The 186,833-nt window shown below is 68.8% G+C and carries 167 protein-coding genes, 6 tRNA genes and 1 other RNA gene (1 of these 174 running past the window's edge); 93 read left to right on the forward strand and 81 right to left on the reverse strand.

Annotated features, from left to right (window positions below):
- Positions 1–257 carry the 5' end (the start) of a DUF8020 domain-containing protein gene (locus tag AC3ERS_RS11620; protein ID WP_431966462.1) on the reverse strand. It extends 463 nt beyond the left edge of the window, so 257 of the gene's 720 nt are visible here — the first part of the coding sequence; it begins with the start codon at positions 255–257; its stop codon lies off the left edge, out of view.
- A gap of 303 nt (positions 258–560) precedes the next feature.
- On the opposite strand from AC3ERS_RS11620, the gene rfbB reads away from it, so the two are divergent.
- Positions 561–1,571 carry a dTDP-glucose 4,6-dehydratase gene (gene rfbB / locus AC3ERS_RS11625; RefSeq protein WP_431966464.1) on the forward strand — a complete coding sequence of 337 codons (1,011 nt, stop codon included), beginning with the start codon at positions 561–563 and terminating at the stop codon, positions 1,569–1,571.
- Positions 1,572–1,691: 120 nt separating this feature from the next.
- Here rfbB and AC3ERS_RS11630 read toward each other — a convergent pair whose 3' ends face one another.
- Together AC3ERS_RS11630 and AC3ERS_RS11635 are read right to left on the reverse strand one after the other, a co-directional pair.
- Positions 1,692–3,359, reverse strand: coding sequence for a DUF2142 domain-containing protein (locus tag AC3ERS_RS11630; protein ID WP_431966466.1), 1,668 nt, complete (start codon positions 3,357–3,359; stop codon positions 1,692–1,694).
- A complete protein-coding gene (locus AC3ERS_RS11635; protein WP_431966468.1) occupies positions 3,356–4,345 on the reverse strand; it encodes a glycosyltransferase in 990 nt (329 codons plus the stop codon). The genes AC3ERS_RS11630 and AC3ERS_RS11635 overlap by 4 nt, the downstream gene beginning before the upstream one ends.
- Positions 4,346–4,453: 108 nt before the next feature.
- Between AC3ERS_RS11635 and AC3ERS_RS11640 the strand changes: the two genes are divergently transcribed.
- On the forward strand, positions 4,454–5,020 hold the full coding sequence (locus AC3ERS_RS11640) for a GtrA family protein (RefSeq protein ID WP_431966470.1): 567 nt from the start codon (positions 4,454–4,456) through the stop codon (positions 5,018–5,020).
- A gap of 127 nt (positions 5,021–5,147) precedes the next feature.
- The gene (locus AC3ERS_RS11645) at positions 5,148–7,046 is read left to right on the forward strand and encodes a glycosyltransferase (protein ID WP_431966472.1); all 1,899 of its coding nucleotides are present in this window, start codon (positions 5,148–5,150) and stop codon (positions 7,044–7,046) included.
- Between the two features lie 43 nt (positions 7,047–7,089).
- Here AC3ERS_RS11645 and AC3ERS_RS11650 read toward each other — a convergent pair whose 3' ends face one another.
- From AC3ERS_RS11650 to AC3ERS_RS11680, 7 genes are all read right to left on the reverse strand, one after another.
- Positions 7,090–7,710 (reverse strand): hypothetical protein, encoded by a 621-nt coding sequence (locus AC3ERS_RS11650; protein ID WP_431966474.1) that lies wholly within the window; start codon positions 7,708–7,710, stop codon positions 7,090–7,092.
- Between the two features lie 172 nt (positions 7,711–7,882).
- Entirely contained in the window at positions 7,883–8,734 is an 852-nt protein-coding gene (locus tag AC3ERS_RS11655; RefSeq protein ID WP_431966476.1) for an SDR family oxidoreductase, read from the reverse strand.
- 157 nt (positions 8,735–8,891) lie between these two features.
- On the reverse strand, positions 8,892–9,938 hold the full coding sequence (gene rsgA / locus AC3ERS_RS11660) for a ribosome small subunit-dependent GTPase A (protein WP_431966478.1): 1,047 nt from the start codon (positions 9,936–9,938) through the stop codon (positions 8,892–8,894).
- 246 nt (positions 9,939–10,184) lie between these two features.
- Complete coding sequence (gene glfT1, locus AC3ERS_RS11665; RefSeq protein ID WP_431966480.1) at positions 10,185–11,180, reverse strand: galactofuranosyltransferase GlfT1; 996 nt, start codon at positions 11,178–11,180, stop codon at positions 10,185–10,187.
- Positions 11,177–12,028: a galactan export ABC transporter ATP-binding subunit Wzt/RfbE gene (gene wzt / locus AC3ERS_RS11670; RefSeq protein ID WP_431966482.1), complete on the reverse strand. Its 852-nt coding sequence runs from the start codon at positions 12,026–12,028 to the stop codon at positions 11,177–11,179. The genes glfT1 and wzt overlap by 4 nt, the downstream gene beginning before the upstream one ends.
- An 11-nt stretch (positions 12,029–12,039) precedes the next feature.
- Positions 12,040–12,876, reverse strand: a complete 837-nt coding sequence (gene wzm, locus AC3ERS_RS11675; RefSeq protein ID WP_431966785.1) for a galactan export ABC transporter permease subunit Wzm/RfbD — start codon at positions 12,874–12,876, stop codon at positions 12,040–12,042.
- A 252-nt stretch (positions 12,877–13,128) separates the two neighbouring features.
- Complete coding sequence (locus tag AC3ERS_RS11680) at positions 13,129–13,731, reverse strand: bacterial proteasome activator family protein (protein ID WP_431966484.1); 603 nt, start codon at positions 13,729–13,731, stop codon at positions 13,129–13,131.
- A gap of 429 nt (positions 13,732–14,160) precedes the next feature.
- Here AC3ERS_RS11680 and AC3ERS_RS11685 point away from each other — a divergent pair, with 429 nt between their 5' ends.
- The gene (locus tag AC3ERS_RS11685; RefSeq protein ID WP_431966486.1) at positions 14,161–15,363 is read left to right on the forward strand and encodes a cysteine desulfurase-like protein; all 1,203 of its coding nucleotides are present in this window, start codon (positions 14,161–14,163) and stop codon (positions 15,361–15,363) included.
- Between the two features lie 52 nt (positions 15,364–15,415).
- Here the strand turns inward: AC3ERS_RS11685 and AC3ERS_RS11690 are convergent, their stop codons facing one another.
- Entirely contained in the window at positions 15,416–16,426 is a 1,011-nt protein-coding gene (locus AC3ERS_RS11690; RefSeq protein WP_431966488.1) for an NAD(P)H-quinone oxidoreductase, read from the reverse strand.
- Positions 16,427–16,661: 235 nt separating this feature from the next.
- Between AC3ERS_RS11690 and AC3ERS_RS11695 the strand changes: the two genes are divergently transcribed.
- The 3 genes from AC3ERS_RS11695 to AC3ERS_RS11705 all read left to right on the forward strand — a co-directional run bounded on the left by AC3ERS_RS11695 (position 16,662) and on the right by AC3ERS_RS11705 (position 18,479).
- Entirely contained in the window at positions 16,662–17,837 is a 1,176-nt protein-coding gene (locus AC3ERS_RS11695) for an alpha-hydroxy-acid oxidizing protein (RefSeq protein ID WP_431966490.1), read from the forward strand.
- 122 nt (positions 17,838–17,959) lie between these two features.
- Positions 17,960–18,370, forward strand: a complete 411-nt coding sequence (locus AC3ERS_RS11700) for a MarR family winged helix-turn-helix transcriptional regulator (RefSeq protein WP_431966787.1) — start codon at positions 17,960–17,962, stop codon at positions 18,368–18,370.
- Between the two features lie 24 nt (positions 18,371–18,394).
- Positions 18,395–18,479, forward strand: a tRNA-Ser gene (locus AC3ERS_RS11705).
- A 150-nt stretch (positions 18,480–18,629) separates the two neighbouring features.
- Here AC3ERS_RS11705 and AC3ERS_RS11710 read toward each other — a convergent pair.
- Both AC3ERS_RS11710 and AC3ERS_RS11715 read right to left on the reverse strand, forming a co-directional pair.
- Positions 18,630–19,460 carry a phosphatase PAP2 family protein gene (locus AC3ERS_RS11710; protein WP_431966492.1) on the reverse strand — a complete coding sequence of 277 codons (831 nt, stop codon included), beginning with the start codon at positions 19,458–19,460 and terminating at the stop codon, positions 18,630–18,632.
- 176 nt (positions 19,461–19,636) lie between these two features.
- The gene (locus tag AC3ERS_RS11715; RefSeq protein ID WP_431966789.1) at positions 19,637–20,755 is read right to left on the reverse strand and encodes a nitric oxide synthase oxygenase; all 1,119 of its coding nucleotides are present in this window, start codon (positions 20,753–20,755) and stop codon (positions 19,637–19,639) included.
- A gap of 432 nt (positions 20,756–21,187) precedes the next feature.
- Between AC3ERS_RS11715 and AC3ERS_RS11720 the strand changes: the two genes are divergently transcribed.
- Positions 21,188–22,240, forward strand: a complete 1,053-nt coding sequence (locus AC3ERS_RS11720; protein WP_431966494.1) for an alpha/beta hydrolase — start codon at positions 21,188–21,190, stop codon at positions 22,238–22,240.
- Between the two features lie 63 nt (positions 22,241–22,303).
- On the opposite strand, the gene hisC is transcribed toward AC3ERS_RS11720, so the two are convergent.
- Positions 22,304–23,380: a histidinol-phosphate transaminase gene (hisC, locus tag AC3ERS_RS11725; RefSeq protein WP_431966496.1), complete on the reverse strand. Its 1,077-nt coding sequence runs from the start codon at positions 23,378–23,380 to the stop codon at positions 22,304–22,306.
- 193 nt (positions 23,381–23,573) lie between these two features.
- Between hisC and AC3ERS_RS11730 the strand changes: the two genes are divergently transcribed.
- The 5 genes from AC3ERS_RS11730 (at position 23,574) to AC3ERS_RS11750 (ending at position 29,168) form a co-directional block, all read left to right on the forward strand.
- A complete protein-coding gene (locus tag AC3ERS_RS11730; RefSeq protein WP_431966498.1) occupies positions 23,574–24,287 on the forward strand; it encodes a dienelactone hydrolase family protein in 714 nt (237 codons plus the stop codon).
- A 91-nt stretch (positions 24,288–24,378) separates the two neighbouring features.
- A tRNA-Ser gene (locus AC3ERS_RS11735) sits at positions 24,379–24,468 on the forward strand.
- A 35-nt stretch (positions 24,469–24,503) separates the two neighbouring features.
- Positions 24,504–24,576, forward strand: a tRNA-Arg gene (locus AC3ERS_RS11740).
- A 396-nt stretch (positions 24,577–24,972) separates the two neighbouring features.
- Positions 24,973–26,379: a lipase/acyltransferase domain-containing protein gene (locus AC3ERS_RS11745; protein ID WP_431966500.1), complete on the forward strand. Its 1,407-nt coding sequence runs from the start codon at positions 24,973–24,975 to the stop codon at positions 26,377–26,379.
- Between the two features lie 2 nt (positions 26,380–26,381).
- A complete protein-coding gene (locus tag AC3ERS_RS11750; RefSeq protein ID WP_431966502.1) occupies positions 26,382–29,168 on the forward strand; it encodes a CHAT domain-containing protein in 2,787 nt (928 codons plus the stop codon).
- 7 nt (positions 29,169–29,175) lie between these two features.
- On the opposite strand, the gene AC3ERS_RS11755 is transcribed toward AC3ERS_RS11750, so the two are convergent.
- Positions 29,176–29,904, reverse strand: coding sequence for a maleylpyruvate isomerase family mycothiol-dependent enzyme (locus AC3ERS_RS11755; protein ID WP_431966504.1), 729 nt, complete (start codon positions 29,902–29,904; stop codon positions 29,176–29,178).
- A gap of 69 nt (positions 29,905–29,973) precedes the next feature.
- Positions 29,974–30,393 carry a RidA family protein gene (locus tag AC3ERS_RS11760; protein WP_431966506.1) on the reverse strand — a complete coding sequence of 140 codons (420 nt, stop codon included), beginning with the start codon at positions 30,391–30,393 and terminating at the stop codon, positions 29,974–29,976.
- A gap of 88 nt (positions 30,394–30,481) precedes the next feature.
- On the opposite strand from AC3ERS_RS11760, the gene AC3ERS_RS11765 reads away from it, so the two are divergent.
- A complete protein-coding gene (locus tag AC3ERS_RS11765; RefSeq protein WP_431966508.1) occupies positions 30,482–32,059 on the forward strand; it encodes an esterase-like activity of phytase family protein in 1,578 nt (525 codons plus the stop codon).
- On the opposite strand, the gene AC3ERS_RS11770 is transcribed toward AC3ERS_RS11765, so the two are convergent.
- The 3 genes from AC3ERS_RS11770 to AC3ERS_RS11780 all read right to left on the reverse strand — a co-directional run bounded on the left by AC3ERS_RS11770 (position 32,046) and on the right by AC3ERS_RS11780 (position 34,608).
- On the reverse strand, positions 32,046–32,756 hold the full coding sequence (locus tag AC3ERS_RS11770; RefSeq protein WP_431966510.1) for a DUF998 domain-containing protein: 711 nt from the start codon (positions 32,754–32,756) through the stop codon (positions 32,046–32,048). The genes AC3ERS_RS11765 and AC3ERS_RS11770 overlap by 14 nt on opposite strands.
- A gap of 273 nt (positions 32,757–33,029) precedes the next feature.
- Positions 33,030–33,449: a very short patch repair endonuclease gene (locus tag AC3ERS_RS11775; RefSeq protein ID WP_431966512.1), complete on the reverse strand. Its 420-nt coding sequence runs from the start codon at positions 33,447–33,449 to the stop codon at positions 33,030–33,032.
- A gap of 4 nt (positions 33,450–33,453) precedes the next feature.
- Entirely contained in the window at positions 33,454–34,608 is a 1,155-nt protein-coding gene (locus AC3ERS_RS11780) for a DNA cytosine methyltransferase (RefSeq protein ID WP_431966514.1), read from the reverse strand.
- A gap of 304 nt (positions 34,609–34,912) precedes the next feature.
- On the opposite strand from AC3ERS_RS11780, the gene AC3ERS_RS11785 reads away from it, so the two are divergent.
- Together AC3ERS_RS11785 and fadD32 are read left to right on the forward strand one after the other, a co-directional pair.
- Positions 34,913–36,163 carry a KasA/KasB family beta-ketoacyl-ACP synthase gene (locus tag AC3ERS_RS11785; RefSeq protein WP_431966516.1) on the forward strand — a complete coding sequence of 417 codons (1,251 nt, stop codon included), beginning with the start codon at positions 34,913–34,915 and terminating at the stop codon, positions 36,161–36,163.
- Between the two features lie 3 nt (positions 36,164–36,166).
- Entirely contained in the window at positions 36,167–38,086 is a 1,920-nt protein-coding gene (gene fadD32 / locus AC3ERS_RS11790; protein WP_431966518.1) for a long-chain-fatty-acid--AMP ligase FadD32, read from the forward strand.
- Positions 38,087–38,136: 50 nt separating this feature from the next.
- On the opposite strand, the gene AC3ERS_RS11795 is transcribed toward fadD32, so the two are convergent.
- Positions 38,137–38,415: a putative quinol monooxygenase gene (locus AC3ERS_RS11795; RefSeq protein WP_431966520.1), complete on the reverse strand. Its 279-nt coding sequence runs from the start codon at positions 38,413–38,415 to the stop codon at positions 38,137–38,139.
- A gap of 156 nt (positions 38,416–38,571) precedes the next feature.
- Here AC3ERS_RS11795 and AC3ERS_RS11800 point away from each other — a divergent pair, with 156 nt between their 5' ends.
- The 3 genes from AC3ERS_RS11800 to AC3ERS_RS11810 all read left to right on the forward strand — a co-directional run bounded on the left by AC3ERS_RS11800 (position 38,572) and on the right by AC3ERS_RS11810 (position 43,032).
- Positions 38,572–40,425, forward strand: coding sequence for an ABC transporter ATP-binding protein (locus AC3ERS_RS11800; RefSeq protein WP_431966522.1), 1,854 nt, complete (start codon positions 38,572–38,574; stop codon positions 40,423–40,425).
- Positions 40,422–42,314, forward strand: coding sequence for an ABC transporter ATP-binding protein (locus AC3ERS_RS11805; protein ID WP_431966524.1), 1,893 nt, complete (start codon positions 40,422–40,424; stop codon positions 42,312–42,314). Before AC3ERS_RS11800 ends, AC3ERS_RS11805 begins: the two co-directional genes overlap by 4 nt.
- Positions 42,315–42,426: 112 nt before the next feature.
- The gene (locus AC3ERS_RS11810) at positions 42,427–43,032 is read left to right on the forward strand and encodes a putative glycolipid-binding domain-containing protein (RefSeq protein WP_431966526.1); all 606 of its coding nucleotides are present in this window, start codon (positions 42,427–42,429) and stop codon (positions 43,030–43,032) included.
- A gap of 17 nt (positions 43,033–43,049) precedes the next feature.
- Here the strand turns inward: AC3ERS_RS11810 and AC3ERS_RS11815 are convergent, their stop codons facing one another.
- Positions 43,050–43,997 (reverse strand): prephenate dehydrogenase, encoded by a 948-nt coding sequence (locus tag AC3ERS_RS11815; RefSeq protein WP_431966528.1) that lies wholly within the window; start codon positions 43,995–43,997, stop codon positions 43,050–43,052.
- Between the two features lie 58 nt (positions 43,998–44,055).
- On the opposite strand from AC3ERS_RS11815, the gene AC3ERS_RS11820 reads away from it, so the two are divergent.
- The 6 genes from AC3ERS_RS11820 to AC3ERS_RS11845 all read left to right on the forward strand — a co-directional run bounded on the left by AC3ERS_RS11820 (position 44,056) and on the right by AC3ERS_RS11845 (position 46,918).
- The gene (locus AC3ERS_RS11820; protein ID WP_431966530.1) at positions 44,056–44,595 is read left to right on the forward strand and encodes a tRNA adenosine deaminase-associated protein; all 540 of its coding nucleotides are present in this window, start codon (positions 44,056–44,058) and stop codon (positions 44,593–44,595) included.
- 13 nt (positions 44,596–44,608) lie between these two features.
- A complete protein-coding gene (locus AC3ERS_RS11825) occupies positions 44,609–45,085 on the forward strand; it encodes a nucleoside deaminase (RefSeq protein ID WP_431966532.1) in 477 nt (158 codons plus the stop codon).
- A 248-nt stretch (positions 45,086–45,333) separates the two neighbouring features.
- Positions 45,334–45,424: transfer RNA gene (locus tag AC3ERS_RS11830), tRNA-Ser, on the forward strand.
- A gap of 101 nt (positions 45,425–45,525) precedes the next feature.
- Positions 45,526–45,786, forward strand: coding sequence for a hypothetical protein (locus AC3ERS_RS11835; RefSeq protein WP_431966534.1), 261 nt, complete (start codon positions 45,526–45,528; stop codon positions 45,784–45,786).
- Complete coding sequence (locus AC3ERS_RS11840) at positions 45,783–46,160, forward strand: PIN domain-containing protein (RefSeq protein ID WP_431966536.1); 378 nt, start codon at positions 45,783–45,785, stop codon at positions 46,158–46,160. Before AC3ERS_RS11835 ends, AC3ERS_RS11840 begins: the two co-directional genes overlap by 4 nt.
- A 179-nt stretch (positions 46,161–46,339) precedes the next feature.
- Entirely contained in the window at positions 46,340–46,918 is a 579-nt protein-coding gene (locus tag AC3ERS_RS11845) for a hypothetical protein (protein ID WP_431966538.1), read from the forward strand.
- Positions 46,919–47,032: 114 nt separating this feature from the next.
- On the opposite strand, the gene AC3ERS_RS11850 is transcribed toward AC3ERS_RS11845, so the two are convergent.
- Entirely contained in the window at positions 47,033–47,473 is a 441-nt protein-coding gene (locus AC3ERS_RS11850; RefSeq protein WP_431966540.1) for a winged helix-turn-helix transcriptional regulator, read from the reverse strand.
- Positions 47,474–47,567: 94 nt separating this feature from the next.
- Between AC3ERS_RS11850 and AC3ERS_RS11855 the strand changes: the two genes are divergently transcribed.
- A complete protein-coding gene (locus AC3ERS_RS11855) occupies positions 47,568–48,215 on the forward strand; it encodes an NADPH-dependent F420 reductase (RefSeq protein WP_431966542.1) in 648 nt (215 codons plus the stop codon).
- A 193-nt stretch (positions 48,216–48,408) separates the two neighbouring features.
- The gene (locus AC3ERS_RS11860) at positions 48,409–48,609 is read left to right on the forward strand and encodes a hypothetical protein (protein WP_431966544.1); all 201 of its coding nucleotides are present in this window, start codon (positions 48,409–48,411) and stop codon (positions 48,607–48,609) included.
- 72 nt (positions 48,610–48,681) lie between these two features.
- On the opposite strand, the gene AC3ERS_RS11865 is transcribed toward AC3ERS_RS11860, so the two are convergent.
- The gene (locus AC3ERS_RS11865) at positions 48,682–49,674 is read right to left on the reverse strand and encodes an EamA family transporter (protein WP_431966546.1); all 993 of its coding nucleotides are present in this window, start codon (positions 49,672–49,674) and stop codon (positions 48,682–48,684) included.
- A gap of 224 nt (positions 49,675–49,898) precedes the next feature.
- Here AC3ERS_RS11865 and AC3ERS_RS11870 point away from each other — a divergent pair, with 224 nt between their 5' ends.
- Positions 49,899–50,099: a hypothetical protein gene (locus tag AC3ERS_RS11870; RefSeq protein ID WP_431966791.1), complete on the forward strand. Its 201-nt coding sequence runs from the start codon at positions 49,899–49,901 to the stop codon at positions 50,097–50,099.
- Positions 50,100–50,254: 155 nt separating this feature from the next.
- Here AC3ERS_RS11870 and AC3ERS_RS11875 read toward each other — a convergent pair whose 3' ends face one another.
- Together AC3ERS_RS11875 and AC3ERS_RS11880 are read right to left on the reverse strand one after the other, a co-directional pair.
- Positions 50,255–52,552 (reverse strand): MMPL family transporter, encoded by a 2,298-nt coding sequence (locus tag AC3ERS_RS11875; RefSeq protein ID WP_431966548.1) that lies wholly within the window; start codon positions 52,550–52,552, stop codon positions 50,255–50,257.
- A gap of 230 nt (positions 52,553–52,782) precedes the next feature.
- Positions 52,783–55,080, reverse strand: coding sequence for an MMPL family transporter (locus tag AC3ERS_RS11880; protein ID WP_431966550.1), 2,298 nt, complete (start codon positions 55,078–55,080; stop codon positions 52,783–52,785).
- 202 nt (positions 55,081–55,282) lie between these two features.
- Between AC3ERS_RS11880 and AC3ERS_RS11885 the strand changes: the two genes are divergently transcribed.
- From AC3ERS_RS11885 to AC3ERS_RS11900, 4 genes are all read left to right on the forward strand, one after another.
- A complete protein-coding gene (locus AC3ERS_RS11885) occupies positions 55,283–55,876 on the forward strand; it encodes a TetR/AcrR family transcriptional regulator (RefSeq protein WP_431966552.1) in 594 nt (197 codons plus the stop codon).
- A 36-nt stretch (positions 55,877–55,912) separates the two neighbouring features.
- Entirely contained in the window at positions 55,913–56,371 is a 459-nt protein-coding gene (locus AC3ERS_RS11890; RefSeq protein WP_431966553.1) for an RrF2 family transcriptional regulator, read from the forward strand.
- Between the two features lie 68 nt (positions 56,372–56,439).
- Positions 56,440–58,173 carry an ABC transporter ATP-binding protein gene (locus AC3ERS_RS11895; protein ID WP_431966555.1) on the forward strand — a complete coding sequence of 578 codons (1,734 nt, stop codon included), beginning with the start codon at positions 56,440–56,442 and terminating at the stop codon, positions 58,171–58,173.
- Positions 58,170–60,089, forward strand: a complete 1,920-nt coding sequence (locus AC3ERS_RS11900) for an ABC transporter ATP-binding protein (RefSeq protein WP_431966557.1) — start codon at positions 58,170–58,172, stop codon at positions 60,087–60,089. The genes AC3ERS_RS11895 and AC3ERS_RS11900 overlap by 4 nt, the downstream gene beginning before the upstream one ends.
- A gap of 1 nt (position 60,090) precedes the next feature.
- On the opposite strand, the gene AC3ERS_RS11905 is transcribed toward AC3ERS_RS11900, so the two are convergent.
- Complete coding sequence (locus AC3ERS_RS11905) at positions 60,091–60,723, reverse strand: TetR/AcrR family transcriptional regulator (RefSeq protein ID WP_431966559.1); 633 nt, start codon at positions 60,721–60,723, stop codon at positions 60,091–60,093.
- A gap of 60 nt (positions 60,724–60,783) precedes the next feature.
- Here AC3ERS_RS11905 and tgt point away from each other — a divergent pair, with 60 nt between their 5' ends.
- The gene (tgt, locus tag AC3ERS_RS11910) at positions 60,784–62,037 is read left to right on the forward strand and encodes a tRNA guanosine(34) transglycosylase Tgt (protein WP_431966561.1); all 1,254 of its coding nucleotides are present in this window, start codon (positions 60,784–60,786) and stop codon (positions 62,035–62,037) included.
- A 99-nt stretch (positions 62,038–62,136) separates the two neighbouring features.
- Here tgt and AC3ERS_RS11915 read toward each other — a convergent pair whose 3' ends face one another.
- A complete protein-coding gene (locus AC3ERS_RS11915; RefSeq protein ID WP_431966563.1) occupies positions 62,137–62,919 on the reverse strand; it encodes a queuosine precursor transporter in 783 nt (260 codons plus the stop codon).
- 129 nt (positions 62,920–63,048) lie between these two features.
- Between AC3ERS_RS11915 and AC3ERS_RS11920 the strand changes: the two genes are divergently transcribed.
- Positions 63,049–63,594 (forward strand): DUF4190 domain-containing protein, encoded by a 546-nt coding sequence (locus tag AC3ERS_RS11920; RefSeq protein ID WP_431966565.1) that lies wholly within the window; start codon positions 63,049–63,051, stop codon positions 63,592–63,594.
- Between the two features lie 78 nt (positions 63,595–63,672).
- Here the strand turns inward: AC3ERS_RS11920 and AC3ERS_RS11925 are convergent, their stop codons facing one another.
- Genes AC3ERS_RS11925 through AC3ERS_RS11935 form a run of 3 tightly spaced genes read right to left on the reverse strand, consistent with a single transcriptional unit; the run spans position 63,673 to position 65,973 of the window.
- Positions 63,673–64,407: an RDD family protein gene (locus AC3ERS_RS11925; protein WP_431966567.1), complete on the reverse strand. Its 735-nt coding sequence runs from the start codon at positions 64,405–64,407 to the stop codon at positions 63,673–63,675.
- A 46-nt stretch (positions 64,408–64,453) separates the two neighbouring features.
- A complete protein-coding gene (gene gluQRS / locus AC3ERS_RS11930; protein WP_431966569.1) occupies positions 64,454–65,401 on the reverse strand; it encodes a tRNA glutamyl-Q(34) synthetase GluQRS in 948 nt (315 codons plus the stop codon).
- A gap of 26 nt (positions 65,402–65,427) precedes the next feature.
- Positions 65,428–65,973, reverse strand: a complete 546-nt coding sequence (locus AC3ERS_RS11935; RefSeq protein WP_431966571.1) for a DUF309 domain-containing protein — start codon at positions 65,971–65,973, stop codon at positions 65,428–65,430.
- A 422-nt stretch (positions 65,974–66,395) separates the two neighbouring features.
- On the opposite strand from AC3ERS_RS11935, the gene AC3ERS_RS11940 reads away from it, so the two are divergent.
- Positions 66,396–66,605 carry a DUF397 domain-containing protein gene (locus tag AC3ERS_RS11940; protein WP_431966573.1) on the forward strand — a complete coding sequence of 70 codons (210 nt, stop codon included), beginning with the start codon at positions 66,396–66,398 and terminating at the stop codon, positions 66,603–66,605.
- Between the two features lie 79 nt (positions 66,606–66,684).
- On the opposite strand, the gene qcrB is transcribed toward AC3ERS_RS11940, so the two are convergent.
- Complete coding sequence (qcrB, locus tag AC3ERS_RS11945) at positions 66,685–68,331, reverse strand: cytochrome bc1 complex cytochrome b subunit (protein ID WP_431966575.1); 1,647 nt, start codon at positions 68,329–68,331, stop codon at positions 66,685–66,687.
- A 302-nt stretch (positions 68,332–68,633) separates the two neighbouring features.
- On the opposite strand from qcrB, the gene AC3ERS_RS11950 reads away from it, so the two are divergent.
- The gene (locus tag AC3ERS_RS11950; RefSeq protein ID WP_431966793.1) at positions 68,634–70,331 is read left to right on the forward strand and encodes a wax ester/triacylglycerol synthase domain-containing protein; all 1,698 of its coding nucleotides are present in this window, start codon (positions 68,634–68,636) and stop codon (positions 70,329–70,331) included.
- Between the two features lie 74 nt (positions 70,332–70,405).
- Here the strand turns inward: AC3ERS_RS11950 and AC3ERS_RS11955 are convergent, their stop codons facing one another.
- On the reverse strand, positions 70,406–70,858 hold the full coding sequence (locus tag AC3ERS_RS11955; protein WP_431966577.1) for a hypothetical protein: 453 nt from the start codon (positions 70,856–70,858) through the stop codon (positions 70,406–70,408).
- A 249-nt stretch (positions 70,859–71,107) separates the two neighbouring features.
- Between AC3ERS_RS11955 and AC3ERS_RS11960 the strand changes: the two genes are divergently transcribed.
- The 3 genes from AC3ERS_RS11960 (at position 71,108) to AC3ERS_RS11970 (ending at position 74,155) form a co-directional block, all read left to right on the forward strand.
- Complete coding sequence (locus AC3ERS_RS11960; protein WP_431966579.1) at positions 71,108–71,389, forward strand: helix-turn-helix domain-containing protein; 282 nt, start codon at positions 71,108–71,110, stop codon at positions 71,387–71,389.
- A 76-nt stretch (positions 71,390–71,465) separates the two neighbouring features.
- Entirely contained in the window at positions 71,466–73,691 is a 2,226-nt protein-coding gene (locus tag AC3ERS_RS11965; RefSeq protein ID WP_431966795.1) for a hypothetical protein, read from the forward strand.
- Complete coding sequence (locus AC3ERS_RS11970; RefSeq protein ID WP_431966581.1) at positions 73,688–74,155, forward strand: GtrA family protein; 468 nt, start codon at positions 73,688–73,690, stop codon at positions 74,153–74,155. The genes AC3ERS_RS11965 and AC3ERS_RS11970 overlap by 4 nt, the downstream gene beginning before the upstream one ends.
- Before the next feature lie 31 nt (positions 74,156–74,186).
- Here AC3ERS_RS11970 and AC3ERS_RS11975 read toward each other — a convergent pair whose 3' ends face one another.
- Positions 74,187–74,870, reverse strand: coding sequence for a hypothetical protein (locus AC3ERS_RS11975; protein ID WP_431966583.1), 684 nt, complete (start codon positions 74,868–74,870; stop codon positions 74,187–74,189).
- A gap of 80 nt (positions 74,871–74,950) precedes the next feature.
- Positions 74,951–75,628 carry a hypothetical protein gene (locus AC3ERS_RS11980; RefSeq protein WP_431966585.1) on the reverse strand — a complete coding sequence of 226 codons (678 nt, stop codon included), beginning with the start codon at positions 75,626–75,628 and terminating at the stop codon, positions 74,951–74,953.
- Positions 75,629–75,794: 166 nt separating this feature from the next.
- On the opposite strand from AC3ERS_RS11980, the gene AC3ERS_RS11985 reads away from it, so the two are divergent.
- A complete protein-coding gene (locus AC3ERS_RS11985; RefSeq protein WP_431966587.1) occupies positions 75,795–76,625 on the forward strand; it encodes an NmrA family NAD(P)-binding protein in 831 nt (276 codons plus the stop codon).
- A gap of 155 nt (positions 76,626–76,780) precedes the next feature.
- Here AC3ERS_RS11985 and AC3ERS_RS11990 read toward each other — a convergent pair whose 3' ends face one another.
- Positions 76,781–77,200, reverse strand: coding sequence for a hypothetical protein (locus tag AC3ERS_RS11990; RefSeq protein WP_431966589.1), 420 nt, complete (start codon positions 77,198–77,200; stop codon positions 76,781–76,783).
- A gap of 751 nt (positions 77,201–77,951) precedes the next feature.
- Here AC3ERS_RS11990 and AC3ERS_RS11995 point away from each other — a divergent pair.
- Positions 77,952–78,971: an alpha/beta hydrolase gene (locus tag AC3ERS_RS11995; RefSeq protein WP_431966591.1), complete on the forward strand. Its 1,020-nt coding sequence runs from the start codon at positions 77,952–77,954 to the stop codon at positions 78,969–78,971.
- A gap of 184 nt (positions 78,972–79,155) precedes the next feature.
- On the opposite strand, the gene AC3ERS_RS12000 is transcribed toward AC3ERS_RS11995, so the two are convergent.
- Both AC3ERS_RS12000 and AC3ERS_RS12005 read right to left on the reverse strand, forming a co-directional pair.
- Complete coding sequence (locus tag AC3ERS_RS12000) at positions 79,156–81,048, reverse strand: vWA domain-containing protein (RefSeq protein ID WP_431966593.1); 1,893 nt, start codon at positions 81,046–81,048, stop codon at positions 79,156–79,158.
- 283 nt (positions 81,049–81,331) lie between these two features.
- Positions 81,332–81,419 (reverse strand) — tRNA-Ser (locus tag AC3ERS_RS12005).
- A gap of 150 nt (positions 81,420–81,569) precedes the next feature.
- On the opposite strand from AC3ERS_RS12005, the gene ffs reads away from it, so the two are divergent.
- An RNA gene (ffs, locus tag AC3ERS_RS12010) (signal recognition particle sRNA small type) lies at positions 81,570–81,664 on the forward strand.
- 221 nt (positions 81,665–81,885) lie between these two features.
- Positions 81,886–83,175 (forward strand): aspartate aminotransferase type Ic, encoded by a 1,290-nt coding sequence (locus AC3ERS_RS12015; protein ID WP_431966595.1) that lies wholly within the window; start codon positions 81,886–81,888, stop codon positions 83,173–83,175.
- A 74-nt stretch (positions 83,176–83,249) separates the two neighbouring features.
- On the opposite strand, the gene AC3ERS_RS12020 is transcribed toward AC3ERS_RS12015, so the two are convergent.
- Positions 83,250–84,056, reverse strand: coding sequence for a methyltransferase domain-containing protein (locus tag AC3ERS_RS12020; protein WP_431966597.1), 807 nt, complete (start codon positions 84,054–84,056; stop codon positions 83,250–83,252).
- 137 nt (positions 84,057–84,193) lie between these two features.
- On the opposite strand from AC3ERS_RS12020, the gene AC3ERS_RS12025 reads away from it, so the two are divergent.
- The 3 genes from AC3ERS_RS12025 to AC3ERS_RS12035 all read left to right on the forward strand — a co-directional run bounded on the left by AC3ERS_RS12025 (position 84,194) and on the right by AC3ERS_RS12035 (position 87,242).
- Positions 84,194–84,778 carry an HhH-GPD-type base excision DNA repair protein gene (locus tag AC3ERS_RS12025; RefSeq protein WP_431966599.1) on the forward strand — a complete coding sequence of 195 codons (585 nt, stop codon included), beginning with the start codon at positions 84,194–84,196 and terminating at the stop codon, positions 84,776–84,778.
- 115 nt (positions 84,779–84,893) lie between these two features.
- On the forward strand, positions 84,894–85,610 hold the full coding sequence (locus AC3ERS_RS12030; RefSeq protein ID WP_431966601.1) for a DUF8020 domain-containing protein: 717 nt from the start codon (positions 84,894–84,896) through the stop codon (positions 85,608–85,610).
- 363 nt (positions 85,611–85,973) lie between these two features.
- The gene (locus AC3ERS_RS12035; protein WP_431966603.1) at positions 85,974–87,242 is read left to right on the forward strand and encodes an ROK family transcriptional regulator; all 1,269 of its coding nucleotides are present in this window, start codon (positions 85,974–85,976) and stop codon (positions 87,240–87,242) included.
- A gap of 61 nt (positions 87,243–87,303) precedes the next feature.
- Here AC3ERS_RS12035 and AC3ERS_RS12040 read toward each other — a convergent pair whose 3' ends face one another.
- Positions 87,304–88,929 carry a DUF2207 family protein gene (locus AC3ERS_RS12040; protein WP_431966605.1) on the reverse strand — a complete coding sequence of 542 codons (1,626 nt, stop codon included), beginning with the start codon at positions 88,927–88,929 and terminating at the stop codon, positions 87,304–87,306.
- Positions 88,930–89,228: 299 nt separating this feature from the next.
- Here AC3ERS_RS12040 and AC3ERS_RS12045 point away from each other — a divergent pair, with 299 nt between their 5' ends.
- Both AC3ERS_RS12045 and AC3ERS_RS12050 read left to right on the forward strand, forming a co-directional pair.
- Positions 89,229–90,152, forward strand: coding sequence for a neutral zinc metallopeptidase (locus AC3ERS_RS12045; RefSeq protein ID WP_431966607.1), 924 nt, complete (start codon positions 89,229–89,231; stop codon positions 90,150–90,152).
- Position 90,153: 1 nt separating this feature from the next.
- Positions 90,154–91,344, forward strand: a complete 1,191-nt coding sequence (locus tag AC3ERS_RS12050) for a neutral zinc metallopeptidase (protein WP_431966609.1) — start codon at positions 90,154–90,156, stop codon at positions 91,342–91,344.
- Between the two features lie 60 nt (positions 91,345–91,404).
- On the opposite strand, the gene AC3ERS_RS12055 is transcribed toward AC3ERS_RS12050, so the two are convergent.
- The 4 genes from AC3ERS_RS12055 to AC3ERS_RS12070 all read right to left on the reverse strand — a co-directional run bounded on the left by AC3ERS_RS12055 (position 91,405) and on the right by AC3ERS_RS12070 (position 96,606).
- Positions 91,405–92,706 (reverse strand): ammonium transporter, encoded by a 1,302-nt coding sequence (locus AC3ERS_RS12055; RefSeq protein ID WP_431966611.1) that lies wholly within the window; start codon positions 92,704–92,706, stop codon positions 91,405–91,407.
- Between the two features lie 50 nt (positions 92,707–92,756).
- Positions 92,757–93,398, reverse strand: a complete 642-nt coding sequence (locus AC3ERS_RS12060; RefSeq protein ID WP_431966613.1) for a TetR/AcrR family transcriptional regulator — start codon at positions 93,396–93,398, stop codon at positions 92,757–92,759.
- 44 nt (positions 93,399–93,442) lie between these two features.
- The gene (locus AC3ERS_RS12065; protein WP_431966615.1) at positions 93,443–95,692 is read right to left on the reverse strand and encodes an MMPL family transporter; all 2,250 of its coding nucleotides are present in this window, start codon (positions 95,690–95,692) and stop codon (positions 93,443–93,445) included.
- A gap of 89 nt (positions 95,693–95,781) precedes the next feature.
- Positions 95,782–96,606 carry a hypothetical protein gene (locus tag AC3ERS_RS12070; RefSeq protein ID WP_431966617.1) on the reverse strand — a complete coding sequence of 275 codons (825 nt, stop codon included), beginning with the start codon at positions 96,604–96,606 and terminating at the stop codon, positions 95,782–95,784.
- Between the two features lie 480 nt (positions 96,607–97,086).
- Between AC3ERS_RS12070 and AC3ERS_RS12075 the strand changes: the two genes are divergently transcribed.
- The 4 genes from AC3ERS_RS12075 (at position 97,087) to AC3ERS_RS12090 (ending at position 104,985) form a co-directional block, all read left to right on the forward strand.
- The gene (locus AC3ERS_RS12075; RefSeq protein ID WP_431966619.1) at positions 97,087–100,029 is read left to right on the forward strand and encodes a DNA polymerase III subunit gamma and tau; all 2,943 of its coding nucleotides are present in this window, start codon (positions 97,087–97,089) and stop codon (positions 100,027–100,029) included.
- Between the two features lie 335 nt (positions 100,030–100,364).
- Entirely contained in the window at positions 100,365–101,579 is a 1,215-nt protein-coding gene (locus AC3ERS_RS12080) for an acetyl-CoA C-acetyltransferase (RefSeq protein WP_431966621.1), read from the forward strand.
- Between the two features lie 39 nt (positions 101,580–101,618).
- Positions 101,619–103,769, forward strand: coding sequence for a 3-hydroxyacyl-CoA dehydrogenase NAD-binding domain-containing protein (locus tag AC3ERS_RS12085; protein ID WP_431966623.1), 2,151 nt, complete (start codon positions 101,619–101,621; stop codon positions 103,767–103,769).
- A 127-nt stretch (positions 103,770–103,896) separates the two neighbouring features.
- Complete coding sequence (locus AC3ERS_RS12090) at positions 103,897–104,985, forward strand: esterase-like activity of phytase family protein (protein ID WP_431966625.1); 1,089 nt, start codon at positions 103,897–103,899, stop codon at positions 104,983–104,985.
- Between the two features lie 17 nt (positions 104,986–105,002).
- On the opposite strand, the gene AC3ERS_RS12095 is transcribed toward AC3ERS_RS12090, so the two are convergent.
- Positions 105,003–105,443 (reverse strand): MarR family winged helix-turn-helix transcriptional regulator, encoded by a 441-nt coding sequence (locus AC3ERS_RS12095; RefSeq protein ID WP_431966627.1) that lies wholly within the window; start codon positions 105,441–105,443, stop codon positions 105,003–105,005.
- 235 nt (positions 105,444–105,678) lie between these two features.
- Here AC3ERS_RS12095 and AC3ERS_RS12100 point away from each other — a divergent pair, with 235 nt between their 5' ends.
- Both AC3ERS_RS12100 and AC3ERS_RS12105 read left to right on the forward strand, forming a co-directional pair.
- The gene (locus AC3ERS_RS12100; RefSeq protein ID WP_431966629.1) at positions 105,679–106,320 is read left to right on the forward strand and encodes an SgcJ/EcaC family oxidoreductase; all 642 of its coding nucleotides are present in this window, start codon (positions 105,679–105,681) and stop codon (positions 106,318–106,320) included.
- 175 nt (positions 106,321–106,495) lie between these two features.
- The gene (locus AC3ERS_RS12105; protein ID WP_431966631.1) at positions 106,496–110,122 is read left to right on the forward strand and encodes a protein kinase domain-containing protein; all 3,627 of its coding nucleotides are present in this window, start codon (positions 106,496–106,498) and stop codon (positions 110,120–110,122) included.
- Between the two features lie 92 nt (positions 110,123–110,214).
- On the opposite strand, the gene AC3ERS_RS12110 is transcribed toward AC3ERS_RS12105, so the two are convergent.
- Positions 110,215–111,531, reverse strand: a complete 1,317-nt coding sequence (locus tag AC3ERS_RS12110) for a class I SAM-dependent methyltransferase (RefSeq protein WP_431966633.1) — start codon at positions 111,529–111,531, stop codon at positions 110,215–110,217.
- Entirely contained in the window at positions 111,528–112,970 is a 1,443-nt protein-coding gene (locus AC3ERS_RS12115; protein WP_431966797.1) for an FAD-binding oxidoreductase, read from the reverse strand. The genes AC3ERS_RS12110 and AC3ERS_RS12115 overlap by 4 nt, the downstream gene beginning before the upstream one ends.
- 225 nt (positions 112,971–113,195) lie before the next feature.
- On the opposite strand from AC3ERS_RS12115, the gene AC3ERS_RS12120 reads away from it, so the two are divergent.
- Positions 113,196–113,630 carry an SRPBCC family protein gene (locus AC3ERS_RS12120; RefSeq protein WP_431966635.1) on the forward strand — a complete coding sequence of 145 codons (435 nt, stop codon included), beginning with the start codon at positions 113,196–113,198 and terminating at the stop codon, positions 113,628–113,630.
- 71 nt (positions 113,631–113,701) lie between these two features.
- Here AC3ERS_RS12120 and AC3ERS_RS12125 read toward each other — a convergent pair whose 3' ends face one another.
- From AC3ERS_RS12125 to AC3ERS_RS12135, 3 genes are read right to left on the reverse strand one after another with little or no spacing between them, the layout of a single operon-like run.
- Positions 113,702–114,052 carry a VOC family protein gene (locus tag AC3ERS_RS12125; protein WP_431966637.1) on the reverse strand — a complete coding sequence of 117 codons (351 nt, stop codon included), beginning with the start codon at positions 114,050–114,052 and terminating at the stop codon, positions 113,702–113,704.
- 17 nt (positions 114,053–114,069) lie between these two features.
- Positions 114,070–114,885, reverse strand: a complete 816-nt coding sequence (locus tag AC3ERS_RS12130) for a MerR family transcriptional regulator (RefSeq protein ID WP_431966639.1) — start codon at positions 114,883–114,885, stop codon at positions 114,070–114,072.
- 46 nt (positions 114,886–114,931) lie between these two features.
- On the reverse strand, positions 114,932–115,504 hold the full coding sequence (locus AC3ERS_RS12135; RefSeq protein ID WP_431966641.1) for a hypothetical protein: 573 nt from the start codon (positions 115,502–115,504) through the stop codon (positions 114,932–114,934).
- A 128-nt stretch (positions 115,505–115,632) separates the two neighbouring features.
- Between AC3ERS_RS12135 and AC3ERS_RS12140 the strand changes: the two genes are divergently transcribed.
- Genes AC3ERS_RS12140 through AC3ERS_RS12150 form a run of 3 tightly spaced genes read left to right on the forward strand, consistent with a single transcriptional unit; the run spans position 115,633 to position 117,253 of the window.
- Positions 115,633–115,965, forward strand: a complete 333-nt coding sequence (locus tag AC3ERS_RS12140; protein WP_431966643.1) for a YbaB/EbfC family nucleoid-associated protein — start codon at positions 115,633–115,635, stop codon at positions 115,963–115,965.
- A gap of 15 nt (positions 115,966–115,980) precedes the next feature.
- Complete coding sequence (gene recR, locus AC3ERS_RS12145; protein WP_431966645.1) at positions 115,981–116,589, forward strand: recombination mediator RecR; 609 nt, start codon at positions 115,981–115,983, stop codon at positions 116,587–116,589.
- 43 nt (positions 116,590–116,632) lie between these two features.
- The gene (locus AC3ERS_RS12150; protein ID WP_431966647.1) at positions 116,633–117,253 is read left to right on the forward strand and encodes a LysE family translocator; all 621 of its coding nucleotides are present in this window, start codon (positions 116,633–116,635) and stop codon (positions 117,251–117,253) included.
- 3 nt (positions 117,254–117,256) lie between these two features.
- Here the strand turns inward: AC3ERS_RS12150 and AC3ERS_RS12155 are convergent, their stop codons facing one another.
- Together AC3ERS_RS12155 and AC3ERS_RS12160 are read right to left on the reverse strand one after the other, a co-directional pair.
- The gene (locus AC3ERS_RS12155; protein ID WP_431966649.1) at positions 117,257–117,901 is read right to left on the reverse strand and encodes a hypothetical protein; all 645 of its coding nucleotides are present in this window, start codon (positions 117,899–117,901) and stop codon (positions 117,257–117,259) included.
- A 45-nt stretch (positions 117,902–117,946) separates the two neighbouring features.
- On the reverse strand, positions 117,947–118,150 hold the full coding sequence (locus AC3ERS_RS12160; protein WP_431966651.1) for a hypothetical protein: 204 nt from the start codon (positions 118,148–118,150) through the stop codon (positions 117,947–117,949).
- Positions 118,151–118,536: 386 nt separating this feature from the next.
- On the opposite strand from AC3ERS_RS12160, the gene AC3ERS_RS12165 reads away from it, so the two are divergent.
- The 4 genes from AC3ERS_RS12165 to AC3ERS_RS12180 all read left to right on the forward strand — a co-directional run bounded on the left by AC3ERS_RS12165 (position 118,537) and on the right by AC3ERS_RS12180 (position 122,934).
- Positions 118,537–121,284, forward strand: a complete 2,748-nt coding sequence (locus tag AC3ERS_RS12165) for a circularly permuted type 2 ATP-grasp protein (protein WP_431966653.1) — start codon at positions 118,537–118,539, stop codon at positions 121,282–121,284.
- Positions 121,281–122,195, forward strand: a complete 915-nt coding sequence (locus AC3ERS_RS12170) for a transglutaminase family protein (protein ID WP_431966655.1) — start codon at positions 121,281–121,283, stop codon at positions 122,193–122,195. The genes AC3ERS_RS12165 and AC3ERS_RS12170 overlap by 4 nt, the downstream gene beginning before the upstream one ends.
- 110 nt (positions 122,196–122,305) lie before the next feature.
- A complete protein-coding gene (locus AC3ERS_RS12175; RefSeq protein WP_431966658.1) occupies positions 122,306–122,563 on the forward strand; it encodes a type II toxin-antitoxin system Phd/YefM family antitoxin in 258 nt (85 codons plus the stop codon).
- Positions 122,560–122,934 (forward strand): type II toxin-antitoxin system VapC family toxin, encoded by a 375-nt coding sequence (locus tag AC3ERS_RS12180; protein WP_431966660.1) that lies wholly within the window; start codon positions 122,560–122,562, stop codon positions 122,932–122,934. The genes AC3ERS_RS12175 and AC3ERS_RS12180 overlap by 4 nt, the downstream gene beginning before the upstream one ends.
- 1 nt (position 122,935) lies before the next feature.
- Here AC3ERS_RS12180 and AC3ERS_RS12185 read toward each other — a convergent pair whose 3' ends face one another.
- The 5 genes from AC3ERS_RS12185 to AC3ERS_RS12205 all read right to left on the reverse strand — a co-directional run bounded on the left by AC3ERS_RS12185 (position 122,936) and on the right by AC3ERS_RS12205 (position 128,836).
- A complete protein-coding gene (locus AC3ERS_RS12185) occupies positions 122,936–123,646 on the reverse strand; it encodes a type 1 glutamine amidotransferase (RefSeq protein WP_431966662.1) in 711 nt (236 codons plus the stop codon).
- Positions 123,639–124,859 (reverse strand): Mur ligase family protein, encoded by a 1,221-nt coding sequence (locus tag AC3ERS_RS12190; protein WP_431966799.1) that lies wholly within the window; start codon positions 124,857–124,859, stop codon positions 123,639–123,641. The genes AC3ERS_RS12185 and AC3ERS_RS12190 overlap by 8 nt, the downstream gene beginning before the upstream one ends.
- Positions 124,860–125,151: 292 nt before the next feature.
- On the reverse strand, positions 125,152–125,784 hold the full coding sequence (locus AC3ERS_RS12195; RefSeq protein ID WP_431966664.1) for a pyridoxamine 5'-phosphate oxidase family protein: 633 nt from the start codon (positions 125,782–125,784) through the stop codon (positions 125,152–125,154).
- A 109-nt stretch (positions 125,785–125,893) separates the two neighbouring features.
- A complete protein-coding gene (locus tag AC3ERS_RS12200; RefSeq protein WP_431966666.1) occupies positions 125,894–127,612 on the reverse strand; it encodes a hydroxysqualene dehydroxylase in 1,719 nt (572 codons plus the stop codon).
- Positions 127,613–127,903: 291 nt separating this feature from the next.
- The gene (locus tag AC3ERS_RS12205) at positions 127,904–128,836 is read right to left on the reverse strand and encodes an EamA family transporter (protein WP_431966668.1); all 933 of its coding nucleotides are present in this window, start codon (positions 128,834–128,836) and stop codon (positions 127,904–127,906) included.
- A gap of 121 nt (positions 128,837–128,957) precedes the next feature.
- Between AC3ERS_RS12205 and AC3ERS_RS12210 the strand changes: the two genes are divergently transcribed.
- A complete protein-coding gene (locus tag AC3ERS_RS12210) occupies positions 128,958–129,854 on the forward strand; it encodes a LysR family transcriptional regulator (RefSeq protein ID WP_431966670.1) in 897 nt (298 codons plus the stop codon).
- Positions 129,855–130,069: 215 nt separating this feature from the next.
- Here the strand turns inward: AC3ERS_RS12210 and AC3ERS_RS12215 are convergent, their stop codons facing one another.
- Positions 130,070–131,845, reverse strand: a complete 1,776-nt coding sequence (locus AC3ERS_RS12215; RefSeq protein ID WP_431966672.1) for a MinD/ParA family ATP-binding protein — start codon at positions 131,843–131,845, stop codon at positions 130,070–130,072.
- A 443-nt stretch (positions 131,846–132,288) separates the two neighbouring features.
- Positions 132,289–134,088 carry a 2-isopropylmalate synthase gene (gene leuA, locus AC3ERS_RS12220; RefSeq protein WP_431966674.1) on the reverse strand — a complete coding sequence of 600 codons (1,800 nt, stop codon included), beginning with the start codon at positions 134,086–134,088 and terminating at the stop codon, positions 132,289–132,291.
- Positions 134,089–134,355: 267 nt separating this feature from the next.
- Between leuA and AC3ERS_RS12225 the strand changes: the two genes are divergently transcribed.
- The 5 genes from AC3ERS_RS12225 (at position 134,356) to AC3ERS_RS12245 (ending at position 139,777) form a co-directional block, all read left to right on the forward strand.
- A complete protein-coding gene (locus tag AC3ERS_RS12225) occupies positions 134,356–135,123 on the forward strand; it encodes a sulfite exporter TauE/SafE family protein (RefSeq protein WP_431966676.1) in 768 nt (255 codons plus the stop codon).
- Positions 135,124–135,167: 44 nt separating this feature from the next.
- Positions 135,168–135,347, forward strand: a complete 180-nt coding sequence (locus AC3ERS_RS12230; RefSeq protein WP_431966678.1) for a DUF1272 domain-containing protein — start codon at positions 135,168–135,170, stop codon at positions 135,345–135,347.
- A 96-nt stretch (positions 135,348–135,443) separates the two neighbouring features.
- Positions 135,444–137,114 carry an alpha/beta hydrolase gene (locus AC3ERS_RS12235; RefSeq protein WP_431966680.1) on the forward strand — a complete coding sequence of 557 codons (1,671 nt, stop codon included), beginning with the start codon at positions 135,444–135,446 and terminating at the stop codon, positions 137,112–137,114.
- A gap of 82 nt (positions 137,115–137,196) precedes the next feature.
- Positions 137,197–138,837 (forward strand): GMC oxidoreductase, encoded by a 1,641-nt coding sequence (locus AC3ERS_RS12240; RefSeq protein WP_431966682.1) that lies wholly within the window; start codon positions 137,197–137,199, stop codon positions 138,835–138,837.
- 97 nt (positions 138,838–138,934) lie between these two features.
- On the forward strand, positions 138,935–139,777 hold the full coding sequence (locus AC3ERS_RS12245; RefSeq protein ID WP_431966684.1) for an ion transporter: 843 nt from the start codon (positions 138,935–138,937) through the stop codon (positions 139,775–139,777).
- A 13-nt stretch (positions 139,778–139,790) separates the two neighbouring features.
- Here the strand turns inward: AC3ERS_RS12245 and AC3ERS_RS12250 are convergent, their stop codons facing one another.
- The 4 genes from AC3ERS_RS12250 to AC3ERS_RS12265 all read right to left on the reverse strand — a co-directional run bounded on the left by AC3ERS_RS12250 (position 139,791) and on the right by AC3ERS_RS12265 (position 142,675).
- Positions 139,791–141,005 carry a low temperature requirement protein A gene (locus AC3ERS_RS12250; RefSeq protein WP_431966686.1) on the reverse strand — a complete coding sequence of 405 codons (1,215 nt, stop codon included), beginning with the start codon at positions 141,003–141,005 and terminating at the stop codon, positions 139,791–139,793.
- 129 nt (positions 141,006–141,134) lie between these two features.
- Positions 141,135–141,590 (reverse strand): SRPBCC family protein, encoded by a 456-nt coding sequence (locus AC3ERS_RS12255; RefSeq protein WP_431966688.1) that lies wholly within the window; start codon positions 141,588–141,590, stop codon positions 141,135–141,137.
- A 264-nt stretch (positions 141,591–141,854) separates the two neighbouring features.
- Positions 141,855–142,040: a DUF1918 domain-containing protein gene (locus AC3ERS_RS12260; RefSeq protein WP_431966690.1), complete on the reverse strand. Its 186-nt coding sequence runs from the start codon at positions 142,038–142,040 to the stop codon at positions 141,855–141,857.
- A gap of 59 nt (positions 142,041–142,099) precedes the next feature.
- Positions 142,100–142,675, reverse strand: coding sequence for a TetR/AcrR family transcriptional regulator (locus AC3ERS_RS12265; protein WP_431966692.1), 576 nt, complete (start codon positions 142,673–142,675; stop codon positions 142,100–142,102).
- Positions 142,676–142,747: 72 nt separating this feature from the next.
- Between AC3ERS_RS12265 and AC3ERS_RS12270 the strand changes: the two genes are divergently transcribed.
- Together AC3ERS_RS12270 and AC3ERS_RS12275 are read left to right on the forward strand one after the other, a co-directional pair.
- Positions 142,748–143,323, forward strand: a complete 576-nt coding sequence (locus tag AC3ERS_RS12270; protein WP_431966694.1) for a dihydrofolate reductase family protein — start codon at positions 142,748–142,750, stop codon at positions 143,321–143,323.
- Positions 143,324–143,370: 47 nt separating this feature from the next.
- Complete coding sequence (locus tag AC3ERS_RS12275) at positions 143,371–143,946, forward strand: dihydrofolate reductase family protein (RefSeq protein WP_431966696.1); 576 nt, start codon at positions 143,371–143,373, stop codon at positions 143,944–143,946.
- A 3-nt stretch (positions 143,947–143,949) separates the two neighbouring features.
- Here AC3ERS_RS12275 and AC3ERS_RS12280 read toward each other — a convergent pair whose 3' ends face one another.
- Positions 143,950–144,363, reverse strand: coding sequence for a YjbQ family protein (locus AC3ERS_RS12280; protein ID WP_431966698.1), 414 nt, complete (start codon positions 144,361–144,363; stop codon positions 143,950–143,952).
- Positions 144,364–144,528: 165 nt separating this feature from the next.
- On the opposite strand from AC3ERS_RS12280, the gene AC3ERS_RS12285 reads away from it, so the two are divergent.
- The 3 genes from AC3ERS_RS12285 to AC3ERS_RS12295 all read left to right on the forward strand — a co-directional run bounded on the left by AC3ERS_RS12285 (position 144,529) and on the right by AC3ERS_RS12295 (position 147,562).
- Positions 144,529–145,794, forward strand: coding sequence for an aspartate kinase (locus AC3ERS_RS12285; RefSeq protein WP_431966700.1), 1,266 nt, complete (start codon positions 144,529–144,531; stop codon positions 145,792–145,794).
- Between the two features lie 3 nt (positions 145,795–145,797).
- On the forward strand, positions 145,798–146,832 hold the full coding sequence (locus AC3ERS_RS12290) for an aspartate-semialdehyde dehydrogenase (protein WP_431966702.1): 1,035 nt from the start codon (positions 145,798–145,800) through the stop codon (positions 146,830–146,832).
- A 118-nt stretch (positions 146,833–146,950) separates the two neighbouring features.
- The gene (locus AC3ERS_RS12295) at positions 146,951–147,562 is read left to right on the forward strand and encodes a hypothetical protein (RefSeq protein ID WP_431966704.1); all 612 of its coding nucleotides are present in this window, start codon (positions 146,951–146,953) and stop codon (positions 147,560–147,562) included.
- Between the two features lie 58 nt (positions 147,563–147,620).
- On the opposite strand, the gene AC3ERS_RS12300 is transcribed toward AC3ERS_RS12295, so the two are convergent.
- The gene (locus AC3ERS_RS12300; RefSeq protein WP_431966706.1) at positions 147,621–148,916 is read right to left on the reverse strand and encodes a serine hydrolase domain-containing protein; all 1,296 of its coding nucleotides are present in this window, start codon (positions 148,914–148,916) and stop codon (positions 147,621–147,623) included.
- 139 nt (positions 148,917–149,055) lie between these two features.
- Entirely contained in the window at positions 149,056–150,294 is a 1,239-nt protein-coding gene (locus tag AC3ERS_RS12305) for an APC family permease (RefSeq protein WP_431966708.1), read from the reverse strand.
- A gap of 361 nt (positions 150,295–150,655) precedes the next feature.
- Here AC3ERS_RS12305 and AC3ERS_RS12310 point away from each other — a divergent pair, with 361 nt between their 5' ends.
- Both AC3ERS_RS12310 and AC3ERS_RS12315 read left to right on the forward strand, forming a co-directional pair.
- Complete coding sequence (locus tag AC3ERS_RS12310) at positions 150,656–151,963, forward strand: ATP-binding protein (RefSeq protein ID WP_431966710.1); 1,308 nt, start codon at positions 150,656–150,658, stop codon at positions 151,961–151,963.
- 13 nt (positions 151,964–151,976) lie between these two features.
- A complete protein-coding gene (locus AC3ERS_RS12315; RefSeq protein ID WP_431966712.1) occupies positions 151,977–153,041 on the forward strand; it encodes a tetratricopeptide repeat protein in 1,065 nt (354 codons plus the stop codon).
- A gap of 60 nt (positions 153,042–153,101) precedes the next feature.
- Here AC3ERS_RS12315 and AC3ERS_RS12320 read toward each other — a convergent pair whose 3' ends face one another.
- Positions 153,102–153,719 (reverse strand): TetR/AcrR family transcriptional regulator, encoded by a 618-nt coding sequence (locus tag AC3ERS_RS12320; protein WP_431966714.1) that lies wholly within the window; start codon positions 153,717–153,719, stop codon positions 153,102–153,104.
- 187 nt (positions 153,720–153,906) lie between these two features.
- Here AC3ERS_RS12320 and AC3ERS_RS12325 point away from each other — a divergent pair, with 187 nt between their 5' ends.
- The 7 genes from AC3ERS_RS12325 (at position 153,907) to AC3ERS_RS12355 (ending at position 159,281) form a co-directional block, all read left to right on the forward strand.
- Complete coding sequence (locus AC3ERS_RS12325) at positions 153,907–155,124, forward strand: alkane 1-monooxygenase (RefSeq protein ID WP_431966716.1); 1,218 nt, start codon at positions 153,907–153,909, stop codon at positions 155,122–155,124.
- Entirely contained in the window at positions 155,124–155,312 is a 189-nt protein-coding gene (locus AC3ERS_RS12330; protein ID WP_431966718.1) for a rubredoxin, read from the forward strand. The genes AC3ERS_RS12325 and AC3ERS_RS12330 overlap by 1 nt, the downstream gene beginning before the upstream one ends.
- Entirely contained in the window at positions 155,309–155,494 is a 186-nt protein-coding gene (locus AC3ERS_RS12335) for a rubredoxin (RefSeq protein ID WP_431966720.1), read from the forward strand. Before AC3ERS_RS12330 ends, AC3ERS_RS12335 begins: the two co-directional genes overlap by 4 nt.
- A complete protein-coding gene (locus AC3ERS_RS12340; RefSeq protein WP_431966722.1) occupies positions 155,491–156,726 on the forward strand; it encodes an NAD(P)/FAD-dependent oxidoreductase in 1,236 nt (411 codons plus the stop codon). Before AC3ERS_RS12335 ends, AC3ERS_RS12340 begins: the two co-directional genes overlap by 4 nt.
- Positions 156,727–156,793: 67 nt before the next feature.
- On the forward strand, positions 156,794–157,315 hold the full coding sequence (locus AC3ERS_RS12345) for an MFS transporter (RefSeq protein ID WP_431966801.1): 522 nt from the start codon (positions 156,794–156,796) through the stop codon (positions 157,313–157,315).
- A 411-nt stretch (positions 157,316–157,726) separates the two neighbouring features.
- Positions 157,727–158,218, forward strand: coding sequence for a hypothetical protein (locus AC3ERS_RS12350; RefSeq protein WP_431966724.1), 492 nt, complete (start codon positions 157,727–157,729; stop codon positions 158,216–158,218).
- A gap of 358 nt (positions 158,219–158,576) precedes the next feature.
- Positions 158,577–159,281 (forward strand): arsenate reductase ArsC, encoded by a 705-nt coding sequence (locus tag AC3ERS_RS12355; protein ID WP_431966726.1) that lies wholly within the window; start codon positions 158,577–158,579, stop codon positions 159,279–159,281.
- Here AC3ERS_RS12355 and AC3ERS_RS12360 read toward each other — a convergent pair.
- From AC3ERS_RS12360 to AC3ERS_RS12375, 4 genes are all read right to left on the reverse strand, one after another.
- Positions 159,257–160,492, reverse strand: a complete 1,236-nt coding sequence (locus AC3ERS_RS12360) for an FAD-dependent monooxygenase (protein WP_431966728.1) — start codon at positions 160,490–160,492, stop codon at positions 159,257–159,259. The two genes, AC3ERS_RS12355 and AC3ERS_RS12360, sit on opposite strands and share 25 nt — an antisense overlap.
- 152 nt (positions 160,493–160,644) lie before the next feature.
- Complete coding sequence (gene atzF / locus AC3ERS_RS12365; protein ID WP_431966730.1) at positions 160,645–162,378, reverse strand: allophanate hydrolase; 1,734 nt, start codon at positions 162,376–162,378, stop codon at positions 160,645–160,647.
- On the reverse strand, positions 162,379–165,999 hold the full coding sequence (uca, locus tag AC3ERS_RS12370) for an urea carboxylase (RefSeq protein WP_431966732.1): 3,621 nt from the start codon (positions 165,997–165,999) through the stop codon (positions 162,379–162,381).
- Positions 166,000–166,010: 11 nt separating this feature from the next.
- On the reverse strand, positions 166,011–166,718 hold the full coding sequence (locus AC3ERS_RS12375; protein WP_431966734.1) for a GntR family transcriptional regulator: 708 nt from the start codon (positions 166,716–166,718) through the stop codon (positions 166,011–166,013).
- 339 nt (positions 166,719–167,057) lie between these two features.
- On the opposite strand from AC3ERS_RS12375, the gene AC3ERS_RS12380 reads away from it, so the two are divergent.
- On the forward strand, positions 167,058–167,336 hold the full coding sequence (locus AC3ERS_RS12380; RefSeq protein ID WP_431966736.1) for a hypothetical protein: 279 nt from the start codon (positions 167,058–167,060) through the stop codon (positions 167,334–167,336).
- Between the two features lie 507 nt (positions 167,337–167,843).
- Here the strand turns inward: AC3ERS_RS12380 and AC3ERS_RS12385 are convergent.
- On the reverse strand, positions 167,844–168,434 hold the full coding sequence (locus tag AC3ERS_RS12385) for a TetR/AcrR family transcriptional regulator (protein WP_431966738.1): 591 nt from the start codon (positions 168,432–168,434) through the stop codon (positions 167,844–167,846).
- Positions 168,435–168,495: 61 nt separating this feature from the next.
- On the opposite strand from AC3ERS_RS12385, the gene AC3ERS_RS12390 reads away from it, so the two are divergent.
- Positions 168,496–169,872, forward strand: a complete 1,377-nt coding sequence (locus tag AC3ERS_RS12390; RefSeq protein ID WP_431966740.1) for a flavin monoamine oxidase family protein — start codon at positions 168,496–168,498, stop codon at positions 169,870–169,872.
- Positions 169,873–169,957: 85 nt separating this feature from the next.
- On the opposite strand, the gene AC3ERS_RS12395 is transcribed toward AC3ERS_RS12390, so the two are convergent.
- The 3 genes from AC3ERS_RS12395 to AC3ERS_RS12405 all read right to left on the reverse strand — a co-directional run bounded on the left by AC3ERS_RS12395 (position 169,958) and on the right by AC3ERS_RS12405 (position 172,426).
- A tRNA-Pro gene (locus AC3ERS_RS12395) sits at positions 169,958–170,031 on the reverse strand.
- 60 nt (positions 170,032–170,091) lie between these two features.
- Positions 170,092–171,318, reverse strand: a complete 1,227-nt coding sequence (locus AC3ERS_RS12400) for a DUF8017 domain-containing protein (protein ID WP_431966742.1) — start codon at positions 171,316–171,318, stop codon at positions 170,092–170,094.
- 145 nt (positions 171,319–171,463) lie between these two features.
- Entirely contained in the window at positions 171,464–172,426 is a 963-nt protein-coding gene (locus AC3ERS_RS12405) for a metallophosphoesterase (protein ID WP_431966744.1), read from the reverse strand.
- Positions 172,427–172,626: 200 nt separating this feature from the next.
- Here AC3ERS_RS12405 and AC3ERS_RS12410 point away from each other — a divergent pair, with 200 nt between their 5' ends.
- On the forward strand, positions 172,627–173,091 hold the full coding sequence (locus AC3ERS_RS12410) for a GatB/YqeY domain-containing protein (RefSeq protein WP_068063102.1): 465 nt from the start codon (positions 172,627–172,629) through the stop codon (positions 173,089–173,091).
- A gap of 136 nt (positions 173,092–173,227) precedes the next feature.
- On the opposite strand, the gene AC3ERS_RS12415 is transcribed toward AC3ERS_RS12410, so the two are convergent.
- Complete coding sequence (locus AC3ERS_RS12415; RefSeq protein WP_431966803.1) at positions 173,228–175,582, reverse strand: penicillin-binding protein; 2,355 nt, start codon at positions 175,580–175,582, stop codon at positions 173,228–173,230.
- 377 nt (positions 175,583–175,959) lie between these two features.
- Here AC3ERS_RS12415 and AC3ERS_RS12420 point away from each other — a divergent pair, with 377 nt between their 5' ends.
- On the forward strand, positions 175,960–176,283 hold the full coding sequence (locus AC3ERS_RS12420) for a WhiB family transcriptional regulator (RefSeq protein WP_011206869.1): 324 nt from the start codon (positions 175,960–175,962) through the stop codon (positions 176,281–176,283).
- A 113-nt stretch (positions 176,284–176,396) separates the two neighbouring features.
- Here the strand turns inward: AC3ERS_RS12420 and bagB are convergent, their stop codons facing one another.
- Complete coding sequence (bagB, locus tag AC3ERS_RS12425) at positions 176,397–177,509, reverse strand: ATPase BagB (protein WP_431966747.1); 1,113 nt, start codon at positions 177,507–177,509, stop codon at positions 176,397–176,399.
- Positions 177,506–178,525 carry an ATPase BagA gene (bagA, locus tag AC3ERS_RS12430; RefSeq protein WP_431966805.1) on the reverse strand — a complete coding sequence of 340 codons (1,020 nt, stop codon included), beginning with the start codon at positions 178,523–178,525 and terminating at the stop codon, positions 177,506–177,508. The genes bagB and bagA overlap by 4 nt, the downstream gene beginning before the upstream one ends.
- A 198-nt stretch (positions 178,526–178,723) precedes the next feature.
- On the opposite strand from bagA, the gene sp36 reads away from it, so the two are divergent.
- Genes sp36 through AC3ERS_RS12445 form a run of 3 tightly spaced genes read left to right on the forward strand, consistent with a single transcriptional unit; the run spans position 178,724 to position 180,199 of the window.
- Positions 178,724–178,888, forward strand: a complete 165-nt coding sequence (gene sp36 / locus AC3ERS_RS12435) for a Sp36 family protein (protein ID WP_431966749.1) — start codon at positions 178,724–178,726, stop codon at positions 178,886–178,888.
- Positions 178,889–178,891: 3 nt separating this feature from the next.
- On the forward strand, positions 178,892–179,365 hold the full coding sequence (locus tag AC3ERS_RS12440; RefSeq protein WP_431966751.1) for a RidA family protein: 474 nt from the start codon (positions 178,892–178,894) through the stop codon (positions 179,363–179,365).
- Positions 179,366–179,407: 42 nt separating this feature from the next.
- Positions 179,408–180,199, forward strand: a complete 792-nt coding sequence (locus tag AC3ERS_RS12445) for an MBL fold metallo-hydrolase (RefSeq protein WP_431966753.1) — start codon at positions 179,408–179,410, stop codon at positions 180,197–180,199.
- 71 nt (positions 180,200–180,270) lie between these two features.
- Here AC3ERS_RS12445 and AC3ERS_RS12450 read toward each other — a convergent pair whose 3' ends face one another.
- Both AC3ERS_RS12450 and AC3ERS_RS12455 read right to left on the reverse strand, forming a co-directional pair.
- Positions 180,271–180,945, reverse strand: coding sequence for a Crp/Fnr family transcriptional regulator (locus AC3ERS_RS12450; protein ID WP_011206875.1), 675 nt, complete (start codon positions 180,943–180,945; stop codon positions 180,271–180,273).
- Positions 180,946–181,081: 136 nt separating this feature from the next.
- Entirely contained in the window at positions 181,082–181,324 is a 243-nt protein-coding gene (locus AC3ERS_RS12455) for a hypothetical protein (RefSeq protein ID WP_431966755.1), read from the reverse strand.
- Between the two features lie 244 nt (positions 181,325–181,568).
- Here AC3ERS_RS12455 and nth point away from each other — a divergent pair, with 244 nt between their 5' ends.
- The 4 genes from nth (at position 181,569) to AC3ERS_RS12475 (ending at position 184,971) form a co-directional block, all read left to right on the forward strand.
- On the forward strand, positions 181,569–182,249 hold the full coding sequence (nth, locus tag AC3ERS_RS12460; protein WP_431966757.1) for an endonuclease III: 681 nt from the start codon (positions 181,569–181,571) through the stop codon (positions 182,247–182,249).
- Between the two features lie 65 nt (positions 182,250–182,314).
- Positions 182,315–182,926 carry a TlpA family protein disulfide reductase gene (locus tag AC3ERS_RS12465; RefSeq protein WP_431966759.1) on the forward strand — a complete coding sequence of 204 codons (612 nt, stop codon included), beginning with the start codon at positions 182,315–182,317 and terminating at the stop codon, positions 182,924–182,926.
- A 135-nt stretch (positions 182,927–183,061) separates the two neighbouring features.
- Positions 183,062–183,781: an NUDIX hydrolase gene (locus AC3ERS_RS12470; RefSeq protein WP_431966761.1), complete on the forward strand. Its 720-nt coding sequence runs from the start codon at positions 183,062–183,064 to the stop codon at positions 183,779–183,781.
- Positions 183,778–184,971 (forward strand): MarP family serine protease, encoded by a 1,194-nt coding sequence (locus tag AC3ERS_RS12475; RefSeq protein WP_431966763.1) that lies wholly within the window; start codon positions 183,778–183,780, stop codon positions 184,969–184,971. Before AC3ERS_RS12470 ends, AC3ERS_RS12475 begins: the two co-directional genes overlap by 4 nt.
- 179 nt (positions 184,972–185,150) lie before the next feature.
- Here AC3ERS_RS12475 and AC3ERS_RS12480 read toward each other — a convergent pair whose 3' ends face one another.
- On the reverse strand, positions 185,151–186,086 hold the full coding sequence (locus AC3ERS_RS12480; protein ID WP_431966765.1) for an alpha/beta fold hydrolase: 936 nt from the start codon (positions 186,084–186,086) through the stop codon (positions 185,151–185,153).
- A 52-nt stretch (positions 186,087–186,138) separates the two neighbouring features.
- Complete coding sequence (locus AC3ERS_RS12485) at positions 186,139–186,642, reverse strand: phage holin family protein (RefSeq protein ID WP_431966767.1); 504 nt, start codon at positions 186,640–186,642, stop codon at positions 186,139–186,141.
- Positions 186,643–186,833 lie beyond the last annotated feature (191 nt).

Genomic DNA, 186,833 nt, shown 5'->3' on the forward strand with positions numbered 1-186,833 from the left:
AACTCGTCGACGCGGAACGTCAGCGGGGTTCCGGCGACAACTGTGCCATCGGCAGCCTTGACCTTCAGCGCGGCGTCTTCGACGACGAGCGAGCCCGAGTCGAGGGTGATGATCGACTGGGTGTCGGTGGACTTGGCGGTGAAGTTGATGGCGCCGGGCGCGGCCGGGGCCTCGGGGGCCGCGTTGACGGTGCCCGCGGTGACGCCGAGCGCGGCGATCAGCAGCGCCGACGTGGCGGCGAATTTCCTCATCAGCATTTTGTTTGGAACCTCGATGTGAAGCGTTCGGAGGGGACTAGACGATCGAAATCTAGACCAGCTAACGCGTGGTGAACCGGTTGTGACCGTTAATTCAAATTTTGTTCACCATCGCGACTCACAGCACTGTGCGTTTCCGGAAACGTACACGCGGAACAGGGTTTTCGGCGGCGAACCAAACCGGTCGTCACTTTCTACCGAAAAGTAGTGAGACGAAGGTCACAGGCGTGCTGTCAAGATCGCTCATACCTTTCATAGCCCACCGTCATAGAGCTCGCGACCCGATCCACGTAAAGTCGTGGGGTGCGATTGCTCGTAACCGGCGGTGCCGGCTTCATCGGTGCGAATTTCGTCCACCAGACCGTGGCCGAGCGACCCGACGCGACCGTAACCGTGTTGGACGCCCTGACCTACGCGGGTAACAAGGCGTCGCTCGAACCGGTCGCCGACCGAATCGATTTCGTGCACGGCGATATCGCCGATCTCGACCTGGTCGACGAACTGGTCAGCGGGGTCGACGCGGTGGTCCATTTCGCCGCCGAATCGCACAACGACAACTCGCTGACCGAGCCGTGGCCGTTCGTGCAGACCAATATCGTCGGCACCTACGCCCTTCTGCAGGCCGTGCGCCGCCACGACGTGCGCTACCACCACGTCTCCACCGACGAGGTGTACGGCGACCTCACCCCCGACGAGCCCGCCTTCACCGAGCGCACCCCGTACAACCCGTCCAGCCCGTACTCCGCGACGAAGGCGTCCAGCGATCTGCTGGTCCGGGCCTGGGCCCGCTCCTTCGGCGTACGCGCGACGCTGTCCAACTGCAGCAACAACTACGGGCCGTACCAGCACGTGGAGAAGTTCATCCCGCGCCAGATCACCAATCTGATCGACGGCGTGCGTCCCCGGCTCTACGGCGCGGGTCATCAGATCCGCGACTGGATCCACGTCGACGACCACAACCGGGCGGTCTGGGACATCCTCGACCGCGGCCGCGTCGGCCAGACCTACCTGATCGGCGCGAACGGCGAACTCGACAACAAGACCGTGGTGCGAATGTTGCTCGAGGCGTTCGATCGCGATCCCGACGATTTCGACCACGTCACCGACCGTCCCGGCCACGACCAGCGCTACGCGATCGACGCCACGCTGCTGCGCACCGAACTCGGCTGGGAGCCGCGCTACGCCGACTTCCGCGCGGGTCTGGCGGCCACCATCCAGTGGTACCGCGACAACGAATCCTGGTGGCGCCCGGACAAAGCCGCGACCGAACACGCCTACGCGGCGGCGGGCGAGCGGACCCTGGGCTCGGTGTGAACCGACCGGCCGCGCAGTACGCCGCCGCGTAGGCGGGAATTCAGCGCCGCGGTGCGGAAACAGTCGAGCGCTGCCGCGCAGAAATTCAGCGCAACGGTGCGGGGCGCGAGCGGGCGGGGATCAGCCCCAGACGATCGTGCTGTACTTCGCGACCGAGGCGATCAGCGCGACCGAGCTCGCGGCGACGATCGTGACGGCCGCGCCCCACGCCGGGGTCTTTCCCCGGGCGTCGGTGAGCCGCAACGGCATCCAGCGCAGCAGCGCCGCGAAGGCGATCAGCGCCAGCGGCACGAAGTAGCGGCCCTGCACGCCGTCGATGATGTAGTAGCCGACCGGCGTGAACGACATGTACAGCGTCACGTAGATCATCGCGACGCTGGCCGCCACGGTGAGCGCGACGATCAGCGTGCGCACGAACGTGGCGGTGCGCGGGTTCATCCGGTCCGCGATGCCGATGCTCAACGCGAAGGCGAGCAGGCAGGCCAGCACCGCGATGGCGGGTACGTCGATGTAGGCGAAGCCGAGTTCGCCGAAGAACTGGGTGAACCAGCGCTGATCGCGGTAGAAGATGCTGTCGCCGAAGACGTTCAGGAAGTGCAGCGGATCGCCGAGGATCTCGCCGAGTTGTTCACCGGGCTTGACGGTGTACCACTGGTGACGCGGGCGCATCAGGCTCATGCCGTCGCCGGTCGGCGCGGCGATCTTCATCCAGACCGCGAAGGCGAGCCCGCCCGCGCCGGCGAACGCCCACGGCACGAGTCGTCGCCAGGTGAAGCCGGAACCCGCCGCGGCGCCGAAGAACGCGAACCGGTCCACCGGAACCAGCACCACCAGCATGGCGAGCAGCACGTAGGTCGGCTTGCTGACCGGAAGCAGCACCGTCGCGCCGAGCAGGGCGACCGTCTCGGTGCGGGTCAGTCCGTTGCCGAGGAACAGCGCCTTGATCAGCAGCGCGGACACCATGATCGCCAAGGCGTTGGTGAGGGTGTCGGCGGTGACCGTGCCCGCCTGGAATACCGCGATCGGCAGCACGGCGACGGTGAACGCGAGCCACTGCACCCGGTGGGCGCGCAGCGCGTACAGGCCGAAACCGACCACGACCAGATAGCCGAGCAGACCCGCGAGCCTGGTCAGGGTCACCATCGCGCCCACGTCGAGGTCGAACAGCGCGGCGGCCCGGATGCCGACGGCGGCGGGCACATACGGCACGGGGGAGTAGGCGGCGGTGTTGGTGAACCAGACCGGCTCCATCGGCGAATCGACCTGGGCGCTCTTCAGCCGGTCGTACACGCCAGGATCGGACACCATCGCGCCCGGCTCTTCCGGGTTGTCCTGGTAGTCGCGGAACGAGTAGCCCATCAGTTCGTCGATGCTCGCGGGCACGTCGCCGCCGTAGGCCAGGCCGCGATCGTCCTGGATCCGCTGCGGCAGGAACCCGCCGTAGGCGACCTGATAGGCGCGGCCGAACTGGGTGATCTCGTCGTGGCCCCAGAACGGCGGGGTGAGCACAGCGAACAACGTGCCGAAGAGCGTGATGAGCACGGCGAAAGCGACAGTCGCCGCGCCGAAGCGAGTCACGATGGCGCGCCCGGCCTTTCGGACCGCGCCGGCCGACTTCGGAGCGGCGGCCGAATCCTGTTCGCGCGCAACGGCTTCGCCCTCGGGTGCGGGCGTCGCTTCAGTCCGGTCGGCCGGGCTCGCCGCGCCGTCCTCGGGGCCCGCCCCGTTGGGCGCCGCCGTGCCTGCTTCGGTCTTCTCGGTGGTGCCGCGATCGGCGGACGTGGTCACCGCGCGTTCCCACGGGTCTGCGCGTCACCGCCGTTTCGGAACGGGTCGTCGTCCGCGGCGACAGCCGAGTACCGCAGGTAGACCAGGCGCGCGGCCTCGTGCCGGGAACGGCGAATGCCGTCGAGGATCAGTCCCGCGGTCCAGGCCAGGCTGCCGAGCAGCAGCAGGGTGAAGCCGAGGAACAGGGTGGGGAAGCGGGGGACCTCGTGCGTCCTGGTGAATTCGATGACGATCGGGATCGTGAGCACGATGGAGATCAGCCAGCTCAGCGTGCCGAACAGCCCGTAGAACGCGACGGGTCGCTCGTGCCTGGCCAGGCCGACGATCAGCGCGAGGATCTTGAAACCGTCGTGATAGGTGCGCAGCTTGGATTCGCTGCCCGCCGGGCGATCGCGGAAGCCGACCGGCACGGCGGTCTGCGGCACCCGCAGGTGCAGCGAGTGCACGGTCAGTTCGGTCTCGATCTCGAACTCGCGGGAGACCGCGGGGAAGCTCTTGACGAAGCGGCGCGAGAACACCCGGAAACCGCTGAGCATGTCTTCGACGTTCTCGCCGAACACCTTGCCGACCACGCCGTTGAGCACCCGGTTGCCGGTCTCGTGGCCCGCGCGGTACGCGGTGCCGGTGGCGTCCTGCTTGCGCACGCCGAGCACGTGATCGTAGGGGCCGTCGAGCAGCGTCTTGATCATCCGCGGGGCGTCGCCCGCCTCGTAGGTGTCATCGCCGTCGATCATCAGGTAGACGTCGGCCTCGATGTCGGCGAAGGCCCGCCGCACCACGTTGCCCTTGCCCTTGGTGTGTTCCTGGCGGACGATCGCGCCTGCCTCGCGGGCGAGTTCGGAGGTCCGGTCGGTGCTCAGGTTGTCGTAAACGTAGACGACGATTCCCGGCACGGCGGCCTGGAGGTCGGCGACAACCTTGGCCACCGAGGCCTCTTCGTTGTGGCACGGGACCACGGCGGCAATACGAAGCTCGGTGGAGTCCACCCGGGGTCATTCCTCGATGTCGGCGTAATGGGGAACACCGGGAGGGTACATGGCTTGCGGCCTCCGGCGCGCACCCGAGGCATTCGGGTGCTGGGGTACCGTCGCCCGGTGTCTTCCCCCGAGCAGCCCGTGTCCGCTCCCGAGCGCTCCACTCGATCCGCGCAGGACGAACCCGCGCAGTCCGCGCCCGAGTCCGCCGTCACCGCCGCCGCGGGCGAGCCGCTGACCGCGAAGGTGGTCGGGGCGCTGCGCAAGGGCGCGGCCTTCCTGGTGGTCGGCGCGATCGGGTTCCTCGTCGACGCGGGCACCTACAACGCGCTGGTGTTCTGGGGCGGCGAAGGCGTGCTGTACCACGCGCCGCTGCCGGCCAAGATCATCGCGATCGCGGTCGCGACGGTGGTGACCTACTTCGGAAACAAGTGGTGGACCTTCGGTCATCAGCAGACCGGAAATCCGGCGCGGGAGTATCTGCTCTACGCGGTGTTCAACGTGGTCGCCATCGGCCTGCAACTGGGCTGCCTCGGCTTCTCCCGCTACGTGCTCGACCTGTCGAGCCCGCTGTCGGACAACATCTCGGGAACGCTCGTCGGCCAGATCGTCGCGGTGGTCTTCCGGTATTGGGCCTATGACAAGTTCGTCTTTACCGGCGAATCAGCAAACGATCAGCAACAATAGCGGGTGAGGTACCCCTGGTTGCTGGACGGGCGGCGTCCGACGTCGGTTGATATCCTCGCTCCCGCCGCGCACGGTATCCAGGGACGTGTCTGTCCCGTCGGCAATAAATGAGGATTTCGAGGACTTCATGGAGCAGTCGGCTACCCAGGCCGTTACCGAATCGAACGATCACGCCACGCCCGCTGCCGCGCCCGCTTCGCTGCGTGCCGATCACCGGGCCCCGGACAGGTTGGTCCTGCAGCGTGGCATCTTCACCGGTCCCTCGGCCAAGGTGAGCGACGAACTCTACGCGGTGGTCAAGGGGCGCTCGACGCGCGAACGACTCGCGTTGCACCTGGAGAAGGGCGCCACCGCCCACACCAACACCTACTTCGGCCGGTTCGCGGCCAGCTACTGGCAGCGCTGGACCATCGTCACCGAGGTCCGCGCCACGATGGTGCTCGACGTCACGAAGAAGGCCAGGATCAGGCTGGTCGCCTCGGACATCGCGGGCCACCGCAGGATCATCGACACCGCGACGGTCGACGCGAGCGGTCCGCTCACCATGACCGCGCCGCTGGACCAGTACGTCGACGGCGGCGCGATGTGGCTGGAGTTCGACGCCGACGGCGGTGAGCTCGGCATCTCCGAACTCACCTGGTCCTCCGTCGCTCCCGAGCGCATTCGCCCGGTGGCCATCGCGATCTGCACCTTCAACCGCGCCGCGGACTGCGCCGAGACGGTGGCCGCGCTGGCCTCCGACGCCACCGTGCTCGCCGCCATCGACGCGATCTACGTGGTGGACCAGGGCACCGACCTGGTGCAGGACCGGCCGAGGTACCAGGAGGTGCAGCCCGTCTTCGGTGACAAGCTGCGCTACATCCGTCAGCCGAACCTGGGCGGCGCGGGCGGCTTCACGCGCGGGCTCTACGAGGTCTCCGCGGTCAACGAGCACGCCGACGTCATCCTGATGGACGACGACATCCTCTGCGAACCGGAAACGGTGCTGCGGCTCAACGCCTTCGCCAACATGACGGTGGAACCGACGCTGGTCGGCGCGCAGATGCTGTTCCTGCTCAACCCCGACTACCTCAACGTCGGCGCCGAGGAAGTGCACCTGCACGACCTGCGGCACGGCCAGAAGGTGCCCAAGGCGCTGCGCAACACCAGCATGCTGAAGAAGAACCAGGAGCGCCGCGTCGACGCGGGCTACAACGCCTGGTGGACCTGCCTGATCCCGGCCGAGGTCGTCGCGCGGATCGGCCTGCCGATTCCGATCTTCTTCCAGTGGGACGACGTGGAGTACGGCGTGCGCGCGCGGGAGCACGGGTTCGTCACCGTCACGCTGCCCAACGCGGCGGTCTGGCACGCGGACTTCTACTGGAAGGACTACGACGACTGGGCGCGCTACTTCAGCACGCGCAACTCGCTCATCGTCGGAGCCATGCACGCCGAGCTGGACGGCAAGAAGATCACCAAGCAGCTGTTCCGCAATATCGCCGAGCACCTGGTCGCCATGCAGTACGGGCTGGTGCACACGACCTTGCAGGGCATCGAGGACTTCCTCGAGGGCCCGAAGGTGCTGCGCGACGGCGGTATCGCCGCGCTGGCCGCGGCCCGTACCAGCCGCGCCGACTACGGCGAGACGATCAAGCACCCGGCCGCGACGCCGCCGGTGCGCGCGGCCGACATCCAGTTGCGCCGGGCGCACGGCGAGCCGAGCCGGGAGGTGCTGGTGCTGGTCAAGCGCGCGATCAACCAGTGGTTCGGCCGCACCCAGCACGGCCTGATCGGGGTCACCCGCGAGGACGCGTACTGGTGGCACGTCTCGCTGTTCGATCACGTCGTGGTCACCGACGCCTCGCAGTCCGGCGTCCGGGTCAGGCAGCGCGACAAGGCCCGCGCCCGCGCGCTGCTGCGGCGCACGTTCCACGTCTTGCGCCGCCTGCGCAAGGAACTGCCCACCCTGCAAGAGCAGTACCGCGCCGCCATGCCCGAACTCACCAGCCGCGCGAACTGGGAGCGCCTCTACGGCATCAGCGACTGAGCTGGGCCGCGGCGTCGTCGTCCCGACGGCGCCGCCCCGGCGGTCACACCAATTCGGGTACGCGCAGGTGTGCGAGCGCCAGCTCGAATTCGCGGACTTCGGTCACTCGGATGCCCGCGTGCTTGGTGTTGGTCTCGCGCATCGCTGCGGCCTGCTCGCGGTTGCGGGCCATCGCCTCCGAGCTGTCGAAGGTGACGCTGGAGACGCCGCGCCCGGAGGCCCGGTCGACCATCAGGCTCGCGCTGCAGAAGCCCTCCAGGGTTTCCATCCCGGGCAGCGCGCGGGACTTGTAGGTGTCGATCGCGGTATCCACGCGATTCGGGTCGCCTTCCACCCAGATCGCGCGCACGCAGGCACCTTCTCGCGAGCGGTGGTCGCGGTGCAGAACGGCGATCTCCCACTCCTCGACTTCCGCGTTGCCGCCGAACATTTCGGCTACGCGCTCGCGGATCGGACGGACCCGGACCGCGCTGTCGTGCATCGCCTGCTCGGTTTCCCACGCCGTCGTCGCGATGCATTTCCCGGACTGCCGGTCGACGAGCAACGACAGCCCGATACAGCCTGGTATGCCCTCCAACGCGGGCATGGTTTCGTCGCGCACGTGCGCAATCCCGGCGTCTATCGAGGAGGATCGCGCGTGAATAGTGGTAGAACGTGCGAACACGGTCCACCTCCTCTGTGCTCGGGGCAGCGCCCCGGTGGCGCCACCGGTGCCTATCACACTTCTCCCCCCGCCTCTCCGAGGCAATAGGACCGCCCCGCCGCACAGACGTTTCGTGCGCCTCACCGGCGCGGCGGCCCTGTGACGCGCACGAAAGTTGTGTGCCGACCCAGGATCAGAGGAAAAGGTCGGTGGTGAGTTCGGCGTCGCCGGGGACCACGCGGTATTTGTCCAGTTCGGTGATGCCGTGCGCGGCGAGCACCTCGTCATCGATGAAGAAATTGCCGGTGGTCTTCTCGGCGGGCGAGGTGAGCACCAGGTAGGCGGAGTCGGCGTAGATGTCGGGGGTGCGCGAGGTGGCGACCATCTGCTCGCCGCCGAGCAGGTTGCGCACCGCGGCGGTGGCGATGGTGGTGCGCGGCCAGAGCGAGTTCACCCCGATGCCGTCGCCCTTCAGCTCTTCGGCGAGACCGAGCGTCGTCAGCGACATGCCGTACTTGGCGATGGTGTAGCCGAGCGAGCCGCCCGCCCACTTCGGGTCCAGGTTCAGCGGCGGAGAGAGGGTGAGGATGTGCGGATTGCGCCCGGCCTTCGCCGATTCGCGTAGGTGCGGCAGGCTCAGCTTGGCCAGCAGGAAGCTGCCCCGGCAGTTGATGTCCTGCATGAGGTCGTACTTCTTCATCGACAGCGCGTCGGTGTTCGACAGATCGATCGCCGAAGCGTTGTTCACGACGATGTCGATGCCGCCGAAGCGTTCCACGGTCCGGCGCACCGCCTCGGCTACCGAGTCGTCGATGCGCACGTCGCCGACGAACGGCAGCACCTGCCCGCCCGCCTCCTCGAGTTCCGCGGCCGCGGTGTGGATCGTGCCGGGGAGCTTGGGATGCGGCTGATCGGTCTTGGCGATCAACGTGATGTTGGCGCCGTCGGCCGCGGCGCGCTTGGCGATCTCCAGACCGATGCCGCGGCTGCCGCCCGACATGATCATCGTCTTGCCCGCCAGCGGCTTCGAACCCGGTTCCGTCATGGCCTGCTCCTGTCGTTCGTGCCGCGGACGAGGTGCGCCCGCGACGCCACGCCTTGCACGCTAAGCGTAACTCAGCCCCCTATGCAACCAGTTGCATAGGGGGCTGAGGGGTGGCCGTCGAATCACTCGTTCCCGGGCATGCGGCGAAGCACGACGCTCAGCGTCGCGACCCCCGCTCCCGATATATCTGGCGCTGCTGTTTTCTGATGCCGCGCCAGGCGCGATCGCGCTCGGCTTGCAACCGCTTGTCGACCCTGGCCGCCATCCAGGCGTTCTCCTTGGCGAGCTTGCGATAACTGTCGAAGCGGCGCTGGGAGAGCGCCCCCGTTTCGAGGGCATCGCGCACCGCGCAGCCGGGTTCGCTCTCGTGCGAGCAGTCGTCGAAACGGCATGCGGCGGCGAGCGATTCGATGTCGCTGAAGGTCTTCTCGAGCCCTTCGCTGGCGTCCCACAGGCCGATGCCGCGCAGCCCGGGGGTGTCGATCAGCGTCCCGCCGTTGGGCAACGGGCGCAACTCCCGGTGCACGGTGGTGTGCCTGCCCTTCTTGTCCACCGAGCGAACGGCGTTGGTGGCGAACACTTCCGCGCCGAGCAGCGCGTTGGCCAGCGTCGACTTGCCCGCGCCGGAGGGGCCGAGCAGCGCGACCGTCCCGTCCAGCACGGCGGTGAGCACGTCGATGCCGTACCCGCTGGCCGCGCTGACCGCGAGCACCGTGGCGCCCGGCGCGACGGCCTGCACCCCCTCGATCGGAACATCCTCCGCCGCATCGGCTTTGGTGAGCACGACGACCGGTTGCGCGTTGCTCTCCCAGGCCAGGGTGAGCAGCCGTTCGATCCGGCCGAGGTCCACGTCGCCGTCGGCGGGGGCGCAGATCAGCACGGTGTCGACATTGGTGGCCAGCACTTGGCCCTCGGACCGGCGTGAGGCCGTGGAACGCACGATCGCCGAGCGGCGCGGCAGCAACGCGCGCACATTGCGCTGCGCGTCGATGGTCACCCAGTCGCCGGTGCACAATCCGTTCGGCTCGGCATCCGCGCGCGGGCAGCGGGCCCGCGTCGAGCCGTCCGGCGTCGCGACCTCGCATTCGCTGCGATCCATCCGGATCACCCTGGCGGGCACGCAACCGTCATCGATGAGCGCGGCGTATTCGTTGGCTACGGCTTCCGTCCAGCCGTAAGGGACGAGCAGGTCGTAGTCGACCATGATGGGAAGAATCCATTCGTCGGGCGCCGAACCCGACCGAGGTTCAGCGAGGGGTAATAGAGGTGGAGTGCGGTGCGGCGGCACGCGGCAGCGCGGCGCGCACGGGCACGACAACCCGAACGTTCGTCGTCACGATCTCCACCTCCTCCCTTCTGATCTCACCCGGCTCGAACCGGGAACTCCCCGAACCTTGCCAGACCCCGATAGCCCCCGCAAGCGATTTATCGACCCCCGGCGATGGACCGCTTACTTGTCCGGCTTGCCGAACTGTTCGTTGCGTCCGAGCGAGCGCAGGTGGAACCATTCGCGCAGGCCTGCGGGGTCGCGGCGGGTGACGAGGAAGAACCAGGAGAAGCGAATCCACTCCTGCGGCAACAGTTTGCGCATACCGGGCTGGGCCATCAGATAGCCGCGGTTGCGGTAGGTGAAGTAGCGCTTCACCGGATCGTCGGGGTACTGGGTGTGCATCCGGCCGCCCAGGATCGGCTTGAATTCGGCGGCGCCGTTGGGATGCAGGTAGGCCGTCTGTAGGCAGGTGCCGAAGGGTAGGCCCGAGCGGACCAGCCTGCGGTGCACCTCGACCTCGTCGCCGCGCACGAACAGGCGTAGGTCGGGCACGCCGATCAGGTCGACCGCCTTCGCGGAGACGAGCGCGCCATTGAACAGCGACGCGATGCCGGGCAGGAAGTCCTCGTCGCCGAGCTCGGAACGCAGCCGCCGCCACACCACGCCGCGGCGCAGCGGGAAGGCCAGCCGGTCCGGGTCGTCGATATCACAGACCACCGGGGAGACCTCGGCGAGCCCGTGCCGGTTCGCGCAGTCGAGCAGGGTCGCCAGCACCTCGGCGCCCTCCGGTCGTCCGTCGTCGTCGGCCAGCCACACCCAGTCCGCGCCCTGGGTCAGCGCGTGCAGGATGCCGAGCGCGAAGCCGCCCGCGCCGCCGAGGTTGTGCGCCGAGCCCAGGTAGGTGGACTCGATCGGCTGCTGCTCGACCAGTTCGGCGACCTCGGGCTCGTTGCCGTTGTCCACCACGATGAGGTGATCGACCGGCCGGGACTGAGAGGTGACGACCTTCAGCGATTCGGCGAGCAGGTCACGACGCTTGTGGGTGACCACGACGGCGATGATGCGGGCGCCGGGACCGGTGTCGGTCGGCGTGTACACCCGCTCCGGTGCGGTCGAGTCGACCGGGGCCTGCGCCCCAGCGGTGATCGGGGCGTCTTGCCCGGTCGGCTCGTTCATGCGTTGTTTCGCTCCAGTTCTCGTGCGCTGTCCTCGGACTCTTCGGTCGCCGCCCGCTCCGCTGCCATTTCCTTCAGCACGGTCGCGACGTGGTTTCCGGCGTCCGGACCCTCGTACGCGCGCACCACCTCTTCGATGCCGCCGCGCAACCGGATCTGTCCGTGATCGATCCACAGCGCGGAATCGCAGAGCTGAGCGAGGAATTCGTTGGAATGGCTGGCGAATACCAGAATGCCAGAACGCGCGACGAGTTCCTGTAAACGCAGCCGGGCCTTCTTCATGAATTCCGCGTCGACCGCGCCGATACCCTCGTCCAGCAGCAGGATTTCCGGGTCGATGGAGGTGACGACACCCATCGCCAGCCGCACCCGCATACCGGTCGAATAGGTGCGCAACGGCATCTGCAAGTATTCGCCGAGCTCGGTGAACTCGGCGATCTCATCGATCTTGGCGAGCATCTGCTTGCGGGTCTGGCCGAGGAAGAGCCCGCGAATGATGATGTTCTCGTAGCCGGAGATCTCCGGGTCCATGCCGACGCCGAGGTCGAACACCGGCGCCACCCGCCCGCGAATGCGCGCACTGCCTCGGGACGGTTCGTAGATGCCCGAAAGCAGCCGCAGCAGCGTGGATTTCCCCGCGCCGTTGTGGCCGACCAGGCCGACCCGGTCGCCTTCCTTCAGCGACAGCGTGATGTCGCGCAGCGCTTCGACCACCACGACGTCGGATTGGTTGCGACCGATCGCGCCGCCCGCCTTGCCGAGGAACGCCTTTTTCAGAGACCGCGATTTGGCGTCGAAGATCGGGAACTCGACCCACGCCTGACGGGTTTCGATACTCACACGGCTCATCGCTGCGGCTCCTATACCCAGTACGGTACGCGCGAACGGTACTTCTTCATGGCCAAGGCCGCGACGATCCAGCCCACCACCGTGATCGCGCCGACGATCACCCAGTGCCGCAGTTCCTGCGGTTCACCGAGCAGGGGAGCGCGCACGATTTCCAGATAGTGGAAGGTCGGGATGATCTCCACCAGCCTGGCTCGTTCGCTCGCCGCGCCGATCTGGCTTTCCAAGGTCTTGGTCGTCCACATCACCGGCGTCAGCACGAACAGCATCAGCGTGGTGCTGCTGAGAATCGGCGCGATATCGCGGTACCGGGTGCTGAAGATGCCGAACACGATCGACACCCACATGGAATTGAGGAAGATCAAAACGATCGCCGGTATCGCCAGCAGGCTCGACCAGCGCAGGTTCTCCCATATCCCGAACGCCGCCAGCAGCACCAGGTAGATGACCATGTTGTGGGCGAAGAACAACAGTTGCCGCCACACCAGCCGGTACACGTGCACGCTCAGCGCGGACGGAAGCTGTTTGATCAGGCCCTCGTTGGCGATGAACACCTCCGAGCCCTCGAGAATGCTCGCCTGGATCACATTCCAGACGATCAACCCGACGGTCACGTAGGGCAGGTATTCGCGCAGCGGCTGACCGAGCAGCGTCGCGTAGAGGATTCCCATCGCCGCGGCCTGCACGCCGGTCGCGATGGTGATCCAGAACGGGCCGAGCACCGAGCGCCGGTAGCGCTGTTTGATGTCCTGCCAGCCGAGCGACAGCCATAGTTCGCGCTGGCCGAAGCCGTCGCGCATGTCCTTGATCGCGCGCCGGAAGGTCTGCGAGTCGGAGACCAGCGGCGTCATCGCCTCGGTCTCGCTCGGCTGCTCCGGCGCGGTGCTCTCGGCACTCACCGGATGCTCTTCGGCGGTCGAGGGACTGTCGGAACGCAAGCTGTCATCTGAACGCACTGGGCTCTCTTCAGGACGCGCCGTACTCTCATCGGAGTCGGGGCGAGCGGCAGCGGCGGGCACGGTGCTCGACCCTACCCCTGCATCCTCGCACCGGGTCCGCTGGCACACGCTGGACCGGGGAAACTCGTCACCCACCAAGCTGGGTTACAGGTACTGTCCGGAACCGCCCGTCACCTGGTCGCCGCGCCCGCCGCGCGGGTCCACCGTGTGGATACCGGGCGGCAGCGCGCCTTGGCGCATCTGCTCGAGCTGCGCGCGAGCGGCCATCTGCTGGGCGAACAGTGCGGTCTGGATGCCGTGGAACAGGCCCTCCAGCCAGCCGACCAGCTGGGCTTGCGCGATGCGCAGCTCGGCGTCGGAGGGAATGGCGTCGTCGGTGAACGGCAAGGTCAGCCGCTCGAGTTCGTCGCGAAGCTCCGGGGCGAGGCCCTGCTCGAGCTCACGTACCGAGGACTTGTGGATCTCCTTGAGCCGGCTGCGGCTCGCGTCGTCGAGCGGAGCCGCCCGCACCTCCTCGAGCAGCTGCTTGATCATGGTGCCGATGCGCATGACCTTGGCGGGCTGCTCGACCATGTCGGCGAGCGATTCGCCGGCGTCGTCGTGGTCGCTCTCGTCGTCGGCCTTCTCGTCGCCGTCGGTGACCACCTGTCCGGTCAGCGGGGTGCCCGCGTCGGCCGGGATGACCAGCGGCCGCCCGTCGGGTCCGACCACGACGATGGAATCGGGTGACTCATCCGAGTGCGTCATGTTCCCTATCATGTCGCGTTGTCGGCGGACGCGCTAAACGGGCACGTCCGGGTGGAAGGTGGCCGGGCCGGTGCCGCGGCTGGACGACGCCGACTATTCTGTTCGGGTCCGTGTGGTTCGGATTTGCTGAAAGTCGGTTGCCATGCTGATTCCCGGGTCGCTGCGTCGCCGCGCATCGGCGCCCAGTCCTGAACGGTCCGGTTCCGAGCGACTGTGCACGGAGCGGTCCCCTCTCTCTCGGCCCTGCCTCGCGCGGCCGCGCCCATACCGGCGGAGCCCGGGGCGAAATCCCAGGTCGAGGTCGGTGTCGAGCCCGCAGCGGCCGTCCGTCGTCCGGTCCGCGCGGCGTGCCGTTCCGCCTCCTTCGCGAGCAGGCCAGGAGGGGAAGGCGGTTACGCAGGCTTGCCCGCTGCCCTTAGAGTGGCCAGCATGACTTACGACGTCGCGAGGGTTCGGGGCCTGATACCGTCCCTGGGCGACGGCTGGATCCATCTCGATCCACAGGCGGGCATGCTTGTCCCGGATTCGGTATCTCGTGCCGTGTCAACGGGTTTCCGCACGTCGTCGTTCTCGCACATCGGCCGCAACGGCGCAGCGGTGCGCAGCGCGGCCATCCTGGACGCCGCCCGCGAGGCCGTCGCCGATCTGGTCGGCGGTGATCCGGCGGGCGTCGTGCTCGGCCCGGATCGGGCGGTGCTGCTGGCCTGGCTCGCGGAATCGCTGAGTTCCCGGCTCGGTCTCGGCACCGGGATCGTGCTGTCCCGCCTGGACGACGAGGCCAACGTCGCGCCGTGGCTGCGCATCGCCAACCGCTACGGCGCGCACGTGCGCTGGGCCGAGGTCGAGATCGAGACCTGCGAGATGCCGTCCTGGCAGTTCGAGGAGCTGATCGGGCCGACGGCCCGACTGGTGGCATTGACCGCGGCCTCACCCATCGTCGGCTCCGCGCCCAACGTGCGGGTCGCCGCCGACCGGGTGCACGAGGTGGGCGGTCTGCTTGTCGCCGACGCGTTCGGCGCGGCGCCCTACGCGCTCATCGATATCGACGAGCTCAATGCCGACGTGGTCGCGCTGAGCGCACCCGCGTGGGGCGGGCCGCAGATCGGCGCGCTGGTCTTCCGCGATCCCGCGTTCCTGGACCGGATCCCCTCGATGTCGTTGAACCCGTACGCGAAGGGCGCCGAACGGCTCGAGGTCGGCGGGCACCAGTACGCGTTGCTGGCCGGGCTCACCACCTCCATCGACTTCCTCGCGGGCTTGGACGAGCGGGCCACCGGCACCCGCCGCGAGCGGCTGGAAATCTCCATCACCTCGCTGCAGGACTACCACGACCAGCTCTTCGAGCACCTGATGGACGTGCTGGACAAGATCCCCGGCCTGACCGTGATCGGCCGTGCCTCGACGCGGATCCCGACCGTCAGTTTCACCATGGCGGGCATGCAGGCGGAGAAGATCGCCGCCAAGCTGGCCGACGCCCGCATCGGCACGCTCAGCGGCGTGCACGGCGGGAGCAGGCTGCTCGACGCGCTCGGCGTCAACGACGAGGGCGGCGCCGTGACCGTCGGACTCGCGCCCTACACAACCAGATTCGAGATCGACCAGCTCGGCCGCGCGCTCGCCGCGCTGGAATGAGCCGGGGTCTCGAGGCCGCGTCCGGCTCTCGAGACGTATCAGCCCGCGAAGGTCAGTTCCCGTCCTCGCGCACGCGCAGCACGACCTTGCCGAAGGTGTCCGCGGCATCCAGCATCCGGTGCGCCTCGGCGGCCTCGGCGATCGGCAGCTCGGCGTGGATCACCGGGACGATGGTGCCGTCGGCGATCAGCGGCCAGACGTGCCTGCGCACCTCGGCGATGATCTCGGCCTTGCTTCCCGTGCCGGTGGCCGGGCGGTTGCGCACGTTGGTCGCGTGCACCGAACCCCACTTCGACAGCAGCGCACCGAGGTCGAGCTCGGCCTTCACCCCGCCCTGCATGCCGATCACCACCAGGTGACCGTGCTCGGCCAATGCCTCGACATTGCGGGACAAGTAGGCGGCACCCATGTTGTCGAGGATGATGTCGGCGCCGGGGCCGTTCGCGCCGGACTGCTCGGCGCGGACCGCGGCGACGAAATCGTCCTCGCGATAGTTGATCAGCACGCTCGCGCCGAGTTCGGCACAGCGCGCCAGCTTCTCGGCCGAGCCCGCGGTGACCGCCACCCGCGCGCCTTTGTGCACCGCGAGCTGGATGGCGTGCGTGCCGATGCCGCTGCCGCCGCCGTGGATCAGCACCAGCTGGCCCGCGCGCAGACCGGCGGTCATCACCAGGTTCGACCACACCGTGGCCGCCACCTCCGGGAGCGCCGCCGCCGCAGCGAGATCCAGGCCTTCCGGCACCGGGAGCACCTGGCCCGCGGGGACGACCACCCGCTCGGCGTACCCGCCGCCGGACAGCAGCGCGCACACCCGGTCGCCGACCCGCCAGTCCCGCACGCCCTCGCCGACCTCGGCGATGACGCCCGAGCACTCCAGACCGATGATCTCGCTGGCGCCCGCGGGCGGTGCGTAGAAACCTCGGCGCTGGAGCAGGTCCGCGCGGTTCACGCCCGCGGCGACCACATCGATCGACACCTCGCCGTGGCCCGGCGCCGGATCGGCGGCCTCGCCCCACGTGAGCACCTCGGGTCCGCCGTATTCTTTCAGCTCGATCGCACGCATCAGCCCATAGTGCCCCGCCGCTCACCGCGGCATCCGTGCGACCCGCTCGCCGTGGGTTCGCCCGGTCGGCGAGCGCCGTGGACTTGCTCGGTCGGCGAGCGCCGTGGACTTGCCCGGTCGGCGAGCGCCGTGGACTTGCCCGGTCGGCGAGCGCCGTGGACTTGCCCGGTCGGTGAAAGCCGTGGATTCGCTCAGCGTCCTGCGGGAACGGACACAACGGACTAGCGTTCCCCGCGTGAGCAGCTTCATTGACTTCCAAAACGAGATCTACCTGGGCGGATTGGGCGGCATCGTGCCCGAGCTGCCCATGACGGCCGCCGGGTTGGAACAGCGTGCCAAGGAAGTCCTAGGGCCTGCCGAATACGCCTACGTCGCGGGCAGCGCGTCGGCCGAGCGCACCGCGGCGGCCAACCGCGCCGCCTTCGACAGATACCGGATCGTTCCGCGCATGCTGCGCGGCACCACCGGGCCCGGCGCGCGCGATCTCTCGGTGGAGGTGCTCGGCACCCGGCTGGCGGCGCCGGTGCTGACCGCGCCGATCGGGGTGCTCGAACTGATGCACGAGGGCGGCGAGGTGATCGTCGGCGAGGTCACCAAGGAACTCGGGATCGGGTCGGTGCTGTCCACCGCGGCGTCGTCCACCATCGAGGAGGTCGGCGCGGCCGCGGGTGAATGGTGGTATCAGCTCTACTGGCCCAACGATCCGGAGCTGGCGCGCTCGTTCGTGCAGCGGGCCGAGCGCGCGGGCGCCAAGGCGATCGTGGTCACGGTCGACACCCCCACCCTCGGCTGGCGGCCGCAGGATCTCCAGCTCGCGCACCTGCCGTTCCTGCACGGCAAGGGCATCGCCAACTACCTGTCCGACCCGGTGTTCCTGGCGAAGCTGCCGACGCCGCCCGAGGAGAGCGAGGACGCCATGCGGGTGGCGATCCTCACCTGGGTCGGGCTCTTCGGCAACCACAACCTACGCCCCGCCGACCTCGCTCACCTGCGCGAATGGACCGATCTGCCGATCGCGGTGAAGGGCGTGCTGCACCCGGACGACGCTCGCCTCATGGTGGACGCGGGCGCCGACGCGGTGGTGGTCAGCAACCACGGCGGCCGCCAGGTGGACGGGTCCATCGCGGCGCTCGACGCGCTGCCCGCGGTCGTCGCGTCCGTCGGTGACCGTGCCGACGTGCTGTTCGACTCCGGCGTGCGCAGCGGCTCCGACGTGCTGATCGCGCTGGCGCTCGGCGCCAAGGCCGTGCTGTACGGGCGGCCGTACGCCTACGGTCTCGGCATCGCGGGCCGCGACGGCGCGCGGCACGCGCTGCGGCTGCTGCTCGCCGATCTGGACTCGGTGCTCGGGCTCTCCGGATGCGCGAAGGTGGCCGATCTGAACCGCGGCATGATCGCCGCCGCTCGGTGAACGAATCGGGGTTTGCCCAGTTCAGGGCTGTTTAGAATAGGGCGGTGGATCCCGAACCAAGCGGTCGCACGCCCGAACCTCGCTGGCTGAGCCCGACGCAGCAGCGCGCGTGGCGCGCCTACATGGACGGTCATCAGCGGCTGATGACGGCGCTGAACCGGCAGTTGCAGCGCGACAGCGACCTCAGCCTCGCCGAGTACCGAATCCTGGTGCTGCTGTCCGAGGCGCCGGGCCGCTCGCTGCGCATGAGCGAACTCGCGGACGGTGTGCTCTCCTCCCGCAGCAGGCTCACCCATCAGATCCGGCGCATGGAGGCGCAGGACATGGTGCGCCGCAACACCTGCGAAGAGGACGGCCGCGGCGTCGTCGCCGAACTCACCGACGAGGGCATGCGCCGACTCGAAGCCGCCGCCCCCGGCCACGTCGAAGCCGTCCGCAACGACTTCATCGATCTGCTCGTCCCCGAACAGCTCGCCGTGATCGGCGAAGTGTTCGACCGCGTCGACAAGATAATCGGCGAGCGAGCCGACTGAACCGTCCGTTAGGATCGTGGGCCTGGAGACGTGGCAGAGCGGCCGAATGCACTCGCCTTGAAAGCGAGCGTCGCGAGAGCGACCGGGGGTTCAAATCCCTCCGTCTCCGCCCCACTCGTCGTTGGCTCATGCTCATGGAGGGCATGAGCCGGGCTCGTTTCGCAATGTTTGTGCGGGTGCAACCCCCACACCCCGCCCGGCGGGCTTTGCCCCCGGACCCCCAACCCATCCATGGTTGGGCCGACCATGGGACTCGGGTCTATGGTCGGGCTGACCATAGGGGCTGTGCGGCAGCTTCGTTCGTGTCCCACAGCGTGGCGGCGGCGGGGACGAGCAGCCGGTGCAGCACCGCTGCTCCGGCCAGCAGGAGGACGGCGACGATGGCGTCCAGCCAGTAGTGGTTGCCGGTTCCGATCACGATGACCGTGGTGAGCGTGGGGTGGGCGAGGGCGAGCCAGCGCCAGCTGGTGCGTGTCGCGGCCACCACGGCGACAGCGAGCAGCAGCGCCCAGCCGACGTGGAGCGACGGCATCGCCGCGAACTGGTTCGACAGACCGCCGGATTCCGAAGGGCCGTAGACGGACTGGCCGTGCAGCGCGGCCACGTCGACGAAACCGCGTTCCGGCAGCATGCGTGGCGGCGCGAGCGGCAACAGCACGTGCAGCAGCAACCCGGCGCCGGTCAGGCCGACCATGAGGTTGCGGGTCATGCGGTAGTGCCGTGGGCGGAAGACCCAGAGCCATACGATCACCGCGACGGCGACAGTGAAATGCGCCGTCGCGTAATAGAAATTCGCCGGGACGGCGAGAAAATCCCAGTGCAGGAACGGCCTCTGCACGGTGGTCTCCGCGAGGAATCCCAGCCGGTCTTCGACATCGAGCAGCGCGTGCGCGTTGCCCAGGGCGCGCTCGGTGTCGTCGGCGGTGATCAGCCGACCGGCGCGGTACCCGAGATACAGCACGGTGATCAGAGCCAGCTGTCGAACCGCCTCGCCGCCGCGGCCGTGCACCGCCGACCGCACACGGTCGAGCGCTCCGGTGGCCGGGAGGCCGAATTCCAGATGCGGACCGGGAAATCCGACAGCCACCATCGCCCGTGGCCTCCTTCGCCATTGAACAGATCCGCCGAAATGTTTAACCGGAGGTGCATTCTCCGTTTACCGTAACAGCATCGGCTCGTCGGCAAGCCCGTGTGTGACCCGAGAGACAGCAAGGGCCGACACGGGTCCGAAGGGAGGGACCCGCGGGGCAGGCGAAGCGAACGGACTCAGCGCCGGACGAAGTTGGGGCGGATATCGTCGTCCGGCGGGTCGAAGTAGCGGTGGAAGGTCGGGGTCAGGCCCGAGGAGATCGGCGGGTTGATCCAGCTCCAATCGGTGGGACAGGCGCGGCCTGCGGCCTTCTCCTTCTCGGCGTGCTCGCAGAACTGTTTCGCCACGGTGTGGTGGTCGACGATGTGCACGCCTGCCTTGCGATAGCTGTGCAGGACAGCGCGATTCAGTTCGATCGACGCCTGGTCGCGCCAGAGGGTGCGGGGATGCGAGGTGTCGAGGCCCATCATGTCGGCGATCAGCGGCAGCATGTTGTAGCGGTTCGTGTCGCTGAGATTGCGCGCGCCGATCTCGGTGCCCACGTACCAGCCGTTGAACGGCGCGAACGGATAGGTGACGCCGCCGATCTCCAGATTCATATTGGAAACCGCGGGCACCGCATGCCATTTCAGGCCGAGCTTGGCGAACCAGTCGAAATCGGGATGCTCGATCTCCACCTCCCTGGCCAGCTCGCGCGGCACCTCGAACCACCTTATCGGCTCGTCGGGCGTGCTGATCAGCACCGGAAGGAGATCGAACGGCGTGCCCGCGCCGCGCCAGCCGAGCTTCCTGGCGAACTCGGTGAGCGCGACATTGGCCGCGTCGCCGGTGACTGTCCCGTCGCCGTTGCGATACCCCGCGTAGCGCAGCAACTGCGGGCTGACGATGCGGTACTCGCGCCCGTCACCCTGGCGCGGCGGACCGACGGTGATCATGGACTGCACCGCGCCGCCATTGGTCGCCATGTGCAGATGCTGCCAGCACACCTCGGCCAGGTCGCGCGCCGAGCGGACGCGCCGCGCGTCGAGCAGTTTCAGTGAGCGCCAATGCTTTCGGCCGACGCAGCGGGCATGGTTGCGCCAGGCCAAGCGAGCGCCGATCAGGATCTCCTCGGCGGTCTGCACATAAGCGCCGGTCTGGCGCAGCTGGTCCAGCGCGTTGCGGCGGCGATGGGCGTTCAGGTGGGCGAGTTCCGGTTGTCGGAAGAAGTCGTCGCACTCGCGCAGGCGGCGGGCCAGCCCGGGGTCGAAAGGCTGGGTGTCGGTGGCGGTTTCGAACGGTGGAACGGGCAACACGTGGTTCACGGTCTTTTCTCCGGTCGGGCATCAGGTACTGCGGCAAACAGACATCGATCGAGCAGAGAAGTCGCGCGCGCGGCGCGGCCGGCACACCGATCTGTTCGGTGGTGCTCGGGTGTGTGTTAGCAGAACCGGGCGGATTAGCCCTCGCGTTGCCGAAAAACCGGTCGGACGGTGCGGACGCGGGCGTGCCGAATGCCGACCTCTGTCAGGGTCGTGGCTGTGTCCGGTCATGGCGGTCCCCATCGACGTGCCAAGAAGCGCCCGAGACGCAGCGTAAGGCGAGTGTGCTGGCGGTGTGCCCGAATTCGGAGTATTCGCACTTCGCCTCGCCGGGCGCCGCACCGCGAAAGTGGCGCTCGTCACAAATCATTCGAATCCCGTATCGCGGGTCGAGTGGGCCGCACGCCATCTGGCACCATGGCAGGCATGCTGTCTCGGCGTTGGATGCGGCGACGGCTCGCGGTCGTCGCCATGAGCGCCGCACTGCTCACGGGTGCGGCTGGGGTCGGAGCACCTCCCACGGTGGCCGCGCCCGACAAGCCGAGCACCGGGTCTTCCGACGGCCCCGGCGCCGCCGAGCCGACCACCGCGCCTGCCGACACGCCCTCGATCGAGCGCGTCGAACCGATCACCGATCGCAGAGTCCGCGTGTTCGTGAAATCGCCCGCGATGAGCCGCACCGTGCAGGTGCAGGTGCTGCTGCCGCGCGACCAGAACCACAGCAGGCCCACCGTCTACATGCTGGACGGGCGCAGCGCCGAAGCCGACAGCAACAACTGGATCGAACTCGGTCACGCCGACCGCTTCTACGAAGACAAAGACGTGAACGTGGTGTTCACCGTCGGAGGTCCGGCCAGCTTCTACACCGACTGGCAGCGCCCCGATCCCGTGCTCGGCACCAACCGCTGGGAAACCTTCCTGACCAAGGAACTTCCGCCGCTCATCGACGCGGAATTCCAGGGCAACGGCCGCAACGCGATCATGGGCGTCTCGATGGGTGCGGAGGCGGCGATGATGCTCGCCTTCCGCAGGCCGGAGCTCTACCGTGCGGTGGCCGCGCACAGCGGATGCTTCTCCACGGGAACCGATATGGGCCAGGCGCAGGCCCGTGCCGTGGTGGCCACCTATCAGGGGGAGCCGGACAACATGTTCGGCTCCGAGGGGCATCCGGACTGGCTCGCCCACGACGTGGTGCTGCACGCGGACGCGCTGCGCGGCAAGGCGATCTATCTGTCCGTCGGCAGCGGTATCCCCGGGAAGTACGACGTGCCCGGCAAGACGGACGTGGTCAGCACCATCGGATTCGGCGGACCGCTGGAGGCCGCGACGAACGCGTGCACCCGCAGGCTGGTCGACCGCTTCACCTCGCTCCGCATTCCGGTCACCGCGAATTTCCGTGCCACGGGCACGCATTCGTGGCCGTACTGGGGTGACGAACTCGCCGCCTCGTGGCCGACGGTGTACCCCGCGATCCGCTGACGCCGCGGGGCGTGGTCGTACCCGGCGACCTCGCTCGGACGCCGACCGGGGTCGCGCCCGATCTCAGGCGAAGCGCGCCAGCACGCCGGGATCGGTGGCGAAGTCGAGGAACCGGTCGTTCTCGTGCGGATCGCCGACCGTCACGCGGACGCCATCCGTCCCGTACGGCCGCACCAGCACACCGGCTTCCGCGCTCGCCTCGCCGAACTCCGCGCTGCGCGCGCCCAGCGGCAGCCAGACGAAATTGGTCTCGCTCGACGGCACCGCGTAACCGGCCGCGCGCAGCGCCGCGCGCATCCGATCGCGCTCCACGATCACCGCGTCGGTGCGCTCCAGCAGCTCGTGGCGCGCCTCCAGCGAGGCGATCGCCGCGGCCTGGGCCACCCGGTTCACGCTGAACGGGATGTGCACCTTCATCAGCGCCGCGATCACCTCCGGATCGCCGACCGCGTAGCCGACGCGCAGGCCCGCGAGCCCGTAGGCCTTCGAGAAAGTGCGCAGCACAATCACATTCGGCCGGGTGCGGGCCAGCTCGACGCCGTCCGGCCGATCCTGCGGAGTGAGCCGCAGGTACTCGTAGTACGCCTCGTCCAGCACGACGAGCACGTGCGAGGGGACGGCGTCCAGGAAACGGATCAGCGCCTCGCGGCCCAGCGCGGTGCCGGTCGGGTTGTTCGGGTTGCAGACGAAGATCAGCCGGGTGTTGTCGGTCACCGCGGCGGCCATCGCGTCCAGGTCGTGCGTCAGCTCCGGCGTCAGCGGGACCTGCACGGCCGTCGCGTTGCCCACCTGGGTGACGATCGGGTACGCCTCGAACGAGCGCCAGGCGAACAGCACCTCGTCGGCCGGTGCGGCGCAGGTGATCTGGACCAGCTCCTGGCACAGCGCGACGCTGCCGCAGCCGACCGCGACGTGCTCGGTGGTGACCCCGAGGAACTCGGCCAGCGCGGCGCGCAGCTCGTTCGCCTGGTTGTCCGGGTACCGGTGGGCGAGCTCGGCCGCCTCCGCGATCGCCTTCGCCGCGGCGGGCAGCGGGGGCAGGGTGGTCTCGTTGCTGGCCAGTTTGACCGCGCCCGGATGGCTGCGCCCGGGCGTGTAGGCCGGGATGGCGGAGAGGTCGGGCCGGATGCGCGCTGTCACCCCTCCACCCTAAATGGCCCGGGGCGAGCCGCGCCCCGGCGTACCTCCGCCTCGGCCGCGGCCACCCGCGGGCCGGCGACGGGCGTCGTCCGAAGGCGCCGGAATCGCGGCTTCCATTCCGGAAATGTTGCGGGTAATGGCCGCTCACGTGCAATTTCTCGCGAAGAACAGCGGCTCGCCCTAGGCTGGTTCCATGTCGGGCATTTATGACGATATCGCCCCGCTACGTGGTGGCGAAGACCTCGAGCAGCGCCCCATCGAAGGCCGCCGGGTGCCCATCACCGTGATCGAACCGGAGGGTAATTCGCGCGGCGGAATCGTGGTGTTGCACGAATCACGGGACTTCACCGGCGCACTGCTCGAGTTCATGCGCGCGCTCGCCACCGAGGGATGGACCGTCGTCGCGCCCAACCTGTTCCATCGGGCGAACGGCGATCCCGCGCACGAGGTCTTCGGCGAGGAGCTCTTCGACGACTTCGACGCCTGCTTCGACTGGCTGACCCGGCGCGGCGTCTTCCCCGACTGCATCGGCGTGCTCGGCTTCGACCACGCGGGCACCGCCGCCTTCCTCGTCGCCACCAACCGGCCCATCGGCGCCGCGGTCAGCATCGCCGCCTCCGGCATCACCGAACCGCTCACCGACGAGGCCGAGGCGCTCGTGCGCGTCGCCCCCGACCTCCAGGCCCCCTGGCTCGGCCTGTTCGGCTCCGACGATCCGGCCACCCCGCCCGGTGACGTCGACCGTCTGCGCGACGCCGCCGCCCAGGCCAGCGTCGCCAGCCTCGTGGTCACCTACCCCGGTCTGCACCACCGCGCGGACACCCCGGACGCCGAGGACGAGGACGGCAACTCCGCCATCGACTCCCAAACCCGGATCTTCGACTGGTTCGACAGCAACTTACGCTGATAACCAGGCGTTTTGTTATCCGGACGTTGGGTCATGTAACCTTCATGCTCGGCGGTTCGAAAGGACCGGTGCCCTCGAAGAGAAGGCTCCAGGAGGCGTGCCAGAGCGGCCGAATGGGACTCACTGCTAATGAGTTGTCCCTTCACGGGGACCGGAGGTTCAAATCCTCTCGCCTCCGCCACACCCGGTTCGCCGGGTGACAACTGAAAAGGTAATGCGCCCGTAGCTCAACGGATAGAGCATCTGACTACGGATCAGAAGGTTAGGGGTTCGAATCCCTTCGGGCGCACTTTGTCGAAAGGCCCCTCCCGCACTCGGGAGGGGCCTTTGTCATGCGAGTGCGAATGGTCGGGGAGGCCGACCGGCCGGTATGCGTAGTGACCATTGGGGAACGTGGGTAGCGGGGTACGCATGCGGTGCGGGCGGGGATGGGGGAATCTCGGGGCGGAGGCGGACCGATCGTGCCGGCCGGGTCCGGAAGTCGTTGCGTACACGCATTTCTCGCCGGCGCTCGGCAAGTCGGGCGGTTCGCCCGACGAATCGCCTGGTGACGGCCTCCGGTCTCGATCATCGCGGCCTCGCCGCGCGCAGGCCTGACCAGGTCTTTCGAGTACCCGAGTACTCGTGATTCCGGCCACAGAACGCGAGAGCGTGGAGATCACACACGAACGGACGGAGGCCGGACATGCGTGACGTGGTCGTGTTGATCCCGGGGATCGGCGGCTCCGTGCTGGCACGCGATGGCAAGGAGCTGTGGGCTCCCACGCCGGGCGCGGTCCTGCGCGGTGTGTTGTCTCTCGGCCGCAGCATCAAGCGGCTGCGGCTGGACGGCGACGATCCCGCCGTCGACGACGTGGACGGCGTCGTCGCGACGCGGGTGGTGCCGGATCTGCACATAGTGCCCGGTCTGGATTGGAAGATCGACGGCTACACCCGGTGCCGCAAACAACTGGTCGAGCGGTTCGGGGCGGTCGCGGGCGAGAACTATTTCGAGTTTCCCTACGACTGGCGGCGCGACAACCGGGTCGCCGCGGTGAAGCTCGCCAGGTCGGCGCACGACTGGTTGCGGAACTGGCGGGAGAAGTCCGGCAACGCCGACGCGAAACTGGTCCTGATCGGGCACTCGATGGGCGGTATCGTCTCGCGGCTCTACCTGGAGCAGTTCGACGGATGGAAGGACACCCGCACGTTGATCACCTTCGGGACGCCCTATTCCGGGTCGATCAACGCGCTCGAATTCCTCGCGAACGGTTTCCGCAAGAACTGGGGGCCGTTCGACGTCGACCTCTCCGACCTGCTGCGCTCGTTCACCTCGGCGTATCAGCTGTTGCCGTCGTACCGCTGTGTGGCAGGGCCCGACGGTACGTGGCTGAATCTCGACGACCCCAGCCTGGACTGGAGCAGGACCGGCGTGGACGCCGACCGTCTGCGGGCCGCCGTCGAGCTGCATCGCGGCCTGCGCAAGCAGGTCGACGACCGGATCGCCGAAACCGGACCCGGTTACGAGATCCGGCCGGTCATCGGCGACTTCCAGCCGACAAGGTGGGCCGCGCGATTCGCCGACGACCGGATCGAGGTGCTGTGGGCGCGCAAGGCCGCGGGCGAGGACGGCGGCGACGGCACGGTCCCGAAGGTGTCCGCCATCCCGCACGAGTTGATGGACGGCTGGCGTAACGCCTCGTTCGTGAGCCAGAAGCACGGCTCGCTGCAGAACGACGATCCGGTGCTCGACCACGTCGGCGGCGTGCTGCGTACCGCCGAGTTCGGTGGCGTCGATGTCTTTCCCGCAGTGCAGGACCCGGTCGCGCTCGAGGTGGAGGACGTCACCACCGCCGAACCGATGGTCGTCCGCGCGAAGACCGCCGCCCGCGAGGCGGCCTTGGTCGCGACGGTGGAGGATCTCGGCCGCGGCGTGTCCAGCGTGCATCCGCTGACCGAGGCGTCCGACGGTTGGCGGCAGGTGACCCTGGCGAACCTGCTCCCCGGTGACTACCGGGTGACCGTGGCCGCCGACACCGTCCACCCGGTGACCGATCTGGTGAGCGTAATAGATCTCGATGAGCTAGCCCGCAGCGCGGAAGGGCCGGGATAACGATGCCGCCGGAGCCCACGCAAGCCTTCCACCGATTCGACATCAGTGTGCTGGATGCCGGTGGGCGCGTGTGGGTCTCGGCATCCTCGCCCCAGGGAGCGGTGTACGCCGTGCCGCGGACGCCGCCCACCTGGGCTCTGTCCCACGGCTTCGAAACGCCGTCCGAGTGGCTCAACGCGGTCGTGCGCAACGCCTGTTCCGGCGCCGAACCGGCCGCCGTCGAGGTCGGACGTATCTTGACGCGACTGGTGTTCGACGTACCCGAGATCCGCAATCTGTTCGCGCGAACACGCGGCGCCGCCCGCCACATCGGGGCGCAGGTGCTCGTACGCGTCCAATCGGCGCCCCAGCACGTCAACGCCTGGCCGTGGGAGCTCTTGCTCGACCCGGAGAGTGGCATCGCCAGAGGGGTCGACCTCCTCGCCTGCGCTCGTGACACCCACATTCTGCGGCTCGGGCGCTTCCGCACCTATCCGGTTCAGCAGGCCCAAGACCCGATCAAGGCGCCCTTGAACGTCCTGATCGTCATGTCCAGCCCGATGCCGAAGGTCGGCGAGCAGAACCAGGAGGCGCTGTTCGACCTGTACGAGGCGAAGCGATCGCTGCTCGACGGGCTGCGCCCCCTCGTGCGGCAGGGCAAGCTCAACGTCGTCGTAGAGGACCGGCCGTCGACCGAACGAATCCGTCGGACCATTCGCTGCCAGTCCGATGGATTCCAGATATTCCATTATCTCGGGCATGCCGCGCCGAACGGCTTCAAGCTCGAAGACGCGGGCGGCCGTGGCCGTTTCGTCCACAACCGGGAACTCTGTGACATTCTCTCCGAACTACCCGACTTGCGGCTGGCGGTCTTCGCGGGGTGCGAGACCGCGCGGGCCCCCGCCGCTGTCGCAGGCGACGACTGGCGCGGTCAGATGTCCACCGCCGACCACTTCGTGCGCGCCGTGTGCCCGATGGTCATCGGCATGCAGACGGTGCTGCCGTTCGACACCGAGAAGATCTTCACCAGCTCGTTCTACGAAGCGATCACCGCAGGGCACTCCGTCGTGACGGCGCTGCGCATGGCCAGGCAGGAGATCGCGGCCGACGAGTCCGCCGGTGGAACCAAGCTGAACTGGGTGGTGCCGACGCTGCACGTCGGCGCCAACGAGCCAGGCGCGCTGATCGACAAGCGCAGCGCGGGCAAGCCGATCGACCTGCCGCCGCGCGTCTACCGCCCGTTCGGCATCGTGCAGGGCGACCGCAGGTTCATCTCGCGACTGATCGAGCTGCGGCAGGCCATCGACGTACTGGCGGGAACCGCGCAGGCTCGGCTGCTGCACGTCAAAGGAGTTGCGGGCAGCGGCAAGTCGGCGTTCATGGACCGCGTGCTCGATGATCTCGACGACGACGTCGTCCGGGTGTTCGTCGGCGCGCGCTGGTTGCTCGAAGAGGCGGAACGCAAACGTCAGGATCAGAATCCGGTCGGGATACTGCATGACGCCGTAGCCGCCGCGATGGCCGAAAGCGGCCTGCGGGTGCCGCGCGACCGCCTGGCGAAGGACCCGACCGATCTCTGGCGGAACCTGCTCGGCAAACTCGAGCACACGCGCTTCGTACTCGCTGTCGACGAGGCGGAGCTGCTCGCCGACGACACGAGAGGTGCCGCTACGCTGCGCGCGCTGGCGGAAATGCTGGATCGGCGCCTGCCCGCACGGGTCGCGATCACCTCGACCAACGGCGTCGCCGGGTTGACCGACCGCGCCGACATGCCGTCGCGGACCAGGGAAATACGGTTGGACCTGCTGGCCTGGCCCGAGGTGTGGCAGTGGATCCGCCGTAATCAGCCGGTCCTCATCCGGTTCGGACCGACCGCCCTTTCGCGCCTGTACGCCGATCTGCCGCACCTCGAACAGTGGGACCAGCTCGCCGACCGAGTGCGGGCCTGTCCGACACCCCCGACGGCGGAATCGCTCGCGAACCTCGCGCGCCAGGACATCGAGGAAGTCGCCGCACCGGTGAACGCTCAGGATCTGTTCACCGCCGCGACGGACCTGGGCAGGAGGGAGCGCCCGCTGCGGCTCGCCCTCGCAGGGCCGATGTCGGACGCCGGTGAGCTCGCGCGCACGATCACCCAGTTCGCCGGAGAACACGGCGTAGCCGGACGGGCGGTGCCCTTCGGAACCGGCGACAGCGCCGCCGTGTTCGCCGAAGTGATCTCCCTCGAGGGTGTGGCGGATCGAGATCGGCTCGTCCAGCAGGCGGGCGCCGACATCGTCGTGGCGGACGATGTCCCGGACGCCGCGATGCTCGACGGCTCGGACCATCTCGTCGTCTGTACCGCGGACTCGGGGCTCGGGGAAGTCCCGGGCGCGGCGCGTGGGCGCGTATTGATCGCGGGCACCATCGAGGACCGTGCCGGGCCTATCGATGTCGTCGCCGCCCGGACGCTGCCCGGCACGTCGGCGGCGTACGAAGCGGCCATCGCGGCGCTCATCGTCTGGGCCACCGATCGCACGCTCGACGCCGCCCACGTCCGAGCCCTGCTGCTGGAGACCGCCGAACAGAAGCAGCTCGCGGACGGGCGCGTGGTGCGACGGCTGAATGTGGCGGCCGCGCTGGACAGGCTGCGCAAACAAGACATCGTCGAAACGATCGGATCGGGCAGGCTCGACCTGCCACAGGTACTCGCCAAGACGGCCGCCAGATCGGATCAGGCCATCGCCTTGGTCGACAATCTGGTCGCGGGCGGCACGCTGGTCAAGACCATCACCGATGGCGTCGAATTCTTCGCCCAACCGGATCGCTGACGGCGGCTCAGCGCCACGCGGGAAGGTCGGGCAACGGACCGGACAGATCTCGGCCGGGGGAGCGGCCGATGAGCCAGGCGAGGAGAGAGGGAGCCGGGCCGAGGACGGTGTGCGCCGGGTCGCCGGGGGCGAGCGAGGCGGCGAAGTCGAGGTCGGCGGCTCGGACGTCGAAGGGCGGGGTGTCGGGGTCGAGAACTTTGGCGAGGTCGGCGGTGACGCGGGGGAGCGCGCGGGCGACGAAGGAGGCAGGCCAGTCGGCGGGGGTGTAGGAGGCGGCGAGGTCGACGTGGTGGATTTCGACTTCGAGCAGGCGCATCCAGGCGATCTCGGCCGCGGGGATGGCGCGGCCCGCGCGGGTGCGGACCGTAGCGCTCCAGTTCTCCCGCGACGCGGTGCTCGCGAGCGCGGACCAGCGGTTGGCGGCGGCCTCGATGTCGCGGAGTTGTTCGGCGACCGGTCGCGGCGAGCCCGCGTCGATGTCGAATTCGCGCACGAAGGAGCTGGCGTACTGCGGGGTCTCGATGCCGGTCCGCGCCCAGATCAGCAGGTTGACCAGGCTGTCGGCGTTGCGGGCGAGGTGGGCGAGCACGTGCCCGCGGGTCCAGCCTGGCAGCAGCGAGGGTTCGATGACGTCACCGTCGCGCAGACCGCTCACGGTCTCGAGCAACCGGGCGGTCGCGTCGGCGACCTGGTCGAGCAGATCGTGCGGTGTGGGATCCTGCGCGTCGCTGGTCACGGTGTCGACCCTAATGGGCGCAGCCGGACGCAGCCGTCGAAAACGCGCGCGCGCGGCCGGCGTGGACGCCTACCCAGCGACGAGCTGATCCAAGCGCTCATCGGCGACGACCGCGTCGGCCTCGATCTCCACCAGCAATGCGGGCGTGATGAGCGCTTTCACCTCGTACATCGACGCGGCGGGCCGGATCGACCCGAACACCTCGGCGTGCGCGGCGGCGACCTCGGGCCACCGGCCGATGTCGGTGACGAAGATCCGGGTGCGGACGACGTCGGCCATGCGCGCACCGGCTTCGTCGAGCGCGGCCGCGATGCGGCGCAGGGCTTCCCTGGTCTGCTCGCTGATGTCGTCCCCGCCGACGGCGGTACCGCCCGGCGCCGCGGCCGTGGTCCCGCTGACCGCGACGAAGTCGCCGACGCGCACGGCTCGCGAGTAGCCGACGACGTCTTCGAACTCGGATTCGGAGGAGATGTTCACACGCTTGGTCATGGCGACAGCATGGCCGCCGGTGTCCGCCGTGACCAACAATTGACCCCGGCGTCGACTCCGCGATGGGTCGGCGCGATAGGCATGCCGGGTGATTGCCAGACCCGGTCTCCTGCTCACCTGCTCCGCGATCGTCTGCGTGGCCACCACGGCCGCGGGGTGCGCCGCCGAGGGCGACGGCGCCGATTTCGGTACCGCACAAGACCGTTCGGTGGTGATCACGCTCGACCAGTTGCAGGCCGCGACCGGCGGACGCACCCCGATCGCGGTGACGGCGGAGCCGGAGCACGGCACGGTCGTCCGCCGCGCCGACGGCGCGTTCGAATACACCCCGGCCGCCGGGTACCGCGGAACGGACGGTTTCACCGTCACCACGAGCGACGCGGTCCGCCTGTACGCCACCGACATTCCGCCGCTCGGCGAGTTCGGCGGAATCACCGTGCAGGGCAGCGGTTTCGGTTCCGCGTGGACCCCGGTGCCCGGGCGCGCCGACGAGTTCTACGGCCTCACCGACCGCGGCCCGAACGTGGACGGTCCCGGCAAGAACGAAAAGCTGGCGCCGACACCCCGATTCGTTCCCAAGATCGGCCGGTTCGAGCTGGACGGCGCCCGCGCGGTGCTCCAGTCCACCATCGAGCTGCGCCGCGCCGACGGCACCCCGTTCAACGGCCAGGTCGACGTGGCCGCGAACACCGGCGAGACCATCAAGGACCTCGACGGCGCGGTGCTGCCCGCCACCGATCACGGCCTCGACCCGGAGGGCTTGGTCGCACTGCCCGACGGAACCTTCTGGGTCTCCGACGAATACGGCCCGTTCCTGGTGCACTTCGATGCCACCGGCAAGGAGATCGAGCGCCTCGCCCCCGGCGCGGGTCTGCCGAAGGAACTCGCGCTGCGCACCCCGAACCAGGGCATGGAGGGACTGACCGTCACTCCGGACGGCAACACCCTGGTCGGCGTCGTCCAAAGCGGTTTGAAGACACCCGCTCTGGACGGGTCGGCCAAGGACGTGCCGATGACCCGCATCGTCACCGTCGACCTGAAGACCAAGGCGCAGCGCGAATTCGTCTACCCGCTGGCGAATCCGAAGCAGACCAAGGTCGCGGTCTCCGAGATCACCGCGCTGAGCGCCACCACCTTCCTGGTGGACGAGCGCGACGGCAACCTGGCCCCGAAGTCGGACAAGAAGATCTGGACCATCGACACCTCCGGCGCGACCGACGTCGGCCCCGAGTCGAAGGTGCCCGGCGCGCAGTACGACCCGGAGCGCGGCGGCCTGCTCGTGGACGGCAAACCGCTGGAGACGCTGGTCGGCCCGGTCTCGACCGACGACGCGGTGGTGGCGCTTGGCAAGGCGGGCATCACGCCGGTCGCCAAGCAGCGCAACCTGGATCTGACCGCACTGGTGGCGGGTCTCGACGCGCAGGGCCGTTTCTTCGGCCACGACAAGGTCGAGGGCATCGCGAGCACCGACGGCGGCAAGACGATCTACATCGCCAACGACAGCGACTTCGGCCTGGCGGCGAGCGAGGGCGAGCAGCCGCCGTTCCGGCTGAAGCCCAAGACGCTGCCCGACGGGCGCCAGGACACCGGCGAGATCCTCGTCGTCGACACCGCGAAGCTGCCCGCCGCCACCGAAACCCACCGGGTGCACGTCAAGGTCGGCTGATCGGTTCGGTCCATTCCCTGCCCTCGACGACCACCGCCACGGCCAGCGTCAGCAGCCACAGCGACATGGACCCGACCTGGATGCGCTGGGCGATGCCGAGCGCGTACTCGCCGGGCAGGTTGTCGGCCACCAGCAGCCACACCGTCGCCGCCGACCCGAGCACCAGCACGACAACCCCGAACTCGCGCAGAATCCGCCAGCGGTGGTAGCGGAACGCCGCGAGGCTGAACGCGAAGACCGCGATCGCGATCGAGGTGACCGCGAGCGTGCTCGTCAGCGCGTGCGGCTGGTGCAGCTGCGGAAACAGCTCGCTCGGCCCGCCGCAGCCCGGCTCGCCCGGGGTGCAGTCGCGCAGCGGGAGTAGCGCGTCGGCGATGGTCGACGCGCCGAAGCAGGCCAGCGCCACCCAGCCGACGGTCGTGAGCCTGCGCCGGGGGAAGATCAGCAGCCCGCCGAGCGCGGCCGGGACGAGCAGCGCCCCGACGATCTTGTCGCCCGTCCCGAATACCTCGCGGTACGGCTTGCCTTCCGCGTCGAGCTCGCTGAGGAACTCGTTCACGGGATTGGAGTCGATGGGCAGCACGAACTCCAGCACCCAGGACGAATAGCAGAGCGCGGCGACCGCGATCGCCGCGGCGATCAACCAGGACGCGATCGGTGCGCGTCGTTCGGCGATCTTGTTCCCGTCGTCGGTCACTCTGCCCATTGTCCCGAACCGCTGGGTGTGGAGTCCGAGGAAGAACAAGCGTGTTGCCAGCGGTTCGTACGGCATTACCACCTGGTGCACAGGCTACTGTCAGCTTGTCCGGCAAGTCTGGAGTGGAAGCGAGTGAGGAGGTTTCCATGATCGGATATGCGACAGCCGTCGCCGGTTTGGCGATGATGGCCACCATGGTGGTGTCGGGTTATCTCGCCGCGCACGCACCGCGCACCCTGGTCCGGAGGCGCAACCGCTAGCGGCGCGCCCGAGTCAGCCGGGGTCCCGGCCCAGCGCTGCCTGCACCCGATCGGCCGCGGCGGCCGGGTCCTCGTGTTCCCAGATCCGCACCACCTGCCAGCCCGCGTCGTGCAGCGTCGCGTCGGTGGCGCGGTCGCGCGCCACATTGCCCGCGAGCTTGGCGGCCCACCATTCGGCGTTGTTCTTCGGCGAGGTGGCGTGCTCGGGGCAGCTGTGCCAGAAGCACCCGTCGACGTACACCGCGACCTTGCGCCGCGGAAAGATCACGTCGGCGCGGCGGCGCTGACCCCGCAGTGGCGCGCGGTCCACGAAATAGCGCAGGCCGCGCCGGTGTAGTTCGCGGCGCAGTGCCAATTCCGGCGCGGTTCCGCTGCGCCGCTGCTTGGCCAGCCTGGCACTGGTCGCGGCGTCGGTGCGTGGGCGCTCGATCATCGGCTCAGGCCGCCCAGCCGCCCATGCGGTCCAGGTGGTTCTCCATGTCGGTGAGGAACCCGTCGGGGAAGCGCAGCGTGCCCATCCCGGCCCGGCGCAGGAATCCGGCGGTGGCCCGCGCGGAGAGCAATCGCGAGTCGATGAGGAAGTCCTTCAGGTCCTCGTAGGGTTCGTGCACCGGCCAGCTGGACACCGGCACCCGATAGGCGGTCCCGGCGCGGCCCCACGCCGCCATCGGCCACGGCTGACCGGGCAGCAGGACCTGATCGTGCGGTATCGGATCCAGCGGCGCGGCCAGCCTGCCGCCTACCCAGGCCGCCATCCGCACGCTCACCGCGTTGCCGATCAGCTTCCAGCGGTGTCCCTGCCGGATGCCGCGCACCGTGGTGGCAGGCGCGGTCCAGTCGGGGGCGAAGCCTTGCAGCCGTTCTCCGTCGACCAAGCCCGGCGTCACGATCTCGCCGGACGGCAGCCGCACGGCGGGCGGGCTCGCGATGCCCAGCGCCGACCCGCCTTTCAGGGTCGGTACCGCGTTCACCGCCCACCCGAGCCCGCGCACGCCCTCGGTCCAGTAGAACCCGCAGGGGTCGCTGTCGGCGTCGCCGAGCTCGAGCGGGCCCGCGTCCTCGCCGAAGAGCACGCGGCGCGGGTCCTCGGTGCGCGAGGCCAGCATGAGCACGCGCTGGCGGCGCTGCGGCAGGCCGAACGCCCGCGCGTCGACGACGCGGTATGCCCAGGTGTAGCCGAGCTCGTCCAACGCCTCGGTGATGTGCCGCATGGCCGCGCCGCGGCCCAGTTGCAGCATGAAAGGGACGTTCTCGATCAGCAGCCAGCGCGGACCGCGCTTGCGGCGCACCAGACGGAACACCTCGTCGACGAGTCCCGAGCGCTGGCCGGTGATGCCCGCGGTGCGCCCCGCCTGCGAGAGGTCCTGGCAGGGGAATCCGGCCGCGACGAGTTCGGTGCCCGCCGGGATGCCGCGCAGTCTGGTGATGTCGGAATGCAGCGGAACGTCGGTGAAGTGGGCCGCGAGCACCGCCTGCGCCCCTACGTCGATCTCGCAGAGCAGCTCGGAATGCCAGCCGTGCTCGGCGAGGCCGAGCTCGAGTCCGCCGATCCCGGCGAACAGCCCGACCATCCGCCCGCCCGTCACAGTCATCCCTTCTCGTGATTCCACGACGGGCGCGAACACGTCCGCGCTCCGTGCCCCGCACAGCACGTTACTCGAGCCCTCAGGAGCGGACCACCGGGAGGACCACCGGCGACGTATCGGGCTCCCCCGGCGCACCGGCGCGGGCGCGGTACGGATTCGCGTGTCTTGCTGCGGATTAGCTCGGGCTCCTCGATAATGCGAATCGGCCGGATCACGACCACGGTTGCTTCTCCCGCTTGGCCTTTCGACGCCGCGGCGTCGACGCGCAGTTCCCGGAACACTCATGCGATCGCCAGGAAAGTGAGTCCTGATGCAGCTCCCGTCCACCAAGCGTGGCAACTTCCCCGATGTCGTGGTGACCAGCCTCGCGGCGACCACGTCGATCGCGGGGGATGTCGACTCCACCTGGAAGGGCCTACTGAACGGCGAGAGTGGCATCGGTGTGCTCGACGATCCGTTCATCGACCAGTTCGAGCTGCCGGTGCGCATCGGCGGGCACCTGAAGGTCACCCCTGATTCCTGCCTCAGCGCCGAAGAGGTCCGCAGGCTGGCCTACGTCGAGCAGATGGCCACCGTGCTCGGCCGGGAGGTCTGGCGCAATGCGGGCAGCCCCTCGGTCGACCAGGACCGGCTGGCCGTTTCCATCGGCACCGGCCTCGGCGGCGCGGAAGCCGTGATCGATCAGCGCGACAAGCTGCAGAACGGTGGCTACCGCAAGGTTTCCCCGCTGGCGGTGCAGTGGATCATGCCGAACGGTCCGGCCGCGTGCGTCGGCATGGAAGTCGGTGCGCGCGCGGGCGTCTGTACCCCGGTCTCGGCGTGTTCGTCCGGCTCGGAGGCGATCGCCAACGCCTGGAAGATGATCGTGATGGGCGACGCCGACATGGTCGTGACCGGCGGTGTCGAGGGTTCCATCCAGGCGGTGCCGATCGCCGCGTTCACGATGATGCGCGCGATGAGCACCCGCAACGGCGATCCGAAGGGCGCTTCGCGGCCGTTCGACGTGGACCGTGACGGATTCGTCTTCGGTGAGGCGGGCGCGATGATGGTGATCGAGACCGAGGAGCACGCCAAGGCCCGCGGCGCGACCATCCACGCCAGGGTGCTCGGCGCAGGCATCACCTCCGACGGATTCCACCTGGTCGCCCCCGATCCGGAGGGCACCGGCGCCGCGCGGGCGATCACGAGGGCCATCGAGACCGCCGGGCTGGCGAAAAGCGATGTCACGCACATCAATGCGCATGCCACCGCGACTCCGATCGGCGACACCGCCGAGGCGCGGGCGATCGGCAAGGCGGTGGGCTCGCACGCGTCGGTCTACGCCCCGAAATCGGCGCTCGGCCATTCGATCGGCGCCGTCGGCGCGCTGGAGTCGGTGCTCACCGTGCTGAGCGTGCGCGACGGCATCGTGCCGCCGACGCTGAACCTGGAGAACCAGGACCCCGACGTCGACCTCGACATCGTCAAGGGCGGGGCGCGGCAGGGCCGCATCGAGTACGCGGTCAACAACTCCTTCGGTTTCGGCGGGCACAACGTATCGATCGCCTTCGGGAGGTACTGAGCCATGATCCGCGAGACCGTGGACGACTATCTGGACGAACAGGGCAACATCACGATCCCGGGTGACAAGACACTGATCGACTTCGTCGACCAGCACACCACGGCGAGTCCGGACGGTCTCGCGTACCGCTACATCGACTATTCGCGCGAACACGAGGGCGAGTACCGAGACCTGACCTGGAGCCAGTTCAGCGTGCGGCTGCGTGCGGTGGCGGCCCGGTTGCAGCAGGTCGCGCAGCCGCGCGACCGAGTCGCGATCCTCGCCCCGCAGGGCCTGGACTACGTGATCTCGATCTTCGCCGCCGTCTACGCGGGCACCATCGCGGTGCCGCTGTTCGATCCCGGCGAGCAGGGGCACACCGACCGGCTGCACGCGGTGCTCGCCGACTGCGCTCCCGCGGTGATCCTCACGGTCTCGACCGCGGCATCGGGCGTGCGGAACCTCTTCCGTCATCTGCCCGCGACGCAGCGCCCGCGCATCGTCGCCGTGGACGCGATCCCGGACGGGGTCGGCGCGAGCTGGGTGCGCCCGGACATCGACATCGACAGCATCGCCTACCTGCAATACACCTCGGGCTCCACCAGGATTCCCGCGGGCGTGGAGATCACCCACCGCGCCGTCGGCACCAATCTGTTGCAGATGATCGACGCCATCGGCGTCACCGAGAATTCGCGCGGCGTCACCTGGCTGCCGCTGTTCCACGACATGGGCCTGCTGTGCGTGATCCTGCCGACCATCGGCGGCGGATTCATCACGATCATGTCGCCGAGCGCGTTCGTGCGCAGGCCCTACCGCTGGATCAAGGAGCTGGCCGCGGTCTCCGACGGAGCCGGAACCTTCGCCGCCGCACCGAATTTCGCCTTCGAGCACGCCGCGGAGCGCGGGCTGCCGAAGGCGGGCGAGAAATTGGACCTGTCGAACGTCATCGGGTTGATCAACGGCAGCGAGCCGGTCTCGGTGGCTTCGATGAAGAAGTTCAACGACGCGTTCACCCCCTACGGTCTGCCCACGACCGCGATCAAGCCCTGCTACGGCATGGCCGAGGCGACCCTGTTCGTCTCGGCGACCAAGGCCGAGGACGAGGCCAAGGTGGTCTACGTGGACAGGGGCGAGCTCAACGCGGGCCGGATGGTTCAGGTCGAGCCAGGCACCGACAACGCCATCGCGCAGGTGTCGTGCGGTTATGTGGCGCTGTCGCAGTGGGCCGCGATCGTCGATCCCGAGACCAGCGTGGAGCGGCAGGACGGCGAGGTCGGCGAGATCTGGCTGCACGGCGACAACATGGGCATCGGCTACTGGGGTCAGCCGGAGGAATCCGTGGCGACCTTCCACAACCGGTTGCGCAGGCTGCCGGAAGGCAGTCGCGCGGAAGGCGCCGCCGAGGACGCGAAATGGATGCGCACCGGCGATTTCGGCGCGTATTTCGAGGGCGAGCTGTACATCACCGGCCGGGTGAAGGACTTGGTGATCGTGGACGGGCGCAACCACTATCCACAGGATCTGGAGTTCTCGGCGCAGGAAGCCAGCACGGCGCTGCGCCCCGGCTTCGTCGCGGCGTTCTCGGTGCCCGCCAATCAGTTGCCCGCGGAGGCACTCGAACAGGGCGGCGCGGCAACGCGATTCGACGCCGAGGACACCTCCGAACAGTTGGTCGTCGTGGCCGAGCGCGGTACCGGCGCGGCCAAGGCGGATCCGGGCCCGATCGCCGAGGCGGTGCGCGCCGCCATCGCGCGCCGCCACGGCGTGACGGTTCGTGATCTGCTGCTGGTGCCCGCGGGCTCGATCCCGCGCACCTCCAGCGGCAAGATTGCCCGACGGGCCTGCCGCACCGCGTATCTGGAGGGCACGCTGCGCGGCGGGTGCCGGCAGCAGTCCTTCCCGGACGGGCTGGAGTGCGAACCGGAAGGCGCGGGCATGCACTGAGTAGTTCGACGGCGGGCGCTCGTTCTCGAACGGGCGCCCGCCGATGCTTTTTACAGGGGGGTTTCGACGGTGTAGTCGAACTCGCGCACGTCCGCGCCCACGATCCGGGTCTCCAATCCGCCCGAGGGGCCTTCCCCACGGAAGCGTTCCGCGTCGGCGCGGGACGACCACCGCTCGTACACATTGACGCGATCGGGTTCGAGCAGATCCGCGCCGAGACAGAAATCGAGGCAGCCCTCGGCCACTCGCGCCTGTTCGACGACCTCCCGGCACCGCGCCAGGTAGTCGTCCCGGTCGATGACCCGTAGGTATCCGGCGACGATCAGCATTACCGCAGCTTAGACCGGCTACCCGCTCGTGGTGTGGCGAAAAATCGGTTGGCCGGAACGCGACGTGGTGCGACCCTGGGATGTCGGACCCCGCTGCGAACATCGCCGGGCGCCGGATCACTCGACACCGCGATCCACACACCACGAGGGGGAGCATTGTCAGTCACGCTCGAGTTGCCGTCGGCCGAATCGGACGCGGACAGACCCGAGCGGCCCGCCGGCACGCCGCCGGGCCGCCTGCATTCCCTGCGGCGCTTCGGGCCGTACCTGCGCCCGCACCGGGCCGCCCTGCTCGGGGCGACCACCTTGGCGGTGCTGGCGACGCTGACCGCCGTCGTCATACCACTGCTGATCGCGCGCATCATCGACGGACCCATCGCGCACCGCGACTACGGGGGGATGGTGGTGCCCGTCCTGCTGGTACTGCTGCTGGGCCTGCTGGAGGCGTTCGGCATCTGGGGCAGGCGCTGGCTGGTCTCCAAACCGGCCACGTCGTTCGAGATCACGTTGCGCGCCAAGATCTTCCGCAAGTTGCAGACGCTGGCGATCGGGCGCCACGACGCCTGGGAGTCGGGCCAGCTGCTCTCGCGCGCCGTCGACGATCTGGCCGTCCTGCGGCGATTCGTCGCGTTCGCCGGACCGTTCCTGGTGATCCACATCGTGGTGATCCCGATCGGCCTGCTCGTGCTGTGCCTGCTGAACTGGCGGGTCGGCCTGATCTTCGGCCTGATCTCGATTCCGCTGGTGTTCATCGCGACCAGGTTCGAGCGGCGCTACGCGGTGGCTTCGCGGCGCTCGCAGGATCAGTCCGGCGACCTGGCCACCACCGCGGAGGAATCCGTGCAGGGCGTGCGCGTCCTGAAGGCGTTCGGCCGCGGTCTGTTCTTCGGTTCGCGATTCACCGCCCAGTCGCGCGAGTTGCAGCAGACCGAACTGCTCAAGGTGCGACTCGACGCCAGGCTCTGGTCGGCCATGATGGGCCTTCCGCAGCTGGCCATCGCTTTCGCGCTCGGCTACGGCGGGTACGCGGTGGCGCACGGCACGATGACGCTCGGCACCCTGGTCGCGTCCATCACGCTGGCGACCTTCCTCCAGTGGCCGATCATCTGGACCGGCTTCCTGCTCGCCGAGCTGAACGACGCGCGCACCGCCGCCGATCGCTACTGGGAGATCATCGACACCCCGGTCGACATCACCGACCCCGCCGATCCGGTGCGGCTGCCGGAGCGTATCGCGGGCGAATTGACCTTGGACGGTGTGCGTTTCGCGTTCCCGCGCGGCGAGGACGAAGGCAAGGACCCGATGCCGGACACGGAACGCGAAGTGTTGCGCGACGTCTCGCTGAAGGTGCGGCCAGGCGAGACGGTGGCGCTGGTCGGCGCGACGGGCAGCGGAAAGACCGCACTGCTCAACCTGATTCCGCGGCTCTACGACGTGACCGGCGGCGTGATCACCATCGACGGCATCGACATCGCCTCGATGCGGGTGTCGGACCTACGTTCGGTGGTGGCGGTCGCGTTCGAGGACCCGGTGTTGTTCTCGGCCAGCGTGCGCGAGAACGTCGCGCTCGGCGACCCGGAGGCCACCGACGAGGACGTGCGCCGCGCGCTGGACATCGCCCAGGCCACGGATTTCGTGGACAAGCTGCCGTGGGGCCTCGACACCAGGATCGGCGAGCAGGGCCTGAGCCTGTCCGGCGGCCAGCGGCAACGGCTGGCCCTGGCCCGCGCGGTGCTCGGCCGCGCGAGCGCCGGTGACCGCCCCCGGATCATGGTGCTCGACGATCCGCTGTCGGCGCTGGACGTGGAGACCGAGGAGCGGGTGCAGGAACGGCTGCGCACCGTGCTGGCCGGCGCGACCACGCTGCTCGTCGCGCACCGGCCGTCCACCGCGGCGCTGGCCGATCGGGTGGCGTTGCTGGCCGAGGGCTGCATCGTCGCCGAGGGCAGCCACGACCAACTGCTGCGCAGCAGTGCCCGCTACCGCGAATTGATGGGAGGCGAAGCGTGACCGAGACCGTGTCGAAAGACGCGGTGAGCGAGCCGGATTCGGTCGACGAGGTCGCCGACTGGCGTGGCATCGCCAGCGAGGACAAAGAGGTCACCGAGACCGGAAACCTGGTGCTGGCCGGGCGATCCCGGCGGCTGCTGCTCGACCTGGTTCGCCCGTACCGCAGGCTCGCGGTGCTGGCGCTGGTGCTGATCGTGGTCGACAACGCGGCCACCGTCTCGGCGCCGCTGTTCGTCGCCTACGGGCTCGATACCGGCATTTCCGAAGGCGCCAAGGGCAATTGGACGCCGCTGACGCTGACCGTCGCAGGCTACCTCGCCGTGGTCGGCATCAGCGTGTGCACCACCTTCAGCTTCCTGCGGGTCTCGGGCAGGCTCAGCCAGAGCGTGCTGTTCGACCTGCGCGTGCGGCTGTTCGGGCACATGCAGCGGCTGAGCGTGAGCTTCCACGAGAAGTACACCTCGGGCAAGGCGGTCGCCCGGCTCACCGGCGATATCGAAACGCTCCAGGAACTGCTGGAGAGCGCGCTGAACCAGGCGCTGAGCGCGATCCTCTCGGTGGTCACCATCGCGGTGCTGCTGGTCTACCTGGACCAGACCCTCGCGGCCATCGTGCTCGTCGGTTTCGTGCCGCTGGCGCTGGTGACCAGGTGGGCGCAGCGCAGGCAGCGGGCGGGCTACCGGCGCACCCGCGGCGCCATCGCCAAGGTCGTCGTGCAGTTCGTCGAGTCCATGGGCGGCATGCGCGCGGTGCAGGCGTTCCGCCGCGAGCAGCGCAACGAGGCCGTGCTCGCCGTCGAGGACGCCGAGTACCGGACCGCGACCACCGCCGCCATGCGCGGCATGGGCGATTACGCCGGACTCACCCGGCTGCTCGGCAACCTCACCACGGTGATCGTCATCGTGGTCGGCGCGTGGCAGGTGATCGAGGGCAACCTCGCCGTCGGCGTGCTGGCCGCGTACCTGCTGTACCTCAACGAGTTCTACGGCCCGCTCGACGAGCTCGCCCAGGTGTTCAACTCCTACCAGTCCGCCGCCGCGGCGCTGGAGAAGATCTCCGGCGTGCTGGAGGAGGAGCCCTCGGTGCCGGAACCGAAGGATCCGGTGCCGCTGGGCAAGGCCGCGGGCGCGGTGCGGATGGACGAGGTGTGGTTCGGTTACGACGCCGAGCCCGGACCGGAGGCGACCGACGCGGCGGGGCGCGGGCCGGTGCTGCCCGAGTTCTCGCTGGAGATCCCGGCCGGGCAGGTCATCGCCCTCGTCGGTGCGACCGGTGCGGGCAAGTCGACCCTGGCCAAGCTGCTGACCAGGTTCTACGACCCGTCCGGCGGCACGGTCACGCTGGACGGGATCGATCTGCGCCGGATCTCCGATGCCGACCTGCGGCGCACTGTCGTCATGGTGACCCAGGAGTCCTACCTGTTCTCCGGGTCGGTCGCCGACAACATCCGCCTCGGCAGGCCGGACGCCACCGATGCCGAGGTGCACGCGGCCGCCCGCGCGGTCGGGCTGCACGACTTCGTCGTGAAGCTGCCGGAGGGTTTCGACACCGACGTGCGCAAGCGCGGTGGCAGGCTCTCGGCGGGGCAGCGGCAGCTGGTCGCGTTCGCCAGGGTCTTCCTCGCCGATCCGGCGGTCATCGTGCTCGACGAGGCCACCTCGAGCCTGGACATCCCTGGTGAACGGTTGGTTCAGCGGGCGCTGGAGACAGTGTTACGGGACCGCACCGCCGTGATCATCGCGCACCGGCTGTCCACCGTGGCGATCGCCGACCGCGTGCTGGTGCTCGAACACGGCCGGATCGTCGAGGACGGCGCCCCCGCCGAGCTGATCGAGGGCACCGGCCGCTTCGCCGGACTGCACGCCGCGTGGCGCGAGTCACTGGTGTGATGCCCGCGGCGTTCGCGACGGGCCAGGAGGAGGTAGCGCAGCGTGACCACACGGGGACCCGCGAGCGACGCAAAAATACAGCGTGCCGGGTTTTTTCGCTTACGGTAGATACGTGACCAATCCAGCCCCCGCCCCCGACAGCAAACCGGCGGCACCTCGGTGGCCGGCAATTCTGACATGGCGCGCGCACAACGCCACGCGGATGGAATCGGTGCGCGTGACACTGAACGGCAATCGCATTCGCGCCGCCGGTCGCATGATCGGCGGGGCGTGCGAGGACCACCCCGCCTTCAGCGCGTCCTACGACCTGGTCACCGACGAGAACGGTGCGACCAAGCGGCTGTCGCTGCGCGCGACCACCGCGGCGGGGGAGCGGCACGCCTCGATCGCCAGGGACGAGGAGAACTACTGGCTGGTCGACGCGGGCGGCAGCCACGTCCGCTCCACCTTCGCGGGTGCGCTCGACGTGGATGTGGTGCTCAGCCCGTTCTTCAACACCCTGCCGATCCGGCGCTACGGGCTCCAGCACGCGGTGGACGACGTGCAGGTGCCTGTGGTGTACGTGCGCCTGCCCGATCTGCTCGTTCAAGAGGCCAGCCTGGTCTACAGCAGCGGCACCGACGGCATCAGCGTGCTGTCGCCGGTCTCCAGCGCGACGGTCACCGTCGACGAGGACGGCTTCCTGCTGGACTACCCGGGGCTGGCCGAACGCATCTGAGTTCGGGCCATCCGAGTTCAGACCCCGGTGATCACGCCGCCGCGCCGCCCGGCCTCGCGCAGCCGCTCCAGCCAGTCGTGGTCGCCGGGCCGCACGTCGGTGATCTCCCAGCGCCGCGCGGTCTCGTAGTCGTTCCTCGCGTCGTGGCCCGCCTGGGTCAGGTCGGCGAGCGAGCCCTCCGCGCGCAGGGTGTCGCGGGCCGCGCTCAGCACCGTCAGCGTTTCCTCCAGCACGGCGAGCAGCGCGTCGGCGTTCGGTTCGCAGATCGCGCGCACCAGCTCGGGAGCGGTCGCCGCGACCCGGGTGCCGTCGCGGAAGGATCCCGCGGCCAAGCCGAGCGCGAGCGGCCCGCCGCCCGCGCCCGCGACGGCCAGCGCCTCGGCGAGCACGTGCGGCAGGTGCGAGATCCGCGCGACGGCACGATCGTGTTCCTCGGCGACCACCGGAACCACCACCGATCCGCAGTCCAGCGCCAGCGACGCCACGCGACGCCACGGATCCGCGTGCGTTCCCGCATCGACGCCCACCGCCCAGACCGCGTCGCGGAACAACTCGGGATCCGTGGCCGCCCAACCGGATTCGGAAGTACCGGCCATCGGATGCCCGCCGACGAAGCGCCCGGCCAGTCCGTGCTTGCGCACCGCGGCGGCGACCGGGGCTTTCACGCTCACCACGTCGGTCAGCATGCATTCCGGCGCGAAGGTGGCCACCGAGGCGAGGATGTGATCGACGGCGGGCATCGGCACCGCGATCACGATCAACGCGTCGGCTTGCGCGGCCCGGCCGAGCACGCCGGGCAGGTCGTCGTCCACGTCGAAACCGTCGGCACGTGCGGCGGCCGCCCCGGGTTGCGATCTGTTGTAACCGAATGCCGTATAGCCCGCCGACACGGCGGCGCGTAGCAGGGAACCGCCGATCAGGCCCGTCCCGAGGACACACACCGGTGCTTTCTGGTCGCGAGTCACCGGAACAGATTCGCATACGACTTCAACATTTGAGCTCGAGCCGACTACCGTTGCGGCCATGGCAGCACAGCGCTCGGGCACGAACAGGGCGGCGTCGGAAGATTACGACGACGTGGAAGGGTTCGCAGTGGCGGTTGTCCGCGAAGAAGGCAAATGGCGGTGTAGTCCGTTGACCCAGGCTGCGCTCACCGATTTGTCCGTTGCGGAAAACGAGCTGAAGGCATTGCGCAGCTCGGGGGCGGTCTTCGGTCTGCTGGACATCGACGACGAGTTCTTCATCGTGTTGCGGCCCGCGCCGAGCGGCACCAGGTTGCTGGTCTCGGACGCCACGGCCGCGATCGATTACGACATCGCCGCCGATGTGCTCGAGGCACTGAACATCGAAATCCCCGATATCGATCCCGACGAAATCGACGACATCGAACCGTGGGAAGAGGGCGATCTCGCGGTACTGGCCGACTTGGGCCTGCCCGAGCCGGTGCTCAGCGTGATTCTCGCCGAGACCGACCTGTACCCGGACGAGCAGCTGGGCATGATCGCCCAGCGCCTCGGCTTCGCCACCGAACTCTCGGCGATACTGGACAAGCTGCCGCGGTGATCGCGGTGCGCGCATGACTGTGCTGCCCGAGAACCCGCTCGTCTCGGACGTCGCGATGATGCGCGCCGCGCTCGACGCGGCCGCGGCCGCCGATCCGCGCGATGTGCCCGTCGGTGCGGTGGTCTTCGACGCGTCCGGTCGCGAGCTGGCCCGCGCCGCCAACGCCAGGGAGGCGCTCGGCGACCCGACCGCGCACGCCGAGGTGCTCGCGCTGCGCCGCGCCGCCGCGGTGCACGGGGACGGCTGGCGGCTGGAGGGCGCGACCCTGGCGGTCACGCTCGAGCCGTGCACGATGTGCGCGGGCGCGCTCGTCCTCGCGCGGGTCGGGCGGCTGGTGTTCGGCGCGTGGGAGCCGAAGACGGGCGCCGTCGGCTCGCTGTGGGACGTGGTGCGCGACCGTCGGCTCAATCACCGCCCGCAGGTCCGCGCCGGCGTCCTGGAACCGGAGTGCGCCGCCCTCCTCGACAACTTCTTCCGCACCCAGCGCTGAGCCCGCCCCCGTTTACCGGGGCTTACCGGGCCCGTGGCAGCGGGACCGCCCTCATTTACCGGGGCCACGGCAGCGGGACCGCCCTCATCTATCGGGGCCGCGGCAGCGGGACCGCCCCCATTTACCGGGGCCGCGGCAGCGGGACCGCCCCCATCTATCGGGGCCGCGGCAGCGGGACCGCCCCCGCGGCAGCGGGACCGCCCCCAGCCGATTTAGCGATCCGGACCGGGTCAGGTAACCTAGTCGGCGGTGGCGTGTCCGAGCGGCCTAAGGAGCACGCCTCGAAAGCGTGTGAGGGGTAACCCCCCTCCGAGGGTTCAAATCCCTCCGCCACCGCCAAAGCCCCTCACCCGTTCACTCGGGTGAGGGGCTTTTCCTTTGCTCGGGCAGCGGCCTGATCACAGGTATGACTCGGTCATACCTGTGGGTAGAATGGCCTCATGGCCAAGATCACCATCAGCATTCCCGACGACATCGCCGAGAAGGCGAATCACGCGGTAGCCGCCGGACTGGCGGGTTCGGTGTCGGCCTACTTCACCCAGCTCGCGCAGCGCGAGCCGGATTGGGCCGCCGCCGCCGAGATCATTGCTGAACTTGCCGCCGAGGCCGGTGTCACCGACGCCGACCGGGCCGAGGCCGCCGCCGCATTCACCGCCGCCGAGAACGCCGCCGCTGCTGACGCTCTCGGCGGTGCCGCGTGATCGTCGTTCTCGACTCCGGTGCACTGATCGGGCTGGAGAAGCACAGCGCCGCAGCGGTGGCCGCCCTCGAGTACGCCCAGCGCAACAACTACGACATCGTTGTGCCCGCAACGGTTCTCGCGCAATGTTGGCGCAACAGCCCCCGGCAGCACGCAGTGTCTCGGCTGTTGAAGACTCGTGCCCTCCGCGTGGTGGACCTCACCGAGGCGCATGCCTACGCGGTCGGGAAATTGCTCGCCGACACCGGTACGGCCGACGTGGTGGACGCTCACGTGACAGTCCTGGCGCGAGCGCTGCGGGCAACCCTGGTGCTCACCTCCGACCCCGACGACTTGAAGGCTCTCGACCCGGCGGTACGGCTGCACATGGTGTAGGAGCGGCATCCGCGTCGCCCACCCCCCACCCGACCCACTCGGGTGGGGCTTTCTCATCGCGACGCGCAAGGTGCGACCGACCTCGCCTGCCATCGGAGGATCGTCTGTTACCGCTGGCAGGGGCCCGGGCTTTTGCGGATGGTGTAGCCGCCGAACTCGGATTGCCTCAGAATCGAACGGTGAATTCGGTTGTACAGCAGCTACTTACGCTGAGCGCAGTGGTTTTGGGTGCTGGATCGACATTTGCCGCGACTACCTTGACGGAGCGGGCGAAATGGCGACGAAGTCAGGATACGCGGTGGGATGACAAACGGTTGACAGCGTACAGCGAGTACGCAAACGCGCTGAAGCAGTACGTGCAGATCTCGTATCGGCTGGCGGCAGCACGAGGCTATCCCGCCGTGGCCCTACCCATCGACATCGAAGTCGGATTACTGGCGTTGGCCGAAGCGGAGGCGGAGAAGACCATCAAGTGGGAAGGGGTCTTGCTACTCGGCTCCCCTGAGGCTGTGGCGGCGGCGCGCGCGTGGAACCGGGCGGCTTGGGAACTCGGCTGGGCCGCTCGGGGGCATGTCATCGAGCCTGCGGAGTACGTCCGACGGTACTCGGAGATGGGGCGCCGAAGGAATGAGTTCTATGAATGCGCGCGTGCGGACCTCGGCGTCAGAAGTGGCGAACTTCCACCGGGGGATCGGCCATGGTTGCCGCCGGGAGTTGGTGAATCCGGGGATCCGGAAACTGACATCGGTGCGGTGTGACACGCACCACCAGCTTGTCTCCACAGAGCCGGCGGCGGATCGACTCGCTCGGCGGCATGGCCGCCGCAGTGACATCGAGCGACTGCCGACTGCCTTTCCTGTCGCACTCCTGGATCAACTCGGGAACCGGCACCGAAGGGTGTCCGCCGGAGTAGGCATTGGGGGCGCATCGCACGCCGGTGTGCGCTCGTTCTCCGCGTCGTCCTGGGCGGCGAGTAGGTCGTCGCCGTTCTGGAGGATCCATTCGCCCATGGCTTTCATCGGGCCGTCGACCAGGCTCGCTCCCAACCTGGTCAGGCCGTATTCGACGCGGGGTGGCGCCTCGGGGAATCGGTGGCGCTCGATCAGGCCGTGGCCGAGCAGGCGGTGCAGCGCCTCGGTGAGGGCTTTGTCGCTGACTCCGCCGATGTCGGCGCGCAGGTCGCTGCGGCGGCGGGGGCCGGTGTGCAGGGCGACCAGCACGACCGGGTCCCAGGTGTGGGCGAACAGGTCGGTCGCCGCTCGCACCCGGCAGTCCGCGACCAGCTCTCGGCGTCGGTCCTGGTAACCGCTCATGTCCCCGATGATCGCCCCTTGTCACGCACCGATCGGTGCGTATCGGTTTCCCTACCGTAGCCGTCGACCGAATGGATGCGACAAGGGAGACATGATGCGGATCGGGATTCTCGGCACGGGCACGCTGGCCGCCGCGCTGGGCGGCTGCTGGACGCGGGCGGGACACCACGTCACCGTCGCGGGGCGATCGCAGGACAAAGCCCGGACGCTGGCTGCTCGTCTGGGTGGCGGCGCCCGAGCGACCACGGTACGCGAGGCCGTCGCCGGGGCCGATGCGGTGCTGCTCGCGGTGGCCTGGGACGGCGTGGCCGACATCCTGCGCAGCGCCGAATCCGCCACGGGGACACTCGCGGGCACGACGCTGATCGACCCGACCAACGCCGTCGATCACGGGGTCGGTGTGCTGTCCACGCCGCCCGGCGGGTCGGGTGCGCAACGCGTGGCCGAACTCGCGCCGGGTGCCAACGTGGTCAAGGCGTTCCACCTCTTCCCCGCCGAGCAGTGGGGTGAGCTGCCCGGCCACCCCGTGACCGTCGCGATCTGCGGGGATCATCCAAATGCTTTGCGCGTCACCGAGACCCTGGTTCGCGATGCCGGTGCGGAAGCCGCCGTGCTCGGCGGGCTCGACCGTGCCAGGCAACTGGAAGAAGCGGCGGGCTTCGTTATCGCCCTCGCGTTCAAAGGCTTCGACCCGCGCGCCGCGGTGCCGCACGTACCGGCGGGCGCTCGAGCGGTCCCGTAGTCGGCGCCACGGACGACAAAAGGCCCCCGCCCGGCAGCGCGGGCGGGGGCGAGTGGGCGGATGTCGGCTGGTGTCCGATTCGCGCGGTAGAACCTCGAATTCCGGGTATACGCGGAACAGATGGAAGCGGGAAGGGATGTGACGCCTAATGCGCCGCCGAGCCGTCCGCGTGGGAACGATGCGCGAGAGTTACATGAGAATCGGAAGTCTGATCGTCTTGATCTGGTTGTTGATCGGAGTGGCCGCCTGCGTCCAGCGCGACTACTTCGACAGCGGCCCGGTCAATTGCGCCGGTGCAGGCACGATCGCGGTCACGGTGATCGCGGGTCCGCTCAACTACATGGGCGTGAATCCGAAGGTCTCGGATTGCAATGTGCCGCAGCCGAGTCCGTAGTCGGCGCGGGTAGCGCGCCGGGCGACGGAACCATGGCCCCGCCGGTCTTCTCGACCGCCGGGGCCGATTCGTTCAGCGGGCAGCCGCGGCCAGATCCCGCGGTCGCGGGGCAGGTGATGCGCTGTCGGCCACCGTGTGCCCAGCCTCGTGCGGCGCTGCTACGGGCCTTCGATCGGCCGCGAAATAGGCCGAGCCCGCGGCGGCCACGACCACGATCGCGACGCCGCCCCACTGCGCCGCGTGTAGACCCTGGCCCAGCAACATCCACCCGGCCAGCGCGGCGGCCGCCGGTTCCAAACTCATCCACACCCCGAACACCGACGCGTTGATCCGCCGCAGCGCGGTCAGCTCGATGGCGTGCGGCACCAGCGACGAGCACACCGCGATCACGGCGACCCCGGCCAGCAGCAGCGGGTTCAGCAATGCCGAACTGCCTTGCGCCACAAGGAAAGGCAGCACGATGACGCCGCTGAACGCCATGGCCAGCGCGAGCCCGTCGTGGCCCGCGGTGTGCCGCCCGACCACCGAGCTACAGGCGATGTACGCGCCCCACCCGGCGCCGCCGAGCAGGGCGAACAGCACGCCGGTCCACGACATCGGTCCGCCGGAATCCATGAGCAGCAGTACGCCCGCTCCCGCGAGGAGCACCCAGAACGCGTCGCGCGGCTTGCGTGATCCGAGTAGGGCGACGGTGAGCGGGCCGAGGAATTCGATGGTGACCGCGACGCCGAGCGGAATCCGTTCGATAGCCGCGTAGGAGCAGAGATTCATTGCGGCGATGGCTATTCCGAGCCCGGCGATACCGGGCAGCGCGTGGCGAGGCACCCGCAGCGCGGGCCGCCAGAGCAGCAGGGCGAGCACGCCGGCGACGGCGATGCGCAGGCAGGCGACCACGTCCGCGCCGCCCGCGAGCGGGAACAGCTGTTTGGCCACGGCCGCGCCGACCTGGATGGAGACCATCGCGCCGAGCACCAGCAGTGGCGCGGGCACCCGATCGATGGGCGTTCGAGTGGTGAGAGGGGGGAGTGTGCGCAGCGGTATCTGTTCGACCGAAGTGACGACCACGAGCCAAAAAGCTAGGTGTGCAAAGTAAAAGAATTTTGACTGCCCGGTTGCCGCACCCGCCTTCCTTCGTTGCGAAATGTCGCCCGAACTGTGGCCGAGCGCACTGGGAGTAACCGCGGGGCATGAGGGTATCTCCCCCCTTACGCCAGTCGGCGCGAGTGTGGAAGGAAGCGATGACTATGCGCGAGCGAGTGACTCACGGGCGGGCTGCGCGCGAATCCGGGATGCGGTGGTTCAGTCTGCTGCTCCTGGTGTGGTTGGCCATCGGCATGATCGCCGCAGGCCAGCGGCAGTACTTCACCAGCGGGCCGATCAACTGCGCCGGATTCGGCACGATCGCGCTGACCGCGGTCTCCGGCCCGCTGAATTACATGGGACTCAACCCCAAGGTGTCGAACTGTGCCGTGCCGCGGCCGAGTGAGTGACTCGGTAGCAACCCGGTAGCGCCGGGCGGTCAGCTACCGGTTGCCGGGCGTAGCTTCGCCTTCGATCCGGCCATCGCTGGGCCGTGGGCGGCTGCGTCCGGGACGAGAACGGACCCACACCGAACAGGTGCGGAGCCGATTCGACCGCGCGGGGGTCAGTCGCTGACCGCGACGGACTCCCGCGCGGCGCCCGTCCGGGCTCGCAGCTCGCGTAGCCGCGCGCCCTCCACGTCGATATCCGGCACGATCTTGTCCAGCCACTTCGGCATCCACCACGCCCACTCGCCCATCAGCACCAGCAGCGAGGGGATCAGCACCATCCTGACCAGGAAGGCGTCGAGCAGCACGCCCGCCGCCAGCGCGAAACCCATGGACTTGGCGGTCGGGTCGGATTCCAGCAGGAACGAACCGAACACGGAGATCATGATGATCGCCGCCGCGGTGACCACGCGCGCGCCGTGGTGGTAGCCGTTGACCATGGCCTCCTTGGGCGAGGCGCCGTGCACGTACTCCTCGCGCATGCGGGTCACCAGGAACACCTGGTAGTCCATCGCCAGGCCGAACACCAGACCGATCAGCATGATGGGCAGAAAGCTGACGATCGGATGCGGATCGTCGATCAGCCCGAGCTCGCCGTCCTGGAAGATCAGCACGGTCGCGCCGAACGTCGCGGCCATGGAGAGCAGGAACCCGAGCGCGCCGGTCAGCGGCACCAGAATCGAACGGAACACCAGGATCAGCAGGACGAAGGCCGCCCCGGCGACGATCGCCATGTAGGGCACGATCTTGCTGAGCAGCACGTGGTCGATGTCGGCGTAGATGGCGGTGGTGCCGGTGATGCCGTATTGGATGCCGTACTCGGCCTTCAAGCCTGCTTCGGCTTCGCGGGCGTCGCGCACCAGATCCTTGGTGGACTGGTTGTTCGGGCCCGACTTCGGCACGCCGTCGAGCAGCGCTCCGTTGCCGTCCCGGCTCAGCGTCGGCTCGGTCACGTAGTCCATGTCGGCGTAGGAGATCAGCTTGTCGCGCAGTGCGTTCAGCGCTTCCGCCCGGCGATCCACGGGCACGTCGGTGAGGTCGACAGCGACGTTGAGCACCCCGTTGCTGCCTTCGCCGAAGCCTGCGGTGCGCAGCTCGTAGGCCTTACGCACGGTGGAGGTCTTGGGCATGCTGTCCTCGCCGGGCAGGCCGAGGTTCAGTCCGGCCGCGGGCGCGGCGAGCAGGCCGAGCACCACGACGCTGAGCACCAGCGTGACGGCCGGAACGCGGCCGATCAGCCGGGCGACGCGCATGCCGTTGGTGATGATCGAGTCGTCCTCCGGGTCGTGCGTGGCGATGAACGGCAGCTCGGGCTTGAAGAGGAACCTCCCGAGCGCGCCGAGCAGCGCGGGCATCAGCGTCAGCGCGACCAGCACCGCGAAGGCCGCCGCGATCGCGCCGCCGAGACCCATGAACGTCAGGAACCTGACGCCGACGACGCTGAGCCCGACGAGCGCGATGATCACGGTCAGCCCCGCGAACACCACCGCGGACCCGGCAGTGCCCAACGCGGTGCCTGCGGCTTCCTCGGCCGAATCCTGTACGGCGAGTTCGTGTTTGTACCTGGACACGATGAACAGCGCGTAGTCGATGGAGAGCGCGATGCCGATCATCGAGGCGAGGAACGTGGTGAAGCTGGGGATGGACAGCACCGAGGTGCCGAGCAGGATCAGCGATGTCGCCGCCCCGAGGCCGACGATCGCGGTGACGATCGGCACGAAGGCCGCCACGAGGGCGCCGAAGGCCACGATCATCACGATCAGCGCGACGCCCATGCCGATCATCTCCGACTTGCCGCTCGGGACCTGTTGCTCCATCGCGATGGTTCCGCTGAGCTCGACGGTCAGCCCGGCGTTGCGCGCGGCGTCGGCGGCGTCGTAGGCGGCCGCCCGATCCTCGGCGGTGATGTCGGCGAACTCCTTGATGGTGAACGGCACGCTCACGACCGCGACGGTGTCGGGCTCGGTCTTGTTGAGCACGTTCAGCGGCGCTCCGCTACAGGTGGAGACGTTCGGCTCCGGCACGAGGCAGCCCATCTGCTTGGCCGCGGCGACCGGGTCGACCAGCGGCTTGGCGTGGTCGACGATGCCGAGGCGCTGCAAGCTGCCGATCAGCGCGACGACCGCCTCGTGATTCACCGGGTCGGTGAGCTTCTGCCCCTCGGGCGCGCCGATCACATACGTCCCGGTGACGGCGTCGAACTCGAACGCCGCGGACATGCCGGGGAAGTGTTCGTCGAGGATTTCCGTCGCCCGCTCGGACGGCAGATTCGGCAGGCTGAAGTCGTCGGTCATCGGTTCCTTCAACTGCGTGCCGAGCGCGGCGAGGAGCAGGAAGAGGACGAGCCATACCGGCAGCACGATCCACTTGCGGCGGAAAGCGAATTTTCCCCACCGGTACAGATACACGGACAACGGGTTCTCCTCGCGGTGATCGGGTCGAGCCGGTTCGGGCACAAGCGCGCGGGCTCACCCGCCGCGCATTCACGAACTACCGCCGCCGCGCCGATGCGCAGGCGGTCAACCGAGCAAAGAGTCGAACACCCCGAGTCTGCTGCGGACCGAGCGCGAGATCAAGAACCCCCGGAAACACGTCGGCCCCGCACCCAGACCAGGGTGCGGGGCCGACGGTCGGCGGAATCCGATCAGCTCACGGCGACCGGTTCCTTCTTCAGCTCGACGGACTTCCGCTGCAGTTCACGCAGCTTGGTGCCCTCGACATCGATATCGGGCACGATCCGGTCCAGCCACTTCGGCATCCACCAGGACCACTTGCCCATGATCACCAGCAGCGCCGGGATCAGGACCATGCGGACGATGAAGGCGTCGAACAGGACACCTGCCGCCAGCGCGAAACCGAAGGTCTTCGCGGTCACGTCCGTCTCCAGGATGAAGGAGGCGAACACCGAGATCATGATGATCGCAGCGGAGGTCACCACGCGCGCGCCGTGGTGGTAGCCGGCGACCACCGCTTCCTTGGGCGACTTGCCGTGCACGTATTCCTCGCGCATGCGGGTCACCAGGAACACCTGGTAGTCCATGGCGAGACCGAAGACGAGGCCGATGAGCATGATCGGCAGGAAGCTGACGATCGGCTGCGGATCGTCGATCAGGCCGAGCCTGCCCTCCTGGAAGATCAGCACGGTCGCGCCGAAGGTCGCGGCCATGGAGAGCAGGAAGCCGAGCGCCGCGGTCAGCGGAACCAGAATCGAGCGGAACACCAGGATCAGCAGGATGAACGCGGCGCCCGCCACGATGGCCAGGTACGGCGCGATCTTGCTGAGCAGCACGTGGTCGACGTCGGCGTAGATGGCGGTGGTGCCGGTGATGCCGTACTCGATCCCGTACTGCGCCTTCAGCTCCGCCTCGGCATCGCGGGCGTCGCGCACCAGGTCCTTGGTGTCCTGGTTGTTCGGGCCCGACTTCGGCACGCCGTCGAGCAGCGCGCCCGCCTTGTCCTCGCCGCTGAACTGCGGTTCGGTGACGTAGTCCATGTTGTCGTAGGACGCGAGCCGATCGCGCAGGGCGTTGACCGCCTCGTCGCGCTTCTCCGGTGCGACGTTGCTCAGGTCGACCGCGACGTTGAGCACGCCGTTGCTGCCTTCGCCGAAGCCTTCGGTGCGCAGTTCGTAGGCCTTACGCACGGTGGAGGTCTTGGGCATGCTGTCCTCGCCGGGCAGGCCGAGGTTCAGTCCGGCCGCGGGGGCGGCGAGCGCGCCGAGCGCCACGACGGACAGGATCAGCGCGACCCACGGCGCCTTGCCGATCAGGCGGCCGAAGCGCATGCCGTTGGTGACGATGGCGTCGTTCTCCGGGTCGTGCTTGGCGACCAGCGGCAGCTTGGGCTTGAACAGGAACCGGCCGAACGCGCCGAGCAGCGCGGGCATCAGCGTGGTCGCGGTGATGACCGCGAAGCCTGCCGCGATCGCGCCGCCCAGGCCCATGAAGGTCAGGAACTCGACGCCGACGATGCTGAGCCCGGCCAGGGCGATGATCACGGTCAGGCCGGCGAACACCACCGCGGAACCGGCGGTGCCGAGCGCGGTGCCCGCCGCCTCTTCCGGCGAATCCTGTACGGCGAGTTCGTGTTTGTACCTGGACACGATGAACAGCGCGTAGTCGATGGAGAGCGCGATACCGATCATCGAGGCGAGGAACGTGGTGAAGCTGGGGACCTCGATGACCGAGGTGCCGAGCATGATGACCGAGGTGGCCGCGCCGAGGCCGATTATCGCGGTGACGATCGGCACGAAGGCCGCCACGATGGCGCCGAAGGCCACGATCATCACGACCAGCGCGACGCCCATGCCGATCAGCTCGGCGGTACCGCTCGGCTGCTCCTGAGTCTGGGCGATGGAACCGCTCACCTCGACGACGAGACCGGAGTTCCTGGCGTCGGCCCCCACGTCGTAGGCCGCCTTGCGGTTCTCCTCGGTGACGTCGGAGAACTTCGCGATGCTGAACGGCACACTGATGACGGCGACGGAGTTCGGGTCGTCCTTGCTCAGCACGTTCAGCGGTGCGCCGCTGCACTGCGAGGGATCGGGATTGGCCAGGCAGCCCATCTTGTCGGCGGCGTCGATCGGGTTCGAGATCGGCTTCTCGTGGTCGACGATGCCGAGCTCGCCGAGCTTGGCGATGAACGCCTCGACCGCCGCACGGTTCGCGGGATCGGTCAGCTTCTGCCCCTCGGGGGCGCCGATGACGTAGGTTCCGGTGACGGCGTCGAACTTGAACGCCTCGGACGCACCGGGGAAGTGCTTGTCGAGAATGTCGTTGGCTCGGGCCGAGGGCAGCTCGGGCATGCTGAAGTCGTTGCTCATCGGCTTGCTGAGCTGCGAGCCCAGGCCACCCAGGAGCACGAACAGGACAAGCCAGACCGGAAGCACTATCCATTTCCGGCGGAAAGCGAACTTTCCGAATCTATAGAGGTAAACGGACACGAGGGGTACTCCTAGCGATGACTGGGGCGTGCTGGATCGTGGCGTGCAGACAACACTCTCGCGGGGCTCCCTGCTGTCCCCGCCTCCATATACGCTTCTGCCTACCGTGCGGTAGGTAGACTACCGAGCGGGTAAGTGGAGGTACAACCTCAATTTTGGTGGCAACCTTAGCCCTGCGCAGGATTGATGAGAGGATCATCCAATGGCCGGACCCGACGCACCCGAGAGCGTTATCGCAGGTAGTGGCACTAAAATCGCGATTCGCGACGCGGCTGTGAAGCTATTCGGCGCCAAAGGATTCGAGCAGACGAGCCTTCGTGAGGTCGCGGATGCGGTCGGAATCACAAAGGCGTCGCTGTACTATCACTACCCCTCGAAGCTCGATCTGCTCCTGGCGATCATCGACCCGATCATCGATCATCTGCGCTCGGTCGTCGAGGACATCGACGCGGTCCCGCACAACGCCGAGGGCGTGCGCGCGGTGCTGCGCGGTTACCTGCGCGGGCTCATCCGGCACCGCGACGCGGGCGCGCTGTGCGTGCGCGACGCGGTGGCGATCGTCAACGCGATGGCCGACCGATATCCGGACCTGAGGGATTCCAACCAGGTGCTGCGCGATTGGCTGGCGGGCCCGAATCCGAACGACGAGGCGCGGGTGCGAGCCTGCGCCGCGCTCGAAGTGCTCGGGGTGGCGCTGATCTCGAAGGAGCTGGTGCCGGGCGCCGACGACTCGCTGCTGGAATCCACGCTGCTCGACTCGGCCACCTGCGTGTTGACCGCCTGCGGCACCGCGTAGATTCGAGCGCGTCGTCGAACACGCCTGGGAGTAGCCGTGCACATCACCGCGAAGGTCGATTACGCGGTGCGGACCCTGCTGGAGATCGCCTCGGCCACACCGGAGGCCAAGATCAAGGCGGACGCCATCGCGACCGCGCAGCGGATTCCGCCGAAGGTGCTCGAGACCGTGCTGGGGGAGCTGCGCCGCGCCGAGCTGGTCGTCAGCAGGCGCGGCCCCGACGGCGGCTACTCGCTGGCCAGGCCCGCGTCCGAGATCTCCATTGCCGACGTGATTCGCGCGGTCGAGGGCCCGCTCGCCTCGGTGCGCGGGCATCGGCCGGAGGACGTGAAGTATCCGGGTACCGCCGAACCGCTGCAGCGGGTGTGGATCGCGCTGCGCGTGAACATCCGCTCGGTGCTGGAGAACGTGACGATCGCCGACATCGTCGCCGACGGTTTGCCCGAGTTCGTGGAGGCGCTCACCGGTGACCCCGGCGCCTGGGCACGGCGCTGAGCTGGGATTTCCGCCGGGAGAAAACTTCACGACAGCTGTCGGCGATTGCCGGTAGCCTGCCAAGCATCATGTTGATCAGACTGCTCAGGACCCATCTGTACCCCTACCGCGCACAACTGGCGGGGGTCGTTGCGCTCCAGCTGGTTTCGGTCATCGCGATGCTCTACCTGCCGAGCTTGAACGCCGATCTGATCGACGGCGGCGTCACCAAGGGCGATATCGGCTACATCTGGACCACCGGGCTGTGGATGCTCGCGGTCACCGGCGTGCAGATCGTCGCGTCCTCGGTCTCGGTCTATCTCGGCGCGCAGGCCGCCATGGGCGCGGGCCGCGATCTGCGCGGCGCTCTGGTGCACCGGGTCGGCACGTTCTCCGCCCGCGAGGTCGGCATGTTCGGCGCGCCCTCGCTGATCACCCGCAACACCAACGACATTCAGCAGGTGCAGCTGCTCATCGTGATGTCGGCGACCATCCTGGTGATGGCGCCGATCATGTGCGTCGGCGGCATCGTCATGGCGCTGCGCGAAGACCTGAGCCTGTCCTGGCTGCTGCTGATCGCGGTGCCCGCGCTGGCGCTGTCGATGGGGTTCATCGTGGCCAGGATGGTCCCGGGCTTCCGTGACATGCAGGAGCGCATCGACGGGGTCAACCGGGTGCTGCGCGAGCAGATCACCGGCATCCGAGTGGTGCGGGCGTTCGTCAGGGAGCGGCAGGAGACCTGGCGGTTCGGCCTGGCCAACACCGATCTCACCGAGGCCTCGTTGCGCGTCGGCAAGCTGATGGCGCTGATGTTCCCGCTGGTCATGCTGATCAGCAATGTCACAGCGGTGGGGGTGATCTGGTTCGGCGGGCACCTGATCGACTCCGGCGAGATGCAGATCGGCTCGCTCACCGCGATGTTGTCCTACATCATGCAGATCCTGATGGCGGTCATGATGGCATCGTTCCTCGCCATGATGGCCCCGCGCGCCGCGGTGTCGGCCGACCGGATCGGCGAGGTGCTCGCCACCGAGTCCTCGGTGCTGCCGCCGCGTCTGCCGCAGCCGTTCAAGGGCGATCCGGCGACGGTCGACTTCCAGTTCTGCGAGTTCGCGTTCCCTGGAGCGGAGAAGCCGGTGCTGCGCGCCATCCGATTCCAGGTGGAGCCGGGCACCATGACGGCCATCGTCGGCTCCACCGGCTCCGGCAAGACCACGCTGCTCAACCTGATCCCGCGGCTGATCGACGTCACCGACGGCGCGGTGTACCTGGGCGGCACCGACGTCCGCCACCTCGATCTGGAAGTACTGCGCGAACAGATCGGCCTGGTGCCGCAGAAGGCGTACCTGTTCTCCGGCACGGTCGCGAGCAACCTGCGCTACGGCAACCCGGACGCCACCGACGAAGAACTCTGGCGCTGCCTGGAGATCGCGCAGGCCGCCGACTTCGTGCGGGACATGCCGCAGGGTCTGGAGACGCCGGTCGCCCAGGGCGGCACCACGGTCTCCGGCGGCCAGCGCCAGCGCCTGGCCATCGCGCGTGCGCTGGGGCGCAAGCCGCGCGTCTACCTGTTCGACGATTCGTTCTCCGCGCTCGACGTCGCCACCGACGCCAGGCTGCGCGAGGCGCTGAAGCCGGAAACCAGGAACGCCTCGGTGATCATCGTCGCGCAGCGCATCGCCACCATCCGCGACGCCGACCAGATCGTGGTACTCGAGGACGGCGTGATGGCGGGCATCGGCACCCATGAACAATTACTGCGCGACTGTCCCGAGTATCAGGAGATCGTGGCGTCCCAGCTGAGTGCGGAGGAGGCGCGATGAGGCCAGGAGCTCCCACTCCCGGATCACCGGACGCCAAGGCGAAATCGTTCGGGCCGTCGCTGAAGCGGTTGCTGCGCAGGCTGGCTCCCGAACGGTTCTACGTCTGGTGCATCGTCGGCCTCGCGATCGTCTCGGTGGTGCTCAACACCCTCGGCCCTTACCTGCTCGGCAAAGCGACCAACCTGGTCTTCGACGGCGTCGTCGGCAGGAATCTGGAGGCGATGCGCGGTCTGTCCAAGGAGCAGGCCGTCGAGCGGCTGCGGGAGAGCGGCAACGACACCCTGGCCGACATGCTCAACGCCATGAACGTCGTCCCCGGCGTCGGCGTGGATTTCGGCGCGGTGGGCCGGGTGCTGCTGGTCGTGCTCGCGCTCTACGCCGGCGCCTCGGTGTTCGGCTGGCTCCAGGGCTACCTGCTCAACATCGTCATCAACCGGACGGTGAAGCGGCTGCGCAGCGAGGTCGAGGACAAGATCCACCGGCTGCCGTTGCGCTACTTCGACTCTCAGCCGCGCGGCGACGTGCTGAGCCGGGTCACCAACGACGTCGACAACGTCTCGCAGAGCCTGCAGCAGACCATGAGCCAGCTGATCGTCTCGGTGTTCTCGGTGATCGGCATCCTGATCATGATGTTCTGGATCTCGCCGCTGCTGGCGCTCATCGCGCTGCTCACCGTGCCCGGCGCGATCGTCGTCACCGCGCAGATCGCCAAACGATCCAAGCCGCACTTCGTCGACCAGTGGAAGTACACCGGTCTGGTCAACGCCCAGGTCGAGGAGGCCTACACCGGCCACGAGGTGGTCACCGCGTTCGGCCGCGGCCGCGAGGTGAGCCGGGAGTTCGACGAGCGTAACCAGGCGCTCTACGAATCCAGCTTCAAGGCGCAGTTCATCTCGGGTCTGATCATGCCCTCGATCATGTTCCTCGGGAACGTGAACTTCGTGCTGGTCGCGCTGGTCGGCGGCCTGCGGGTGGCGACGGGCCACATCTCGCTCGGCGAGGTGCAGGCGTTCATCCAGTACTCCAGGCAGTTCAGTCAGCCGCTGACCCAGATCGGCGCGATGGCGAACCTGCTGCAGTCCGGCGTGGCCTCGGCCGAGCGGATCTTCGAGATCCTCGACGCCGAGGAGCAGAGCCCGGACCCGGTCATGGAGAACGTGCGACCGGTGGATCGCGGGCGGGTCGAGTTCGAGGCCGTCTCGTTCCGGTACGAACCGGAGAAGCCGGTCATCGAGCGACTCTCGCTGGTCGCCGAGCCAGGACACGTGGTGGCGATCGTCGGCCCCACCGGCGCGGGCAAGACCACGCTGGTGAACCTGCTCATGCGTTTCTACGAGCTGGACGCGGGCACCATCACCATCGACGACGTCGACATCACCGAGATCACCCGCGACCACCTGCGCTCGCGAATCGGCATGGTGTTGCAGGACACCTGGCTGTTCCGCGGCACCATCCGCGAGAACATCGCCTACGGCAATCCGAACGCGAGCGAAGCGGAGATCCTCGCCGCGGCTCGCGCCGCCTACGTCGACCGCTTCGTGCACGCGCTGCCCGAGGGCTACGACACGATCCTCGACGAGGAGGGCTCGGGCGTCAGCGCCGGTGAGAAGCAGCTGATCACCATCGCCCGCGCGTTCCTGGCCAAGCCGTCGATCCTGGTGCTGGACGAGGCGACCAGCTCGGTGGACACCCGCACCGAATTGCTGGTGCAGCACGCCACCGCGGCGCTGCGCAAGGACCGGACGAGTTTCGTCATCGCGCACCGGCTTTCGACCATCCGCGACGCCGATCTGATCGTCGTGATGGAGGCGGGCCGGATCGTCGAGCACGGCACGCACGAGCAGCTGCTCGAGGAGCGCGGGGCGTACTACCGGTTGTACAGCGCCCAGTTCGCGGCCGCGGCCGCCGAGGCCTGATTCAGGCGCAGAGCTGGGGGAGCAGCGTCCGGTAGACCCACTCCTCCCAGCGCTGCGCCGACCAGCCCCTGGTGCGGACCAGCAGCAGGAACAGTTCGGTGCTGAGCAGGCCGTAGAGCAGGTCGGCCGCCTCGTCGGCCGAGACATCCTGGCGCGCACCGGGTTTGCTCATCAGCGCGGTGGCGGTGCGCAGTTGCACGGTGTAGCGCTGATCGGCCGGGTCGGCGGGCCACATCGCCGCGACCTCCGGGTCGGTCGCCGCGGCCGTCTCGATCACCTTGTGGATCGGTGCGATGCGTTCGAGCACCGGCCGGGTGCCGGTGATGTGCGCGCGCAGGTGCTCCGGCGCGGTCTCGGTGGCCAGCGCGGCGCGGAACCAGTCCCGTTCCATGGTCGCCACCGGTTCGTCGTCGCCGGCGATCGTGACGTCGACCAGTTCCTTCAGCAGGGTGCGCTTGTTGCCGAACCCGAAGTAGATGGTCTGCACGGCCACGCCCGCCCGCGCGGCGATCTCCTGCAGGTTGCTCGCGCCGTAGCCCTGTTCGACGAACAGCTCGCCCGCGGCGGTGAGGATCCGCCGCCGCGTCTCCTGGGCTTTGAGGGCCCGCTTGTTCGTCCCTTTGACGGCGCTCATGACTGGAGTTTAAGTCCAGTGAGTTGGTCGGACGCGGAACGCACAGGGCCGCCTGCGAGGATGAGAGGCGTGTCAGCTCCGGAATCGTTCTCGTTCACCGTCGGCGCCCGGCTGGAGGGACGGCACGGTCGCACGGGCGTCATCCAGACGCCGCACGGCGCGATCGCGACGCCCGCGTTCATCCCCGTCGGCACGAAGGCGACGGTCAAGGCGGTGCTCCCGGAGACGATGAGCGAGCTGGGCGCGCAGGCGCTGCTGGCCAACGCCTACCACCTCTACCTGCAACCGGGCGCCGACATCGTGGACGAGGCGGGCGGGCTCGGCGCGTTCATGAACTGGCCGGGGCCCACCTTCACCGACAGCGGCGGCTTCCAGGTGATGTCGCTCGGCGTCGGGTTCAAGAAAGTGCTGGCCATGGAGTCCGTCGACGTGCGCAGCGACGACGTGATCGCCGCGGGCAAGGAGCGCCTGGCCACCGTCGACGACGACGGCGTCACATTCCGCTCGCACCTGGACGGCTCCAAGCACCGGTTCACCCCGGAAGTCTCGATGGGCATCCAGCACCAGCTCGGCGCGGACATCATGTTCGCCTTCGACGAGCTCACCACGTTGCTGAACACCCGTGCCTACCAAGAGAAGTCGCTGCAACGCACGCACGAGTGGGCGCAGCGCTGCATCGACGAACACGAGCGGCTGACGGCGGCGCGCACGCACCGTCCGTACCAGGCGCTGTTCGCCGTCATCCAGGGCGCGCAGTACGAAGACCTGCGCCGCAAGGCATGCCGCGAGCTGGAAGCGGTCCGTGGCGCGGGCGGAACGGATTTCGACGGTTACGGCATCGGCGGCGCGCTGGAGAAGCACAACCTCGGCGCCATCGTCGGCTGGTGCTGCGATGAACTGCCGCAGGACAAGCCGAGGCACATGCTCGGCATCAGCGAGCCGGAGGACGTCTTCGTCGCGGTCGAGAACGGCGCGGACACCTTCGACTGCGTGAATCCGTCCCGCGTGGCCCGCAATGCCGCCATCTACGTGGCCGAGGGCCGTTTCAACATCAACACCAGCCGGTTCCGTCGCGACTTCACCCCGATCGACGAGACCTGTGACTGCTACACCTGCGCGCACTACACCCGCGCCTACCTCCACCATCTCTTCAAGGCCAAGGAGATGCTGGCCGCCACGCTGTGCACGATTCACAACGAGCGCTTCACCGTTCGCCTGGTCGACCGCATCCGCGCCAGCATCGACGACGGCTGGTTCGACGAGTTCAAGGCCGAGACCCTGGGCCGCTGGCAGGGTCGCATCCGTACGCCCTAGCCACACCTGACCTGCTCGCCACACACGCTGCCTACGTGTCACAGCTCGGCCGACGCTGTGACGCGTAGGCAGCGTGTGTGGCGAGGGACAGGCGACGTGCTAAGCGTGCAGCGGGTCGGTCGAGCGCGGTGCGTAGCTCGGTTCGTGCTTCTTGAGCAGCGCGATCACCCGGTAGGTGATCGGCATGACGAGCACCTCGACCAGCGTCTTCCACAGGAAGCCGACGATCACGTAATTCACGAACTGCTGCCAGGTTTCGATGCCGATGGCCCCCGCGGCGATGGAACAGAAGATCAGGGTGTCGGCGAATTCGCCGACCACGGTGGAGCCGATCAGCCTGGCCCACAGGTGCTTCTCCTTGGTGCGCTCCTTGATCAGCACCAGCGTCGCGGAATTCAGCAGCTGGCCGACGAAATATCCGGCGAGACCGGCGATCACGAGCCGCGGCACCGGGCCGACGATGGTGCGCAGCGCCTCCTGGTTCTCGTAGAAGCTCGCCGAGGGCAGGCGGAGCGCGACGGCGAAGCACAGCACGGTCAGCAGCAGGGCGCCGAAGCCGTAGTAGATGGCGTGCCGGGTGGCGCGGAAGCCGTACACCTCGCTCAGCACGTCGCCGAGGACGTAGGCCAGAGGAAAGAGGAAGAACGCGCCGTCGGTGACGATCGGTAGGACCTGGAACGGCCCCACCGTCACCGATTCGTCGCCGAAGAATTCGACGCCCTTGGTCGCGCAGATATTCGAGATGATCAGCGTCGCGGTGAACAGCGCGACGATCAGCGGGTAGTACCCCCGCGCGACCTGGGCGAATGCCGCGTGGTCCGGCGCGGGGTGTCCAGACTCTTCGTGTTCTTCGGTTTTGTGCACATCACTCACGGGCATCATCTTCCCAGCTCGGACCCGGCCGCGTGGGCCTGTCGACATCTCCGGGCGCATACGCGTACCCCCGCTTTCGCCGCGGTCGTGCGCGGCTTTGGGCGGACCGCGTCCGCCTGCGCCCATTACGCTGTACCCATGACGAATCCCGGCGATTCCGACGAGTGGTGGAAGCAGTACGGCGGCCAAGGCGTGTCGCCGGACTCGGGCGCCCAAGGCTCGGTGCCGCAGTATCCGAACTCCGAACCGACCGGGTACCCCTCCGCCCCGCAGTACCCGCAGCAGCCGCCGCCGTCGCAACCGCAGCAGCCGCAGTACCCGAACTACCAGCAGCCCGCGGCCGGGTCGCCGTACCAGTCGGGTCCGGCGCCTTATCCGCAGCAGCCGAATTACGGTTACCCACAGGGTTATCAGCCGTACGGCGCGCCGCAGGGCGGGGGTTCCAACGGTCTGGCCATCGCCGCGATGATCGTCTCCATCGCCGGTGTCGCGTCCTGCTGCTTCCTGCTGCCGAGCATCATCGGCTTGGTGCTGGGCGTTGTCGCGCTGAATCAGATGAAGCAGTCCGGTAACTACGAAGGCAAGGGCATGGCCCAGGCCGGCGTGTGGGTCGGTGTGGGCGGCATCGTGCTCGGCATCCTGTACTGGGTGCTGAACATCATCGGCATCGTCGCCGGGGTATGAGTCGAAACGACCTCACGCGAAACGAATCAGGGGCGCCCCCGCAATGCGGGAGCGCCCCTGAACGCTTGCCGGGGTGGATCAGCCCTTGACGACCTGGGTGCCGCCCGCGAACTTGTCGTGCCAGCCCTGCTTGTTCGGGTCCTGCTCGATGCTCACCGCGATGTAGATCCCCAGACCGAACGAAGCCAGATTGCCGAGGCAATAGACCACGTTCACCGCGAGGAAGAGGTTGCGCTTGAGCGAGGTCACCGGGTCGATGTTGGCCGCGCCGCCGGGGCCGACCACACGCATGCCGAGGATCTTCTTGCCGAGGGTGGTGCCCTGCGTGGTCTCCATGCCGACGAAGTAGGCGGTGACCAAGGCGAAGTAGACGGCGAGCGCGAGGATCGACGAGATCAGGCCGGCGGGCAGGATGAACGACAGCACCCAGTACACGATGCCCGCCGGAATACCCGCGATGACGCTGTCGATCAGGCGCGCACCGAAGCGCGGCAGCAGCTCACCGGGCTGAGCGCCGGTACCGTAACCGCCCGCACCGTAGCCCTGTTGCTGCTGCGCGTACTGCGGCTGACCGTACGGGTCCTGGTTGTACTGCGGCTGCTGGCCGTACTGCGGCTGCTGCTGTCCGTAGGGATCCTGCCCGTACTGCGGCTGCTGCCCGTACTGCGGCTGCTGCTGCCCGTAGGGGTCCTGGCCGTATTGCGGCTGCTGCCCGTACTGGGGCTGCTGGCCGTACTGCGGCTGGCCTTGCGGGTACGGCTGGCCGTACCCGCCCTGGGGATTCTGGTTGGGGTCGTACCCACCGCTCGTCATGCTCTGTCCTCGTGGTGATCGGTTGATCAGTGGTCGATCCCGTACGTTACGGACACCCGCTGGGTTGCAACAACCCGTCGGCGGCCATGATCCAAGGTTCCTTGGGTAGTCGGGCCGGATCGAAATGTTCGAGGAGCTGCGACGGCGTGCTCGCGGCGTAGCCGAGCGAATCGGCGAGCACGGCCACCACTTGCTCGGGCGTGTTGCCGAGGGCGAGCCGGTCGGCGAGGGTCACCGCGCCGTCGCGTTTGGCCAACCGCATGCCGTTCTCGTTGAGCACCAGCGGCACGTGGGCGTAGTGGGGGCTGGGCACTCCGAGCAGGCTCGCCAGGTAGGCCTGGCGTGGGGTGGAAGGCAGCAGGTCGTCGCCGCGCACCACTTGGTCGATGCCCTGTTCGGCGTCGTCGACCACCACCGTGAGGTTGTAGGCGGGCGTGCCGTCGCCGCGGCGCAGCACCACGTCGTCGACCGGTCCGCGGTAGCGGCCGTGCAGCTGGTCGATGATCTCGAAGTCGGCGGCCGCGGCGACCAGACGCAGCGCGGCGGGCCTGCCCTCGGCGCGGCGCCGTGCGCGGGCCTCGGCGCTCAGGGTGCGGCAGATGCCGGGATAGGCGCCCATCGGTCCGTGTGGTGCGGTCGCGGCCTGCTGGATTTCCCTTCGGGTGCAATAGCACTCGTAGGTCAGGCCGGCGGCGACGAGCCGCTCGATGGCGGCGTCGTAGTGCGGCAGCCGCTCGGACTGGCGGACCACCGGGCCGTCCCAGTCCAAGCCGATGGCGTTCAGGTCGGCGAGCTGGCGCTCCGCCGCGCCGGGACGCACCCGATCGAGGTCGTCGATCCGCAGCAGGAACCGCCGCCCGGTCGATCGCGCGAACAGCCAGGCCAGCAGGGCGGTGCGCAGGTTGCCCAGATGCAGGTCGCCCGACGGGCTCGGCGCATAGCGGCCCGCACCTCGGGTGAGAAGGTCGGGATGGGCGGGCGGCACGACTGCCATGGTAGGCGGCGGCGCTGTCGTCGCCGTCAGCCGCGCAGTCGCGGCTTGAGATCGTCCTCGGTGATCGCGGCGCCGGTGTTCAGCGCGGCGAGCAGTGTTTCGGCTCGCGCGATCAGACCCGCGCCGTCGATGTCGTAGGGCAATGCGCGGTTCCGGAGTTCCGTCGAGTTGTCCGTACCGTCGTCGCGACTATCGCCGTCCGAATTGCGGCTATCGCCTGGTTCGTAGGCCCGCAGGCGGCCCACCGCCCGAGTGAGCAGGGTGCGCGCTCCCTTCGGATTACCGCGCTGTATGTGTGTCAGACCGACCGCGTATTGCGCGAGCCCTTGCCACAGCATCCTTTCGGCGAACGGTCCGTTCTTCCACGCGGCCTCCAAAACCTCATGCGCGTTGAATGCTAGACCGTCGTCCAGGAGTTGCTGGGCGAGGGTAAGTGTTTGCTGGGGTGGGAGATTCAGATCGTCCGGAATTCTCGGCACCCCCGCGCTACCCATCGGTAGCGGGCGGCCGAGGGGGTCTCGTGGGCGGGGATTGCGGGCGCGACCTGCCTCGTCGCGTGGGCGTTCGACCATAAGCTCCATGATGCACGCCGTGTCCAGACCGGGCGCGGGAGGTCTGCGTCAGGCGGCTTTCATTGACGGATCACGGACCAATCACGTCGGCACATATGTCTGCCCTCCGCCACTATTCGCGGGAAAGCCGGAGGCTGGCAATGTCTCCGCAACTTATCGACTTCGCAAGCTTGGCAAATGGGTTGGTTGAACCGGCAAGAGACCGGCAAATCCTTCATGGAACCTGCTAGGGTTTAGCCCGCAGGAGCAACCCCGGGGATGCATTCCCCGGAACTATCAGTGCGATACCGCGCACCGAGTAAATTGCGCGCTACTACCAGGCGCATCACGGGCATTCGGCGTTCCCGTCGGATGCCGGAGCTAGTTAGAACGATCTCAGTTGGAAATATTCTCGTTCTCGACGCAGCAAAGGAGCTAGTGCCGTGGAAGTTGATTTGACGGGGGCTGTGTGGCGTAAGAGCTCATACAGTGGCGCCGATGGGAACTGCGTGGAAGTGGCATTTCTCGGCGGCGGCAATGTGGCGGTCCGTGATACCAAGGACAAGGGCAGCGGCCCGGTTCTGGCATTCACCCCTGGTGAGTGGGGCGCATTCCTGAGCGGAGTATCGGCGGGGGAGTTCGACAGGGCCTGAATTTCGGGTCCGACGAGCTATCACGGGCCCCGGGTCGAAACAGGCTCGGGGCCTTCGCGCATTCGAATTCGATCGCTGGCTATTCGGTTTCGTTGCGGCCGTGTCCGTTTCCTGAGTTGCGGTCCTGATAGCGCCGCAACACCGCCAGCTGCCGGTGCTCTTCCTCGTGCTCGATGGCGAGGTTGCGGTTGGACTCGGCCACCGGATCGGCGCGCAGGAAGGCGCCCGTGCCCGGCTTGCCCGCCGAACCCAACCTGTTCATCTTCTTGGGCACCGCCGCGCCCTGGTACTCGAGCGGGATCGGGTGGCCGTGGTCGTCGACCGGGCCGAGCGGCTGGTGCACCTCGATGTACTCACCGTGCGGCAGACGTCTGACCACGCCGGTCTCGAGGCCGTGGTCGAGTACCGCGCGGTCGCTGCGTTGCAGGCCGAGGCACAGGCGGTAGGCGAGGAAGTACGCGATCGGCGGCCCGAGCAGGAGGCCGATGCGGCCGATCCAGGTCGTCGCGTTCAACGAGATGTCGAACTTGTAGGCGATGATGTCGTTGACGCAGGAGAGCGTGAGAACCACGTAGAACGTGATGGCCATGGCGCCGATCGCGGTGCGCACCGGCACATCGCGCGGACGCTGGAGCAGATTGTGGTACGCCTCGTAGTCCTTGGTGAGGCGCTTCTCGATCCAGGGATAGGCGAGCAGCATGGCGAACACCAAGCTCATGATCACCGCGACCCAGAACACGGCCGGGACCGTGTAGCGGCCCAGGTACAGCTCCCACGGCGGCATCAGGCGCGCCATACCGTCGGTCCACATCATGTAGAAGTCCGGCTGCGAGCCCGCCGAGACCTGGGACGGGTTGTAGGGGCCGAGGTTCCAGATCGGGTTGATCTGGAACAGGCCGCCCATGATGCCGACGATGCCGAGGGTGAAGGCGAAGAACGCGCCCTGATCCGCGGCGAACACCGGGACGATGCGCGCGCCGACCACGTTGTCCTCGGTGCGGCCGGGGCCGGGGAACTGGGTGTGCTTCTGGTACCAGACCAGCGCGATGTGCGCGGCGATGAGGGCGAGCATGATGCCGGGGAAGAGCAGCACGTGGGTGACGTAGAGGCGCGGGATGATGATGTCGCCGGGGAAGTCGCCGCCGAACATCAGCCAGTGCATCCAGGTGCCGATCACCGGGATCGAGATGGTGATGCCTGAGAACGCGGCCCGCAGGCCGGTGCCGGAGAGCAGGTCGTCGGGCAGCGAGTAGCCGAAGAAGCCCTCGAACATCGCCAGGATCAGCAGCAGTGATCCGAGTATCCAGTTCGCCTCACGCGGCTTGCGGAACGCGCCGGTGAAGAAGATACGGAACAGGTGCACGATGATCGACGCCGCGAACAACAGCGCCGCCCAGTGGTGGACCTGACGGACGAACAGACCGCCGCGCACCTCGAAGGAGATGTTCAGCGCGGTCTCGTACGCCCGGGACATCGTGACGCCGCGCAATGGCTGGTAGGAGCCGTTGTAGACGACCTCGGCCATCGACGGGTCGAAGAACAGCGTCAGATACACACCCGACAGCAACAGGATGATGAAGCTGTAGAGCGCGATCTCACCGAGCAGGAACGACCAATGGGTCGGGAAGACCTTGTTGATCGACCGCTTCATGAACGCCGCGGCGCGATATCGCTGATCCGCCGCATCAGCTTGTTCGCTAATTGTTCGCGCGAGCTCAATCGCCATGGCCGACACTCCGCCCCTGCGTGTGTGGAATGGGTCTACTACAGACGGTAGCAATATCTCGGCGCGGAATCGATAGTTTTCGAAAGCCCTTGTGATTCAAGATCATCAATGCCCCCCGCCACTGGCTGCTAGGCCGGTGGATTCCTGCCCATATGCGTACCCCCGTCTTCGCTGCGGCCATACGCGGCCAACGACGAACTTCGCCCGGCGGCGCCTATAGGCGTACCGCATTCGCTCCGGCCATGCGCGGTTATCGACGGACTTCGTCCGGCAGCGCCCGATAGGGTCGGTGCGTGAGTTCGATGGCACCGCAGGACGCGACCATGTTCTGGCTGTCGGCCCGCACCCGCAACGATCTGTTCCTTGTCTACAGTTTCGCCGACGCGGGCGTGCCGACCGACGCCCTACGCGCCGCCGTGGCGGCACGCAGCGCCCGGATTCCCGACTTGCGGGTCCGGCTCCGCGAGGCGCCCGCCGACCTCGCCTACCCGTCCTGGGTGCCGGGCGAATTCAGTGCCGATCAGTTCGTCGAACACCGGCTGCCCGGCCCGGACTGGGCCGCGGTGGAGACGGCGCTTGGCGACCTGCTCGCCACCGGCGTCGATGCCAGGGTCCATCCGTGGCGGTTGCACGTCTTTCGCGGCGTCGCGGGGGCGCCCATGCGGGGGTCGGACGAGGAGCTCGCCATCGTGGTGGTGTTGCAGATGTCGCATGCGCTGGCCGACGGGAAGCGGGCGGCGGTTATCGCTCGGGAGTTGTTCGGTGCGGGCGCGGGTCGTTCATCTGCCGTCGATGGAGGAACAGCGGGACGGGGCGCGGACGTGGCGGTTGCCGGCGGGGCCGGTCAGGCGGACGAGGCGGCCGCACGCGGGGGTGGTCAGGCGGACGAGGCGGCCGCAGGCAAGGGCGGTCAGGCGGACGAGGCGGCCGCACGCAGGGCCGGTCAGGCGGACGAGGCGGCCGCACGCAAGGGCGGTCAGGCGGACGGGGTGGGTCACGAGGCCGATCGGCTGGAATCGGAACTCGGGGGCTGCCGAAGGGTGGACGAGCCGATCGGCCGAGCCGGAAGCGGCGTGCGATGGATCGGAATACCTGCGGCCTTCGGTGCGGGCGCCGAGCTGATCACGCGGCTGTGGGATTCGGCTTTTCTCGACGCGGTGCGTGGCGCCGTTCGGATACCGGCCGGGATGGTGAACACCGCGGTGCGCGGGTATGGCGCGTATCGCGCGCAGACGGAACTGGCTCGGCTGACGGAGGTCGGACAGGTGCCGCCGCCGGGTCCCGGGTTCGCGCCGAGCATGGTGAACAAAGGTGGGGCCGAGGGGGTTATCGACCATCGTGCGCGGATGATCGTATGCACCGCGGACGAGCTTCGCGTTCCTGGTCGGACGATCACCGTCGTTGTGCTCACCGCCGTCTCCGTGGCACTCGCCGAATATCTTGCGGCGCACGGTGAACCGGCGGATCAGCTCGGTGCTCAAGTGCCGATGGCGCTACCGGAGAGCGATAAGACGTTGTCGCACAACAACTATCGGAGCCTCGGCATAGATCTCTTCGTCGACGAACCGGATCTGCGAGTGCGGGCCGACCGGATCGCCGCCGCGCTCGCCGACCGCCGCCTGCGCGCCCAGCATCCGCTGTTGTCCGCCCAGGACCGCGTCACCGCCGTCACCCCCGCGCCGATCCTGCGCCGCGACGTCGACCGCTATCCCATCGACACGGTGCCCGATTCCATCGCGGGCCACACGGTCGTCTCCAGCGTGGACCGCGGCCCCGCCGATCTGTCCTTCGGTGGCGGACCTGTCCGCTGCACCGGGGGCTTCCCCGCCCTCGGCGCGGTCATGCACCTCACCCACGGCGTGCACGGGCTCGGCGACACCGTCACGGTGTCCGTCCACGCCGACGCCGCGGTCGTCCCCGACGTCGACGAGTACGCGAATCTGCTCCGCGCTGCGTTGCGTGAGGTGAGCGCGGCGCTCGGCGAGGGCGGCGACCACTGAACCGCGATGTCGTCGGCTCGAACAAACCCGCCTGCTTCGCGAATCCGAGACAGGTGGCCCCGCGCAGCCGCTGATCAGTCGTTCTCCTCGGCGAGCCGATCGAAGACCCGCGTGTAATAGCCGATGAAGAACCGCCGCCCAGCCAGCCGCATCATCGCCAATGTGGCCTGGGTCGACGGATGCACCGCGGTGTTGTCCCACACCCCGTGCACATCGCTGCCACCGTCCTCGGCCTGCCGGATCGTCAGCTCGTGGAAGCCGCCCGGCGCCAGGTACTCGCTGTCGACCACGCGCATTCGCACCGTCCCCGGCGTCGACCAGTCGTAGCGCCAGCGCGCCGAGATCCTCGGAAAGTCCTGCCCCTCCACCACGTCCGCGGTGTGCTCACCCACCTCGAGCACCCGATACCGCCGCGCCGACAGCGCGGGCCACCGCCGCGGCCGCTCCGCGGAGAAATCGGTGAACAACTCGACCACCTGCTCCGGAGTCGCGACGGTATGCAGGTCGAACTCGAACCGAGTACGCATCTCGCCTCGCTCACCACCGAAGACGTGCAGAGCTCGAGTCTAGGCCCGCCCCACTCACCCCACCCCATTTCCTCTCTGCGCAGGGCAGCGGGTTCTGCGTGGCGGTTTCTCGAATCCATCGAACGGGCTACGCCGACATACAAAAATTTGTATATTGCCTGTGTGAGGCCGAATCCCGGCAGCGGATCTGAATCTGGCGGCCAAGCGGCTCAGGCACGTCGTGGCGGAGTTCGAGAAGGGACAGCGCTGATGGCGGACGAGACGTTCGACAGCGTGTGGGATGCGATCGAGGACACCCCACAGGAGGCGGAGAACATGCGGCTGCGGTCGCGGCTGATGATCGAACTGACCGAACGGATCACCGCCAAGGGCTGGACGCAGATGGCGGCGGCCGAGCGGCTGGGCGTGACCCAACCCCGGGTCTCCGATCTCATGCGCGGCAAGGTGCACTTGTTCAGTCTGGACTCGCTCGTCAACATGGTGACCGCGGCGGGCATGCACGTCGAGATGACGGTGAAACCGGCCGCGTGATCGGCCCACTCGGGCGCCGCCACCCATCGTCTTCCGTTCGGTCGCGGGCGGTTGCCTGTAGGGTCTGGGACTCGTGGTGGACAGTGGAACTCTCGCTCCGCGCGAGGTGTACAAGTGGGGCATCATCACCGCGCTCGGCGTGGTCGCGGGGTATGTCGCGGTTCTACTGGCCAACGTTCGGCATTTCTACACCGACGACACCGAGTCCCAGTACGCCCCGCTGTGGGTGATGATGGGCAGGCGGCTGCGTGACGGTGACCTTCCGACCCTGGTGCCCGAGCACTGGATGGCAGGTAACTACACCATCGAAGAGGCGGGGCTGCTGAATCCGCCGCAGCTGCTGATCGACCTGATCGCGCCCTCGGTGGACAACCTCGCGCTGTACGCCACCGTGGTCAAGCTGATCTTCGCGATCGTGCTCGGGCTCGGCGTCTACCGGATCTGCCTCGCGTACGGATCGCGGGCGCCGTGGGCGGCGGTGGCGGGCGTCGCCATCCCGTTCAGCGGCTGGCTGCTGTTCTTCGACGAGGCCAGCTGGATGACCGCGTTCACCGGCACCGCCTGGCTGGCGCACGCGTGGGCGTCGGGTGTTCGCTACGCGCGCGGGCGCTCCGGGCCGATCCCGACCTTCGTCTTCCTGTACCTGGCCATCTCGGTGCAGTACATCTTCCCTGCCGTCGAGGCGGGGATCATGATCGCCGCGGTGGCCGTCGGCGAACTCGTCTACCAGCGCAAGTGGCAACCGTCGCTGCGGTTGCTCGTCGTCTCGGGCTGCGCGGCGCTGGCGGGGCTCGCGACGTACCTGCCGAGCATGCTCTCGGCCAAGGTCACCTGGCGCGGCACCGCGCAGATCAACAACGAGCAGCTGCTGACGGTGCCGTGGTCGGAGTCGTTGAACGCCAGTCTGCCCAGTACCTTGCCCGCGTTCACCACGTGGTGGGGCTACGTGCAGCCGATGCCGGTGGTGTACGTCGCCTGGTTCGTGATCCCGGCGCTGGCGTTCGTCGACTGGCGCAAGGCGCTGGATTCGGCGCGCGAACTGACCGCGCCCGCGCTGTTCACGGCGATCGTGCTGATGTGGACCGCGGGCCCCGGCGCCATCGGCCCGCTGCGCTGGCCCGCCCGCGTGCTGCCGATGGTGGCGCTCGGCCTGCTGGTGCTGTTCGGCGTGCTGCTCGGCCGTTTCGCGACCTTCGCCGACTGGCGGCGGCGCGGAGTGATCGCGGCGGGATTGATCGGCCTGCTGTTGCTGCGTTCGGTGTCGGCGGCCCCGCAGGAATCCGTGTGGCACGTGGTCTCGGCCCTCGCGGTGGCTGCGCTCGGCGCGGCGGCGGTGTGGCTGGCGCGAGGCCGCGGCATCGCTGCGGCGTGCGCGCTGGTGTTGGTATCGATCGCCCCGATCGCCTATCTCCAGGTGTGGGCGGCCCAGCCGACGCCGCTCGGCTGGAACCTGCCGGAGCAGCGCTCGGAGATGAAGGCCGCCTTCCCGGAGTTCCCCGGCACCACGCTGCAACTGGGCGACCGCGCACTCATCCCGCCCGGCGAACGCACCCTCGACGGCGCGTACGGATCGCTCGTCTTCGGCAACTACGCCAAGGACCTCGAGCTGACCTACGTCAGCGGATACACCCCGAACGGCCACCTCCAGTTCGGCGAGATGCTCTGCATGCGCTGGGACACCAGCGTCTGCCCCGACGCCTTCCGCAGGGCTTTCGCCGTCGAGCCGACCACCGGCAAGACCATCGTCGACCTGATGAAGGTGGACCGGGTCGTGCTGCACACCGCCCTGTACCCGGACGCGCGCAACCAGCCCGCCCCGCAGGGCTGGAAGTGGGTCGACTACCCCGGCCACGAGAAGTACGTCGCCGTGCTCGAGCGAGAGAACGGCTTGCTCTCCACCGTCGACGGCCGCGTCGCCGCCGCCGTCGGGGTGACCGCCGCGTCCATCACCGAATCGGACACCACCAGCCGGGTCCGGGTCAGCTCGGAGACGGGCGGTCGCGTGGTCTTCGCGCGGCTGAACTGGCCCGGCTATCGCGTCACCCTCGACGGCCGCGAGATACCGGTCGAAGCCGTCGCGAAAACCTTTGTCGCCGTCGATATCCCGGCCGGCACCAGGAACGCCGAACTGGAGCTCGCCTGGCAACCGCCCGGCTGGAAGATCGGCGGCGCGAGCGCCCTGGTCGGACTGCTCGGCGTCGGCGTCTTGCACTGGCTGTACCGCCGCGGCCGCAGGGACGACGAGCCCGCCGAGCTCGCGCCCGCGGACGCCGCCGCCGAGGCCGAGCTGGCCGTCCGATGAACACCGTCGACCAGGCCGAACTGGATCCCGGGCCGCTGCTGCGCATCGTGCGGCGGCAGGAGATCGCGTTCGCCATGGTCGGCATGGTGAACACCGGACTGGGCATCGCCCTGACGGTGATGTGGCTGGCGATCTTCGACGGCCGCGTCTCGGCCGCGCTCGCGCCCCCCGCGGCGTACAGCATCAGCATCGTCATCGCATTCGTACTGCACCGCACCCTGGTCTTCCGGGTGCGCGGGCGTGTCATGCGCGATTTCTTCGCCTTCGTCGCGGTGAACTCCGGCGGCCTGTTGATGAACATGGTGCTGCTCCAAGCGGCCGTCTCGCTGCTGCATCTGCCGAGCATTCCCGCGGCGATCGGGGTGATGGCGCTGGTCGCTGTCGCCAGTTTCTTCGGCCACCGGCACATCTCGTTCCGCCGCAAGCCCGTCGAGCCCGATCTGGTCGGAGCAGCCGGACAATAGCGGTTCTGCGCCAGTCCTTTTCGCGCTCGGGCTATGCCACGGACGGTGCGGGGACGCGCTCCGGTGCGGTAAGGGGCTCCAAGCCGAGTTCGGCTCGCGCGGCCTTGATGACCGAGAGCTCCTGTTCGACGGTGCTGGCAATGGCCTTGTGCCACAACGTCCTGATGTCGTCGAGGTCGTCCACGGTCGCGTCCCCGTCCAGGGTGAGGGTCAGCTTCTGGACGGTGATGTTCGCGGCCGCCGTGAGCGTACGCAGCAGATCTTCACAGCGGTTGGGGATGCGCGGGCTCGACAGGATGCGCAGCCGGGTGACCGATCCTGTGCACTGCCCAATGCTTTCGTGCAGATCGAGACCGAAGCGGTCGATCTCGCCGAGGTAGGTGAAATCCTGGCTGGACAGCTGCTGCCGGACGGTGGCCGAGGTCTCCAGCAGGGTGGTGACGGCCGCCAGCACCGATTCGCGCCGCCACTTCTCGTGCTCGCGCTGTTCGGCGGCTTCGGTATTGCGTTGCGCGGCTTCCAGTGCGGACCTGCTCCGCTCGTCGGCCGCCGCGTTGACCGCCTCCACGTTCCGCTGCGCGGCCTCCAGCGCGATGCTGCCGCGCTCGTCGGCCGCGTCGATCGCCCTGCGATTCGTGCGGTTGGTGATGAGGACGCCGACCAGTACGACGAAGGCGACGACCAGGGAACTGAAGAGGGGGAGCCACTGAGTCACCCCGGAATCATCGCAGCCGCGTCGCGTTCCCGCCGTCGGCCTCGCCGACATTGCGCGCGGATGTCGGAAAGCCCGCTGGTTCACCCGAGGTCGCCGCGGGCCTTCTCCAGGAACTCTCCCTTGAGCTCCTCGGCTCGATTGATGAACTGGACGAGCCCGTCGCTCAACTTGTGCGAATCCTGCCTCCACTGCTCGGCGTCGATGGTGGGAAGGTTCTCGAAGTTGGCGTATCGAGCGTTGAAGGGCTCCCAGGTATCTCGGAAGTAGGCATTCGCCAGGTCCAGGAATCGGCTTGCGACCGAGTACACCTCGCCGCTCCCTGCGAGCCAGACCGCGTTCAGCGCGTTGAGGAACTCCTTCCCCGGCGTGGCAATGTCGGCCATCTTGGCGCCGACCAGGTCTCTCGGAGCGTTGCCCGACATCGCCGCGCTGAGGATGCTCAACGACATCTCGTAGTTCGTCAGGGCGGTCAGGAACTCGGTGTAGACCTTGTGCCGGTCGGTGCGCAGTGCCTGCGAGAAGGTGAGCCCTTGATCGCGGTTCGCCTCGTTGATGCTCACGTACACGGCCGCGCCCGCCGAGACGAAACTCGAGACCAGCGCGGCGCACAGTGCGGCGATCAATGTGTACCGCCCGCTGCGTTCGGCCACTTCCAGCTGACCGACTCCGCGACGGCGACGCCTTCCGTGCGGCGCAGCCTGCGGTGGCTGCGCGGCAGTCGCGTCGATTGTCGGCCCGGCTGACGATTCGGGTGTCATCGCTCCCTCCAGTCCGAACACCGCCCGAGACCGATTCTGTCATAGTCATCGCACATAAGTCGGCATCGTCGCTGTTCCGGGGCCCGGAGGGTGGGCCACCAGAATTCGGGGCCTTGACCTCGAGTCGACTCGAGCTCTTAGCGTCGGCGCGGTGGAAGGAAACAGCGTGACAACACTGGTAACAGGCGCGACCGGCAACACCGGTCGCCACGTCGTGGCAGAACTGATGCGTCGAGGCGAGCGCGTGCGGGCACTCACCCGGAATCCCGCCGCCGCGAAACTCCCGCCCGGAGTGGAACTTGCGGCGGGCACGCACACCGCACCCGAGACCTTGGCCGAGGCGCTCGACGGCGTCACCCGCCTGCACATCACCGTGACGGCCGGACTGGCCGAGGTCGGTCCAGAACTGGTCCGCCGGGCCGTCGACACGGGCGTCCGGCGCATCACGGTCGTCTGGGGCGGCGGTGTCGGCCCGGTCGAACAGGCCGTGGCCGACTCCGGCGTGGAGTGGACGCGGCTCGAGCCGCAGGAATTCATGTCCAACACGCTGACCTGGATCGACTCGATCCGCGCCGAGGGCGTGGTGCGTGAACCCTACGACCACCCGAGCGCCGTGGTGCACGAGGCCGACATCGGCGCGGTGGCCGCCGCCGCCCTGATCGAAGACGGCCACGCGGGCCGCGCGTACAACCTCACCGGCCCGCAGCCGCTGACGCTGCACCAACGGCTCGCGATCCTGTCCGAAGCGGTCGGTCGCGACATCGCCTTCGACCGGATCTCCCATGCGCAGGCCGTGGAACGGCTCGTGGCGACCGGCGTCTCCCAGGCCGACGCCGAGTACGTCATCGGCTGGTACGCGGAACCGCCCGAGGAATCGGCAATCGTCGACGACACCGTTCCCCGTGTGCTCGGCCGCCCGGCGAGGACCTTCGCGGAGTGGGCCGCCGAACACGCGAACCGCTTCCGGAGTCCCGCTCCGGTGGGCAACGCGCGCTGAAGCCGGTGCGCTGACACCTTGCGACAAAACTCCGGGCCCGCACGTCGCCGTTCGATGGCTCCGCGCGGGCTCGGTACATCCGCCCACGCCGAATCACTCGAGCGGGCGCTCACATCGCTCGATGATTGCTACGGCATTTCGTGGGACAGGCTCGGTCAGCTGCTACCGAACAATCCGAACGGGAACATATTGTTCAATCCGCCACCCCAACCCTGGTCCCAGCCGCGCTCGCACCGGTCGTAGCCGCGATCGCTCCAGCCGTAGCCACCGCCGCCGTAGCCGCCGTAGCCACCACCGCCGTAGCCGCCGTAACCACCACCACCGCCGTAGCCGCCGTAGCCGCCGCCCCACCAGTTGTCGTAACCACGTTCGCAACGGTCGTAGTCGCGATCGCTATTGCACATGAAACCGCGTTCGCACGGCGGGAAATCGGTCTGCACGATGCCGGGCGACGATGCGGGCGCGGCCGTCGCGGGGGCCGCCGCCACCATCGGAACTGTCATCGCGGCCCCCACTACCGCTAACCCCAGGAGAAGGCGCGCCCTGCCCACCTCACGGATCTTGTTGGTGTTCATCTCTGCCTCTTCCGGCGAGCCCGGCATGCGGCCTGGACAACTCGCCGATCGGTCGGTCGGTTGGTTGACATTCCCCGACTTCCTCGATCCTAGGCGCGCCCTATCGGTTGCCACCAGTGTGCGGGCACCCGAATTTCCGGGAGTTCCACTCGTCGTGCGGGCAGTGCCACTCACCCGGATCGGGTACACCGGCCCGCCGGAGACGGGCCGTCCGGCTTCGTCTGTTCCCAGCTCGGCGGCTTCGGAACCTGGATGGTGGGCCAGCCCGGACGCCGTTCGGTGGAGAACACCGCCGCGGCCGATTCACCAGCGGAGCACGGTGTCGTCGCCGGTGAATCCGACGTCGGCGCGCCACACGCGCCCGCGCGCATCGCCGCGATACAAGCGAGCACCAGGCGACGCCAGGCACCTCGGAATACCGCCACGGGACAGAGTATTTCGGCAGCGACCGGGCATGAGCGCGCACTCGGGGCGCTTCGTGCGACTCTTGCGGCCCGAAAAAGCCGCCGAATGACGCTGTCGAGTAACGGTTTTGGCTCCGCGGAAGACTTAGTTCGGGGGAGATGGGCCCACGCGCCTGTCCGAATACAGTAAGAGAGTGATCGATGCCCTGTCGAATACCGTGTGAATCGGCCCGGTCGCGGGCCGGGATCACGGCGCGACCACGTGTCGCGGACGATCGGTCGCTGGGGGAAACTACTTCGACGACAATGTGGCCGACGATGGCCCGTGGAATGGAGCCGACTGTTCGATGAAGCTTTCCGCACTACGCAGCGTGGCCGCTCTGCGGACCGCGGCCCTCACGCTGACCGCCGCATTGTCGGTGGCAGTGGTCGGGGGCGCCGCTTCGGCGGAGCCGCAGAAGCCCTCGGCCGTGACGTCCGTCGTCAAGGAGGGGCGCACCTGGCACCTGAAGGTGTACTCCGCGGCGATGGACACCGAAATCAAGGTCGACGTGCAGCGTCCGGCCGACGAGTCGACGCCCGCGCCGAACCTCTACATGCTCAACGGCCTGGACGCCGGTGAAGGAACCGCCAGCTGGCGGGCCGCCACGCACGCGCTGGATTGGCTGGCCGACAAGCAGGTCAACGTCATTCAGCCGATCGGCGGTCGCGGCAGCTACTACACCGACTGGCAGCAGCGGGACCCGGTGCTCGGGCTGAACAAGTGGACGACCTTCTTCACCGAGGAGCTGCCTCCGCTGCTGGACCAGACGCTGAACTCGACGGGCCTCAACGCGTTGGCCGGTCTGTCGACGTCAGGCACGTCGGTGTTGCAGCTGGCCGAGGCCAAGCCCGGCCTGTGGAAGACGGTCGCCGCCTACAGCGGGTGCGCGCAGATCGCCGACCCGATGGGGCAGCAGTTCGTCAAGCTGGCCACCGAGACCTGGGCGGGCGGCAACACCGTGAACATGTACGGTCCGGCCGACAGCCCGCTGTGGGCCGCGAACGACCCGGTCCTCAACGCGGAGAAGCTGCGCGGCACGCTGCTCTACGTCTCCAGCGGCAGCGGCATTCCGGTGATGGAGGATGTCCAGTACTACCTGAGCACCGCACCCGGACCGATGGGCGCGGTCAACCTCAGCCTCGGTGTGATCATCGAAGCGGCCGTCAACGGCTGCACCGCCAACCTGAAGAACAAGCTGGACTCGCTGAACATCCCGGCGACCTACCAGTTCAACCCGGTCGGCACGCACTACTGGCCGTACTGGGAAGAGGCGCTGCACGACTCCTGGCCGCTACTCGCCCAGGGCATGGGGCTGAACGGCTGATGCCCGCGCGGGAGGGGTCCGTCGACGGACCCCTCCCGTGAGTTCGGATGAAGCCGACCGCTGAAAAGCTTCCGCGCGGGCGGGTCGGTACGAGATTTCGTACCGACCCGCCCGCGCGGTTGTGTTCAGGCTCCGGTGTCGGCTCGGAGTCCGGCCCGGTGTCGAGCGGAGTCCAGTTCCAGATTCAGCGCGAGGACCGGCTCCGGCGGCGTGCGAGTGCGAAGCCGATGATCGCGGCGAGGACAGCGCCGCCGACGACGCCGACCGCGGCGAGCGCAATCCACTTCGTCGCTGACGAATCCTCGCCGGCGCTGTCGGCGGAGTGCACGATCGGTTTGCCGCTCGGGCCCGCGTCCTCGCCGAAGATGCCTCCGGTCGTCCCGGCCGAGTAGGCGGGGCCTGGTTCGGGGTTCCCTGCGACGGTGAGGTCGAGTCGCATGGGGACCGGGGTGGCGGCGCCTTCGGTGAAGGTCGAGCCCAGTTTCACCGCGATGTAGTACCAGCCCGCGACCGACTGCTTACGGACCTCGGAATCGTTGGCGTCGCGATTGGCGTAGCGGATCGGCGCGGTGGCGATCGCCGGGCCACTGGTGGGCAGCACGCCTGCTCGTCCGGTGTAAGCCGTTGTGTCGGAGTCGATTTCCTCGGCGAGTGGCGAGTACAGGGTGGTCGCGATGTTCGAGATGACGTCCACGCCCCGTCCCCCGTTGTCCTCGAAGTGCACCCGGTAGGCCAGGCCCTGGCCCCAACCCAGCCGCACCCGGTAGAAGACGTACTCGCCCGGCCGCAGCGTATCGGCGTAGCGGCCGCTGCCGTCGAGTGTCACCGCCTCGGTGAACGATCCGGCGCCGGTCACCGGAGTGCCCGGACCCGACGATTCGACGAGCGTCGTCTTGGTCGTGACGCCCGCGGGGCCGGGATCGGTGACGCCCGGTTCGACGCCGATGATCAGCTCGAGCGGCAGCCGCGGCGGCACGCCGTCCGAAACCCGGTCCCAGGTCAGCGTGAAGTAGTACCGGCCGTCACCCTTGCACTTGTCGCTGCCGCCGCCGGTGCGTTGCTTGGTCGCGCCGTCCCAGGTCTGGGTGACGGTGAGGGCGACGCCGTCGCTGGACCTCGTCGCCTGGTCGGTTTCGAAGGACAGGCAGTCCTCGCCGTCGCGGCCGTAGACCCGCGACTGGAGAGTGTTGAAGTCGTCGGTCACCGATACGCCCGACACCCTCGGGAAGGAGACGATGCCGGTGAAGTACGCGGTGGCGCCGGCGGGGACGTCGACCGCGTAGTAGCGAGTCTCTTCCTGCCCGATGGTGTCCAGGTAGTGGCCCGCTCCGGCCACGGGCGCGCTCGCGTAGTTCCCCGCGCCTGTGATCGGTGTTCCGCTCGCGCGATAGTTGCGCAGCGCGGCGGTGCTCACGCGCGGCAGGATGTCTTTCAGGGCGGTTCCGTCGACGGCGTCGTTGTAGGTGCCCCCGGTCGATTCGGCCATGCACCGCAGTTGTGCGCGGGCCTTGTCGTCCACCGCGAATCCGATGGTGTGCACGACGAGATCGAGGCCCTGCTGCTTCAGCTCTCGCGCGACGTCGCACGGATCGGGCGGCGAACAGGTGTCGTCGCCATCGGAGACCAGCACGATCGAACGCGGTCCGGACTTCGGCAGCGCCTGTGCGGCCTCCCGCAGCGCGGCGCCCATCGGGGTCCACCCGCGCGGCTCGATGCCGTCGACCGCGCTGATCAGCGCCGATCTATCGATGGTGTCCGGCGGGCGAAGGACCCGGACATCGCGGCAACCGGCCGCCTTCTCCGCTTCGGTGTTCCCGGTGCCGGTGCCGTAGGTGGTCAGCCCCACCTTCGCGGCGGCGGGCGCGGACTCCACGAATGTGCGGACGGCGTGCTTGGCCGCGTCCATCATGGTGCCCGCTGGGTCGGGCCGTTGCATCGAACCGGAGGCGTCCAGGATCAGCATGGTGGGCGCGTACTGCGCGGCGTCATCCGCCTGCGCCGCCGTGGGCAGCGCTACGGGCACACAGGCGACCACACCCGCTGCGATAACTGCGGTGAGCTTGGAATATATCGACATAACGGCACGGACGCTACCGGCCGGAACATCGCTCGCCCAGTCAAAACCGCTGCATGCCCGGATTTTTCGGGGCGGTGCGGGGATGAATCCGCAGGAAAGTGAAGAGGCTGCGGGTGGTGCCGTGCACTATCCGAACGAGGCATTTTCCGGTCGGATGCGCAGTGCGCCTGGTGACGTCACCCGTGGCCTCGCCGACGAAGCATCGTGGGGTCGGGATGCCGACTGGCGAACGACGAACGGCCCAGGTCGAGAAACGGAGAACCGTCTTCGACCTGGGCCGTTGTGGCGGAGGATAGGGGATTTGAACCCCTGAGGGCGTTAACCCAACCCGCGTTCCAGGCGAGCGCCATAGGCCACTAGGCGAATCCTCCGTGGAGCAGCATACCGGTTGCCCCCGGTCGGACGCCAAATTGCCCCGGTGAATAGGTGGTTTGTCCTGGTCGGACGGGGTTCGGAGGTCGTAGCGCAGGGGCGGGAACGGGCCCATTCGGACGGAGCGGGGATGACCCGCTACACTGGCCGACGGATCCCGCGCGGCGCGCATCCTGTGAACTCCCCCAGGGCCGGAAGGCAGCAAGGGTCAACGGGCTCTGCCGGGTGCGCGGGGTCCCCTATATTTCCGGCCCTGCCGAAGTTCGGGCGCTCCCCGTTGGTCCCAAGCGAAGTCGCGGAATGGCGCGGCCGGAGAAGTCCGTCATCGGACCGCGAAGGGCCGGAGCGAAGGCAAAGGTACGCCTCCAATTCCGGGCAACACACGGGTAACGTGGTCAACGGTCCACCGACGGTCGTCGGTACGGACGTCACACGCCCCTTCGCTGCTTCGAAAGGCTGCTCAGGATGCCCCGGCAAACGCAGATCGGTTTGATGAGCCATGAGGAGCTCGTGTCCGAACACGAGACCCAGACCGCGAACTACGCGACGCTCCGGACCGAGAAGCTCACGCTGGACCTGACGAGGGGAAAACCTTCGCCGGAACAACTAGACCTGTCGGCGGAACTGCTCTCCCTGCCCGGCGACGGCGACTACCGGGACGGCACCGGCACCGACTGCCGTAACTACGGTGGGCTGCACGGTCTCCCGGAGCTGCGCGCCATCTTCGGTGAGCTGCTCGGCATCCCGGTCGAGAACCTGCTCGCGGGCAACAACGCGAGCCTCGAGCTGATGCACGACGTCATCACCTACGCGATGCTGTACGGCACCAACGATTCCGAGCGTCGCTGGGCCGCCGAGCCCACGCTGAAATTCCTCTGTCCCGCACCGGGTTACGACCGGCACTTCGCGATCACCGAGGCCCTCGGCTTCGAGATGATCCCGATCCCGATGCGCCACGACGGTCCCGACACGCATCGTATCGCCGAGCTGCTCGCCGCCGACCCGCAGATCAAGGGTCTGTGGGCGGTGCCGAACTACTCCAACCCGACCGGCGTCGTCTTCTCCGAAGAGGTTGTGCGGGAACTGGTTTCGATGCCCGCCGCGGCGCCGGACTTCCGGTTGTTCTGGGACAACGCCTATGCTGTGCACCCGCTGACCGACATCGCCGCGCCGGTGTTCGACGTGCTCGGCCTGGCCGCGGCCGCCGGAAACCCGAACCGGCCCATCGTCTTCGCCTCCACCTCGAAGATCACCTTCGCGGGCGCGGGCGTCAGCTTCCTCGGCGCGTCCACCGCGAACCTGGACTGGTACCTCTCGCACGCGTCCAAGAAGAGCATCGGCCCCGACAAGATCAACCAGCTGCGCCACCTGCGTTTCTTCGGGGACGCCGAGGGTGTGCGCGCACACATGCAGAAGCACCGCGAGATCCTGGAGCCGAAGTTCGCCCTGGTGCTGAAGATTCTCGAGGACCGGCTCGGCGCGTCCAAGGTCGCCTCGTGGACCGAGCCGAAGGGCGGTTATTTCATCAGCCTCGACGTGCTCGAGGGCACCGCGGCCCGGGTGATCGCGCTGGCCAAGGACGCGGGCATCGCGCTGACCGCGGCGGGTTCGGCCTTCCCGTACCGGAACGATCCGGAGGACAAGAACATTCGCATCGCCCCCAGCTTCCCGAAGCTGCCGGAGCTGGAGAAGGCGATGGACGGCCTGGCCACCTGCGTCCTGCTGGCGGCCACCGAGAAGCTGCTCGGCAAGTAACCGGCAGAGAGAACGACGGCCCTCCGCACACCGGTGCGGAGGGCCGTCGTCTTTTCAGTCCCGAAGGGCTCGGCTCAGTGCGGCTTGTGCGCCAGCACCGCGAACATCGTCACCGACAGATGAATGTCGCCGCTGTCGGCGCCGCGCTCGAGATCGGCGAGCAACCGGTCGCGCTGGGCCTCGGTGATCGAGCCGCGCGCCACCGCCATGGCCGAGATGCGGGTGACCAGCGAGCCGGGACCCACGCTGCGGTCCTGCACGAGCGCGTGCGAGCCGACCTCGTCGATCACCAGGCCTGCCTGGGTGAGCAGGCCGGGCAGCCTGCGCCCGGAGAGCGGGTTGGTGGTGGCCGAGACCAGCGTGTCCAGCACCTGGCGGACCACCTGCCGGTCGCCGGGGTGCACGATCGCGGTGTCCCAGTCGACGTCGACCACCACGACGCGGCCGCCGGGGCGCAGCACCCTGGCGATCTCGTTCGCCGCGCGGCCCGGCGCCGTCAGATGCTGGAAGACGCGCTCGCAGAGCGCCGCGTCGAAGGTACCGGCGCCGAACGGGATGCCGTAGGCGTCGCCGGAATGGAACTTCGCGCGCGAGCCCAGCTGCGACGCGCGGCGCTCCGCGGAGGCGAGCAGGTGCGGGTCGGGTTCCACGCCGACCGCCTCGCCGGTCGGGCCGACCGCGTCGGCGAAGGCGATGACCTCCGTACCGGTGCCCGATCCGACGTCGACGGCGTGTTCGCCAGGTTGCAGTGCGAGCGCCTCGTGCGCCCAGGTGCGCAGTCGCCGGATGCCGGGTAGGGCGGCTTGCAGGTCGCGCACATCGACCAATTGATCCTGGCCCGCCGTGTCGAAGCGATCCGGGCGCAATGAGTAAGTGTCCATGGGCGCGTGTCCGTCCCTAGGTATTGCCGTCGTCTGAGGCATGGCCAGAGCCTACGCGCGGCTGTGGCGTGCCGCACAGCTGGACGCGGGTGAGATGATCGACTGACGAACGCGCCGACAAGCCGAAAGGAACGACGGTGACCGTCACACTGTGTCTCGCGCAGGAACCGGAGGCCGACAAGCTCCTGTCGGAGGACCCGTTCGCTCTGTTGACGGGCATGCTCCTGGATCAGCAGTTCCCACTCGAACACGCTTTCCGCGGTCCGAAGAAGATCGCCGACCGGATGGACGGGTTCGACATCGGCAAGATCGCCGAAGCCGATCCCGAGGCGTTCGAGGAGCTCGCCGCGACGCCGCCCGCCATCCACCGCTACGGGCGGTCCATGGCGCGGCGCACCCAGGAATTGGCGCGTTACGTCGTCGAACACTACGACGGCGACACCGCGGCGATATGGACGAGCGGCGATCCGGACGGCAAGGAAGTGCTGCGCAGGCTGAAGGCATTACCGGGCTACGGCGACCAGAAGGCGCGTATTTTCCTGGCCCTGCTCGGCAAGCAACTCGGGGTGCGCCCGAAAGGCTGGGAAAAGGCGGCGGGCGCCTATTCGGAGAAGGACTCGCGACGCTCGGCCGCCGACATCACCGACGCTCAGTCCCTGCTAGAGGTGCGTGCGTTCAAGAAGAGGGTGAAGGCCGAGGCGAAGGCCGCCACGGCGAAATAGCATTCGCTCCCCGATTGCCCATTCGAATCTCGCTGCTTTTTTCTCTCGTACAAGACGGGCCGGTGCTCGATGCTTTTCCCTCGAACACGCTCCATCGGATGAGGGATAGCAGTACATGAAAATCAGGAAGCTCGCCGTGGTCGCGGCACTCGTGACCATGGCGACCGGCGTCACCGCGGGAACCGCGGTGGCCGGTCCGGAGACCCCCGCCGGGGACGTCATCAACTACACCGCCACCCAGACCGAGACTGCGGCGATCATCAGCACCGACGCGGGCTCGCTCGTCGCCGAGGACGGCGCCCTGAAGATCAAGGCCGCGGACGGCACCGTGGTCGCGGGCACGCCGCTGAAGTTCCGGCTCGACGAGTTCGAGTTCCCGATCGCGGCGCAGATCTCGGATCGCACCGCGACGCTGACGCCGCAGCTCGATCTCGACCACGCGGCCTACAAGCCGGTCGCGCTGCCGTTCGAGGACAAGGCGCCGTGGAAGACCGAGTACGACCGTGAGGTCGCCGCCTGGACCCGGTTGACCAGCACCATCAGCATGGGCGCCACGATCGGCACGCTGGTCGGCGGCCTCGGCGGCGCCGCGGTCGGCTGCGTGGTCGGCGGCATCCTCGGCGGCGCCGCGGTCGGCGGCACCATCGTCGGACTGTTCGGACCCTTCCTGCCCGCCGCGGCTGTCGGCTGCGTCGCCGGTGCGGCCGCGGTCGGCGCGCTCGGCACCATCGCGGGCCAGATCTTCGTGACGGCGCCGGTCGCCATCGGGGCGCTCATTCAGTACTTCACGACGGTCAACGCGCCGTTCAACGCGCCCGCTCCGGCGAAGTAGCCCGTTCTCGCTTCCTCGGTCGTCACTGCCGTGAAAAACGGCCCCGCCCGATGCCTTTCGCATGGGCGGGGCTTCGTCGTGTCCGGCTCCGACCAGGCGAAACGGTGTGTCCTCGAGCACCGGGATTTGCGGAAGCTTGGTGCGCCGGTGAATTCGGTGTTACCTTTTTCTTCATGTCCATCAGCAGCCTCTCCGCCTTGCGGGTCACCTACGTGACCGCCGCGCTCGGCCTGCGGCTGCCGCTGACGCGGGAGCTGTGTTGCTCCCGTCGTTGCAGCTGAGCCGCCCTTTCGGCGCGCGCTGCCTCGTCGCCGCTCGTGTAGGCACGTCCCGTTCGACGGGATTTCAGCAAGGACTCTTCATATGTCGATCCCTACCCTGGAACGATCCGCTTCGCGGGTCGCTACCGGTCGTGTCCGCGTCCAGCGTCCCGTCGTGGCGCCGGAACTCCGCATCTCCGACAATCCGGCGGCCGCCGTGCTACGCGCCGCGACCGGCGGGCCGGTCTCTCGCGACAATGCCGCGCGCACAACGGGTTTGAGCATCGCGACGGTCAACCGCCAGGTGTCGTCCCTGCTCACCGCCGGCCTCCTGCGGGAACGGCCGGACCTGACCACGTCAGGCGCGGTGGGCCGCCCCCGGGTGCCGTTCGAGGTCGACTACGACACCTACCTGACCCTCGGCATTCACATCGGCGCCGCCGCGACCAAGATCGTGGTAGCCGACCTGCGCGGCCGAATTCTCGGTGGGCTTGCCATCGCCACCCCGCAAACCGGCCAGGAGTTCGCGACCACGACCGTGGCGCGCAGCGCGAAAGCCTTTCTGCAGCGCTGGCATCGGCGAAAACCGCTGTGGGCAGGCGTCGCGATCGGTGGTCGCGTCGACCCGCTGACCGGCGTGGTCGATCACCCCAAATTGGAATGGAAGGGCGCCCAGATCGGCGCCGTGCTCGGCGAAGTGCTCGAGCTGCCGGTCTCGGTGGCGCCGCACGTCGAGGCGATGGCGGGCTCCGAACTGCTGCTGCCGACCCCGGAACCGCCCGAGGGGCAGCAGCGCGGCAGCAGCCTGTACTTCTATGTGCGTGAAACCGCGGGCATCGCGGTCACTCTCGACGGCCGCGTGCACACCCCGAGCAACGGCCCCGGTTCGATCGCGCATCTGCCCACCGGCTCCGACGTCGAATGCACCTGCGGCAGGCGGGGTTGCTTGGAGGTCACCGTGGGTGACCGTGCGCTGCACGCGCGGGCGGTCGGTCGCGGAATCATCCCGGCGCACAACGGGACCGCGGGTTCCACCATCGCGGATCTGTACCGGGCGGCCACGGCCGGTTCGGTCCCGGCGCGCGAACTGCTCGCGGAGCGGGCGGCCATGCTGGGCAGCACCGTCGCGCTGGTGCGCGACATGCTCAACCCGGATCGCGTCATCCTCGGCGGGCAGGCCTTCACCGGCTACCGGCCGGGCATCGCGCACGTCGCCGAGGCCTTCCGGCAGAGTTCCACCCTTCCGCCGACCGACATTCGCATCAGCGGATTCGGCGGCAAGGTCCAGGAATTCGCCGCCGTGGTGACCTCGCTCAGCGCGCTCTACGCGGACCCGCTCGCCGCCATGCGACGCACCGCGTTCGCCGACTGATACCGAAACGCCGAAAGGCCGGGTCCTCCTCGGAGAACCCGGCCTTTCGGTATGTGCCCGCTCAGCGGGCCGACGATCCGGTGAACAATCCTTCGAGCGCCGTGATGAAGAACGGGAAGTGGGCGGCGAAGCGGTGCAGGTTCTGGTCGCGTTCGAAGCTGCCGAACCAGTAGAGACCCGGCTGGGCGTCGGCGGCCGGATTCAGGTCGCGGAACGCGCGGATCCAGTTGTCGGCGCGGCCGCCGATGACGGTGAACGGCAACGCGCGGGAGAACACCGTCTCCTGATCGGTCGGCGGAATCTGTTCGCGCCGAGTGGCATCCAGGCCGCGTTGCAGGGCGCGCACCTGCGAGGTCAGCTTGCGGCCCGCCTGGGTGCGCACCGGAAGGTACTTGGGCAGCAGCACGGTCGCCACGCCCGCGAGCAGGATCGCGACGCCGACCAGCGCGGAGCCCGCGGTGACGGCCAGACCCACCGTGGCGGCAATGCCCGCGACGATCAGCGCGCCGCCGACCCAGACCGGCAGGCCGATACGGGACCGGTCGGCGAAGGCGCCACGCCGCACCGCGTCGTCGACCATCGCCCGGCGGATCGGCTCGGCCTGCACCCGTCCCGGCGCGCGCAATTCGGCGACGGTGACCGAGTCGGCGCCTTCCGGCAGCAGCGTCGTGTACACCGCCTTCTCGTAGTCGCGTAGCTGGTCGTCGACGCCGTTCACCCGATTGATGCGCCAGTCGCTGTCGCTGATCGGCGTCACCCAGATGTAGCGGCGCACCGCGAGATCCACCACGGTGGCGGCGATATCGATGGCGTCCGCGTGCTCGTCGAGCAGCACGCCCGCCTCACCGGGCAGAATGCCCTCGGGCGAGGTGAACTGCACCTGGTTGCCGTCGCGCAGCAGCGGGTCGACGGTGTCGGAACCGGTTCCCGCCGCGGCGTTCTCGCGACGCGCGCGCAGCACGAAGACGGCCAAGCCCGCCAGCGCGAGCAGCAGCACGCCGAAGGCGGCCAGCACCGGACCGGTCACCGAGAACGGACCGGGTGCGTTCGCGTCCTCGATGTCGGCGTTCGCGGGGACGGTACCCGGCGGCAGTTGCAAGGTCAGGTCGATGGCGTCGCCCTTGCGCAGGTCGGTCTGCTCCAGCCAGAGCACGCCGTCGGATTCGATCCGGACGTCGGCGCACGGCCTCGTGTTGCCTGGCGGCCCGAGTTTGCAGTCCACGATGGCCATTTCGTAGCTCGGGCTGATCAGCGAGGCGCTGATGGAGGCGATGTCGGTGTTCATCACACCTAGCCAGTGGAAAACCTGGGTGCCGGGCGCGTCGCTGACGGTGTTGTGGATCGAGTACTTGTAGCTGGACTCACCGGGTTTGGCGTCGATGGTGAACTGATCGTTGGCGACCGTCGCGGTGCCCGCGCCCTTGGCGTCGATATCGGTGACCTGGAAGCGCCGTTCCACGTCGTCGCGCAACTGAAGGCGCAGCGGCAGTGACATCTTGAACGATTCGCCGGATGGCACGGTCACCGTCTCGTCGACTTCGAGCACGCCTTCGCGGCTGAGTTTCAGATCGGCGACGATGGTCACGCCCTCGGGCGTCGGTTCGCTCTTGGCACCCGGCGCGGTGGCCACCAATCCCGCGGCGGCGAGCATCAGCACGCCGGCGGCGGCCCCCCGAAATGTCAGCATGAGTGCCTACTCTAGACAGGTTGCTATTCTTCGTCAGCGGCTGTCGACGATCATCTGATGCGAGGGGGTACGGGGGAGTGACCCAACCACCGTACGGATATGGACCGGTTCCACCTGGTGGACACCCCGTTCCGCCGCCTGGCTACGGACCCCGTCCCGGTTACGGGCCCCCGCCCGGATACCCGCCGCAGCCCGGCTACGGTCCGCCGCCGGGCTATGCGCAGCATCCGGGATACGCTCCGCCGCCCGGCTATTCGGCGCCGCCCGGCTACGGTCAGCCGCCCGGGTACCGCCCGCCGATGCCGCCCCCTATGCCCTACGGCCCGCCCGGCCGTCCGCCGTACCCGCCGCGCAAGAGCGGGGGCGGAGGAAAGATCGTCTCGCTGCTGCTCATCGTGGTGTTCCTGGTGGCGGGCGCGTTGGTGCGCACCGCGATTCGCAGCGACCGCAACGACCGCGCCTCGGGGCCGTCGCCGAGCTTCACCTACACCCCCGACGGGTCGCAGGGCGCCGCGGAGACGGGCAACAACCCGCTGCTCACCGATCCGAACGCGACGCTGATCCCGGCCGACTGCGATTACACCCCCTGGAGCACCCAGGTCGAGACCGCGCGCAAGTTCTTCGAGACCGCGGCGGGCTGCCTGGAGTCGGTGTGGAAACCGGTGCTGCAGAAGGCGAATTTGCCGTTCACACCGCCGACGCTGAACGTCAGCGCCTCCACCGCGGGCATCTCCACGCCGTGCACGGGCACCACCACCAACTTCGCCGCGTTCTACTGCCCGGCGAACAAGACCATCTACATGCCGATCAGCCAGTTGCAGACCGACCTGTTCAAGGACAATTGGGTGGTCTACCTCTCGGTGTTCGCGCACGAGTACGGCCACCACGTGCAGGCCATGTCGGGCATCCTGCGCAAGGCCAACAGCGAGCGGGTGGACGCCGGTGCGCGCAGCCAGCGCGGACTGGAGCTCTCGCGGCGAATCGAGTTGCAGGCGCAGTGCTTCAACGGCATGTACCTCGGGTCCTCCGAGGACGGCGGTTCGCTCTCCTCCACGCAGATCGGCGTGGCGCGGCGGGACGCGCACGGCCGAGGCGACGGACCGACCGACGCGCGCGACCACGGGTCATCGGAGAACAGCGGCGACTGGTTCGAAGAGGGCGTGGACAAGAACCGCACCAACCAGTGCAACACCTTCACCGCTCCGGCAGGCAGGGTGAGTTGAGATGACGACGCCGCCTTACGGTTACGGACACCAGCCACACTATCCGCCGCCGTACGGCCCGCCGCCCGGGTACGCGCCGCCGCCCGGATATCCGCCGCCGGGTTACCCGTACCCCGGACACGCGCCGGCTCCCTACGGGCCGCCGCCGGGCTATGGCGTTCCGCCTTACGGGCCGCCTGGTTACGGGCGCCCCTATCCGCCGCCTCGGCGCGGTGGCGGCGGAGTGGGCGCGGTGTTCGGGGTGCTGGGAATCTTCCTGATGGTCGGCGCGCTGGTCGCCGCGGCGGTCGCGGTGGCGAGCAGCGAGAGCGAGAACGACCGCAGGACAACGGCGTACACGCCGAGCTACACCTATACGCCGACGATTCCTTCGTCGTCCGCGGCGACGACCACGTCGGCGGCACGTCCGACCACCGCGGCGAGCAGTCCGGTCCGCACCACCTCAGCCACGCCGACCAGACCCGCCGGGCCGCAGCCGGTGGCGAAGCTCGGCGATCATCCCCTGTTCACGCACGTGGACACGGGATTGAACAACATCCAGTGCACGTTCTCGCGCTGGGCCCCGAATGTGGCCGCGGCCCAAGCGTTCTTCCAGTCGGCCTCCACGTGCCTCGGGCAGATGTGGAAAGCGCTGCTCGATTACGAGAACCTGCCGTTCTCGCCGCCGAACATCAGCGTCCCCGCCCGCGGCGTCGACGCGGTCTCGCCGTGCACCAGCGCGGGCGGCAACTACGCGGCGTTCTACTGCTCGATGAACAACACCATCTATATGCCGCTGGACAAGATCCAGACCAATTTGTACGGCGACAACTGGGTCATCTACCTGACGGTGTTCGCGCACGAGTACGGCCACCACGTGCAGGCGATCAGTGGTATTTCGAAGCGCACGCACGAGGAGCGCTACAACGCGGGGCCGCGCAGCGCGCGGGGCCTCGAGTTGTCGCGCCGCATGGAGCTGGGCGCGCAGTGCTTCGGCGGGATGTTCATCGGCTCGTCGGCCTATGTCGGTTCGGTCTCCGGGGCGCAGGGCGAGAACACGGTGCGGGACAACTACACCCGTGGCGACAACCCCGGTGACGCGCGCGACCACGGATCGAAGCAGAACTACGGTCTCTGGTACGAGTACGGCTATCGGAACAACCGGGTCCAGAAATGCAATTCCTGGGTTGCCTCGGCCGATGCGGTGTCCTGAGCTCTTCGGCCGATCAGGTCCGGCCCCGGCCCGGCACTGCAGGGCCGGCTAGCCGGTCGCTCAGTCCTCGTCCCGATCGTGCGGCGTGTGCCCGCCGCCGATGCCGAAATGCCCGCGCGGCGAATGCCCGTGCACCCCTTCGGCGTACGCGGTCTCCGCGTGCAGCGCGAAGTCGATGCCAGAGGTTTCGTCCTCCTTGCTGATCCGGAAGCCGAGGAACCTGTCGATGCCCTTGCCGAGGGCGAACGAGACGCCGAAGGCGTAAGCCGCGACCGCCACCGCGCCGAGCAGCTGCTTGCCGAGCTGGGTGAGCCCACCGCCGTACAGCAGACCTTCCACGCCGCCGGTCATCACCTGGCTGGCGAGCAGACCGATGAGCACCGTGCCGACCACGCCGCCGACGAAGTGCACGCCGACCACGTCGAGGGAGTCGTCGTAGTTGGCCTTGAACTTCCAGCCGACCGCGAACGAACACACCGTGCCCGCCGCGAGCCCGACGACGACCGCGCCGAGAGTGTCGACGTATCCGCAGGACGGAGTGATCGCCACCAGGCCCGCGACGACGCCGGACGCGGCACCGAAGGTGGTCGGGTGGCCGTCGCGCACGCGCTCCACCGCGAGCCAGCCGAGCATGCCGAGGCAGCCCGCGATCAGTGTGTTCAGGAACACCGCCGCGGCCAGACCGCTGGCGTTCAGCGACGAGCCCGCGTTGAAGCCGAACCAGCCGAACCACAGCAGACCCGCGCCGAGCAGCACGAACGGCAGGTTGTGCGGTCGCATCGCGTCCACCTTGAAGCCGATGCGCGGGCCGAGCACCAGCGCGAGCGCCAGCGCGGAGGCGCCGGAGGCGATCTCCACCACCAGGCCGCCCGCGTAGTCCAGCGCGCCGAACTTCGCCAGCCAGCCGTCCGGTCCCCACACCCAGTGCGCGATCGGCACGTACACGGCCAGCGTCCACAGCGGCACGAAGACCATCCAGCCGGAGAACTTGGCCCGGTCGGCGATGGCGCCGCTGACCAGCGCCGCGGTCAGAATGGCGAAGGTGAGCTGGAAGGTCGCGTAGAGCAGTTCCGGCACCGTGCCGCGCACCGTCGTCGGGTCGATGCCCACCAAGCCGACGTGCTCGAGCGTGCCGATCAGTCCGCCTCCCGCGTCGGGGCCGAAGGCCAGGCTGTAGCCGAACAACAGCCAGGTCACCGTGACGAGCGGGATGGCGATGAAGCTCATCATCAGCATGTTGAGCACGCCGGTCGAACGCACCATGCCGCCGTAGAAGATGGCCAGGCCGGGCGTCATCAGCAGCACAAGAGCGGTGCTGCCGAGCAGCCAGGCGGTGGCCGCGGGATCGATGGTCGGTGGCATGGCGGGTAACTCCTTCTGCGGGCATGCGTCGCGAAGAAGTTACCGAACGCTCACGAGGTCTTCCGCCACTGCGGGAGGTTTTCGTCGAGCCAGACGTCCAGCTCGTCGGGGCTCGGCGTGCCGCCGACCATGTTCAGCACGGTGTGCCCGAGGCAGGCCGCGCACATGATGCGATTCGCCATCTCCTCGTGATCGCCCCACGGCAGATGCGGTTTGGCGATCAGCAGGGAAGCGAGGCCGTGCACGACGGCCCACAGGTCGAGCACGACCGGCAGCGGATCGCCCGGCGCGATCGTGCCCTCCGCCATGCACTCGCGCACCGACGCCGCGAAATGCTGGAACGCGCCGCTGGTGAGCACCTCGTCCACCGCGCCGCCGCTCTCGGTGGGCCCGGCCGCCACCCGGTACTGCGCCGGGTGCTCCAGCGCGTAGCGCACGTAGGCCAGGCCCTGATCGCGCAGCCGGGTCATCGGCGACACCGTGGGGTCGGTGGCCGCGCGCATGGCGTCGGCCAGATCCTCGAACGCCTTGGCCACCGCTGCCTCGATCAGCTCGTCCTTGTCGGCGAAATGCCGGTAGATGGACGGTGCGCTCACCCCGACGAGCTTGCTCACCTCGCGGATCGACACCGCGTCGGCCCGGCCGGTGCGCGCGAGCAATTCCGCTGTGGCCGTGAGTATCTCGGTACGCAATTGCGCGCCGGAACCGCGCGGTGATCGAGGTCGACGGTGCAGGGTCATGGACGTCCCACGTGCTCGGGTTCCCGTGCGATGGCGTCCTGGTCGACGTCCTCCGCGAGGCCGATCCGATCATGCAGCCGGACAAGGGTTTTCGGTGCCCACCAGTTGGCCGTGCCGAGCAGGCGCATCAGCGCAGGCGCGAGCAGGGCCCGGATGATCGTCGCGTCGACGAGCACGGTCAAGGTGAGGCCGAGACCCATCAGCTGCATGAACGAGACCTTCGAGGTGATCAGCGCGCCCAACACGATAGCCATCAGCACCGCGGCGGCGGTGAAGATCCGGCCGGTGCGGGCGACGCCGATGGCCACCGCGCGGTTGTTGTCGTGGGTGCGCAACCACTCCTCGCGGATCCGCGAGAGCAGGAACACCTCGTAGTCCATGGACAAGCCGAAGGCCAGGCAGAACATCAGGATCGGCATGGTCGGCACCATGTAGCCGACCGCGGTGAAGCCGAGCAGGTTCGACAGGTGTCCCTCCTGGAACACCCACACCATCGCGCCGAAGGCGGCCGCGAGCGAGAGGGTGTTGAGCGCCAGTGCCTTGATCGGCAGCACGACGCTTCCGGTGAACAGGAACAGCACCACCAACGTGGCCAGCACGATCAGCGTGGCGGCCAACGGCAGTCGATCGCTCAGCGCGGCAAGCGAATCCGCGTTGACCGCGGCCGCGCCGCCGTACAGCGCGGGCCCGGGCGCGGGCACCGCCTCGATCGCGCGCAGCTGACGTTCGCCCTCGGGGGAGAAGGGGTCGACGTAACTGACGACGGTGAGGTAGGTCCCCGTGTCGTTGGCCATGCCGGGCGGCGCCGCCCCGACCCGCGCACCGTTCACGAAGGTGCCCGCGCTGGACAGCACGGCGGGCACGTTCGGCAGTTCGGAAAGCCGCGTGGCGTACGTGCCGACGCCTGCGGTGTCACCGGTGTAGCCGTCCAGCACGATCGTGGTGCTCGCGCCGGGATCGGCCTGCGGGAAGTGCGCCCGCAGCTCATCGCCGACCTGCCTGCTGGTCGAGGAGGTGGGCAGCACCCGGTCGTCGGGGTAGCCGAACCTCACCGACAGGAACGGCGCGCCGAGGACGAGCAGCAGCGCGATGATCACCACGGTCACCGGCACCGCGTGCCGCATCACCCGCGTGACCAGCCGGTACCAGCCGGACTCCGCCGGCGGCACCGGGCCTGCGGGCGGCGGGCGCCGGAACATCCGCCGCAGCGGAACGCGCAGGTCGAGCGAGTTGACGCGGTACCCGAGCAGCACCAGCGCGGCGGGCAGGATCACGATCGCCGCCGCGGCCGCTGCCGCGACCACCGCGACGCCCGCGTAGGCGAAGGACCTCAGGAAGTACAGGTTGAACACGCTGAGCGCGGCCAGCGACAGCGCGACGGTGAGCGCGGAGAACAGCACCGTGCGCCCCGCGGTCTGCACGGCGCGGATGGTGGCCGCCGTCGGGTCGAGGCCGTTGCCCAGTTCCTCGCGGTATCGGCTGACGATGAACAGGCTGTAGTCGATCGCGAGGGCCAGGCCGAGCGCGGTCGTCATGTTCAGCGCGTAGATGGACACGTCGGTGACGAGTGTGAACAACCGCAGGATGGCCAGCGTCGCCGCGATCGCGAAGAGGCCGACGGCCAGCGGCAGGGCCGCCGCGACCAAGCTGCCGAACACCAGGATGAGCACGATCATCGACAACGGCACCGCGATGCTCTCGGCGAGGGCCAGGTCGAGGGTGGTCTGCTCGTTGACGTCGTGATAGATCGCGGCCATGCCGCCTTGACGTACCGTCACGCCGTCGGCGGCGCCGGTGAGCTGTTCGGTGAGTTCGCCCGCGATTTTCTGCACCTCGGTGTCGTCGCCTTCGATGAAGGCGGCGATCAGCGCGCTCGACCCGCCGTCGTTGCTGCGTAACGCGGTCGAGAACGGCAGCGGAGTGGTCCAGTAGGACTGCACGGCGGTCACGTCGGGGCGTGCGCGCAGCGCGTCGACGAGTCGCATGCCCGCGGCGCGCGCGGCGGGGCTGTCGACGCCGCTCTCGGTGCTCACCAGCAGGACGTAGTTGGGCGAAGCGCCGCCGAAGTTGTCCGCGATAATCCGGTTGACCTGCGAGGATTCGGCGTCGTCCGAGACGAATCCGCCGGATTTCAGGTGCGTGGCCGCGGTGGCGCCGAAGAGTCCGCACCCGATCACCAAGGCCAGCGCGGTGATCAAGATGACGCGCGGGTACCGCGTGGCCGTTCGTGCGATCCGATAGAGCATCGCGGCTCCCCTCCGTGAGTTAACGCGGTTAGCGTAACGCTGTTAACTCATGGGTGTCGAGTGGCCGAAAGCAGTGGCCGGGACATCGCTCAGCCGCGGTTCTTCCGGGTCAGCGCGCGCCGGCCGCGGCGGCCGGGGATCGGCAGATCGTCCTCGACGACGACCCACTCGGCGGTGGTGAGCCACAGCTCCTGGGCCCGCGCGTCGGCGGTGTCGTGGAAGACACGGCGTCCACGGTCGTCGCGCAGGTCGCGCGCGAGGTTCGACCAGCGCGGCGGACGGCCGTGTTCGTCCAGGTGAGCGGAGAGATGCCCGGCGACGAGCGTCCCGATCGTGTTGACCGGCCGCAGCGAGACCCGATTCCCGTATTTGGCGGCGTGGAAACGCCTTGCCGCGCAGAGCGACTGCGGATTCGCGTTGGACGCGATCCAGCCCGCCCGCTGGGCGCGCTCGACCAGCCACAGGTGTTTGACCGCGTTGGGCGCGATGACGCCGATGCGTTCCTTGATCAGCGCCGTCACCGGTTCGGAGGAGAGGATGTCGCGGCGGGTGGGGCCGACGCCGTGGGTCATCCAGTGCTCGTGCGCGAGACGGGCGAGCACGCGGCCGAAGTCGTCGATGCTGCGCTGGGCGCGGCGGCCGAGCCGTTCGATGCGTTCTGCCTCGCGGCGCATCTCGTTCTGCGCGGTGAGGGTTCGGATCGCGGCCATGGTCGGCACCTGACCGCGTTCGAGCAACTCGAGAATGGCCGAGGCGGTGGCGGGATCTGCGGCGGCGGTCACCGGCAGCGAATCGCGTTTGATCGCGAATTCCTGGGGGCTGATGGCGCGGCTGAGCAGTCCGACGGCGGCTCGATCGCCGGCGAAGTCGGTATTGGAGAGCCAGGCGGCGGCGATGTCGTCACACGACGGCACGTGGAACGGTCCTCCGATATACGCGGTGGGAGTTCGGCGATGTCGCACTGGGGCCGGGAGGTGTTCAGGTTGTGCCCCGGTCGGGATGAGGGACCGGCCGGGGTCACCAACCTGATGAAGGTTTGGCTACCGAAGTTGCCAACAGCCACGGTAGCCAGCGGCGCGCTAGCTGTCACCCGGGTTGACTTATTCGTTACATCGACAAAAAGGGGCATAACCGGGGCGTGAGTATGCATTACCGCTGGCGAGAAAGGCGGACGAACTGCTTCGTCCGGTTTTTGATAACCGACAGATACACGATTGCTGTCATGTTGCCGGTTTGTGAGAGGAACGAAGCGGCGGAAGGAGTCTCCTGGAATCATGTGATCTGCATCACATTCGAAGGGAATCTCGCGGTACGCCGTGAGCGGCGCGACGGCTCGCCCGCGTGAGACCCCGGTCGCCGACCGCTTTGTCGGTGGTCGCCGGTAACCTCTGGCCGTGGCTCTGTACCGGAAGTACCGACCGGCAACGTTCGCTGAGGTGGTGGGTCAGGAGCACGTCACCGACCCGCTGAGCATCGCGCTCGACACCGGACGGATCAGTCATGCCTATCTGTTCTCCGGTCCGCGGGGCTGCGGTAAGACCTCGTCGGCGCGCATCCTTGCGCGTTCGCTGAACTGCGTGCAGGGCCCGACGTCGCGGCCGTGCGGAGTCTGCCCGTCCTGCGTGGCGCTCGGGCCGGGCGGACCGGGCAATCTCGACGTGATCGAACTCGACGCCGCGAGCCACGGCGGCGTCGACGACACCCGCGAGCTGCGCGACCGCGCCTTCTACGCGCCCGCCGAATCCCGGTATCGCGTCTTCATCGTCGACGAGGCCCACATGGTCACCACCGCGGGCTTCAACGCGCTGCTCAAGATCGTCGAGGAACCGCCCGCCCACCTGATCTTCATCTTCGCCACCACCGAGCCCGACAAGGTGCTGCCGACCATCCGCTCGCGCACCCACCACTACCCGTTCCGGCTGCTGCCGCCCGCGACGATGCGCGGGCTGCTCGGCAAGATCTGCGAACAGGAGAACGTTCCGGTCGAGGAAGCGGTGTATCCGTTGGTGATTCGCGCGGGCGGCGGTTCCCCGCGCGACAGCCTCAGCGTGCTCGACCAGCTGCTCGCAGGCGCGGGCCCGGACGGCGTCACCTACAACCGTGCCGTCGCGCTGCTCGGCGTCACCGACGTCGCGCTCATCGACGACGCGGTGGAGGCGCTGGCCGCCGACGACGGCGCGGCGCTGTTCGGCACCGTGGACAGCGTCATGGAGGCGGGGCACGATCCGCGCCGTTTCGCGGTCGACCTGCTGGAGCGTTTCCGCGATCTGATCCTGTTGCGCGCGGTGCCCGACGCCGCCGACCGCGGCCTGGTGTCCGGGCCGGGCGACGTGCTGGACCGCATGCGCGACCAAGCGCAGCGCCTCGGCCCCGCCACCCTGACCCGCTACGCCGAACTGCTGCACGAGGGTCTGGGCGAGATGCGCGGCGCCACCGCGCCCCGGCTGCTGCTCGAGGTCGTGTGCGCCCGCATGCTCTTGCCCTCGGTCTCCGGCACGGAGTCCGCCGCGCTTCAGCGCCTGGAACGCCTCGAACGCGGCTTCGCGGGCGGTGCGATCGCCCCGGCCCCGGCCTCCGCCCCCGCCGCCGAGGCGAGCCGGACCGCCGCACCCGCCCCGGCCCGCGCACCGGGTGAGCCTCCGCGTCGCCGGGGCGCGGAGGCGCTCGCCGCGTTGCGTGAGAACAAGTCTCGGGGCGGAGGTTCGGCCCAGGGTGGCATCGAAAGCGACGCGGGAGGAAGCACTTCCGTCGAGCGCACGGACCGCGCTCAATCGCCCGCCGGTGCGCAGGCGGAAGCATCCGACGGTGGTCCGCAGCCTTCCGCCGCCGCCCCGGCTGCGCCCATCGCGCGACAGGACGACCAGCGTGAGGACGCGATCGCGGCGGCCGCTGCAGGGCGCGGCGACGCCACCGAATCGAGCGGCGACTCGGCCGCTGCCGAGCGCGGTGCTGTCGCGCCGAGCGCTGACTCGGCCCAGCGCGGCGACGCGGCCGTAGCCGGAGCGCGAGACGAAGCCCCGCGAGGCGAAGCCCCGGGCGCGGCCGCTCCCGTGTCCGCGGTGGCCGAGGGCCACGTGGGCGGGACAGCAGCGCGGAACGCCGAGGATCGAGTCGAATCGACTGCCGAGCCCGTCCGCCGGGGCGAAGCCGAGCCGCAGGCCGCCGACGCGCCGGGTCATCGGACCGAGGGGCGGCCCAGCGCCTCGGAGGAATCGGCCGCTCCGCCGCGCGCCGATCGGCCCGCCGCGCCGTACGCCGAAGCCGCGTCGGATCGAGTGGGGGAGCGACCCGCGGGGTCCGTCGACGGGGAAAGCGGGGCTGGGGAGCCCCCGTCGACTGTCGCGGCCGGTACGGGTCGCCCGACCGAACGCGCCGCGTTTTCGGGGAGCGCCACCGCCGGTCCGGCCGAGGGCGACGCTCGCCGGGAACCGGCCGAACGCGCGGGATATCAAGCGGCACAGTCGGTTTCCGATACGAGCCCCCGTTCCGGGCAAGTGACCGAGGAATCGTCCGCCGATCGCCGCGGCGGCGCGACGGCGGCGGAACGGCCCGTCGAGTCCGCGGAATCGATGGCTGCGGCGTTGCCCGACGAGCCTGTGGGTGCGCAGGGCGCGGATCTGCTGCGAGCCGTCGAGGGCGCGTGGGCGGAGATCCGGGCCAAGGTCAGGGAGTTCGGACCGACCGTGCAGGCGTTGCTGTCGGGTGCCTCGGTGGCGCGGGTCGAGGGCACGGCCATCGTGTTCGCGCACCAGCACGCGCCGCTGGCGCAGCGGTTGTCCGAGGCACGCAATGTCGAGGCCGTGCGCGCGGCGGTGCGGGCCGTGCTCGGGAGCGACCACGAGATTCGCTGGGAGGCCGGTGGCGCGACCCCGCGTCCCGCGGCCCAGCCGTCGAAGGGCGCGCGGGGCACGGGACAGGGTGCGGCCGGGCGCGGCGTGGGAAGCCAAGGCGGCCGCGGCGAAACGGGCCCGCCTCGATTCTCGCGACCCAGCCAGGCCAGGGCGAACGCCGCGGGCGACGCTCCTGCTCGCGGGCAGCGGCCCGCTCCGCCCACGCGGTCCGGCGACGACGACATCCCGCCGCCTGATTATCCGGACCTACCCGACGACCCCGGCCCCGGCGACTACCCGCCGCCCGATCCAGGCGGTTACGAATCGCTCTCCAGCTCGGCCGGATCGGCCCCTGGCGGCGTGCCGGGGCCCTCGACGCCGGAAGAGGAGCAGGAGATGCTGGCCGAGGCCGCCAAGCCGGTGGCGCCCGAGGCCCGTCACGACCCCGACGAGGTCGCCCTGGAATTGCTCCGCAGTGAGCTCGGTGCCACACGGCTGGATGGTTGACAACCACCGCCTCGAGGACGTTAAGTTAACCGGAGTTCGCACACGACGGTAGTATGAACGGGTGGCCGTGAGCTCCGGTGTGGCGGCGTTCTATGGTATGCCCAGGCGTACGGGCGTGTCCGGAACGTACGTCCGCTGGTGCTCGCCGACTTTTGTACAGCGTTATGCGGTGCGAGCGACGGGCCTGGAGACGGAACCTCGCGTCACCGCGCTGGGCCTCGTGAGCACGGCAAACTGAATACGGACGGTCGGTCTCATGGCCGGTCGGCGAGGTGACCCGCGGCCGTGCCGCACAACGCGGTGCAGGCGCACCCCAAGGAAGGAAACACTCCGATATGACCACAGAGGCCTACATTTACGAGGCCATCCGCACCCCGCGCGGACGCGGCAAGAAGAACGGTTCGCTGCACTCGGTCAAGCCGATCGACCTGACTGTTGGTCTGATCCAGGAGCTGCGCGGCCGTTTCCCGAACCTCGACGAGGACCGGATCTCCGACCTGATCCTCGGTGTCGTCGCACCGGTGGGTGACCAGGGTGCCGACATCGCCCGCACCGCCGTGACCGTGGCCGGCCTGCCCGACACCGTCGGCGGCTTCCAGCTCAACCGCTTCTGCGCCTCCGGCCTCGAGGCCGTGAACCTGGCCGCGCAGAAGGTGCGCTCGGGCTTCGACGACCTGGTCATCGCCGGTGGCGTCGAGTCCATGTCCCGCGTTGCGATGGGCTCCGACGGCGGCGCCTGGGCGATGGACCCGACCACCAACTACGACACCTACTTCGTGCCGCAGGGTGTTTCCGCCGACCTGATCGCCACCATCGAGGGCTTCTCCCGCGATGACGTGGACGCCTACGCCGTGCGCTCGCAGGACCTGGCCGCCAAGGCCACCACCGGCGGCTACTTCGCCAAGTCGATCGTTCCGGTCAAGGACCAGAACGGCCTCGTCGTCCTCGACAACGACGAGCACATGCGTCCCGGCACCAAGGCCGAGGACCTGGCCAAGCTGAACCCGTCCTTCGCCGTGATCGGTGAAATGGGTGGCTTCGACGCCGTGGCGCTGCAGAAGTTCCACTTCGTGGAGAAGATCAACCACGTGCACCACGGCGGCAACAGCTCCGGCATCGTCGACGGCGCCGCGCTGGTGCTGATCGGTTCCGAAGAGGCGGGCAAGGCCTCCGGCCTGACCCCGCGTGCGCGCGTCGTCGCGACCGCCACCAGCGGCGCCGACTCCACCATCATGCTGACCGGTCCCACCCCGGCCGCCAAGAAGGCGCTGGCCAAGGCGGGCCTGACCCTCGACGACATCGACCTGGTCGAGATCAACGAGGCGTTCGCCTCCGTGGTGCTGAAGTTCCAGAAGGACCTGAACATCCCGGACGAGAAGCTGAACGTCAACGGCGGCGCCATCGCGATGGGCCACCCGCTGGGCGCCACCGGCGCGATGATCACCGGCACCATGGTCGACGAGCTGGAGCGCCGCAACGGCCGCTACGCGCTGATCACGCTGTGCATCGGTGGCGGCATGGGCGTGGCGACGATCATCGAGCGCGTCTAACCCCAACCGACAGCACAGAATTCAAGGAGACACAGAGCTGTGAGCGAAACCAACATGATCGGTTGGGAGCAGGATTCGGACGGCATCGTCGTACTGACGATGGACGACCCGAACCAGGGCGCCAACACGATGAACGAGCTGTACAAGACGTCGATGACCGCGACCGTCGACCGGCTCGAGGCCGAGAAGGACAGCATCACCGGCGTGGTGCTGACCTCGGCGAAGAAGACCTTCTTCGCGGGCGGCGACCTGAAGAACATGATGAAGGTCGGCCCGGAAGACGGCCAGGCCCTCATGGACGAGCTGGGCACCATCAAGGGTGCGCTGCGTCGCCTCGAGCAGCTCGGCAAGCCGGTCGTTTCCGCGATCAACGGCGCCGCGCTCGGCGGCGGCCTCGAGATCACCCTCGCGACCCACTACCGCATCGCGGCCGACGTGCCGGGTGTGCAGCTGGGCCTGCCCGAGGTCAGCCTGGGCCTGCTGCCCGCCGGTGGCGGTGTCACCCGCACCGTGCGCATGCTCGGCCTCCAGGGCGCGCTCATGCAGGTGCTGCTGCAGGGCCAGAAGTACCGCCCGGGCAAGGCCAAGGAAATCGGCCTGATCAACGAGGTCGTCGGCTCGATCGAGGAGCTGGTCCCGGCCGCCAAGGCGTGGATCAAGGCCAACCCCGAGGGTGGCGTGCAGCCCTGGGACAAGAAGGGCTACAAGATCCCCGGTGGCACCCCGTCCACCCCGGCCTTCGCGGCGAACCTGCCCGCGTTCCCGGCCAACCTGCGTAAGCAGCTCAAGGGCACCAACATGCCCGCGCCGCGCGCCATCATGGCCGCCGCGGTCGAGGGCGCGCAGGTCGACATCGACAACGCCTCGCTCATCGAGTCGCGCTACTTCGTCCACCTGCTGACCGGCCCGGTCGCGAAGAACATGATTCAGGCGTTCTTCTTCGACCTGCAGTCGATCAACAACGGCGGCTCGCGTCCGAAGGACGTGCCGAAGAAGGACATCAAGAAGATCGGCGTGCTCGGCGCGGGCATGATGGGCGCGGGCATCGCGTACGTCTCCGCCAAGGCGGGCTACGAGGTCGTGCTGAAGGACGTCACCATCGAGGCGGCCGAGCGCGGCAAGAACTACTCCGAGAAGATCGAGGCCAAGGCCCTCTCCCGTGGCAAGACCACCGAGGAGAAGTCCAAGGCGCTGCTCGACCGGATCACGCCGTCCGCCGACGCCAAGGACTTCGCCGGCGTCGACTTCGTGATCGAGGCCGTCTTCGAGAACACCGAGCTCAAGCACAAGGTGTTCCAGGAGATCGAGGACATCGTCGACGCGGACGCGCTGCTCGGATCGAACACCTCCACCCTGCCGATCACCGGTCTCGCGGCCGGCGTGAAGCGCCAGGAGGACTTCATCGGCATCCACTTCTTCTCGCCGGTCGACAAGATGCCGCTGGTGGAGATCATCAAGGGTGAGAAGACCTCGGACGAGGCGCTGGCCCGGGTGTTCGACTACACCCTCGCGATCAAGAAGACCCCGATCGTCGTCAACGACAGCCGCGGCTTCTTCACCTCGCGCGTGATCGGCACCTTCGTCAACGAGGCGATCGCCATGCTGGGCGAGGGCATCGATCCTTCGACCATCGAGCAGGCCGGCTCGCAGGCGGGCTACCCGGCCGCGCCGCTGCAGCTGTCGGACGAGCTGAACATGAAGCTCATGCTGAAGATCGCCAAGGAGACCCAGGAGGCCATCGCCCGCGGTGACGCCACCATGGGCAAGCAGAAGCACCCGGCCATCGACGTCATCGAGTACATGGTGAACGAGGGTCGTCCGGGTCGTCTGGAGAAGGCGGGCTTCTACGAGTACGACGAGAACGGCAAGCGGACCGGCCTGTGGGGCGGCCTGCGTGAGCACTTCAAGTCGGTCACCGGCTTCAACGTGCCGCTCCAGGATCTGATCGACCGGATGCTGTTCATCGAGGCGATCGAGACCCAGAAGTGCTTCGACGAGGGTGTGCTCGAGACCACCGCCGACGCCAACATCGGCTCGATCTTCGGCATCGGTTACCCGGCCTGGACCGGTGGTGTGCACCAGTTCATCGTCGGCTACCCGGGCGGCCAGGAGGGCTTCGTGGCTCGCGCCGACGAGCTGAAGGCCAAGTACGGCGACCGCTTCGAGGTTCCCGCCTCGCTGCGCAAGTAATCGCGCCGCGTAGGTCATCGCGCAACGGCGAAGCCCGCCACCGCTTTTCGCGGTGGCGGGCTTTCGCCGTTCCGGAGTTCCGACGGTGTTCACCGTGCGGTTCGCGGGTGCCGCTACGGTGTGGCTTGTGCGCAGAAGAACCGGACTCCCGCTCGCCCTCGCGGTCGGCGTCGCCGCGCTGACCGCGGCGCCCACAGCGCACGCCGAACCGGCCGTGCGGCTGCTGGGTCAGCAGATCCTGCCGCACGCGATGGACTTTCACGGCACCACGGTCGGCGGACTGTCCGGCATCGACTATCGGCCGAGCACGGGTGAGTACGTGCTGATCAGCGACGACCGCTCGGAGCGCGCACCGGCCCGCGGCTACACCGCCCGCTTCACGGTCGACGCGAACGGCGTCGGCCCGGTGACTTTCACCGGCACATACCTGCTGCGCACCCCCGCGGGCACCGTCTACGCGCCGAAATCGGTGGACCCCGAAGAGATTCGCGTCGATCCGTGGACGGGCGACTACTCCTGGACCCAGGAAGGCGAGCGCGCGGACGACGTGCTCGCCGACCCGTCCGTGCGCGTCGCGCGGCCGGACGGGACGTTCGTCGCCGAACTGCCGATCCCCGACAACGAGCGGATGCGGCCGGACGCGGGGCCGCGCCGCAACGCGGCACTGGAAGCGGCGACCTTCGCCACGGGCGGCGCGCTGTTCGTGACGGCCGTCGAGGGCCCGCTGCTCCAGGACGGTCCCGAGGCGACGGTGACCTCGGGCGCGATCTCGCGCATCACCGTCCAGGCGCGCTTCGGGCCCTTGCTCGCGCAGTACGCGTATCCGATGGAGCCGGTGTTCGCCGAGTCGCGGCCGGAGCCGGGGCGCGGCGGCAACGGCGTCGCCTCGATCCTGGCCGCCGATCCGCTCGATCCCACGAAATTCCTGGTGCTGGAGCGCGCGTACGTCGAGGGCGCGGGCGACAAGATCCGGATCTACGAGGCCGACACCGCGGGCGCGACCAACGTGCTCGACGCCCCGCTCGGCGACGCCCGCCCGGTAGCCAAACGGCTGCTCGTCGACCTGGCCGAGGCCGGGCTCACGGATATCGACAACATCGAGAGCATGACCTGGGGGCCACGGCTGCCCTCGGGTGAGCGGACGCTCGTGCTCGTCAGCGACGACAACTTCGCCGCCGGTCAGATCACCCAGCTGGTCGCGCTCGCGGTGCGCTGAGCTTTCGAAAACTGAGCTCAGTCGGCGCGAAGTTCTTCCGTCGCTTGGAAATACGCGTCGGCGGCGCGGCGGAAGTAGTCGAACAGTAGCTCGCGCTGCTCGGGCTCGTATCCGGCGATGATCTCGCCGACGCGGCGCCGGGCGGGGGCCAGCACGCGATTCAGGTCGGCGGGCGTTTCGATCAGTTCGACGGTGATCTTGCGCCGGTCGCCAGGGACAGGAACCCGCCGCACGTACCCGGCCTCTTCCAACCGATCGACCAGCCGGGTGGTCGGGCCGGTGGTGAGACCCGTGCGAGCGCCGAGTTCTCCCGGCGTCATGGGGCCGCTGAGTTCCAGGACATTCAGCGCGTAGAGGTCGGTGGCGCCCAGGTCGACCGCCCGCGCTCCGGCCTGTCCGTGCAACATGATCGCGCTGAGATAGCGGCTATAGATCGCACTCGCCTCCGAGCGCGCCATTGCCCCTGATTGCGCTGGGCCCGATTGCGCTGGGCCGGATTGCGCCGGGGCCGTTTGTGCTGTGTCCGTTTGTGCTGCGTCCGATCGCCCCGGAGCCGATTGCGGCGCGTCCGGTCGCGTTCCATCCGATCGCCCTGTTGACACGATTGCCTCCGTCTCCTAATCTCTTCTTCAACAAAGAGAAATCTTCGGCGAAGAAAGTTCTTCTAAGCAGAAACCTATCACGGAGGACGTCATGACCACCATCGATTCGCCCACAACCAGCACCGCGCACCCGCGTCGCCGCAAGGCCGTCCGCATCCTCGCCGCGTCGGCTCTCGTTCTCGGACTCGCCGCGGGCGGCGGATACCTCTGGCTGGACAAGACCTCCGAGGTCCGCAATCTGGGGACCTCGGACTGCGCGACCGTCGTCCCGTCCGGGGCGGCCGCGACGCCGGAGGCCGTCGCGGAGATCTGCGCCGTTCTCGACCGGCTCACCGACGCGTGGGCCGCGGGCGACGCGGACGCCTTCGGCAGCGTCTTCACCGAGGACGCCACGTACACCACCTACGTCGGCACCTACTACGAGGGCAAGACCGATCTCGTCGAAGCCCACCGCGCGCTGTTCGACGGTTTCCTGAAGGGCACCAAGCTCGCCGACTCCTACCTCGGCATCCGGTTCTACGGTCCCGACACGGCGGTGGTCACCAGCCGCGGCGACACCTACAAGGGCGACCGCAAGAGCGCCGACGAGCTGACCAAGACCCAGACCTACACCCTGGTCGAGCAGGACGGACGCTGGCTGATCGCGGCCTTCCACAACACCAAGCGCGGCAACGTCATGGAGCGGATCTCGTTCCTCTTCGCGCCCGACACGAGGCCGGCCGCCGAGCGCTGATCACGCGGCCGTCGCAGGTGGGGACGACACTGCGGCAATCTCCACCCAACCGGCCGTACACCGCGCTACGTTGGAGTATGCGCAGGCGATTCGGACACCGGACCCCCGGTGCCCGACGTCGGCATGTTCCACGATCGCCGGTGACGCCGATTCGATGTGAGTTCGAGGTGGTCACGTGAATCCACAGGCGGGCTCGGGCAAGGTGAGTCCCGAAGCGTCCCAGGCCGATTCGAATGCCCAGCCCGGGGTGGACGACCCGCAGCGTGCCGCGGAAACGCAACGCGTCGGGGAAACTCGGCGCGGCGCGGACACCCAGCGCAACGAGCCGATCGGCATCGCCGACGAGCTCGAGGTGATGGGTCTCTCCGGCGCGGTCGAGATCGGCAGGGGTGGATTCGGCGTGGTGTACCGCTGCCTGCAGACCGCGCTGGAACGGGTCGTCGCGGTGAAGGTGCTCTCCTCCGAGATCGACGTCGAGAGCCGCGAGCGCTTCCTCCGCGAGGAGCAGGCCATGGGCAGGCTCTCCGGCCACCCCAACATCGTCGACATCCTGCAGGTGGACGTCACCGCCAGCGGAATGCCGATCATCGTGATGCCGTACTGCACGCACGGCTCGCTGGAACAGCTCATCCGCGAACGGGGCCCGCTCACGTGGGCCGATTCGCTGCGCGCCGGGGTGAAGCTGGCGGGTGCGATCGAGAGCGCGCACCGGGCGCAGATCCTGCATCGCGACGTCAAGCCCGCCAACGTGCTGCTCAGCGGCTACGGCGAACCGCAGCTCACCGATTTCGGCATCGCGCGGATCCCCGGCGGCTTCCGCACCTCGAGCAGCATGATCACCGGCTCGCCCGCGTTCACCGCGCCGGAAGTGCTCAAGGGCGAGGAGCCGACCGTCCGCTCCGACATCTACGGTCTCGGCGCGACGCTGTTCGCGCTGCTCACCGGCCACGCGGCCTTCGAGAGGCAGGCGGGGGAGAAGGTGGTGGCGCAGTTCCTGCGGATCACCACCCAGCCGGTGCCGGATCTGCGCGAACAGGACATCCCGCCCGATGTGGCCGACGCGATCGAGCAGGCCATGGCGCCCGACCCGGCCGATCGACCGGAGTCGGCGTTCGAATTCGGCATGTTGCTGCGCTCGGTGCAGCGGGAGCACGAGCAGTTGCCCGACGAGATGGCGCTGCTGGACACCGCCGTGTCGCTCGAAGAACCCGATGGCGAGCACCCGGTCGAAGCGCAACCGTCCACGCGCACCGGGCGCGCGGTCACCCGGCGCAGCTGGCCGTTGACGCTGCGCCCCGCCGTGTCGCGGCATCCCGGCGGTTCGGCCACCATGCCGCCCACCGCGGCGACGAAGTTCCACCCGCCCACTCCGGTCCTCGAACCGGTGCCGCGACCACGCCTGATGGACATCCTGCGCGGCGGCGGCCGTCGCAGGCTCGCGATGATCCACGCCCCCGCCGGTTTCGGCAAGAGCATGGTGGCCGCGCAGTGGCGCGCGGAGCTGGCGGGCGGCGGCGTGCCGGTCGCGTGGATCGGCATCGACCAGGACGACGACAACGAGATCTGGTTCCTCGCCCACCTCATCCAGGCCATCCACCGGGTGCGGCCCGATATCGGCGCCGGTCTCGACCGAGCGCTCGAGGAACGCGCGGGCGATGCGGTCGGCTACGTCATGACGACCCTCATCAACGAGATTCACGCGGGCGAGGAGACCATCGTGGTGGTGGTCGACGACTGGCATCGCGTCAGCGATCCCGGCACGCACCGCGTGATGGAGTCGCTGCTCGACAACGGCTGCCACCACCTGCGCTTCGTGGTGACCAGCAGGGAACAGTCCGGGCTGCCGACCAGCCGGATGCGAGTACACGACGAACTGGTCGAGATCGGTTCGGCGGCGCTGCGGCTGACCATGGCCGAGACGAAGCAGATCCTGGTGGAGCGCAACGGTTTCGCGCTCACCGAGGCCCAGCTGGAGCAGATCCACGAGACGACCGACGGCTGGCCCGCCGCCATTCAGCTGATCAGCCTCTCGCTGCGCGGCAACGTCGACGCCGACCAGTTGATCGCGACGCTGTCGGAGGGCAGTCACGGCATCCGCGAATACCTCGCCGAGAACGTGCTCGACGCGCTCGAACCGCGAATGCTGGATTTCCTCACCGCGATCTCGGTGACCGAGCGCGTCTCGGCTCCGCTGGCCGCCGCGCTGTCCGACGACAGCGAGGCCGAGCTGCTGCTCGCCCAAGCCGAGCAGCGTGAGCTGTTCCTGCGCCGCATCGAGCACGATCCGGAGTGGTACCGGATGCAGCCGCTGTTCGCCGAGCATCTGCGGGCCCGGTTGGAGCGGACGCAACCCGGCAAACTGAAGTCGCAGCATCGCAAGGCCTCCCGCTGGTACGCCGAACATCAGTTGCTACGCAAGTCGGTGGACCACGCGCTGGCCGCGGCGGATCTGAAGATGGCGCTCGACCTGCTCGAGGGCGGCGGCATGGATCTGATCGACGCCTCCCGGCTGGCCACCCTGCTCGGCACGGTGTCGAAACTGCCCGTGCAGCAGGTCGCTTCGCGATCCAAGCTGCTGATGGCGGTGGCACGGGCGAACGTGAATCTGCAGCAGTCCACCGCGGCGCGCAGCGCGCTCGGCAGACTGTCGAACATGCTGGCCCGCGGCTCGTCGGGCGACGCCGACGTGGTCCAGCAGCGGTGGGAGGCCACGGTACTCGCCGCCGCCGACCAGATCGCGCGGGACCACACCGAGGGCGTGCTCGATCGGATCGAGGGATGCCTGGAGCATGCGGACGAGCTGCCCGCCTGGACCGTGTCCACCGCGGCGAACCTCATCTCGTTCGTGCGGCTGTGCGAGTTCGATTTCGACGGCGCTCGCTCGATCCAGGAGTGGGCGACCCGATACCACGCCGTCTCGAAGGATCCGCTCGGTTCGGTGTTCGGTCTGTGCGGGCAGGGCGCGGCGGCCTACGAGCAGCTCGATATCGCCACCGCGACCCAGTGTTTCCAGCAGGCGTGGGAGACGGCCAGGCTCCGCTCGGGTCCGCGTACCGACGCGGTGCGGGTGGCCTCGGCGCTGCTCGGCGAATTGAACTATCGCCGAGGCGATCTCGACACCGCCGACCGGCTGCTGGACGAGAGCCACCAGCTGGTCACCCGGGTCGGTCCGGTCGACTTCCTGATCTCGACATTCGTCACCGGCGCCAGGGTGAAGGCGGTGCGCGGCGATCTCGCCACCGCGGCGGCCCGGCTGGACGACGGCGCCCGCGTGGCCGCCGAGCAGCGCTTGGTCCGGCTGGCCGCGCACATCCGCGCCGAACGGTTGCGGCTCGGCCTGCCGGTCGAGGCCGTGGCGCACGGCGACGGGCAGGCGGAGGCGCTCGGCGTCGTGCATCACCGCTTGGTCGGCTCCGCCGCGCTCACGGCCGAAGCCGAGGAGCTCGCCGGTATCCGCGGCCTGCTCGCGCGCAAGGCCCTGCACTCGGACGACACCGCCGTGCGCCGCGCCCGCGCCTTGCACGGCCGGATGCTCGAACAGGACCGTCCCCGAGCGGAATTGGACACCGCCCTGCTGCTCGCCGAATGCCTCGCCGCCTCCGGCTGGGTCGGTGAGGCCGCGGGCCTGCTGCTTCCCGCCGCCGCCACCTGCGCGGAACTGGGTTGGACCCGCCCGCTGCTCGACGCCGGACCGGGCGTGGTCGCCATCCTGCGCGTGCTGCTCACCGAGATGCACGCCGCGCCCGATCAGCTCGAGGACGTGACGCTACCCGCCGTGTTCCTGGAAGAACTCCTGGACTGACAAGCGGGCAGCGCTACGAATCCGCGTGCATCGGCGGGTACACGTCGACCGGCTGAGCCGAGCGATGCCGGTCGCGAACCAGCGTCAGCGGGTCACGCCTCCCACCAGGGGCGCAGCGGGACCGTCCACGTTCTGTCGGCGGGCAGCTTGACCCCGAGCACCTGGTGCAGCTGAACCACGTTGCGCTGGAAGCCGAGCCGGCATCCCGCCATGTACAGACCCCATACCTTGGCGGTGCCCTCGCCGACTTCCTCGACGCAGGCGTCCCAGTTGGCGACCAGGTTCTTGCACCATTCGTGCAGGGTCAGCGCGTAGTGCTCGCGCAGGTTCTCCTCGTGCAGCACCTCGAGCCCGATGTTCTGGATCTCGGAGATGATGCGGCCGGAGCCGATCAGTTCGCCGTCCGGAAACACGTACCGGTCGATGAAATCGCCCGCCTTGGTGGTGCGGGTGTTGTCCGGCCGGGTGATGCAGTGGTTCAGGAACAGGCCGCCGTCGCGCAGCTTGCTCTTGATGAATTCGAAGTAGAACGGGTAGTTGTGCACGCCGATGTGCTCGGTGAGGCCGATGGAGGACACCGCGTCGAACTCGCCCTCGGGCACGTCGCGGTAGTCCGAGTGGCGCACCTCGGCCAGATCGGCGAGCCCTTCTTCGGCGATCTTGCGCTGCGCCCATTCGGCCTGTTCCGCGGAGAGCGTCGCGCCGATGACCTTCACGCCGCGCCGCGCCGCGTAGCGCACCATGCCGCCCCAGCCGCAGCCGATGTCGAGCAGCCGGTCGCCTTCCTTCAGCCGCAACTTGTCGAAGACCAAGCGGTACTTGTTCTCCTGGGCCTGCTCCAGCGTCCAGTTCTCGTCGCCGTAGACCGCGCAGGTGTAGGTCATCGAGGAGCCGAGGACGTGCTCGTAGAAGGCGTTCGAGACGTCGTAGTGGTGGTGGATGGCCTCCGCGTCGCGGGTCTTGGAGTGGCGCAGGCCCTCGAATGCGATCCGGCGCCAGCGCGGCAGCGTCTCCTGCGGCGGCGGCGCGACCGGCTTGAGCCGCTCCCACCCGAGCGAGCGTGCGATGGTGACCAGCGCGAGCGCCGAGGGACGCCGGAAATTCAAGTCCTGCATCGCCTTCAGGAGGTCGTACGGGTCGCCGGGGTGGACGCCGGAGGCGGTCATGTCGCCCGCGATGTAGGCGCGCGCCATGCCGAGATCACCGGGCGCGGTGGCCAGGTAGTTGATGCCGCGCGGCGTCTTGATGTCGAGGGTGTAGTCCGAATCCTCCGGCCCGGTCGCGCTGCCGTCGTAGGCGGTCAGGCGAATCGGGACCTCGCCGTCGACGAGGCTCTCGAAGATCTCGGCAATGCTCAGCTTGGTTCCCAGATCCGCGAACACGTCGGAACGGTCCTTGAAAGTCGTCATTTCCTCTGCACCGCCTTCGAATACAAATCCAGCAAGCGCTGGTCCGGGTCGTAGCGTTTCTTCACTTCGGTGTAAATCTCGCCGCCGTAGAGCGCCGCGAACTCGTCCTCGTCGTAGAAAGCGTCCGAGTACAGCGATTTGTGCCCGTCGAATTCGGTCACCGTGCGTTCGATGGCGCGGTTGGCCGCGCCCTCCTGCTGTCCGGGAACGGTGGGCACGGCCGACCAGAATCCCACGTTGACGTAGGTCCGGTTCGGCTCGATCGGGTAGAGCGGCCAGGCGCGTCCGCTCGTCGCGGCGGGCGCGCCCGTGTCCCGCAAGCGCAGCGGGCACAGCCAGATCGGCTCGATCGGGATCTCGCGCAGGAACCACTCGACGAAATCCGCGGTGCGCTCCACCGGGACCTCGATGTCCTGCACCACCCGTTCGCGCGGCGGGTTGCCCTTGCGGGCCTCCAGCTTGTCGCCGATGTCGTACTTGTGGTCGAGGGCGACCAGTTTCCAGTAGAAGCTGCTGCGCCGGTAGCGCTTCGGCCAGAACCGCCGGATCCTCGGGTTCTGCGTGCCGAATGCCCGCGAGCACCAGAACCAGTCGGTGTCCCAGCGCCACAGGTAGTCGTGGATGGTGAGGCGATCGCGCGTGGGTTCGGCGGATCCGTGCTGGATCGAGCGGTAGTAGATGTCCATCCCGGTGTAGTCGCTGACCGGGCCCGGCTCGTCGGTCTGCCTGCCGAGGGTCAGGTAGCTCTCGTCGGCGGTGAAGACGACGCCGTCCAGGTAGTCGACCCGCTCGCCGTCGTAGGACTTCTCGTCCACGATCCGCGCGATCGCGGCCTCCAGTTCCCGCAGGTCGCGGAATCGCACGTGGCGCAGCGCCACATAGGGCTCGACCCGCTCGAGCTCGATCTTCAGCCGGACGGTGTAGCCGAGCGTGCCGTAGGAATTGGGGAAGCCGCGGAACAGATCCGCGTGCTCGCCGTCCGGCCGCGCGGTGATCAACTCGCCCGCTCCGGTCAGCACGTCCATCTCCAGCACGGACTCGTGCGGGAGGCCGTTGCGGAACGAGGTGGACTCGATGCCGAGTCCGGTGACCGCGCCGCCGAGCGTGATGGTCTTGAGCTGCGGAACCACCAGCGGCGCCAGCCCGTACGGCAGGGTCGCGGCCACCAGGTCCTCGTAGGTGGTCATGCCTGCGACGTCGGCGGTTCGCGCGGCGCTGTCCACCGCGATCACCGAGGTGAGTCCCGAGACGTCCAGGCCGGGTGCGGTGTTCTTGGCCCTCGCCCGGAACAGGTTCGAGGTCTTCTTCGCCAGCCGCACGTTGGCGTTCGCGGGTATGGCGCGATAACTCGCCAGGAGGCGATCCACACCCGCTCGATGCGCGGCAAACCCTGATTCGCGTGCGGCCGGACTGTGACCGGCCTTCCCCAACAGACTCACTGCCACCCCTCGACGCTAGTACGCACCGTGACCTACAGCCACTGAGAATTGATCGAGCCGGGATAAATGTCACGGGAATGTTGCATCGGGAATACCCGGTGTTCGAGGTGGCAGTCACGTCATCGGACACGAATCGGAACAAGATCGGGCTGGCGAGCGAAGCGGCAAGGGCGCAGGGCAGGATAGGGGGCGGTCGAGACACCGCATCCGGACAAGGAGCTCATTGTGGGACAGGTCAGCGCCAGCAGTTCGATCACCGTCGCCGCGGATCCGAAGCGCGCGCTCGACGCCATCGCGGACTACGTGACGGTGCGTCCGCGCATCCTCTCTCCGCACTACCGCGACTACAAGGTCGTCGAGGGCGGCAAGGGCGCGGGCACCGTGGCCGAATGGACTTTGCAGGCCACCGAAAAGCGCTCGCGCAATGTGCACGCCGTCGTTTCGGTGTCGGATTCCATTGTCACCGAGCGCGACTCGAACTCCACCATGGTGAACACCTGGACCGTGACGCCGGAGGGCGACGGCGCGCAGGTCACACTGCGCACGACCTGGAAGGGCGCGGGCGGCATCTCGGGCATCTTCGAGGGCATCTTCGCGCCGCTGGGGCTGAAGAAGATCCAGGCCGAGGTACTGGAGAACCTGCGGCGCGAATTGGCTTGAGCTCGAATCCGAATCGAGCGAAGCAGCGGCCGGGTCCTGGAACAGGGCCCGGCCGCTGCGTTCGGCGATCGTCAAGCGGCGCCGATATCGAACAGGTTGCCCTCCGGGTCGGCCAGCGTGGCCCATTGCTGCCCGTACTCGTCGAAATCGGCGACGTGCTTCGCGCCGAGGGCGACCGCGCGCTCGACGTGATCGCGCCAATCCGGCGCTTGCAGGTCCAGGTGCACGACGTTCTTGCCCGGCGTCTTGTCCGGCACCTTGATGAACATCAGCAACGGCGAATGTCCCGATGCCCGTCCGACGGTCGCGAAGAACTCACTGGCCTCCTCGTCGACGCGCTGTTCGAGCAGCTCCGCCCAGAATCCGGCGAGCGCAGCGGCATTCTCGCAATCGAAGGTGACGTTGGCGATGGACAGCGTCATGGTCGTTCTCTCCTGTCTCAGCGTCCGCCGATGGGCCAGCAGACTTCGGTGAGGTATTCGGTGGGGTCGTCGGTGTCGTTCGGGGCCACCAGGTAGAGCTCGCGCACCGGTTCGGGCAGCGCGGTGTCGTGTTCGGCGACATGGCTGCCCAGCGCGCCGTAGGTGCGGTCGAAGTCCTCGAAGGCGCCGCTGTGCACGGCGACGGCGAAGCGGCGCGCGGGAAGTTCGAGCACCGACAGTCCCTCGGGCGGTTCGATGGCCTCGCGCGTCGTGATCGGCACGAACGCGACCACCTCGCCGGCGTCGTCTTCGAAGAAGTCCATCGCGTAGGTCGCGCCGCCGACCCCTGCGGGGGCCACGCCCGCGGCCGCCAAGGTCTCGTAGAGCAGCGTGAACGAGCGACTGCACCAGGAATCGATCCCGTCGCGCTCGACGAAGTCGGTGACGGCCAGCGCCGGAAACGCCGGAATCGAGCGGTAGCTCACCGAGATCGGCGCGGGCTCGGTCAGCAGCGAACGCAGCGAGGTCACCACCGCGCGCGTCCGCTGGAGTTCCGCCTCCATGCGCTCCAGATGCGCACGCAGCGCGCTGTCGCGGGCGGTGATGTCCGGCGCGGCGAGTACGGCCTTGATCTCGGGCAGCGGCATGTCCAAGCGGCGCAGCCGCCGGATCAGATGGGCCTGCGCCACCTGCTCGGTGGAGTAGCGCCGGTAACCGGAGCCCGGGTCGACCGACACCGGTTCGAGTAGCTCGATGTCGTGGTAGTGGCGCAGCGTCTTCACGCTCAGGTAGGTCAGCCTGGCGAACTCACCGATCGAGACGGTCGCGGTCATGCGCTCAGCGAACACCCTCCAGTGAGGGGAGAGTCAAGCGACCCGTTCAGGCAAGCGCGAAAGTCAGCAGCAGGGTGGTCTGGAGCGCGCCGCGCCACCACGAGTAGCCGAGCCACACGCCGGGGGTCACCTCGCGGATCTCGTCATAGAGCGGCGGGGTCGGCGACGGGTCGTAGTCCAGCGCCCACGCCGGGCCGCCGTCCAGGATCGCGGGTGCGCGATACACGTCGGCCCGCCAGCCTTCCGTGCCCGCGCCGGTCAGCCGGTTCAGCAGATAGCCGCCGTCGGGGCCGGTGTAGAAGGTCTTCCCGATCCACAGGCTCGGCGTGATGCCTTGAACGTAGGCGGGCCTGACCACCCAGCCGTCCTTGACGCCGATCGGCACCGCACCGGCCGGCGAGTCGTGGAAGATCGCGTCCTGCTGCTCGGCCGAGCAACGGAGGCGCAGCGAATCCAGGGTGGCCGCCTTGTCCTCGGGATACAGCACGCAGCCGCCGCCGTAGTCGGAGGCCGCGGGGGTCACCTCGGGATCTGCCGACGCGGCCGGAGCTGGGAACAAGGTCGGAAAGAGGGCCGAAACCGCGATGGCGCCCACGAGAAGTACGCGGTTTGTGCTCATTGCTGTCTCCAGAATTCACGAACCGGTATCCGACCCACCTCCAGGCTAGGCGGGTCGGGGCTGGCTGTCTCGGCATACGGGGGAGGACTAGTCTGAACCGTGACAATCTCCCCCAGAGAGGACGAGCCGTGCAGCCTGAGGGTCAGTTCGACATGCAGCAACTACTCGCCCAAGCGCAGCAGATGCAGCAGGCGGTGATGCAGGCTCAGGCCGAGATCGCGGCTTCCGAGGTGGAGGGACAGGCCGGCGGGGGTCTGGTCCAGGTGCGGATCAAGGCGACGGGCGAGGTGGTGTCGCTGACCATCGACCCGAAGGTGGTCGACCCCGATGACGTCGAGGGCCTGCAGGATCTGGTGATCGGCGCGGTCAACGACGCGATGAGCAACGCGCAGCGGCTGGCGGCCGAGCGCCTCGGACCGCTCTCCGGCGGCGGTTCGCTGCCCGGTTTGCCGGATTTCTGATCGAGGACGGGACGGTTGTACGAGGGTCCGGTACAGGATCTGATCGACGAGCTGGGCAAGCTGCCCGGCGTCGGTCCGAAGAGCGCGCAGCGCATCGCGTTTCACCTGCTCCAGGTGGAGCCGCCGGAGATCGACCGGTTGCAGGCCGCGCTCCAGAAGGTGCGCGACGGCGTGCAGTTCTGCGTGGTGTGCGGCACCGTCTCCGACGGCGAACTGTGCCGCATCTGCGCCGACCCTCGCCGCGACCGCACCATGATCTGCGTGGTCGAAGAGCCCAAGGATGTGCAGGCGATCGAGCGCACCCGTGAATTCCGTGGCCGCTACCACGTGCTCGGCGGAGCGCTCGACCCGCTCAGCGGTGTCGGGCCCGACCAGCTGCGCATTCGGGAGCTGTTGGGGCGCATCGGCAATCAACAGGACGGCGTGGACGTCAGCGAGGTGATCATCGCGACCGACCCGAACACCGAGGGCGAGGCGACGGCCACCTACCTGGTGCGGATGCTGCGCGATTTCCCCGGTCTCGCGGTGACCCGGCTCGCCTCCGGTCTGCCCATGGGCGGCGATCTGGAATTCGCCGACGAATTGACCCTGGGCCGAGCCCTTTCCGGCAGGCGCGCGTTGTAAGTTCCCGGGACTTCGTCCGGCTGCGCGGATTACAGTGCGGGGGATGAGCATCGAGTTCTTGCTGACGACGCTCGTCATCGTCGCCACCCCGGGCACCGGCGTCCTCTTCACTCTCGCGGCTGGACTGTCCCGCGGTGTGCGCGCCAGCGTCGTCGCGGCCTTCGGCTGCACCCTCGGCATCATCCCGCACATGATCGCGGCGGTGACCGGTCTCGCGGCGCTGTTGAACGCCAGTGCCGTCGCCTTCCAGACGCTGAAGTACCTCGGTGTCGCCTACCTGCTGTACATGGCGTGGAACACGGTGCGGGACAAGGGCGCGCTCGCCATCCCCGATACCGGGACCGGCCGCGCCGCGCCGCGCGCACGCCAGGTGATCACCTCGGCGGTGCTGCTCAACATCCTGAATCCGAAGCTGACGATCTTCTTCTTCGCGTTCCTGCCGCAGTTCGTGCCCGCGGGCGCGCCGAACGCGCTGGCCCGCATGCTCGAGCTGAGCGGCATCTTCATGCTGGCCACCTTCGTGGTGTTCGTGGCCTACGGCGCGTGCGCGGCGGCGGTGCGCAGGTATGTCATCGCGCGGCCGATGGTGGTGACGTGGATGCGGCGGGTGTTCGGTGCGTCGTTCGTCGCGCTCGCGGGGCGGCTGGCCGTGCAGAACCAGTAGCGGTCAGAACTCCACGCGGGTCCACTGGACGCGCGCGAATGCGTCCCGCTCGCCGGTGGTCCACGCCCAGATCAGGTCCGCGACCGTGGCGGGGTCCTCGACGGTGGCGCCGTAGTGCCGATCGGGTCCGCCGTCGCGGTATTCGACCGTGTATTCGCCGGGCTTGCCGCGATAGGTCTGGATGTAGTCGTGGTCGGACCGCTCGACGATCAGATACGGGTTGGGCGCCGCGAGCTCCGGAACCCACTGCCGCACAAGCGTTTCGGTGAGATAAGGGAACGTGCCCGCGCCGCCGTGGGTGACGGAGACCGGCACGTGCTCCGCCGGGTCGATCACCCAGGCGAGCTGCGGGTCGTAGATCGCGTAGCCCCGCGGCGTCGCGATGTCGAAGAGCAGCTCGCGCACGTAGCCGATCGCGTCGTACGGGCACGCCACGTGCAGCACGGCGCCGTTCGCCGCCCCGCCCACCGACTCCTCGCTGAGGAAGCTGTCCTCCTCCGGCAGCTCCAGATTCCGCTCGTTGATCTCCGCCGCCATCTCCGCGACCACCGCGGCCTCGGCCACCCCCTGCTGCCCGACCAGATACGCCTCCACCTCGGTCGGGTTCGCAGCAACACCGGACGGCAACAACACGTGGTCGTAGTTCACCCGGCCAGCGTACGGGGAGCTACCGTGCCTTCTTCGGGCACCGGGTCAGGCGCGGCGGCGGGTCGGGGTTTCGGTCGCGCAGGCGCAGCCGCCTGCGATGTCGCCGCAGCCGACGACGAAGGTATGGCGAGTATGGCAGTAGGAGAGGCAGCCGGCGTCGGTGCATTCGGGGCCGCGGCCCGCGTGGACGATCAGGGTGCCGTGGCAGTGGTCTACCGCGGATTCGCAGGATGGGCATGTCACGCGCATGGGACCTCCTGACGAGATCAATTGGTTATTCGGTCTTAGCACTCGCCTCGGGCCGATGGTGGGAGGCGGGACGGGCGTGTCGGCGGACTGCACGGCGCAAGATCGTGTGCTGAAGGCGTTGCGCGCCAAGCGCGAGAGTCCCAAAAGGCCGCGCAATCGCGTCGCAATCGTCGTGTCGAGGGGGGTGGACACGCCGCGACTCGGGTCGATCGCGCGGATTCACGTGCGAAGATGGCAGCACAGTCGACCGACTTCGACGTGCCAGGCAGGCAATTCACGTCGCGCCCGCACCGTCTGGGGACCGGTCGGCGACCGGTGCGGTGCGGATCGGACGCGCGTGCGTCACGGCCGGACGCGCGACGTCTGACAGCGGAGGTGAGGTCGGCATGGTCGCCGATGCGGTGCCCCCGGCGGCGACGGCCGCCGACGTGCGGGAACAGATCGCCGAGCAGTTCGCGCGGTATCGGGCCGAGGGTGGGCACAGCGGCGCTTACGACGAATGCGGCAGGCCCACCGGCGGTTACTACGACGAACTGGTCGACGCCGAAGGCACGGTGCGGCCGATGTGGTCGGAGCTCTCGGCCGACTTCGTGGAGATCGGCATCGCGGGGCTCGGCAGGCTGGACACCAGGGTGCGCAGGCTGATCGAGGACGACGGCATCACCTACACCGAGGTAGTGCGGGCGGGCGAGGCCGCGATTCCGACGCCGTGGCGGCTCGACCCGATTCCGCTGCTGGTCTCCGCCGACGACTGGACCCGCCTGGAGGCCGGTCTGGTGCAGCGCTCCCGGGTATTGGACGAAGTGCTCACCGATGTCTACGGTTCGCGCCGCACCATCACCTCGGGGCTGCTGCCACCGGAGGTCGTGTTCGGCAACACGGGCTATGTGCGCGCCGCGCACGGCATCACGATTCCCGGACGGCATCAGCTGTTCCTGCACGCCTGCGACATCAGCCGGTGGAGCGACGGCGAGTTCCGCGCCATCGCCGACTGGGCGCAGGCGCCGTCGGGGGCCGGTTACGCGCTGGCCGACCGGCGCGTGGTCTCGACCGCGATCCCGGAGGCGTTCGAGCATTCGAGCCCGCGCCCGCTCACGCCGTTCGCCAGGGCGATGCGGCTGCTGCTGATCGAGGCCGCGCCGGTGGCCGACGACGATCCGGTGGTGGTGGTGCTGAGCCCGGGCGTGCAGTCCGAAACCGCCTTCGATCAGGCGTATCTCGCGTCGACGCTGGGTTTCCCGCTGGTCGAGAGCGCCGACCTGGTGGTGCGCGACGGCGCGCTGTGGATGCGCTCGCTCGGCACGTTGCGGCGGGTGGACGTGGTGCTGCGGCGGGTGGACGCGGAATTCTCCGATCCGCTGGACCTGCGCCCGGATTCGCATCTCGGGGTGGTCGGGCTGGTCGAGGTGCTGCGCCGCGGCGCGGTGACCGTGGTGAACACGCTGGGCAGCGGATTGCTGGAAAACCCTGCGCTGGCGGCGTTTCTGCCGCGGATCTCCCGCGCGCTGCTCGGCGAGGACCTGCTGCTGGACAGCGCGCCCACGTATTGGGGCGGCGACCCGAGCGAGCGTTCGCATCTGCTCGCCAATCTGGAGAAGCTGATCATCCGGTCGACGGTGGACGGCGCCACGCTGTTCGGGCCGGATCTCACAGCCACCATGCGCGAGGAGTTGCGTCGGCGCATCGAGGCGGACGGCTGGCGCTGGGTCGGCCAGGAACCGGCCCAGTTCTCGGTGGCCCCGGCCGTGCAGGGTTACGGCGGTCTGGCGGCGTCGCCGGTGGGCATGCGGCTCTTCTCGATGGCTCGTCGCGGCGGGTACACCGCGATGGCGGGCGGCCTCGGTCAGCTGCGCCAGCGCACCCAGCCGGACCGGGTGGTGATCAAGATCGCGGCCAAGGACGTCTGGGTCCGCGCCGCGCCCGCCGCGACGACGGCCGTCAGCGCCGAACCCCCGCACGAGGCGCGCGAGCGGCGAACCGCGCCCGTCGTCGAGGCGATCAGCTCGCCCCGCGTGCTCAACGATCTGTTCTGGATGGGCCGCTACGGCGAGCGCGCCGAGGCGGCGGTGCGCCTGCTCATGGCCACCCACGACCGCTACCAGGACTTCCGCTACCGGCCATGGATGGAGGGCGCGGAGGCGGTGACCGTGCTGATGTCGGCGCTGGCCGTGACCACCGGCACGACTGCACCCGACGCTGTCGTCCACGACGTGCGTCCGCCGCATGCCGCCGACGCCGAGTCACCCGGTGCGGCAACGGGTTTCCCCGTCGAGGGGCCCCCGGCGGAAGGTGCCGAGCACGGCAACGGCTGGGTGGCCGCGGTGGCGGGTGCGTCCCGCGAGGGGCACGACTATCTCGAATCGTTGACCATCGACCGTGAACTGCCCGGATCGCTGGCGTTCGCGATCGATCGGTACGGCTCGTCGGCGCGCGCCGTGCGCGACCAGCTCTCGCACGACACCTGGATGATTCTGAGCTCGGTGGACCGGGCGCTCGCCGAATACCGGGGCAGCGGCGGCGATCAGGAGACGGCGCTCTCCGCGGTGCATTCGCAGACCCTCGCCGCGGTGCTCTCACTCTCCGGCATCTGGTCCGAGTCCGTGGTGCGCGACATCGGCTGGTATGTCACGGATATCGGCAAACGCGTCGAGCGCGGACTCGCCGTGACGGCGCTGCTGTCCGCGGCCTTGACCGAGACCTACCCCGCGGAGGCGCAGCGGGTGGTCACCGAGGCGGTGTTGCAGGCCGCCGAGTCCTCGGTGAGTTACCGTCGGCGGCACCGGGATTCGGTCCGGGTCTCGGCGGTCGCCGGACTGCTGCTGTTCGACAGGGGCAACCCGCGGTCGCTGGCCTATCAGCTGGAACGGCTCGAGGTGGATTTCGCCGCCCTGCCCGGCGCCTCGGGATCCTCACGGCCGCAGCGGTTGCTCGCCGACGCCCAGCGCATGCTGCGTCGCCTGGACCCGGACGAGCTGGAGTTCACCGACGAGAACGGGAGGCGCACCGAATTGGCCGACCTGCTCGAAGGCGTGCACCTGCGGCTGCGCAAGATCGCGGAATCCTTCGAGACGACGAAACTCTCGCTGCCGGTGGGTATTCAGCCGCTGTGGGGCACCACCCGGGTGGTCGGATGATCGGCGGCGACGGTGCGGCCCGGCGGTATCGGGTGGCGCATCGCACCACGTACTCCTACTCCGAGCAAGTCACCAGCTCCTATGGGCGGGCCTATCTCACGCCGCGCGAGTTCCCCGGGCAGCGGCTGCTCGCGCACGACGTGCACATCGATCCGGTGCCGTCGGACCGGTCCATCGGCACCGACGTGTACGGCAACACCACCTGCTACTTCCACGTCACGGCCGAACACCGGGAGCTGGTCGTCGGCGCCGAGTCCATTGTCGAGGTCGACCCGCCCGCCGAGCCTGTGGACGGCCCGGCGCTGCTGCCCTGGGAGTCCGCCCGCCCCGGCCACGGGAACGGTCCGCTGGCCGTGGAATTCACCCTGGACCTGCATCCGCCGGAGATCACCGACGAGGTCACCGCGTACGCCGCGCAATCGCTCACACCCGGCCGTCCGCTGCTCGCCGCGGTGACCGAGCTGACCACCCGCATCCACCGCGACTTCACCTACCGCTCCGGCTCGACGAACGTCTCCACCAGGGTCATCGACGTGTTCGCCGCGCGCACCGGCGTCTGCCAGGATTTCGCCAGGATCGGTGCGGCCTGCCTGCGGTCGCACGGACTGGCCGCGCGGTACGTGTCCGGCTATCTGGCCACCGACCCGCCGCCCGGAAAGGCGCGCATGGTCGGCGCGGATGCCACGCACGCCTGGGCGGCGGTGTGGATACCGGGGGATGGCCAGGCCGACCGCGCGGGTCGCTGGATCGGCTTCGACCCCACCAACGATCAGCTCGCCGACGAGCGCTACGTCGTCGCCGCGTGGGGTCGCGACTACGCGGATGTGCCGCCGTTGCGCGGCATCATCTACACCGAGGCCAAGGAAAGCACGATCACCGTGTCGGTGGACGTCGCTCCCGTCGAGGTGTGAACGCGCTGCGCGACTCCGCTTGCCAGTATTGCGGCCACCATGCACGCCGCCTATCTGTTTCGATGGCACGAAGCGCCATCGTGGACTAACCCCTTGGCTAAGGAGGAGTCATGTCGGGTAATGCCGCAGAGCAGTTCAACATCCATGAGGCAAAGACGCATCTTTCGCGCATCCTCGAACGTGTCGAGCACGGCGAGGAGATCGTGATCAGCCGGGCGGGCCACCCGATCGCCAAGGTGGTTCCCCTCATTCGCCGGGTGGACCGCACCGGGCGTGGTTCCTTGCGTGGCCAGCTGGTCTTGAGCGCTGACTGGGACTCCGAGGAGACCAGCGCGGCGATCGGCGACGACTTCGGGCTTGCGCCATGAGTCTGCTGCTGGACACGCACGTCGTACTGTGGTGGCTGAACGACGATCCGCAGCTTGCCAGTGACCTGAAGGACCGGCTCGATCACGACCCGGACGTCTACCTGAGTGCGGTGACGGTCTGGGAGGTCGCCATCAAGCAGGCCCTCGGCGAACTCGCCGGACCCGACGAACTCCCGGAACGCATCCGCGCCAGCGGATTCGTCGAACTGCCCATAGGCCACGACCACGCCATGGCCGCTGGGCGTCTGCCACTCATTCACCGCGACCCGTTCGACAGGATGTTGGTCGCTCAGGCTCGATGCGAGAACCTGACGCTCGTCACCGCGGATCCTTACTGCCAGAAGTACGACGTGCCGATTCTGGCGGTGTAGCTCAGGCGCGGAGGCGTTCGCGGCGGAGCTGGTCGACCTCGGGGAGGTTCAGCGGCTCGAGCGCGTCGACGCCGAGGGCTCGGGTGAGCAGGAGGTCGGCCAGTTCGGGGTTGCGGGCGAGGGCGGGGCCGTGCATGTAGGTGCCGATCACCGAGCCCTGGACCACGCCCTCGAGACCGTCGCCGACTCCGTTGCCGACGCCGCGGGTGACGCGCGCCAATCCGGTCGCCGCGGGGCCGAGTTTCGTTCCGCCGCGATGATTTTCGAAGCCGGTGAGCGGCGCTTTCAGACCCGTGAGCATGGGGCTGGTCGTCACCTCGCCGATGGCGCGCTTGGCTTGCGGTGAGGTGGTCACGTCGATGAGGCCGACGCCGTCGACGCGCTCGCCCGACGAGGTCTCGTACCAGTTGCCGAGCACCTGGATGGCGGCGCAGATGGCCAGTACCGGAGCGCCTTTCGCGGCCGCCTCCTGCAAGCCCGGGTAGCGCTGCAAATGACGGGTGGCCAGCCGCTGCGCCGAATCCTCCGCGCCGCCCAGGGTGTAGATGTCCAGCGAGTTCGGAACCGGTTCGGGCAGCTTGATTTCCACGATCTCGGCGTCGTAACCGCGCATGCGCAGCCGCTGGCGCAGCACGAGCGCGTTGCCGCCGTCGCCGTAGGTGCCCATCACATCGGGCAGCACCAGGCCGATCCGTACCGTCGAGTCACCCATGATTCTCCAAGTCGCGGTTGAGGTCGCGGAACGCGGTGTAGTTGGCGAGCACCTCGACTCGTCCTGGCGGACAGGAAGCGATGGCGCGCACCGGATCCGGCACGGTGGTGTGCTCGACGCCCGCATAGGTGAGCCGCACGGCGAGGTCGGTGGCGCGCTCGCCCGAGGCGACCACCTGCACGCCCTCGAAGTGCTCGAAACGCACGTCCCACAGCCAGGACAGGTCCTCGCCGTCGGGCACCTGCCCGTTCACCGCGATCACCAGCCCGGCCGCGGTCGGCTCGATCATCGACAGCGCTTCCTGCCAGCCCGCGGGGTTCTTGGCGAGCAGCAGTCGCGCGGCGTGCTCGCCGACCTGCACGGTGCGGTAGCGCCCGGCGATCTCGCGCACCGTCCCGGCGGCCGCGACGGCCTTGGCCGCTTCCGAGCCGAGCGCGACCGCGGCGGCCACCGCCTGCGCGGCGTTGCCCCGGTTGGCCCGGCCGGGCAGCGCCAGCTCGAGCACGTGGCGTTCGCCGTCGGGGCCGACGAGATCGTTCCCGTCGAGCCACCAATCCGGTTGCGGTCGTTCGAAATCCGTGCCCGTGCTGCGCCAGTGCGTGCCCTCCCACACGATCGGCTCACCGGAGCGCGGACAGCTCGTCGCGTCCATCGCCCAGCCGCTGCCCGCGGCGACCCACACCACGTTCGGGTGGTCGTAGGCGATCGAGGTGACCAGCACGTCGTCGCAGTTCGCGATCACCACGGTGTCGGGGTGGCGGGCGAGCCCGGCGCGCAGCTTGCGCTCGATCATGTTGATCTCGCCGACCCGGTCCAGCTGGTCGCGGCTGAGGTTCAGCAACACCACGGCGGCCGGGTTCAGCGAATCGCTGACGTGCGGCAGATGCAGTTCGTCCACCTCGATGGCGGCCAGCGGCACACCCTGGTGCGTGCTCAGCGCGGCGACGATCCCCGCGTCCATGTTGGCGCCGTCGGCCTGTGTGGCGACCTGGCCGAGGGTGCTCAGCGCGGCGGTGGTCATCCGCGTCGTCGTCGACTTGCCGTTGGTGCCGGTCACCAGCACCGTGCGCCTGCCGCGTCCGAGCTGATCCATGATCGTCGGATCGATCTTCAACGCGATCAGGCCGCCGATCATCGAACCCTTGCCGCGTCCCGCCTTCTGCGAGGCCCACGACGCTGCCGCCGCGGCCCGCAGGGCGATCCGCCCACGCATCGATATCTTCGCCACGCCGAGAGTCTATGTGCGAGGTGCGGGCGGTGCTTCGACAGCGTCGGCGGGGGTGCGCGCTGTCACGTCGGGCGGTGTTCGCGCGCGGTCGGTGGGGCGGTGCGTGCGCGTAGTGCACCGCCATTTTCGATGTCACACACTTTTCGAGCGCCCCACATAGTCGGTGCCTGTGTGAAGCGTCCACGGCGTATGTGCGAAAAGTCAGGGGGTGGGGCTGTTGGGGGTGGTGGTGTTGGTGGGGCGAGGTAGACCGCGTGGGGGAGCCCGCTGGCCCGGATCAGTCCCGGTACAACTTGGTCGCGTAATTCTCCGGCGAGTAGTACCGCTCCAACTCCTCGACCGTCTCCGTGACATCCGCCTGCACCTCTTTGACCAGGCACGCGGCGCTGGGCAACGTGTCGGCGGCCCACTCCTTCGGCTCCCACAGGTGGCTGCGGATGAACGCCTTGGCGCAGTGGAAGAAGATCTGGTCGACGGCGACCTCGACGGCGAGGATCGGGCGGTGGCCCTTGACCACCATGTCGTCGAAGTACGCGGCGTCGCGAACCAGCCGGGCGCGGCCGTTGATGCGCAGGGTTTCGCGGCGGCCCGGGATCAGGAACAGCAGGCCGACGTGCGGGTTGGACAGGATGTTGAGGTAGCCGTCGGCTCTGCGGTTGCCGGGGCGCTCCGGGATGGCGATGGTGTGGTCGTCGAGCACCTTCACGAAACCCGCCGGGTCGCCCTTGGGCGAGGCGTCGCAGTTGCCGTCGGCGTCGCCGGTGCTCATCACCAGGAAAGGGGAGTTGGCGATCCACTCGCGGTCGCGGGGGTGCAGCGCGACGCGCTCCTTGGTCGCCGCGCGCGGCATCACCGCGCCGAGCAGTGCGCGCAGGTCGGCGGGGTCGGTGATCTCCGTGGTCTCGCCCATCTTTCGATTGAAGCACCGCCGCCGGGGCGTGGGCGACGGAATATCGAACCACGGCAGGGAGATCCGTCACAGCCGCCGAAGCCCACCGGCAGGCTCGCGCGGGATGCCGTCAGAACTGCACGTCGAACAGGTTCGGCTGGCCGGCCGCGTACCGGTCGGCGTCCATGCGCCGCAACGGTTCCAGGTCCGTGGCCCGGTACAGCGTGTACATCCGGCACCGCGGCGCGTCCGAGCCCGCCACGTCGAGTAGCGCGTTCACCGCGGCGCGCGCCGATTCGTTGGCGCCCTCCATGGTGGCCAGGTCGACGTTGGTGCGCACGTAATCGCCTGCGAGGAACAGGTTTTCCAGGTCGCCGTGCGGTTCGGGGCGGTAGTCCCACGATCCGGCGGTGTTGATCAGCAGCGGGTCGGCGTTGGTGTTGCGGCGCTGGTCGGACTGCCAGACGATCGCGGGGTCGAGGAACCAGGAGTGCAGATCGGCGTCGCGCAGCTCTTCGCCGCGGTCGTTGAGATGGGCCTGCAACTGCGCCCACACCTCGCGCGCGATCTCCTCGTGCGTGCACTCTTTGGCGGGTTTGCCGTACAGGATGCCGGGGGTGTTCCAGTCGGAGATGTCGACCGAGAGGCAGTCCTGCACGGTGCCGTCGCCGAATTCGGCGAGCTTGCGCGTCCACAGCTGGTTCTGGCTGATCGAGGTGAGCGACCACGGCGCGTCGATGTAGGCGGTGTGGCCCTTGGATATCTCGGCCGGTCTGCGCAGGTAGAACTGCATGCCGGTCATCCAGTCCACGAACAGCCCGTCCATCGCGGCCAGCTCGGGGCGCACCGCGAGCACGTCCGGCGACCACAGCGCGCGGGCCTGCTCGGCGGCCAGCGCCACCACGAAGTAATCGGCCTCGACGGTGCGGCTGCCGCCGGCGTCGACGATGCGAGCGCCAGAGATGCGCCGATCGCGTACTTCCAGCCCGCGTACCTCCGCACCCACCGCGAACTCGACGCCGAGCTCGCGCAGCAACGCCGTCCACGGCTCGATCCACGCTGAATTGGTCGGTCCGTTCAGCACCCGGTCCAGCGCGCCGTCGTTGCCGATCTCGAACGGATTGCCGAGGAACTGCTCGCCCATGTTGCCGATGGTGCGCACACTGGCGAGGTTGTCCTTGGCGGCGACCATGATGCTGGTCAGCGTGCGCGAGATCAGCGCGCGGAATTCGTGGGAACGGTCGTGGGCGCCGACGAAATCGCGCCAGGCCATCCGCTCCCACTGGCCGAAACGGCGTGCGTCGCAACTGGTGTTGAACACCAGCAGCCGGTTGGCGAAGAAAAGTCCTTCGGCGGGGGTCATTTTCAGCGCGGTCGCGATGGCCGCGCCGACGGTCTCGCGGAAGTCCTCCGGACTGGGACTGACAGGTTTGGCGCGGAAGCCGAGCGGAACACGGAAGTCGTCACCGCCGCGGCGGGACATGCGCGCCTCGGGCATTCCGATCAGGTTGTTCCACACGCCATCGGCGTTGCCCGCGACTGGAATCCGGCGCATGGTGTCCGGAATGTGTTGGTAGAAGCCGGGAAAGAAGCGGAAGCCGTGTTCGCCGGGTAGATCGGGACGTCCGCCGGATCCGGTGGCTGGCACCGGGATGCTGCGCGCCTTGCCGCCGAGCGCGCGTCTCTCGTAGACGGTGACCTGGAATCCGCGTTCGGCCAGCTCATGTGCCGCGGTGAGGCCCGCGACCCCGCCGCCGAGCACCGCCACGCGCCTGCCGTTCGGAGCGCCCGAGGCGGGCGCGGGTCTCAGCCCACCGGCCGACAGCGCTCCCGCCGTCGAAACCCCCATTGCCACCGTGCCGCGAAGCATCGTTCTTCGCGAGACGGCCCATCGCTTTTCTGCCATGCGCGACTCTGCTGCCTAGCTTTCGGACCCTACCTTCACCGCCGGACTCACTGTAAAGCGCCTGCTCGGGACCATCCCACCCGCCCCTGCCGCCGCCGGTCGCGGCCGGTATCGAATCTCGCCGCGTGGAGTACAGCGCCCCGAGAGTACCGCCGCCCGCGCGCGGTGCGAGCTACTTCCCGAAACTCGCAATTCGCAGACTCGCACTCGGGCGAACCCCACTCGGGCGGCCCCTCAGCGCAACGCCGGTTCGGCGACCCGATCCGGCGCGACCGCCTTCCCGGCCTTCGGCGCGCCGCCGCCGGTGGTGGCGACGAACGCGCCCGCGATCACGATCGCACCGCCGATCAACTGCCAGGCGGTGGGCGTCTCGTCCAGTAATGCCCAGGCCGCGGCGATTCCGACGACCGGGACCAGCAGCGACAACGGCGCGACTGCACCCGCGGGGTAGCGGCTCATCAGGAATGTCCACAGCCCCGAACCCGCGACAGTGCCCAGCGCGACGATGTACGCCAAGCCGATCAGGGCGGGCCACCCGGTCGGCGACGCGATGTCGGCCAGCGCCCGCCACCCTGTCGCGGGTCCCTCGGTGAGCGCGGACAGGGCGAACAGCGGCAGCGGCGGCACCACCGTCATCCACAGCGTCAGGTGCAGTGGGTTGACGCCGCCCTCGGCCGCGGCCAACCGGGAGCCGATATTGCCGAAGGCCCAGCCCAGTCCGCCCGCCAGGGTCAGCAGCAGCGGCAGCAGCGGAGCGACGTGCATGCGGTCGGCGCCGATCACCACGATCCCGGCCACCGCGACGAACAAGCCGCTCAGCTGGATCGGACGCAACCGCTCGCCGAGCAGCAGCGCGCCGAGCACCACCGTGAACGGTGCGGAGGATTGCAGCACCAGCGAAGCGAGCCCGGTCGGCATGCCCGCGCGCATGGCGGTGAACAGGAACGCGAACTGCAGCACGCCGAAACCCGTCCCGTACAACAGCAACCAGCGCGGCGGCACGTTCGGGCGCGGCACGAACATCAGTACCGGCACCGCGAGCACCGCGAAGCGCAGGGCCGCGAAGAACAGTGGCGGGAAGTGGTCGAGGCCGACCCGGATGGCGATGAAGTTCAGGCCCCAGAGCAGGACGACGGTGAGGCCGAACAGGCGGTCGCGGTTGGTCACGCACACCATGGTCGAGCCCGAAAAGCATCAGCACAATCGAATAAAACTGCACTGATAATGTAGAAATACTTCATGTTTGGGAAGGGGTGCGCCGGTGCCTATCGAGCCGCAAGGTCCGCCGATGTCCGTGGACCGGCTGCGGGTGCTGCGCGAATTCGCCGACCGCGGCACCATTTCGGCCGTGGCGGAGGCGCTCTCCATGACGCCGTCGGCGGTCTCCCAGCAACTGAAGACGCTGGCCAAGGAGGCCGGTGTCGCGCTGCTGGAACCGGACGGCCGCCGCATCCGGCTCACCGATGCCGGGCAGGCACTGGTGGTTCGCGCCGACGAGGTCCTCGCCGCCGTGGACCGGGCGGTGGCGGAGATGGCGCACTACCGCGGCTCCCCGCGCGGGCGGGTGCGCGTCGCGCTGTTCCCGTCCGGCGCCGCTTTGCTGCTGCCACTGGTGCTTCCGGCGCTGGCGGGCAGCGATGTCGATGTCGTCGCCCGCGACGAGGACGTGCCGCCGAGCGGCGTGCCGCGCCTGCTCGCCGACTACGACATCGTGCTGACCCACCGCGACGAGCGTTCCGGATCGGTCGCCGGGCCGCGCATCGCCACACGCTTCCTCATGCGCGAGCCCATCGACGTGGTGGTCGCGCCGACGCACCGGCTGGCCGGGCAGTCCTCGGTGACCCCGGCCGAGCTCGCCGAGGAGACCTGGCTGAGCGTGCGCGGCGGCTTCCCGGTGGACGACGTGCTCGAATCGATCGCCACCGTGACCGGGGTGCAGCCGCGCATAGCGCAGCGGCTCAACGACTTTCGCGTCATCGAGACGCTGGTGGCGTCCGGCTACGGCGTCGCGCTGATGCCACGCTTCGCGGTCGCGCACCCGGATCTCGCGGTGCTGCGGCTCGCCGGTGTGCGGGCCGCTCGCAACTACGACCTGGTCACCCGTCCGCACGCCGAGCGACGGCCCGCGATCGCCACCGTGCTAGCGGCTTTTCGCGCCGCGGCGGAGCAAATCACCGCGGAGTAGCAGCCGGGAGTGTGGCCGCGGCAGCGCAGGCCGTCCCGCGCAGGCCGTCCCGCGCAGGCCGTCCCGCGCAAGCCAGCCCGCGCGAGCGGGCCTGTGCGAGCGGGTCTCCGGGAGCGGGTCTGCGGGACCGTGTCACCGTCCGTGCGGTTCGCTTCAGGCCGCGCCGAGAAACGACCATGGCCCGGCGAGTTCGACTGCCGGGCCGCGACTTTCGCTCAGCGAAACCCCATCGGTCCCGGGTGCTGGTACTGCTGGGCGCCGATGTATCCGAAATCGTCGGCCACCATCGCGGCCAGCTCGAGCAGGGCCCGCCGGGTCGGCTTGCTGACCAGCTCCAGGTCGATCTCGGCGCCTTCGGCGAGGTGATCGTCGAAGGGCACCACCTGTACCGCGCGGGTGCGGTCGAGGAACAGCTTGCGCAGCTGATCCAGGTCGACGGTGGAGGCGCCGCGGCGCGAGGCGTTGACCACCACCACGGTGCGCTCGACGAGCTTGCCGTAGCCGTGGTGGTCGAGCCAGTCCAGCGTGGCCGAGGCGCTGCGCGCGCCGTCGATGGCGGGGGAGGTCACCAGCACCAGCGAGCTGGCCATGTCGAGCACGCCCGCCATGGCCGAGTGCATCAGACCGGTGCCGCAGTCGGTGAGGATGATGTTGTAGAACGACTGAAGGATGCCGATCGCCTTGCGGTAATCGGCTTCGCTGAACGCCTCGGACACGGCAGGGTCCTGTTCGGACGCAAGCACTTCCAGACGGCTCGGGGCCTGTGAGGTGTGCGCCCTGACGTCGGAGTACCTGGAGATCTGCTGGTCTTCGAGCAGGTTGCGGACGGTGGAGCGGGTCTGCCGCGGCACTCGATGCGCCAGCGTGCCGAGGTCGGGGTTGGCGTCGATCGCGATCACCCGGTCACCGCGCAGCGAGGAGAAGGTGGAGCCGAGACCGACCGTGGTGGTGGTCTTGCCGACGCCGCCCTTGAGCGAGAGGATCGCGATCCGATAGTCGCCGCGCACCGGCTGATTCACCCGGTCGACGAGATCGCGGAAGACGACGTCCGCCGCGGATTCGCCCGGATTGATCATGCCGCCGGAGGCCTTGTGGACGGCGCGACGCCACCCGCTGCGCGGCGCCCGGCGGGCCCGCTTCAGCAGGTTGAGGTCGTTGACCGAGTGACCGGGCTGGCCCGGCTGCGGCACGTGCTGCGGCTGGAACGGCTGATGCTGCGCCTGCTGCGGGGGCGGACCGCCCTGCCACTGCTGGCCGGGGCCGGTCAGCCCGGGCGGAATCTGTCCGGGACCGGTCAGCCCGGGCGGAATCTGTCCAGGGCCGGTGACTCCCGGCGGAATCTGTCCGGGGCCGGTGACCCCGGGCGGCGTCGGGCCGAGCGGCGGCTGACCCATGGGCGCGGGCGGCTCCTGGTACATCGGCTGCGGCGGCTGGACCGGCATGGGCGGCGGCGCCCAGCTGTAGATCGGGCCGTTCGGTTGATCCTGTGCCGCACCGGCTTCCGGCGCTCCGCCCTGCGGAACGCGCCTGACCAGGCCGTCCGGGCCGATCTCCTGGCGGTACTCGCCGTACGGCGCGCCCTGCCGGTCGGGGCCGGGCGGCGGCGGAAGGTGTTCGGGGCCGGGCTGATACGGCCCACCCTGGTAGGGAGCGGGGCCCTGCGGCGTGAACTGGCCGGTGCTGAACGGACCGTACGACTCCGGCGGTGCGGGCGGCGCGGGCGGCGCGAAGCCCTCGACGGGACCGTAGCCGGGCGGGGCGACGGGCTGCGGGTACACGCCGGTGGGGTCGCTCGGCCCCGCCGCAGCTGGAAAGCCGGTGGGCTGCCCCGGTTCCTGCGCGGTGTCGGCCTGCTCTTCGGGCTCCTTGCCCGAGGGGACTTCCTGCGCTGCCGCAGTGTCCTTTTCGGGAGCCTCGGTGGGTTGCTCGTTGGTTTCGTCCTGCGCCACATGCGATCCGGAGGGTTCGGCAGTGACTGCGGCCGTATCCACCGAATGACTCTGCAGCCAGGGCGGAGAGGTCGGATTGTGGTCGTTGTGTGTCACAGTTCCCCCATCTGCTCGGGATCGAGCAGAGAGCTCGGCGCTTGAATGCAAACCAACGCTAGCAGGTGAGCAAACCTCCGCGCAGGCTGTGCCCAGCTCCCGCGGCGGCCCTACCCTGGCGCAATGACCTTCGAGGCGCCGATGCTACTGCGCTGTGACGGCGAGCCTTTCGCCACGATCGTCCGGTACGGCTACGAGAGGCCGTGGGCAACGGCGCGGCTGCACGCGGACGATCCGGACGAGCTCGACAGAGCGAATCGAGCTGCCGCGCTGGACCGGTGGTCGTGCGAGCAGGCCGAGGTGCTGATTCCCTGGACTTCCTCGAAGACCACATCCAGTGGCGCTGGTGATGTGGCCGGGGTCCGTACACCCCGGCCACATCGGACGCGTCAGTTCGCGGCGGCGCGGTTGACCGCGGACACGACCGCGCGCAGCGAGGCGGTGGTGATGGAGGTGGCGATGCCGACGCCCCAGACCACCTTGTCGCCGACCGCGCATTCCACGTAGGCGGCGGCCTGCGCGTCGTCGCCCGCCGACATGGCGTGCTCGGAGTAGTCCAGCACCCGTACGTCGTAGCCGACGGTGGAGATGGCGTCCACGAACGCGGCGAGCGGTCCGTTGCCGTTGCCGGTGACCTCGTGTTCGACGCCGTCCACCTTCACCGTCGCGGTGATGGAGTCGACGCCGCCGTCGGTCTCCGACGCGGTGACCCGCTGGCGCATCCGCTCCAGCGGCCGGATCGGGGCCAGGTACTCCTCGTGGAAGACGCCCCACATCTCCTTCGGCGTGACCTCGCCGCCCTCGCCGTCGGTGATCCGCTGGATCGCCTGGGAGAACTCGATCTGCAGGCGGCGCGGCAGCGCCAGGCCGTGATCGGTCTTCATGATGTAGGCGACGCCGCCCTTGCCGGACTGCGAGTTGACCCGGATGACCGCCTCGTACGTGCGCCCGACGTCCTTCGGGTCGATCGGCAGGTAGGGCACCTCCCACACGATGTCGGAGACGTCGGCGTTCTGTGCGTCGGCCACGGCCTTCATCGCGTCCAGGCCCTTGTTGATGGCGTCCTGGTGGCTGCCGGAGAACGCGGTGTAGACCAGGTCGCCGCCGTACGGGTGGCGCTCGTGCACGGGCAGCTGGTTGCAGTACTCGACGGTGCGGCGGATCTCGTCGATGTCGGAGAAGTTGATCTGCGGGTCGATGCCTCGGGAGAACATGTTCATGCCCAGCGTGACCAGGCAGACGTTGCCGGTCCGCTCACCGTTGCCGAACAGGCAGCCCTCGATGCGGTCGGCGCCCGCCTGGTAGCCCAGCTCGGCGGCGGCCACGGCGGTGCCGCGGTCGTTGTGCGGGTGCAGCGACAGCACGATCGACTCGCGACGGGCCAGGTTGCGGCTCATCCACTCGATCGAGTCGGCGTAGACGTTCGGCGTCGCCATCTCGACGGTGGCGGGCAGGTTGATGATCAGCGGCTTCTCGGGGGTCGGCGCGATGATCTCGGAGACCGCGTCGCAGACCTCCAGCGCGTACTCCAGCTCGGTGCCGGTGTAGGACTCCGGGCTGTACTCGTAGCGCCAGTTGGTGTCGGGGTAGCGCGGCTCGATCTCCAGGCACAACTTCGCCGCGTCGGTGGCGATCTTCTTCACCGCGTCGCGCTCGGCGCGGAACACCACTCTTCGCTGCAGGATGGAGGTCGAGTTGTAGAAGTGCACGATGACGTTGGCCGCGCCCGCGCAGGCCTCGAAGGTGCGCTCGATCAGCTCGGGGCGACACTGGGTCAGCACCTGGATGCTGACGTCGTCCGGGATCGCGCCGTCCTCGATGATCTCGCGGACGAAGTCGAAGTCGGTCTGGCTGGCCGACGGGAAGCCGACCTCGATCTCCTTGTAGCCCATCCGCACCAGCAGGTCGAACATGCGGCGCTTGCGTGCCGGGCTCATCGGGTCGATCAGTGCCTGGTTGCCGTCGCGCAAATCGACGGCGCACCAGCCGGGCGCCCGGTCGATGATCTTGTCCGGCCAGGTACGGTCGGGCAGCGTGATCGGCTCGACCTCCTCGGCGAACGGACGGTACCGGAAGGTCGGCATGGAGGAGTTCTTCTGCGCGTTCCAGGCGGGCTGGTCGGCAGGCGTGGCCTTGCTCGGAGCGGTGATCGTGCGTGAGCCGGATACGAAGGCGTCAGCAGGGGACATGCGATTTCTCCAGGGTTTGGGGGTTCCCAGTTATGGGGCGACCGGCAGGCGAAACCCCGCGACGGGAGCCGGTCCGATCAGACCCCGTCGCGGCGGCCGAGAAGAAGTGCCCGCTGCATGATGGCGACGAGTTTACCGTGTCGCGGCGCGGCGCTGGAAGCCTGGTCCGATTGCGCGTGGTATGCGGGGCTGCCGATAGCGTGCCTGACGAACTGAACGCTTGTACGGACCAGCCGGTCCGACGGGACGTCGAAGGAACGTAATCGGATGAGTTGGCTCGAACTACTTGCCGTCTTCGGGGCGGGCATCGCCGCGGGTGGGATCAACACCATCGTCGGCTCAGGCACCTTGATCACTTTCCCGGTCCTGCTGGCCTTCGGGTTGCCTCCGGTGACCGCGAACGTCTCGAACACCATCGGCCTGGTGCCGGGTTCGATCAGCGGCGTGATCGGCTATCGGCGCGAACTGTCGGGCCAGCGCGCCCGGTTGCTCCAGCTCGGCACGGCCTCGCTGCTCGGCGGCATCACCGGCGCGGTGCTGCTGCTCGTCCTGCCCGCCGACGCGTTCAAGGCGATCGTGCCGGTGTTGATCATCATCGCGCTGATCCTGGTGGTGGTGCAGCCGCGGCTGGCGGCGTGGGTGAAGCGGCGACGTGAGAACGGCGACGCGGCCGTGCCCGAGCACGGCGGGCCGATCCTGCTCGCGGCGGTGTACGCCACGGGCATCTACGGCGGCTACTTCGGCGCCGCGCAGGGCGTGCTGCTGATCGGTTTGCTCGGCATCTTCGTGCACGATGACATCCAGCGGCTCAACGGCGTGAAGAACGTGCTCGCGCTCATCGTCAACGCGGTCTCCGCGGTGATCTTCATCGTGGTCGCCGAGGTGGACTGGCAGGCCGTGGCGATGATCGCGGTCGGCTCCATCATCGGCGGGCAGCTGGGCGCGCGCGTCGGCAGGCGGATGCCGCCGAACGTGCTGCGCGCCGTCATCGTGGTGGTCGGCAGCATCGCGGTGGTGCGCCTGCTGACGTCCTGAACCGTGTACACCCGCGCCGACGCGGCGCCGACGACAGGAGAACCATGGCGCTGGAGATGCGGACGGCGTGCGAGCGCTGCGGCGCGGCGCTCGTCGCGGACGGCCCGGCGGTGATCTGTAGCTACGAGTGCACGTTCTGCGTGGCGTGCGGGCACGCCATGGACGGCGTGTGCCCGAACTGTTCGGGTGAACTGGTGGCCAGGCCGCGGCGGACAGCCGGATGACCGGGCACGGACGGGCGGCGAGGCCGGGGATCTCAGGGGGGAATTCCTCACTGAGGATGACGACGCACGCGGGGCTGGAGGCACAGGATGGTTGGCGTGCGTAGGTGGAAGTTCGTGCTGATCGTGCTCGCCTTGGCGGCGCCGGTGCTGACCGGATGCACCGGGACCCAGCGGGCGCCGGAGGTCTTCGAACTGGTCCAGCAGGCCGACGCGGCCCCGACGCCGCGCCTCGAGTGGCAGCCGTGCGCGGACGCCGATCTGCGCGGTTTCGACTGCGCGAGCGCCGCGGTGCCGCTGAACTACGCCGAACCCGCGGGCAAGACCATCGAGCTCGCGGTGGTCAGGCAGCCCGCCACCGATGCCGAGCAGCGGATCGGCACCCTGTTCACCGCGGTCGGCGGACCGGGCGGATCCGGTCTCGACTGGGCGCGCCAAGGCGAGCTGCTGTCCGGCGAGCTCAGCGAGCGCTTCGACGTGGTGACCTTCGATCAGCGCGGCATCGGCGGCAGCGCTCCGGTGCGCTGTTTCGCCGACGACGAGCAGCAGCGACGTTTCTGGGACGCCGCGCTCGTCCCGCCCGCGAACGCCGACGAGGAACGCGCCGCCGAGCAGGCCGCGCGGGCCCTCGCGCAGGGCTGCGCGCAGCACAGCGGCGAGCTGCTCGGGCACCTCACCACGGTCGACGCGGCGAGGGACTTGGATCTGCTGCGCCGCGCGGTCGGCGAGGAGCAGCTGACCTACACGGGTGGGTCCTACGCCAGCTACCTGGGGCAGGTGTACGGCGCGCTGTTCGGTGAGCGGGTGCGCGCGCTCCAGCTGACCTCGTTGATCGACCCGAAGACCTACACCGGCGATGCCCGCGCCGAGGTCGTCGGCACGGCGGCGGGCACCGCCGAGGTGCGCGCGGAATTCCTGCGGTTGTGCGCGGTGGCAGGAAAGGCCAAGTGCGCCTTCGCCGGTGGCTCGGAGCGGTCCGACCTGACCGGGCCCGCCGCGCCGCCGGAACGGCCCGAGAAGGCGGGTAGCGCCGGGCCGGTCGACCAGACCACCACCACCCAGCCCGCCGATGCCGCGGCGGATCGGTTGCGCGCCAGGGACGACGCCCTGCTCGAGCGCCTGCGGCAGGGCCCGATCACGGTCGGTGCGGGCGAACAAGCGTTGTCGGTGCGCTACAGCCAGGTCGTGCAGACGCACGCGACGATGCTCTACGACCCGGAGCGCGGCTGGCCCGCCCTCGCCGATCTGCTCATCGAACTGGAGCGCGGCCCGGCGGGCGATCCGGCGAAGGTGCGCCAGGTCCTGGCGGCGGGCGCGCCCGACTACGACTTCCTCGACTCCTTCACCGCGATCACCTGCGCCGACCAGAGCGCGGGCTGGCGGCCCGCCGACTGGCAGGCCCTGTCGCACGACGTCGCCGCCGCCGCACCGCTTTTCGGCCCGTTCTGGCTGGCCCTGCACCAGCCGTGCACGGTGTGGCCCGCCCCCGAGGACGGCTATCCGCAGCGCCACACCGGTCCGTGGACGCTCGGCTCGGACAAACCCGCGCTGTTGCTCAACAACCGCTTCGACCCGGTGACGCCGGCGACCTTCGCCAAGGACGCGCAGCAGGAGTTGGTCAACGCCAGGCTGGTCGTGGTGGCCGACGGTTACGGTCACAATCCGGGCGGCTACTGCGTGCGGCATCTGCGCGAGCGGTATCTCGTCGATCTGCAACTGCCCGCACCGGGCGCCACCTGCACCGCCGATCGGCAGCCGTTCGCGTCCTGACCCACGCCGTCGCTCGCGGGGACAGTGACGTTTCACAGTCGATGGCCTACTCCCGGTCAGGCGCGCTATTCTGCGCTCGGCCATGCGTGATGAGGGAGGTGGCCTGGTGCGCAGACGCGCCTTGTTCAAGGCGGCGGGTTTGGCAGCGCTTTTCGGCGCTGTGGGATCGACGCTCGACGCGCGGCCGGCGGCCGCGGACCCGGTCTGGCACACGATGTTCCGCGATTGGGTACCGGAAATCTTTGCGCCCCTTCCCGATCCACCCGAGCATTCGCCCGCGATCGTGATCGGCTCCGGCTTCGGCGCGGCGGTCACCGCGCTGCGGCTGGCCGAGGCGGGCGTCGTCAACACCGTGCTGGAGCGCGGATCGCGCTGGCCGAACGACCCGTGGCGAGAGATCTTCACCGGGGACGACCTGCCCGACGGCCGCGGCTTCTGGCACCGCACCGATTTCACGGGCGTCACCAAGGTGCCGATGCATTTCGCCAAGTTCGGCGGCGTGCTCGACTGCACCGAGTACCCCGGCATCGACGTCTGGCGAGCCGCGGCGGTCGGCGGCGGCTCGGTGATCTTCTCCGGTGCGATGATCGCGCCGGAGCGGCGCTTCTTCGACGAGGTCTTCCGCGGCTCGGTCGCCTACGACGAACTCGACCGGGTCTACTACCCGCGGGTGCGGCAGATGTTGCGGCTGGACCCGATTCCGTCCGACATCTACGCCTCCGCGCCGTTCGCGCACTCCCGCGCCTGGGACGACCAGGTGCGCAAGGCCGGATACCAGCCCCAGCCCAATGATTCGATCTTCACCTGGGACATCCTGCGCGCCGAGCTGGCGGGCGCCATGCGGCAGTCGGCCACCGTCGCGCGCAGCAACCTGGGCAACTCGAACGGCGCGAAGTTCGACCTCAACCAGAACTACCTGCGATACGCGCAGGACACCGGAAGGTCGGCGGTGTTCCCTGGGCACCGGGTCGACTCCATCGGCAAGGACGGCGGCCGCTACACGGTCGTCGTCAGCAAGCTCGCGCCGACCGGCGAGGTGCTCGGCAAGCGCACGCTCACCTGCGACCGGCTCTTCCTCGGCGCGGGCTCGATCGGCACCTCCGAATTGCTGGTCCGGGCACGGGCCACGGGAACGCTGCCGGATCTCAACGAACACGTCGGCGAGGGCTGGGGCACCAACGGCGACGTGGTGCTCGCGCGCGGCGCCAGCTCGGTGGCCGGACACGGCCAGGGCGTGCCGAGCGCCAGCCGCATCATGGACGAATCGACCGTGCCGGTCACCCTGGAGAACTGGTACATCCCCGGCATCCCGTTCGAGACGGGCGCGCTCGCCTCGCTCGGCATGGTGCTCGATCCGGCGCGCAGCCGTTTCGGCTACGACCGGGGCAGCAACTCGGTCGGGCTGTCCTGGTCGACGCGCAATCGCGACGAGGTGGTCTCCGCCGCGCGCGCCGTCGATCGCCGCATCGCCGAACGCGCCGACGCGCTCGTCGAATACGGCGCTCTCGGCTACGACGCGAACGCGTTGTTCACCGCGCACCCCTTGGGCGGCGCGGTGCTCGGCACGGCGACCGACGGCTACGGCCGGGTGCACGGCTACCCGGGTCTGTACGTGATGGACGGCGCGGCCATGCCGGGCAGCGCGGGCGCGGTCAACCCCTCGCTGACCATCACCGCACTGGCCGAACGCAACGTCGAGGAGATCATCCGTTCCGGTCGCTGAGGGCGAGGATTTGCCGAGAACGGCGTCCGGTCGGCGGTTTTCGGGCAGCAAGCCGATTACGCTCGGCGGGACCATCGGTGTCGAAGGGACGCATTCCGTGACAGCCCCCATCACCAGCTTCGAGCAGGCGCCGGACGCGGGGAACTATCCGCGTAAACCGCCCGCGCTGTGGATCGATTTCGTGATGCTCGCGCTGGCGGTCATCTCGGTGGCGCTGGTCGTGTGGATCACCTTCTTCTCGGTGTCCGACGAGACCTATCGGGTCGTCGTGCTGGTCGACTACACGATCTGCGCGGTGTTCGCCGTGGAGTTCCTGTGGCGCTGGCGCCGGGCGGGTTGGTCGTGGACGTTCCCGCTCATCTACTGGTACGAGGTCGTCGGCATGATCCCGGTGGCCAGCCCGCTGTTCCGTGGGTTCCGGCTGCTGCGCCTCGTGGTGATCGCCGTGCGGCTGGCACGCGTCGCCGACCGCGTTTTCGGCGACCGGGTCACGGCGGCGGTGGTGAACCGGTTCGTCATGACCATCGTCGACGTGATCAAGCGGCCGATGACCATCGCGGTGCTCGACGAGGTGGCCCATGTGCTGCGCACCGGGCATTACACCCGCAATATCGCCGCCGCGCTCGAGGAGAACCGCGCGGAGATGGACGAGATGATCCTCGAGCTGATCAAGAAGGATCCGCAGGCGGGAAAGGTCCGCTACATCCCGTTCCACGACGACATCATCCGGCTGATCGCCGACACCAGCTTCCGCATCGTCTTCCAGGTGCTCGCCGACCCGCGCACCGACGAGCTGGTGTCGGACATGATCAGGGAGAACGTGGATCAGATTCGCCAGGCCGTGCGCGACGGGGTGCGCGTCGAGCCTGCCGCCTACGGCCCGACGCCCCACGAACGCACGCTGCGTTATCTGCTGGCCAACGACAAACCGCTGCCGTGAGCGGCCGCGCGCGTCAGCCGGCGTGCGCGCCGTGCCGGATCTCGTCGCGCGGCTGCGCGTAGCGGACGGTCTCCCAGAGGATCAGCCCGACGAGCACCGCGCAGAGCAGGGCGAGTGAGGCGAGCGCGGGCAGCGCGCACGCCAACGGCGTGAGCGCGAGCAGCAGCACCGCCGCGACCACCCGCGACACGGTGACCGTGCGAGTCGCGTAGTGCTTGAAGCCCACCAGAGCGAGCAGATAGAGCACCACGCCGCCGTAGAGCGCGTAGAGCGGGATGCCGTACAGCGCGTCCTGCAGGGTGTGGTGGGAGGAGTCGCCGACGTAGTAGAGCACCTTCTTCATGCCGAGCGAGAGGGCGATGATGCCGACGACCATCGGAAAGTGCCAGTACGTATAGCAAGTGCGGGCGATCTTGATCTGGCGTTCGCCCTGGGCGCGCTTCAGTTCGTGTTCCACCGAGATCGCCGCGACGTCGAAGTAGGCCCACCACAGCAGGCCGGAGACCGCGAGCCCGAGCATCGAGGCGAGCGCGATCGGCCAGGAGATCGGCAGCCCGGCAACGCCGATGCCGATGGAGACGATCGATTCGCCCAGCGCGACGATGATGATCAGCCCGTGCCGTTCGGCGAAGTGAGCGGCCGAATTGACGCGCCAGTCCTCGCCGGCGAGCATCGTCCACAGCATGTCGCCGACGATCGCCGCGATCCACAGTCCGATCTGGACCGCGCCGGTGGTCGTCGCGGCGATCACCAGCAGGGTGGTGCCGATGGTGATGGAGCCGAGCCCCCATTTCACGAGCTGCCCGCGCAGCTGGGCGTCCTCGGTGCTGGCCATGTAGAACACCGCCAGGTGCACCAGCCGCACCAGCAGGTAGGCGATCGCGAAGACCAGCGGGCCGAACCAGCCGCCGTCCATATCGCGGAAGGCTTCCGGAATGGTCAATGCCGCGAGGAACGCGCCGCCCATCGCGACGAACATCGCCACCCTGGTGAAGCCCTCGTCGGCGCGGACCACATTGCCCAGCCACGCGTAGGCGATCCACACCCACCACATGACCGCGAGCACCAGCAGTGCGCGCAGCATGTTCTTGGCGCTGGTGTCGCCTGCCGCCAGGGCGGTCACCATCGTGAACGCGAAAACCAAGACGAGGTCGAAGAACAGTTCGAGCTGAGTTACCGTGGCGCCTTCGGCAACCGGTCGGAACCGAACCCGTTTCGTACCGATCATGATTCACATCGTCGCACCCCGGCGAGTCCAGCGCGGTCCGGAAAGCGGCGGCGACCGAGGGGTTTCGCTCAGAGCGTCATCGGGCGCCGTGAATTATGCGATATCGCTATATGAATTCATGCGCTATCGCTATATGGAATTGAAATTCTCGGATTCCCCGTAGCTTTCCGCGAATTCGATGAAGTTCTGCACCACCGTTTCATTCCAGCGTTGCACGGTGCGCTTCATCAGCAGGCCGGGGAGCGGGAGTCGAGAAGACAACTCCGAGTGGTACCAGACGTTGGTGCCGTTCGTGTCCTCGCTGACCTCGAACCAGCCGCCGCCACCGATGCCGCGGGAGCTGTCCACCACCGTCCAGGACGACCGTTTCTTCGTCCATTCGTATTCCAGCACCTGCAAATCGGAACTGCCGAGCACGTCGGCGGTGACGTAAACGCGGTGCGGCCGGCCGGATTCGTCGCGGGTCGCCACGCGCGCATCCTGGTACATCGACCATTCCGGGAGCAATTCGATGGCCGCCAGAGCGTCGAGAACATGGGTCGGACTTGCCTCGACGGTGAAGCGGATATCGGTTTTCGTGCGCATGCAATACCTCCGCCCCCCGGTGGATCGACTCGCCGATTCTGCACAGCGCTCTTCCGATCCGTCAACAAAGAGGTCTACGGTGTGAAAGCTACTGGTGAGTAGGCATTTGCGGGGGCGGGAACGACGTTCGCATCGGCTGGATGATCGGCGACCGTCGGGCTGCGCGGTGGTCGGCTCAGCGGCCCGCCGGGTTCGGCGGGCTGACCCGTCGCCTCTGGCGGGCGGCGCGGCATCGGCGCCTCGACGAGACGAGGCGCCGGATGATCACTTGATGTGCTCGATCACCGCGTCAGGGCCGGGATACACGAGGGATTCGTGCCCGTCGGTGAAGCGGACGACGTAGGGCGGCGAGCCTTCGGGTCCGCGGACCTCGACGATCTCGCCCTGGCGATCATGTTCCCCCACTACGTGTCCGTGTACGAGCAGTCGGTCTCCAACGTTCGCCTCCATCGGTCCATTATCGAATGGGCGTGACGGGCGTCACAAGGTTCCGGCGAATTCGCGAAAAGTCAAGAGTTCTGGACGAGTCTTTCCACCGCCGTCTCGATCAGATGTGCGCTCTGTTCCTCGGGGAAGATGTCCGGCAGCGTCAGCCGGTCGACGATCAGCCAGTTCAGCGCCAGGTAGAGCAGGCGGACGGTGTCGGCGTCGCCGGGTTGACCGGATTCCAGATGATTGCGCACGTTGAAGTCGAGGTCCTCGCGCACCCGCTCGGTGAGCACCGCGCGCAGTTCCGGCCTGCGGGTCGACTCCAGGCGTAGTTCGAGCATCGCGAGATAGCCGGTGCGGAACGCCTCGATGCGCGCGACGACCTCCTTCATCAGCTCGGTGATGTTGGCGCGGGTGCGCGGCCCGTCGGTCACCTTGGCCATGGTCTCGGCGCTCGGTTGCAGCCGCTCGTAGAACCTGCTGCCCACTTGGGTGAGCAGGTCGTCGCGGCTGGAGAAGTAGTTCGAGGCCGTTCCCGCGGGCACGGTGGCCCGTTTGTCCACCGCGCGAAAGGTGAGCCCACGCGCGCCCTCGTCGGCGAGAACCTCGATCGCCGCGTCGATGAGCGCCTGTCGCCGCTCCGGGTTCGTCCGCATCTTGACACCACTCCATCCGTAGTACTACATTTCAAATCACTACAGACAGAGTACAACAACTCAGGTGGTCCAATGCGAAAACTTGTTTACTACGTCGCCGTCTCGCTGGACGGATACATCGCGGGCCCCGGCGGGGAGTTCGACTTCTATCCGCTCGCGGACGACATGTCCGCGTGGATCGATGAGCACTACCCGGAGCCGATGCCGACCTACCTCCGAGCGCAGACGGGGATGCCGGTGGATACACCGAACAAGAACTGGGACACAGTGCTGATGGGGCGCGGCACCTACGAACCCGGCCTCTCCGCCGGGGCGACCAGCCCCTTTGCGCACCTGAAGCAGTACGTCATCTCCAGCACCCTCGGTCCGAGCGGCGATCCAGCCGTCGAAGTCGTGGCGGGCGACCCGGTTGCCCTGGTGCGGGAGCTGAAGCAAGCGGATGGTCTCGACATCTGGCTGTGCGGTGGCGGCAACCTCGCGGCTCAGCTCGCCGACGAGATCGACGAACTGATGATCAAGAGCTACCCGGTCCTCGCGGGCGGCGGCATCCCCGCCTTCGCCGGTGCCTTCACGCCGACACTGTTCACCCCGAGCAGGCGCATGGAATTCAGCAACAACGCCCAGCTGACGTGGTACCGCCGCGCCTGAGGCGACCGCCCGCACCGAGTACTACTTCCCCAGAAAGCAGGATCTTCATGCGAAAGCTCGTCTACTTCGTCGGCATGTCCCTCGACGGCTACATCGCCGGTCCGGATGGCGGCATCGAGTTCTTTCCCGTGGCGCCGGACTTCTCCGAATGGCTCGCCGCCGAGTATCCGGAGACCCTTCCGACACACGCGCGTCCGCATTTCGGTCTCGCGGCCGATGCGCCGTGCAAGAACTTCGACACCCTGGTGATGGGCCGCGGCACCTACGACCCCGCCCTGGCCATCGGCATCACCAGCCCCTACCCGCATATGCGGCAGTACGTCGTATCCGGCACTCTCGGCCGGATCGACGACCCCACCGTCGAGTTGGTCGACGGCGATCCGGTGGATCTGGTCCGCCGGTTGAAGCAGGAGGACGGCATGGACATCTGGCTGGCCGGTGGCGGCAAGCTCGCGGGCGCGCTCATCGATGAGATCGATGAACTCGTCATCAAGAGCTATCCGGTCACGGCCGGTGCGGGCGTCCGTGCGCTCGACGGGCCGTTCCGGCCGACGCTGTTCACCCCGACCCGGCGCCAGGAGTTCGGCAACGGCACCCAGGTCACCTGGTTGACCAGGGCGTGAAAGTCAGCCGGCGTCGGTGAGGAACGACAGCCGGACCTGTCGTTCGGGGTTGTCCACATTCAGGTCGACCATGGCGATCGACTGCCAGGTGCCGAGCATCAGCTTCCCGCCGATGACCGGCACCGTGGCGTAGGGCGGGATCATCGCGGGCATCACGTGCGAGCGGCCGTGCCCAGGAGAGCCGTGCGCGTGCCGCCACCGGTCGTCGGCGGGCAGCAGGTCGCCGAGCGCGGCGAGCAGATCGTCGTCGCTGCCCGCGCCCAGTTCGATGATGGCGATACCGGCCGTCGCGTGCGGGACGAAGACGTGCAGCAGCCCGTCTCCGCCCGCCGCCGCGGCGAACTCCGCGCACTGCGGCGTGAGGTCGTGCACCACCTCGCGCCGCCCCGTCGTGACCGCGATCAGTGAGCTCTTCATGACCCCATCATGACCCGTTCGCGGGGCGGGGTCGTCGATCATTCGAGACTGCTTGCGTGTGTGTGCTTTTGCACAGCTCGGGGAGGTAGCGACAAATCGGATGGACGGCGGCCGGTAGTCTTGGGGGCTGTTACCAGCCGATTGTCGATCTTGGAGGACCCAGTCGTGGCTCTCGTTGTTCAGAAGTACGGAGGATCCTCGGTCGCTACCGCCGAGCGTATCCGGCGCGTCGCTGAACGGATCGTCGAGACCAAGAAGCAAGGCCACGACGTGGTGGTCGTCTGCTCGGCGATGGGCGACACGACCGACGAACTCCTCGATCTCGCCCAGCAGGTGGCGCCCGCGCCGCCCGCCCGCGAGATGGACATGCTGCTCACCTCCGGCGAGCGCATCTCCAACGCGCTGGTCGCCATGGCGATCCATTCGCTCGGCGCGGAGGCCCGCTCGTTCACCGGCTCGCAGGCGGGTGTGATCACCACCGGCGCGCACGGCAACGCGAAGATCATCGACGTCACCCCGAGCCGCCTGCGCGAGGCGCTCGACGAGGGCACCATCGTGCTGGTCGCCGGGTTCCAGGGCGTGAGCCAGGACAGCAAGGACGTCACCACGCTCGGTCGCGGCGGCTCCGACACCACCGCCGTCGCGCTGGCCGCGGCGCTGGAGGCCGACGTCTGCGAGATCTACACCGACGTGGACGGCGTCTTCACCGCCGACCCGCGGATCGTCTCCGACGCGCAGCGGCTCGAGCAGGTCTCCTACGAGGAGATGCTGGAGATGGCGGCCTGCGGCTCCAAAGTGCTGATGCTGCGCTGCGTCGAGTACGCGCGTCGCTACAACGTGCCCGTGCATGTTCGCTCGTCCTACACCGACAAGCAGGGCACCTACGTTTACGGATCGATGGAGGACATCCCCTTGGAGAAAGCAATCCTCACTGGCGTCGCGCACGACCGCAGCGAGGCCAAGGTGACCGTGGTCGGGCTGTCGGACGAGCCGGGATTCGCCGCCAAGGTGTTCCGTGCCATCGCCGACGCCGAGATCAACATCGACATGGTCCTGCAGAACATCTCCAAGGTGGAGACCGGCAAGACCGACATCACTTTCACACTGCCCAAGACCGAGGGCGCGCGCGCCGTCGAGATGCTCACCAAGCGCCAGGGTGAGATCGGCTTCTCTCAGGTGCTCTACGACGACCACATCGGCAAGGTGTCGCTGGTCGGCGCGGGCATGAAGAGCCACCCGGGCGTCACGGCGACGTTCTGTGAGGCGCTGGCCGACGCGGGCATCAACATCGACCTGATCTCCACCTCCGAGATCCGGATCTCGGTCCTGGTCAAGGACACCGAGCTGGACGACGCCGTGCAGGTGCTGCACCGCGCCTTCGATCTGGGCGGCGACGAGGTGGCCGTGGTGCATGCAGGAACGGGGCGATAAACCATGGGTATTCGAGTAGGAGTCGTCGGCGCGACCGGACAGGTCGGCGCCGTCATGCGGAAGCTGCTGGAGGAGCGCGACTTCCCGGCCGACGAGGTGCGGTTCTTCGCGTCCGCGCGCTCGGCGGGTAAGACGCTGCCGTGGCGCGGCGGCGAGATCGTGGTGGAGGACGCCGAGACGGCGGACCCCTCCGGCCTCGACATCGCGCTGTTCTCGGCGGGCGCCACCATGTCCCGGGTGCAGGCGCCGCGGTTCGCCGCCGCGGGCGTCACCGTCATCGACAACTCGTCGGCCTGGCGCAAGGACCCCGAGGTCCCGCTGGTGGTCAGCGAGGTCAACCCGGAGCAGACCCGCAACCTGGTCAAGGGCATCATCGCCAACCCCAACTGCACCACCATGGCCGCGATGCCGGTGCTCAAGCCGCTGCACGACGAGGCGGGCCTGACCAGGCTGGTCGTCTCCAGCTACCAGGCGGTCTCCGGTTCCGGCCTGGCCGGTGTCGACGAGCTGGCCTCGCAGGTGCGCGCGGTGATCGACGACGCCGAGAAGCTGGTGCACGACGGCAGCGCCGTGACCTTCCCCGCGCCGAACAAGTACGTCGCGCCGATCGCCTTCGACGTGATCCCGCTGGCCGGTTCGCTGGTCGACGACGAGTCCGGCGAGACCGACGAGGACCAGAAGCTGCGCAACGAGAGCCGCAAGATCCTCGGCATCCCCGAGCTCCTGGTGAGCGGCACCTGCGTGCGGGTTCCGGTCTTCACCGGCCACTCGCTGTCCATCAACGCCGAGTTCGCCAACCCGCTGTCGGTGGCGCGGGCCAAGGAACTGCTCGCCGGCGCGCCCGGCGTGAAGCTGGTCGACGTGCCGACGCCGTTGCAGGCCGCGGGCGCCGACGAGTCGCTCGTCGGCCGCATCCGCCAGGATCCCGGCGCGCCCGACGGTCGCGGTCTCGCGCTGTTCGTCTCCGGCGACAACCTGCGCAAGGGCGCGGCGCTCAACACCATTCAGATCGCCGAGGTGCTGCTCAGCGACCGCTGAGCCGGTTCGTCGCACCGGGCCGATCCGATCCGCCACCGGATCGGGTCGGCCCGGTGGTCGTATCGGGGGCTGGCACAATCGCTTCGGTAAGCGAGGTCGGCGTGGAGAGGTGTGGCCGGTGGGTTCGTATGTCGCCGTGCACATCGCGGACTGGCCGCGGCTGGCGCGGACGGTGTCCGAGCGGGCGCCGCGGCGGTTCGCGGACTTGGAGTGGCCCGACGAGGATCACCGCCAGCAGTACCCGATCGGCCTGCGCTGGCTGGACCGGACCGAGCAATGGATCGCCGAGTACCGTTTCCACGCCTACAGTTCCGCCGCGCTGCACTCCGAATTCGAAGCGGTGTGGCGCGATGCCCGCCTCTTCGTGCCGTGGGACGCACCGCCCGAGACGGCCGAGCTGATCACCGACACCGACCTGTTCCTTCGCGGCCTCTACGGCGCCGACCTGCCCGTCGAGCCCGCCGCTCACCAGCCGTGGAGCGGGCACAGCGACACCATCCGGCCCACCACCTGGCTCGCCCACTCACCGGCGCACCTGGCCACCCTCGCCAACCTGTGGGGCCGCATCGCCTCACGCATCTCCGACCTGCATCCCCACCTCGACCGCGAAACCGCCAACCGCCACCGCATCACCACCCCCGCCATCTTCGAACGCCTGCTGCGCGACTGGGGCGAGGTGGTCCACGAAGCCGACACCCGCCGTTGGGGACTGCTCGTCGATATGTGGTGACCGGGCCACCGCACGTGCGCACGCGGTACGGAAAGACGGATCGTTCGTGCCCGAGAGGTCAGTGGATGCCGGGGGTGCGGGGGTCGTGGCCGAGGCAGACGACGATGAAGCAGCCCGGTGCGATATCCGCGAACGGGGGCGCGAGCTGGTAGTTCAAGCAGGAGAAGACATTGCAGCCCGGGTAGGCGGCCGGGCCGATGCCGAAGACCGCGAGCAGCAGGTTCGCGTCGACGAGCCGGCGCGGGTCCAACCGAATCGTCGGCTCGACGTACGGTCCTGGATCGGGGACGGGACTCTCGGGCATGGCGGCGAAGAGCATGCGGAAGAACTCGTACGGCAGTTCATCGGTGTTCTGCACGATGCCGGAGACGCCGTAGCTGCTGACGTTGCCGAAGACGCCGGTCCACACCACCATCAGGTCGAGCGAGGGCAGCACGAAAACGTTCTGCAAACCGAGCCCGGCCATCATGTACATGTCGGGCGGCATGAACGAGGGCGATTCCGCGCAGTCGGGGCCGAGCCAGAAGAGGTAGCCGTAGCACGGGTTCGGCCGGGACGGCGTCAGCGCCATTCGGAGATACTCTTCGGACACGAGTTGGTCTGCGCCCCAGCGGCCTTCGTTGCTCACCAGTAGGCCGAGCTTGGCGAGATCGTTCGGCGGGATCATCAGATGCGCGTAGCCGTAGGTATTTCCGGCGCGATCCTTGGCCCAGTAGTAGTCGCTGCGCAGAATGCCGAGCGGGTCGAACAACTCCCGCTGCGCGAACTGCTGAAATGGCTCGCCGATGGCCAGTTCGATGACGAACGTCAGCAGGTCGACGTTGCGCTGGCTGTAGCTGAAGACGGTGCCCGGCGGATTGTCCAGCGGCACAGCGAGCGCCTGCACCGCGCTGTGTGGATCGATGGGGACGACTCCGGTGATGCCCTCGGTGAGCACGCCCACCGTCATCCCGGAGGTCTCGGTGAGCAGGTCCTCGATCCGGATGGCGCGGTGCGCCGCGTCACCGAGGCCCGGGGGCAGGTACTTGTCGATCGGGGCGTCCAGATCGAGCAGGCCGCGGTCCCACGCGATGCCCGCGAGCAGCGAGACCACACTCTTGGTCACGCTCCAGACATTCCAGGCGACGTTGTCGGTCTTCGCGTTGTTCGGTCCCTCGCCGACCAGGCAGTTGTGCCGAAAGACCTGAACGTTGAATCGGTTTCGGTGACTGGCGAACTCCAGTGCGGCGGTGAGCAGTTCGGCGTCGAATCCGGCTTGTTCCGGAGCCGCGCGCTGCGCTTCCCGGCCGGAGCTGACCTCGCAGCGCGCCTGTTTCACGGTGGCGGCAGGGGCCGCGTGTGCGGGCGCGCCCACGAGACTTCCCGCGACAAGCGACACCGCAGCGATTCCAGCGAGGAAACCACAGAAACGCCCCATGAGGATGAGGCTAGCGCGCCGGACCCGCGCGGACCGGCCAACAGGCAGAGGCGCGCGTCACGAAAATCGTGGCGGCTCAGCGTGCCCGGCGGGTCACCGCGTAGAGCGCGACGCCGAGCGCGAGGACCCCGGCTCCGACGAGAACCGACGCGAGCGGCAGCGCGGCCGCGACGATCACGCAGCCGAGCGCTCCGACCACCGGAATCCAGCGGGCGGGCCGATCCTCCGCCGCGGTGAGCGTGCCCGCCGAGACATTGGCGACGAGGTAGTAGACCAGCACGGTGAACGACGAGAAGCCAATGGCCGCACGCAGGTCGAAGCTCGCCGCGACCACGGCCACCACCGCGCCGACGACCAGCTCCGCCCGGTGGGGCACGCCGAAGCGAGGATGTACAGCGGCGAGTGCGTGCGGCAGGTACCGGTCGCGGGCCATCGCCAGCGTCGTGCGTGACACGCCGAGCACGAGCGCGAGCAGTGAGCCCGCCGCCGCGACCACCGCGCCGATCCGCACCACCGGCTCCAGCGCCGGAGCGCCCGCCTCCGAGACGACCCTGGCCAGCGGATCGGTCGCCGCCGCGAGCCCGGCCGAGCCGAGCACCGCGAGAGCGGCGGCGGCCACCACGACGTAGACCACCAGCGCGATGGCCAGCGCGAGCATGATGGCGCGCGGAATGGTGCGTCGCGGCTCGCGCACTTCCTCGCCGAGGGTGGCGATCCGCGCGTACCCGGCGAAGGCGAAGAACAGCAGCCCGGCCGCTTCCAGCACGTCGCGCGGGCCGATCCGGTCCGGCAGCGCTGTCGCGGCGGTGTGCGTGCCGGACAGGCCGATCGCCGCCACCATCGCGAGCACCGCGAGCACGACCGCGACGATGATCCGGGTGGCCAGCGCGGATTTCTGCACGCCGGTGTAGTTGATCGCGGTGATCGCCAGCACCGCGGCGACCGCGACCGCGCGGGACTGCTCGGGCCAGGCGTAGTGGCCGACGGTCAGCGCCATCGCGGCGCACGAGGCCGTCTTGCCCACCACGAACGCCCACCCGGCCAGATATCCCCAGAACGGGCCGAGCCGTTCCCTGCCGTACACGTACGTCCCGCCCGAGACCGGATAGCGCGCCGCCAACCGGGCCGAGGACATCGCGTTGCAGTACGCGAGCAACGCGGCGACGGCGAGCGCGAGGAGCAGCCACGAGCCTGCGGCCTCGGCCGCCGGTGCGAGCGCGGCGAAGATCCCGGCACCGATCATCGAGCCGAGACCGATCAGCACCGAGTCGGTGAGTCCGAGCCTGCGGTGCAGTGCCGAGTCGTACGAGGTCATGGCAGCATCTTGGACCGTTCAGGTTAACGGCGCTCGATAGGCGAAACGCCGCCAGGTCGGGGGGTAACCTGGCGGCGCCGCTGAGTCACCGGACGCCACGCCAGCGTCACGACTCGGGTGTCGACGTCCCACAAGCGCCTCTCGGCGAGTGGTCGCTCGAAGCGACGAAGGGTGCGGCCCGGGGCTGTTCCGGACGCCGACAGTGACCTTCAACGGGCTCCCGGATGGAACTATTCCGACGCTCGATTGTGGCGTGCATCACGTACGGCGCGCGGCATCGGGTGAGCGCGCGACGCGATGTTTCTGGAGGGTAACGGTTTAGGATCGTCGGGGTATTCGTGTGCTCGAACGGGGGACTGCCGTGACCGATGATCCGGTGCTGGTCGAAATGCTTGCCGCGCTGGACCGGAGCCCTGACGTGCTCGCTCTGCGGTTGCGGGTGATCGAACTGCTCGCCGAGCGCGGCCGCCACGCCGAGGCGCTCGCCCAGTGCGGCGCGGCGCTGAGCCAGGAGCCGGGCAACGCGCGGGCCGTGGAACTGCTCCAGCAGTGCACCGCCGCGCTCGCGGGCGGCGCCGCATCGGCCGCGACCGCGCCGCAGGCCGAAAGTTCGCCCGCCGCAACGACTCCCGACGGCTCCGCGCCGGACGTCGAACCCGCTCCCCAGGCGGAGCCCGAAACGGCTGCCGCTGACTACGACTGGGCGGCCGCCGAGGACCAGGTGTCCGACATCGTCGCACCGGCCTTCGTCGACTCGGGCCCAACGGAATACGCCGCCGCCACTGATACGGGCCTGTTCTCCCGCGCCAAGGTGACGCTGGCCGATGTCGGCGGCATGGAGGAAGTCAAGCGACAGCTCGACCTCACTCTGCTCGGCCCGCTGCGAAACCCCGAGCTGGCCAAGGCATTCGGCACCTCGGCGCGCGGCGGCCTGCTGCTGTACGGCCCGCCCGGCTGCGGCAAGACCTTCATCGCCTCGGCGGTGGCGGGCGAGCTCGGCGCGAATTTCTATCCGATCGAGATCGCCGACATCCTCGACATCTACACCGGCGCCAGCGAGCGCAACCTGCACAGCGTGTTCGAGGTGGCCCGTCGCAACGCGCCGTGCGTGCTGTTCCTTGACGAGGTGGACGCGCTCGGCCACAAGCGCAGCCAGATGTCCAGCTCGGCGACCATGCGCACCGTGGTGAATCAGCTGTTGAACGAGATGGATTCGGCCACCGTCGACAACGAGGGCGTCTACATCCTCGGCGCGACCAACCACCCGTGGGACATCGACGTCGCGCTGCGCAGGCCGGGGCGCTTCGACCGGATGATCCTGGTCGCGCTGCCTGATCCCGCCGCGCGCAAGGCGATCCTGCACTACCACCTGCGCGAGCGTCCGGTGGCCGGGATCGACCTCGGCGCGATCGCCGCGCGCACCGAGGGGTTCTCGGGCGCCGACCTGGCCCATGTCTGCACCTCGGCCACCCAGCTGGCCATGGCGGAATCGATCCGCACCGGCACTGTCCGGCCCATCGGTATGGCTGATCTGGAGGCCGCGATGGCCGCGATCAAGCCGAGTGCGGGCGCGTGGTTCGAATCCGCCCGCAACGTGGTCGAATTCGCCAACGGCGACGGCAGCTACGACGAGCTCGCCCTGTACATGAAGCGAATGAAGATGCGCTGAAAAGCCCGGTCGCATGACTACTTTCGCGCACGACGAGGTCGCCCGTGCCAAGGTCCTCATCGACCTCGGCCGGATCGACGCGGCGCGGGCGAAGCTGGGCGCGGTGCTCGCCGCCGATCCCGACAACGCCGACGCGCTGATGCTGATGGGCTACGCCTGGTTTCGCACCGGTGAGTACGAGAGGTCCGTCGGCTACAGCGCTGCCGCGCTGGCCGTCTTCCCCGACTACCAGTCCGCGCTGCGGGTGCTCGCGCTGGCCGAACAGGAACTGGCGCACCTGGCCGAGGACGATGCCGCGGAGCGGCAACGGCACTACGACCGCGCGCTGGCCGCGGCCACCCGCAGCGCGGAACTGGACCCGGAGTACGTCGAGAACCTGCGCCTGCTCGCGGGTGTCCAGTCGGCGACGGATCCGGCCGTGGCGCTGGCGACCATCGACCGGGCCATCGAGATCGACCCCGACCACGCCGATCTGCACCGGGTCCGCGGTTCGATCCTGCGCCGCGGCGGGATTTCCGTGCCGGGCGCGGAAGCGGCTCTGCGCGAGGCGCTTCGGCTGCAACCCGAGCACGTCGATGCCACGCAGGAACTCGCGCTGCTCGACCTGGACCGCGGTGATCGCGAAGCGGGCGAGCGCGGCTTGCGCCTTGTCGCGCAGTGGGATCCGAGCCGCGCGGACTTCGTGCGCGCGACCCTGGCCGCGGTGGAGGAACAGGCCGAATCGCCGGCCGGGCCCGAGCTTTCGTCCCCGTACATGCCGCAGCCGCCGGAAGCGCGGTACCTGCCGGAGGCGCCGCGGTCGAACTGGCGGCTCTGGACCGCGTTGGCGTTCGGGGTCTTTCTGGTGCTCCGTCTGGTTCTCGCCGCGGCGGGCACGCCGTCCGAGCCGGCTCCACCGCGCCCGTTGCCGACGCGCCATCTTCCGACGCCCATCGCCCCGCCGTATCTGCCGACGGGGCGCTATCTGCCGCCGACGCTGCGGCCATGGCCGACGGATTTCCCCCGGCCGGGTGTCACACCGCCGCGCATGACGCCGCCGTTGACGGTGCCGCCGCGGGTGACGCTGCCGGTGAATTGAGCGGATCGGCGCGATGCGTCCGCGCACCGGCGCATCCACCGCGCTCGGCCCTGCGGCCCGTCAGGAAACCGTCGCTCGCACCGGCGTGAACAATGCCCCGAGCGCCGAGCCGATCTGCCCGACGGCACGTTCGACCGGGCCGAGCGGCTGGAAGAGATGGCTGAGGGTCAGCCGGATGACGGTCTCGATGCGCGTCGCGAGCTCGTCGTCCGACAGTTCGGCGAGCGCGTACCGCGCGCGCACCGCGCCGGTGACCGCGCCCAGCGCCCGGCCGAGGACAGGCTCGGGCTCGGTCATCAGGGTCGGCAGCAAGGCGGCGTTGGCGGGCGAGCGCCCGGACAACACGGCCCCGAGCAGTTCGTTGTCGGAGCCGGTGCGCAGCGTGTAGCCGACCGCGGCGGTCAGGCCCGCGATCACGTCGTCGGAATGCGCGGCCAGGCTGTCGTCGATGCCGACCAGGAAGGTCTCCAACTCGTGCCGGATGACCAGGTCGGCGAGGTCCTGTTTGGTGCCGATCTCCTTGTAGAGGACCGGGCGGCTGACGCCGACCTCCTTGGCCACGCGCGACATGTTCACCGCACCCCAGCCCTCGGTGCACACGAGTTCGCGCGCGGTCTCGATAACGCGCTCGCGGAGCAGTAAGCGCATCCGGGTGTGAAAACTCGACGCTTCAGGCACGTCATCCATCGTACACATCAGCACGATTTGTCTGAGCTATTGACACTTATGCACTGGGTGTATTCCAATTGGACAAGAGAGCACGTTTGTAAAGTGCTCGACACCACACCGCAGTGGCGCGAGTGCCTACCCGGTCCGGGCGCCGGCTTCTGCCCGGACCGCGCGCAAGTCCCCGAGGAGATCGAGAATGACGACATCCCCAACCGATGCGCCCGCACAGGCGCTGCAATGGCGCGACCGCAAGCGCTATCTGTGGCTGTTCGGCCTGGTGGCGCCCACCACCGTGCTGCTCGCGACCTGGCTGGTCTGGGTGTTCAACGAGCTCGGGCTGCAGGAGGTGTCGCCGGTCTGGTGGTGGATCGGCCCGCTGCTGGTCTACGTGCTGCTGCCGATCCTGGACCGCTTCTTCGGTCCCGACGGGCAGAACCCGCCGGAAGAGGTGATGGAGCAGCTGGAGAACGACAAGTACTACCGGTACTGCACCTACGCCTACATTCCGCTGCAACTGATGAGCCTGGTGTTCGCCTGCTATCTGTGGACGGCGACGGACCTGTCCTGGCTCGGCATCGACGGCGGCCTCGGGCTGATCTCGAAGATCGGCCTCGCGCTGAGCATCGGCACGATGGGCGGCGTCGGCATCAACACCGCGCACGAACTGGGCCACAAGAAGGACGAGCTGGAGCGCTGGCTGTCCAAGATCACCCTCGCCCAGACGTTCTACGGCCACTTCTACATCGAGCACAACCGCGGCCACCACGTGCGTGTCGCGACACCCGAGGACCCGGCCAGCGCGCGTTTCGCCGAGACGTTCTGGGCCTTCCTGCCGCGGAGCGTGTCGGGCAGCCTGCGTTCGTCCTGGGAGCTGGAGAAGACCCGCCTGCAGCGAATGGGCAAGAGCCCGTGGACGATTCACAACGACGTGCTCAACGCCTGGCTGATGTCGGTGGTGCTGTGGGGCGCGCTGGTCGCGGTGTTCGGCCCGGTCGTGCTGCCGTACCTGATCATTCAGGCGGTCTACGGTTTCTCGCTGCTGGAGACGGTGAACTACCTGGAGCACTACGGCCTGCTGCGGCAGCGGGCCGCGTCGGGCCGTTACGAGCGGTGCACGCCGGAGCACAGCTGGAACTCCGACCACATCGTCACCAATATCTTCCTGTACCACCTGCAGCGGCACAGCGACCATCACGCCAACCCGACCCGGCGGTATCAGACCCTGCGCAGCATGGATGGCGCGCCGAACCTACCGAGCGGCTATGCCAGCATGATCGGGCTGGCCTATCTGCCCCCGCTGTGGCGCAAGGTGATGGATCACCGTGTGCTCGCGCACTACGACGGTGACATCACCCGGGTGAACATCCAGCCGAGCAAGCGGGAGCGCGTGCTGGCGAAGTACGAGGTGCGGTGATGGCCGTCTACCGCTGTCCCGGTTGCGATTACACCTACGACGAGGTCGCGGGCGCGCCCCGCGAGGGCTTCCCGCCGGGCACGCCGTGGTCCGCGGTGCCCGACGACTGGTGCTGCCCCGACTGCGGCGTCCGGGAAAAGCTCGACTTCGAAAACCCTTCCATCACTACAGCAGGACACGAACTATGAAAACCGATTACAAACTCTTCCAATGCGTGCAGTGCGGCTTCGAGTACGACGAAGCGCTCGGCTGGCCCGAGGACGGCATCGAGCCCGGCACCCGCTGGGACGACATCCCCGACGACTGGTCCTGCCCCGATTGCGGCGCGGCCAAAGCGGATTTCGAGATGGTCGAGGTCAGTCGCGCATGACCGAACGGATCGTGATCGTCGGCGCGGGGGTCGCGGGCGCCACCGCGGCCAAGACCCTTCGCGCCGAAGGGTATTCGGGACGCATCGTGCTGGTCGGGGCCGAAGACGGCCTGCCGTACCGGCGTCCCATGGTCTCGAAGGAGATGCTGGCGGGCGCCGCGGTCGAGCGAAGGACGCTGCTCGACACCGCGGAGTCCTGGCGTGACAAGGACATCGAGCTGCGCACCGGCGTCACGGTGGAGGACATCGACACCGAGCGGCGGCAAGTGCGACTGGCAGGCGGCGAGAAGCTCGGCTACGACCGCCTGCTGCTGGCGACCGGCGCGCGCGCCCGCAGCCTGCCCGCCCCGCAGCGCCATGTGCACACGCTGCGCGGCGCCGCCGACATCGGGCCGCTGCGCGCGGCGATCGACGCGGGCAAATCACTGTTGATCGTCGGCGGCGGCCTGGTCGGATGCGAGGTCGCGGCGACCGCCCGGTCGCTCGGGGCCGAAGTCACCGTCGTGCATGCCGGATCGGCCCCGCTCGACCGCGTCGCCCCGCCCTCGGTGGGCTCGTTCTACCGAAAGCTGCACGCCGACAACGGCGTCGAGATTCTGGACGAGGTGACGCTGACCCGTCTCGAGGGTCACGAGGACGGTGTCACGGCGACCGCGCGCGACGGCCGGATATGGGGGGCGGGCGTGGCGCTGATCGCCATCGGCTCGGTTCCCGACACCGAGCTCGCCGAGACGGCCGGCCTGGCCGTCGACAACGGCGTCCTCGTCGACGAGCACTATCGCACCTCCGCGCCAGGGGTCTACGCGGCGGGCGACGCCGCCAACCGGTTCGATCCCGACCTCGGCGCGCACGAACGCACAGAGCACTGGAACAGCGCGCTGGCGCAGGGCGTGGCCGCCGCGAAGTCGATGCTCGGCAAACCGGTTGCCCGCCAGGATGTCTCGTGGGGCTGGTCCACCCAGTACGGGATCAATCTCCAGTTCGCGGGCCGGATGCGGCACGACGACGACTTCGTGCTGCGCGGCACGCTCGCCGAGCCGAACTTCACCGTCCTCGCCCTGCGCCGTCGTCGCCTGGTCGGCGCGGTCGCCATCGCCAGGCCGTCGGACATCCGCGCGGCCCGCGAGCTGATCGGTCACGGCGCGGTTCTCGACCTCGTCGCGTGGTCCGACGAATCGCTGGACCTGGCCGAACTCGTCACCCGTCATCGCGTCGGCGTCGCGCAGCGCTGACCCCTGCAACGGGGTCGGGGCCGCGCTGGCGAGCAAGGTCGGCAACCGCAGCATCACCGCCGTCGGCCTGACGATCACCGCCGCGGGCTTCGGGATGCTCACCTTGCTGGAGCCGAATTCGGGCTTCTGGCTGCCCGCGCTCGCCATGGCCGTGATGGGCGGCGGCTTCGGTCTTGCGATGCCCGCCACGATCGGCGCGCTGATGGGCGCGGTGCCCGGTGAGTACGCGGGCGTCGGCTCGGCGCTCAACGACACCATCCAGCAGGCGGGCGCCGCCCTCGGCGTCGCTGTGCTCGGCGCGGTGCTGTCGAGCACCTGCTCCGACGCGATGCCCGCGGGCGCTCCGGAAACCGGTCGCCAGTCCATCTCCGACGCGCTGGTCATCAGCGCCGCCACCGGTGACGGCGGCCTTGCCGAGGCCGCACGGGCGGCCTTCACCTCCGGGATGTCGACCACCTTCGTCGTGGCCGCCTGCTCGGTGCTCGCCGCCGCGCTCTCGCTGGTTCTGCTGCGCGAACGCGGGCTGGACGCACCGGACGCGGAACCGGACGAGGCCGTCGAGGCGCTGGCCGCCGAATCTGCTCGCTGAGCGAACCACGAACGCCCCCGGCCGAAAAGGCCGGGTGCGCGGTCGTTTTGGTCATCGGAAGGTCGGCGGAACGAGCCCCAAGCGACTCTTCGGTTCGCCGAAATACGGCGGATCGAACTCGAGGGAGACCTGGCCGAACGTGCGGCCAGGTTGCACTTTCACTACAGCAGACCCCACCAGTACAGGATTGTGGCAAGGATCCAGACCACCACGGTTTCCATCGTCGCTCCAATCATCGATCACACCGATTCCATCATCGCTCGCGCGGCGCGGAAGTGTTAGCGAATCCCGATCTACCTGGGGATTCGTCCATGCAAGGTGTTCTTAAGCCCGCGCCAAGACGCAGGCCGCATTGTTTGTGACAACACCGGATCGACCGGAACCACGGACCTCACGAAGGACGCACAGACGATGATCGGCAAGCTGACCACCGCCCTCGCTCTCTCGACGACCACCGCCGCCCTGGTGTTCGGCGCGGGCGCCGCCGCGGCGGATACCGGCGTCCCCGGTGTCGCGCTCACCGGCCAGGCCACCTGCACCCACAAGGACGACCGGATCGAGATCGAGATCGCCGCCCCGGTCGTCTACGCCCAGCCCGGCTACCGCCCCGGCGAGCACCAGCAGATCCGGTACCGCACCGTCGTCTACGACGCCGCCCAGCACACGCTGGCCAGCGCGGGGGAGTGGGAGAAGGGCAAGGCCACCGACACCAAGCCCGCCGAGATGGACGACACCGAGGTCAAGGTGCTGCGCAACGACCCGAACGCCTACCAGGTCGTGCAGCAGGTCGAGTGGCTGGCGCCGGACGGGGAGAACCCGGTCGCCAGTACCGATCTCGCCGCCACCGGCTACCTGATCAAGGACGGCCGCACCGTACTCGGCACCTTCGAGTACTGCCAGTAACCAAGGGGAAGGGGGGACAAGCCACCACCGGGGGTGGGAACCGGGCGCGAGCTGTCCACGAGGGGTGACAGCTCGGGCCCCGGGGATAACCCGGCCGGGTCGGTCCAACGAGGGGTGACCGACCCGGCCGGATCCCTCCGGCGGCGCCATCGACGGCTCTTCCTGGAGCTGGCGGGCGAAGGAGGATCGCCCCCTGCCGAAGGTAACCGTCCGGTCGCAGGCCAGGAGTTCCGCCCGAAGGTATGGGCGGGCCGGTTCACGAGGGGTAACCGGCCCGCCCCATCGTTGTCACCTCGGTGAGCGGCGTTCACGGTAAGTTCGTTTGCGGCTGCGAACGTCCGGCTGTCACGCTGGATGGATGGAACGATCGGTCACACCGACCGGGCCTGCCTATCGCCTGCTGGCCCTCGATCACGAGACGCAGTTGCGCCTTGCCGAAAAGCGGTTGCTCGACGAGTTCGCCACCATGTTCGCGCCGGAAATCGTTGTCGGTTACCTCTTTTCGTCGTACGAGGCGTTCGTCGCGCGCGCTACGGTGACGCTGTACCTGCCGGTGCTCGCGGAACGATTTGCTCGCCAGCAGCTGGAAGCCAGGGCGAAGGTGGAAGGCAAAGTGGCGCAACCGCGTCCGATCGTCTTGTTTTTGTGCACGCACAACGCGGGCCGCTCCCAGATCGCGCTCGGCTTCTTCTCGCATTTCGCACGCGGGCGGGCGGTGGCCTGGTCGGGCGGCTCGGAGCCGAGCGCGCAGCTCAATCCCGCGGCGGTCGAAGCGATGGCCGAGGTCGGGATCGACATCTCGGGCGAATACCCGAAACCGTGGACCGACGAGATCATTCGGGCCGCCGACGTCATCGTCACGATGGGCTGTGGAGACACTTGCCCGCTGGTGCCGGGTCCGCGCTACCTGGAGTGGATCATCGAGGACCCGGCCGGATTGGAGGTCGAGCAGGTGCGGCCCATCCGCGACGACGTCGGGCGGCGGGTCGAGGACCTGCTCGCGGAACTCGGTGTGTCGGTGGGCGATGACCGCAGAGCTCAGCCGACCGACTGCGCCGAGTAGTCGGGCAGCTCGTAGGACTCGGTCGCGGTGAGCATCCGCATGATCAGCGGCTTCATCACCTTGGTCGTCATCAATCGGGACACCGCGTGGCCCACGCGGATGCCGAACCTGGTCTTCGGGGTCATCGACCGCAGACCGCCGGGCGGCAGCTCCTGCGCCTTGGCGACGAAGGGGCGCAACACTTCCTCGTAGCGAGACAACGCGCGCTCCGGATCCGTTGCGTGCGTCGCGATTTCACCGGCCAGCACGTAGGCGCCCACCAGTGCCATCGCGGTGCCCTGTCCGGTCAGCGCCGAACCGCAGTATCCGGCGTCGCCGAGCAGGGCGACCCGGCCGCTGATCCAGCTCGGCATGTCGATGCGGGCGAGTTCGTCGAAGTAGAAGTCCTCGGCTTCGGTCATCGCGGCGGTGATGACGCCCGAATGCCAGCCGCCGCCCGCGAGGCGCTCCCTGATGAACTGCTGCTGCGCTTCGACATCGCGGCGCAGCGCGGGATCGGCGGCGGCGCGCAGCATGATGATCGCCTTGGAGGTCGCCGGATCGGCGTCCGGGCGCAGGCCGATGCCCGTCGCGCCGACCAGCGAGTGCATCGAGAACCAGTGCGGCTCGGTGTCTTTCGGGGTCGGCATGGTGAAGAAGGACATGTAGCCGCCCAGGTAGGTCGCGAAGTCCTGCTCCGGTCCGAACACCAATCGCCGTGTGGCGGAGTGCAGTCCGTCGGCGCCGATGAGAATGTCGAAGCGCTCGACGGCGCCTGAGGCGAAGGTGACCTCGATGCCCGCGGTGTCCTGCCGGACCTCGGTGATCCACTCGCCGTAGCGGTAGTCGACCCCGCCCTCCTTCGCCAGCGCGTCGAGCAGTACCTCGTTCAGATCGCCCCTGGTGATCTCGATTTCGGCGACGCCGCCCTTGCCCTCGAACAGTTCGGCGGGCATGCGCAGCGTCTCCCGGCCCGCGGCGTCGACGTAGAGCATGCCGCGCTCGTCCAGCTGCCTGGCCTTGATGCCGGGCATCAGGCCCATACGCTCGGCGACGTCGCGGCTGGTTCCGCGCAGATCGACCGCCTGCCCGCCGGGACGCGGCGCGGCGGCGCGCTCGACGACGGTGGTCTGGATGCCTGCGCGAAGCAGTTGCAGCGCGACGGCATTGCCGCCGATGCCGCCGCCGCTGATCAGCACGCGCGGGGAGTTCGGGCTGTGGGAGATGCTCATGGTCTGTTCCTCGTTAGATCGAATGTCTAAGACAAATGTCTAACAGACGGGTTGAACGTTTGTCTAGTACAAATGTCTGAAACGGCGCCGACCAGGGCGTTCGGACGACGATGGCCCGGCAGCGGGCAGCTGCCGGGCCATCGGGCGCGGAATCAGTTGGCGGCGTTCAGGTATGCCTTCCAACCGCCGAATTCGGTGATGTCGGTGGCGGCCAGCGCGGCGTCGTAGGTGCAGGCGAAACCGATGACCGACCGGCCGTCGTCGAGTTCGATGCTGGTCAGCGCCATGGGCGCGGGCAGCTCCGCGAGGAAGCCGCCGAGCCCGGCGCGCGAGACCGTGAACAGCTCGCCGAGAATCGGCGCGCCGAGTCCCGCGCCGTGCCGGACCAGCCCCGGCTTGGCGGGCACGGTGTCGAGGGCGGTCAGCCGATAGGCATCGCTGGTGCGGATTTCCCCGGCGAACCGGGCGCCGATCCCCTCGAGCTGCCAGTGCAGCGGCTGGCCGCGCAGATGCGCGCCGAACACGGCCAGTTGCACGCCGTCCCGGACCAGGAGGGGCGCCTGCTCCAGGCCGCTCACGCGGGCGGCGATATCGATCGCGACCTGATCGCCGAAGGCGGGCGTCACCACCATCACGCCGAAGGGAGCGCCCGCCGCGGTTGCCGCGCCGGGAACGGCGACGGCGGCCATGTCCAGCAGGTTGCAGAAGTTGGTGTAGGTGCCCATGCGCCGGTTGATGTCGACCGGATCCGCCTGCACCGCGGCGATACTCGGGTGCTCGGTGGTGGTCGGGAGCAGCAGCGCGTCGCAGTCCCGCAGCAGCAGCGCCGCGTCGGCACGGGCACGGGTCAACGCGTCGAGGTCGGCGGCGAAGGCTGGGCCGGTGGTGGACGCGGCCGCGCCGATGATGGCCGCCACCGTGGGATCCGCGCCCGCCGGACGGGTCGCCAGGAATTCCCCCACCGCGGCATAGCGTTCCGCGACGATCGCGCCGTCGTACAGCAAGCGGGCGGCGTCCAGCAGCGGCGAGATGTCCAGCTCGACCGTCTCGATGCCGGAATCGGCCACGGCGGCAACGGTTCTGGTGAAGGCGTCGCGGTAGTCGTCGGTCAGGACGGCGAGGTCGGCGGCGCGCGGCACCGCGAGGCGCGGAGTTCGCGGCGCGGCGAACCGCATGTCGGCGGGCCAGGCGCGGCTGCGCGGGTCTCCCGCATCGGGCCCGGCCATCACGGCCGCGGCGGCGACCGCCCCGTCGAGATCCTTCGCGAACACCGTGACGGCGTCATAGTCCGCGCAGGCCGGGACGAGGCCGTGCGCGGGAATGATCCCCAGCGTGGCTTTGAGGCCGACGATGCCGTGCAGCGCCGCGGGCACCCGCCCGGACCCGGCGGTGTCGGTGCCGACGCCGATGTCCACCAGTCCGAGCGCGACCGCGACGGCCGAACCCGAGGACGAGCCGCCGGAGATCAGTTCGGGACGATGGGCATGCCGGACCGCGCCGTACGGGCTCCGGGTACCGACCAGGCCGGTGGCGAACTGGTCCAGGTTCGTCTTGCCGAGCACGATCGCCCCTGCCGCTTGCAGCCGTGCGACGGCTGCCGCGGTAACCGTTGCCGGATAGGCGAATTCGGGGCAGGCCGCGGTGGTGGGCAAGCCCGCCACGTCGATGTTGTCCTTGACCGCGACCAGCTGTCCGGCCAGCGGCAGCGTCTCGCCCGCGGCCAGCCGTCGCTCCACCTCGGCCGCGTCGGCGACGGTCTCGTGCTCGGGTCGCAGCGTGATCCACACCTCGGGGCGATCCACCTCGGCGATGCGCCGATAGGCGGCCGCGACCCGCGCGGTGGGCGAGTCCCGATGGGCGGTGGTGCATGGAACGCCAGCGGTCATTCAGTCCACTCCGATCACTGCTAGCGGGGTACCCGGCGCCACCTTGGCGCCCGGCGCGGTCAGCACCCTGAGCACCGTGCCCGCACCCGGGCTGTGCACGGGCAGCTCCAGCTTCATGGCCTCCAGGATGGCGACCGGCGCACCGGCGTCGAGCCGCTGCCCCTCCTCGACCTCGACGCGCCACACATTGCCGATCATCGGCGCCGTCACCACGGTGGCGTCGGCGGGCAGCCCGGCCAACGGATCGGCGACGGGTTCTTGCGGAGCCGGTGCGGTCGTGGTGCGCTCGAACTCGCCCGCCGCGTGCCACGCGCGCTTCTCCGCCTCGAACGCGGCCGTCTGCCGCTCCTCGAATTCCGCGATGGAGGCGGCGTTCTCGGCGAGCAGGCGCAGGTGGTCGGCCAGCGCGAAGGTGCCATCGCCGACCTCGGCGTCGAACCGGCCCGCGGCAGCCGCCGCGCGGTGCTCGAGCAGTTCCTCGGGGCTCACCGGCTCCCAGACGATGCGGTCGAAGAACCGGAACAGCCACGGGGTGCCCGGCTCGAAGGGCGCGGACTGCCGGTAGCTGGACCAGATCGGCACGGTGCGGCCGATCAGCTGGTAACCGCCGGGCGAGGCCATCCCGTACACGCAGAGGTACTTGCCGCCGATGCCGACCGCGTCCGAGGGGGTCCAGGTGCGCGCCGGGTTGTACTTCGTGGTCACCAAGCGGTGTCGCGGATCGAGCGGAACGGCCAGCGGCGCACCGAGATACACGTCACCGAGCCCGAGCACCAGGTATTCCGCGTCGAACACCGTGTCGCGCACCTGCTCGACGCTGTCGAGTCCGTTGATGCGCCTGATGAATTCGGTGTTCGAGGGCAGCCACGGCGCGGTGTCGCGCACGCCGCTGCGGTAGCGGTCGATCGCCTCGGCGATGGAAGGATCGTCGAACGAGAGCGGCAGCCGGATGGTCCGGCTCGGCACCACCAGGTCGTGGGTCGCGGGCAGCTCCGCTTCCAACTCGGCCAGCGTGCCGAGCAGCCGGTGCTGGGCGAGCACGTCCGGATCGAAGTGGATGTGCAGCGAGCGCACGCCCGGGGTGACGTCGACGATGCCGGGCAGGCCCGCCGCCGCCAGCGCCTCGGCGAGCGCGTGCACCCGCATGCGCAGGCCGAGATCCAGCACCATCTCGCCGTATTCGACGAGGATGTTGTCGTCGCCGCCGCGCAGGTACGTCACCCGCGGCCGGTCGGCATCGCCGGGCGCGGTGCCGAGCACGCCGCGATCGCCGAGTGCGTCGCGGGCGGGGGATACCGTCGCCTTCGCGCGCCGATCGTCGGAGCGGCGCAGCTCGGTGGCCTCGTCGTCGTCGACGGGCACGAACCGGACGGTGTCGCCGGGGCGCAGCTGCCCGAGTTTCCACCGGTGCGCCGAGATCACGGTGAGCGGGCAGGCGAAACCGCCGAGGCTCGGTCCGTCCGGGCCGAGCAGGATCGGGGTGTCGCCGGAGACGTTGAGCGCGCCGACGCTGTAGGGGTTGTCGTGCAGGTTCGACGGGTGCAGTCCGGCATCGCCGCCGTCGGCCCGTGACCAGGCCGGCTTGGGGCCCTCCAGCCGGATGCCGGTGCGGTTGGCGTGGCTGCCCACCCGCCACGGATGCGCCGCGAACTGTGCCATGTCCGCGTCGGTGAAATAGGCGGGCGCGGTCTGCGGGCCGATGCCGACGGCCAGCTGCCACTCGTGGGTGAACTCGGGTCGCACCGGCGTTGCCGTGGATCGGCCCGGCTCCGCCGCGGGTTCACCGATCGCCGCACCGTCGGTGACGATGTGCAGGACATCGCCCGCCGCAACGGCTTTGCCTGTGGTCCCGCCGAATCCGCCGAGGGTGAAGGTGGACGCGCTGCCGTGGTAGAGCGGGGCGTCGAGGCCGCCGCGCACGGCGAGATAGGTGCGCAGGCCGGTGTCGGTCGGCGCGCCGATGTCGAGCACCGCGCCCGCGGGGATCGTGATCGGTTCCCACATCGGCGCTGGCGTGTCATCGACGGTGATCGGCGCGTCCGCGCCGGTCACGCAGACCACCGTGGTGGTGGCGAAGCGCAGGCGCGGGCCCTGGAGCGTGCACTCCAGCGCGGGCAGGCCCGGCGGATTGCCGACGGCGATATTGGCTCCGGTGAACGAGAGGTCGTCCATCGGGCCCGACGGCGGAATGCCCACCTCCCACAAGCCGATTCGGCCAGGAAGGTCCTGGATGGTGGTCATGGTTCCGCCGCGCAGCACGTCGATGCGCGCCGCCGAAGGATGGATGTCGGCCAGCGTTCCGGTGCCGTGTGCCGCATCGCGCACCCGCGGATCCGTTGCCGCGGTGTGCAATTGGGCGATGTTCGTCTGCACGCCGTGAATCCGGGTCTCGGCGAGGGCGTCGGCCAGGCTGTCCAGCGCGGCGTCGCGGGTGGGGGCCGCGGCGATCACCTTGGCCAGCAGCGGGTCGTAGTACGGGCTCACCTCGGTGCCGGTGCCGACCCAGGTGTCGACGCGCACGCCGAAGGCGAATTCGGCGGCGGTGACGAGTCCGGCGCTCGGGCGGTAGTCCTGGCCGGGGTCCTCGGCGTAGACCCGGGCCTCGACGGCCCACCCGGACTGGGCCGGGCCGGTCGCGGGCATGTCGTCCAGCATGGTGGCGTCCCCACCCGCCAGGCGCAGCATCCATTCGACCAGGTCGACGCCGGTGATCGCCTCGGTCACCGGGTGTTCCACCTGGAGCCGGGTGTTCATCTCGAGGAACGAGGCCGCGCCGCGCTCGGAGTCGTAGACGAATTCCACCGTGCCCGCGGAGCGGTAGCCGACCGATTCGGCCAACTCTCTGGACGCGGTGAGCAAGTGTTCCGTCAGCTCCTCGCCGAGCCCCGGCGCAGGCGCTTCCTCGATCACCTTCTGGTTGCGCCGCTGCAACGAGCAGTCCCTGGTGCCGAGGCTGACCACCCGGCCGTGCCCATCGCCGAACAGCTGCACCTCGACGTGCCTGGCGCGCGCCACGAAACGCTCCAGGAAGACACCCGTCGAGGAGAAGTTCGTCGCGGCGAGGCGCTGCACCCGGAGGTAGGCCGCGCGGAGTTCGTCCGCGGTGAAACAGCTCTGCATGCCGATGCCGCCACCGCCGCCGACGGCCTTGAGCATCACCGGAAAACCGATCCGCTCCGCCTCGGCCACCGCGTGCTCGGCCGAATCCAGCAGGCCGCTCCCGGGAATCAGCGGCACGCCGACTCGTTTCGCGGCCTCGCGTGCGGTGTGCTTGTCGCCGAAGATGCGCAGCTGCGCCGGTGTCGGGCCGACGAACGCGATGCCCGCTTCGGCCACCGCCGTCGCGAAATCGGCGTTCTCCGAGAGGAATCCGTAGCCGGGGTGGATAGCACCCGCTCCGGTCGCCAGCGCCGCTTCGATCACCAGGTCGGCGCGCAGATACGACTCGGCGGCCTGCGCAGGGCCGAGCCGTACCGCGGCGTCGGCGAATTCGACGTGCGGCGCCGCGGCGTCCGCGTCGGAGTAGACGGCGACGGTCTTCAGGCCGAGCGACTTCGCGGTTCGCAGCACCCGGCCCGCGATCTCGCCGCGATTGGCGACGAGGACAGTATCGAAATCCACGGTGCGGTCCCCTATTCAGTTGCCAGCGACATCGCGGTGATGGCGCGGGTGACCCGCTCCAAGACGACGTCCAGAGATTCCCCGATGTGGGTGTGCAGCAGGCGATAAGCCAGCGACAGGTCCTCGGCGAGCACCGCCTCGAGGATCGCGAGGTGCTCGGTGATCGTGGTCTCGATCCGGTTGTTGACCATGAAGTCGTACATGCGCACGTGCCGGATCCGGGAGTTCACCGATTTCAGTGCGCGCACCAGTTCGGCATTGCCCGCCGCGGTGAGCAGCGTGACGTGGAATTCCTCGTCGCGCACCACGAAACCCGGCTCCTGCGCCGGCGGATCGGCCTGCAACTCGAGCCAGCTCGCGCGTTCGGCCTCCAGCAGCGCGTGATCGTGGCGCACTTCGGGATTGCCGATGGCGCGCTGAATCCCGCCCAGTTCCAGGGTGATTCGCAACTCGTACAGGTCGCGAATCAGGGGGATGCTCGGCCGCACCGGGCTGAAGCCGTACTCTTCGCGGCGCAACAGCCCGTCCGAACACAGCACAGTCAGCGCCTCGCGGATCGGCGTGCGCGAAATACCGAAGCGCGCGGACAGTTTCGGCTCGGTCAGCCGCTCCCCGAACTTGATGTCCCCATTCATCAGCTCATCGCGCAACGTCGTATACACCACGTCCCGCAACGGCCGTCCCGCTGCATCGGCCAGCGTGGCCACCCGTGTCGACATGCGTGTATACGCTATGGACCTCGCGTTTCCACCATGTGTCCGCAAGTAATCAAGTGGTAAGCGTCTCCTCACCGCGCCCGACCCCCACACTACCTCCGCTCAGCCCCGCACCAGCTCCGCCCGCAGTCCTGCACTCTTCACCGCCGGTGGGGGTGGGGTGGGAGGAGACTGCAACAGCGGGCTACACGGGGGTGTCGTTGGTCGTCATATCGGGCGGAGATGCTGGGGAAAGCTTCGGTACCGGGACGATGCTGTCCCTCATCGGCATGCCGGCCGTGTGCGCCTTCAGTCGGCGGTCCCGGTGCCGGGGCGTAGACCCTCTGCCGCTGGGAGGAAGCTATGGATGCCTCCGTGTTCTTCGCATTGCTGGCGCTGGTGTGCGGCCTGCTCGCGGTGATCGCCGCGACCGTCTGGTGGCCGGTGCCGAATCAGCCGCCGGACGGTGAGCTGCCGCTAACCGATGTCGAACGCCGCGGGGTAACGGACGGTCCCGCTCGGCAGCGGGTGGGCCGGTTCGAGCGCGCGCGCCGTCAGCGCCTCGTCGGGCACCTCGATGCCGATGTCGTATCGCGAGGCTCGGACGAAGCCGAAGCGCGGGTGATACGTCGGATCGCCTAGCGCGATGACGTGCCGCTCACCCCGCGCTCGCACCGCCGCGAGCGCAGCGCGGATGGCGGCCCAGCCCGCGCCGGTGCGCTGGTCTCTCCCATGCTTTCGGCCGAGCCCAGACTCGCCGAAGCGACGCGCCGATCGATCCGGACATTCGTCGGGACACGCTGTGTGACAGGACGTTTGACCGATCGCGTCGCATAGTGTGTGCACACCTCGCGTCGAGGGGCGGTGGACTCAGGTCCAGACACCGCGCCCAGACGGGAGGTGGTGGGGAATGGCGAAGCATCGCCGGAAGAAGAGCAAGGCCCCGGTCGATTACGGCACACTGCTGTTGGTAGCTGCCGTGACCGCCGGGGCGCTCATGCTGGTCCGTCGAGTACGGGCTAGCTGACCCATCGGGTGGGGCGTCGTCAGCAGCGGCGCTCCACCCTCTCGACATCACCGAAGTGACGCCACGAACTATACCGCCTGGCCGCCGCCCCTGTCTCGAAAGCGATTCCGGCGAAATCCGTGTCACCGCCCGGTGAGCCCCTCGAGCAGATCGCGCATCAGATCCACGGCTTGCGGGCGACCGTCGTCCACCTCGGTGAGTGTCAGTGATAGTTCGGTGAGAGCCCCGTACAGCGCACTGGCGAGCAGTTCGGCCGAGTAGGGCTTGATCAGGTCGTCCGCCAGGAGCGTCCGGACGGCATCGAGGACCAGGCCGCCGAGATGCTGCCGGTCCAGCTCGCGCCAGCGCTGCCAGCCGAGCGCGATGGGGCCGTCCATCAGCACGATCTTGCGGTAGTCGGGGTCGGCGCACACGTCGAGAAACTCCTCGATACCGCGCTCGGCCTGCTCCAGCGGGTCCGAGCCGGCCGTCGTCGCCTCGCGAATCCGTTGCGCCGCTTTGCTTTCCAATTCGTCGAAGACCGCCTCGAACAGACCACGCTTGCCGTCGAAGTGGTGGTACAGCGCGCCGCGGGTGAGGCCGGCGGTCCGGACCAGCTCCTCCGCCGACAGCTTGGCGTAGTCGCGCTCGACGAACAGGCGTCGCCCGGTCTCGAGCAGCGTCTGGCGGGTGTTCTCGGCGTATTTTTCCCGCACTGTCTTGACAGTCTCCATGCAACAGGGATATCACATACATAGTGAATCTCAGATACACGGTGTATGAAAGCAGGTCGAGATGAGTGAATCGACAGACGTCGTTGTCGTCGGCGCGGGTGTGGCGGGGTTGGTGGCCGCTCGCGAGCTGGTCCGCGCCGGGAAGGAGGTGCTGGTACTGGAGGCGCGCGACCGAGTGGGGGGACGGCTGCTCAGCGAAGACCTGCTCGAAGGCGTGCCGATCGAGATGGGCGGGCAGTGGGTCGGTCCAGGACAGGACAGAGTGCTCGCTTTGATCGCCGAACTGGGACTCGCCACGTTCCCGACCCACGTCGCCGGGCAGAACATCGGCGAATTCGGCGAGACCCGTTCGGTCTACACCGGCCGGATCCCCAAGCTGAACCCGCTCGCGCTCGCCGATATCGGGCAGGCGCAGTTGCGGCTGGATCGGGTGGCGCGCGCCGTCGCCGAACGCGACCCGTGGCTCGCGCGGCACGCGGACAAGCTGGACGGGCAGACCTTCGCCACCTGGATGCAGCGGCATGCCTACACGCCCACCGGCCGCGCCTTCCTGCGGATGGTCACCGAGGCGGTGTTCGCCACCGAGCCGGAGGACATGTCCGCGCTGTGGGCAGCGTTCTACGTCGGCGCGGCGGGCGGACTGGACGCGCTGATCAACACCGAGGGCGGCGCGCAGCAAGACCGCGTGGTCGGCGGCACCCAGCGGATCGCCTTGGCGCTCGCCGAGCAGCTCGGCGAGCGCGTTCTGCTCGACGCTCCGGTGACGGATCTGACCTGGAGCGACGGCGAGCTTCACGTGTCGGCCGGGCGCACGGAGGTGTCGGCGCGACGGGCGGTGATCGCGATCCCGCCGCCACTGGCGTCCAGGATTCGCTACCGGCCCGGTCTCCCCGGCGGGCGCGATCAGCTCGTCCAGCGGATGCCGATGGGTCGCGTCATCAAGATCAATGTCGCCTATTCGGAACCGTTTTGGCGCGCGCAGGGCTTCAGCGGACAGGCCAACAGCGATCGGCGACCGCTCGGCACGGTCTTCGACAACACCCCGCCCGACGGCGCGCCCGGCGTGCTGGTCGGCTTCTTCGAAGGCAAGCACGCCGACGCCATGTCCCGGCTGACTCCGGCGGCGCGGCGGGCCCAGGTGCTGTCCGATCTCGTCGGCTATTTCGGCCCCGCGGCGGCCGAGCCGATCGCCTACCTCGAACGCGACTGGGCCGAGGAGGAGTACAGCCGCGGCTGTTACGGCGCTTTCGCGACGCCGTCCACCCTCACCCGTTTCGGCCCGGCGCTGCGCGCGCCCATCGGACCGCTGCACTGGGCGGGCACCGAGACCGCCACCCGCTGGGCGGGATACATCGATGGAGCGGTGGAATCCGGAGAGCGGGCCGCGCGCGAGGTGCTCGCCGCATTGGAGAAGCGGAACCGCGCCGCAGTGGACTGACTCGGCCGTGTATTCGACCGGATAAAAGAAAGGGCCCCTGACCGGAAGACCGGTCAGGGGCCCTGTCGTGTCTCAACCACACGAGTCGGGGTGACAGGATTTGAACCTGCGACCTCTTCGTCCCGAACGAAGCGCGCTACCAAGCTGCGCCACACCCCGTGAAGCGAACCTGGAGTAGCTTACAACAGGGAAGGTCCAGACGTTAAACCCGCAGGTCAATCAGCTTTCATGAGAGCGGACGCTGCGGAAGATCCGCTTCGCGGCCTCCGGGTCGACCGCATTCGGGACGCCGGTGTCGGCGGCGATCACCATGACGAAGCTGCCGATGTCGGCGGAGGTGGCGAAGGTGTACACCGAGTACTCGGTGGCGCAGCCCGGCTTGGCGTCGGTGATGGCGCCCCTGGTCTCCACGAACGTGCCGTGCTGGGCGCCGTCGAGGGATTCCAGCGGCTGTGGGGCGCCGGGAACGCCGCCGCCGGGCGCGTTGGAGTAGGCGATCTTCGCGGTCTTGGTGCCGAGTTCGGTTGCGGCGCTCGCGGTATCGGTGTTGTCCGAGCCGGTGACGAACGCCACGGTGCGCGTCGATCCGGGGCAGTAGTCCTTGCCCTCGGTGGCGTACCCCTTGCCGCCGACGGCGTTGGGCGGCTTGCCGAAGCCGCCGGAGGCTCCGGGATCGCCGATGTGCCAGTCGGCGGGCACGTCGTACGCCGCGCCGCTGTCGGGCACGACGACCACCTGGTACCCCGGCACCACGGGCGGCCCCGCCTGCGCCGCAGGCCGCCGCGCGGGAGCTCTGGTCCCGGCCGAGGTGGTCAACGCGCTCACCATCGAGGGCGTCCCTTCCGCACTGGCCTCGTCCGTGCCACCCGCGACCACCACGGCCACCGCGCCCGCGACCAATACCGTCGCCGCGACTCCGATGCCGATCCACGCCCGCCCGCCTGCCGCGCGGGGCGGGTCCATCAGTCGCGGTTCGGTCCAGAAGTCCCCGGGTGAGCTACCGGCCGCCCGCATCGGCTCCGGCCACCTGTTGGGCGCGCCGTCGCTCTGATCGGCCGCGGCGGCCTCACCGAAATGCTGGGTGCCGCGCCCGGTCAGGTCGAGCGGGGCGTGTGAGCCAGCTCCGTAGCCGAGTTGTGTCGTGCCTGTGGCGGACTGTGTCGTGCCCGTAGCGATCTGTGTTGCGGCCTGCGTCGTGCCCGTAGCGAACTGCGGAACCGCAGCGACTTCACCTCGGGCGTAAGGACTTTGCTGCCCCGCAATGGCGGCGTGCTGAACCGGATACGCCGATCCGGTCATGGGCTGGTCGGGCGAAAGCTGCGCGGCGGCTGCAAGATTCGGTGCGGCCGTGCCGCCGAACTCCGGAGCGGCGGCGGCACGCACCGATGCGCCGGACATGCCGTTGGCGGCAGGTTCGGCGCGCGGTTCGTCGAATCCTCTGCTCAAAGTCGTCCCCTAGTCGACCGATTCAAGTTTCGGCACGCGACCCTACCGGGTCGGCGATGCACCGTCCGCGCCCGGTCAGGGCGGACAAGCCTTGCGCCGGTTGGCGTGTCGAGCTAGGGGAGTGCCGAGGCCGCGATCACGGCGCTCAGCGAGCGACGGTCTCCGAGGTCGAAAGCCCGTGGTTGTTCTCGGCGGCCGGACGCTTCGGGGGCGCGGCGACGAGAGTCAGCAGGGTGGCTTCGGGGCGGCAGCAGAACCGGTACGGAGCCCACGGCGAGGTGCCGATGCCTGCGGAGACATGCAGCTGGGTGTGCTCGCCCCACTTCGACGGGCCCTTCACGCGCGACTTGTCGATGCCGCAGTTGGTGACCAGCGCACCGTAGCCGGGCAGCACCAGCTGGCCGCCGTGGGTATGGCCGGCGAGCACCAGGTCGTAGCCATCGTCGGCGAAGCGGTCGAGCACCCGGGGTTCGGGCGAGTGGGTCAGGCCGATGCGCAGGTCGGCCAGCGGGTTCGGGGGGCCCGCCACCGTGTCGTACCGGTCGCGCTGCAGGTGCGGGTCGTCGACGCCGGCGGTGGCGATCCGCACGCCCGCCACCTCGAGATCGCGGCGCACGTGGGTGAGATCGAGCCAGCCGCGTTCGGTGAACGCCGCTCGCAGGTCCTTCCACGGCAGCGGCGCGCCGTAGACGCGGCGGTGGTCCTTCTTGAAGTACTTCATCGGGTTCTTCGGCACCGGCGCGAAGTAGTCGTTGCTGCCGAAAACGAAAAGGCCCGGGCGGGACAGCAATCCGCCGAGGGCCTGAACCACCGCGGGCACCGACCGCTGGTGCGAGAGGTTGTCGCCGGTGTTGACCACCAGATCGGGCTCCAGCCGATCCAGCTCGCGCAGCCACTGCTGCTTGAGCTTCTGACCGGGCATCATGTGCAGATCGCTGATGTGCAGCACACGTAGGCTCGACGCACCGGGCGGCAGCACCGGCATGGTCGCCTCGCGCAGGACGAACGCGTTGCGCTCGATCAGCGAGGCATAGCCGATTCCGGCTACCGCGGCCCCGGTGGCTCCCAGCGCGGTTCGGCGGACGGCGGCGGTCGAGATTACGGGCATTTGCCCAGCATAGGTGAGGCTGCCTCAGAACGCCGAGTGTGTTTCCGCACAAGCCATCGCCGCGGTCGCGCCGAGCGGCGCGGAATCGTCCGAGCAGGTCCGCGAGCTGCGGTCTTCTCCTGTTCGCCGCGGCGACGCCGCGGCGACGCCGCGGCGAAATGTGGTGGGCCCCGCGACGGCGACCGGCTACCGTGTGCCTCATGTCGGAACTCAAAGATCGGCTGCGGACGGACATGACCGCCGCGATGAAAGCCAAGGACACGCTGCGCCTCGCCACGTTGCGCATGCTGCTGGCCGCGATCCAGAACGCCGAGGTCGCAGGCGCGGAGGCGCGTGAACTCTCCGACGCCGACGTGATCGCGGTGCTGCAGAAGGAGGCGAAGAAGCGCAACGAGTCGGCCGAGGTCTACACCCAGGCCGGTCGCGGCGAGCTCGCCGCCAACGAACACGCCGAGGCCAGGATCATCGACGAGTACCTGCCGACCCAGCTGACCGAGGCCGAGATCGCCGACCTCGCGGACACCGCCATCGCGCAGGTCGCCGAGGAGCTGGGCGAGCGCCCCGGCATGCGCCAGATGGGCCAGGTCATGAAGATCGCCACCGCCCTCGCCGAGGGCAAGGCCGACGGCTCGCGCATCTCCGCGGCTGTGAAAGCCCGGCTCTGAACTCTGCCCGAAACCAGAACCGCCGACCGAGCGCCGTAGCGCCGGTCGGCGGTTCTTCGTTATTCGCCCGATAGGCGCTGCCGGACGGAGTCCGCCGACAGCCCGCGCATGGCCGGAGCGAAGGCGGAGGTTCCGCTTACCGCGGCCACCAGGGCGGCAGCGGGAACCCGGGCGGCAGCGCCGGGGGCGGCGGCAGCGGCCCGGGTGCGGACGGCGCCGGGGCCTGGCGCTGGGTGCCGTCGCTGATGTAGATCGTGATCACCGAGCCGGGGATCGCCGACCCGTTCGGCGCGGTGTTCATGACGCTGCCCTTGGGCGGCGGGCCGGATCCGTTGACGGCCGAGACCTGGAAGCCCGCGGCGACCAGCGCGGTGGTCGCCTCAGCCTGCGACATGCCGACCACGTCGGGCACCTGCGCGTTGTTCGCGCCGCGGACGTACTTGTCGTCCAGCGGCGGCAGGCCGGGCGGCGGGAAGTTGCCGACCACCGGCTTGATCGCGCTGAACCAGGTGCGTGCGGGTTCGTTACCGCCGAACAGGTTTCCGTCGCCGCAGTTGCGCAGCGGGAACGAGCAGATCTCACCGGGGGTCGGGCTGTCGCCGTAGACGTAGACCGCGGCGGCCAGCGAGTTGGTGAAGCCGAGGAAGGCCGAGGAGCGGTGGCTTTCGGTGGTCCCCGTCTTGCCGGCCATCGGCAGGTTCCAGCCGCTCGCCTGGGCAGCGCCCGCCGCGGTGCCCGCCGTGTCGTCCTTGCTCATCGCGTTGGCCAGCGTGTTGGCCAGGCCGGGCTCGACGACCTGCTCGCAGGCCTGCTGGGTGAGCGGAACCTGCTTGCCGCTGCGGTCGACGACCTCCCTGATCGGGGAGGGCGGGCACCAGCGTCCGCCGGAGGACAGCGTCGCGGCGACGTTGGAGAGCTCGAGCGGGTTGATCGCGACCGGGCCGAGGGTGAACGAGCCGAGGTTCTGGTCCTTGATCATGTCGGCCAGGCTCTGGTTGCCGTGCCCGGAGCTGCCCGGGTTGGTGAACGAGCGCATGCCGAGCCGCACCGCCATGTCGACGGTCGGGGTGACGCCGACGGCCTGGATCAGCTTGACGAACGCGGTGTTCGGCGAGGTGGCCAGCGCCTCGGTCACCGACATCGGCGACTTGTAGCGGCCCGCGTTCTCGACGCAGTAGGTGGCGGGCGGGCAGCCCCGCGCGCCGCCGTTACCCATGCCCTTCGCGTCGAAGCGGCCAGGCACGTCGAGCTGGGAGTTGATGCCCATGCCTTTCTCCATGGCTGCGGCGGTGGTGAAGACCTTGAAGACCGAGCCCGCGCCGTCACCGACCATCGAGAACGGCTGCGGTTGCACCGTCTCGTTGACGTCGCGGTTGAGGCCGTAGGTGCGGCTGCTGGCCATGGCGACCACGTCGTGCGAGTCCTGGCCCGGCGCGACCACCGACATCACCTCGGCGATGTCGTCGAGGTTCGGATTGGCCGCCTCGCTGACCGCGCGCTTGACGGAGTCCTGCACGGCCGGATCGAGGGTGGTCTTGATCAGGTAGCCGCCCTTGTCGATCTGCTCGCGGCTGATGCCCGATTCGGCCAGGTACTGCAGCGCGTAGTCGCAGAAGAAGCCGCGATCCTGAGCGGCGATGCAGCCGCGCGGCAGGCCCTTGGGCTCGGGCAGCACGCCCAGCGGCTCCGACTTGAACTTGCGGAACTCCTCGGCGCGGGCCGGGATGTTCTGGATCATCGTGTCCAGCACGGTGTTCCGGCGGGCCAGCACGCCCTGGACGTTGGTGTAGGGGTTCAGCTTGGAGCTGGACTGCACCATGCCCGCGAGCATCGCCGCCTGCGGGACGTTCAGGTCGGCGGCGTCGACGCCGAAGTAGGTCTGCGCCGCGTCCTGGATGCCATAGGACGAATTGCCGAAGGGCACGAGGTTCAGGTACCTGGTGAGGATCTCGTCCTTGGTGAGTTCCTTGTCCAGGGTCAGCGCCATGCGGATCTCGCGAATCTTGCGCGCCGGGGTGGTCTCGATCGCCGCGCGGCGTTCGGCGTCGGTCTTGGCGACCACGAGCAGCTGGAAGTTCTTCACGTACTGCTGGTCGAGGGTGGACGCGCCCTGCTGCACCTCACCGCTGGAGGTGTTGGTGAGGAACGCGCGCACCGTGCCCTGCCAGTCGACGCCGTCGTGCTCGGCGAAGCGGCGGTCCTCGATGGAGATGATCGCCAACTTCATGTTGTTGGATATCCGCTCGCTCGGCACCTCGAATCTGCGCTGCTCATAGAGCCAGGCGATGGGCGAACCGTTCTTGTCCACCATCGTCGAGACCGCGGGAACGGTGCCCTCGACGAGTTCCGCGGAGACGTTGTCCACCGCGTCGGCCGCACGGTTGGAGACGAATCCGAATCCACCGGCGAGCGGGAAGAGCAGCCCGGCGACGAGAACTGCGGCCAGCGCGCAGCTGCCCGCCAGCTTCGCGAGCGTATGTGTGATCGGCACATTCGACACGTTCCCAAGGGTACGGGGTGCCGTTCTCGCCCTCTCGGGTGTGTTTGTCGGAGCGCGAGATCCGGCGCTCTTCCCGGCTTGTTGGGCGTGTCGTTGAGGCGTGTCTGGCGTGTCGCACACGGGCGTGTCGCGAATCGGCCCGACTGCCCGGTTCTCTATCACGTTTGCATGGACGGGCGTACCAAAAAATCTCGAGACGGTCTTGCGCTCGGGCCATACCTTTACCTAGATTGAGAACCCAGTGTGATGGAGCTAACACTCAAAGTGGAATGTGGTTCAGTTCGCAGCGGGGTTCGGGTTGCTGCGATCTGGCACGCGATTCTGGAGCGCCGTTGACCCGGTGTTCGGACTGCAAAGGGGCACACCAAATGCATATGACAACCCCCATCGCTCGATTGGACGTAGAGCAGGCCGAAGCGCGAATCGCCTGGGTATCCCAGGCCCGATGCAAGGAAGTAGATCCCGATCAGTTGTTCGTCCGCGGCGCGGCGCAGCGCAAAGCGGCGACGATCTGCAGGCACTGTCCGGTGCTCATGCAGTGTGGAGCCGATGCCCTCGACAATCGAGTGGAATTCGGCGTATGGGGAGGGATGACCGAACGGCAGCGGAGGGCGCTGCTGAAACAGCATCCAGAGGTGACCTCCTGGGCCGATTTCTTCCAGGCCCAGCGCCAGCATCAGGTGGCGATGTAGTCGAACGAACGAGAAACCGAGCCCGCGATTGCGGGCTCGGTTTCGTTTGAGCCTATAGCTATTCCGACTCAATACCGAACGTTATGGTCTGGTGGGCGCGGCCGGAGGAGCGCCTACGCGGAGAGAACCGTTCCGGTCAGCTGATCGCCCACTGCGCGCAGCGCCTCGAGGTCGGAGACCTCGAACGGCAGCGCGGTCACCGAGACCATCGCCACCCGCGGGTGCGCCCCGGTGAATCGGTGCAGCAGGTGCTGCTCGCGCTTGGCCGTCGCGACCCGTTCGGCGTGAATGCGCAGTACCGCGCTGGTCAGCGGGTCGGATTCGACCAGCTGGTCGGCGGCGGTGAGGGCGTGGTCGGCGGGCAGATCGCTCAGCGCCGGATGCGTCCGGTTGAGCACGAGGCCCGACAGCGGCATCTGCTCGGTGGAGAGCCGGTCGACGAAGAACGAGGCCTCGCGCAGGGCGTCCGGTTCCGCCGCGGCCACCACCAGGAAATGCGTGCCTGGCTTGGACAGCAGCGCGTAGGTGCGGTCGGCGCGGTCCTGGAAACCACCGAACAGCGATTCCAGCGACTGCAGGAAGACGGACGCATCCTTGAGCATCTGCCCGCCGATGACGGTGGACACGCCGCGCATGGCCAGGCTCATCGCGCCGGTGACGAACCGGCCGACGCCGCGGCCGGGCGCCATGATGAGCCGGATCATCTTGCCGTTCAGGAAGTTTCCGAGGCGCTTCGGCGCGTCGAGGAAGTCGAGCGCGTTGCGCGACGGCGGGGTGTCGACGATGATCAGGTCCCACTCCCGCTTGTGCGCGAGCTGACCGAGCTTCTCCATCGCCATGTACTCCTGCGTGCCACCGAAGGAGGACGCCACGGTCTGATAGATCGGGTTGGCGAAGATCTGCTCGGCCTTCTCCGCGGTGGTGTGCTCGAGCACCATGTCGTCGAACGTGCGACGCATGTTCAGCATCATCGCGTACAGCTCGCCCTTGGCCTCCGGGCCGAGCGCCACCCGCTGCGGGTAGTTGTCCAGATCCGCGATGCCGAGTGACTGGGCCAGTCGGCGCGCCGGGTCGATCGTGAGTACCACGACCTTGCGCCCGAGTTCGGCTGCGCGCAGCGCGATCGCGGCCGCCGTGGTGGTCTTGCCGACGCCGCCGGAGCCGCAGCACACCACGACCCGCGCGGTGGGATCGGCGATGATCTGCGAAATGTCGAGCGTGGTCATCGCACTCCCTGCGCGGTCAGATGTTCGGCTAGCTCGTACAGCCCGCCGAGGTCCATGCCGTCGGCCAGTGTCGGCAGGTACAGCTGCGATACGTCGACCTTGTTCAGCTCGGCCGAACTCTCGTCCTGGGCCTGCAGCCGGGCCGAATGTTCGAAGGTCTCGGTGATCAACCCCTCGAAACTGTCTTCGGACAAGGCGATTCCGGTGCGCTCGAGCCCGGCGCGGATCGCGTCGCGGTCGATGTCGCCCGCGGCGGCGCGATTGCGCACGTCGGTGGGCAGGAAGCCCTCGCCAGCGCGGTTCACGATCACGGTGCCGATGCGCAGGTCGTTGGCGGTGAGCTCGGCGACGGCGTCCGCGGTCTCCTGCACGGGCAGCGCCTCGAGCAGGGTGACCAGGTGGATCATCGTCTGATCCGAATGCAGCAGCCGGGAAACTCCTTCGGCCTGCGAGGCGATCGGCCCGCCCTTGGCGATCTCGACCATGGCGGTGGTGACGTCGAGGAAGCTGGCGATCCGGCCGGTCGGGGGCGCGTCGACCACGATCTCGTCGTAGACCCGCTTGCCCGTCTGGTCCACGCGGACCGCGCATTCCTTGATCTTGCCGGTCAGGATGACGTCGCGCAGACCCGGCGCGATCGTGGTGACGAACTCGATGGCGCCCATCCTGCGCATCGCGCGCCCCGCGAAGCCCAGGTTGTAGAACATGTCGAGGTATTCGAGGAAGGCGTGCTCGATGTCGAGCGCCAGCGCGACCACCTCGCCACCGCCGTCAGCGGTGGCGATCCTGGTCTCGGTCGGCGGCAGCGGCGGCAGATCGAACAGCTGCGCGATGGACTGTCTGCTCTCCACCTCGACCAGCAGCACCCGGCGCCCGCCCGCGGCCAGTGCCAGCGCGAGCGCGCCGGCGACCGTCGACTTGCCCGTTCCCCCTTTGCCGGAGACGTAGTGCAAGCGGGCCTTTTCCGCGCGCTTCGGCCAACCCGTTTCCAGCCCCGGCTCCGCCGAAATAGGCACTGCTGTTGGTACTCCCACGCTCGCGAGCCTATAACCCGTTATGCGATCACGCTCTAGGGATACGGTCACACTGCCGTTTTTCGGACCTTCTGTACCAGACAGTCTCGCCGGTCGCTATCATCCCCGCTCGCTGCGCGCGGTCCGCGACAAGCACGCCCGGAACGCACAGCGTTGCGAGCTCGCCCATAAACTCACAGCATGAGTGAACTGACCCTGTGGGAGTACGCGACCGTTCCGCTGCTGACGCACGCGACCAAGCAGATTCTCGACCAGTGGGGCGCCGACGGGTGGGAGCTCGTGAATGTGCTGCCCGGCCCGACCGGCGAGCAGCACGTCGCCTACCTGAAGCGTCCGAGGCAGTAGGCCATGGCGGTCGACGCGGCCACTCCGTGGCGGAAGAACCTGGAGAGGCTCGGACTGACCGTGCCCGCGGTGGCCGCGCCCGTCGCGGCCTACATTCCCGCGGTGCGCACCGGTTCGCTCGTCTACACCTCGGGGCAGCTGCCTTTCGTGAAGGGCGAGCTGTCGGCAACCGGCAAGGTCGGCGCCGAGGTGTCGCTCGAGGCGGCCGCCGAGGCGGCGCGGCTGTGCGCGCTCAACGCGCTGGCCGCGGTACACGATCTGGTCGGGCTCGACGAGGTGGTGCGGATCGTCAAGGTGGTCGGTTTCGTCGCGTCCGCGCCCGGATTCACCGATCAGCCGCTGGTGATCAACGGCGCCTCGGAGTTCCTCGGTGAGGTCTTCGGTGACGCGGGCGTGCACGCGCGTTCGGCCGTCGGCGTCTCCGAATTGCCCAAGAACACCCCGGTCGAGGTCGAACTCATCGCCGAGGTGCGTTAGACAGGTTGTCGGACAACGACTCCGAACGACCGAGGTAATGCGATGACGCTGACTCATCCCGCGTACGGGCAATTGCGCCAGGTGACGCCGACGGCGGCAGTGCTGCTCGCGGACAATCCCGGCCAGATGACCCTGGACGGCACCAACACCTGGATCCTGCGCGCGCCGGACGCCTCGGACTATGTCGTGGTCGACCCGGGGCCGAAAGACAAGAAGCACAGCGAGGCGATCGCCAGGGTCACCGCGGGCAGGATCGCGCTGACCCTGATCACGCACCGGCACCACGACCACACCGGCGGCATCGATCGGCTGGTGAAGCTGACCGGCACGCCGGTGCGTGCCGTGGACGCCGAGTTCCTGCGTGGCACGGACGCGCCGCTGGCCGACGGCGAGCTGATCGAGGCGGCCGGGCTGCGGATCGGCGTGCTGGCGACGCCGGGGCACACCGGTGATTCGGTGAGCTTCGTGCTCGACGACGCGGTGCTCACCGGCGACACCATCCTGGGCAGCGGGACCACCGTGCTGGACTCCAGCGACGGCACCCTCGCCGACTACCTCGACTCGCTGGACCGGCTGGTCGAGGTCGGCGCGGGCAAGGCGCTGCTACCCGCGCACGGCCCGGACCACCCGGACCTGGAACCGGTCGCCCGGTACTACATCAAGCACCGGCAGGAGCGGCTCGACCAGGTGCGCGCCGCCCTGCACGAGCTGGGGCCGGGCGCGGGCGCCATGGCGGTGGTGCGCAAGGTGTACGCCGATGTGGACAAGCGGCTCTGGCCCGCCGCGCGCAGCTCGGTGCAGGCCCAGTTGGAGTACCTGCGCGCCGAGCGTTAGGTCACGGAAACACGACAGCCGGATCCAGTGGAGCGCTGGATCCGGCGGGCCGTGCCGTATTCGGGAGCGGGTCAGCGGGCGCGCCGCGCCAGCCGCTCGGAGTCGGAGATGAGCACGCTCTTGCCCTCCAGCCGCAGCCAGCCGCGGTGCGCGAAGTCGGCGAGCGCCTTGTTGACGGTCTCGCGGGACGCGCCGACGAGCTGGGCGATCTCCTCCTGGGTCAGGTCGTGGGTGACCCGGAGGGCGCCCGCTTCCTGGGTGCCGAACCGCTGCGCGAGCTGCAGCAGCGCCTTGGCAACGCGGCCGGGGACGTCGGTGAAGATCAGGTCGGCGAGGTTGTTGTTGGTACGCCGCAGACGACGGGCGAGCACGCGGAGCAGCTGCTCGGCGATCTCGGGCCGCTGGTCGATCCAGGACTTCAGGGCGTCGCGATCCATCGTGACGGCGCGGACCTCGGTGACCGTGGTAGCGGTCGAGGTGCGCGGGCCCGGGTCGAAGATCGACAGCTCGCCGAACATGTCCGACGGGCCCATGATGGTCAGCAGATTCTCCCGGCCGTCCGGGGACCGCCGCCCGATCTTCACCTTGCCCGAGGTGATGATGTACAGCCGATCGCCGGGTTCACCCTCGTTGAAAATGACATGGCCGCGCGGGAAATCGACGGGCTGCAGTTGTTTGGCGAGTGCCGCCACCGCGGTGGGCTCTACGCCTTGGAAGATGCCTGCTCTGGCGAGGGCCTCGTCCACGAATGTGCTCCTTATGGGAAATGGCTCTGGGCTGGACCGAAGCGAATCGGCCAACAGCGCAGTCTACGCGGCATCCTGGCGGCGTAGTGACAGACACCACGTAACGAGTGGATTGCGCGGCGTCCGGGGAGTGGATTCAGCTCGCTCGAGCGACGTTCAGGTCGTCGTTGCGGGAACGGCGCCTGCGCATACGGGCCACCGCAGCGGGCAGTCCGGCTTTCGTCAACTCCTTGACCTCGGCGTTGCTTGCCCTGTCCAGGTACTGCTGAACCTCCGGATCGGGTTCGAGAAGTTTGCGGAGCCGATTCTCGACCCGCTCCATCAGCAGTGCGAACAGCATCAACACCACTGGGAAGAGCACCACAGCGAGTCCTTGCATATCGAGGAGTAAACACGGTGAAGGTCTCAGATGGAACACGGCAGTGGATCTGAGCGGGCAACTTGTCGGAGCGGTTCCGTATGGTGGACGCGTGCGTGCCTCCCCGTCTGTGACCGATTCGAACGGCTCTTCCGCTGTCGACGGGGCGACCGATCCGCTACCCACCGCCGTGACCGTTCCGAAACGGAAAACCCGCACGCGACAGGCGGAAACGAAGCTGGGGTTGGTGCGAAGGGCGCGCCGCATGAACCGCACCCTCGCCGAGGCTTTTCCCGACGCGCACTGTGAGCTGGATTTCACCACTCCGCTCGAATTGGCCGTCGCGACAATCCTTTCCGCGCAGTGCACCGACGAGCGGGTGAATCTCACCACGCCTGCCGTCTTCGCGAAGTACCGCAGCGCGCGCGATTACGCCGAGGCGAACCGCGCGGAGCTGGAGGAATACATCCGGCCGACGGGGTTCTACCGGAACAAGACGAACTCGCTGATCGGGCTCGGGCAGGCGCTGGTGACCGAGCACGATGGTGAATTACCTCACACTCTCGAGGAACTGGTGAAGTTGCCCGGCATCGGGCGCAAGACTGCCAACGTCATCCTCGGCAACGCCTTCGACGTGCCAGGAATCACTGTCGACACGCACTTCGGCAGGCTCGTGCGCCGGTGGAAGTGGACCGCCGAGGAAGACCCGGTCAAGGTCGAACACGCCGTCGGCGAGCTCGTCGAGCGCAAGGAATGGACGATGCTGTCCCATCGCGTGATCTTTCACGGGCGGCGGGTCTGCCATGCCAGGAAGCCGGCGTGCGGCGCGTGCGTGCTCGCCGACGACTGCCCCTCGTTCGGCGCGGGGCCGACCGAGCCGGAGCTCGCGGCCAAGTTGGTGAAGGGTCCGGAGCGCGAACACTTGCTCGGGCTGGTCGGCCTGTGAGATTGCGGGCCGCGGACGAGGCGTCGCGGGAAGAACGACCCGGCACGGCGAGATCTCATTCCGCGGTGCGCTGGGCGCTGGTCGGCCTGATCGTGGCGGTCGCCGCGGTGATCGCGCTGTGGCCGCGCGGTGGCGAGGACACCGCGTCCGATGCGGGCGCCCCGTCCGGCGCGCGTCAGGTTCCCGCGCAGCTGCGTGCGGAGGCCGGGCTCGCGCCCTGCCCGCGACCCGCGCCGGGCGCGACGGGTGCGGGTCCGCTGGCCGGCATCACGCTGACCTGCCTGGCCGACGGCGCGCCGGTCGACCTCGCCGCCGCGCTTGCGGGCAAACCCGTGCTGCTCAACCTCTGGGCCTACTGGTGCGGACCGTGCGCCGAGGAGTTGCCGTACCTGCGGCAGTTCGCGGAGCGGGCGGGTGACGACGTCACGGTGCTGACCGTGCACAGCGACCCCGACGAGGCCAAGGCGCTGCTGCGCCTGACGGGTCTGGATGTGCACCTGCCCGGCGTGCTCGACGCCGAGACCGCGGTGCGCAGCGCGGTCGGCGCACCCGCCGTGCTGCCGATTTCGGTACTGATTCGCCCGGATGGTTCGCTGGCGCAGGTTGTCGTGCGTACGTTTACCGGGGTCGACGATATTGCCGATACGGTGGCCGCGGCGCTGGGCGTACGAACGTGACGGAGCGGCGGTCATGTGCGCGGCCCGCGGAGGCGTCGTGAGAAGGTCTACACCACAAAACATCTCGCAGCGTCTGTTGCGGGCGGACAGAACGGTTGTGGAGGTGGTGGTGCGCAGGTTCACCGGGGGAGCGGCATGACGATTCCGCTCCCCACCGATATTCCGCACTGGCTGCGCCGAGCCGTCGAGCCCGGCCACGCCGAGGCGACCGACACGTTGACGATCGCGCGCGCCCTGCGCCGAGCCATGACCGTCACCGGCGAGCCGCGCCAAGCCGCGGTGCTCGTGCTGTTCAGCGGATCGACGGAGGACGATCCGACGGCTCCGGGCGGGCTGCCCGCCGACGCCGACGTGCTGCTCACCCAGCGTGCCTCGACCCTGCGCCAGCATCGGGGCCAGGTCGCCTTCCCCGGCGGCGCGGTCGATCCCGAGGACGAGGGCCCGATCGACACCGCGCTGCGCGAGGCGTGCGAGGAGACCGGCGTGCTGCGCGATCACGTCGAACCGCTCGCGGTGCTGCCGAAGCTGTTCGTGCCGCCGTCGCGCTTCGACGTGACCCCGGTGGTGGCCTACTGGCGTACGCCGGGTGAGGTGCGGGTGGTGAACCAGAGCGAGACCGAGCGGGTGGTGCGGGTACCGCTCTCCGAGATGCTCGATCCGGCCAATCGTTTCCTCGTCCGTGGCAGCCTCGGTTATCAGAGCCCGGCCTTCCAGGTCGACGGCATGCTGGTCTGGGGGCTCACCGGCGGGATACTCGCGGGCATCTTCCAGTCCGCGGGCTGGGAACTGGAATGGGATCGCGACGATGTGCGCGACCTGGAAACCGCGCTCGCCGCAGTGGGGATGACTTTATGAGTTCCTCGGCCTGGCTCGACATCATCGTGGTGCTGCTCGCCCTGGCCGCTGCCGCGTCCGGGTGGCGGCAGGGCGCCGTGGCCTCGGCGCTGGCCTTCCTCGGCGTCGTGCTCGGCGCGGTGGCAGGCATTCTCATCGCGCCGCACATCCTGGTGCACGTGGACGAGGGGCGGACCCGGGTGCTCACCGGCGTGCTGCTGATCGTGCTACTGGTGATCGTCGGCGAGGTCGCGGGCATGGTGCTCGGCCGCGCCGCGCGCAGCGGGATGCGGCATCCGTTCACCCGCAGCGTGGACAGCGTGGTGGGCGCGGTGTTGCAGGCGGTGGCGGTGCTGGTCACCGCCTGGCTGCTCGCGCTGCCGCTGGCGACCTCGTCCCAGCCCGCGATCGCCACCGCGATCAACGGGTCGCGGGTGCTGGCCGACGTCAACGACGTCGCGCCGAATTGGCTGCGCAAGGTCCCCAACGAATTCTCGAAGCTGCTCAACACTTCCGGGCTGCCGGACGTGATCGGCCCGTTCGGTCGCGCGCCCATCGCCGCGGTCGAGCCGCCGGATCCGAGCGTCCTCGCCAGCCCCGTCGCGGCGTCGCTTCAGCAGAGCGTGCTGCGCATTCGCGGCGTGGCGCCGAGTTGCCAGCGCGCGCTGGAGGGTTCGGGCTTCGTCATCGCGCCGGAGCGGGTCATGACCAACGCCCACGTGGTCGCGGGCACCACCAGCGTCGCGGTGGACACCGCGCGCGGCCCGCTGGACGCCACCGTCGTGCTGTTCGATCCGTCCAAGGACATCGCGGTGCTCTCGGTGCCGGGCCTGACCTCGCCGGTGGTGCCGCAGGCGCCCGCGCCCGCTCGCTCCGGCGACAGCGCGATCGTGCTCGGCTACCCGGGCGGCGGACCGTACACGGCGAGCGCGGCCCGCGTCCGCGAGACGCTCGACCTCACCGGCCCGACGATCTACCGCAACGGCACGGTCGAGCGTGAGGTCTACACCGTCCGCGGCCTGGTGCGCGCGGGCAACTCGGGCGGCCCGCTGGTGGACACCGAAGGCCAGGTGCTCGGCGTCGTGTTCGGCGCCGCGGTGACCGACGACGACACCGGGTACGTGCTCACCCTCGACGAGGTCCGCTCCGACCTCGACAAGGCGATTGGTGCGCACCTCCCGGTCGACACGGGAGCCTGCGTGCTCAGCTGAGTGCGGGCGAGACTCTCGCGCAACGGCCGTCGACCGCTCGCCGGTCGGCGGCCGTTGCGCTGGGAGCATCGAGCAGGACCGATCCGCGCTTTCGCCGGGTGGTCAGCGAGACGTTCGACAGCGTTCGAGCTGTATCACTCGGCCGGGCCGTGACCGCACAGTGCCGGCGCCGCCCGACGTCAGTCGAGGAACTTCGCCAGTTCCGCCGTCACCACGTCCGGGTTCTCCTGGTGCGCGAAGTGTCCCGCGTTCGGGACGGTGACGAGTCTGCGGTGCGGCGACCACTGCTCGCCGCCGCGGATGGTGCTCGGCAGCAGGTAGTCGTCGAACTCGCCGCGCAGCGCGAGCACGGGGATGCCGATGGGCACTCGGACGGTGGCCATGAATCGGCGGCCGTCCGGTCGCCACTGGCTGCGGAAGGCCCAGCGCTGATACTCCAGCGCACAGTGCGCGGCGCCAGGGATCTGGATGGCCGAGCGCATGCGCCGCGCTGTGTCGACGAATTCGGAGCTGCCCGACCAGGACTCGGTGACCCGCTGCCGCAGCAGCCGCTCGACCTCGTACCCGTCGCCGGTGGTCAGCCGGTGTTCCGGATAGCGGGGCAGCTGATAACGCAGGAAGTTCGGCAGCCAGGCGCGGCGCTGGCGCGAGTCGCGCAGCACAGCGCGCTTCAGCGCGCCCGGGTGCGGCGAGCCCACCAGCGCGATGGCGCGCACCAGCCGCGGGTGCAGCACCGCGGTGGCCCAGCAGACCAGTCCGCCCTCCGCGTGACCGACCAGGACGGCCTCGGTGTGGCCGAGCGCGCGAATGAGTCCGGCGATATCGCCCGCCAAAGTCCAGCCGTCGTAGCCGCGCGGGGGCTTGTCGCTGTCGCCGTAGCCGCGCAGATCCACCGCGACCGCGCGGAAACCCAGCTCGGTGAGCCCGGTCAGCTGATGCCGCCACGACCACCAGAAGTCCGCGAATCCGTGCAGCAGCACCACCAGCGGCGCCTCGGTGCGCTCGGGCGCGGCCTCGACGATGTGGAATCGAATGCCGTTGGCATGAACGTCCCGGTGCGTCCACGGACCGTCGTAACGGACGCTGGACGGATCCGGAAGGAAGTTCGACGACACGCCGACCGAGCCTAGTAGTCGGCGTGCGTCGCCGCGACCACGACCCGCACGGTCAGTTGACGCGCTTCTCCAGCGCCAGGTGCTCGTCGTGCGAGCCGCCGAACCCGCTCGGCAGCACAGAGCGGGCCTGCTTCAGCGAATCGATGGTCTTCTCGGGGGCGCGCAGCTTCTTCACCCGGCGATAGCCGAGGAACGCCAGTGCCGCGGTCGCGGCGACCATCAGCAGGAACACGATCAGGAAGGCGGCCCACCTGGCCAGCCACACGTCGAGCAGCTCGCCGAGGAAGAAGAAAAAGAAGAACGTGCTGAACAGCAGGACGGTCAGCGCGAGGATGAAGTAGACGCTGCCCTGCAGGCCCTTCTTGATCTCGCCGGTGACCTCGGCCTTGGCCAGCTCGACCTCGGCGCGCACCAGGGTCGACATCTGTTCGGCCGCGTCGCGGACCAGGGTGCCGAAACTGGCGGAACCGATCGGGTTGGCATCGGTCAGCGGAATGGAGGTGACCGTGCGCCCGCTGTGCGCGTCGTTCCCGTTACCGCCCTGGGTGAAACTCACTTGGTCGACCCTTCTCCCTGTCCCGGCACTGCTTTCAGCTCCGTTCGATGTGCGGCGCTTCCGGCGTCCACCATCGTCACGCAGGCTACCGTCTGCGGGCTCGTCGCTCATGCCTGCACCTCGCTGGCGCTCGGCCCCGGCATGCGCGAAGCGCGCTGGCACATGATTCGCTCACTGCGTTCGCTCATGCC

The sequence above is a fragment of the Nocardia sp. bgisy134 genome (genome assembly GCF_057708325.1).

Coding starts and splice junctions, on each gene's coding strand:
- AC3ERS_RS11645 (WP_431966472.1), top strand. CDS start 5,148: ATGGAGCAGTCGGCTACCCAGGCCGTTACCGAATCGAACGATCACGCC.
- AC3ERS_RS11655 (WP_431966476.1), bottom strand. CDS start 8,734: ATGACGGAACCGGGTTCGAAGCCGCTGGCGGGCAAGACGATGATCATG.
- rsgA (WP_431966478.1), bottom strand. CDS start 9,938: ATGGTCGACTACGACCTGCTCGTCCCTTACGGCTGGACGGAAGCCGTA.
- glfT1 (WP_431966480.1), bottom strand. CDS start 11,180: ATGAACGAGCCGACCGGGCAAGACGCCCCGATCACCGCTGGGGCGCAG.
- wzt (WP_431966482.1), bottom strand. CDS start 12,028: ATGAGCCGTGTGAGTATCGAAACCCGTCAGGCGTGGGTCGAGTTCCCG.
- wzm (WP_431966785.1), bottom strand. CDS start 12,876: ATGACGCCGCTGGTCTCCGACTCGCAGACCTTCCGGCGCGCGATCAAG.
- AC3ERS_RS11680 (WP_431966484.1), bottom strand. CDS start 13,731: ATGACGCACTCGGATGAGTCACCCGATTCCATCGTCGTGGTCGGACCC.
- AC3ERS_RS11685 (WP_431966486.1), top strand. CDS start 14,161: ATGACTTACGACGTCGCGAGGGTTCGGGGCCTGATACCGTCCCTGGGC.
- AC3ERS_RS11690 (WP_431966488.1), bottom strand. CDS start 16,426: ATGCGTGCGATCGAGCTGAAAGAATACGGCGGACCCGAGGTGCTCACG.
- AC3ERS_RS11700 (WP_431966787.1), top strand. CDS start 17,960: ATGGACGGTCATCAGCGGCTGATGACGGCGCTGAACCGGCAGTTGCAG.
- AC3ERS_RS11710 (WP_431966492.1), bottom strand. CDS start 19,460: ATGGTGGCTGTCGGATTTCCCGGTCCGCATCTGGAATTCGGCCTCCCG.
- AC3ERS_RS11720 (WP_431966494.1), top strand. CDS start 21,188: ATGCTGTCTCGGCGTTGGATGCGGCGACGGCTCGCGGTCGTCGCCATG.
- AC3ERS_RS11730 (WP_431966498.1), top strand. CDS start 23,574: ATGTCGGGCATTTATGACGATATCGCCCCGCTACGTGGTGGCGAAGAC.
- AC3ERS_RS11745 (WP_431966500.1), top strand. CDS start 24,973: ATGCGTGACGTGGTCGTGTTGATCCCGGGGATCGGCGGCTCCGTGCTG.
- AC3ERS_RS11750 (WP_431966502.1), top strand. CDS start 26,382: ATGCCGCCGGAGCCCACGCAAGCCTTCCACCGATTCGACATCAGTGTG.
- AC3ERS_RS11760 (WP_431966506.1), bottom strand. CDS start 30,393: ATGACCAAGCGTGTGAACATCTCCTCCGAATCCGAGTTCGAAGACGTC.
- AC3ERS_RS11775 (WP_431966512.1), bottom strand. CDS start 33,449: ATGATCGAGCGCCCACGCACCGACGCCGCGACCAGTGCCAGGCTGGCC.
- AC3ERS_RS11780 (WP_431966514.1), bottom strand. CDS start 34,608: ATGACTGTGACGGGCGGGCGGATGGTCGGGCTGTTCGCCGGGATCGGC.
- AC3ERS_RS11785 (WP_431966516.1), top strand. CDS start 34,913: ATGCAGCTCCCGTCCACCAAGCGTGGCAACTTCCCCGATGTCGTGGTG.
- fadD32 (WP_431966518.1), top strand. CDS start 36,167: ATGATCCGCGAGACCGTGGACGACTATCTGGACGAACAGGGCAACATC.
- AC3ERS_RS11795 (WP_431966520.1), bottom strand. CDS start 38,415: ATGCTGATCGTCGCCGGATACCTACGGGTCATCGACCGGGACGACTAC.
- AC3ERS_RS11820 (WP_431966530.1), top strand. CDS start 44,056: ATGGCAGCACAGCGCTCGGGCACGAACAGGGCGGCGTCGGAAGATTAC.
- AC3ERS_RS11825 (WP_431966532.1), top strand. CDS start 44,609: ATGACTGTGCTGCCCGAGAACCCGCTCGTCTCGGACGTCGCGATGATG.
- AC3ERS_RS11835 (WP_431966534.1), top strand. CDS start 45,526: ATGGCCAAGATCACCATCAGCATTCCCGACGACATCGCCGAGAAGGCG.
- AC3ERS_RS11850 (WP_431966540.1), bottom strand. CDS start 47,473: ATGAGCGGTTACCAGGACCGACGCCGAGAGCTGGTCGCGGACTGCCGG.
- AC3ERS_RS11855 (WP_431966542.1), top strand. CDS start 47,568: ATGCGGATCGGGATTCTCGGCACGGGCACGCTGGCCGCCGCGCTGGGC.
- AC3ERS_RS11860 (WP_431966544.1), top strand. CDS start 48,409: ATGAGAATCGGAAGTCTGATCGTCTTGATCTGGTTGTTGATCGGAGTG.
- AC3ERS_RS11870 (WP_431966791.1), top strand. CDS start 49,899: ATGCGGTGGTTCAGTCTGCTGCTCCTGGTGTGGTTGGCCATCGGCATG.
- AC3ERS_RS11885 (WP_431966552.1), top strand. CDS start 55,283: ATGGCCGGACCCGACGCACCCGAGAGCGTTATCGCAGGTAGTGGCACT.
- AC3ERS_RS11895 (WP_431966555.1), top strand. CDS start 56,440: ATGTTGATCAGACTGCTCAGGACCCATCTGTACCCCTACCGCGCACAA.
- AC3ERS_RS11900 (WP_431966557.1), top strand. CDS start 58,170: ATGAGGCCAGGAGCTCCCACTCCCGGATCACCGGACGCCAAGGCGAAA.
- AC3ERS_RS11905 (WP_431966559.1), bottom strand. CDS start 60,723: ATGAGCGCCGTCAAAGGGACGAACAAGCGGGCCCTCAAAGCCCAGGAG.
- tgt (WP_431966561.1), top strand. CDS start 60,784: ATGAGAGGCGTGTCAGCTCCGGAATCGTTCTCGTTCACCGTCGGCGCC.
- AC3ERS_RS11915 (WP_431966563.1), bottom strand. CDS start 62,919: ATGATGCCCGTGAGTGATGTGCACAAAACCGAAGAACACGAAGAGTCT.
- AC3ERS_RS11920 (WP_431966565.1), top strand. CDS start 63,049: ATGACGAATCCCGGCGATTCCGACGAGTGGTGGAAGCAGTACGGCGGC.
- AC3ERS_RS11925 (WP_431966567.1), bottom strand. CDS start 64,407: ATGACGAGCGGTGGGTACGACCCCAACCAGAATCCCCAGGGCGGGTAC.
- gluQRS (WP_431966569.1), bottom strand. CDS start 65,401: ATGGCAGTCGTGCCGCCCGCCCATCCCGACCTTCTCACCCGAGGTGCG.
- AC3ERS_RS11935 (WP_431966571.1), bottom strand. CDS start 65,973: ATGGTCGAACGCCCACGCGACGAGGCAGGTCGCGCCCGCAATCCCCGC.
- qcrB (WP_431966575.1), bottom strand. CDS start 68,331: ATGGCGATTGAGCTCGCGCGAACAATTAGCGAACAAGCTGATGCGGCG.
- AC3ERS_RS11950 (WP_431966793.1), top strand. CDS start 68,634: ATGGCACCGCAGGACGCGACCATGTTCTGGCTGTCGGCCCGCACCCGC.
- AC3ERS_RS11955 (WP_431966577.1), bottom strand. CDS start 70,858: ATGCGTACTCGGTTCGAGTTCGACCTGCATACCGTCGCGACTCCGGAG.
- AC3ERS_RS11960 (WP_431966579.1), top strand. CDS start 71,108: ATGGCGGACGAGACGTTCGACAGCGTGTGGGATGCGATCGAGGACACC.
- AC3ERS_RS11970 (WP_431966581.1), top strand. CDS start 73,688: ATGAACACCGTCGACCAGGCCGAACTGGATCCCGGGCCGCTGCTGCGC.
- AC3ERS_RS11980 (WP_431966585.1), bottom strand. CDS start 75,628: ATGACACCCGAATCGTCAGCCGGGCCGACAATCGACGCGACTGCCGCG.
- AC3ERS_RS11990 (WP_431966589.1), bottom strand. CDS start 77,200: ATGAACACCAACAAGATCCGTGAGGTGGGCAGGGCGCGCCTTCTCCTG.
- AC3ERS_RS11995 (WP_431966591.1), top strand. CDS start 77,952: ATGAAGCTTTCCGCACTACGCAGCGTGGCCGCTCTGCGGACCGCGGCC.
- AC3ERS_RS12000 (WP_431966593.1), bottom strand. CDS start 81,048: ATGTCGATATATTCCAAGCTCACCGCAGTTATCGCAGCGGGTGTGGTC.
- AC3ERS_RS12015 (WP_431966595.1), top strand. CDS start 81,886: ATGCCCCGGCAAACGCAGATCGGTTTGATGAGCCATGAGGAGCTCGTG.
- AC3ERS_RS12020 (WP_431966597.1), bottom strand. CDS start 84,056: ATGGACACTTACTCATTGCGCCCGGATCGCTTCGACACGGCGGGCCAG.
- AC3ERS_RS12030 (WP_431966601.1), top strand. CDS start 84,894: ATGAAAATCAGGAAGCTCGCCGTGGTCGCGGCACTCGTGACCATGGCG.
- AC3ERS_RS12035 (WP_431966603.1), top strand. CDS start 85,974: ATGTCGATCCCTACCCTGGAACGATCCGCTTCGCGGGTCGCTACCGGT.
- AC3ERS_RS12040 (WP_431966605.1), bottom strand. CDS start 88,929: ATGCTGACATTTCGGGGGGCCGCCGCCGGCGTGCTGATGCTCGCCGCC.
- AC3ERS_RS12045 (WP_431966607.1), top strand. CDS start 89,229: ATGCCGCCCCCTATGCCCTACGGCCCGCCCGGCCGTCCGCCGTACCCG.
- AC3ERS_RS12050 (WP_431966609.1), top strand. CDS start 90,154: ATGACGACGCCGCCTTACGGTTACGGACACCAGCCACACTATCCGCCG.
- AC3ERS_RS12055 (WP_431966611.1), bottom strand. CDS start 92,706: ATGCCACCGACCATCGATCCCGCGGCCACCGCCTGGCTGCTCGGCAGC.
- AC3ERS_RS12065 (WP_431966615.1), bottom strand. CDS start 95,692: ATGCTCTATCGGATCGCACGAACGGCCACGCGGTACCCGCGCGTCATC.
- AC3ERS_RS12080 (WP_431966621.1), top strand. CDS start 100,365: ATGACCACAGAGGCCTACATTTACGAGGCCATCCGCACCCCGCGCGGA.
- AC3ERS_RS12095 (WP_431966627.1), bottom strand. CDS start 105,443: ATGGCGCGCTCGGAGGCGAGTGCGATCTATAGCCGCTATCTCAGCGCG.
- AC3ERS_RS12100 (WP_431966629.1), top strand. CDS start 105,679: ATGACCACCATCGATTCGCCCACAACCAGCACCGCGCACCCGCGTCGC.
- AC3ERS_RS12110 (WP_431966633.1), bottom strand. CDS start 111,531: ATGACGACTTTCAAGGACCGTTCCGACGTGTTCGCGGATCTGGGAACC.
- AC3ERS_RS12125 (WP_431966637.1), bottom strand. CDS start 114,052: ATGACGCTGTCCATCGCCAACGTCACCTTCGATTGCGAGAATGCCGCT.
- AC3ERS_RS12130 (WP_431966639.1), bottom strand. CDS start 114,885: ATGACCGCGACCGTCTCGATCGGTGAGTTCGCCAGGCTGACCTACCTG.
- AC3ERS_RS12135 (WP_431966641.1), bottom strand. CDS start 115,504: ATGAGCACAAACCGCGTACTTCTCGTGGGCGCCATCGCGGTTTCGGCC.
- AC3ERS_RS12150 (WP_431966647.1), top strand. CDS start 116,633: ATGAGCATCGAGTTCTTGCTGACGACGCTCGTCATCGTCGCCACCCCG.
- AC3ERS_RS12160 (WP_431966651.1), bottom strand. CDS start 118,150: ATGCGCGTGACATGCCCATCCTGCGAATCCGCGGTAGACCACTGCCAC.
- AC3ERS_RS12165 (WP_431966653.1), top strand. CDS start 118,537: ATGGTCGCCGATGCGGTGCCCCCGGCGGCGACGGCCGCCGACGTGCGG.
- AC3ERS_RS12170 (WP_431966655.1), top strand. CDS start 121,281: ATGATCGGCGGCGACGGTGCGGCCCGGCGGTATCGGGTGGCGCATCGC.
- AC3ERS_RS12175 (WP_431966658.1), top strand. CDS start 122,306: ATGTCGGGTAATGCCGCAGAGCAGTTCAACATCCATGAGGCAAAGACG.
- AC3ERS_RS12180 (WP_431966660.1), top strand. CDS start 122,560: ATGAGTCTGCTGCTGGACACGCACGTCGTACTGTGGTGGCTGAACGAC.
- AC3ERS_RS12185 (WP_431966662.1), bottom strand. CDS start 123,646: ATGGGTGACTCGACGGTACGGATCGGCCTGGTGCTGCCCGATGTGATG.
- AC3ERS_RS12190 (WP_431966799.1), bottom strand. CDS start 124,859: ATGCGTGGGCGGATCGCCCTGCGGGCCGCGGCGGCAGCGTCGTGGGCC.
- AC3ERS_RS12195 (WP_431966664.1), bottom strand. CDS start 125,784: ATGGGCGAGACCACGGAGATCACCGACCCCGCCGACCTGCGCGCACTG.
- AC3ERS_RS12200 (WP_431966666.1), bottom strand. CDS start 127,612: ATGGGGGTTTCGACGGCGGGAGCGCTGTCGGCCGGTGGGCTGAGACCC.
- AC3ERS_RS12210 (WP_431966670.1), top strand. CDS start 128,958: ATGTCCGTGGACCGGCTGCGGGTGCTGCGCGAATTCGCCGACCGCGGC.
- leuA (WP_431966674.1), bottom strand. CDS start 134,088: ATGTCCCCTGCTGACGCCTTCGTATCCGGCTCACGCACGATCACCGCT.
- AC3ERS_RS12225 (WP_431966676.1), top strand. CDS start 134,356: ATGAGTTGGCTCGAACTACTTGCCGTCTTCGGGGCGGGCATCGCCGCG.
- AC3ERS_RS12230 (WP_431966678.1), top strand. CDS start 135,168: ATGGCGCTGGAGATGCGGACGGCGTGCGAGCGCTGCGGCGCGGCGCTC.
- AC3ERS_RS12240 (WP_431966682.1), top strand. CDS start 137,197: ATGCGTGATGAGGGAGGTGGCCTGGTGCGCAGACGCGCCTTGTTCAAG.
- AC3ERS_RS12250 (WP_431966686.1), bottom strand. CDS start 141,005: ATGATCGGTACGAAACGGGTTCGGTTCCGACCGGTTGCCGAAGGCGCC.
- AC3ERS_RS12255 (WP_431966688.1), bottom strand. CDS start 141,590: ATGCGCACGAAAACCGATATCCGCTTCACCGTCGAGGCAAGTCCGACC.
- AC3ERS_RS12260 (WP_431966690.1), bottom strand. CDS start 142,040: ATGGAGGCGAACGTTGGAGACCGACTGCTCGTACACGGACACGTAGTG.
- AC3ERS_RS12265 (WP_431966692.1), bottom strand. CDS start 142,675: ATGCGGACGAACCCGGAGCGGCGACAGGCGCTCATCGACGCGGCGATC.
- AC3ERS_RS12270 (WP_431966694.1), top strand. CDS start 142,748: ATGCGAAAACTTGTTTACTACGTCGCCGTCTCGCTGGACGGATACATC.
- AC3ERS_RS12275 (WP_431966696.1), top strand. CDS start 143,371: ATGCGAAAGCTCGTCTACTTCGTCGGCATGTCCCTCGACGGCTACATC.
- AC3ERS_RS12280 (WP_431966698.1), bottom strand. CDS start 144,363: ATGAAGAGCTCACTGATCGCGGTCACGACGGGGCGGCGCGAGGTGGTG.
- AC3ERS_RS12290 (WP_431966702.1), top strand. CDS start 145,798: ATGGGTATTCGAGTAGGAGTCGTCGGCGCGACCGGACAGGTCGGCGCC.
- AC3ERS_RS12305 (WP_431966708.1), bottom strand. CDS start 150,294: ATGACCTCGTACGACTCGGCACTGCACCGCAGGCTCGGACTCACCGAC.
- AC3ERS_RS12315 (WP_431966712.1), top strand. CDS start 151,977: ATGACTACTTTCGCGCACGACGAGGTCGCCCGTGCCAAGGTCCTCATC.
- AC3ERS_RS12325 (WP_431966716.1), top strand. CDS start 153,907: ATGACGACATCCCCAACCGATGCGCCCGCACAGGCGCTGCAATGGCGC.
- AC3ERS_RS12330 (WP_431966718.1), top strand. CDS start 155,124: ATGGCCGTCTACCGCTGTCCCGGTTGCGATTACACCTACGACGAGGTC.
- AC3ERS_RS12335 (WP_431966720.1), top strand. CDS start 155,309: ATGAAAACCGATTACAAACTCTTCCAATGCGTGCAGTGCGGCTTCGAG.
- AC3ERS_RS12340 (WP_431966722.1), top strand. CDS start 155,491: ATGACCGAACGGATCGTGATCGTCGGCGCGGGGGTCGCGGGCGCCACC.
- AC3ERS_RS12350 (WP_431966724.1), top strand. CDS start 157,727: ATGATCGGCAAGCTGACCACCGCCCTCGCTCTCTCGACGACCACCGCC.
- AC3ERS_RS12355 (WP_431966726.1), top strand. CDS start 158,577: ATGGAACGATCGGTCACACCGACCGGGCCTGCCTATCGCCTGCTGGCC.
- AC3ERS_RS12360 (WP_431966728.1), bottom strand. CDS start 160,492: ATGAGCATCTCCCACAGCCCGAACTCCCCGCGCGTGCTGATCAGCGGC.
- atzF (WP_431966730.1), bottom strand. CDS start 162,378: ATGACCGCTGGCGTTCCATGCACCACCGCCCATCGGGACTCGCCCACC.
- AC3ERS_RS12375 (WP_431966734.1), bottom strand. CDS start 166,718: ATGTCGACACGGGTGGCCACGCTGGCCGATGCAGCGGGACGGCCGTTG.
- AC3ERS_RS12380 (WP_431966736.1), top strand. CDS start 167,058: ATGGATGCCTCCGTGTTCTTCGCATTGCTGGCGCTGGTGTGCGGCCTG.
- AC3ERS_RS12385 (WP_431966738.1), bottom strand. CDS start 168,434: ATGGAGACTGTCAAGACAGTGCGGGAAAAATACGCCGAGAACACCCGC.
- AC3ERS_RS12390 (WP_431966740.1), top strand. CDS start 168,496: ATGAGTGAATCGACAGACGTCGTTGTCGTCGGCGCGGGTGTGGCGGGG.
- AC3ERS_RS12405 (WP_431966744.1), bottom strand. CDS start 172,426: ATGCCCGTAATCTCGACCGCCGCCGTCCGCCGAACCGCGCTGGGAGCC.
- AC3ERS_RS12410 (WP_068063102.1), top strand. CDS start 172,627: ATGTCGGAACTCAAAGATCGGCTGCGGACGGACATGACCGCCGCGATG.
- AC3ERS_RS12420 (WP_011206869.1), top strand. CDS start 175,960: ATGCATATGACAACCCCCATCGCTCGATTGGACGTAGAGCAGGCCGAA.
- bagB (WP_431966747.1), bottom strand. CDS start 177,509: ATGACCACGCTCGACATTTCGCAGATCATCGCCGATCCCACCGCGCGG.
- sp36 (WP_431966749.1), top strand. CDS start 178,724: ATGAGTGAACTGACCCTGTGGGAGTACGCGACCGTTCCGCTGCTGACG.
- AC3ERS_RS12440 (WP_431966751.1), top strand. CDS start 178,892: ATGGCGGTCGACGCGGCCACTCCGTGGCGGAAGAACCTGGAGAGGCTC.
- AC3ERS_RS12445 (WP_431966753.1), top strand. CDS start 179,408: ATGACGCTGACTCATCCCGCGTACGGGCAATTGCGCCAGGTGACGCCG.
- AC3ERS_RS12455 (WP_431966755.1), bottom strand. CDS start 181,324: ATGCAAGGACTCGCTGTGGTGCTCTTCCCAGTGGTGTTGATGCTGTTC.
- nth (WP_431966757.1), top strand. CDS start 181,569: ATGAACCGCACCCTCGCCGAGGCTTTTCCCGACGCGCACTGTGAGCTG.
- AC3ERS_RS12470 (WP_431966761.1), top strand. CDS start 183,062: ATGACGATTCCGCTCCCCACCGATATTCCGCACTGGCTGCGCCGAGCC.
- AC3ERS_RS12475 (WP_431966763.1), top strand. CDS start 183,778: ATGAGTTCCTCGGCCTGGCTCGACATCATCGTGGTGCTGCTCGCCCTG.